At 58.0% G+C, this 226,907-nt stretch carries 218 protein-coding genes, 3 tRNA genes and 2 riboswitches; of the genes, 105 read left to right on the top strand and 116 right to left on the bottom strand.

Going from position 1 to position 226,907, the window contains the following annotated elements:
- From SJY13_RS00005 to SJY13_RS00020, 4 genes are all read left to right on the top strand, one after another.
- Positions 1-1,670, top strand: a 1,670-nt coding sequence (locus SJY13_RS00005; protein WP_377186118.1) for a formate--tetrahydrofolate ligase, incomplete at its 5' end; no start/stop codon positions are given.
- Between the two features lie 57 nt (positions 1,671-1,727).
- On the top strand, positions 1,728-2,033 hold the full coding sequence (locus SJY13_RS00010) for a chorismate mutase (RefSeq protein ID WP_085824930.1): 306 nt from the start codon (positions 1,728-1,730) through the stop codon (positions 2,031-2,033).
- A 69-nt stretch (positions 2,034-2,102) separates the two neighbouring features.
- Complete coding sequence (gene folD, locus SJY13_RS00015) at positions 2,103-3,020, top strand: bifunctional methylenetetrahydrofolate dehydrogenase/methenyltetrahydrofolate cyclohydrolase FolD (protein WP_377186122.1); 918 nt, start codon at positions 2,103-2,105, stop codon at positions 3,018-3,020.
- 212 nt (positions 3,021-3,232) lie between these two features.
- Positions 3,233-3,979, top strand: coding sequence for a LytTR family DNA-binding domain-containing protein (locus SJY13_RS00020; RefSeq protein ID WP_377186125.1), 747 nt, complete (start codon positions 3,233-3,235; stop codon positions 3,977-3,979).
- Between the two features lie 5 nt (positions 3,980-3,984).
- Here the strand turns inward: SJY13_RS00020 and pdeM are convergent, their stop codons facing one another.
- The 14 genes from pdeM to SJY13_RS00090 form a co-directional block, all read right to left on the bottom strand.
- Entirely contained in the window at positions 3,985-4,647 is a 663-nt protein-coding gene (pdeM, locus tag SJY13_RS00025; protein ID WP_377186128.1) for a ligase-associated DNA damage response endonuclease PdeM, read from the bottom strand.
- Between the two features lie 41 nt (positions 4,648-4,688).
- A complete protein-coding gene (locus SJY13_RS00030) occupies positions 4,689-7,100 on the bottom strand; it encodes a ligase-associated DNA damage response DEXH box helicase (protein ID WP_377186131.1) in 2,412 nt (803 codons plus the stop codon).
- 39 nt (positions 7,101-7,139) lie between these two features.
- Entirely contained in the window at positions 7,140-8,447 is a 1,308-nt protein-coding gene (locus tag SJY13_RS00035) for an ATPase (protein WP_377186134.1), read from the bottom strand.
- Positions 8,448-8,565: 118 nt separating this feature from the next.
- Complete coding sequence (locus SJY13_RS00040; RefSeq protein ID WP_377186137.1) at positions 8,566-9,111, bottom strand: prepilin peptidase; 546 nt, start codon at positions 9,109-9,111, stop codon at positions 8,566-8,568.
- A gap of 3 nt (positions 9,112-9,114) precedes the next feature.
- Positions 9,115-9,966 carry a tetratricopeptide repeat protein gene (locus SJY13_RS00045; RefSeq protein ID WP_377186140.1) on the bottom strand — a complete coding sequence of 284 codons (852 nt, stop codon included), beginning with the start codon at positions 9,964-9,966 and terminating at the stop codon, positions 9,115-9,117.
- 30 nt (positions 9,967-9,996) lie between these two features.
- Entirely contained in the window at positions 9,997-10,581 is a 585-nt protein-coding gene (locus tag SJY13_RS00050; protein WP_377186143.1) for a tetratricopeptide repeat protein, read from the bottom strand.
- A gap of 6 nt (positions 10,582-10,587) precedes the next feature.
- Entirely contained in the window at positions 10,588-11,571 is a 984-nt protein-coding gene (locus SJY13_RS00055) for a type II secretion system F family protein (RefSeq protein ID WP_085824512.1), read from the bottom strand.
- A 10-nt stretch (positions 11,572-11,581) separates the two neighbouring features.
- Positions 11,582-12,550, bottom strand: a complete 969-nt coding sequence (locus tag SJY13_RS00060; protein ID WP_085824513.1) for a type II secretion system F family protein — start codon at positions 12,548-12,550, stop codon at positions 11,582-11,584.
- An 11-nt stretch (positions 12,551-12,561) separates the two neighbouring features.
- Positions 12,562-14,013: a CpaF family protein gene (locus tag SJY13_RS00065; protein ID WP_085824514.1), complete on the bottom strand. Its 1,452-nt coding sequence runs from the start codon at positions 14,011-14,013 to the stop codon at positions 12,562-12,564.
- A 24-nt stretch (positions 14,014-14,037) separates the two neighbouring features.
- A complete protein-coding gene (locus tag SJY13_RS00070) occupies positions 14,038-15,270 on the bottom strand; it encodes an AAA family ATPase (RefSeq protein ID WP_085824515.1) in 1,233 nt (410 codons plus the stop codon).
- 196 nt (positions 15,271-15,466) lie between these two features.
- Positions 15,467-16,099: an OmpA family protein gene (locus SJY13_RS00075; protein ID WP_085824516.1), complete on the bottom strand. Its 633-nt coding sequence runs from the start codon at positions 16,097-16,099 to the stop codon at positions 15,467-15,469.
- 16 nt (positions 16,100-16,115) lie between these two features.
- Positions 16,116-17,522 carry a type II and III secretion system protein family protein gene (locus SJY13_RS00080; protein ID WP_085824517.1) on the bottom strand — a complete coding sequence of 469 codons (1,407 nt, stop codon included), beginning with the start codon at positions 17,520-17,522 and terminating at the stop codon, positions 16,116-16,118.
- Positions 17,523-17,716: 194 nt separating this feature from the next.
- Positions 17,717-18,598, bottom strand: coding sequence for a Flp pilus assembly protein CpaB (gene cpaB, locus SJY13_RS00085; RefSeq protein ID WP_085824518.1), 882 nt, complete (start codon positions 18,596-18,598; stop codon positions 17,717-17,719).
- 441 nt (positions 18,599-19,039) lie between these two features.
- Positions 19,040-19,273 (bottom strand): Flp family type IVb pilin, encoded by a 234-nt coding sequence (locus tag SJY13_RS00090; RefSeq protein WP_377186151.1) that lies wholly within the window; start codon positions 19,271-19,273, stop codon positions 19,040-19,042.
- Between the two features lie 354 nt (positions 19,274-19,627).
- On the opposite strand from SJY13_RS00090, the gene SJY13_RS00095 reads away from it, so the two are divergent.
- Positions 19,628-20,494 (top strand): lytic transglycosylase domain-containing protein, encoded by an 867-nt coding sequence (locus SJY13_RS00095; RefSeq protein ID WP_377186154.1) that lies wholly within the window; start codon positions 19,628-19,630, stop codon positions 20,492-20,494.
- Positions 20,495-20,536: 42 nt separating this feature from the next.
- Here SJY13_RS00095 and SJY13_RS00100 read toward each other — a convergent pair whose 3' ends face one another.
- The 5 genes from SJY13_RS00100 to tldD form a co-directional block, all read right to left on the bottom strand.
- The gene (locus SJY13_RS00100) at positions 20,537-21,163 is read right to left on the bottom strand and encodes a 3-oxoacid CoA-transferase subunit B (RefSeq protein WP_085824522.1); all 627 of its coding nucleotides are present in this window, start codon (positions 21,161-21,163) and stop codon (positions 20,537-20,539) included.
- Positions 21,163-21,867, bottom strand: coding sequence for a CoA transferase subunit A (locus tag SJY13_RS00105; RefSeq protein WP_377186157.1), 705 nt, complete (start codon positions 21,865-21,867; stop codon positions 21,163-21,165). Before SJY13_RS00105 ends, SJY13_RS00100 begins: the two co-directional genes overlap by 1 nt.
- Before the next feature lie 89 nt (positions 21,868-21,956).
- Complete coding sequence (topA, locus tag SJY13_RS00110) at positions 21,957-24,599, bottom strand: type I DNA topoisomerase (protein WP_377186160.1); 2,643 nt, start codon at positions 24,597-24,599, stop codon at positions 21,957-21,959.
- Between the two features lie 174 nt (positions 24,600-24,773).
- Positions 24,774-25,910 (bottom strand): DNA-processing protein DprA, encoded by a 1,137-nt coding sequence (dprA, locus tag SJY13_RS00115; RefSeq protein ID WP_377186163.1) that lies wholly within the window; start codon positions 25,908-25,910, stop codon positions 24,774-24,776.
- A 237-nt stretch (positions 25,911-26,147) separates the two neighbouring features.
- Positions 26,148-27,569, bottom strand: a complete 1,422-nt coding sequence (tldD, locus tag SJY13_RS00120) for a metalloprotease TldD (RefSeq protein ID WP_377186166.1) — start codon at positions 27,567-27,569, stop codon at positions 26,148-26,150.
- 176 nt (positions 27,570-27,745) lie between these two features.
- On the opposite strand from tldD, the gene coxB reads away from it, so the two are divergent.
- The 13 genes from coxB (at position 27,746) to SJY13_RS00185 (ending at position 38,295) form a co-directional block, all read left to right on the top strand.
- A complete protein-coding gene (gene coxB, locus SJY13_RS00125; RefSeq protein WP_377186169.1) occupies positions 27,746-28,657 on the top strand; it encodes a cytochrome c oxidase subunit II in 912 nt (303 codons plus the stop codon).
- Positions 28,658-28,734: 77 nt separating this feature from the next.
- Complete coding sequence (cyoE, locus tag SJY13_RS00130; protein ID WP_377186172.1) at positions 28,735-29,691, top strand: heme o synthase; 957 nt, start codon at positions 28,735-28,737, stop codon at positions 29,689-29,691.
- Positions 29,688-29,849 carry a hypothetical protein gene (locus SJY13_RS00135; RefSeq protein WP_200818615.1) on the top strand — a complete coding sequence of 54 codons (162 nt, stop codon included), beginning with the start codon at positions 29,688-29,690 and terminating at the stop codon, positions 29,847-29,849. Before cyoE ends, SJY13_RS00135 begins: the two co-directional genes overlap by 4 nt.
- Positions 29,849-30,424 (top strand): cytochrome c oxidase assembly protein, encoded by a 576-nt coding sequence (locus SJY13_RS00140; RefSeq protein ID WP_085824529.1) that lies wholly within the window; start codon positions 29,849-29,851, stop codon positions 30,422-30,424. Before SJY13_RS00135 ends, SJY13_RS00140 begins: the two co-directional genes overlap by 1 nt.
- 22 nt (positions 30,425-30,446) lie before the next feature.
- On the top strand, positions 30,447-31,262 hold the full coding sequence (locus SJY13_RS00145) for a cytochrome c oxidase subunit 3 (RefSeq protein WP_085824530.1): 816 nt from the start codon (positions 30,447-30,449) through the stop codon (positions 31,260-31,262).
- Positions 31,263-31,418: 156 nt separating this feature from the next.
- Entirely contained in the window at positions 31,419-32,096 is a 678-nt protein-coding gene (locus SJY13_RS00150; protein ID WP_377186177.1) for an SURF1 family protein, read from the top strand.
- Positions 32,093-33,481 carry a threonine synthase gene (thrC, locus tag SJY13_RS00155; protein WP_377186180.1) on the top strand — a complete coding sequence of 463 codons (1,389 nt, stop codon included), beginning with the start codon at positions 32,093-32,095 and terminating at the stop codon, positions 33,479-33,481. Before SJY13_RS00150 ends, thrC begins: the two co-directional genes overlap by 4 nt.
- On the top strand, positions 33,478-34,740 hold the full coding sequence (locus tag SJY13_RS00160) for a M16 family metallopeptidase (RefSeq protein ID WP_377186183.1): 1,263 nt from the start codon (positions 33,478-33,480) through the stop codon (positions 34,738-34,740). Before thrC ends, SJY13_RS00160 begins: the two co-directional genes overlap by 4 nt.
- Positions 34,740-35,324: a GNAT family N-acetyltransferase gene (locus tag SJY13_RS00165; protein WP_085824534.1), complete on the top strand. Its 585-nt coding sequence runs from the start codon at positions 34,740-34,742 to the stop codon at positions 35,322-35,324. Before SJY13_RS00160 ends, SJY13_RS00165 begins: the two co-directional genes overlap by 1 nt.
- Before the next feature lie 4 nt (positions 35,325-35,328).
- Complete coding sequence (locus SJY13_RS00170; protein WP_377193726.1) at positions 35,329-35,613, top strand: hypothetical protein; 285 nt, start codon at positions 35,329-35,331, stop codon at positions 35,611-35,613.
- Entirely contained in the window at positions 35,540-35,950 is a 411-nt protein-coding gene (locus SJY13_RS00175) for a hypothetical protein (protein WP_377193503.1), read from the top strand. Before SJY13_RS00170 ends, SJY13_RS00175 begins: the two co-directional genes overlap by 74 nt.
- 75 nt (positions 35,951-36,025) lie before the next feature.
- A complete protein-coding gene (locus SJY13_RS00180) occupies positions 36,026-36,844 on the top strand; it encodes an MBL fold metallo-hydrolase (protein ID WP_377186187.1) in 819 nt (272 codons plus the stop codon).
- A 38-nt stretch (positions 36,845-36,882) separates the two neighbouring features.
- Positions 36,883-38,295 carry an FAD-binding oxidoreductase gene (locus tag SJY13_RS00185; protein ID WP_377186190.1) on the top strand — a complete coding sequence of 471 codons (1,413 nt, stop codon included), beginning with the start codon at positions 36,883-36,885 and terminating at the stop codon, positions 38,293-38,295.
- Between the two features lie 39 nt (positions 38,296-38,334).
- Here the strand turns inward: SJY13_RS00185 and SJY13_RS00190 are convergent, their stop codons facing one another.
- The gene (locus tag SJY13_RS00190) at positions 38,335-38,814 is read right to left on the bottom strand and encodes a fasciclin domain-containing protein (RefSeq protein WP_377186193.1); all 480 of its coding nucleotides are present in this window, start codon (positions 38,812-38,814) and stop codon (positions 38,335-38,337) included.
- Between the two features lie 170 nt (positions 38,815-38,984).
- The gene (locus tag SJY13_RS00195) at positions 38,985-39,524 is read right to left on the bottom strand and encodes an adenine phosphoribosyltransferase (protein ID WP_085824540.1); all 540 of its coding nucleotides are present in this window, start codon (positions 39,522-39,524) and stop codon (positions 38,985-38,987) included.
- A gap of 322 nt (positions 39,525-39,846) precedes the next feature.
- Here SJY13_RS00195 and SJY13_RS00200 point away from each other — a divergent pair, with 322 nt between their 5' ends.
- On the top strand, positions 39,847-40,020 hold the full coding sequence (locus SJY13_RS00200; protein WP_377186196.1) for a hypothetical protein: 174 nt from the start codon (positions 39,847-39,849) through the stop codon (positions 40,018-40,020).
- Between the two features lie 3 nt (positions 40,021-40,023).
- Here the strand turns inward: SJY13_RS00200 and SJY13_RS00205 are convergent, their stop codons facing one another.
- Complete coding sequence (locus tag SJY13_RS00205; protein ID WP_377186199.1) at positions 40,024-40,653, bottom strand: LysE family translocator; 630 nt, start codon at positions 40,651-40,653, stop codon at positions 40,024-40,026.
- Between the two features lie 53 nt (positions 40,654-40,706).
- Positions 40,707-41,723, bottom strand: coding sequence for a DUF418 domain-containing protein (locus SJY13_RS00210; protein ID WP_377186202.1), 1,017 nt, complete (start codon positions 41,721-41,723; stop codon positions 40,707-40,709).
- A 241-nt stretch (positions 41,724-41,964) separates the two neighbouring features.
- On the opposite strand from SJY13_RS00210, the gene SJY13_RS00215 reads away from it, so the two are divergent.
- On the top strand, positions 41,965-42,831 hold the full coding sequence (locus SJY13_RS00215; RefSeq protein WP_377186205.1) for an alpha/beta hydrolase: 867 nt from the start codon (positions 41,965-41,967) through the stop codon (positions 42,829-42,831).
- Positions 42,832-42,842: 11 nt separating this feature from the next.
- Here the strand turns inward: SJY13_RS00215 and SJY13_RS00220 are convergent, their stop codons facing one another.
- Together SJY13_RS00220 and SJY13_RS00225 are read right to left on the bottom strand one after the other, a co-directional pair.
- Positions 42,843-43,715 (bottom strand): S-methyl-5'-thioadenosine phosphorylase, encoded by an 873-nt coding sequence (locus SJY13_RS00220; RefSeq protein ID WP_377186208.1) that lies wholly within the window; start codon positions 43,713-43,715, stop codon positions 42,843-42,845.
- Positions 43,716-43,787: 72 nt separating this feature from the next.
- The gene (locus tag SJY13_RS00225) at positions 43,788-44,348 is read right to left on the bottom strand and encodes a hypothetical protein (RefSeq protein WP_377186211.1); all 561 of its coding nucleotides are present in this window, start codon (positions 44,346-44,348) and stop codon (positions 43,788-43,790) included.
- A gap of 165 nt (positions 44,349-44,513) precedes the next feature.
- Here SJY13_RS00225 and SJY13_RS00230 point away from each other — a divergent pair, with 165 nt between their 5' ends.
- Positions 44,514-46,148 carry a SulP family inorganic anion transporter gene (locus tag SJY13_RS00230; protein ID WP_377186214.1) on the top strand — a complete coding sequence of 545 codons (1,635 nt, stop codon included), beginning with the start codon at positions 44,514-44,516 and terminating at the stop codon, positions 46,146-46,148.
- A gap of 135 nt (positions 46,149-46,283) precedes the next feature.
- On the opposite strand, the gene SJY13_RS00235 is transcribed toward SJY13_RS00230, so the two are convergent.
- Positions 46,284-46,889 carry a flavin reductase family protein gene (locus SJY13_RS00235; protein ID WP_377186217.1) on the bottom strand — a complete coding sequence of 202 codons (606 nt, stop codon included), beginning with the start codon at positions 46,887-46,889 and terminating at the stop codon, positions 46,284-46,286.
- A gap of 71 nt (positions 46,890-46,960) precedes the next feature.
- Here SJY13_RS00235 and SJY13_RS00240 point away from each other — a divergent pair, with 71 nt between their 5' ends.
- The 5 genes from SJY13_RS00240 to SJY13_RS00260 all read left to right on the top strand — a co-directional run bounded on the left by SJY13_RS00240 (position 46,961) and on the right by SJY13_RS00260 (position 50,010).
- Positions 46,961-47,455, top strand: a complete 495-nt coding sequence (locus SJY13_RS00240; RefSeq protein WP_377186220.1) for a GNAT family N-acetyltransferase — start codon at positions 46,961-46,963, stop codon at positions 47,453-47,455.
- Between the two features lie 53 nt (positions 47,456-47,508).
- On the top strand, positions 47,509-48,252 hold the full coding sequence (locus SJY13_RS00245) for an EcsC family protein (protein WP_377186223.1): 744 nt from the start codon (positions 47,509-47,511) through the stop codon (positions 48,250-48,252).
- Positions 48,253-48,430: 178 nt separating this feature from the next.
- Complete coding sequence (locus SJY13_RS00250; protein ID WP_377193505.1) at positions 48,431-48,841, top strand: NUDIX hydrolase; 411 nt, start codon at positions 48,431-48,433, stop codon at positions 48,839-48,841.
- Between the two features lie 71 nt (positions 48,842-48,912).
- The gene (locus SJY13_RS00255) at positions 48,913-49,368 is read left to right on the top strand and encodes a DUF1178 family protein (RefSeq protein ID WP_377186226.1); all 456 of its coding nucleotides are present in this window, start codon (positions 48,913-48,915) and stop codon (positions 49,366-49,368) included.
- A 3-nt stretch (positions 49,369-49,371) separates the two neighbouring features.
- The gene (locus tag SJY13_RS00260) at positions 49,372-50,010 is read left to right on the top strand and encodes an SDR family NAD(P)-dependent oxidoreductase (RefSeq protein ID WP_377186229.1); all 639 of its coding nucleotides are present in this window, start codon (positions 49,372-49,374) and stop codon (positions 50,008-50,010) included.
- Here SJY13_RS00260 and SJY13_RS00265 read toward each other — a convergent pair.
- Complete coding sequence (locus tag SJY13_RS00265; RefSeq protein WP_085824552.1) at positions 50,004-50,360, bottom strand: hypothetical protein; 357 nt, start codon at positions 50,358-50,360, stop codon at positions 50,004-50,006. The two genes, SJY13_RS00260 and SJY13_RS00265, sit on opposite strands and share 7 nt — an antisense overlap.
- A 164-nt stretch (positions 50,361-50,524) precedes the next feature.
- On the opposite strand from SJY13_RS00265, the gene SJY13_RS00270 reads away from it, so the two are divergent.
- The 6 genes from SJY13_RS00270 (at position 50,525) to SJY13_RS00295 (ending at position 59,342) form a co-directional block, all read left to right on the top strand.
- Positions 50,525-51,763, top strand: coding sequence for an aspartate kinase (locus tag SJY13_RS00270; RefSeq protein ID WP_085824553.1), 1,239 nt, complete (start codon positions 50,525-50,527; stop codon positions 51,761-51,763).
- Between the two features lie 46 nt (positions 51,764-51,809).
- A complete protein-coding gene (ptsP, locus tag SJY13_RS00275) occupies positions 51,810-54,053 on the top strand; it encodes a phosphoenolpyruvate--protein phosphotransferase (protein ID WP_377186233.1) in 2,244 nt (747 codons plus the stop codon).
- A 115-nt stretch (positions 54,054-54,168) separates the two neighbouring features.
- Positions 54,169-55,614, top strand: coding sequence for a glucose-6-phosphate dehydrogenase (zwf, locus tag SJY13_RS00280; protein ID WP_377186236.1), 1,446 nt, complete (start codon positions 54,169-54,171; stop codon positions 55,612-55,614).
- A gap of 2 nt (positions 55,615-55,616) precedes the next feature.
- Positions 55,617-57,422 (top strand): phosphogluconate dehydratase, encoded by a 1,806-nt coding sequence (edd, locus tag SJY13_RS00285; protein ID WP_377186239.1) that lies wholly within the window; start codon positions 55,617-55,619, stop codon positions 57,420-57,422.
- A gap of 3 nt (positions 57,423-57,425) precedes the next feature.
- Complete coding sequence (locus SJY13_RS00290) at positions 57,426-58,061, top strand: bifunctional 4-hydroxy-2-oxoglutarate aldolase/2-dehydro-3-deoxy-phosphogluconate aldolase (protein WP_377186242.1); 636 nt, start codon at positions 57,426-57,428, stop codon at positions 58,059-58,061.
- Positions 58,062-58,112: 51 nt separating this feature from the next.
- Complete coding sequence (locus SJY13_RS00295; protein WP_377186245.1) at positions 58,113-59,342, top strand: pyridoxal-phosphate-dependent aminotransferase family protein; 1,230 nt, start codon at positions 58,113-58,115, stop codon at positions 59,340-59,342.
- A gap of 78 nt (positions 59,343-59,420) precedes the next feature.
- On the opposite strand, the gene SJY13_RS00300 is transcribed toward SJY13_RS00295, so the two are convergent.
- Entirely contained in the window at positions 59,421-60,536 is a 1,116-nt protein-coding gene (locus tag SJY13_RS00300; RefSeq protein WP_377186248.1) for a pyridoxal phosphate-dependent aminotransferase, read from the bottom strand.
- A 92-nt stretch (positions 60,537-60,628) separates the two neighbouring features.
- Between SJY13_RS00300 and SJY13_RS00305 the strand changes: the two genes are divergently transcribed.
- The 3 genes from SJY13_RS00305 (at position 60,629) to SJY13_RS00315 (ending at position 62,883) form a co-directional block, all read left to right on the top strand.
- Complete coding sequence (locus tag SJY13_RS00305) at positions 60,629-61,699, top strand: SMP-30/gluconolactonase/LRE family protein (RefSeq protein WP_377186251.1); 1,071 nt, start codon at positions 60,629-60,631, stop codon at positions 61,697-61,699.
- 64 nt (positions 61,700-61,763) lie between these two features.
- The gene (locus SJY13_RS00310; protein ID WP_377186254.1) at positions 61,764-62,546 is read left to right on the top strand and encodes a crotonase/enoyl-CoA hydratase family protein; all 783 of its coding nucleotides are present in this window, start codon (positions 61,764-61,766) and stop codon (positions 62,544-62,546) included.
- Between the two features lie 55 nt (positions 62,547-62,601).
- Complete coding sequence (locus tag SJY13_RS00315) at positions 62,602-62,883, top strand: VOC family protein (protein WP_377186257.1); 282 nt, start codon at positions 62,602-62,604, stop codon at positions 62,881-62,883.
- Between the two features lie 65 nt (positions 62,884-62,948).
- Here SJY13_RS00315 and SJY13_RS00320 read toward each other — a convergent pair whose 3' ends face one another.
- Both SJY13_RS00320 and SJY13_RS00325 read right to left on the bottom strand, forming a co-directional pair.
- Complete coding sequence (locus SJY13_RS00320) at positions 62,949-64,112, bottom strand: benzoate/H(+) symporter BenE family transporter (RefSeq protein WP_377193507.1); 1,164 nt, start codon at positions 64,110-64,112, stop codon at positions 62,949-62,951.
- A 142-nt stretch (positions 64,113-64,254) separates the two neighbouring features.
- Positions 64,255-67,407 carry a valine--tRNA ligase gene (locus SJY13_RS00325; protein WP_377193509.1) on the bottom strand — a complete coding sequence of 1,051 codons (3,153 nt, stop codon included), beginning with the start codon at positions 67,405-67,407 and terminating at the stop codon, positions 64,255-64,257.
- Positions 67,408-67,555: 148 nt separating this feature from the next.
- On the opposite strand from SJY13_RS00325, the gene SJY13_RS00330 reads away from it, so the two are divergent.
- Positions 67,556-69,847: a xanthine dehydrogenase family protein molybdopterin-binding subunit gene (locus SJY13_RS00330; RefSeq protein ID WP_377186260.1), complete on the top strand. Its 2,292-nt coding sequence runs from the start codon at positions 67,556-67,558 to the stop codon at positions 69,845-69,847.
- On the top strand, positions 69,825-70,901 hold the full coding sequence (locus SJY13_RS00335; protein WP_377186263.1) for a DUF2235 domain-containing protein: 1,077 nt from the start codon (positions 69,825-69,827) through the stop codon (positions 70,899-70,901). The genes SJY13_RS00330 and SJY13_RS00335 overlap by 23 nt, the downstream gene beginning before the upstream one ends.
- A gap of 11 nt (positions 70,902-70,912) precedes the next feature.
- Here SJY13_RS00335 and SJY13_RS00340 read toward each other — a convergent pair whose 3' ends face one another.
- Both SJY13_RS00340 and SJY13_RS00345 read right to left on the bottom strand, forming a co-directional pair.
- Positions 70,913-71,557: an NUDIX hydrolase gene (locus SJY13_RS00340; RefSeq protein WP_377186266.1), complete on the bottom strand. Its 645-nt coding sequence runs from the start codon at positions 71,555-71,557 to the stop codon at positions 70,913-70,915.
- 5 nt (positions 71,558-71,562) lie between these two features.
- Positions 71,563-72,138 carry a GcrA family cell cycle regulator gene (locus SJY13_RS00345; protein ID WP_085824566.1) on the bottom strand — a complete coding sequence of 192 codons (576 nt, stop codon included), beginning with the start codon at positions 72,136-72,138 and terminating at the stop codon, positions 71,563-71,565.
- A gap of 125 nt (positions 72,139-72,263) precedes the next feature.
- Here SJY13_RS00345 and SJY13_RS00350 point away from each other — a divergent pair, with 125 nt between their 5' ends.
- The gene (locus tag SJY13_RS00350; RefSeq protein ID WP_377186269.1) at positions 72,264-73,067 is read left to right on the top strand and encodes an ABC transporter permease; all 804 of its coding nucleotides are present in this window, start codon (positions 72,264-72,266) and stop codon (positions 73,065-73,067) included.
- Here the strand turns inward: SJY13_RS00350 and SJY13_RS00355 are convergent.
- Positions 73,049-73,939 carry a DMT family transporter gene (locus tag SJY13_RS00355; protein WP_377193511.1) on the bottom strand — a complete coding sequence of 297 codons (891 nt, stop codon included), beginning with the start codon at positions 73,937-73,939 and terminating at the stop codon, positions 73,049-73,051. The two genes, SJY13_RS00350 and SJY13_RS00355, sit on opposite strands and share 19 nt — an antisense overlap.
- Before the next feature lie 295 nt (positions 73,940-74,234).
- Here SJY13_RS00355 and SJY13_RS00360 point away from each other — a divergent pair, with 295 nt between their 5' ends.
- Complete coding sequence (locus tag SJY13_RS00360; protein ID WP_377186272.1) at positions 74,235-75,422, top strand: aspartate aminotransferase family protein; 1,188 nt, start codon at positions 74,235-74,237, stop codon at positions 75,420-75,422.
- A gap of 51 nt (positions 75,423-75,473) precedes the next feature.
- On the top strand, positions 75,474-76,400 hold the full coding sequence (gene argF, locus SJY13_RS00365; RefSeq protein ID WP_377186275.1) for an ornithine carbamoyltransferase: 927 nt from the start codon (positions 75,474-75,476) through the stop codon (positions 76,398-76,400).
- Here the strand turns inward: argF and SJY13_RS00370 are convergent.
- Positions 76,397-76,993: a ferric reductase-like transmembrane domain-containing protein gene (locus SJY13_RS00370; RefSeq protein WP_377193513.1), complete on the bottom strand. Its 597-nt coding sequence runs from the start codon at positions 76,991-76,993 to the stop codon at positions 76,397-76,399. The two genes, argF and SJY13_RS00370, sit on opposite strands and share 4 nt — an antisense overlap.
- Before the next feature lie 8 nt (positions 76,994-77,001).
- Positions 77,002-77,490 carry a twin-arginine translocation pathway signal gene (locus SJY13_RS00375; RefSeq protein WP_377186278.1) on the bottom strand — a complete coding sequence of 163 codons (489 nt, stop codon included), beginning with the start codon at positions 77,488-77,490 and terminating at the stop codon, positions 77,002-77,004.
- A 217-nt stretch (positions 77,491-77,707) separates the two neighbouring features.
- Here SJY13_RS00375 and SJY13_RS00380 point away from each other — a divergent pair, with 217 nt between their 5' ends.
- The 3 genes from SJY13_RS00380 to SJY13_RS00390 all read left to right on the top strand — a co-directional run bounded on the left by SJY13_RS00380 (position 77,708) and on the right by SJY13_RS00390 (position 80,733).
- Entirely contained in the window at positions 77,708-78,562 is an 855-nt protein-coding gene (locus SJY13_RS00380; protein ID WP_377186281.1) for a phytanoyl-CoA dioxygenase family protein, read from the top strand.
- Between the two features lie 119 nt (positions 78,563-78,681).
- Positions 78,682-79,644 (top strand): pirin family protein, encoded by a 963-nt coding sequence (locus SJY13_RS00385; protein WP_377186284.1) that lies wholly within the window; start codon positions 78,682-78,684, stop codon positions 79,642-79,644.
- 66 nt (positions 79,645-79,710) lie between these two features.
- Positions 79,711-80,733 carry a 2-dehydropantoate 2-reductase gene (locus SJY13_RS00390; protein WP_377186287.1) on the top strand — a complete coding sequence of 341 codons (1,023 nt, stop codon included), beginning with the start codon at positions 79,711-79,713 and terminating at the stop codon, positions 80,731-80,733.
- Here the strand turns inward: SJY13_RS00390 and SJY13_RS00395 are convergent.
- The 3 genes from SJY13_RS00395 to hrpB all read right to left on the bottom strand — a co-directional run bounded on the left by SJY13_RS00395 (position 80,690) and on the right by hrpB (position 85,318).
- Positions 80,690-82,168, bottom strand: a complete 1,479-nt coding sequence (locus SJY13_RS00395; RefSeq protein WP_085824575.1) for an inorganic phosphate transporter — start codon at positions 82,166-82,168, stop codon at positions 80,690-80,692. The genes SJY13_RS00390 and SJY13_RS00395 overlap by 44 nt on opposite strands.
- A 92-nt stretch (positions 82,169-82,260) precedes the next feature.
- Positions 82,261-82,719 (bottom strand): NUDIX hydrolase, encoded by a 459-nt coding sequence (locus SJY13_RS00400; protein WP_377186290.1) that lies wholly within the window; start codon positions 82,717-82,719, stop codon positions 82,261-82,263.
- Positions 82,720-82,882: 163 nt separating this feature from the next.
- On the bottom strand, positions 82,883-85,318 hold the full coding sequence (gene hrpB, locus SJY13_RS00405; RefSeq protein ID WP_377186293.1) for an ATP-dependent helicase HrpB: 2,436 nt from the start codon (positions 85,316-85,318) through the stop codon (positions 82,883-82,885).
- 131 nt (positions 85,319-85,449) lie between these two features.
- Here hrpB and meaB point away from each other — a divergent pair, with 131 nt between their 5' ends.
- From meaB to SJY13_RS00430, 5 genes are all read left to right on the top strand, one after another.
- A complete protein-coding gene (gene meaB, locus SJY13_RS00410; RefSeq protein WP_377186296.1) occupies positions 85,450-86,427 on the top strand; it encodes a methylmalonyl Co-A mutase-associated GTPase MeaB in 978 nt (325 codons plus the stop codon).
- 110 nt (positions 86,428-86,537) lie between these two features.
- The gene (locus SJY13_RS00415) at positions 86,538-87,719 is read left to right on the top strand and encodes a Hint domain-containing protein (RefSeq protein ID WP_377186299.1); all 1,182 of its coding nucleotides are present in this window, start codon (positions 86,538-86,540) and stop codon (positions 87,717-87,719) included.
- A 129-nt stretch (positions 87,720-87,848) separates the two neighbouring features.
- Complete coding sequence (gene rpmB / locus SJY13_RS00420) at positions 87,849-88,136, top strand: 50S ribosomal protein L28 (protein WP_085824580.1); 288 nt, start codon at positions 87,849-87,851, stop codon at positions 88,134-88,136.
- A gap of 403 nt (positions 88,137-88,539) precedes the next feature.
- The gene (locus tag SJY13_RS00425) at positions 88,540-88,890 is read left to right on the top strand and encodes a hypothetical protein (protein ID WP_085824582.1); all 351 of its coding nucleotides are present in this window, start codon (positions 88,540-88,542) and stop codon (positions 88,888-88,890) included.
- Positions 88,891-88,935: 45 nt separating this feature from the next.
- Entirely contained in the window at positions 88,936-89,409 is a 474-nt protein-coding gene (locus SJY13_RS00430; RefSeq protein WP_377186303.1) for a copper chaperone PCu(A)C, read from the top strand.
- Between the two features lie 87 nt (positions 89,410-89,496).
- On the opposite strand, the gene SJY13_RS00435 is transcribed toward SJY13_RS00430, so the two are convergent.
- Positions 89,497-90,105: an HdeD family acid-resistance protein gene (locus SJY13_RS00435; RefSeq protein WP_377186306.1), complete on the bottom strand. Its 609-nt coding sequence runs from the start codon at positions 90,103-90,105 to the stop codon at positions 89,497-89,499.
- A gap of 60 nt (positions 90,106-90,165) precedes the next feature.
- Complete coding sequence (locus SJY13_RS00440; RefSeq protein WP_377186309.1) at positions 90,166-90,861, bottom strand: NAD-dependent deacylase; 696 nt, start codon at positions 90,859-90,861, stop codon at positions 90,166-90,168.
- A gap of 28 nt (positions 90,862-90,889) precedes the next feature.
- On the opposite strand from SJY13_RS00440, the gene SJY13_RS00445 reads away from it, so the two are divergent.
- Entirely contained in the window at positions 90,890-91,333 is a 444-nt protein-coding gene (locus SJY13_RS00445; protein WP_377186312.1) for a low molecular weight protein-tyrosine-phosphatase, read from the top strand.
- Here SJY13_RS00445 and SJY13_RS00450 read toward each other — a convergent pair.
- Together SJY13_RS00450 and SJY13_RS00455 are read right to left on the bottom strand one after the other, a co-directional pair.
- Positions 91,330-92,271, bottom strand: a complete 942-nt coding sequence (locus SJY13_RS00450) for a LysR family transcriptional regulator (protein ID WP_377186315.1) — start codon at positions 92,269-92,271, stop codon at positions 91,330-91,332. The genes SJY13_RS00445 and SJY13_RS00450 overlap by 4 nt on opposite strands.
- 65 nt (positions 92,272-92,336) lie before the next feature.
- A complete protein-coding gene (locus tag SJY13_RS00455; RefSeq protein WP_377186318.1) occupies positions 92,337-92,648 on the bottom strand; it encodes a hypothetical protein in 312 nt (103 codons plus the stop codon).
- Between the two features lie 182 nt (positions 92,649-92,830).
- Between SJY13_RS00455 and SJY13_RS00460 the strand changes: the two genes are divergently transcribed.
- Both SJY13_RS00460 and lepA read left to right on the top strand, forming a co-directional pair.
- On the top strand, positions 92,831-93,844 hold the full coding sequence (locus SJY13_RS00460; RefSeq protein WP_377186321.1) for a hypothetical protein: 1,014 nt from the start codon (positions 92,831-92,833) through the stop codon (positions 93,842-93,844).
- Between the two features lie 163 nt (positions 93,845-94,007).
- On the top strand, positions 94,008-95,807 hold the full coding sequence (gene lepA / locus SJY13_RS00465; protein WP_377186324.1) for a translation elongation factor 4: 1,800 nt from the start codon (positions 94,008-94,010) through the stop codon (positions 95,805-95,807).
- A gap of 51 nt (positions 95,808-95,858) precedes the next feature.
- On the opposite strand, the gene SJY13_RS00470 is transcribed toward lepA, so the two are convergent.
- Together SJY13_RS00470 and SJY13_RS00475 are read right to left on the bottom strand one after the other, a co-directional pair.
- Positions 95,859-96,332, bottom strand: coding sequence for a hypothetical protein (locus SJY13_RS00470; RefSeq protein WP_377186327.1), 474 nt, complete (start codon positions 96,330-96,332; stop codon positions 95,859-95,861).
- The gene (locus tag SJY13_RS00475; protein WP_377186330.1) at positions 96,325-97,053 is read right to left on the bottom strand and encodes a hypothetical protein; all 729 of its coding nucleotides are present in this window, start codon (positions 97,051-97,053) and stop codon (positions 96,325-96,327) included. Before SJY13_RS00475 ends, SJY13_RS00470 begins: the two co-directional genes overlap by 8 nt.
- Positions 97,054-97,498: 445 nt before the next feature.
- Here SJY13_RS00475 and SJY13_RS00480 point away from each other — a divergent pair, with 445 nt between their 5' ends.
- From SJY13_RS00480 to SJY13_RS00490, 3 genes are all read left to right on the top strand, one after another.
- Positions 97,499-97,678 (top strand): CTP synthetase, encoded by a 180-nt coding sequence (locus SJY13_RS00480; protein ID WP_085824593.1) that lies wholly within the window; start codon positions 97,499-97,501, stop codon positions 97,676-97,678.
- A 143-nt stretch (positions 97,679-97,821) separates the two neighbouring features.
- The gene (locus SJY13_RS00485) at positions 97,822-98,136 is read left to right on the top strand and encodes a hypothetical protein (protein ID WP_377186333.1); all 315 of its coding nucleotides are present in this window, start codon (positions 97,822-97,824) and stop codon (positions 98,134-98,136) included.
- A gap of 112 nt (positions 98,137-98,248) precedes the next feature.
- On the top strand, positions 98,249-98,701 hold the full coding sequence (locus tag SJY13_RS00490) for a hypothetical protein (RefSeq protein ID WP_200818617.1): 453 nt from the start codon (positions 98,249-98,251) through the stop codon (positions 98,699-98,701).
- A 1,077-nt stretch (positions 98,702-99,778) separates the two neighbouring features.
- On the opposite strand, the gene SJY13_RS00495 is transcribed toward SJY13_RS00490, so the two are convergent.
- Both SJY13_RS00495 and SJY13_RS00500 read right to left on the bottom strand, forming a co-directional pair.
- The gene (locus tag SJY13_RS00495; protein WP_085824632.1) at positions 99,779-99,916 is read right to left on the bottom strand and encodes an entericidin A/B family lipoprotein; all 138 of its coding nucleotides are present in this window, start codon (positions 99,914-99,916) and stop codon (positions 99,779-99,781) included.
- A gap of 260 nt (positions 99,917-100,176) precedes the next feature.
- Complete coding sequence (locus SJY13_RS00500) at positions 100,177-100,518, bottom strand: ArsR/SmtB family transcription factor (RefSeq protein WP_377186337.1); 342 nt, start codon at positions 100,516-100,518, stop codon at positions 100,177-100,179.
- Between the two features lie 340 nt (positions 100,519-100,858).
- On the opposite strand from SJY13_RS00500, the gene SJY13_RS00505 reads away from it, so the two are divergent.
- From SJY13_RS00505 to SJY13_RS00530, 6 genes are all read left to right on the top strand, one after another.
- Positions 100,859-101,491 carry an ATP-dependent Clp protease proteolytic subunit gene (locus tag SJY13_RS00505; RefSeq protein WP_085824595.1) on the top strand — a complete coding sequence of 211 codons (633 nt, stop codon included), beginning with the start codon at positions 100,859-100,861 and terminating at the stop codon, positions 101,489-101,491.
- Positions 101,492-101,623: 132 nt separating this feature from the next.
- Positions 101,624-102,889 carry an ATP-dependent Clp protease ATP-binding subunit ClpX gene (gene clpX / locus SJY13_RS00510; protein WP_085824596.1) on the top strand — a complete coding sequence of 422 codons (1,266 nt, stop codon included), beginning with the start codon at positions 101,624-101,626 and terminating at the stop codon, positions 102,887-102,889.
- Between the two features lie 63 nt (positions 102,890-102,952).
- Entirely contained in the window at positions 102,953-103,327 is a 375-nt protein-coding gene (locus SJY13_RS00515) for a Rid family hydrolase (RefSeq protein ID WP_085824597.1), read from the top strand.
- A gap of 79 nt (positions 103,328-103,406) precedes the next feature.
- Positions 103,407-103,790, top strand: a complete 384-nt coding sequence (locus tag SJY13_RS00520) for an NADH:ubiquinone oxidoreductase subunit NDUFA12 (protein ID WP_085824598.1) — start codon at positions 103,407-103,409, stop codon at positions 103,788-103,790.
- Between the two features lie 12 nt (positions 103,791-103,802).
- A complete protein-coding gene (mlaD, locus tag SJY13_RS00525) occupies positions 103,803-104,255 on the top strand; it encodes an outer membrane lipid asymmetry maintenance protein MlaD (protein ID WP_377186343.1) in 453 nt (150 codons plus the stop codon).
- A complete protein-coding gene (locus SJY13_RS00530; RefSeq protein WP_377186346.1) occupies positions 104,252-104,620 on the top strand; it encodes a DUF2155 domain-containing protein in 369 nt (122 codons plus the stop codon). The genes mlaD and SJY13_RS00530 overlap by 4 nt, the downstream gene beginning before the upstream one ends.
- On the opposite strand, the gene aat is transcribed toward SJY13_RS00530, so the two are convergent.
- The 4 genes from aat to SJY13_RS00550 all read right to left on the bottom strand — a co-directional run bounded on the left by aat (position 104,575) and on the right by SJY13_RS00550 (position 107,808).
- Positions 104,575-105,207, bottom strand: a complete 633-nt coding sequence (gene aat, locus SJY13_RS00535) for a leucyl/phenylalanyl-tRNA--protein transferase (RefSeq protein ID WP_377186349.1) — start codon at positions 105,205-105,207, stop codon at positions 104,575-104,577. The two genes, SJY13_RS00530 and aat, sit on opposite strands and share 46 nt — an antisense overlap.
- A 48-nt stretch (positions 105,208-105,255) precedes the next feature.
- Complete coding sequence (gene accC, locus SJY13_RS00540; RefSeq protein ID WP_377186352.1) at positions 105,256-106,605, bottom strand: acetyl-CoA carboxylase biotin carboxylase subunit; 1,350 nt, start codon at positions 106,603-106,605, stop codon at positions 105,256-105,258.
- Between the two features lie 9 nt (positions 106,606-106,614).
- On the bottom strand, positions 106,615-107,121 hold the full coding sequence (gene accB / locus SJY13_RS00545; RefSeq protein WP_377186355.1) for an acetyl-CoA carboxylase biotin carboxyl carrier protein: 507 nt from the start codon (positions 107,119-107,121) through the stop codon (positions 106,615-106,617).
- Between the two features lie 150 nt (positions 107,122-107,271).
- Positions 107,272-107,808, bottom strand: a complete 537-nt coding sequence (locus SJY13_RS00550; protein WP_377186358.1) for a LuxR C-terminal-related transcriptional regulator — start codon at positions 107,806-107,808, stop codon at positions 107,272-107,274.
- A 204-nt stretch (positions 107,809-108,012) separates the two neighbouring features.
- Here SJY13_RS00550 and SJY13_RS00555 point away from each other — a divergent pair, with 204 nt between their 5' ends.
- The 5 genes from SJY13_RS00555 to SJY13_RS00575 all read left to right on the top strand — a co-directional run bounded on the left by SJY13_RS00555 (position 108,013) and on the right by SJY13_RS00575 (position 113,923).
- Positions 108,013-109,308, top strand: a complete 1,296-nt coding sequence (locus SJY13_RS00555) for a helix-turn-helix domain-containing protein (protein WP_377186361.1) — start codon at positions 108,013-108,015, stop codon at positions 109,306-109,308.
- A gap of 78 nt (positions 109,309-109,386) precedes the next feature.
- On the top strand, positions 109,387-109,767 hold the full coding sequence (locus SJY13_RS00560; RefSeq protein WP_085824606.1) for a response regulator transcription factor: 381 nt from the start codon (positions 109,387-109,389) through the stop codon (positions 109,765-109,767).
- Positions 109,764-110,078: a hypothetical protein gene (locus tag SJY13_RS00565; protein ID WP_377186364.1), complete on the top strand. Its 315-nt coding sequence runs from the start codon at positions 109,764-109,766 to the stop codon at positions 110,076-110,078. The genes SJY13_RS00560 and SJY13_RS00565 overlap by 4 nt, the downstream gene beginning before the upstream one ends.
- On the top strand, positions 110,066-112,744 hold the full coding sequence (locus SJY13_RS00570) for an ATP-binding protein (RefSeq protein ID WP_085824608.1): 2,679 nt from the start codon (positions 110,066-110,068) through the stop codon (positions 112,742-112,744). The genes SJY13_RS00565 and SJY13_RS00570 overlap by 13 nt, the downstream gene beginning before the upstream one ends.
- A gap of 78 nt (positions 112,745-112,822) precedes the next feature.
- Positions 112,823-113,923 (top strand): FliM/FliN family flagellar motor C-terminal domain-containing protein, encoded by a 1,101-nt coding sequence (locus SJY13_RS00575; RefSeq protein ID WP_377186367.1) that lies wholly within the window; start codon positions 112,823-112,825, stop codon positions 113,921-113,923.
- Between the two features lies 1 nt (position 113,924).
- Here the strand turns inward: SJY13_RS00575 and SJY13_RS00580 are convergent, their stop codons facing one another.
- Positions 113,925-114,356: a TIGR01244 family sulfur transferase gene (locus tag SJY13_RS00580; RefSeq protein ID WP_377186370.1), complete on the bottom strand. Its 432-nt coding sequence runs from the start codon at positions 114,354-114,356 to the stop codon at positions 113,925-113,927.
- Positions 114,357-114,475: 119 nt separating this feature from the next.
- Positions 114,476-115,339 (bottom strand): MBL fold metallo-hydrolase, encoded by an 864-nt coding sequence (locus SJY13_RS00585; RefSeq protein ID WP_377186373.1) that lies wholly within the window; start codon positions 115,337-115,339, stop codon positions 114,476-114,478.
- A gap of 245 nt (positions 115,340-115,584) precedes the next feature.
- Here SJY13_RS00585 and SJY13_RS00590 point away from each other — a divergent pair, with 245 nt between their 5' ends.
- Entirely contained in the window at positions 115,585-115,800 is a 216-nt protein-coding gene (locus SJY13_RS00590; protein ID WP_377186376.1) for a hypothetical protein, read from the top strand.
- 9 nt (positions 115,801-115,809) lie between these two features.
- On the opposite strand, the gene SJY13_RS00595 is transcribed toward SJY13_RS00590, so the two are convergent.
- Entirely contained in the window at positions 115,810-116,028 is a 219-nt protein-coding gene (locus SJY13_RS00595) for a hypothetical protein (protein ID WP_085824633.1), read from the bottom strand.
- Positions 116,029-116,190: 162 nt separating this feature from the next.
- Between SJY13_RS00595 and SJY13_RS00600 the strand changes: the two genes are divergently transcribed.
- A complete protein-coding gene (locus SJY13_RS00600) occupies positions 116,191-116,460 on the top strand; it encodes a DUF2312 domain-containing protein (protein WP_085824613.1) in 270 nt (89 codons plus the stop codon).
- A gap of 195 nt (positions 116,461-116,655) precedes the next feature.
- Here the strand turns inward: SJY13_RS00600 and SJY13_RS00605 are convergent, their stop codons facing one another.
- On the bottom strand, positions 116,656-117,531 hold the full coding sequence (locus SJY13_RS00605) for a hypothetical protein (protein WP_377186379.1): 876 nt from the start codon (positions 117,529-117,531) through the stop codon (positions 116,656-116,658).
- A gap of 183 nt (positions 117,532-117,714) precedes the next feature.
- On the opposite strand from SJY13_RS00605, the gene SJY13_RS00610 reads away from it, so the two are divergent.
- From SJY13_RS00610 to SJY13_RS00620, 3 genes are all read left to right on the top strand, one after another.
- A tRNA-Thr gene (locus tag SJY13_RS00610) sits at positions 117,715-117,790 on the top strand.
- Positions 117,791-118,253: 463 nt separating this feature from the next.
- Positions 118,254-120,137, top strand: a complete 1,884-nt coding sequence (locus tag SJY13_RS00615; RefSeq protein ID WP_377193515.1) for an SLC13 family permease — start codon at positions 118,254-118,256, stop codon at positions 120,135-120,137.
- A 332-nt stretch (positions 120,138-120,469) separates the two neighbouring features.
- Positions 120,470-120,554: transfer RNA gene (locus SJY13_RS00620), tRNA-Leu, on the top strand.
- Positions 120,555-120,562: 8 nt separating this feature from the next.
- Here the strand turns inward: SJY13_RS00620 and SJY13_RS00625 are convergent.
- Positions 120,563-121,060: a hypothetical protein gene (locus tag SJY13_RS00625; protein WP_085824619.1), complete on the bottom strand. Its 498-nt coding sequence runs from the start codon at positions 121,058-121,060 to the stop codon at positions 120,563-120,565.
- Entirely contained in the window at positions 121,053-121,814 is a 762-nt protein-coding gene (locus SJY13_RS00630) for a response regulator transcription factor (protein WP_377186382.1), read from the bottom strand. The genes SJY13_RS00625 and SJY13_RS00630 overlap by 8 nt, the downstream gene beginning before the upstream one ends.
- Positions 121,815-122,415: 601 nt before the next feature.
- Here SJY13_RS00630 and SJY13_RS00635 point away from each other — a divergent pair.
- From SJY13_RS00635 to SJY13_RS00655, 5 genes are all read left to right on the top strand, one after another.
- The gene (locus SJY13_RS00635) at positions 122,416-124,818 is read left to right on the top strand and encodes a hypothetical protein (protein WP_377186385.1); all 2,403 of its coding nucleotides are present in this window, start codon (positions 122,416-122,418) and stop codon (positions 124,816-124,818) included.
- A 127-nt stretch (positions 124,819-124,945) separates the two neighbouring features.
- Positions 124,946-126,913 (top strand): type I secretion protein, encoded by a 1,968-nt coding sequence (locus tag SJY13_RS00640; RefSeq protein ID WP_377186388.1) that lies wholly within the window; start codon positions 124,946-124,948, stop codon positions 126,911-126,913.
- A gap of 180 nt (positions 126,914-127,093) precedes the next feature.
- Positions 127,094-129,190 (top strand): type I secretion system permease/ATPase, encoded by a 2,097-nt coding sequence (locus SJY13_RS00645; protein ID WP_377186391.1) that lies wholly within the window; start codon positions 127,094-127,096, stop codon positions 129,188-129,190.
- Positions 129,191-129,202: 12 nt separating this feature from the next.
- On the top strand, positions 129,203-130,558 hold the full coding sequence (locus SJY13_RS00650; protein ID WP_377186394.1) for an HlyD family type I secretion periplasmic adaptor subunit: 1,356 nt from the start codon (positions 129,203-129,205) through the stop codon (positions 130,556-130,558).
- A gap of 79 nt (positions 130,559-130,637) precedes the next feature.
- Complete coding sequence (locus tag SJY13_RS00655; protein ID WP_377186397.1) at positions 130,638-131,015, top strand: rhodanese-like domain-containing protein; 378 nt, start codon at positions 130,638-130,640, stop codon at positions 131,013-131,015.
- A gap of 12 nt (positions 131,016-131,027) precedes the next feature.
- Here the strand turns inward: SJY13_RS00655 and SJY13_RS00660 are convergent, their stop codons facing one another.
- Positions 131,028-131,828, bottom strand: coding sequence for an alpha/beta fold hydrolase (locus SJY13_RS00660; protein ID WP_377186400.1), 801 nt, complete (start codon positions 131,826-131,828; stop codon positions 131,028-131,030).
- A gap of 49 nt (positions 131,829-131,877) precedes the next feature.
- Here SJY13_RS00660 and SJY13_RS00665 point away from each other — a divergent pair, with 49 nt between their 5' ends.
- A complete protein-coding gene (locus tag SJY13_RS00665) occupies positions 131,878-132,252 on the top strand; it encodes a hypothetical protein (protein WP_377186403.1) in 375 nt (124 codons plus the stop codon).
- Positions 132,253-132,312: 60 nt separating this feature from the next.
- On the opposite strand, the gene glyA is transcribed toward SJY13_RS00665, so the two are convergent.
- A complete protein-coding gene (gene glyA, locus SJY13_RS00670; RefSeq protein ID WP_377186406.1) occupies positions 132,313-133,608 on the bottom strand; it encodes a serine hydroxymethyltransferase in 1,296 nt (431 codons plus the stop codon).
- Between the two features lie 167 nt (positions 133,609-133,775).
- On the opposite strand from glyA, the gene SJY13_RS00675 reads away from it, so the two are divergent.
- Complete coding sequence (locus SJY13_RS00675) at positions 133,776-134,537, top strand: NAD kinase (protein ID WP_377186409.1); 762 nt, start codon at positions 133,776-133,778, stop codon at positions 134,535-134,537.
- A gap of 257 nt (positions 134,538-134,794) precedes the next feature.
- Here the strand turns inward: SJY13_RS00675 and SJY13_RS00680 are convergent, their stop codons facing one another.
- The 3 genes from SJY13_RS00680 to SJY13_RS00690 form a co-directional block, all read right to left on the bottom strand.
- The gene (locus tag SJY13_RS00680; RefSeq protein WP_377186412.1) at positions 134,795-136,234 is read right to left on the bottom strand and encodes an amidase family protein; all 1,440 of its coding nucleotides are present in this window, start codon (positions 136,232-136,234) and stop codon (positions 134,795-134,797) included.
- A gap of 94 nt (positions 136,235-136,328) precedes the next feature.
- On the bottom strand, positions 136,329-138,218 hold the full coding sequence (prpE, locus tag SJY13_RS00685) for a propionate-CoA ligase PrpE (RefSeq protein ID WP_377186415.1): 1,890 nt from the start codon (positions 138,216-138,218) through the stop codon (positions 136,329-136,331).
- Positions 138,219-138,486: 268 nt separating this feature from the next.
- Positions 138,487-140,760: an NADP-dependent malic enzyme gene (locus SJY13_RS00690; protein WP_377186418.1), complete on the bottom strand. Its 2,274-nt coding sequence runs from the start codon at positions 140,758-140,760 to the stop codon at positions 138,487-138,489.
- Positions 140,761-140,943: 183 nt separating this feature from the next.
- On the opposite strand from SJY13_RS00690, the gene SJY13_RS00695 reads away from it, so the two are divergent.
- From SJY13_RS00695 to upp, 7 genes are all read left to right on the top strand, one after another.
- The gene (locus tag SJY13_RS00695; RefSeq protein ID WP_377186421.1) at positions 140,944-141,642 is read left to right on the top strand and encodes a hypothetical protein; all 699 of its coding nucleotides are present in this window, start codon (positions 140,944-140,946) and stop codon (positions 141,640-141,642) included.
- Positions 141,611-142,708, top strand: coding sequence for a cupin domain-containing protein (locus SJY13_RS00700; RefSeq protein WP_377186424.1), 1,098 nt, complete (start codon positions 141,611-141,613; stop codon positions 142,706-142,708). Before SJY13_RS00695 ends, SJY13_RS00700 begins: the two co-directional genes overlap by 32 nt.
- A 104-nt stretch (positions 142,709-142,812) precedes the next feature.
- Positions 142,813-143,205, top strand: a complete 393-nt coding sequence (locus SJY13_RS00705; protein ID WP_377186427.1) for a cytidine deaminase — start codon at positions 142,813-142,815, stop codon at positions 143,203-143,205.
- 4 nt (positions 143,206-143,209) lie between these two features.
- Positions 143,210-144,517: a thymidine phosphorylase gene (locus SJY13_RS00710; RefSeq protein WP_377186430.1), complete on the top strand. Its 1,308-nt coding sequence runs from the start codon at positions 143,210-143,212 to the stop codon at positions 144,515-144,517.
- Complete coding sequence (locus tag SJY13_RS00715; protein WP_377186433.1) at positions 144,514-145,725, top strand: phosphopentomutase; 1,212 nt, start codon at positions 144,514-144,516, stop codon at positions 145,723-145,725. The genes SJY13_RS00710 and SJY13_RS00715 overlap by 4 nt, the downstream gene beginning before the upstream one ends.
- Positions 145,722-146,708: an adenosine deaminase gene (locus SJY13_RS00720; protein WP_377186436.1), complete on the top strand. Its 987-nt coding sequence runs from the start codon at positions 145,722-145,724 to the stop codon at positions 146,706-146,708. Before SJY13_RS00715 ends, SJY13_RS00720 begins: the two co-directional genes overlap by 4 nt.
- Entirely contained in the window at positions 146,705-147,337 is a 633-nt protein-coding gene (gene upp, locus SJY13_RS00725) for a uracil phosphoribosyltransferase (RefSeq protein WP_170764155.1), read from the top strand. The genes SJY13_RS00720 and upp overlap by 4 nt, the downstream gene beginning before the upstream one ends.
- 6 nt (positions 147,338-147,343) lie before the next feature.
- On the opposite strand, the gene SJY13_RS00730 is transcribed toward upp, so the two are convergent.
- A complete protein-coding gene (locus SJY13_RS00730) occupies positions 147,344-148,360 on the bottom strand; it encodes a hypothetical protein (protein ID WP_377186440.1) in 1,017 nt (338 codons plus the stop codon).
- 149 nt (positions 148,361-148,509) lie between these two features.
- Between SJY13_RS00730 and SJY13_RS00735 the strand changes: the two genes are divergently transcribed.
- The 3 genes from SJY13_RS00735 (at position 148,510) to SJY13_RS00745 (ending at position 151,035) form a co-directional block, all read left to right on the top strand.
- Entirely contained in the window at positions 148,510-149,445 is a 936-nt protein-coding gene (locus tag SJY13_RS00735) for a DMT family transporter (protein WP_377186443.1), read from the top strand.
- Positions 149,442-150,095: a sulfotransferase family 2 domain-containing protein gene (locus SJY13_RS00740; protein WP_377186446.1), complete on the top strand. Its 654-nt coding sequence runs from the start codon at positions 149,442-149,444 to the stop codon at positions 150,093-150,095. The genes SJY13_RS00735 and SJY13_RS00740 overlap by 4 nt, the downstream gene beginning before the upstream one ends.
- A 181-nt stretch (positions 150,096-150,276) precedes the next feature.
- On the top strand, positions 150,277-151,035 hold the full coding sequence (locus SJY13_RS00745; RefSeq protein WP_377186449.1) for a Hint domain-containing protein: 759 nt from the start codon (positions 150,277-150,279) through the stop codon (positions 151,033-151,035).
- A gap of 71 nt (positions 151,036-151,106) precedes the next feature.
- Here SJY13_RS00745 and SJY13_RS00750 read toward each other — a convergent pair whose 3' ends face one another.
- The 8 genes from SJY13_RS00750 to SJY13_RS00785 form a co-directional block, all read right to left on the bottom strand.
- Positions 151,107-153,308 carry a 3-hydroxyacyl-CoA dehydrogenase NAD-binding domain-containing protein gene (locus SJY13_RS00750; protein WP_377186452.1) on the bottom strand — a complete coding sequence of 734 codons (2,202 nt, stop codon included), beginning with the start codon at positions 153,306-153,308 and terminating at the stop codon, positions 151,107-151,109.
- Positions 153,301-153,789: a cupin domain-containing protein gene (locus SJY13_RS00755; protein WP_377186455.1), complete on the bottom strand. Its 489-nt coding sequence runs from the start codon at positions 153,787-153,789 to the stop codon at positions 153,301-153,303. The genes SJY13_RS00750 and SJY13_RS00755 overlap by 8 nt, the downstream gene beginning before the upstream one ends.
- Positions 153,789-155,000: an acetyl-CoA C-acetyltransferase gene (locus SJY13_RS00760; protein WP_377186457.1), complete on the bottom strand. Its 1,212-nt coding sequence runs from the start codon at positions 154,998-155,000 to the stop codon at positions 153,789-153,791. Before SJY13_RS00760 ends, SJY13_RS00755 begins: the two co-directional genes overlap by 1 nt.
- 10 nt (positions 155,001-155,010) lie before the next feature.
- The gene (locus tag SJY13_RS00765; RefSeq protein ID WP_377186459.1) at positions 155,011-155,649 is read right to left on the bottom strand and encodes a glutathione S-transferase family protein; all 639 of its coding nucleotides are present in this window, start codon (positions 155,647-155,649) and stop codon (positions 155,011-155,013) included.
- Between the two features lie 145 nt (positions 155,650-155,794).
- Complete coding sequence (locus SJY13_RS00770; RefSeq protein ID WP_377186462.1) at positions 155,795-156,007, bottom strand: hypothetical protein; 213 nt, start codon at positions 156,005-156,007, stop codon at positions 155,795-155,797.
- A gap of 56 nt (positions 156,008-156,063) precedes the next feature.
- Positions 156,064-157,845 carry an acyl-CoA dehydrogenase C-terminal domain-containing protein gene (locus SJY13_RS00775; protein ID WP_377186465.1) on the bottom strand — a complete coding sequence of 594 codons (1,782 nt, stop codon included), beginning with the start codon at positions 157,843-157,845 and terminating at the stop codon, positions 156,064-156,066.
- Positions 157,846-157,890: 45 nt separating this feature from the next.
- Entirely contained in the window at positions 157,891-158,292 is a 402-nt protein-coding gene (locus tag SJY13_RS00780) for a MerR family transcriptional regulator (protein WP_085821037.1), read from the bottom strand.
- A gap of 288 nt (positions 158,293-158,580) precedes the next feature.
- On the bottom strand, positions 158,581-158,949 hold the full coding sequence (locus SJY13_RS00785; RefSeq protein WP_377186469.1) for a MerR family transcriptional regulator: 369 nt from the start codon (positions 158,947-158,949) through the stop codon (positions 158,581-158,583).
- Positions 158,950-159,062: 113 nt separating this feature from the next.
- Here SJY13_RS00785 and SJY13_RS00790 point away from each other — a divergent pair, with 113 nt between their 5' ends.
- From SJY13_RS00790 to SJY13_RS00800, 3 genes are read left to right on the top strand one after another with little or no spacing between them, the layout of a single operon-like run.
- On the top strand, positions 159,063-159,482 hold the full coding sequence (locus tag SJY13_RS00790; protein ID WP_377186472.1) for a PaaI family thioesterase: 420 nt from the start codon (positions 159,063-159,065) through the stop codon (positions 159,480-159,482).
- On the top strand, positions 159,482-160,006 hold the full coding sequence (locus SJY13_RS00795) for a PaaI family thioesterase (protein ID WP_377186475.1): 525 nt from the start codon (positions 159,482-159,484) through the stop codon (positions 160,004-160,006). Before SJY13_RS00790 ends, SJY13_RS00795 begins: the two co-directional genes overlap by 1 nt.
- Complete coding sequence (locus tag SJY13_RS00800; protein WP_377186478.1) at positions 160,006-161,322, top strand: MATE family efflux transporter; 1,317 nt, start codon at positions 160,006-160,008, stop codon at positions 161,320-161,322. The genes SJY13_RS00795 and SJY13_RS00800 overlap by 1 nt, the downstream gene beginning before the upstream one ends.
- Here the strand turns inward: SJY13_RS00800 and arsC are convergent.
- Genes arsC through SJY13_RS00820 form a run of 4 tightly spaced genes read right to left on the bottom strand, consistent with a single transcriptional unit; the run spans position 161,319 to position 163,478 of the window.
- Positions 161,319-161,660, bottom strand: coding sequence for an arsenate reductase (glutaredoxin) (gene arsC, locus SJY13_RS00805; protein ID WP_085821106.1), 342 nt, complete (start codon positions 161,658-161,660; stop codon positions 161,319-161,321). The genes SJY13_RS00800 and arsC overlap by 4 nt on opposite strands.
- Positions 161,657-162,715, bottom strand: coding sequence for a quinone-dependent dihydroorotate dehydrogenase (locus SJY13_RS00810; RefSeq protein ID WP_377186482.1), 1,059 nt, complete (start codon positions 162,713-162,715; stop codon positions 161,657-161,659). The genes arsC and SJY13_RS00810 overlap by 4 nt, the downstream gene beginning before the upstream one ends.
- Positions 162,712-163,143: a DUF1330 domain-containing protein gene (locus SJY13_RS00815; RefSeq protein ID WP_377186485.1), complete on the bottom strand. Its 432-nt coding sequence runs from the start codon at positions 163,141-163,143 to the stop codon at positions 162,712-162,714. Before SJY13_RS00815 ends, SJY13_RS00810 begins: the two co-directional genes overlap by 4 nt.
- Entirely contained in the window at positions 163,140-163,478 is a 339-nt protein-coding gene (locus SJY13_RS00820; RefSeq protein ID WP_377186488.1) for a DUF952 domain-containing protein, read from the bottom strand. Before SJY13_RS00820 ends, SJY13_RS00815 begins: the two co-directional genes overlap by 4 nt.
- A gap of 108 nt (positions 163,479-163,586) precedes the next feature.
- On the opposite strand from SJY13_RS00820, the gene SJY13_RS00825 reads away from it, so the two are divergent.
- A complete protein-coding gene (locus SJY13_RS00825; protein WP_377186491.1) occupies positions 163,587-165,164 on the top strand; it encodes a bifunctional metallophosphatase/5'-nucleotidase in 1,578 nt (525 codons plus the stop codon).
- A gap of 53 nt (positions 165,165-165,217) precedes the next feature.
- Here the strand turns inward: SJY13_RS00825 and SJY13_RS00830 are convergent, their stop codons facing one another.
- Entirely contained in the window at positions 165,218-166,873 is a 1,656-nt protein-coding gene (locus SJY13_RS00830) for a tetratricopeptide repeat-containing sulfotransferase family protein (protein WP_377186494.1), read from the bottom strand.
- Between the two features lie 55 nt (positions 166,874-166,928).
- On the opposite strand from SJY13_RS00830, the gene SJY13_RS00835 reads away from it, so the two are divergent.
- Together SJY13_RS00835 and mnmH are read left to right on the top strand one after the other, a co-directional pair.
- Positions 166,929-167,594: an SOS response-associated peptidase gene (locus SJY13_RS00835; RefSeq protein ID WP_377186497.1), complete on the top strand. Its 666-nt coding sequence runs from the start codon at positions 166,929-166,931 to the stop codon at positions 167,592-167,594.
- A 44-nt stretch (positions 167,595-167,638) separates the two neighbouring features.
- Entirely contained in the window at positions 167,639-168,691 is a 1,053-nt protein-coding gene (gene mnmH, locus SJY13_RS00840) for a tRNA 2-selenouridine(34) synthase MnmH (RefSeq protein WP_377186500.1), read from the top strand.
- On the opposite strand, the gene selD is transcribed toward mnmH, so the two are convergent.
- From selD to SJY13_RS00875, 7 genes are read right to left on the bottom strand one after another with little or no spacing between them, the layout of a single operon-like run.
- Positions 168,682-170,841, bottom strand: a complete 2,160-nt coding sequence (selD, locus tag SJY13_RS00845) for a selenide, water dikinase SelD (RefSeq protein WP_377186503.1) — start codon at positions 170,839-170,841, stop codon at positions 168,682-168,684. The two genes, mnmH and selD, sit on opposite strands and share 10 nt — an antisense overlap.
- A gap of 5 nt (positions 170,842-170,846) precedes the next feature.
- The gene (locus SJY13_RS00850; RefSeq protein ID WP_377186506.1) at positions 170,847-171,233 is read right to left on the bottom strand and encodes a Na+/H+ antiporter subunit G; all 387 of its coding nucleotides are present in this window, start codon (positions 171,231-171,233) and stop codon (positions 170,847-170,849) included.
- Positions 171,234-171,242: 9 nt separating this feature from the next.
- Entirely contained in the window at positions 171,243-171,512 is a 270-nt protein-coding gene (locus SJY13_RS00855; protein WP_085821023.1) for a K+/H+ antiporter subunit F, read from the bottom strand.
- A complete protein-coding gene (locus tag SJY13_RS00860) occupies positions 171,509-172,009 on the bottom strand; it encodes a Na+/H+ antiporter subunit E (protein ID WP_085821022.1) in 501 nt (166 codons plus the stop codon). Before SJY13_RS00860 ends, SJY13_RS00855 begins: the two co-directional genes overlap by 4 nt.
- Complete coding sequence (locus SJY13_RS00865; protein ID WP_377186511.1) at positions 172,006-173,550, bottom strand: monovalent cation/H+ antiporter subunit D; 1,545 nt, start codon at positions 173,548-173,550, stop codon at positions 172,006-172,008. The genes SJY13_RS00860 and SJY13_RS00865 overlap by 4 nt, the downstream gene beginning before the upstream one ends.
- Positions 173,547-173,906: a Na+/H+ antiporter subunit C gene (locus SJY13_RS00870; protein WP_085821020.1), complete on the bottom strand. Its 360-nt coding sequence runs from the start codon at positions 173,904-173,906 to the stop codon at positions 173,547-173,549. The genes SJY13_RS00865 and SJY13_RS00870 overlap by 4 nt, the downstream gene beginning before the upstream one ends.
- Positions 173,906-176,776, bottom strand: coding sequence for a monovalent cation/H+ antiporter subunit A (locus SJY13_RS00875; RefSeq protein WP_377186514.1), 2,871 nt, complete (start codon positions 176,774-176,776; stop codon positions 173,906-173,908). The genes SJY13_RS00870 and SJY13_RS00875 overlap by 1 nt, the downstream gene beginning before the upstream one ends.
- Positions 176,777-176,999: 223 nt before the next feature.
- Between SJY13_RS00875 and SJY13_RS00880 the strand changes: the two genes are divergently transcribed.
- Positions 177,000-177,473: a rhodanese-like domain-containing protein gene (locus tag SJY13_RS00880; protein ID WP_377186517.1), complete on the top strand. Its 474-nt coding sequence runs from the start codon at positions 177,000-177,002 to the stop codon at positions 177,471-177,473.
- The gene (locus tag SJY13_RS00885; RefSeq protein ID WP_377186520.1) at positions 177,470-178,294 is read left to right on the top strand and encodes an alpha/beta hydrolase family esterase; all 825 of its coding nucleotides are present in this window, start codon (positions 177,470-177,472) and stop codon (positions 178,292-178,294) included. The genes SJY13_RS00880 and SJY13_RS00885 overlap by 4 nt, the downstream gene beginning before the upstream one ends.
- On the opposite strand, the gene mdoH is transcribed toward SJY13_RS00885, so the two are convergent.
- From mdoH to SJY13_RS00920, 7 genes are all read right to left on the bottom strand, one after another.
- Positions 178,295-180,163 (bottom strand): glucans biosynthesis glucosyltransferase MdoH, encoded by a 1,869-nt coding sequence (gene mdoH, locus SJY13_RS00890; protein WP_377186523.1) that lies wholly within the window; start codon positions 180,161-180,163, stop codon positions 178,295-178,297.
- Complete coding sequence (locus SJY13_RS00895) at positions 180,160-181,659, bottom strand: glucan biosynthesis protein (protein ID WP_377186526.1); 1,500 nt, start codon at positions 181,657-181,659, stop codon at positions 180,160-180,162. Before SJY13_RS00895 ends, mdoH begins: the two co-directional genes overlap by 4 nt.
- Positions 181,656-182,873 (bottom strand): OpgC family protein, encoded by a 1,218-nt coding sequence (locus SJY13_RS00900; RefSeq protein ID WP_377186529.1) that lies wholly within the window; start codon positions 182,871-182,873, stop codon positions 181,656-181,658. The genes SJY13_RS00895 and SJY13_RS00900 overlap by 4 nt, the downstream gene beginning before the upstream one ends.
- Before the next feature lie 30 nt (positions 182,874-182,903).
- Positions 182,904-184,274, bottom strand: a complete 1,371-nt coding sequence (locus SJY13_RS00905; RefSeq protein WP_377186532.1) for a tetratricopeptide repeat protein — start codon at positions 184,272-184,274, stop codon at positions 182,904-182,906.
- Positions 184,275-184,456: 182 nt separating this feature from the next.
- Positions 184,457-185,641 carry a CaiB/BaiF CoA transferase family protein gene (locus SJY13_RS00910; RefSeq protein ID WP_377186535.1) on the bottom strand — a complete coding sequence of 395 codons (1,185 nt, stop codon included), beginning with the start codon at positions 185,639-185,641 and terminating at the stop codon, positions 184,457-184,459.
- On the bottom strand, positions 185,628-187,247 hold the full coding sequence (locus tag SJY13_RS00915; RefSeq protein ID WP_377186538.1) for a thiamine pyrophosphate-binding protein: 1,620 nt from the start codon (positions 187,245-187,247) through the stop codon (positions 185,628-185,630). Before SJY13_RS00915 ends, SJY13_RS00910 begins: the two co-directional genes overlap by 14 nt.
- Positions 187,248-187,326: 79 nt before the next feature.
- Positions 187,327-187,785: a DUF302 domain-containing protein gene (locus tag SJY13_RS00920; RefSeq protein ID WP_377186541.1), complete on the bottom strand. Its 459-nt coding sequence runs from the start codon at positions 187,783-187,785 to the stop codon at positions 187,327-187,329.
- A gap of 33 nt (positions 187,786-187,818) precedes the next feature.
- Here SJY13_RS00920 and SJY13_RS00925 point away from each other — a divergent pair, with 33 nt between their 5' ends.
- Positions 187,819-188,271, top strand: a complete 453-nt coding sequence (locus SJY13_RS00925; RefSeq protein ID WP_377186544.1) for a DUF1636 family protein — start codon at positions 187,819-187,821, stop codon at positions 188,269-188,271.
- Here SJY13_RS00925 and SJY13_RS00930 read toward each other — a convergent pair.
- From SJY13_RS00930 to cbiE, 9 genes are all read right to left on the bottom strand, one after another.
- Positions 188,268-188,762 (bottom strand): hypothetical protein, encoded by a 495-nt coding sequence (locus SJY13_RS00930; protein WP_377186547.1) that lies wholly within the window; start codon positions 188,760-188,762, stop codon positions 188,268-188,270. The two genes, SJY13_RS00925 and SJY13_RS00930, sit on opposite strands and share 4 nt — an antisense overlap.
- Before the next feature lie 61 nt (positions 188,763-188,823).
- Complete coding sequence (locus tag SJY13_RS00935; RefSeq protein ID WP_377186550.1) at positions 188,824-189,522, bottom strand: CbtA family protein; 699 nt, start codon at positions 189,520-189,522, stop codon at positions 188,824-188,826.
- A gap of 4 nt (positions 189,523-189,526) precedes the next feature.
- Complete coding sequence (locus tag SJY13_RS00940; RefSeq protein WP_085821009.1) at positions 189,527-189,697, bottom strand: CbtB domain-containing protein; 171 nt, start codon at positions 189,695-189,697, stop codon at positions 189,527-189,529.
- 36 nt (positions 189,698-189,733) lie between these two features.
- Positions 189,734-189,940, bottom strand: a riboswitch (cobalamin riboswitch).
- Positions 189,941-189,983: 43 nt separating this feature from the next.
- The gene (gene cobF / locus SJY13_RS00945) at positions 189,984-190,727 is read right to left on the bottom strand and encodes a precorrin-6A synthase (deacetylating) (protein WP_377186553.1); all 744 of its coding nucleotides are present in this window, start codon (positions 190,725-190,727) and stop codon (positions 189,984-189,986) included.
- Complete coding sequence (gene cobA, locus SJY13_RS00950) at positions 190,720-191,448, bottom strand: uroporphyrinogen-III C-methyltransferase (RefSeq protein WP_377186556.1); 729 nt, start codon at positions 191,446-191,448, stop codon at positions 190,720-190,722. Before cobA ends, cobF begins: the two co-directional genes overlap by 8 nt.
- A complete protein-coding gene (locus SJY13_RS00955; protein ID WP_377186559.1) occupies positions 191,445-192,773 on the bottom strand; it encodes a cobyrinate a,c-diamide synthase in 1,329 nt (442 codons plus the stop codon). The genes cobA and SJY13_RS00955 overlap by 4 nt, the downstream gene beginning before the upstream one ends.
- On the bottom strand, positions 192,766-193,560 hold the full coding sequence (gene cobM, locus SJY13_RS00960; RefSeq protein WP_377186561.1) for a precorrin-4 C(11)-methyltransferase: 795 nt from the start codon (positions 193,558-193,560) through the stop codon (positions 192,766-192,768). Before cobM ends, SJY13_RS00955 begins: the two co-directional genes overlap by 8 nt.
- Positions 193,557-193,937: a cobalamin biosynthesis protein gene (locus SJY13_RS00965; protein WP_377193517.1), complete on the bottom strand. Its 381-nt coding sequence runs from the start codon at positions 193,935-193,937 to the stop codon at positions 193,557-193,559. Before SJY13_RS00965 ends, cobM begins: the two co-directional genes overlap by 4 nt.
- Positions 193,937-195,136, bottom strand: coding sequence for a precorrin-6y C5,15-methyltransferase (decarboxylating) subunit CbiE (gene cbiE / locus SJY13_RS00970; RefSeq protein WP_377186563.1), 1,200 nt, complete (start codon positions 195,134-195,136; stop codon positions 193,937-193,939). The genes SJY13_RS00965 and cbiE overlap by 1 nt, the downstream gene beginning before the upstream one ends.
- Between cbiE and SJY13_RS00975 the strand changes: the two genes are divergently transcribed.
- The gene (locus SJY13_RS00975) at positions 195,135-195,866 is read left to right on the top strand and encodes a cobalt-precorrin-6A reductase (RefSeq protein ID WP_377186565.1); all 732 of its coding nucleotides are present in this window, start codon (positions 195,135-195,137) and stop codon (positions 195,864-195,866) included. The genes cbiE and SJY13_RS00975 overlap by 2 nt on opposite strands.
- Here the strand turns inward: SJY13_RS00975 and cobJ are convergent.
- The 8 genes from cobJ to SJY13_RS01015 form a co-directional block, all read right to left on the bottom strand.
- Entirely contained in the window at positions 195,857-196,621 is a 765-nt protein-coding gene (gene cobJ, locus SJY13_RS00980; protein ID WP_085821001.1) for a precorrin-3B C(17)-methyltransferase, read from the bottom strand. The two genes, SJY13_RS00975 and cobJ, sit on opposite strands and share 10 nt — an antisense overlap.
- The gene (locus SJY13_RS00985) at positions 196,618-197,346 is read right to left on the bottom strand and encodes a precorrin-2 C(20)-methyltransferase (RefSeq protein WP_377186568.1); all 729 of its coding nucleotides are present in this window, start codon (positions 197,344-197,346) and stop codon (positions 196,618-196,620) included. The genes cobJ and SJY13_RS00985 overlap by 4 nt, the downstream gene beginning before the upstream one ends.
- Positions 197,343-197,972 (bottom strand): precorrin-8X methylmutase, encoded by a 630-nt coding sequence (locus tag SJY13_RS00990; RefSeq protein ID WP_377186570.1) that lies wholly within the window; start codon positions 197,970-197,972, stop codon positions 197,343-197,345. Before SJY13_RS00990 ends, SJY13_RS00985 begins: the two co-directional genes overlap by 4 nt.
- Positions 197,972-199,111, bottom strand: coding sequence for a cobalamin biosynthesis protein CobG (locus SJY13_RS00995; RefSeq protein ID WP_377186572.1), 1,140 nt, complete (start codon positions 199,109-199,111; stop codon positions 197,972-197,974). Before SJY13_RS00995 ends, SJY13_RS00990 begins: the two co-directional genes overlap by 1 nt.
- Positions 199,108-202,401: a cobaltochelatase subunit CobN gene (cobN, locus tag SJY13_RS01000; RefSeq protein WP_377186575.1), complete on the bottom strand. Its 3,294-nt coding sequence runs from the start codon at positions 202,399-202,401 to the stop codon at positions 199,108-199,110. Before cobN ends, SJY13_RS00995 begins: the two co-directional genes overlap by 4 nt.
- Positions 202,402-202,403: 2 nt before the next feature.
- Positions 202,404-203,459, bottom strand: a complete 1,056-nt coding sequence (gene cobW / locus SJY13_RS01005; protein ID WP_377186578.1) for a cobalamin biosynthesis protein CobW — start codon at positions 203,457-203,459, stop codon at positions 202,404-202,406.
- Complete coding sequence (locus tag SJY13_RS01010; protein WP_377186581.1) at positions 203,456-203,836, bottom strand: DUF1636 family protein; 381 nt, start codon at positions 203,834-203,836, stop codon at positions 203,456-203,458. Before SJY13_RS01010 ends, cobW begins: the two co-directional genes overlap by 4 nt.
- A gap of 94 nt (positions 203,837-203,930) precedes the next feature.
- A riboswitch (cobalamin riboswitch) is annotated at positions 203,931-204,140 on the bottom strand.
- Positions 204,141-204,748: 608 nt separating this feature from the next.
- Positions 204,749-205,033, bottom strand: a complete 285-nt coding sequence (locus SJY13_RS01015; RefSeq protein ID WP_377186584.1) for a hypothetical protein — start codon at positions 205,031-205,033, stop codon at positions 204,749-204,751.
- A gap of 666 nt (positions 205,034-205,699) precedes the next feature.
- Here SJY13_RS01015 and SJY13_RS01020 point away from each other — a divergent pair.
- Entirely contained in the window at positions 205,700-206,014 is a 315-nt protein-coding gene (locus SJY13_RS01020) for a hypothetical protein (protein ID WP_377186587.1), read from the top strand.
- Positions 206,015-206,301: 287 nt separating this feature from the next.
- Here SJY13_RS01020 and SJY13_RS01025 read toward each other — a convergent pair whose 3' ends face one another.
- Genes SJY13_RS01025 through SJY13_RS01040 form a run of 4 tightly spaced genes read right to left on the bottom strand, consistent with a single transcriptional unit; the run spans position 206,302 to position 213,750 of the window.
- Positions 206,302-206,595 (bottom strand): tyrosine-type recombinase/integrase, encoded by a 294-nt coding sequence (locus SJY13_RS01025; RefSeq protein WP_377186590.1) that lies wholly within the window; start codon positions 206,593-206,595, stop codon positions 206,302-206,304.
- A gap of 14 nt (positions 206,596-206,609) precedes the next feature.
- Positions 206,610-207,806 (bottom strand): hypothetical protein, encoded by a 1,197-nt coding sequence (locus SJY13_RS01030; protein ID WP_377186593.1) that lies wholly within the window; start codon positions 207,804-207,806, stop codon positions 206,610-206,612.
- Positions 207,803-208,426, bottom strand: a complete 624-nt coding sequence (locus SJY13_RS01035) for a hypothetical protein (protein ID WP_377186596.1) — start codon at positions 208,424-208,426, stop codon at positions 207,803-207,805. The genes SJY13_RS01030 and SJY13_RS01035 overlap by 4 nt, the downstream gene beginning before the upstream one ends.
- Entirely contained in the window at positions 208,423-213,750 is a 5,328-nt protein-coding gene (locus SJY13_RS01040) for a DEAD/DEAH box helicase (RefSeq protein ID WP_377186598.1), read from the bottom strand. Before SJY13_RS01040 ends, SJY13_RS01035 begins: the two co-directional genes overlap by 4 nt.
- Before the next feature lie 491 nt (positions 213,751-214,241).
- Here SJY13_RS01040 and SJY13_RS01045 point away from each other — a divergent pair, with 491 nt between their 5' ends.
- On the top strand, positions 214,242-215,351 hold the full coding sequence (locus SJY13_RS01045; protein ID WP_377186601.1) for a hypothetical protein: 1,110 nt from the start codon (positions 214,242-214,244) through the stop codon (positions 215,349-215,351).
- Positions 215,352-215,518: 167 nt separating this feature from the next.
- On the opposite strand, the gene SJY13_RS01050 is transcribed toward SJY13_RS01045, so the two are convergent.
- Together SJY13_RS01050 and SJY13_RS01055 are read right to left on the bottom strand one after the other, a co-directional pair.
- Positions 215,519-216,844, bottom strand: a complete 1,326-nt coding sequence (locus SJY13_RS01050) for an integrase (RefSeq protein WP_377186604.1) — start codon at positions 216,842-216,844, stop codon at positions 215,519-215,521.
- A 328-nt stretch (positions 216,845-217,172) separates the two neighbouring features.
- Positions 217,173-217,246: transfer RNA gene (locus SJY13_RS01055), tRNA-Cys, on the bottom strand.
- 228 nt (positions 217,247-217,474) lie between these two features.
- On the opposite strand from SJY13_RS01055, the gene SJY13_RS01060 reads away from it, so the two are divergent.
- The 3 genes from SJY13_RS01060 (at position 217,475) to SJY13_RS01070 (ending at position 220,464) form a co-directional block, all read left to right on the top strand.
- Entirely contained in the window at positions 217,475-218,128 is a 654-nt protein-coding gene (locus SJY13_RS01060) for a protein-L-isoaspartate O-methyltransferase family protein (RefSeq protein WP_377186606.1), read from the top strand.
- A 96-nt stretch (positions 218,129-218,224) separates the two neighbouring features.
- Positions 218,225-219,643, top strand: coding sequence for a TolC family outer membrane protein (locus tag SJY13_RS01065; protein WP_377186609.1), 1,419 nt, complete (start codon positions 218,225-218,227; stop codon positions 219,641-219,643).
- A 74-nt stretch (positions 219,644-219,717) separates the two neighbouring features.
- Positions 219,718-220,464: a hypothetical protein gene (locus SJY13_RS01070; RefSeq protein ID WP_377186612.1), complete on the top strand. Its 747-nt coding sequence runs from the start codon at positions 219,718-219,720 to the stop codon at positions 220,462-220,464.
- A gap of 3 nt (positions 220,465-220,467) precedes the next feature.
- Here the strand turns inward: SJY13_RS01070 and SJY13_RS01075 are convergent, their stop codons facing one another.
- Positions 220,468-221,925 carry a cobyric acid synthase gene (locus tag SJY13_RS01075; protein WP_377186615.1) on the bottom strand — a complete coding sequence of 486 codons (1,458 nt, stop codon included), beginning with the start codon at positions 221,923-221,925 and terminating at the stop codon, positions 220,468-220,470.
- A 61-nt stretch (positions 221,926-221,986) separates the two neighbouring features.
- On the opposite strand from SJY13_RS01075, the gene SJY13_RS01080 reads away from it, so the two are divergent.
- Positions 221,987-222,556: a cobalamin biosynthesis protein CobQ gene (locus SJY13_RS01080; protein WP_377186618.1), complete on the top strand. Its 570-nt coding sequence runs from the start codon at positions 221,987-221,989 to the stop codon at positions 222,554-222,556.
- Positions 222,557-222,622: 66 nt separating this feature from the next.
- Here SJY13_RS01080 and SJY13_RS01085 read toward each other — a convergent pair whose 3' ends face one another.
- A complete protein-coding gene (locus tag SJY13_RS01085) occupies positions 222,623-222,943 on the bottom strand; it encodes a DUF6280 family protein (protein WP_008757056.1) in 321 nt (106 codons plus the stop codon).
- 218 nt (positions 222,944-223,161) lie between these two features.
- On the opposite strand from SJY13_RS01085, the gene efp reads away from it, so the two are divergent.
- On the top strand, positions 223,162-223,725 hold the full coding sequence (gene efp / locus SJY13_RS01090; RefSeq protein WP_377186622.1) for an elongation factor P: 564 nt from the start codon (positions 223,162-223,164) through the stop codon (positions 223,723-223,725).
- Between the two features lie 53 nt (positions 223,726-223,778).
- Here efp and SJY13_RS01095 read toward each other — a convergent pair whose 3' ends face one another.
- Positions 223,779-224,723 carry an ABC transporter transmembrane domain-containing protein gene (locus SJY13_RS01095; protein WP_377186625.1) on the bottom strand — a complete coding sequence of 315 codons (945 nt, stop codon included), beginning with the start codon at positions 224,721-224,723 and terminating at the stop codon, positions 223,779-223,781.
- 106 nt (positions 224,724-224,829) lie between these two features.
- The gene (ygfZ, locus tag SJY13_RS01100) at positions 224,830-225,567 is read right to left on the bottom strand and encodes a CAF17-like 4Fe-4S cluster assembly/insertion protein YgfZ (RefSeq protein WP_377186628.1); all 738 of its coding nucleotides are present in this window, start codon (positions 225,565-225,567) and stop codon (positions 224,830-224,832) included.
- 73 nt (positions 225,568-225,640) lie between these two features.
- Here ygfZ and SJY13_RS01105 point away from each other — a divergent pair, with 73 nt between their 5' ends.
- On the top strand, positions 225,641-226,315 hold the full coding sequence (locus SJY13_RS01105) for a TIGR04283 family arsenosugar biosynthesis glycosyltransferase (RefSeq protein WP_377186631.1): 675 nt from the start codon (positions 225,641-225,643) through the stop codon (positions 226,313-226,315).
- Positions 226,316-226,907: the final 592 nt, after the last annotated feature.

Here is a 226,907-nt window from a genome sequence, read left to right on the forward strand (position 1 = left end):
GTAAATCGGACATTGAGATTGCGCGCGAGCGCATCGAGAAGCCTATTCAGGAGATTGGGGCCAGGATTGGCATCTCCAGTGATGATTTGCTGCCTTATGGCCACGACAAGGCGAAGGTGAGCCAGGAGTTTATCAACTCGGTTCAGGGTCGTGAGGATGGCAAGCTGGTTTTGGTGACGGCGATCAACCCGACGCCTGCGGGTGAGGGCAAGACCACCACCACCGTAGGTCTGGGCGACGGTCTGAACCGGATCGGCAAGAACGCGATGATCTGTATTCGCGAGGCCTCGCTGGGCCCGAACTTCGGCATGAAGGGCGGCGCTGCGGGGGGTGGCTATGCGCAGGTTGTTCCGATGGAGGACATGAACCTGCACTTCACCGGGGATTTTCACGCCATCACATCCGCCCATTCGCTGCTGTCGGCGATGATCGACAACCATATCTACTGGGGCAATGAATCCGAGATCGACATCCGCCGCGTCGCCTGGCGCCGGGTGGTTGACATGAACGACCGGGCGCTGCGCCAGATCACGGCGTCTCTGGGCGGTGTCAGCAACGGCTTCCCACGTGAAACCGGCTTTGACATCACCGTGGCGTCCGAGGTGATGGCGATCCTGTGTCTGGCCAACGATCTGAAGGACCTGGAAAAACGCCTGGGCGACATCATCGTGGCCTATCGCCGCGACAAGACTGCTGTTTACTGCCGCGATATCAAGGCCGAAGGCGCGATGACCGTGCTGTTGAAGGATGCGATGCAGCCGAACCTGGTGCAGACGCTGGAGAACAACCCGGCCTTTGTCCATGGCGGGCCGTTTGCCAATATCGCGCATGGCTGCAACTCGGTGATTGCCACCAAAACGGCGCTGAAAGTGGCTGATTATGTGGTGACCGAGGCCGGCTTTGGCGCCGATCTGGGCGCTGAAAAGTTCATGAACATCAAGTGCCGCAAGGCGGGCATTGCGCCCTCGGCTGTGGTGCTGGTGGCCACGGTGCGGGCGATGAAGATGAACGGGGGTGTGGCCAAGGCTGATCTGGGCGCGGAAAATACCGACGCGGTCAAAAACGGCTGCGCCAACCTGGGCCGCCATATCGAGAACGTCAAATCCTTTGGTGTGCCGGTTGTGGTTGCGATCAACCACTTTGTCACCGACACCGAGGCCGAAGTACAGGCGGTCCGGGATTACTGTTCCGATCACGGGGTCGAGGCGGTGCTGTCGCGCCACTGGGAGCTGGGGTCCGAAGGCTCGGCACCGCTGGCCGAGAAGGTTGTGGAGATCGTCGAGGGTGGCTCTGCCAACTTTGCGCCGATCTACCCCGATGACATGCCGCTGTTCGAAAAGATCGAGACCATCGCCAAGCGTATTTATCGCGCCGATGAGGTGCTGGCCGACACCAAGATCCGCAACCAGTTGAAGGAATGGGAAGAGGCCGGATATGGCAACCTGCCGGTCTGCATGGCCAAGACGCAGTATTCTTTCTCGACCGATCCGACCCTGCGCGGTGCGCCCACCGGCCACTCGGTTCCGGTGCGCGAGGTACGCCTGAGCGCGGGCGCTGGCTTTATCGTTGTGGTCTGCGGTGAGATCATGACCATGCCGGGCCTGCCGCGCAAACCTGCGGCGGAAAGCATCTGCCTCAATGACGCAGGTGAGATCGAAGGCTTGTTCTAAGCCGCCAGATAAGACATCTCGTGGTCCGGGGGATCCCCGGGCCATGAGGAGACGAACATGCCCACTCTGACACCGCCGCAAGACTGTCTTTCGATGCAGGAGTTGCGGGTTCAGATCGACAGGCTGGACCGCCAGCTGATCGCGATGCTGGTGACCCGCGCAGGCTATATCGACCGCGCGGCGCAGCTGAAACCGGCCGAAGGGCTGCCCGCCCGCATTCCGGATCGCGTCGAAGAGGTGGTGCAGCGCGTGAGGGCGGGCTCGGACGAGCTGGGCATGGACCCGGATCTTGCCGAACAGCTGTGGCGCATATTGATTGACTGGTCGATCGCGCGTGAAGAACGCGTGCTTGGCCCTGACTGAGTGGCTGGGCGCTGATGCGCCTATTCCGGTTTTGACAGAGGGCCGGTTTTTGAAAGAAGGGATCACAGGATGGTAGCCCAGGTTATCGACGGTAAGGCTTTTGCCGCCAAAGTACGCGCGCAGGTGGCCGATCAGGTTGCAAAGCTGAAAGAGCAAAGCGGCATCACCCCCGGTCTGGCGGTGGTTCTGGTGGGCGAAGACCCGGCCAGCCAGGTCTATGTGCGCTCCAAGGGCAAGCAGACCGTTGAGGTCGGCATGAGCTCATACGAGCACAAGCTGGAGGTCGACACGTCCCAGGCGGACCTGCTGGCGCTGATCGACCAGCTGAACGCCGATCCGGCGGTGCATGGCATTCTGGTGCAACTGCCGCTGCCCAAACATCTGAACGAAGATCTGGTGATCAACGCGATCGACCCGGCCAAGGATGTCGACGGGTTCCATATCTCGAATGTCGGCCTGCTGGGCACCGGTCAGAAATCGATGGTGCCCTGCACGCCGCTGGGCTGTCTGATGATGCTGCGCGACCACCATGGGTCGCTGTCGGGGATGGATGCGGTGGTGATTGGCCGCTCGAACATTGTCGGCAAGCCGATGGCGCAGCTGCTGCTGGGCGACAGCTGCACGGTGACCATCGCGCATAGCCGCACCAAGGACCTGCCTGACGTGGTGCGCCGCGCCGACATCGTCATCGCCGCCGTCGGCCGTCCCGAAATGGTGCCCGGAGACTGGATCAAGCCGGGCGCCACGGTCATCGACGTGGGCATCAACCGCATCGACGCGCCGGAAAAAGGCACCAACGAGGACGGCAGCGTCAAAACCCGCCTGGTCGGAGACGTCGATTACGCCAGCGCCGCCCAAACCGCCGGCGCCATCACCCCGGTCCCCGGCGGCGTCGGCCCCATGACCATCGCCTGCCTCCTCGCCAACACCCTCACCGCATGCTGCCGCGCAAACAAACTCCCAGAACCAAAAGGCCTGACCGCATAAGAAAGAGGGTCTAACTGCGACGCAATTGATGTTTGGGCCGAAGAGTGGAGACATTCTTCGGCCCAAGTGTTTCAAAAACGTAAAATTAAGTTTGAAATGACGGGTTTGAATAATACCAGTTCGATGATAAACCCGTGTTTCCAGCCAGTTACGTTGTGAATGTTAAGGTCAAAGGGGCTTGGTTGGGATCCATTGACTGATGTTGAGCTTGTATGTCGCGAAAACTGACCTCAATCCTGGCCGAGTTCACGCCAAGCAGAGCGCTGGCTGCTATGGTATTCCTGCCGCTGCTGGCCTTTGCGTTCCAACCCTTTCCTAATATGTTTCTGTCCTTTCCGATGCGGTTTTTGTTCTGGGTCGGTGTCACTGCTCTGGCCTTATGCGTGACGTGGATCGCAAGGAGACTGACACAGAAGTACTTGTCCGAGGCGCATTTCTCGTCCCGTGACGTGATCCTGGTTCTGGTGGTTCTGGCGCTGTTTGTGCCCTCGCTTTGGTTGATGTCCTGGCTGTTGTTGAAGGCGGGCGGGCAGCAGGCCCCGGGTTTGCTGTCGGTCGTACCTTATGGGGCGCTTTTTGCCACGGGCCTGGTTTTGGTCCGGGGACACATGCAGGGGGAAATGCTGGAACAAGAACCTGAGCCCAGTTTGCCACGCCTGGCAAAGCGATTGCCGGACACTTTTAGTGGGCAGGTCTATCGTCTGACGGTGCGGGATCACTTTGTTGACGTAGTCACGTCTCAGGGGGTTTTCACAATCCGTTCGCGATTTACCGATGCGATTGACGAGATGGAGCCGATTACCGGCCATTGTACACATCGGTCCCATTGGGTGACCGATGACGCCATTGCCGGCGTCGAAAAGACCGATGGAAAAACATTTCTGCGGTTGAAAAACGATGACCTCGTCCCGGTCAGCCGCAAATACAAACCGATGCTAGAGCAACATGGGGTGATCTGAACGCCTTATCGCGGCATCGGAATGATCTGAGGGTTTGGCCCGGTCAAAATAGCCAGGGCATTGTCGCTCATCAGCGTGTTCAGGACCTGATCGGAACTCTGCAGACCACCCGTATAGGTGCCATAGGCAGGCAGGATCAACCGCGCATCATCAACCAGAAAAGACGGGCGTGTGATAGAACGTCCTCGTGTCCGGATGCGCGCCTTGGGGTGGTAATGGCCCGAGATCTCGGCCTGACCTCCCGCTTGTGCGATGTGACGGAAGGTCAGAGTGTCGATCACGCTTTCCGATAGATGCGCGCCCCCCAGGTCAATCGGACCGGGGTCGTGGTTGCCCTCGATCCAGATCCAACGCCGACCAGCCTGAAGGGCTGTGATCCGCAGCTTTTCGTTCGTTCCGAGTGCTGACAGTGCATCCAGATCGTCAAAGCTGTCGCCCAGGCAGATGACCATCTCTGCATTGGTTCGATCAAGGTCACTGGCCAGCCGATTCAGCGTGTCCTGACTGTCATAGGGCGGCAAAGCGGGGCCGCCGCGACGGGCCATGCGTTCAGATTTTCCAAGATGCAGATCCGACACGCATAGCAGGCTTTGATCCGGCCACCATAGGGCCCCGGACCCCAGAGCGAACAGGGTCCGATCTGCAAAAGAAAATGAAACTTCGTTCATGGTACGTTCTTTACGCGTTTGGAACTTTCACGCAAGCAGTTTCAGCCGGGTCGCAGACCGGCGCCTTGCAGCAGCCGGGCGCTTTCTTCGGACAGCAGGCGTTCCTCGGCCGTGCCTTTGACCGGCACTTTCCCAACCTCAAGAAACAGCGGGGCGGCAAGCGGCGAGACGCGATCGAGCCGCAATAAGTCTATTCGGTCGCCAATCCGCGCAATCAAAGCTTCGACCCGTCCGAAATCGACCAGACCGCGCATCGCCTCTTCGCGGGTGATTTGCATCAGCAGATGGTCGGGGTCGTATTTCAGCAGCGTGTCATAGAGGATATCCGACGAAAAAGTCGCCTGTCGCCCGCTTTTACGCTGCCCGCCTGTGTTGCGTTCAATCAGCCCGGCGATGGTGGCCGAAGCGCGAAAGGTTCGCTTCATCACTGCATTCCCAGCCAGCCAGGTCTCAAGCCCATCGCGCAGCGCGCCCAACTGGAATAGCGGGCGCGGGTCCGTTACTGCGTCCAGGCCCCAGATCAGCGTCGCATAGTCAGTGGAGACAAACCCTAGCGGTGCCAGCCCTGTTTCCTCCATGCGTTTGGTCAGCAGCAGCCCCAGTGTCTGCTGCGCGTTGCGCCCGGCGAAACCGTACACACACAGGTTTTCTCGCCCATCATTCGGAAAGCTCTCGATCAGCAGGCGATCGCGCTGTGGCAGGCGCGAGATGTCGCGCTGCAGCGCAAGCCAGTCCGCTGTGTGTTGCGGCAACTTTGGCCAGTCCTGTTGGGCAAACATACGCAGGATCCGGTCGCTCAGCTGTGTTGACGTCGCGAATTTAGTGCCTGAAAACGTAGCGATCTTGGGTTTTCGATCCGCCCGGCGACTGACCTCGACCACCATCTCGCGCAGACCTTCGTAGCGCACGATCTGACCGCCGATCAGAAAAGTGTCACCAGGGGTCAGAGAGGCGGCAAACGCTTCTTCGACCTCACCCAGCGGCTTGCCGCCCCGATTGCGTTTCAGGCGGACTTTCAGTGTGTCGGTGTCCTGAATGGTACCAAGGTTCATCCGGATACGCTGGGCCGCCCTTGGGTCGCGCAATTGCCATTGGCCGTCCGGGCGCTGTTGCAGCCGCTGCCAACGGTCATAGGCGCGTAGGGCATAGCCGCCAGTGGCGCAAAACTCGAGGCAGGCGTCGAACTCTGCGCGCCCAAGCTGCGCATAGGGTCCCGCCGAGGTCATCTGTGTGAACAGTGCATTCGGATAAAACGGCCCTGCCGCTGCGGCGATCAGGATGTGCTGGCACAATACGTCCCGTGGGCCTGCCCCGCGTGGGTCTCCGTCCAGATCATGCGCTTTTGCGGCCTCGAGAGCGGCGACACATTCAACAACCTCAAACCGGTTGGCTGGCACCAGCAATGCTTTGGAAGGCGCGTTATAGCGATGGTTCGCGCGCCCGATCCGTTGCACCAACCGTTTGACGTTTTTGGGCGCACCGATCTGGATCACCAGATCCACATCCCCCCAATCGATGCCCAGATCCAGACTGCCAGTGCAGACAATGGCCCGCAAATCACCGCGCACCATCGCGGCCTCAACCCGTTCGCGCTGTTGCCGGTCAAGGCTGCCATGGTGGATTCCAATGGGCAGGCTGTCTTCGTTGGCCAGCCATAGGTTGTGAAAGAAGATCTCGGCCTGTGCGCGAGTGTTGTGGAAGATCAACGTCGTCTTGTGCTGTTTGATCTGCTCCAACACCGCCGAGATGGAATAGGCTGCGCCGCCGCCTGACCAGGGCGGCATTTCCTGTGTCTGTAGCATTCGGATATCCGGATCGGGGCCAGGATCGGCCTGGATGATCCGGCAAGGGTCGGGATGGCGGGCCAGGAAACGCGCAATCGCTTCGGGGTCTTCGACGGTGGCCGACAAGCCGACCCGTCGCAAATCGGGGCACAGGCTTTGCAACCGGGCCAGGGCCAGCATCAACTGATCCCCGCGCTTGCTTTCGGCCAAAGCGTGGATTTCGTCGATGATCACCCGTTGCACGCCTGCAAACATCCGTGGCGCGTCCTCGTACGAGGTCAGCAAGGCCAGGCTTTCCGGCGTGGTCAACAATATGTGCGGCGGGTCGACGCGTTGGCGTTTCTTCTGCGTGGCCGAGGTATCGCCGGTTCGATCTTCGATCCGGATGGGCAGGCCGATCTCATCCGCCGGGCCGCGCAGATTGCGACGTATGTCGGCGGCCAGCGCCTTTAAGGGCGAGACATAGATCGTGTGCAGACCGATGTGCTCTTGCGCGGCCAGCTCAGCCAGCGTGGGCAGAAACCCAGCCATGGTCTTGCCGCCGCCGGTCGGTGCAATCAGCAATGTCGCCGGGTCAGAGGCCCGGTCGAACATGTCTTGCTGATGTGGGTGGACGGACCAGCCCTTGGCGGCAAACCAATCTGTGATCCGAACGGGAATCTGCGTCATGCGAGCAGATTACCCGTCCGTTAACAAATTGGCATGGCGTTAATTGACGATCTTCTCGTCTTTGACGAACATATTTGCCCAGGCGCGATCGATCAGATCGGGGCTCATCTGATAGGGGATGCCCTCGAATTCACAGATCGAGATCATCTGGTCGATCAGGAAGATCGGCTGGTAGTTGGCATAGACATTGTTGATGGTCGGGTATTTGACCTTCAGCAGATGCACCAATGCCGTTTCGTCCAAGGGCATGCCGCGCTTGCGGGCGACCATGGCGAAGATCTTCAGGTAGTTTTCCTGGTCTGGTCCGTCGATCTTGATCTTAAAGAAGATCCGGCGCAGAGCCGCTTGGTCAAAAATCTCATTCGGGTGGAAGTTGGTCGAGAAGATTACAAGCGTGTCAAACGGCACCTCGAATTTCTCACCCGACTGCAGACCCAGAATATCCTTGTTTTCCTCTAGCGGAACAATCCAGCGGTTGATCAGAGCTTGCGGTGGTTCCTGCTGACGACCAAGGTCGTCCACGATAAAGATGCCACCGGTCGACTTTAGCTGAAGCGGCGCCTGATAGGTCCGCGCAGTGGGGTTGTAGACCAGGTCCAGCATACTGAGTGACAGTTCACCACCGGTCACAACCGTTGGGCGTTCGCATTGCACATAGCGCGAGTCGAACCGTTTGCGACGACGCAGGCTGTTAGGGTCGTCGGCCTCTTGCTCGACGGCGGTGTGGACGATGGGGTCATAAACCGTGATCACCTGCCCAGCATACTCGATAGCATAGGGCACATAGACATTGTCGCCCAAAGCGTCCCTGATCCCGTTCGAGATCGAGGATTTACCGTTGCCCGGAGGACCATACATCAGAACCGACCGGCCGGCGCTGACTGCAGGGCCCAGATGGTCCAGCAGGCTATCAGGCAAAACCAGATGCCCCATGGCGCCAACCAGTTGGTCACGCGTGACCTGAATGTTGCGGATTGACTGGCGCTTGACCTGTTCGCGATAGACATCCAGCGGAATTGGCATGGCCCCAAAATACTCGGACTGGCTAAGGGCGTCCAACGCGCGGGCTTTACCGGCATCGGTCAGCTGATACCCCATCTCGTTACCGCTGTTTGCGCTTAGGGTCCCGGTGGCCTCAAGCAGTTTCTGTTCGCGCGATATGTCGATCAGTTCCTGCGTCACTGATCCAGGCAAACAGATCGCTTGTGCGACCTCACTGACTGTATCCACATTCTTGCGGAAAATCGTTTTGAGTAGAATGTCCCGCATCATCACGATGGGCAATTTCATCTCGCCCAGGCCCTTTGGGGTAGGGGGGGCCATTACCGAAGTGGTCTGCATATTCATGAGCGTTGCCCGTCTATCCAGTATTCACGCCAATAGCCCTGCCAAAGGGCCTCTTGCAGAAAATTTGGCCCCGATTTGTGTCAGTACCAAGGCAGGGACAAGGCGGACTGATGATAGTTTACGAGCCGTAAACAGTTCCCAAAATCAGGTAGATGGCCAGGCTGCCGCCCAGCGAAAAGCCCATGGGAAATTGGTGGCTTCGGTTCCAGCTTTCCCAATCCGGCGCAATGCTTCTGAGAGCCGTGTTTTTAGCCAACCTGTGGGTGGCAAAAGCTGCAACGGTTGTTGAAATCAGGATGAACATTATCAACATGTAATCGCCGGGCCAGATAAATGGCGCTGCCGCTGCCAGAAACTTGGCGTCGCCCGCTCCCATCACGCCGGCAGCGTTCAAGATGACGCCCACGATCAGCACGACAACGATATGTAGCAAATGCCAGATGTATGGCGGCAAAGAAACCGTCAACGGCCCAATCTGGCTTGCGGTCCAGTCCATCGACCAAGGCGGCAACAGGAAAAGCCCGACAACAACAAAAACCACAGCCAGGGCGACCACCGCGTGGTTCTTGATCAACATGTCCCGCATATCCGTGAATGCCACGTAAATGCAGATCGGCAGAACGAATGGCAGAAACCAAGCTGCAGCTACCACCGGGATGGTCATGGATCAGGCTTCCTCGAGCGCGCGGAGTGAGCGAACTGCTTCGTCATAATGCTGTGGATGCGTCGCAATCGCTTCTCGGAACAGGTTTTTGGCAGTTGTCACGTCGCCCTGTTTGACCGCAGAAATACCCATTGTGTTCAACAGCATGGCGCGCTCGATCTGCGTCATTGGCACAACTGGCATGCTATAGTTTCCCTGGGCAGCCCGCGCCAGAACCAAATTGTTCTTTGCCGTAAACAATGATTTGTCCTGACGGATTGCTTCGGTGAACAAACGCTCGGCCTCGTCATATTGACCGCGTGTCAGTTTGGAATAGCCCCAATTGTTCATCACCCCACCCGGGCGCGTGGTCAGGCCCACTGCAGTTTCATAAAACTGGTCGGCCCGTTTCCAATCCTTTCGGGAATCGGCGACAACTGCTTCAAGCCGGTAGCGCCTGAATGTCTCATAGGTGGGGGGGATTGCGTCTAGGACTGCCTTGGCTTGACCCCAATTTCCTGAGCGTACCAAAGCGTCTGCATATTCGACTCGATCGATGTTCGTCGCGCCTTTCATGCCAGTCACTTTTTTCCAGGCGGTGGCCGCTTCGGTTGTGCGTTTCGCGCGTGACAGGGAAATCGCCAGACCCCGCTGTAGATCGATCCGACCGGGGTTTTTGGCAGCGGCGCCCTGGAAATAGGTCACGGCCTCGTTCGGATCGGCGGCGGTCAGCAGAACCTCGTTCAGGTTTGTTTCGTCAATGACGTTCACTTCCTGAAAGGTTTTTTCGATCTTTTCTTCTTCGGTCTCTTTTTCGCAGGCAGACAGGATCAGCCCGCACATCACGATTGACGGAATCAAGAATTGTTGGCGCATTTTTGCGTCCCTTACTGCTCTGACTCTTTGCTACGGGAGCTTGCGGAGCCTAAATTGCCCGTCGCCCAGCTGCTCCAGCTCGTATTCTTCTTGTTCTTCCGGTGGGATATTAACAGGATTATCCATTTTTGCGAGTGCTAAGCGTAGATTGTCCCGGATTGCGTCACTTTCGCCATTGTCCAGCGCATAGGCCCGTTTAAAGACCTGCGCTGCCTCGGGGTATTCGCCGATTTCAACCAGAAGGACGCCCAGATTGTTCCATGGGGCAGGCCAGTTAGGATCGTCTTTGACCGCACGCCGCAACAAGTCTTCGGCCTGACCAAGACGCCGCAGGCCCAGATTTGCCGTGCCCATCGAAGTCAGGATTTGCGGTGTCATCCCCTGGTCAAGCGCTGCGCGTGCAAATGACTTCAGCGCCAGCTCATACTCGCCGGCCTGCATCAAACGGTTGCCCACCTCGATCTCATTGGCTGCAGAGCCCTTTGGATCAAGCCCTGGAGCCTCTAGGTCGCCTGACTGTCCCGTTTCCGTACAAGAAGCCACCATGATGATCACCATGGTGGCCTGAATTGCGCGGCGTATCCCGGTACGGATGCACCTGAGTGTTGAGATCATTGGGTTTTAGCCCCCGGCGTTGGACAAATCAGCGATACCTTTTGCCGAGGGGCCAACCAGAATGACCAGCAACGGCGGCACCGTAAGCATCATTGTGGCAAGCGTCATTTTTGTTGGCAACTTGTTGGCGGCCTCTTCGGCACGCATCACGCGTTTGTCACGCATTTCACTGGCGTAGACCCGCAAAGCTTCGGCGATTGATGTACCGAATGTCGCCGATTGGATCATAACCGTAACGAATGAGCTGACGTCCTGTACACCACATCGGGTTCCAAAGTCGCGAAGAACCGAATCGCGCTCTTTACCGGCCTTCAACTCGTAGGCGACAACTTCAAATTCTTGTGCGATATCGGGATAAGAGGACTTCATCTCTCCGGAGACGCGCACGATGGCCTGATCCAGAGATTGTCCTGCTTCAACACAAACTAACATCAGATCGAGCGTGTCTGGGAACCCAGCGGTGATCGCCTCATTCCGTTCCGCTACACGGCGAGTGATCCAGTAGCGCGGAAGAAAGTAAAACCCTGCGGCAGGAAGGATGACACGGAGGGCCATTTGTGCAGGTGTAAACTCCTGACCTCCAGACAGCACAGTCACCAGCGCTATGCCGACCATAATACCTACGATGCCAAGTGCAAACTGCGCAAAGTGAAAGAACCTAACGGCATCTTTGGAGTGATACCCGGCTTGGCGCAGCTTAAGCTGCATGGCAGACAATTCTTCTTTGTCCTGAGGTTCCAGGAAGTTAGAGAATTTCTCCAACTTCTCGTTGCGACCTGCGGTACGCAGCTTGTCCTTTTTGGGATTCTTGTCATTTTTGGGCGCAGCGTTGGACCGCTGCAACTTTTTCAGGGGATCCTCAGGCTGGTTCAGCATCAAAGGGATCGTGACCAAGATCATGAACAGCCCTAGAACACCGACCACGATGAGAGGGCCGAACTCACCCAGGTGCTGTTTTAACAGGTCGTTGAGTTGCGTCAGGATTTCCATTGCAGTCCCCTTAGACCTTAATGTTTGTTAGAACTTTCATGACGAAAATGTTCAGTGTCAGCATGATGCCAACAAAGAAACAGGCTGGAATGAAATATTCGTGGTCCAGCACTTCGTCATAATATCCCGGGTCTTTAACCAGGATGAAAATGAGGCAGAACAGCGGGAAGCCGGACAGGAACTTACCGGACCACTGCGCTTCGGCGGTAATTGCTTTTACGCGGCGGAACAGGCGAAAACGCGCCCGGATCACCTGTGCCAGACCGGCCAGAATTTCGGCCAGGTTGCCACCCGATTGCTGCTGGATACCAACGGCAACCGCCAAAAATCGAAGGTCCTGCATATCAAGCCGTTCAGCGAGGTCCTTTAGCGCTTCACCTATGTCTCGGCCATAGGCGCATTCATCAGCGATCACACCAAACTCGGTGCCCAGCGGGTCCTGTACTTCACTTGCGACGATCTGGATGGACGACACAAACGGGTTACCCACGCGCAGCGAACGAACCATCAGTTCCACTGCGTCAGGCAGCTGTTCTTCCAGCAATCCCATCCTTTTCTTGGCCTTGTTGTTGACCCAAGCGTAGACGCCACCGACACCGATTGCGGCGGAAAGCGCCACTCTCAGGGCCATATCGGTCGCTGTACCGATACTCAGCCCCACAAATGCAAAGGCGGACACAAGGACCATAATCAGGATGAGTTGTCGCGGCGTGAAGGCGATTGCGGCCTTCTGAGCTTTGTCAGCAAGCAAGGAATAGAGCGGGATGCTCTGGGTTTTCATATGCTGCTGCATTTCCTTGCGCAGCTGTTCCAGAACCTGTTCGCGACCAACACCTTTTTCGAGCATGTCCAGCCTTCGGTTGACGCGACTGTTCAGGCTGATGGACTTGCCGAACGCCACCAGATAAATACCTTCAACCAGACATAGAACCGCGACAAAGATCACGACGTATATGAGTGCCTCCACGGGCAGTTGCATATCAGGATCTCCTACACTGTCGTTGGTTCATAGATGGAAGCGGGCAGATCAAAGCCCCACAGACGGAAGCGTTCCGAATAGTGGCTGCGGACGCCGGTGGCCGTGAAATGGCCGATGATCTTATTATCCGGTGTTAGGCCAACGCGTTGGAAACGAAAGATTTCCTGCATTGATATCACATCGCCTTCCATACCGGTGATTTCGGTGATCGAGGTCATGCGGCGTGAACCATCCTGCAGACGACTGGCCTGCACGATCAGGTTCACAGCGCTTGAAATCTGGCTGCGCACAGCCTTGATCGGCATTTCTATCCCGGCCATGGCGATCATGTTTTCCAGACGCGAAATACCATCCCGGGCCGAGTTGGCGTGGATTGTGGTCATCGAGCCATCGTGGCCGGTATTCATGGCCTGCAGCATGTCGATCACCTCGGCGCCCCGTGTCTCACCCACGATGATGCGGTCAGGACGCATACGCAGCGCGTTTTTCAAACAGTCGCGCGGGCTGACTTCACCTTTGCCTTCGACGTTGGGCGGGCGGCTTTCCATCCGGCCGACATGAGTTTGTTGCAGCTGAAGTTCCGCTGTATCCTCGATGGTCAGAATGCGCTCGGCGTCGTCGATAAAGCTGGACAGCGCGTTCAGCGTTGTTGTTTTACCGGAACCGGTACCGCCTGAGACGATGATATTCAGGCGGGTCGACACCGCAGCTTGCAGGTAGGCGGCCATTTCTTCAGTGAAGGCGCCAAAATTCACAAGATCGTCGATGCCCAGCTTGTCTTTCTTAAACTTACGAATGGACACCAGCGATCCATCGACCGCAATCGGGGGCACCATTGCGTTAAAACGCGAACCATCAGCCAGACGGGCGTCAACGTAAGGGTTAGATTCATCAACGCGACGACCCACGGCGGATACGATCTTGTCGATGATCCGCATCAGGTGCTTTTCGTCCTTGAAAGTGATTTCGCTGATTTCCAGCTTACCATCCCGTTCCACGAAAATCTGTTGCGGACCGTTCACCAGAATATCGTTGACTGTATCGTCCTGCAGCAAGGTCTCAAGCGGACCCAGCCCGGTTACTTCGTCATAGAGTTCTTTGTTCAGTTGCGAGCGATCCTCGCGGTTCAGAACAATGTTGCGGGTCTCAAGGATTTCGCTGGCAATTGCGCTGATTTCTGCGCGCAATTCGGATTCGCCGGCCTTTTCTAGCGCTGCGAGGTTCAGGTTTTCAAGCAACTCCCGGTGCAGTTCGATTTTGATCTCGCCCAGCCGTTCCTTGCGTTTCCGATCACGGTCATTGCCGACTGGTTCTGCTGACTTCTTCTGAGAGGGTCGTCGGGCGACCGCATTTGCGCCAGACACCGGATCCGCCGCAGGTTTTGGCGCAGGTGACTTGGTCTGGGCCTCTGCAGGTGTCTGAACCGGCTGCCCCTCGGGCTGTTTTTTATATCTAGAAAACAAGGCGGTTCTCCCTTTGGGGCTGGTTTACGCGGCTTCGGCGTCGCTGCTGCCAAGGCTGTGAAGCGATTTGGCCAATTTGGCGATTTCCCGGCGCAGCGGGTTTTTGGCTGCCGCATTGGCCAGCGGCAGACCGTGATCACCGCTTTGCATGACCGGCTTGCCGCCGTCGGGAAGTTGCAGGTCGATTGAAATGCCCAGGCTTTCGCCCATGCGTTTGACCCGGCCTTTGCCATTCAAATCGGTGAACTTCGGCGCGCGATTCAGGGCGAAGCGCAGTTTGTTGAAAGGCAATTCTTCTGCCTGCAGGGCACGTTTAAGGCGCAGAGCGTTCTGCGCTGACCGCATATCCAACTCGATCATGGCGAAATACACATGCGCGGCTTGCAGGACAGTTTCCGACCAATGAACCAGTGTCGACGGCATGTCCACGATCACATAGTCAAAGTGTTTGCGCGCGGTGTTGATCACACGATCGATATCTTCCGGGGTGATCAAGTCCAGCGGAACCATGTCCGATGGTGCCGTCAGGACCTGCAGTTTTTCTTCATATGTCTGAAGTGCTTGCGCGAAAACTTCGTCATCCATCGCTGCGGTATCCGACAGCATCTCAAAGACGGTTTCGCGACGTGGAAGGTCCAAATAGGTCGAGACGGTTCCGAATTGCAGATCAAGGTCGATCAGACAGACTGTAGGCGCTTCTTTCGGGGATACCGTTGCAAGCTCCCAGGCCAGATTCACCGCCATAGTGGTGGATCCAACGCCACCAGCGAGGCCGTGGACGACAAAAAGGGCGCCTTCCTTTGATTCGCCGGTTGCCAGAGGCGCTGCGGCTTGTGAAACGGCAACCGGATCGGGCTTGTTCATCCGTTCGATTGCTTCCTGCAGCTCTCCTTCGGGAAGAGGGTAGGGCACAAATTCATCAGCACCCTTGCGCAGCAACTGATGTAGTGCAGCCGGCGTTACATCTTCGGCGATCAGGACGATCTTAACGTTCTTTTCTTTGGCTCGGGTGATGATCTCACCCATCATTGTAAGATTGTCTTCGTCCTCACCATCGATCGCAAGTGCAACAAATTGCAGAGAATCTGCGTCAGGTTGACTGAAAAAGGCCAGGGCTTCGGCAAATCCGAGGTCGCCCCACCGCTCACCCAGGGCGGCTTCCATATCTTCGATCAGCAGATCGAAATTCTGTACGTCACGACTGATCGTGCAGGCCAGAATGGCAGTATTTTCGTCTTGTGGCGTAGCGCTGGTCATTAACACAATCCTCGTCGTCAGGGCCGTCAAACACAGTGAGCCGGCATGGCTCGATCTGGTTTGCTTTTGCCCCGTTGCGGCCAATTTTGGGCGCAGGTCACCTAATTGTTGAAAATGTGGCTTGGAACTTAGGCAAGATTTGGGCGCAAAAGAACCAATTGTAGGGAATTGGGCGACGATGTCGCCCAATCACAGTTTATTGTTGTTTTGAAGTGTCGCCAATCGCAGTCTGGCGACGCAGTTGGCTCTCGTACTGAGCACTGCCCACATATTCGCGATACACGATCAGAGCGTATTTACCATCCAACACCAGAGGATTGCGGTCATCAAAGCCCGATACTTCCGTCACAGTCCGACGATTACGACGATCCCGGTTCGGGGTGTCGATCAACGGGCGCGATTTGCCAAAGGATACAGCAGCTTCCAGCCGTGAGCGTGAGATGCCCTGCCGGGTCAGGAAGGCCACGGCTGCGTTGGCTCGCCTCTGACCCAGACTTTTGTTGTAAGCTGTTGATCCAACAGCATCCGTATGTCCGTAGACGCGGAACCGTGCCTCGGGGAACTGTTTTATCCACGCCGCCTGGCGCAACAGAACCCGTTGCGCCGTTTCGTCCAACTGTGCGCTGTTGAAGGCAAAGTTGATCTGTGTCGGAACTTCGGCTGCGAATCGCTGTCCCAGGATCTGGGCATAGGTCAATTCACCATTCATGACCTGGATGTTGTTCAGCGTTGCGTTGCCAAAGGCACCCTGGTCTGCTTCGTATCCGGCCTCACGCGTACATGCGGCGACAGCGACCGAAAGACCCAGTGTGATTATCCACTTCTGCATTGGTCCTATCCTCCTATCAATCCAGGACGTAGCCGTAAGAGCTACCGAAATCCTGTTTTGCGACCTCAGACGCGGCACCAGCACCTGCTCGTGTCGTCCGTGCGGTTTTGCCATTCAAGAAAAGATCAAACTCGCTGGGCGGTTTTACGCGATCCGTTGGCAATGCCAGAGCTTCACCGCGTGTCGGTGATACCAGATGCGCTGTGATGATGATCACCAGTTCGCTTTGCTGGCGCTGATATTCGGCACTGCGGAACAGGGCGCCCAGTACCGGAACATCGCCGATCCAAGGGATCTGGCTGTTCAAGTCGCTGAAGTCATCTTGAATCAGACCCGCAATCGCAAAGCTTTCACCATCGCGAAGTTCAATAGTTGTGCTGGTTTGACGCGTGATGAAACTGGGGACGTTGTCACCCTGAATAGTAAAGTCAGAACTGTTGTCGATGGCCGATACAGCCGCCGCCAGTTCAAGGTTGATCAAATCGCCATCCACAACACGCGGGATAAAGTCGATTTCTACACCGAAGGCTTTGTATTCAATGGCAATTACGCCATCATCCTGCGGCACTGGGATGGGAACTTCGCCGCCTGCAAGGAACGTAGCTTCCTGGCCGGAAAGGGCGGACAGATTGGGCTCTGCCAGACTGCGTGCGAGACCCTTCGATTCCAGTGCTTCCAACAACAAACGGACTTGAGTGGATCCCGCGCCAAAACCAAACAGGATTGCACCGGTGTTTGTTTGGACGGCGGGAATATTGTTATTCAAGGCGTTTGCCAGAGCACCCGCGTTGTTCAAGGTGTTCAAACCACCGGTTACGTCGCCGCCAGCAAAGCCGAGCGATGCAGTCAGGCTTTTGGCCACAGACCGGTTCATCTCTGCAAAGCGGACTTTCAGCATAACTTGCTGAACCCCGCCGACCGACATCAGGTTGGAAACACGTTCAGGTGCGTACCGTTCCGCGAGTTCCAAAGCCCGCGCCAGCTTGGCCGCGCTTGAAATGGTGCCGGAAAGCACGATACCGTCATTGGCAGTACGAACTTCAATAGGCTCACCCGGCAGAATCTGCCGCAGCCTTTCCTTAAACTCGGACACATCCGGTGAAACACGGACCCGAACGTTTGCAAGTAAGTTACCCGCGCCGTCGAAAAGGGTCAGTGTGGTCAGGCCAGGAGCCTTACCCAACACATAGATCGTGCGATCCGAGAGCGACGAAATGTCAGCGATGCCGGCATTGGCAATGCTGAGTTCCGCGAACGGCTCTTCACTTTCTACTACAATTGCGCGGTTCATTGGAACATCCAGCGTTTCCGCTGTGCCATTCTTCACCACGCGAAGAGTTTCAGCCCAGGCCGTGCTTCCGACCGGACCAACTACAAGCGCTAACCCAACAAGGGTTGCGCCAATCCAGGAACGTATTTTCATGTGACCTGCCTCTCCGATCACGCCTCGTTTATGCGGCTTTTTGCCTTATGTGCGATAACACTGCGCGAATTACGATTTTATTGCAATAATCAATGGTTTCCGGAATTTTCCTTATGTGGACAATTCGCAACATGCCAACAGACAGGGGCCGTGCGATCCGCACGGCCCCTGTCTTGTAACGCACTGATTTGTCGTTAATTTGTGCAGGCTGTTTTTATTCCTGTGTCGACGATTTCGCCGCCCTTGCGTGCTTTCACTGTGCACACCTGTTCCTTTGCCTTGACCGGAACAGGAACTGCTTCCTTGATCCCTAACAGTTTTCGCTGGTCTACTTCGACCGCGCTGGCGACAGTGTCATCCTGTACGCCCACCAAAGCCAACGACAGGCGACCGGTGTTTTGCGCCTGCGCGAGCGCCGCAATCTGTTCAGGTGATGCAGCGACTGTGACCGTTCGTGCGATCGTAGCACCAGCCAAATCACTCCCCGCAGTCTGATCCACCGCGACCAATTCAACATTGGTCTGGATCAGGCGGGTGATCTCACTGTTATTGCCTTCAACGACGCCTCGCAAAGATCCGGTCCAATAAACATCGACGCTATCCCCAGGGCGAAGAAAGCCCGAAACACCTGATGCTACATCGACACTGATTGCAAAGGCGCGCTTACCTTTTTTAATGCGCGAGGTCAGGCCGACGGCTTCACCCGGATTGGTGACTTTTACAGCCATCAAGGCTTCGTCTTTTTCCATGGCCCTCAGGACATATCTGTCACCCTTGGCATTTTCTGGAAACAAAACTGCCATGTCCAGGAATGTGTCTTCGGGAATCGCATCCTCGGGCCAGTTCACTATCCTCACGTCTTCGTTGGTTATGCGCTCACCATATTTCATGGCCCGGGTCGACACGATGACTTCGACGGTTGCAATTGAACTCGCATTCGCCAACGCATCTTGGGCCGCTTGCCGTTCTTTGGCAAGTTGGGCTTGATACTGTGAGATGTAATCGCGGGCCATATAGACGGCACCGCCAGCCAAGGCCACTCCGACAATCAGTACAAGTCCAAATACTGCACGCATTCGCGTCCCCTCTTCTTATACTACTGTGATTTACTTGCCGTAACGGATACGACTTAGACAGCCCCTTTGGTATGGAGGAATTGTGTCGAAAAGGGGGACAATCTACAATTTTTTTTAAGTCCGTGCCAACGGAGACACCTCAACGGTATTGGCAGGGACTATGGTGTTATACCCAAATTGAGGTCGGCAATGCTCACACCGGACAATGCGTTGCCGGTTTCGGAGTCCACGTGTTGGATCGGGTCGGCGAAGTTCAACATGACAATTATGCCGAAGCCAATGACAAGCGATGTTAGCACTACCCAATCGACAGTTACGGCGCCGTCTTCCCTTGATATGAAGTCTTGAAATTTTCTCATCGCGGGTTTCCTGAAAAAAAGGAAAAAAAAGGGGGTCGCGTTCTTATGATCGCGGCCCCCTTCAGAAATCTATCAGAGCTTATTAGCCGCCCGTAGTAGAAGTAGTAGTGCTGCCGCCGCCAACGGACACGTCAGGCGCAGATACAGTCACACCCGACAGAGCGGTGTCGACTTTACCGGCCAGGGCGTCGGTACCACTGCCAACCTGAGTGTAGGCAACGGCGGCCAGGCCAACTACGGCTGCGGTCAGAACGACCCAGTCAACTGTTACGGCGCCGTCTTCGTCTTTGCGGAAGTTCTTGATAAATTTGATCATGTTGTGTCCCTCCTAAAGGATCTAAAAGTCTGTTAAACCTCGGCGTCTTCCAGAGCTTCGTCTCTCAGTCCGCTCCCGATCGTCTCGGTATGGCATTATGTTTGACGGGTAGGCGTGGCAGGAATTGGGCCAAACACCATTTTTTTCCGCCACAACTTAACTATTTGGTAGTTTTTCTCGTAATAAGCTGAAATTAAACAATAAAAAATTTGGCATGAATGATGTCGCAGTGTGCCGGCGATGCAAAATTGCGCCAAATGAGGCAAAATCGCCCCAATTCGCTGTGTTTTTCTAGCCTTATGACAGGATTCAAGGTTCAAACTGCCGAAAAGATAAAACTAAGAGGCAGGCAATATGAATCTCCGGGACGCAATAACCTGCGCCGGCGTTTTGGCGTTGATGATGACGGGACCTGTATCCGCCGTCGCAAATGAGATTGAACCCAGAGGCGTATATAAGAGAGTGAAGGCGCCAAAACCGGGTGCGCGCCCAAAGGTGACCGTACAAATCTCCCCCGAGGAACATGCCGCAGCCCCGTTTGCGCCCAGCACCGGGGACGAGATCATAGTTCCGGAAATCATCGCACGCACCAAGGTTACGCCCCCAAACCTGCCGCAAGGCACGGCAGGGAACAAGCCGGTCGGTTCCTACAAGGCGTTCTGGGAAAGGGTATCACCTGCGCTGGCAGAATCCGGGTCTGGGCGGTTGGATGATGCAATAAAAGCGCTTGCGGCGATCAACGTGGCCTCGCCGCGTCTGCAGACCCTTCAGAACATCGCCGAACAGCAGGGGATCGAGATTTTGCGGTCAACCGTGGGCACAAGTGTCTCGCCCGCGCTGGTTCTGGCGGTGATATCTGTCGAGTTGGCGGGACGCTCGGATGCCGTCAGCTCAGCAGGCGCGCAAGGGCTGATGCAATTGATGCCCGCCACGGCCGCGCGATTTGGCGTTCAGGACAGTATGCATCCCGCCCAGAATATCTCAGGCGGAGTGAAATATCTGAACTGGTTGATGGCAGAGTTCGGCAATGACCCGATCCTGGTGCTGGCGGGTTACAATGCGGGTGAAGGATCCGTGCGTAAACACAAGGGCGTGCCGCCGTATTCCGAGACGCGGGATTATGTGCCAAAAGTGCTGGCGGCGTTCCAGATTGCCCGAGCTTTGTGTTCCACGCCACCGCAGCTGATATCAGACGGGTGTGTATTCCAAACTCTGAACTAAAAAAGGCCCACCTGATCCGGTGGACCTGTTCTTTATGTGCGGTTAGTTGACGACTGTCGCTTCGGTCGCGTCGCGAATTTCGTCCTCGGTCACACCTTCGGCGGTCTCGACGATCTTGAGGCCGCCATCGACTACATCAAGAACGCCCAGATTGGTGATGATGCGGTTCACCACTTTCTTGCCGGTCAAGGGCAGGGTGCATTTCGTCAGCAGCTTGGACTTGCCGTGCTTGTTGGTGTGGTCCATCACCACGATGACGCGGCCAACACCGGCCACAAGATCCATCGCGCCGCCCATGCCTTTGACCAGAACACCGGGAATCATCCAGTTGGCCAGATCACCTTCTTCGTCGACCTCCATAGCGCCCAGAACAGCGGCGGCGATTTTGCCGCCCCGGATCATGGCAAAGGACGTCGCGCTGTCAAAATAGGCGGTGCGGGACAATTCGGTGATCGTCTGCTTGCCTGCATTGATCAGGTCCGGGTCCTCTTCGCCTTCAAACGGGAAGGGGCCCATGCCCAGCATTCCGTTTTCCGATTGGAGGGTGATGTCCTTGTCGCCGACGTAATTCGCCACCAGCGTCGGGATGCCGATGCCGAGGTTCACATACATGCCGTCTTCCAGCTCTTGCGCCGCGCGGGCGGCCATCTGATTGCGGTCCCAGGGCATTATGCGTCCTCCGTCTTGCGAGTCGTGCGCTGTTCGATGCGCTTTTCATGCGTGCCCTGAATGATGCGATTCACATAAATGCCAGGCAGGTGGATAGCGTCCGGATCCAACGAGCCGCGCGGAACGATCTCTTCCACTTCTGCCACACAGATTTTGCCACAGGTGGCAGCAGGCACATTGAAATTACGGGCGGTCTTGCGGAACACCAGATTGCCAGTGTCATCGGCTTTCCAGGCTTTGACAATGGCCAGGTCGGCAAACATGCCTTCCTCCATTATATATGTCTCGCCGTTGAAGTCCTTGTGCTCCTTGCCTTCAGCGATGACCGTGCCCACGCCTGTTTTGGTGTAAAAGCCCGGGATACCGGCCCCACCGGCCCGCATCCGCTCGGCCAGGGTCCCTTGCGGGTTAAACTCAAGCTCAAGCTCGCCGCTCAGGTACTGACGCATGAATTCCGCGTTTTCGCCGACATAAGAGCTGATCATCTTTTTGACCTGCTTGGTCTGCAGCAGGATGCCGATGCCGAAATCATCCACCCCGGCGTTGTTGGACGCGAAGGTCAGGTCCTGTGTGCCGGCTTCCTTGATTGCTTCAAGCAACAATTCCGGAATACCGCACAGGCCAAAGCCTCCGGCTGCGATGAACATGCCGTCATGCAGCAGCCCGTCGAGCGCCTCGGCTGCGTTGGCATAGACTTTCTTCATGAAAAAAACTCTCCCAATGACATGGTGGTGGGCAGGTTGTGCCGCCACGTCACCGGGAAGTCAACGAAACCAAGGGGGTGATGGTATTTCTACTTACTCGCCGCCTTCTTGGTGGCTTTCTTCGCGGCGGGCTTTTTCTTGGGGGCCGCTTTCTTTTTGGAGCCCTTCTTGGCTGCACGCTCGTTGACCAACTCAATAGCCATTTCCTGCGATACGTCCTCGGGTTTGATGTCTTTGGGGATGGTCGCGTTGACCTTTTCCCACTTCACATATGGCCCATAGCGCCCGTCCAGCACCTGCATCGCGCCGCCATCGGGGTGTTCACCCAGTACTTTCAGCGGTTTGGCCGCCGCTTGGCCGCGCCGACCGGGATTGGCACGCTTTTCGGCCAACAACTCGACCGCCCGGTTCATACCGATCTCGAACACATCGTTGGGGTCCTTGAGATTGGCGTAGACCGGTTTGGCGTCTTCCGGCATCTGATGCATGATGTAGGGGCCGAACCGCCCGAAATTCGAGCTGATCATGCCGCCTTCGGGATGTTCGCCAATCTGGCGGGGCAGGGACAACAGCGTTAGCGCCTTTTCCAGATCCAGATCGTCCTTGCTCCACCCGCGCGGCAGCGAGGCGCGGGGAGGTTTCTTATTCTCAGGCGTTGGCTCACCCCGCTGAACATACGGCCCAAATCGGCCGGATTTCAGCCAGATCTCGTCGCCCGCATCCTCACCCAACAGGCGTTCTTCACCCTGCGCGCCTTCTCCGGCGATGGGGCGCGTGTAAGTGCATTCCGGGTAGTTGCCGCAGCCCACGAACCCGCCGGTGCGTGAAGTTTTCAGGTGCAGCTGACCCGCGCCGCATTTCGGGCAGATACGCGGGTCGGACCCGTCTTCGCGTGGCGGATAGAGCTGCGGTGCAAGCGCTTCGTCCAGTTTGTCCAGCACTTCGGATATCCGCAATTCGGATGTCTCGCCAATCGCCGCAGAGAAGTCGTGCCAGAATTTGCCCAGCAGGTCCTTATAGTCACGCTCACCGGCGCTGACATCGTCAAGCTCACCTTCCAGATTTGCGGTGAACTCATAGCCAACGTACTGGCGGAAGAAGTTCAGCAGAAAGATCGTGACGATCCGGCCCTTTTCCTCGGGGATCAGCCTGTTCTTGTCCTTGCGCACATATTCGCGGTCCTGAATCGTGGTCACGATCGAGGCATAGGTCGATGGCCGCCCAATCCCCAATTCCTCCATGCGTTTGACCAGCGTGGCCTCGGTATAGCGTGGTGGCGGCTGGGTGTGGTGCTGCAGCGCAAGAACCGCTTCGTTTTCAGACAGAATGGCTTCTTTCGCGGCCCGATCCGTGCCCTCACTGGTCGCTTTGGCGAACTGATCCCGCAGCGAGGTTTTGGCAAATCGCGCCGGGTCGCCCTGCATGATCTGGGGCAAGCGCTTGTCATCCTCGTCGGCCACATCATCACGGCCTTCTTCATAGACGCGCATGAAACCGTCAAACATCACCACCTGACCGGTGGCGCGCAGGCCGACCTGGCCATCATCACTGCCGATTTCGACCGTCGTACGTTCCAGTCGGGCGGCGGCCATCTGACAGGCGATGGTGCGTTTCCATATCAGGTCATAGAGCTTGCGCTGATCTTCATCCGTGACTTTCAGCGCTTTGGTGTCCCGCGCCATATCCGTCGGGCGGATACATTCGTGGGCTTCCTGCGCGTTCTTGGCCTTGTTCTTATAGATACGGGGGCTGTCCGGCACGTATTCCGCGCCATAGCGGTCGGCAATCGTCTCGCGGGTTGCGGTCACAGCCTCGGGGGCCATGTCGATACCATCGGTCCGCATATAAGTAATGTATCCGGCCTCATACAGTCGTTGCGCGACCTGCATCGCGTGCCGCGCGCCCATGCCAAACTTGCGGCTGGCTTCTTGTTGCAGGGTCGAGGTCATGAACGGCGCGCTGGGGTTGCGTGCTGCGGGTTTGGCCTCAACCGACGTGACGCTAAGGGCGCGGCTGGTGATTGCCTGTACCGCCAGCTCGGCTTGCGGGGCGTTTGCCAGATCATGTTTGTCCAGCTTTTTGCCGGCCAGCGTGACCAGACGGGCCTCAAATGTCTGGCCCCGAGGGGTTTCAAACAGGGCCCGGACCGACCAGTATTCCACTGGTTTGAACGCCTCGATCTCCATCTCGCGTTCAACGATCAGACGCAGGCAGACCGATTGCACCCGGCCCGCGGATTTGGCACCCGGCAATTTTCGCCACAGCACCGGAGACAGATTGAACCCCACCAGATAGTCCAGCGCGCGGCGGGCCAGATAGGCCTCAACCAGCGGCATGTCGACCTGACGGGGGTTTTGCATCGCTTCGGTCACGGCGTCTTTGGTAATGGCGTTGAAGGTCACGCGGCTGACCGGCGTGTCCTTCTTGATCGAACGGCGTTTGGTCAGCGCCTCTTGCAGGTGCCAGCTGATCGCCTCGCCCTCGCGATCGGGGTCAGTGGCAAGGATCAGGGCGTTGTCTTCTTTCAGCGCGTCGGCGATGGCTTTGACGTGTTTACGGCTGTCGTTGCCGACCTCCCATTTCATGGAAAACGCATCCTCGGTATCGACCGATCCGTCCTTGGGCGGCAGGTCCCGAACATGCCCATAAGACGCCAGAACCGTGTAGTCAGGGCCAAGGTATTTATTGATCGTTTTGGCTTTGGCAGGGGATTCTACAACAACTACAGGCATTTAAGGGAAAACCTCGCTCGACGAATAGGGCGCCTTCTATGACCGTGCAAAATGTGTAGGGCAAGAGCGAATTGTCAATGCGTTCCTTTGAACATGCGAAATTGACGGGGATATCAGCCTGATATGTCACAAAAGAGCCGCCGCTTTTTCGGTCTGAGTTTTGAGAATTGAGGCTCAAGCCTGCAGTGACAACAATCCGCCGGGCTGACGCAGGATTCGCCGGTCCAGTTCCAGATCGACCAGCGCCGGGCCGATTTCCCCGGCCGTGGCCGCGATGTCGCGGATCAGTTGGTCTTCGGCAATCGGGGAGGGTCCCAGCCTTGCTAGGATCTCACTATGTAGGGACGCCTGCGATGGGACAGAGGCCTGCTGGACGTCAGGTTGCGGGTCAGACATCGGCTCAAGCGTTTCGGGTTGCCGCTGTGGCAACGCTTCGATCACGTCCTCGGCAGATCGCACCAGCGACGCACCATCACGGATCAACATGTTGCACCCGGCGGCGCGGGCATCAAATGGATGGCCGGGGACAGCCAGAACTTCACGGCCTTGGTCCAAGGCGTCCCGCGCCGTAATCAGACTGCCGGATTTGGCGGCAGCCTCAACCACGACAACCGCCTGGGACAGGCCTGAGATAATGCGGTTGCGGCGTGGAAAGTAGCGCGCTTGCGGCGTCACGCCCATCGGTTGTTCAGAAACCCGCAGCCCGGATTTTGCGATATCGCCTGCCAGATCGGTGTTTTCCGCCGGATAAACCACGTCTACACCGCCAGCCATCACTGCAACGGTTCCGGTTTTCAGCGCGGCCATATGCGCCGCGGTATCAATCCCGCGGGCCAGGCCGGACACTATGGTGTATCCTTCCTTACCCAAATCTGCCGCCAGTCCGCGTGCCATTCGCGCACCTAGCGAGGAACAGTTTCGTGCGCCGACCATCCCGATCGACTTGCGCTGTAACGGAGAAAGGTCCCCAATCGCCCACAACATCGGAGGAGCATCGGAGAGGTCGTTCAATGCGTCGGGGAAATCAGCGGACCCAAGGCACAAAAGCCGCGCATTTGCGGCTTCTGCGGCCTTGAGTTCCGCCTCAATCACGCCGGGTGGGCACGTTTCATACCCTTCAATTCCGGCAGCGCGTGCCACTTCCGGCAGCGCGGTCAGCGCGTTCTGCGCTGAACCATGTTCCCGCAACAGTCGACGAAACGTCGCCGGACCTACCTTGCGAGAGCGCAACAGGCGAAGCCAGGAAAACCTGTCCTCTTCCGTGGTGGGTGGGAGTGTGGGGTGATTGGAAGAAAGCTGCTCTTCGGTCATCCGTCGCTCCGCCTAGTTGCAGAACTGGTTTACGGCTGTCGGGGTTAACAGCTTGTGAATCCCATCAAATTTTCCGGAAAATTTTCGTGAGTCACCTTTCTGGTTCACTTAGATCTTTGAAAAGTATGAATTAAAATCCAAGCCCAATTTAGACTGGGCGCGCTGGAAAGACCGCGCGCCCTCAACGGGCAAGGCGGGGCGTTAACCCTGCTTCCCAACTTGCAGGCCGATTCTCTGTCAGGTGGCCGAGCCGCCGACCGTCAGACCATCCAGCAAAACGGTGGGCTGGCCGACGCCCACCGGCACCCATTGACCATCCTTGCCGCAGGTGCCCATGCCGGGATCCAGCGCCATGTCGTTGCCCAGCCCCCGAATGCGTTTCAGCGCCGAAGGCCCGTCGCCGATCAAAGTGGCCCCTTTGACCGGCGCGCCGATCTTGCCATTTTCCACCCGATACGCCTCGGTGCACGAAAATACGAACTTGCCATTGGTGATATCCACCTGACCTCCGCCAAAACCCACGGCCCAGATGCCGTCTTTGATATCGGCCACAAGCGCCGCCGGATCGGCGTTGCCGCTGAGCATCACCGTGTTGGTCATCCGGGGCATGGGTTTGTGAGCATAGCTCTGGCGCCGACCGTTGCCCGTAGGTGCAACACCCATCAGGCGTGCATTCTGGCGGTCCTGCATGTAACCGGTCAGGATACCATCTTCGATCAATACTGTGCGCGAACTGGGTGTGCCTTCATCATCCACAGTAATCGATCCGCGCCGGTCAGCGATGGTGCCATCATCAACCACAGTCACGCCCTTGGACGCAATCTGCTGTCCCATCAGCCCGGCAAAGGCTGAGCTGCCCTTGCGGTTGAAATCACCCTCAAGCCCGTGGCCGATGGCCTCGTGCAGCAAAATACCAGGCCAGCCGGGCCCAAGGGCGACTTCCATAACACCTGCTGGGGCAGGCACAGCATCCAGGTTGACTAGCGCAATCCGCAACGCCTCGCGGGCTTTATCCTGCCAATCGGCCGGGTCAATCAGGCCATCCAGACCTACGCGACCACCGCCTCCGGCCGATCCGCTTTCACGGTGTCCACTCTGTTCGACAATGACCGAGATGTTCAGCCGCGTCATTGGGCGCACGTCGCGCACCTGAACACCATCGGGTCGCAGGATTTCGATCTCTTGCACCGTGGCAGCGATAGAGGCGCTGACCTGCACAACACGCGGGTCCAGATCGCGGGAAAAAGCGTCGATCTCGCGCAGAGTCTCGATTTTCACCGGAAAGCTGGCGGATTCGATCGGGTCTTCATCCGTATACAGCCGTGTGTTGGTCGCCCGGGGTGCCCGCGCCAGCGTACCGCCGCCATCACCTACGGCCAGACGCGCGGTTTCGGCCGCGCGCTTCAGGGCCGGAATCGAAACATCCGTGGAATGTGCGTACCCGGCGACCTCTTTTTGCACCGCGCGCAGCCCGAATCCCTCGGACGCGTCATAGGATGCTGTGCGCAAACGACCATCATCAAAGACCAGAGACTCGGATTTTCGCCGCTCGACGAACAGTTCTCCATCCTCGGCCCCGGCGGTGGCAGATCGCAAAACCGCAAGCGCTTCGTCCAGTGGGAGAGCGCTTTCAAAGGGGCGAAATGGGTCGTTGGACATCGGATGGGACCTTTCGAGTTTGATCCAGATCAAAAATAGCGTCTGTTTGACGCAAGCATTTTGCTTTATCTACCCGCAGGAATATGGTTTTTAACGCGGCCAAAGACAACGGGTGAGGTGTGACCGATTTACACCTTTTCGCCAGGGACGCAAAGATCAAACGATCAGGACAGAATATGAAGAATGCTTTGATGCTTTCGGGGCTTGCAACGGCCCTCTCCAGCCTACCCGCCATGGCTCAGGAGCTTGAGATTATTGGCAAGCCGGTTGATGGCGGTTTGAACTTCCAGCCTGCGGCCACCAATCTGGCCGCCGGGATTCACCGGTTGGACGGTATGATTCTGGTAATCATCACTGCGATCTGTGTGTTTGTTGCGGGCCTGCTGCTCTATTGCATCGTGCGCTACAACTCGCGTGTGAACCCAAAACCTGCCCAGTTCTCGCACTATACCCCGGTCGAAATCGCATGGACGCTTGGGCCGATTCTAATTCTGGTCTTTATCGGTGCTTATTCGCTGCCGGTTCTGTTCAAGCAGCAGGAAATCCCAGAAGGCGATGTGGTGATCAAGGTGGTCGGCAACCAGTGGTACTGGACCTATGAATATGTGGATCACGACTTTGCATTCGACAGCTATCTGCTGGGTCATCCCGCGACATTGGACGAGGGCGTGCGCCCGGCAGACGCTGATGTAACCCCGTTTGTTCTGGATGACGCGATGCGCGCCAAGCTGGCTGATTCCGGTTACAGCGATGATGAGTGGCTGCTGGCCACCGACACCGCCGTTGTTGTTCCTATTGGCAAAGTCATCGTCATGCAGGTGACCGCATCCGACGTGATCCATTCCTGGACCATCCCGTCTTTCGGCGTAAAGCAGGATGGTGTGCCGGGTCGGTTGGCTGAACTGTGGTTCGAGGCCGACAAAGAAGGCATCTACTTCGGTCAGTGCTCAGAGCTGTGCGGCAAGGATCACGCCTATATGCCAATCACTGTCAAAGTGGTCAGCGAAGAGGCGTATGAGCAGTGGCTGCAAGGTGCCCTAGAAGAATATGCTGGTCAGCCCGCAAACTTTCAGATTGCCGCAAACTAAAACGGGTACGCGGCCTGATTGATACATGATGCAGGCTGCGCGAGTTTCGCGCAGCTTTCGCCCCAAAAGGACCAGAAATGAGCGACGCAAGCTTCAATGCCAGCACCGTAGCCGCGCAGCCCCGCGCGGACGAGGCCAGCTTTGGCGATTACTTCGCCCTGCTGAAGCCGCGTGTGATGTCGCTGGTGGTTTTTACCGCTCTGGTTGGTCTGCTGGCGGCACCGGTGTCTGTGCACCCCATTGTTGGTTTCTGTGCCATCCTGTTCATTGCCATCGGCGGCGGTGCCTCGGGTGCGCTGAACATGTGGTGGGATGCGGATATCGACAAGGTGATGAAACGCACCAAAGGCCGCCCGATTCCGTCCGGTAAGGTCGAAGAAGGCGAAGCGTTGGCGTTGGGCCTGGCGCTGTCAGGCCTGTCCGTGATCATGCTGGGTCTGGCGACAAACTGGTTCGCCGGTGCTTTCCTGGCCTTCACGATCTTTTTCTACGTCGTCATCTACACCATGTGGCTGAAACGTCTGACCCCGCAGAACATCGTTATCGGCGGCGCGGCAGGGGCCTTTCCGCCAGTGATCGGCTGGGTTGCTGCGACGGGTTCGATGTCGATCGAGCCGTGGTTGATGTTCGCCCTTACGTTCATGTGGACACCACCGCATTTCTGGGCGCTGGCGTTGTTCATGCGCTCGGATTACGACGATGCTGGCGTGCCTATGCTGACTGTGACCCATGGGCGTCGCGCCACACGTTGGCACATTCTGATCTACACCGCCTTGCTGGCAATGCTGGCCGTAGGCACATCTTTCTCGGGCATCGGCGGTCCAATTTACCTGATGGTAGCTGTGGTGATGAACGCATTGTTCCTGCGCGGCGCTTGGCAGATTTCGCGCCGGACCGAAGATGATGCAGAAGCCGATAATTTTAAGGTCGAGCGCTCTTTCTTCAAGCTGTCGCTTCTCTATCTCTTCCTGCATTTCGGTGCGGTTTTGGTTGAGGCGCTGCTAAAACCCTACGGGCTGGGAGGCTGGTCATGAGTTTGCGCAAAAGCCACGAGCTGCACCAGCGCCGCTTTAGCCGCAACCTTGGGGTTGGCCTAACGCTGGCGGCCTTTATCGTCATAATCTTTGGCCTGACGATCGTTAAGGTCGCTGGCACGGATTTCGGAATGGCGACGCAAGAGGTGCAGAACTGATGCCGCTGTCGGGACCTCAGAAGACAGTTGCTCAGACCGTGGGCGTCGTCGTCCTGATGGGCGGTTTGGCCTGGGCGTCCGTGCCATTTTATGACTGGTTCTGCCGCGTCACCGGATTTGGCGGCACCACCGGTGTGGCCGAAACCGCGCCCGAGGACATTCTGGATCGTACTGTCACAGTTCGGTTTGATGCCTCAAAAGCCAAGGATATGGCTTGGGAATTCAAGCCGGTCGAGCGCGAGATGGAAGTGCGCATCGGCGAAACCGGTTTAGCCTTTTATGAAGCCTATAACCCGACCGATCGTCCGATTGCCGGGCAGGCGTCTTACAATGTGGCGCCCTATTCGGCCGGCGGGTATTTCCAGAAGATCGCCTGTTTCTGCTTTGAAGAACAAGTTTTGGAACCTGGTGAGCGGGTCCAGATGCCCGTGACCTTCTTCGTCGACCCGGAAATGGTCGACGATCTTGAAGCCAAGTATGTGCATACGATCACTCTGTCGTATACATTCTACGAAATTGACCTGCCCGAGGGCTATGCCGCCCTAGAGACGCAGGCTGATACAAACACGAACTAACGCCTGTAGGTGAGGGACGCTGATGGCACACGCAAAAAACCATGATTACCACATTCTGAGCCCATCGATCTGGCCGCTGATCGGCGCGGTCGGTGGCTTTGTAATGCTGTTCGGAGCTGTCCTTTGGATGCATGGGATCACCCCGTGGATGTTCTGGGCCGGCCTGATTGCCGTTCTCTACACCATGTTCGCCTGGTGGTCCGAAGTCGTGGCCGAAAGCCGCGCCGGGGATCACACGCCGGTTGTTCGCATTGGCCTGCGCTATGGGTTCATCCTGTTTGTCATGTCCGAGGTGATGTTTTTCTTTGCCTGGTTCTGGTCGTTCTTCAAACATCGCATGTACCCGATGTATGACTATGCTGGGACCGAGTACATCCAGCCGGATATTCACGCGGTTGACCCGTTCCATCTGCCGCTGATCAACACGCTTGTTCTGCTGCTGTCGGGCTGTGCGATCACCTGGGCGCACCACGCGCTGGTTCACGACAATGACCGCAAGGCGCTGATCAACGGTCTGGCCATTGGTATCGTTCTGGGCGTCGCGTTTACCGCGCTTCAGGGCTTTGAATACTACGAACTGCTGGCCCATGAAGGCTGGAAATTCGGCGACGATCAGTTCTATTCGAACTTCTTCATGGCCACTGGTTTTCATGGCTTCCACGTGATTATCGGCACTATCTTCCTGTCGGTCTGTCTGATCCGCGCCTTGCGCGGCGACTTTACCCCGGAAAAGCACGTCGGGTTTGAGGCCGCAGCCTGGTACTGGCACTTCGTTGACGTTGTCTGGCTGTTCCTGTTCTTCGCCGTCTACATCTGGGGCCAGGCCCCGCTGATGTAACGCCGAACAGGCTGTTAGATTGCAAAAGCCGCCCCCTGGGGCGGCTTTTTCTCTATTCCCAGCGCAACATTGCGCCCGATACAATTGCGCGGTTGCATTTGCGCCTGCGCACCCCTTAACAAGACGCCGGTTCCGGCTTTGAAACATGGTCTCTAAATGCGCCGCATTCTCTTTTTGTTGATCTTCGGCCTCGCGGGTTTGGGCGTGCTGATCTCGCTGGGGGTCTGGCAGGTTCAGCGGATGGCTTGGAAACACGATGTGTTGGCCGCCATCGACAGCCGGATCACCGCAGATCCCGTCGCCTTGCCGTCGCAGGTTTCCGAGGGCGCTGACAAGTATTTACCGGTTAGGGTTTCGGGCGCAATGCTGCCGGGCGAAGTCCACGTGTTGGTCTCGGTCAAGCAGGTGGGGGCAGGGTATCGTGTCATCCAGCCGTTTCGCACTGGGGATCGGATTATTTTGGTGGACCGGGGCTTTGTGCCGACCACTGCCAAACAGGCCATGCGTATTACCGGACCGATGGACATAACCGGCAATCTGCACTGGCCGGATGAGATCGACAGCTATACGCCCGATCCAGACATTGACGACAATATCTGGTTTGCCCGGGATGTTCCAAGTCTTGCCGCTGCTCTGCGCACCGACCCGGTTCTGTTGATCGCCCGATCGGAAACCGACCCCGGTGTGACCCCATTGCCGGTTGGAACGGTAGGCATCCCGAACGACCATCTGCAATATGCAATCACCTGGTTTGGCCTGGCTCTGGTTTGGGCTGCGATGACCGGATACTTCCTGTGGCGCAGCCGCGCCCCATCTGAGAGTGACGCGCTATGAAATATATCTCGACCCGTGGGCAGGCGCCCGAACTGACCTTTGAAGAGGCGATGCTGACTGGACTTGCCCGTGATGGGGGGTTGTATCTGCCTGCGGAAATCCCAGTGATGAGCCACGATGACATCGCCGCCTTGGCCGGGCTTCCATACGAAGAGATCGCCTTTCGCGTGATGTGGCCCTATGTCAGCGGCTCTTTTGGGGAAGATGAGTTCAAAGAGATCATCGCCCGCGCCTATCAGGGGTTCGGCCATGACGCCCGCGCACCGTTGAAGCAGTTGAACGAGAACCATTTCCTGCTGGAGCTGTTCCACGGGCCGACGCTGGCCTTCAAGGATTTCGCCATGCAGCTGATCGGTCAGCTGTTCCAGGTGGCACTGAAACGGCGCAATGATCGGGTAACCATCGTGGGGGCGACCAGCGGCGATACCGGCTCGGCCGCGATTGAGGCGTTCCGGGGCTTGGACGCGGTGGATGTGTTCATCCTCTACCCGCATGGCCGCGTGTCCGAGGTGCAGCGCCGCCAGATGACAACGCCAGCGGACAGCAACGTACATGCGCTGGCGGTAGATGGTGATTTCGACGATTGTCAGGCCGCGCTGAAGGACATGTTCAACGATTTCGATTTCCGTGACGGCGTCAAGCTGGCTGGCGTGAACTCGATCAACTTTGCCCGCGTGCTTGCGCAGATTGTGTATTACTTTTCGGCGGCGGTCAGCCTTGGCGCGCCACATCGCAAGGTTAGCTTTACCGTGCCTACGGGCAATTTCGGAGACATCTTTGCGGGCTATCTGGCTAAACGCATGGGCCTGCCGATTGATCGATTAGTAGTGGCGACCAACCAGAACGATATCCTGCATCGGAGCCTGTCCGGAGAGGGGTATTTCAAGGGCGAAACCATCCCGTCGATCAGCCCGTCGATGGATATTCAGGTCAGTTCGAATTTCGAACGTGCGCTGTTTTATGCCTATGGCGAGGATGGCAATGCGGTCGCACAGCTGATGGATGAGCTGAAGCAGGGCGGGTTCAACGTCAGCCAGGGCGCGATGGAAACCCTGCGCGAGGCCTTCGATTCAGGCCGCGTGTCCGAAGAAGAAACACTGGCGACGATCACATCCACGCTGGCCCACAGCGCCGAGCTGGTTTGCCCGCATACCGCTGTGGGCATCAAGGTCGCAGAAAAGCACCAAAGCCAGGATGTGCCGATGATTACGCTGGCCACCGCGCATCCGGCGAAATTTCCGGCGGCCGTTGAGAAGGCAAGCAACGTGCATCCGCCCCTTCCATCCCGCATGTCTGATCTGTATGAACGTCCGGAACGGGTGACCCGCATCGCCAATGATCTGGGGACCCTTGAGGATCATATCAAAAGGCATATCGCTGAGTGACTGTCAGACAAGACCAACTGAAGAACGGATTTCGGATCGTCAGTGAACATATGCCGGGGCTGCAATCCGCGGCCATCGGCATCTGGGTAACCGCTGGTGCGCGCAATGAGCGGATCGAACAGAACGGTATCGCCCATTTCCTTGAGCATATGGCGTTCAAGGGAACCAAGCGCCGATCTGCGCTGCAAATTGCCGAGGCGATCGAGGATGTGGGCGGGTATATCAACGCATACACCTCGCGCGAGGTGACGGCCTATTACGCGCGCGTTCTCAAAGACGACGTGGCGCTGGCGATGGATGTCATCGGCGATATTGTTCTGAACCCCATCTTTGACCCGCGCGAGATCGAGGTCGAGCGTGGCGTGATCCTGCAGGAAATCGGGCAGGCCTATGACACGCCCGACGATGTGATCTTTGACTGGCTGCAAGAGCAAAGCTATCACGATCAGCCCTTGGGCCGGACCATTCTGGGGCCGACCGAACGGGTCAGCGCGTTCTCGCGCGAGGACCTGTCCGGCTTTGTGGCCGAGCATTATGGGCCCGAGCAGATGATCCTGTCTGCGGCCGGTGCCGTGGATCACGTTGCGCTGATGAAAACGGCTGAAGAAATGTTTGGTCACCTGCAACCGCGCCAGGGCCTGATCCCTGAAACTGCCCGCTTTACCGGCGGTGAGGCCCGGCAGGAAAAAGACCTTGAGCAAGCTCATTTTGCGCTGGCGCTGGAAAGCCCCGGTTACCGGGATGATGCGATCTATACGGCGCAGATCTATTCCACAGCTTTGGGCGGCGGCATGTCCTCGCGGCTGTTTCAGGAAGTGCGCGAAACGCGTGGGCTTTGTTATACGATCTTCGCTCAGACCGGGGCTTATGCTGATACCGGCACAACCACGATCTATGCGGGAACATCTGCCGATCAGATAGGTGAACTGGCCACGATCACCATTGATGAGATGAAGCGCGCCGCCGAAGACATGAGCGCCGAAGAGGTCGCCCGTGCCCGTGCGCAGATGAAAGCCGGGATGCTGATGGGGCTGGAAAGCCCGTCCAACCGGGCCGAACGTCTGGCGCGGCTGGTACAAATCTGGGGAAATGTGCCCTCGCTTGAGGATACGGTCGCCAAGATCAACGCGGTCAGTACCGAGGACGTGCGCCTCTTTGCAGAAAACATGGCCATACAGGCCCCTGCGGCACTGGCGCTGTACGGTCCGGTCACAGACGCACCAACATTGGCCCAATTGCAGGAGAGGCGTGCGGCGTGATGCTGTTGGGCAGACGCAAGCTGAAACTCGAAACCGAGCGCCTGAGCCTGCGCCCGCCCGTTCACTCTGACTTCAATGACTGGGTGGCGCTGCGGCGTTCGTCCAGGGAGTACCTGACCCCGTGGGAGCCGATCTGGGCAAAGGATCACCTGACCCGTAAATCCTTTACCAACCGGGTCTATTGGGCGCAGCGCTCGGTCGCCAGCGGCACGGCCATTCCGCTGTTTCTGTTCCGTCGGTCTGATAATGTACTGATGGGTGCGATCACCTTGGACAATGTCCGTCGAGGCCCTGCGCAGGCAGGAACCCTGGGGTATTGGACCGGGCAGTCCTTTGCCCGCAACGGCTATATGCGCGAGGCCATCGGTGCCGTGGTGCATCACGCCTTTACCCGTCTGGACCTGAGCCGGATCGAGGCCGCCTGCCTGCCCGAAAACAAACCGTCGCGTGGATTGCTGGAAAGTTCCGGGTTTAAATACGAGGGTGTGGCGCAGTCATACCTGCAGATCAACGGGCGGTGGCGGACACATGTGTTGTACGCGAGTTTGCGGTCGGACCGGCGCGGGAAGACGGACGCTGGGTAGGACCATGGCGCGGGCGAAACAGCCAATGATTTGGATCAGTGACGCGATGGTAAGCACCTCTAGCATCAAAGGGTTTGATCAAGATAACTATCTCAAAGACAACGAACTTTCTGTCGATGCAATGAAGCGGAACAACGTTGGGGAGCCCTTGCCGGAAAATCGCTTTCCCAAAGAAATGTACGCGGAATACAAAGACAAAAAGGAAAAAACCCGACCTGTTCAATGCGGGCGGAACTTGGACGGTTTCTGCAGCATGCGCCGCTGTTCTACGCCAATTCGACCTTGGTGACGGAAATCTCTATCCAGTCAAACTGTTTCAACACGATCGCATCGCACCGGTTGAGGGCGAGTATTTCTGCTTGAACTTTGGGGCGCAAAAGACCGCTGTCCTGACAGATCAATCCCCGCGCATCACAAAGCCTTACCCAAATCATGATATCTGGCAGCCGCCCGGCGCAATGCAAGACAAGGATATCGCCGTGACCGTATCTGCGTTGGATGGGCCGGACATCTGGATGGACACACAATTGCGCGACGCTTTTTTTGTAAGCGATGCATTGGCACAGGCGTTGCGTGCCGCGAAGGTCTCACGCCCGTTCAAGCTCCGTAAGTGCATCGTGGTTTGAAGCGTTTCAACCTGCAGAAAGTTCAATTTTATTTTGCAGGCGTGACTCAACCGTGCTCTGCGCTACACTCATCCTATGCGGTGGATTCTTGCGGCATTGTTGGTGATCTCGGGTGGGGTGGCGGCGCAAGAGCGGCGGCCCAGTCACTGTATCGCCATTGCGGATGCGGCACCGGGAATCGAATATCTGCATAAAGCAGCATGGCAGGATCCGGTGCCTGAATTCTCGGTGCGGATCAGCTATATCGCCCATGCGTCCTTTCTGATCCAGACGCAGGGTGGGCTAAACGCGGTCACAGATTTCACCGGTTTCATCGGTGGTGCGGCGCTGATCCCCGATGTGGTGACAATGAACCACGCCCACAGCACACATTGGACCAAATTTCCCGATCCGGCCATTCCGAATGTGTTGCCGGGCTGGGGTGAGTTCGGTCAGGGGATCGACCATCATCTGGATCTGGGTGAGATGCTGGTGCGCAATGTCTCGACCGATATCCGCTCGGCTTATGGCGGTGTTGAGACGCGCGGCAATTCGATCTTTGTGTTTGAGGCTGCCGGGCTGTGCATCGGCCATCTGGGTCATCTGCACCACGTCCCGTCGGATGAGCAATTTGCAGCCCTGGGGCGCCTGGATGTGGTCATGGCGGCCGTCGATGGCGGTACAACCATGCCGCTGCCCGAGATGATTTCCGTCCTGAAACGGCTGAAAAGCTCGGTCATCATTCCGATGCATTGGTTCTCGGGGTTTTCGCTGGACCGGTTTCTGGTGGACATAAGGGGTGAATTTCCGGTTGAACGCGACGGCGTGTCGGAAATCACCGTTTCCCTGCGCTCGCTTCCCGACCGGCCGACCGTCGTGGTGTTAGAGCCGCAATACCTGATCGAACTGGAATAGGGCTTGTCGGCCCGCCTCGGCTTGGGCAAGGAATATGTATGAGACTGAACCCTGCCGACGACGCCCTGGCGCAATCAATCCGAAATTCCCTGGGTAATGATGTGTTGCGCCCTGTGGCCGAACGCTATGTCGAAGAGCCGCGCCGTCGGTTTTCAGGGCATATCGGCCTGCTGGCGTTGCCGCGCAGTGCTGCGGATGTATCCACCTTGGTACGGCTGGCCTCTGACGCGGCGGTACCGGTGGTGCCTTATGGCGGCGGAACTGGTCTGGTGGGCGGGCAGGTCATGCCAGACGGCCCTGCGCCACTGTTGATTTCGTTAGAGCGGATGACAGCCATTCGGGCGGTTTACCCTGATGAGAACGTGCTGATTGCCGAGGCTGGCGCAATTCTGGCCGATGTTCAAACCGCAGCAGAAAGCGCGAACCGACTGTTCCCTTTGTCGCTGGCTGCGCAAGGGTCTTGTCAGATTGGTGGAAACCTTGCAACCAATGCGGGTGGGGTCAATGTGCTGCGATATGGCAATGCGCGCGACTTGTGTCTGGGGCTTGAGGCGGTTCTGCCCAGCGGAGACATCTGGCATGGGCTCAACCGGTTGCGCAAAGACAACACGGGCTATGACCTGCGCAATTTGCTGATCGGCGCGGAAGGAACGTTAGGGATCATTACTGCGGCGGCGCTGAAACTGTATCCGCAACCGTCTTCAATCGGGACGGCGATGGTGCAGGTGTCCTCGCCCGAGGCAGCAATAGCGCTTTTGGCGCTGGCGCGGGATCAGGTGGGTGAGGGTGTCAGTGCATTTGAGTTGATCCACCAACAAGGGCTGGCGTTTTTGACTGAGGTTCTACCCGATGTCCGGCAGCCCTTTTCAACGCAGCCGGAATGGTGCGTCCTGATCGAATTGGGGTTGCCTGTAGGGTCAGATCCGTCATCAAAACTGGCAGCACTGTACGAGGCGGCTGAAAACCACGGCCTTGTCGGCGAGGCGGTCATTGCCCAGAACGAAGCGCAGCGTCAGGATTTGTGGGCCGTGCGTGAAAACATCCCCGAGGCCAACCGGCTGATCGGGTCGGTTTCAAGTCACGACATTTCGATCCCGATTTCACGGATTCCCGAGTTCATTCGCCGTGGGGCAGACATCGTGGTCGGGTTCGGGCCGTTTCGGATCAATTGTTTTGGGCATCTTGGGGACGGGAACCTGCATTACAATGTGTTCCCCCCTATAGGGGCCAATCGGTCTGCGTTTGAGGCGCAGCGGCACCATATCAAACGCGCTGTGCATGACCTTGTGCATACGTTTGACGGGTCGGTCAGCGCGGAACATGGGGTTGGGCGTCTGAAGGCGGATGATCTTGAACGCTATGGCGATCCGGCAAAACTGACCGCAATACGCTCAATCAAAACCGCGCTGGATCCACGGGGGATTATGAATCCGGGCGCGGTTTTGAAGTGATTGACGCGGCCCGAAAGAACCTGCGCTGCGCCATTTAAGTTACTGCGGCAGAATAACCTTATCGATGACGTGGATGACGCCGTTCGAGGTTTCGATATCCGCTTGCACCACATTGGCGTCGTTCACCATCACGCCGTTGTCCAGATCAATGGTAACGTCACCGCCCTGAACAGTGGCAGCCGTCATGTCGTCAGACAAATCACCCGACATCACTTTGCCCGGAACCACGTGATAGGTCAGAATCGCAACCAATTGATCCTTGTTTTCCGGCTTGAGCAATGTCTCGACCGTGCCCTCAGGCAAGGCAGCAAAGGCTTCGTCCGTTGGAGCGAAAACAGTGAAGGGACCTTCGCCCTTCAGAGTGCCCACCAGCTCGGCGGCCTGAACGGCGGCGACGAGGGTTTCAAAGCTGCCCGCGTTGACTGCGGTGTCGACGATGTCTTTGGAATGGCCATCAGCAAAAGCGGATGTGCCAACGATAAAGCTTGCCAAACCGGCAAAAGCGAGTTTGCGAAACATGGTAGTAATTTCCTTGTTGGAATGCCTGTCGCGGCATCAACAGGGATACGGGCAATCACCGCACCAAGATCACTGAACATGTTGATAAGTTTGTCTTGACGGTACAGCCGGCCGCGCTAAGCTAGGGCGGTTTCCGATTTCCACTCACGATTATGTGATCTCAGGCGCGCCTAAAGCCCGTCGAATTCACACAGGACATGCACATCCATGTCCATCTCTTCCAGTACTTTGCGACCACCTAGCTCAGGCAGGTCGATGATGAACGAGCACGAGACGATCTCTCCGCCCAGCCGTTCGATCAGTTTTATCCCGGCTGCAGCCGTGCCGCCCGTGGCCAGCAGGTCATCGACCACCAGAATTTTCTCACCCGGCTGAATCGCATCGTCGTGAATTTCGACGATGGCTTCGCCGTATTCCAACTTGTAATCCTGACTGATGGTGGTTCCGGGCAGCTTGCCCTTTTTGCGGATCGGCACGAAGCCAACGCTCAGTTGATGCGCGATGGCACCGCCCAGGATGAATCCGCGCGCCTCAAGGCCCACGACCTTGTCGATCTGTTCGCCCGCGTAGGGGTGGAGCATTTGGTCAATTGCCATCCGGAACCCGCGCGGGTCCGCGAAAAGAGTGGTGACATCCCGGAACATGATCCCTTCATGCGGGAAGTCCACGATGGTTCGGATGTAATCCTTGACTGACTTGTTTCTGGACATGTCCAACCCCTCTGGTGTCAAAACTCGCGGGCGTGTTTGGCCCATCGGGGTCAGTCATGCAAGAAAAGATTGCCGTCGCTTTACTTGCGACGGCCCCGAATTGTGTTCGGCAATCCGTAGTAGCGGTACAACGTACCGGGCAGCCAAGACAGGTGTGGTTTGCGCCAATTGCGTTGATCTCGCAAAAGAAATGCCTGTGCGGCATGAAGGTTCATTGTCATATTCCTTTTTTTATTGTTAATTGCTCGATATCTACAACTACTATGCGATGTATATACAACGTATCGCGAAAAGAATCAATCGTACGACGGGATCAAGGCGCGTGGGAAAGAAAGACGGTAAGGCTTCTACCAAGAAAAACAGTCAGCTGGTCTTGCGCCTGGACAAGGATGAGCGCGACGCTTTTGTTGAACTTTGCAAGGAATTGGACACGTCTGCCGCGCGCGAAATTCGGCGATTTATTCGCGGGTTCATGAAAGAGAACGTCGAAGAATAGCCTTCAGGTCGGGCGGCGCAGCACGGCTGTTGCCACGCCCATACCAATCAGGGTCAACCCTCCGAAGCGGGTCAAAGCGGTGATGACGCCGGCGCGCCCGATCATCCGGCGCAGGCGATCGGCTAACAGCGCATAGGCCAGCGCGTTCAGCCAGGCCAGTCCGACGAAGGTTGCGATCAGGATGGCGAATTGCGGGCCCAATGGCTCAGCCGGGCGCAGAAACTGCGGCACAAACGCAATGAAGAATGCGATGGACTTAGGGTTTAGCGCGGTGACTGCTGCGGCATGGCCGAACACATTCCGGGCGGTGATATCTTTCCCGGTTTTCACAGTCTCAAGGCCGTCCGTAGGCGCGCTGCGTAGCAGTTTTATGCCCAACCAGATCAGATAGGCGGCCCCGACCCATTTCAACACGGAAAACAACGTGGCAGAGGCCAGCACCAGCGCGCCTAGCCCCAACAACGAGGCCGTCATGGCAACCAAGTCCCCCACCGCCACCCCGGTGGCCGAGGCCACGGCAACGCTGCGCCCTTTGGATAGGGCATAGCTGAGCACCAGCAACACAGTCGGGCCGGGGATCAGCAGCAAGGCGGTCGAGGCGGCCACAAAGGTTAGCCAAAGATCAAGGGACATGGGGCATCCTTGTCATTGCGTTTTCCACACAAAGCCCCGGTCTTACGGTAAGGTCAAGCCCTTCGCGGCTCGGTCATACGGCGCATCAGCGCCTCAAGCGTGCCGCGTTTGAAGCGGCGGAACCAAAGCAGAGAATAGACCGAGCTCGCAGCACAGAAGCCCAGCGCATAAGCAATGATCTGTGGCGCGGTTAAGGACCCGTCCAGCAGTCCCGCTTCTTCCAGAACACCCATTCCGATCAGGATATGCGCCATATACAGCGTCAGGGCTTGCCGTCCCGGTGCCGTCAGAACTGGGCCGAGACGCAGCTTTTCGATCCTGGGCCACAACTTGAGCATCAGCCCGATCACCAAGCAAGACGTGCCTGCTCCGGCCAGAATGTAAAACGGCCCCGGCGGGATGGATTTGGTGCCCAGATAGGCCACAAGGTCCGGGTCCGAGGCCAGCATCTGCGGAAATATTGCCAGGACGACCGCGCCAAACCCCCACATGATCAGACGGTGTTGCATGCAGGTTGTTTCCAGTTGCGACCTGCCTGTGGCCATCCCGATCAGAAGGAATGCGGCCCAGGGCAGAACCGGGTGCCAGCCATTGAACAGCGTGTTGCGCAGAAAGCCCGGCAGGGTCCACAGGTCCGCATAGGTGAGGGTGGTCCAGTCCCAGCCACGATCGTAGTCAAAGACCAGATTGGCCAGTACAGCCAAGGCAACTACCGCAATCACACCCAGCCAAAGCCCGCGCGGCGAAGCGGTCAGAAAGGCAGCACCCACGACGAAGTACAACGCGTAGAAGTGCAGAATATCAGCCTCGAAGATCATCATGTTGAACAGGCCTAGCACGAACAGAAACGCAGCACGCCGCAACAAAACACCCGCGGTTATGCGCGAAAGCCCAACGCCGATACCGGCCAGAATGACGAACAATGCCGCGGCCCGGCCTTCGAGCGCTGTGATCAGCGTGTTGGCCCAATCGGTGCCGGGCGCGACCTCGGCGGCAATGCGGAAATTCACCAGGACCATCCCGCAAAAAGCCAAAAAGCGAGCGGCGTCCAAAGCCTCAAGTCGTTTCATATCGTTCCTCTATTCAGGCGGTGTTCTGGCGGACCCTAGTGGCGCAAGCTGGGTGTAACAGCCTGTGTATGCTAAACAAACTGCGAGGACTGGGTCGAGATTTCAAGGCTGTGCAAAAAAAGGCCCGGCGTTGCCAGGAGCAGCCGTGGCTTAAAGATTGAGTTAAGTCTTGGGTGTGTACCTTGAAGCGCCCGTCTGAAATCACAAAATGAGAACTGTGACCAAGAACCGGGAGAGGATGATGACGCAAATACACCATCGCAGTACGGGCGCGTTTTATGAAGCCATCCAGTCAAAATTCGTCCTTGTGAAAGGGGCGATGATCCTGCTGATCCTGATCGGTTGCACGCTTTACGCTGGTGCTGTGGGCTACATGTATGTCAATCAACAATCTCTGCTTTACAAGCCCGAAGGAGAATTGCCTGAGCCCAAAGCAGTCGGGCTGGCGGATGTAGACGCAATTTCGCTGACCATGGCCGATGGCGCGGTTTTGACGGCATGGTCTGCGCCGCCCGCGGTCAAGGGTGCGCCAACAGTTTTGTTCTTTCACGGCCAGGGTGGCAATCTGGGTGACCGGGCGGATCGCCTGCGGGAAATTCTGAACAGCGGGTACGGTTTGCTTGCGCCAAGCTATCGCGGTTATCCGGGCAGCGGGGGAGAGCCGTCTGAACTGGCTCTGATTACCGACGGTGTTCAGATGTACGACCGGTTGGACAGCGCTGGAGCAAACATAGTCCTGCACGGCCAAAGTCTGGGCACGGCTATCGCCGCCGCTGTGGCTGAACAGCGCCCCAATGCGCAGTTGCTGCTGCTTGAGGCTCCGTTTACCGCGACGGTGGACGTGGCGGCGGAAAGGTATCCCTGGCTGCCAGTTCATGCCCTGATGAAAGATCAGTTCGCAACGCGAGACCTGATGCAGAACCTCTCTGTCCCGACCCTGATCTTTCACGGGACCGAGGATGAAACTGTTCCGTTGCACCATGGTCAGGCCTTGGCGGCGATGTCGGGCGACAGGGCGCAGCTGTTTGTTCTGCCAGACGCCGGCCACAATGATCTGTGGACACACGGGTTGTGGGATGAGGTGCAAAAATCACTGCCTCAGACCTGAGGCAGGCAAAGTCAGAGAATACGGCCCGCAACGGCATCCAGCTTGGCCAGCAGGGCAGGGTCGCGTTTTTCTGGTGTGGTCAGAATTGCAAACTCCAATGCGCGGTCGCAGCCATGCGGGCAGGGCGCGCGATCTGCGCCCAGCAGTGTTGGTAGACCCTTTACCAGAGCACGGCCTTTTTCGGCATTGCCGGTCAAGGTGGCGATGATGGCGGTGACGTCGACCTCTCCGTGATCAGGATGCCAGCTATCATAATCCGTGACCATCGCGATCGAGGCATAGCACAGCTCGGCCTCGCGGGCGAGCTTGGCTTCGGGCATGTTCGTCATGCCGATCACGTCGCAGCCCCAGTGTTCACGGTACATCTTTGACTCGGCCAAAGTCGAAAACTGCGGCCCCTCCATCGCCAGATAGGTCCCGCCGCGATGGATGGTGATGCCTGCGGCCTTGCCCGCGGTTTCACACGCGTCAGACAGGCGCGGGCAGGTTGGGTGGGCGACGCTGACATGGGCAACGCAGCCGGTGCCGAAAAAGCTCTTGTCCCGTGCAAAGGTTCGGTCGATGAACTGATCAACGATTACGAAATCTCCCGGCGCCATATGTTCGCGGAACGACCCGCAAGCCGAAACCGAGATCACATCCGTCACACCCAGCCGCTTCAGCGCGTCAATATTGGCGCGATAGGGCACCTCGGTCGGCGAATGTACGTGACCGCGCCCGTGGCGGGGCAGGAATGCCATGTCCACCCCGTTCAGCGATCCGGTCAGGATCTGATCCGAGGGATCGCCCCACGGTGTCTCAACAGTGACCCATTCGGCATGCTCCAGGCCGTCAATGTCGTAAATGCCTGATCCGCCGATGACGGCAATCCTGGTCTGGGTCACTTGTATTCTCCGAATGAAATGCGTGGTCAGGAAGTTCTGCGACGCCATCGCGTGTTTGACAAGGGGCAAAGACTAGCGTGATCGCGACAACAGATTGCGCGCGCCTGACTGTTCGTGGAAATCGTCCCAGGCTGCATCGAAGCCCTGCAACGACCACGTCAGATCCTGTGCCTGACCATGGCGATCCCGAAAGACAAAGCGAAAGCTCTGACCCGTCAACATCGCATCCACAATCTCTTGCGCGCGGGTGCCGTTGAATGTGCAGCTCAGCCCTGTCAGGCATCCGGGGCTCCGTGTGCGCCAGTGAACGCCATCCGCTCCGTCAATGCGAAACCCTGAGGGCGAGAATAGCGTGCCGGGCTCCATTCCGAACTCGATTTCATACCCCTGCGGATCAGGCGTGATAAAGACAAACTGTGCGGCGAACTTTGGACGGTAGGAGAAAACCTCGGCGCGGCGAATATAGCAGCGCTGTCGCAACGCGCCGTTTTCCGGGCGCTCATCACAGATCGAGTTCCAGATGCCGAAGGCCTCGTAATGCGTCACCCGCCAGTTTCCGGCGGTGTCATTGCCCTGTAAATCCTGCGCAAATGCGGATATCGGGGCCATCAGAAGAAAGAGTAACCATCGCATGATGCAATGGTGCCCATCCGGCTGCTCGTCTTCAATTCACGAAGTTGCGAGGCTACAGGTATGCGCCATGCGCATATCAGCCTCCCGGCTGGTGCGGTGGCTTACGGGCGGGATGACAGGTAGAAGACCCCTTTCGCGCGATCATATCAATCCACAGGATGCCTCATGCCCCGAGCCACGCTGGCAAGCTTTGCCAATCGCATAGCCAAACCCGATCTCCGTTGGATGCCGGATGAAGGGCTGACTGTCTCGCGTCTGCGGATCGAGCTGCTGTCTGGACTGACTGTTGCACTGGCTTTGGTGCCCGAAGCGGTTGCCTTTGCTTTTGTAGCCGGTGTTCACCCGCTGGTCGGTTTGTACGCGGCATTCATGGTGGGCTTGATCACGGCGCTGATCGGTGGCCGGCCGGGCATGATCTCGGGCGCAACCGGTGCTTTGGCAGTGGTGATGGTGGCGCTGGTGGCAGAACACGGCGTCGAATACCTGTTTGCGACTGTGGTTTTGATGGGCATTCTGCAGGTGATTGCTGGTGCGATGCACTGGGGTCGGTTTATCCGCCTGGTGCCGCATCCGGTGATGCTGGGCTTTGTGAACGGTCTGGCCATCGTGATCTTTCTGGCCCAAATGGGACAATTCAAAGTACCTGGTTCCATGGAAAACACCGGTCATGGCATGAGCGGAGGCGAGTGGCTGACAGGCATGCCGATGTATCTGATGCTGGGCCTTGTTGCGCTGACAATGGCCGTGATCTGGGTGATGCCGCGCATTACACGCGTTGTTCCCGCACCGCTGGCCGGGATTGCCGTTGTGGCTGCGCTGGTGATTGGCTTTGGACTGGACGTGCCCCGCGTGGGCGATCTGGCTTCGATTGAGGGCGGGCTGCCAGCCTTCCATATTCCCATGGTGCCGCTGAACTGGGAGACTTTTGAGATTATTCTGCCCTACGCAGTCATTCTGGCCGCCATCGGCCTGATCGAATCCCTGCTGACGCTGAACCTTGTTGGTGAGATCACCGGCAAACGCGGAGGCGCTTCGCAAGAGTGTATTGCGCAGGGCGTGTCGAACGTAGCCACCGGTTTCTTTGGCGGTATGGGCGGATGCGCGATGATCGGTCAGTCGATGATCAACGTGAAATCCGGCGGCCGCACCCGTATCGCGGCGATCGCGGCGGCTCTGTTCCTGCTGGTGTTCATCCTGTTTGCTTCACCCCTGATTGAGCAGATCCCGCTGGCCGCTCTGGTTGGGGTGATGTTCATGGTGGTGATCGGGACCTTCGCCTGGAATTCATTCAACATCATGCGCAAAGTGCCACTGATGGATGCATTCGTCATCGTCCTGGTGACGGTTGTGACCGTGATGGAGGACCTCGCCGTAGCCGTGGTTGTAGGCGTCATAGTCTCTGCGCTGGCCTATGCGTGGAACAATGCCAAGCGTATCCACGCGATCACCCGCGAGTCCGAGACGGAAAAGGGCGCGAAAGTATATGAGATCAATGGCCCGTTGTTCTTTGGATCCTCGGACGGGTTTATCGAACTGTTCGATGTCCCGAATGACCCTGAAACCGTGATTGTGGACTTTGCCGAAAGCCGCGTTGTCGATCAATCGGCGCTGCAAGCCATCGAAAACATCGCTGCCAAATATGAGACAGCAGGCAAGCGCGTCATGCTGCGCCACCTGAGCCGTGATTGCCACAAGCTGCTGAACAAGGCCGGACACCTGATGGTCGATAGCGACGATGACCCGGATTATGAAATTGCCGTGGATTATTCGGTACGCACTGGCATTCTGGGCGGCCACTGATTTTTTTTGCGAGGCTCTGCCTCGCGCTCCGGGATGTTTGGGGCCAGATGAATAAAGGATCCCAGCTTCATCTGGCTAAAAATATCCCGGGGGAGTCGCCCGCAGGGCGGCGGGGGCAGCGCCCCCTTTGGTCGTTCAGTCGTCAGGGCAATTCAGCGAGAACAGATCGGTAACGACCGAATAGTCCCGATATCCTAGCCGCGCCAAAGGTTGAAACGTGGTCACATCGAATATTCCATCGCGCAGGCAATCATCGAGAAGATGCACGCCGGTGACTTCACCAAACACAACCCGATTGGCCTCACCCGGCAGGGTCACGATTTGAGTGAGCTTGCATTCCAGGCTGGCCGGGGCGCCCTCGACCCTGGCGCAGGGGATGGTTTCACAGTTCACCGGTGTCAGGCCGGCATGACCGAACTCATCCACATGTTTTGGCAAGTTAGCTGAGCTGGCGTTCATCGCGTCTTTGTGGGCGTGGGCCACGACGTTGACGCAGAACACACCGGTTGCAGCGATGTTGGCGAGGCTATCTTTGCCGCCGTCCTGATCCTGCTTGGTTCCGGTCGACGCAAACATCACCTGCGGCGGCGTATAGGCCACCCCGTTAAAAAATGAGTAGGGCGCAAGATTGTTGATCCCATCCGCGCTGCGGGTGGAGATCCAGCCAATCGGGCGCGGCGTGATAATGGCGTTGAACGGATTATGCGGCAGGCCGTGGCCGTCTTCGGGGCGATAGAACATCTGATCTCCAAGCGTTTGCCCAAGGCGTACCGAAGTGCTAGGGCGATTGCCAGTAAGGAAAAGAGGGCAGGGTGCAGCAGTTCGGGATCAGGCCGGAAGAGCCGGATGATTGGTGGGAGGTCGAGGCATTATACGATCTGTGCTTTGCGCCAGGGCGCGAGGCGCTGTCGTCTTATCGTCTGCGTGATGATATTCCTCCAGTTGCAGGCCTGTCGCTTGTTGCGCGCGACGGACAGGGGATTCTGGCCGGTGCGATCCGGTTCTGGCCGGTGCATGTGGGGGACCATGATGCATTGTTGCTGGGGCCGGTCGCCGTACACCCCACTCATCAGGGTGAAGGGCTGGGCGGCGTTCTGATCTATGAGGGCATTGAGACGGGACGGGTGAAAGGCTGGGATCGGGTTATGCTGGTGGGTGATGCACCGTACTATTCCCGGTTTGGCTTTTCCCTTCTGCAAGGCATCGAAATGCCACCCCCCACCAATCCGGACCGGGTTCTGGGCCTAGAACTGGCCCCCGGTGTTTGGGACGGCGTCCGGGGATTGGTGCGCCGCTGGAGCCGCTGATCTATTGAAACCGCCACATTTAATCCCGATGTCTTACAGACAGGAGGATTTTTATGCAGGACGTGGTTCTTGTCGAAAAACTGGATGTAGAGGCTGAACTTGACCGGCTGGCCAAGTATTACAGGTCTGCCGGAGGTCCGGGTGTCAAACTGTTGAACAGTTTGGGCGGATCTGCAGAAACGCTGTTGGATCAACTGCCTGACCCGGTCAGGCAGGGTTTGACGGGCGCGACCGAGCAGGCCTTATGGTTTGCAATGCACGCAGCCGAAGGATCGCGCCGCGCTGTTCCCGACCAACAGCCATGGGTCAACACGGCTTTGACCACCGCCATGGGTGCGGCTGGAGGGCTGGGCGGCATGTCCACCGCCCTGATGGAATTGCCTGCCACAACCGCAATGCTCTTGCGTTCGATCCAGGGGGCGGCGGCTCGGGAAGGTTTTGATCCTTCCGAGGACGGTGTGAAATTCGATTGCATTCAGGTTTTGTCTGCTGCGGGACCAATGGCGAATGATGACGGGGCCGATCTTGGGTTCTTTTCAGTGCGCCTGACACTGACAGGACCGGCCATGCAACGCGTAGTCGCCGCCGTGGCCCCGCGCTTGTCCGTGGTGCTGGGCCAGAAACTTGCGGCGCAGTCCGTTCCGGTGCTGGGGGCGATCGCCGGTGGCGGTACGAACTATGTTTATACGCGGTATTACCAGCAGATAGCGCGTGTGCATTTTGGCCTCAGACGCCTGGCCATTGACGCCGATATCCCCCATGACGATCTGGTGCGCAGACTAACGACACGTATGTAGGCTTTGTGCAAGGACTTGGTGAAAAACGCTTTATGTGGTAGTTTTGGCCAGAAGACCCGCGAAAAACAAACAAGATATGCGGGTCTTGAAACAGGCATGACTCTCGTATGAAAGGCGGCAACGCGTGTTCAACGCAAGGCTTTCGCCCCGCATATCGCGTAAAGCCGGGCAGCTTCCGGTGCTGCAGCAATCAGCTGCTTTGTGTTACCGTGTGAAACAAGGCCAGCCCGAAGTTTTATTGATCACCACGCGCAAGTCCGGGCGTTGGATTATTCCCAAAGGGTGGCTGATAAACGGGCTTTCACCGTCCGAGACCGCACGCCAGGAGGCCTGGGAGGAAGCCGGGGTTCTGGGCCAGTGTCAGCAGCTAAGTGTGGGGTGTTTTTCCTACTACAAGCACCGTTCGAAAAAAGGGTCTGTGCAATGTTTGGTGGACGTTTATCCGCTGTTTGTTCAATCGACGGTATCGCGGTTCCCGGAACGTGCGCAGCGCCAAAGGAAATGGTTCACACCTGAAAGGGCGGCGGGGCGCGTCAATTCCGGTGATCTCGCTTTATTGTTACGTAAGGTTGGGCTATTACCTCATTAAATGGCCGACGTAAGGGCTTGATATTGCCATCGCTCTCGGTATCTATTTGGTTACCGACATTTGGACGGAACATGATTCAGTACGCATTGAAATGCAGCAACGGCCATACATTTGACAGTTGGTTTCAATCGGCCGCCGCTTACGACAAACTGGCAAATGCGGGCATGGTGACATGCGCCGTATGTGGCGATGCATGTGCCGAAAAAGCAATCATGACGCCCCGAGTACGTCCTGCCCGCAAGGCCGATGCCCGAACAACGGTGCCGTTGCCTGCGGCGGACACGATCAATGTCGCAACCCCGCCAGCCGGGGTTGAAAAGGTCCTGGCCGAATTGAGACGCAAAGTCGAAGAGAATTCAGACTATGTGGGCAAGGACTTCGCTGCCGAAGCGCGAAAAATCTATCTGGGTGACGCCCCCGAACGCGCCATTTATGGCGAGGCCAAGCCCGAAGATGCCAAAGCGCTGATCGATGATGGTGTACCGGTTGCGCCTTTGCCGTTTATTCCTAACAGAAAAACGAACTGAGCCATGCATGTTTTGATCACCGGGGCCAATCGTGGGATTGGGAAAACCCTGGCTGATCGCTGCAGGGATCGGGGCGATGCAGTCATCGGCACGGCGCGCGATGATAGCGCACAGGTGGTTTTGGATGTGACGGACCCGGCGCAACAGGCGGATATGGCCGCAGCGCTAAAGGACCAACCGATCGACCTGCTGATCTGCAACGCCGGTGTGTATCTGGACAAAGGCCAGGGCATGGATGGCTATCCCGCCCAGATGTGGGCGCAGAGCTTTTCGACAAATGTAACCGGCGTGTTCCTGACCATACAGGCATTGCTGCCCAACCTGCGTGCTGCGCAGGGCAGGATTGCGATCTTGTCCTCGCAAATGGCGTCTCATACCCGGGCTCCGGGGGGCAGTTACATCTACCGCGCCTCCAAGGCCGCAGTACTGAACCTTGGGCGAAACTTGGCGACAGACCTGCAGGGCGATGGCATAGCCGTCGGAATCTATCACCCCGGTTGGGTGCAGACGGATATGGGCGGGCACGCGGCTGAGATCAGCGTCGAGCAGGCCGCAGTGGGCCTGCTTGATCGGTTTGATGCCCTGTCATTGGGCAATACGGGCTGTTTTGAGACCTGGGACGGACAGCCCCACGCTTATTGACGGATCAGGGCCGCCGTGGGGATTTCATAGACCTCGCCCGGGTCGATGAAAATCACCGTAAGGTCGCCGCGTGTCTCATAGGTGATTTTGGCCGGAGAGCTGCTCGAACTTGGGATGCCATCGTTGAAATAGATGCTGCGCACCTCACCGCCGCCCAATGCTACGGCCAATGTGGTCGTGCCGTCGTCGTGATGGCGCAGCTCGGCATTGCAGCTTTGCAGCGGATCCCCGGCATTGGCGGCACAGGGCACCGTGCCTAACGAGTTGGTGCCGTCGGTTCCGGCCAGTGTGGATGTTTGCGCAAGCGCGGGTGAAGACAGCAGGGCGATTGCGATGGCCAGGCGGAGCATGGAAAACCTCATGGAAAATTCGATGGCTGTAGGCTGACACCCTCGCCAACCGTTGTAAAGCAGCCCAATGCCGTGGCGGTGGTGGTTTTGAACCCTTGCTCTTGCGCCCCCCCTCGCATAAGACGCACGGGATCTGAATTCCAAGGCGCGGAGACCCCACCCCCATGCCCGTACTTGTTATGAAATTCGGTGGCACTTCGGTTGCCAATCTTGACCGCATCCGCCGCGCAGCCAAGCGCATCGGCGTCGAAGTGGCCAAAGGCTATGACGTGATCGTCATCGTTTCAGCCATGTCCGGCAAGACCAACGAACTGGTGGGCTGGGTCAACGAAACTTCGCCGTTGTTCGATGCCCGAGAGTATGATGCGGTTGTGTCCTCGGGTGAGAATATTACGGCTGGTTTGATGGCGCTGACCCTGCAGGAAATGGACGTTCCGGCGCGCAGTTGGCAGGGCTGGCAAGTGCCGCTGCTGACCACAAGCGCCCATAGCCAGGCCCGGATCGAGGAAATCCCCACCGAGAATCTGACCCAGAAGTTTGGCGAAGGTATGAAAGTCGCTGTGGTCGCCGGGTTTCAGGGCCTCAGCCCCGAGGGTCGCATCACTACGCTGGGCCGGGGTGGATCGGACACGACAGCCGTGGCTTTTGCGGCCGCCTTTGGGGCTGAACGCTGCGACATCTATACGGATGTGGATGGCGTCTATACCACCGATCCGCGAATCTGCGAAAAGGCGCGAAAACTGGACAAGATCTCGTTCGAGGAAATGCTCGAACTGGCCTCGCTTGGGGCCAAGGTGCTGCAAACCCGCTCGGTCGAGCTGGCGATGCGCTACAAGGTGAAGCTGCGCGTACTTTCAAGTTTTGAAGAGCAATCCGATGAGGCCGGTACACTGGTCTGCGACGAGGAGGATATCATGGAATCCAATGTTGTGGCCGGTGTGGCCTATTCCCGCGACGAAGCGAAGATGACTGTGGTTTCCGTGGCTGACCGCCCCGGTATCGCCACGACGATCTTCTCAGCTCTCAGCGATGAGGGCGTCAATGTCGACATGATCGTGCAGAACATCTCGGACGAAGGGCGCACGGATATGACCTTTTCCTGCCCCACCGATCAGGTGGCGCGCGCCGAACAGGCGCTGCTGGCGATCAAGGAAAAGGGTGAGCTGAACTATGCCGAACTGGTTGCTGACGAAGATGTCTGCAAGGTCTCGGTTGTGGGCATCGGAATGCGCTCGCAATCCGGTGTAGCGGCGAAAATGTTCAAGGTACTCTCGGATGAGGGGATCAACATCAAGGTCATTACAACCTCTGAGATAAAAATTTCCGTTCTTGTTGATCGGAAATACATGGAACTTGCGGTTCAGGCACTGCATGATGCGTTTGAACTGGACAAGGCGGCCTGAGCATTTCAGCCAAAGGTCTTGCTTGACGCACTAATTTAGGTGGGCCATGGCGGACGGTACCGAAACAGAATCCCGCAAGCTGCTGGGGCGGCTGCGAGAAGAGATGGCGAGCGAGGCTGCCGGTCAGGAACGTCTTGACCGGATCACGCATCTGATTGCCGATAGCATCCGTGCCGAGGTGTGCTCGGTCTATCTTTTCCGCGACGAAGAAACCCTGGAGCTTTGCGCAACAGAAGGCTTGTCGCCCGAAGCGGTTCACAAGACCCGTATGCGCATGGGCGAAGGGTTGGTGGGCCGGGTCGCCAAATCCGGCGAGGTGGTCAATGCGGCTGATGCCCCTTCGGCCAAAGGCTTTCGGTATATGCCTGAGACGGGTGAAGAACGGTTCTCGTCCTTTCTGGGTGTTCCGGTTCAGCGGCTGGGCGAAAAGCTGGGCGTTCTGGTCGTCCAGTCCCGTGATGCACGCGAGTTTTCCGCGGACGAAGTCTATGCGTTGGAAGTGGTTGCGATGGTTCTGGCTGAAATGGCCGAACTTGGCGCTTTCGTGGGTGAAGGCGCAGCCCTGTCGCCCAGACACCAGCAATCTGTTCAGCTGACAGGCGGGCCCGCGCAGGAAGGGTCGGCTGAAGGTCACGTCTGGCTGCACGAGCCGCGCGTTGTCGTCACCAACCCGATTGCCGATGACCCGCACCGTGAACGCGAGCGTTTGGCCGAAGCCGTCGAGGAATTGCGCGTTGGCGTCGACAAGATGCTTGAGATTTCGCAGGGCGGTGACAAAGAACAGCTACAGGTTTTGGAAGCCTATCGGATGTTTGCCAATTCCAAGGGCTGGATGCGCCGGATGGAAGAGGACATTGCCCTTGGTCTGAGCGCTGAAGCGGCGGTTGAGAAAGAACAATCGCAGGCCCGCGCACGGATGGGGCAGGTGACCGACCCGTATTTGCGTGAACGTCTGGCTGATCTGGATGACCTCAGCAACCGGCTGCTGCGTATTCTAACCGGACAGGGCAACACCAACGGGGCGGATCTGCCCCCTGATCCCATCCTTGTTGCACGCAATATCGGCCCTGGCGATCTGTTGGAATATGGCCGGTCGTTGAAAGGGATCGTACTCGAAGAGGGCTCGGTTGGCAGTCACGCAACAATCGTGGCCCGGGCGCTGGCTATCCCATTGGTCGTGCATGTGGGGCGGATCACAACCGAAGCGCTGAACGGCGATCATATTCTTGTCGACGGTGATCAGGGGCTGGTCCATTTGCGCCCCGAAGATCAGGTCGTAAGTGCCTTCCGCGACAAGATCGCCATGCAGGCCAAGGCGCAGGAGCGCTATGCCTCGATCCGGGAAACCCCGACCGTCACGCGGGATGGTGAGCGGATTGATCTGGTGATGAATGCGGGTCTGATGGCGGACCTGCCTTCGTTGAACAACTCGGGTGCCGAAGGTGTGGGGTTGTTCCGGACCGAGCTGCAATTTCTAATCCGTAGTAAAATGCCGAAACGGTCTGAACTTGTAACGCAATATCAGCGTGTTATGGATGCAGCCGAAGGCAAGCGCGTGGTGTTCCGCACACTGGATATCGGGTCAGACAAAGTTCTGCCCTATATGAAACATGTGGCTGAACCCAACCCGGCGCTGGGTTGGCGTGCGATCCGTGTTGGTTTGGACAAGCGCGGTGTGATGCGGATGCAGTTGCAGGCGCTGATGCGGGCTGCCAATGGCCGCCCACTGACGTTGATGTTCCCCTTCGTGGCGCAGGCAGAGGAATACCGCGAGGCCCGGTGGGAGGTGAACAAAACCATCGAGCGTGAAAAGCGTTTGGGTCACGTGCTGCCCGAGACGATCGAAGTCGGCGCCATGCTGGAAACGCCTTCGCTGGCCTTTGCACCGCAAAAGTTCTTTGACGAGGTCGATTTCATCTCGATCGGTGGCAATGACCTGAAACAGTTCTTCTTTGCCGCCGACCGCGAAAACGAACTGGTGCGCCGGCGTTATGATACGCTGAATGTCAGTTTCCTTACGTTCATTGAGCGGATTGTCGAACGCTGCAACATCTCGAACACACCACTCAGCTTTTGTGGTGAAGATGCCGGACGACCGGTTGAGGCGTTATGCCTGGCCGCAATGGGCATCCGGTCTTTGTCGATGCGACCGGCCTCGATCGGGCCAGTCAAAAGCGTGCTGTTGCGTGCCGATCTGCAATCGCTGCGCAAGATCATAGCTGACGCGCGGCACCGCGGTGAGCAATCCGTGCGACCTGCTGTTATGGAGTGGTTGCGAAATCAGGGTTGATTTCCCGGGTCGGGTTCCCTATCCAGTGCACGAATGTTAGCGATAACATCATGCGCACCGTATGTTCCCCAAAGGGTGCTAGAGTGGCGCGGGTGAGATTTGAAGGAGCCCGTCGATGGTTTCACGCGTAATTCCGGTTAACCCGTTCGATCTGGTGCTGTTTGGTGCGACCGGTGATCTTGCTCAGCGCAAGATATTGCCCGGGCTTTATCATCGGTTCGAAGTTGGTCAGATGCCCGAAGACGCCAGGATCATCGGCACCGCCCGCTCGGATATGGACAGCGACGGTTTCCGCGACCAGATCCGCGCTTCGATGAACGAATTTGCACCTGCCTTCAAAAAGGACTTGCTGGACCAGTTCCTGAGCCGCGTCGAATATGTCCCGGTCGATGCGCTGGGCAAGGCGGGCTGGGCCGAACTGGCCAAGATCCTGCGCCCGGACGTGGTGCGCGCGTTTTACCTGTCGGTGGGTCCCAACCTGTTCTCGGGCATTGCGCAACGGCTGAACGATCACGGCCTGGCAACGCCGGACAGCCGCATCGTGGTGGAAAAACCTTTTGGCCACGATCTGGCCTCGGCCAAGGCTTTGAACGAAGGGTTGCGCGCCTGTTTTGAAGAACACCAGATCTACCGGATCGACCATTACCTGGGCAAAGAAACGGTGCAGAACCTGATGGCGCTGCGCTTTGCCAATTCACTGTTCGAGCCGCTGTGGAACTCGACCCATGTCGATCATGTTCAGATTACAGTGGCGGAAACCGTGGGCGTCGGGGGCCGGGGGGCCTATTACGACCAATCCGGCGCGATGCGGGACATGATTCAGAACCACTTGGTGCAATTGCTGTGCCTGACGGCGATGGAGCCTCCGTCGAAATTTTCGCCAAACGCTGTGCGGGATGAAAAGGTCAAAGTGATCGAAGCACTTGAACCCGTGGCACAGGCCGATATCGCGCGCGGTCAGTATCGCACTGACAAGGGTGGCGACGGCTATCTCGATCATGTCGAAAATCCTGCCAGCCGTACCGAGAGTTTCATTGCGCTCAAGGCTCATATTGGCAACTGGCGCTGGGCCGGGGTGCCGTTTTACTTGCGCACGGGCAAACGCCTGAGGGCGCGGGAATCCGAGATCGCGGTATTCTTCCGTGATCCGCCGCACACGATTTTCCCCAATGTCGGCCCGTTGCACGGCAACGTGTTGGTGATCCGCCTGCAGCCTGACGAAGGCATCACCCTGCGGACCACCATCAAAGAACCGGGGCAGGGAGGGTTTCGCCTGTCCGACGTAGCCCTGGATATGAGCTTTGCTGACGCGTTGGGTGACGAATCTCAATCACCGGACGCATATGAGCGCCTCGTGATGGATGTCATTCGTGGCGACCAGACCTTGTTCATGCGCGGCGACGAAGCCGAGGCCGCCTGGGCTTGGGTCGACCCCATTGTGAAGGGTTGGGAAGAGCGTGGCGACCGCCCCGCCCGCTATGATCAGGGCAGCTCGGGGCCTGAAGAAGCGCTTATGCTAATGCATCGCGACGGACGCCGCTGGCGTCAGATCGGAGGATAACCATGGTTCACGCAGTCATCACGGATGTCACACAGCGGATCATCGACCGCAGCGCCGATCTGCGCGGCCCACATCTGGAACGGATGGAGCAGGCCCGATCCAAAGGTCCCGCCCGGGCGCATTTGTCCTGCAGCGGTCAGGCCCATGCCTATGCCGGTGCGGGGGAAGATCAGCAGTCGATGGTCACCGGTACAGCCGGAAATCTAGGCATAGTGACCGCCTATAACGACATGCTGTCGGCGCATCAGCCGTTCGAGCGTTATCCCACCCTGATCCGCGATGCGGTTCGCGCCGCTGGCGGCACCGCACAGGTTGCGGGCGGCGTGCCTGCGATGTGCGATGGCGTTACACAAGGTGAGGCGGGGATGGAGCTGTCCCTGTTCTCGCGCGACGTGATTGCATTGGCGACGGGTGTGGCGCTCAGCCACAACACTTATGACGCAGCAGTGTTCCTTGGCGTCTGTGACAAGATCGTCCCGGGGTTGGTCATCGGCGCGCAGACTTTTGGTCATCTGCCCGCCGTGTTTTTGCCTGCCGGTCCCATGACTAGTGGCCTGCCGAATGATGAAAAAGCCAAGATCCGCCAACAATTTGCCGCCGGCGAAGTCGGGCGTGACGCATTGATGGCGGCTGAAATGGCGGCCTACCATGGTCCCGGAACCTGTACCTTCTATGGCACTGCCAACACCAACCAGATGCTGATGGAGTTCATGGGGCTGCATCTGCCGGGCTCCAGCTTTGTCAATCCGAACACGCCCCTGCGCGACGCGTTGACCGAAGAAGGTGCGCGTCGGGCCTTGTCGCTGAGCGCTTTGGGCAATCACTATACCCCGGTCTATCAGGTACTGGACGAACGCGCCTTTGTGAACGGCATCGTCGGGCTGATGGCTACTGGCGGATCGACCAACCTGCTGATTCACCTGATCGCTATGGCGCGGGCAGGCGGTATCGTGCTGGACTGGCAAGATTTCTCTGACATTTCAGCCGTGGTTCCGCTGGTCGCTAGGGTCTATCCCAACGGTCTGGCTGACGTGAATCACTTCCATGCCGCGGGCGGGCTAGGGTACACGATCGGCACGCTGCTTGAGAGCGGATTGCTGCACCCCGATACGCTGACCGTGGCGGGGCAGGGTCTGCACAACTACACCAAGGAACCCAAGTTGATCGACGACGATCTGGTCTGGGAGGACGGTGCGGGCCACAGTCTCAACGAAAAGATCGTCCGCCCGGCACAGGACCCGTTTCAACCCACCGGCGGTCTTTCCCGCCTGACTGGCAACCTCGGCACTGCCGTCATGAAGGTTTCGGCTGTTGCCCCCGAACATCAGGTGGTCCAGGCCCCGGTCCGCGTGTTCCACACGCAGGACGACGTAAAAGCCGCGTTCAAGGCCGGTGAATTCACAGTGGACGTCATCGTTGTCGTCCGCTTTCAGGGCCCCAAGGCCAATGGCATGCCGGAATTGCATTCGCTGACGCCCATGCTGTCGATCCTTCAGGGGCGCGGTCAAAAGGTGGCTCTGGTCACCGATGGCCGTATGTCCGGAGCGTCCGGCAAAGTGCCCGCCGCAATCCATGTTTGCCCCGAAGCGCTGGACCAGGGCCCGATCGCATACCTGCAAGACGGCGATATCCTGCGGGTCGACGCGGTGAATGGAGAGCTTGAAATCCTGACCCCAGGCGTGCTGGGACGCGCACCGGTCACCGCCGATTTGTCCGCCAACCAGCACGGCGTTGGGCGCGACCTGTTCGGGGTCTTTCGCAACGCAGTCGGTTCGGCCGACACCGGTGCCAGCATTTTCGGAGCTTAACCCATGTCAGTAAAAACCCAACGCACCCGCGAAATCTGTGCCTTGGCCCCCATCGTGCCTGTACTCGTTATTGATGACGCCGCTCAGGCTCGACCGCTGGCTGAGGCTCTGGTCGCAGGCGGGCTGCCAGCGCTTGAAGTCACGTTGCGTACGCCCGCAGCGCTGGATGCTATTCGCGCAATGGCTGCGGTGCCGGGCGGTGTCGTCGGTGCTGGCACGCTGGTCACCCCCGAAGACGTTCGTGCCGCGAAAGAAGCGGGCGCGCAATTTGGCGTCTCACCCGGTGCAACCGATGCACTGATCGCTGCCTGCGAGGCCGAGGGCCTGCCGCTGTTGCCAGGCGCTGCCACTGCCAGCGAGGCAATGCGCTTGCTGGAGCAGGGATATGACATGTTGAAATTCTTTCCCGCCGAAGCCTCAGGTGGCGCGCCTGCACTTAAAGCAATTGGCGCGCCTTTGCCGCAGATCACCTTCTGCCCAACTGGCGGTGTCTCACCCTCGAACGCACGTGATTACCTGTTCTTGACCAACGTGGTATGCGCAGGCGGCAGCTGGGTCGCGCCCAAGAATATGGTCTTGGGCGGCGATTGGGCGGGGATCGAATCCCTGGCGCGTGAGGCGTCAAAGCTGATGGATTGACGCGGCCAAAAGCTGCGCTAGGGTGGGCGTCAATTGAGACAGGTTGACCCCATGACAAACCACATTTCTCTCGCGCAGGGGCGCGAGTATCTGGCCATACCGGGCCCATCTGTAATGCCTGATGCGGTTCTGCAGGCAATGCACCGCCCGTCGCCCAATATCTATGACGGCGAGCTGATTGAGATGATGCCCGCTTTGACCCGCGGCCTGTGCCGCGTGGCCCGAACCAAGCACAATATGGCGATCTATATCGCCAACGGCCACGGCACGTGGGAGGCCGCGCTCTCCAACGTCATCGCCCCGGGCGAGGTTGTTCTGGCCCCGGCCTCGGGTCGGTTCACCCACGGGTGGGCGGAAATGGCCGAAGGGATAGGGGCCACGGCGCAATTGATCGATTTCGGATCATCCAAAGCCTGGGAATTGGACCGCATCGCTGATGCGCTGCGCGCGGATACAGCGCGTCAGATCAAGGCCGTGTTGGCCGTCCACGTAGACACCTCCAGCTCGATCCGTAACGATATCCCGGCGCTTCGGGCGCTGCTGGACGATCTGGGTCACCCGGCCTTGCTGATGGCTGACTGCATCGCCTCACTGGGCTGCGACAGGTTCGAGATGGACGCCTGGGGTGTCGACGTCACTGTCTCGGCCTGTCAGAAGGGGCTGATGACACCAGCTGGCATGGGGTTTGTCTTCTTTAACGACAAGGCACAGGAAAAACGGGCTGCAATGCCCCGTGTCTCGCAGTATTGGGATTGGCAGAAGCGCACGAACCCCGAGCTGTTTTATCAGTACTTCAACGGAACCGCACCGACGCACCACCTGTACGGCCTGCGCGCCGCGCTGGACATGATCCACGCCGAGGGGTTGGACCACGTCTGGGCCCGACACGAACGTCTTGCCACTGCCATCTGGGCGGCCTGCGAGATCTGGGCAGAAGGTGGCGCGCTCCATCTGAACGTGGCCGATCGTGCGCACCGCAGCCATGCCGTCACTGCCCTGCGCCTGACCGATGGGCGCGGCACCCCACTCCGCAGTTTCACCGAAAGCCAGCTGGGTCTGACACTGGGCATCGGGTTGGGGATGGAGGACTGGGACGGCTGTTTCCGTCTGGGTCATATGGGCCACGTCAATGGCCAGATGGTGATGGCAATGCTGGGCGGGGTAGAAACTGCAATGGCTGCTTTGGATATTCCTCGCGGACAAGGGGCCTTGGACGCCGCCGCTGCCGCTCTGGCGGCCAGGACGATCACCCAATCCAAAATCCGCGCTTCATCTGGCTAAAATATACTCGGGGGCGAATTGGCCCATCGGGCCAAGAGGGGGCAGACAGCCCCCTGACCCTGCTCAGGCAAACGCCTCTCAGGCCAAGCTAGATGCCGCGTCCGCCAGCGCTTTGGGCAATGCCGCGGCAAAGGCCTGCAGATCAGATGCCGTGCCACAGCTGACACGAATGCACCGGTTCTGCGGCGCCGCGAAGGGCATGCGCACAAAGATACCCTGTGCGACCAGTGCATCCAGAACAGCCTTGGCAAACTCGCCATCCCTGCCGCAGTCAATGGCCACGAAATTGGTGGCCGATGGCAAAGGCTCCAACCCATTGTCCCGGGCGATCTGACCAATCCGTTCTCTTGCCTCAGCAATTTGCGCCTGGACCTGGGCTAACCAATCGGCATCCCTCAGTGCCGCCAGTGCCCCGGCCTGTGCGGCCCGGTTCATCCCAAAGTGATTGCGCACTTTGTTGAAGGCCAAGATCAACCCCGGCGCAGCGATTGCATAGCCAACCCGCGCGCCCGCCATGCCATAGACCTTGGAAAAGGTCCTCATCCGGATGATGCGCGGGTCGTCAGCGGCCACCAGTGCAGCGGTCCTCTCGGGTGCGCATTCTACATAGGCTTCATCCAGAACCAGTAAACACCCAGCGGGCAGGGCCTCCATTGCCGCCATGATGTCCGCACCTGAATGCCAGCTGCCCATCGGGTTGTCGGGGTTCGCCAGATAGACCAGCTTTGCACCCACCTCGGCGGCTTTGGCAAACAAGGCCGCAGGATCTTCATGGTCATTCCGATACGGGACCTTATGTAACGCGCCCCCAAATCCTGCGACGTGGTAATTGAAGGTCGGATAGGCTCCGTCCGAGGTCACAACGGCATCTCCGAGCCCGATCAAGAGCCGCACAAGATACCCCAACAGACCGTCGATCCCTTCGCCGACCACGATGTTTTCAACCCCCACACCGTGGTGATGGGCCAGCGTACGGCGCAAGTGATGGTTTTCGGGGTCGCCATACATCCAGATTTCTCCGGCAGCCGCGCGCATCGCCTGAAGCGCGTGGGGCGAGGGGCCGAAGACACTCTCATTCGCGCCCAGCCGCGCCACAAACGGCGCACCGCGTAGGCGTTCCTGCGTTTCAGGGCCAACAAACGGCACGGTTGCGGGCAGGGACAGGGCAAGCGGGGTATAGCGTGGGTCAGTCATGCGGGCAGATAAACGCAAGGTCACAACGCAGGCAACCTTGCTTTGCACAAGATTGCCGAGCAGGCTGCGCGAAAACACGCAAAGGAGCGCCAATGCGCATCGTACTTGGACTGATAATCATCGGGCTCGCTTATCTTGTATTCTGGCCGGTCGAGGTCGAGCCGGTTGCCTGGACGCCGCCGGACTCCCCTGGTTTCACGGGTGATTTTTCCGAGAACGACGCTTTGGCCGCTATTGACCTGGTTGCTTTTCCAGCAGGTGAGGAAGGCCCCGAAGATATCGCCGTGTCCCCGGACGGGTCTGTTTATACGACCTCTTTGTCAGGCGCTCTTTATCGCATCGACGGGGACGGCCCGGTTAAAATCGATGAATTGGGCGGTCGTCCGCTGGGCCTCAGGACGGGTCCGGACGGGGCGCTGTATATTGCTGACAGCTTTTGGGGTTTAATGCGATGGACCGGGCCAGGGACACTGGAAACACTGGTGTCCGAGATCGACGGAGAGCCGGTGGTTTATGCCAATCAGCTGGACGTCGGGCAGGATGGTACGGTTTATTTCTCCAATTCCTCTGACCGGTTCGACCCGGAAACGATGGGCGGCACCAAACCCACTTCGATCCTGACCATCTGGGAGCAATCGGACACCGGATATGTTGCCCGTCGCACTCCGGATGGCATGACCCAGAAAGTGGCCGAAGGGTTCGTTTTCACCAATGGCGTCGCGCTGTCGCCGGATGAGGATTACCTGTTGATTGCCGAAACCGGCCGCGCTCGGGTGCACAAACTCTGGCTGACAGGTCCAAACGCCGGACAGCGCGAAATTCTTTTGGAAAACCTGCCCGGCTATCCCGACAATATCGAGGCGCAGGGGGATGGCACCTACTGGATGGCGTTTGCCAGCCCGCGGGTTCCGACCGAAGCCCTGATGCCGTATCCATTTTTGCGTAAAGTCATCTGGCGGCTGGGTCCGATGGTACGACCCGCCCCGATCCACCGCGGCATGATGGTTCAGTTCGATGGGGACGGCACTATCCTGCGCACGCTGCAGGATCCGGACGGACGCCTCGGTGTTACCACCGGAGGTAAGGTCGTTGGAGACCAGTTTTACGTGATGACACTGGATTCGCCCTGGTTTGGGCGCATGAAAACAGCGGATTTGCGCTAACGTTGAGGTGGAACTTGGCCACCCTTCCGGGCATGGTTCACGAAATTTGGATGAGGAGGCTCGCATGTCACGCGTATCCGTTGAATACAAAGATCACATTGCCCATGTCACACTGACGCGCGGCGACAAGATGAACGCGCTGGACGATGCGATGGTCAAGGCGATCCTGTCCGCCGGGCAAGAGGTCGCGGCCTCGGATGCGCGCGCCGTGGTTTTGTCGGGCGAGGGGAAAAGCTTCTGCGCCGGGCTGGATATGGCCAGCTTTGCCAAAATGGCGCAAATGGACGCCACGGAATGGCTGATGGGTCGCAGCCATGAAGATGCCAATGAAATGCAAGAACTTGCGCTGGTCTGGCGGCGTGTTCCGGTGCCGGTGATCTGCGCCATTCAGGGCGTGGCATTTGGCGGTGGTCTACAAATTGCACTGGGCGCGGATATCCGCATCGCCCATCCTGAAAGCAAGCTGGCCGTGATGGAAATGAAGTGGGGTATTATCCCCGATATGGGCGGGATGGTTCTGTTGCCCAAGCTGGTGCGCTCGGACGTCCTGCGGCTGCTGACCTATACCGGCCGTCCGATCGGGGCCCAGCAGGCGGCTGATTGGGGTCTGGTGACGAAACTGTCCGACGACCCGCTAACCGAAGCACTGGCCATCGCTGAAAACATTGCGGCACAAAGCCCGTCGGCCATCCGCACCGCCAAACGGCTGATCGAAGTGGCCGAGACCCAGCCCCGCGCCGAAGTTCTGCTGGCCGAATCCGCCGAACAGCTTGAACTGATCGGCAAGCGGGATCAGATAGAAGTCGTCACCGCACAGATGCAGGGCCGCAAACCTGAATTCAAATGACCGGACCCACGGTCACGCGGCTGATCCTATACACGAAACGCATTTCGGTTTTTCGGTGCGTCGCGCGGAGGCAGACCGGATCGTCGAACTTGTTCCAGTATCGGGCGGCGCGCATCTTTTGTTGCATCCGGCAGGCAAGGCCGCCCGCGAGGGTCAAGCGGCGGTCAAACTTGTCTTTGACGTTGTCGATGTTGCCGGATTTTGCGATCATGCTCGACAGCAGGGATTGAAATTCGGGCCTATCCACAAGGTTGACGGGTATGTATTCGCAAACGCGAAAGACCCCTCAAAAAACTCGATTTCCGTTTCAAGCCGAGCGTTTGCTGATTGCTCATAGCCCAGAAACACCCGCCAAGTACGCGGGTCGTCCTTAATTGCATCTCGGGATCGGCGAAGATGCTGCTATCGCACCCTGTTTGTCGCCAGATAGGCAATCCCGCCGGCCAGCAGCCCCCAGACCGCCGCGCCCAACCCAAAGACCGTGATGCCGGATGCGGTGATGGCAAATGTCAGGATGGCAGCTTCTCGCTCAGTCTGGTTTTCCAACGCAGCCGATGTGGCGTTTGCCAGCACGCCGATCAGGGCAACCCCGGCCAGCGTTCCCATCAGCAACGGGTCCGCGTGGGCGGCAAACCCGGTGATGGCCACGGCAAAAACTCCGAACAGGCAATAGAATAGGCCGCCCATGATGGCGGACCAATAGCGCTGATCCGGGTCTGGGTGGCTGTCCTCGTTTGAACACATCGCGGCGGTAATTGCGGCCAGACAGGTGGCTGGCGCGCCAAGCGGCGAAGACAGGATACTGGCGCCACCAACCCAGGAGAACAGCCGTCCTGCATCGGGCGAAAACCCAAAGCTCCGCATCACCGCGATGCCCGGGATGTTCTGGGTGGCCATGGTCACGATGAACAGCGGGATGCCGATTCCAACGACCGAGGCCAGCGAGAACTCGGGTGTGATCCAAACCGGCGCGGCCATCAGCCTGTCGGGCAGAACCGTGTTGTCACCGGCATTCAATATCACAACAATCGCTGCGGCCAGAACCGCTGCTGGGACTGCGATCAGGCGGTTGATCCGCCCTGCGACAAACCATGTCAGGATCACCGGCAGCGCCTGCCATGGCAGGTCCACGGCGGCCTTGAACGGCACGATGCACAGCGGCAAAAGCACCCCGCCCAACATCGCCTGCGCTAATGACGTCGGGATCGCCGCCGCCAACCGTCCCAACGGGCGCCAGGCCCCGGCCAGAACCGTCAGCGCGCCTGCGCAGAGGAAGGCGCCCACCGCCTCGGCAAATCCGCCCGCTGGCGCCGCCGATACGGCCAAAAGCGCCACGCCCGGCGTGGACCAGGCGACGCTTATGGGCAATCTGTACCGCAGGCTGAGGACAATCGCCGCCAGCCCCATGGCAATCGCCGCGCTCATCAACCCCGAGGCCGCCTGTGCAGGCGACGCGCCCATTGCGTGCAACCCCTGCAAGACAATCGGAAAAGAGCTGAAAAAGCCCACAACCGCGACCACCAGTCCGGTTGATACGGTTTGCATCGGGGGAAAGCTCTGCGCCATTGCGTCCTCGGGGATTGCCACCCGCAAGTGCTAGCAACCGCAAGGCCCTGCCGACAATAGAAAATTCCAGCGCGCAACGAAAAACCCCGCCGGTGTCAGCGCGGCGGGGTTCGGGATCTGAGTATCTGTTAACAGATGACGATCAGGCGATCTCGGCCAGCCGGGCCAGAGCCTCGTCCAGTTTGGCGTCTTCCTCTTCACGGGCCGCAAGATTGGCTTTGGCCTCTGCGACAACCTCTTCCGGGGCTGAGGCCACGAATTTGGGGTTGTTCAGGCGTCCACGTAGCCCGCCCAGTTCCTTGGCCAGCTTGCCCTTGGCTTTCTCAAGCCGTTCTTTTTCGGCACCGATATCAATGATATCCGCCAGCGGCAGGCCAAAGGTGGCACCGGGGGCGGCGATTGAGATGGTGCCCTTGGGCAGCGCATCCGCAGGGGTCAGGCTGTCGATCCGCGCCAGACGTTTGATCAGCGCCTCATTGCGATCCCAGGCGGCCTGGCCGTGGGCGTCGATCTCGGTCACCAGCATCGGCACATAGAGGCCCGCAGGTACCCGCATCTGCGCCCGGGCCGAACGGGTGTTTTCGACCACCGAGATCACCCAGTTCATCTCACGATCTGCATCCGCATCGACCAATTCGATGCCGTATGTCGGCCAGTCGGCGTGGACGACCATTTTGGCGCGGGTGCCAGTCAGGCCCCACAGCTCTTCGGTGATGAACGGCATGATCGGGTGCAGCAGCACCATGCATTGATCCAGAACCCAGCGCATGGTGGCGCGGGTCTCGGCTTGCGCCTCTGCGTCGTCGCCCTGCAGCAGGGGTTTCGACAGTTCCACGTACCAGTCGCAGACCTTGCCCCAGACAAAGGTATAAAGCCCGTTGGCCGCATCGTTGAAGCGATAGCTTTCCAGCGCGGCATCAACTTCGACCCGCACACGGGCGGTTTCGCCGATGATCCAGCGGTTGACGGCGGCCCTGGGTTTCAGGTCAGCAACGTCCAGTTGTGGCACGGCGTCGGTGAAGACCTCGTTCATCTCGGCAAAGCGGACGGCGTTCCACAGCTTGGTGCCGAAATTGCGATAGCCGGTGATGCGCTCGCGCGACAGTTTCAGCACGCCGCCAATCGCCGCCATTGAGGCATTGGTAAAGCGCAGCGCGTCGGCGCCAAACTCGTCCACGATCTCCAGCGGGTCGATGACATTGCCGGTGGTCTTGGACATCTTCTTGCCCTTCTCGTCGCGGACGAGGCTGTGCAGGTAGACGGTGTGGAACGGGATTTCGTTCACCACGGCCAGTTGCATCATCATCATCCGGGCGACCCAGAAGAACAGGATATCCGCGCCGGTGATAAGAATGTCCGTGGGGAAGTAGCGCTCCAGCTCTTCGGTCTGCTCGGGCCAGCCCAGTGTACCGATGGGCCAAAGGCCGGAGGAGAACCAGGTGTCGAGGACGTCGGGGTCGCGCCAAACCGGATAGACCAGTTTGGTCGGGTCCTGCTCAACCGCATACTGGGCTAGACCCTCAGCAAACTGGTGGATTGCTTCTTGCTTGTCGGCAACTTCAATAACGGTGGCATGGCTCAACGGGCTGGGAATATTGGCGTTGTCGTCGAGGAATTTCTCGGTGACCACCTCAAGGCTTGCCGCGCACTCCATGACGTTGCCACGGTGCAGCATCCCACCTTCATTAAGCAAGCGACCGAGTTCGACCAGATCAAGCGCGCCCTCATTCTCGTCGCCCTTGAAGTCTTCAGCCGACAGATCAAGACCATACCAAACCGGAATCTGGTGACCCCACCACAGTTGGCGCGAGATGCACCAGGGCTCGATGTTTTCCAGCCAGTGGTAATAGGTCTTCTCGCCCAACTCGGGGATGATCTTGACCGTGCCGTCCTTGACTGCGTCCAGCGCGGGGCCGACGATCTTTTCGGCGTCCACGAACCACTGGTCGGTGAACATCGGCTCGATCACAACTTTCGAGCGGTCGCCAAAGGGCTGCATGATCGGTTTGCTCTCGACCAGCGGCACCAGAGCCGCCGGGTCGTCATCCTTACCCAGCTTCGTGCCCAGGACCGGGTTGTCGGCGCGGGTCATCACAGCCAGACCGTCAGCGGTGATCTCTTCGACCACTTTCGCCCGCGCCTCAAACCGGTCGAGCCCGCGCAGGTGGTCGGGGATCAAGTTGATTGCGTCGATCTCATTCTCGGTGAAGTCTTTGCCGCGTGCGTATTCCTGCGCCTTGCCGGCCTCTTCGGCATAGGGCGCACCATCGGCCCGCATCGCGCCGCGCGTGTCCATCAAGCGGTACATCGGGATGCCGCCGCGCTTGGCCACCATGTTGTCGTTGAAATCATGCGCGCCGGTGATCTTCACCGCGCCGGAGCCGAAATCGGGATCGGGGTAATCGTCGGTGATAATCGGGATCTGGCGGCGGTGCTCTTTTGGACCAACCGGAATTTCACAGAGTTTCCCGATGATTGGCGCGTAACGTTCATCTGATGAGTGAACCGCAACCGCGCCGTCGCCCAGCATTGTTTCGGGCCGTGTCGTGGCGATTGAGATATAGTCGCGCTGTTCTTCAAGCACGATATTCCCGTCCTCATCCTTTTCGACGTACGTATAGGTCTCACCACCCGCCAGCCGGTACTTGAAGTGCCACATATGGCCCGCGACTTCGATATTCTCGACCTCAAGATCCGAGATTGCGGTCTCAAAATGCGGGTCCCAGTTGACCAGACGCTTGCCGCGATAGATCAGGCCCTTTTCGTACATTTCTACGAAGACCTTGATGACGGCATCGTGGAAATTTGCAGAATTCTCATGCCCTGTGCGCGGGTCACCCGGTGCACCGGCCATGGTAAACGCGTTGCGCGACCAATCGCAGCTGGAGCCCAAACGCTTGAGCTGTTCAATGATCGTGCCGCCGTATTCGCCTTTCCATTCCCAGACCTTTTCCAGAAACTTTTCACGCCCCAGTTCACGCCGCCCTTCGTTGCGCTGCGCCGCCAGCATCTTTTCAACCTGCATCTGCGTGGCGATGCCCGCGTGGTCCTGACCGGGTTGCCAAAGCGTGTCGAACCCGCGCATCCGGTGCCAGCGGGTCAGGATATCCTGCAGCGTGTTGTTGAACGCATGTCCCACATGCAGCGCCCCCGTCACGTTGGGCGGCGGGATCATGATGGTAAAGCTTTCATCGCGCGATCTGTTCGCGCCCGCCTTGAAGGCTCCGGCCTGTTCCCAGGCCTCGTAAATGCGGGCCTCGGCCTCAGCCGCGTTGAATGTCTTTTCCATCGCCATGGGTGCGTCCTGCGTCATCAATTCTGGGTCAGCGCCTGCAATAGCGAATGGATGAGGGAAGGGGAAGGGCCAAGGGGCCGCAGACGGGCTCTGGACAATGAACGGACGCAGCCTAATGTCGCCCCTAAGGCACAGACAGGGGCAAAGAATGGAAAAGTTTGGAAAAAGCCAGCCGGTCAAGCGGACCGAGGATCAGCGCTTTTTGACCGGGCATGGGCGGTACATGGATGATAATATTCCCGACAACGCGCTTTTTGCTGCCTTTTTCCGCAGTTCTGTCGCGCACGGGCGGATTACCGCGCTGGATCTGGACGCCGCGCGCGAGGCCGACGGCGTGCGCTTGGTCATAGCGTTGGACGATCTGGCCAACGCTGGGATCGACACGGTGTTGAATGCGGCCACGGTGTCGAACCGGGATGGCTCGCAAGCAGCCGCGCCGGACCGGCATATGCTGGCGAAGGACCGGGTGCGCTTTGTGGGTGAGCCGGTGGCCGTGGTGATAGCAGAAAGCCTGACTCAGGCCCGCGACGCGGTCGAACTGATCTGGATGGAGATCGACGACTTGCCCGCCAAGATGAGTGTTGATGCGGGCGGAGAGGTGCTGCACCCCGAGGCCCCGGACAATCGCGCCTTTGACTGGGGGTTGGGCGATGAGGCCGCGACCGAAGCGGCGTTTCAATGTGCCGCACATACCGTCTCGTTGAATGTGCACGACAATCGGGTGATCATCGCCTCGATCGAGCCGCGTGGCTGTCAGGCCAGTTGGAACGACGGGCGGCTGCACTTTGCCTATGGCGGGCAGGGGGTTTGGGCGATGCGGGCACAACTGGCCCAAAAGCTGAAGTTGGAGCCTGAAACCATTCGCGTCACAACACCGGATGTGGGGGGTGGGTTTGGCATGAAGGTGATGCCGTACCCTGAGTATTTTTGTGCGGCCGTTGCTGCGATGAAACTGGGCCAGCCGGTGCACTGGATGTCTGACCGGTCGGAGGCGATGTTGTCGGATCATCATGGCCGCGATTTGACCTCGCTGGCTGAACTGGCTTTTGACGCCAATCACAAGATCACCGCCTATCGCGTCCATAGCAAGGTGAACCTTGGGGCCTATAACAGCCATTTTGGGCAGGCGATTCAGACAGACCTGTTCAGCAAGGTGTTGATGGGCGTCTATGATGTGCAGACCACCTATTTGCGGGTTGAGGGGTTCTATACCAACACCACACAGGTTGACGCCTATCGCGGCGCAGGTCGGCCCGAGGCGATCTATGTTCTGGAACGCGTCATTGACCGCGCCGCACGCGAACTGGGTATCGATCCGTGGGAGCTGCGGCGCAACAACTTCATCCGGCCCCAGAACTTCCCCTATCAAACCGCCACTGATGAAACCTATGACGTGGGCGATTTCGATATGGTCCTGTCCCGTGCAGGCGAGCAAGCCAACGGATTTACCGCCCGCAAAGCCGCAGATGCGGAACGTGGTCTGATCCGGGGGCAGGGGCTGTGTTACTATATCGAAAGTATTTTGGGTGACCCTTCCGAGAACGCAAAGGTTACGTTCAGCGAGGATGGCACAGTGACGCTCTATGTCGGCACCCAATCGAACGGACAAGGCCATGAGACGGTGTATGCCCAGTTCCTGTCGGATCAGACCGGGGTTCCGATGGACCGGATCAATATCGTTCAGGGCGACAGCGATCAACTGCCCCATGGCGGCGGAACCGGCGGATCTCGGTCGGTCACGGTGCAAAGCACGGCAACTTTGGCAACGATTGATGTCATGATCGCCGCATTCACGCCCTATCTGGCCGATAAGATGGGGGTCGAGGAAAACGATGTGACATTTGACCATGAAACCTTTCGCGCGTCCGGATCGAACCTGACACCGACCCTGACCGAGGCCGCCGATATGGCGCGCGCTGATGGGCGCACGGATTTGTTGCAGCATGAGGCACGTGCCAACCTGGATGCCCGTAGCTATCCCAACGGCGCACATGTTGCCGAAGTCGTTATCGATTATTACACCGGCGAAACATGGGTAGACCGCTATACCGTCGTTGATGATTTCGGCAACCTTATCAACCCTATGCTGGCCGAAGGGCAGGTACATGGCGGCGTAGTGCAGGGCATTGGTCAGGCCCTGTCCGAGCGGGTTGTGCATGATGCGCAGGGGCAACTGCTCACGGCTTCGTTGATGGACTACGCCTTGCCCCGTGCGGCTGAGATACCCATGATTAAGTTTACCTCGGTTCCGGTCCCGTCAACCTCCAACCCGATGGGGATGAAAGGATGTGGCGAGGCAGGCACCGTGGGCGCGCTGGCTGCTGTGGCAAATGCGGTTCAGGATGCGCTCTGGGATCACGGGGTGCGGCAGGCAGATATGCCTTTCACACCCCATAAAGTATGGGAATTGTTGAACGATGGGCCTGTCGCGGCTAAGTAGAAAGGTTCTGGGATGGCTCGGGCGGCCTTTGCGGTCCGAGCATTCCGCCGAGTCGCGCCACCGCGAACCCATCAGCCATGTCATTATCCTGGACGGGACCATGTCGACGCTGGAACCGGGCCTGGAAACCCATGCAGGTAAAACTCTGCGACTGTGCAATGAAATGGGCAGTAAGGTCTCGGTCTTTTACGAATCCGGAGTACAGTGGGAAAGCTGGAAGTCGTCGCTGGATGTGATGATGGGGCGCGGCATCAATCGGCAAATCCGTCGGGCCTATGGGTATTTGGCGTCCCGCTACAAGCCAGGCGACCGGATTTACTTTATCGGCTATTCACGCGGCGCTTACGGCGTGCGCAGCCTGGCGGGTGTGATCGACATGATCGGTTTGCTCAAGGCCGAGCATGCCACAGTCCGCAACATCAAACAGGCCTATCGCCATTATGAGTGCAACGCCAATGGTGCCGCCGCCGCCGCCTTTCGCAGCCAGTTTTGCCATGAGGGCGTCGCGATTGAGATGGTCGGCGTCTGGGACACGGTCAAGGCGCTGGGCCTGCGATTGCCACTGCTGTGGCGCTGGGCCGAAGAGCGGCACGCCTTCCACAACCACCAGCTTGGCCCGGCTACCCGCCACGGCTATCATGCCATGGCGCTGGATGAGACCCGCGAAGTGTATGACCCGGTGCTGTGGACCTGTACCCCTGACTTCAATGGCCATGTCGAGCAGGTTTGGTTCCGTGGAACCCACGGAGATGTTGGCGGTCAGTTGAATGGGTTCGAGGAGGCGCGACCGCTCAGCAATATCTCTTTGATCTGGATGTTGGATAAGGCCGAAATGCACGGTCTGCCGTTGCCCGAGGGCTGGCGCGATCGGTTTCCCACAAGCACCTCGGCGCGCTCGGTTGGGACGTGGCGGGGGTGGGGCAAGATCTTTCTGCTGCGCAAGCATCGCAAGATCGGACGCGACCGGTCCGAGCGCCTGCATGTATCTGTGTCGCCGGATGACCTGCCGGGCTGGGTACCCCTGCCAGGATTGCCGTCACATCCAGCGCAGTAGAATTTCAGATACTAGTCAAAAACCGTGTAATCCTGATCCGCGTTGTGTGCTTTGAACGCCTCAAGGATGTCCTGCAGGATGATGCGACTGGGTGATAGCTCCGGCAGATCGTCTGAAGGGAAAAAACCGGCGTCGCTCGTTTCTAACCCACTTGTGGGGTCCGCGTTGTCGATCTGTCTGCACAGGAAGAACAGTTTGTAAAAATCTTTGGGGTCCTGCGGGTAAGGGTGGCGCGCTTTGTGGCGCACAGCAAACAGCCGTTCGGCGCGGACGTTCAGGCCGGCTTCTTCCAACACCTCGCGTTCGATGTTTTCTGCGGGTGAGCTGCCAATATCAGCAAATCCGCCGGGCATTGCCCAAAACCCGTCGCTGCGTTCACGCACCAGCAGAATGCGACCATCCCGGAAAACAGCCCCGCGAATGTCAAGGCTGGGTGTGGCGTAACCACCCTGATGGTCATGAAACAGCCCTTGGATCTGCGATACAGGTACGCCGCCCAGATCGGCCAACATGGCGCGCGCTATCTCAGCGATTTCGTCATAGCGTTCGAGATCAAACGGATCTTTGGTAAAATGCTGGCCCGTCTCGGACAGGGCCAGCAGTCGTTTTATCCGAGCCAGCCAGATATCCTCCTGTGCGGTCGGATCCTGGCGCATCGCTCTTACCGGCGACGGTCGCGGCGCGAGCTCATCGGTTGGAACGCGACACCTACATGCGCCTCGCAATAGGGCTTGCCTGCTTCGACCGGCAGGCCGCAGAACCAGAAATCCTCGGTCGCGGGGTCGCCAACAGGCCATTTACAGGTTTTCTCGGTCAGCTCCATCAAAGACAGCTTCTTGGCCTTCTTTTCGATCTCGTTGACCTTGGCCAGCGCCTCGGGGCTGATTTCATTGGCCGAAGGCTGCGGTGGCAGCGGTTGGCCAGCCGGGATGATCTGGCGGCGTGCGGGAATAGCGGGCTTGGCCTCGGCCGTAGGGGCAGGGGTTGGGCGTGCCGGTTCGGTCTTGGGCGCTGGCTTTGGCTTGGCCTCAGCCTTGGGCGCGGGGGCCGGTTTTTCCTTGGGTTCTGATTTTGCCGGGGATGCGCCGGTTGCCCGGTTCGACAGGCCCAGACGGTGCACCTTGCCGATCACCGCGTTGCGGGTCACGCCGCCCAGCTCTTTGGCGATCTGGCTGGCCGACTGGCCTTCGCCCCACATTTTCTTCAGCAGTTCTACGCGCTCGTCAGTCCAGGACATGATTTGCCTTTCAAAAGCGGAAAGCGGCCCCGGATTCGGGCCGCCTTGGGAATTCGTTTCAGCGCCCTATTCTAATCACTGCGGGCCGAGTTACAAGCGGTCTTCGAATCAGGTAAGAGGCAGGGATGCAGAATCTTATGGATCAGGGTGCGCGCCGTTTCGGTGCGGTCAATTGGATGGGCCTATATACGCTGGCCCAACGCGAAACCCTTCGGTTTATGGTGGTCTGGACACAGACCCTGCTGGCCCCTCTGGTCACAGCGGGATTGTTCCTGTTGATCTTCAACATCGCCATCGGTCCAAGTCGGTCTGATGTGATGGGCGTTTCGTTTCTGACCTTTCTGGCGCCAGGCATAATGATGATGACGGTGATCCAGAACGCGTTTGCAAATACCTCGTCTTCGATCATCATCGCAAAGGTTCAGGGCAATATCGTCGATACGCTTATGCCGCCGTTGTCTGCGCTGGAAATTCTGCTGGGGTATCTGGCCGGAGGTGTTGCGCGTGGTGTCCTGATCGCTTTCGTCGTGGCAACGGCGCTGGCGATCGTGCTGGGGATCGTGCCGCAAAACCCGCTGATCGCGCTGATCTTTGTCATCCTAGGGGGCGCATTCATGGGCGCATTGGGGTTGTTTGCAGGGATTTATGCCAACAAGTTTGACCAGATGGCGGCGATCACCAATTTCATCGTGACGCCGCTGGCCTTTCTGTCAGGAACTTTCTATTCGGTCGAGGCGCTGCCGCCTGCGCTGAATTACCTGAGCCATGTGAACCCTGTATTCTACCTGATCGACGGATTGCGCTATGGCATGATCGGAGTGTCGGATAGCTCGCCCTGGTTGGGAATGGTGGTTTGCAGCGGAGCAACCTTGCTGGTTGGCACCGGGGCCTGGCAGATGCTGCGGACCGGCTATCGCCTCAAGGCCTGACGGTGCAGTGCCTCGCGCCAGACAAGGATCAATCCGCCCATCAGAATGATCGCTGATCCGATCTGGCTGATGACGTCCGGTGTCACGTCGAAAACGGCAAAGTCGTAAATGGCAGCAAAGATCAGCGTGGCATAACTGATCGGGGCAACGAACGACGCATCAGCCCGCGCCATACCATTGACGAAACAGGCTTGAGCGCAGGCCATCAACATTCCGATCCCGGCCAGTGCCGCCCATTGCTGGGGTGTTGGCATCTGAAACACAAAGCTGACCGCGACCGAGGCGATGGTCAGACCCATCGCGTTGTTGATCAGCAGGATCTGGATCGGAATTTCACGACCCGAGAGTTTCTTTATGAAAATCAGCTCCATCCCGATCATGGCGGCTGCGGTCAAGGCCAGCAACGCTGCGGGCTGAAAGCTTTCGGGTGTTGGTCGCAGCAGAATCAAGGCCCCAATCAACGCCACACCTGCAGCCAACCAGCGCCACGGGCCAACGCCCTCTTTCAGCAGCGGTATCGCCAGAACCATAGCAAAAACCGGGTTCAGGAATGAAATCGCCGTGGCATCCGCAATAGGGATAAAAGCCACCGAGGCGAACATCAGCGTAATTCCGACCCAGCCAAAGCTTGTTCGCCCGATATGTAGCCCCCAGTGCGGGCGGCGCAGCTTTGGGCGCATAATGCCCACCGCACTGGCGATCACCAGAAACGCAAACAGAAACCGCCCGTGGCTGATCTGCATCGGATGCAGCGCTGGGCCCAGGGTATCGGTTCCCAACGCTTTGGCCAGCAGCGTGGTGCCGGCGATAAATGCGCTGGCGGCGACAATAAGTAGTGCCGCAAGGGGTGGGTTCTGGCGTGCAGGTGTCATGAGCCAGCGGTGCGCCTGCGCGCGGCAAATGGCAAGCGGCAAATGCATCGTTTCAGGGTGAATTTTTCCGGATTGTGATTTTCAGGGTTTTCAGGGCGTTCGCGCCCCGCTATACGGCCTCGCATGATCAAACCTGCACATATCCTGCGTCTCCGACGCCGACGCTTTATCGCGTAACCCGCCGTTTGATCCAATTGCGCTGTCCAAATCTGCGCAATCCCCCCGTAAATCAGTTGACGAACATGGCCCTAGTGTATCACTCACGGGGCTCAACCTATCTGAAAAGGATGATCCGATGATCCCGTCCGTTCTGCCGACCTACAATCGCGCGCCCCTTACCTTTGTAAAAGGTGAAGGCGCATGGCTGACCGAGGCGGATGGCCGACGTTTTCTGGATCTGGGCGCAGGCATCGCGGTGAACGCGCTGGGCCATGCGCATCCTGCACTGGTGGCGGCGCTGACGGAGCAGGCGCATGCGCTGTGGCATGTCTCGAACCTGTACCACATCCCGCAACAGCAGGCGCTGGCTGATAAGCTGGTCGAGCACACCTTTGCCGATACGGTTTTCTTTACGAACTCGGGCACGGAAGCCTGCGAGCTGGCCGTGAAAATGGCACGCAAGTATTTCTATGACAAAGATCAACCCGAGCGGGTCGAGATCATCACCTTTGACGGATCGTTTCACGGGCGCTCCTCGGCGGGCATCGCGGCTGCCGGGTCCGAGAAGATGACCAAAGGCTTTGGCCCTTTGCTGCCCGGTTTCGTGCATTTAACCTTCGGAGATCTCGACGGGGTCACCAATGCCATCACCGACAAGACCGCCGCTATTCTAATCGAACCAGTTCAGGGTGAGGGCGGTATCCGCCCGGTTCCAGATGCCGAACTTAAGGCATTGCGCCAGATCTGCGACGAGCATGGTTTGCTGTTGATCCTGGACGAGGTGCAATGCGGTGTTGGCCGGACCGGAAAGCTGTTTGCCCATGAATGGGCAGGCATTACGCCGGATATCATGATGGTCGCCAAAGGCATCGGTGGGGGCTTCCCGCTGGGTGCCGTGCTTGCCACCGAAAACGCAGCCTCGGGCATGACGACAGGCACGCACGGGTCCACCTATGGGGGCAATCCGCTGGGTTGTGCCGTAGGCCGTGCGGTGATCGACCAGGTGGCGACGCCGGCTTTTCTGGAAAGCGTCAACCGTAAGGCAGGCCTGTTGCGCCAAAAGCTTGAAGGGTTGATCGCCGAGCATCCCGAGGTCTTTGAAAAGGTGCGCGGGTCCGGCCTGATGTTGGGTTTGAAATGCAAGGCGCCCAACATCGACGTGGTCAACGCAGGGTATGATAACGAAGTCATCACCGTACCCGCCGCCGACAATGTCATCCGCCTGTTACCGCCCCTGACCCTGACCGAGGACGATATTACGCAAGCTGTTATCCGCCTCGATAAGGCTGCGGCCCAGGTTGAAAGCACTCTGGCCACGGCCTGATCTATTCCCCGGGGTGCTGCAGATGCCCCGAATAGCCAAAAGTGAAACAAAATGAACCACTTCCTTGATATCCACAAAACCGACGCGGCCGAGCTGCGGACCATGATCGACCAAGCCAGCGCGATGAAACAGGCCCGGATGGGCCGCCCCAAGGCAGCGCTTGACGAAGATCAGGCACTGGCGGGGCGCATGGTCGCGCTGATCTTTGAAAAACCTTCGACCCGGACGCGTGTGTCCTTTGACGTGGGCGTGCGCCAAATGGGCGGGCAGACCATGGTGTTGTCGGGCAAGGACATGCAGCTGGGCCATGGTGAGACCATTGCCGACACCGCGCGCGTTCTGTCGCGCTATGTCGACATGATCATGATCCGGACATTTGATGAAACCATCCTGACCGAGATGGCCGAGTACTCGGACGTACCTGTCATCAACGGTCTGACCGATCGCACCCATCCCTGCCAGATCATGGCCGACGTCCTGACCTTTGAAGAACATCGCGGACCTATTGCTGGCAAAAAGGTGGTCTGGACCGGTGACGGCAACAATGTCTGTGCCTCATTCCTGCACTCCGCGGGCCAGTTCGGATTTGATCTGACCTTCACGGGACCAGCTCAGTTCGACCCCGAAGAAGAGTTCATGGGGTTTGCCCGGAAAAAGGGATCAAAAATCGTAGTTGAGCGTGATCCGTATAAGGCTGTCGAAGGGGCGGATCTTGTGGTTGCGGATACCTGGGTCTCGATGCACGATTCCCAGTCAGCAAAGGAACGGCGACACAATCTGCTGCGTCCCTATCAGGTCAACCCCGAGCTGATGTCACACGCTAAACCGGACGCGCTGTTCATGCACTGCCTGCCCGCACACCGCGAGGAGGAAGCGACATCGGACGTGATGGACGGGCCAAACTCGGTCATTTTTGACGAGGCCGAGAACCGCCTGCATGCACAAAAAGCAGTGATGCGCTGGTGTCTGGGCGCCTAAGCGCGACGCCGAACATCCCATACCCGCAATTTGGCGAGCGTCCCGGCGCTCGCCAATAAGACCGACATGCACAGCGCGGTTTTGGTCATGATTTCCATCGTGCCTTCGATCAGCATCGCATGAACCACGCTGCCCAGGATCGTCACAAGCGCCAGTGTGACATGCCCCAATCGCCACACACGAAACCTCAGCGCAAGGCGGTGCCGCAGCAGGCCCAGAACGGCAGCTGCAAACACAGCCCACATCGCAACCACGCCCCAGGCTGAAAAGGGCGTGGGGGACATGAATAACAATGCGTCGACAACATCCGGCGGGCTGGTGATCCACAAGCCTACCACGTGGATAAGTACAGCCCCGATCAAGGCCATCCCGCACCAGCGGTGCCAGAGACGGCTTGCCATCGGTGACATCCCCGGCAGCCAACGCCCTGCCAATAGCGGTTGCATCAACAACAGGCACATGCCGACCACGCCCGCAAAGCCTGCTGCGATGTATACCGGCTGGCGCCAGGCCAATAGCGGGCTTGCTGCCGCTGCGATGATGGGCACCAGCAGGGCGGCGATCAGTGCCGCCCAAATGAAAATCGATCGGATCACGGGTGTCAGACGGGTTGCAGTACGAAATGCGCCGTCAGCGTTTTGTCGCTGGAGCGTGACATGATCGGGCGCAGAAACACAGTTTCAAACGCGCCACTGTCATAGGCCAGATGGCCGTGCGGTTGACCAAAGGCGGGCACGATTTGTGGCATCTCCAACCGGAACTCTCCGTTGGCATCGGTCAGCGTGGCGCCGTGGCTTTGGGGATCGCGTTCGTGGCCTTCGGTCGTGTGGGCCCATATCTGGATGCGCTGACCGGGCAGGGGGGCACCGTCACCTGCGCGCCGCACAGTACCGGTCATCCAGAACCCGCCACCACCAATGCGGTCGACAATGGCCGCGCCGGGGCGATAATTGTTGGACCCACCGCGCATCGAAGGCGTCGGCGCAAGCCCGGCCGCGCGCGCTGGTACCATCAGGCCAGAGGCTCCGGCGGCCATAAATGCCCCACCAGTTGCCATCAGGGAACGACGGGTGAAGGGTGCTTTTGTCATGCAACGACCTCCTGCAAAGCGCAATCCACACAGGCCGCGGTGCGGCGGCCTCGACGCAAAGATAGCACGGTTTTGATTGATTCCGAGGAGGTACGGGCACAGAAATACGCCCCTCACAGAGCTGTGAGCAACAGGCTAAGCGTTGGGGCGTGCGAATTTCTTTGACGCTGCGCCAGGTGGGGTGCCATCCTCGGGCGACCCATCTGAGAGGTGATACATGGATCAGGCAGATAGCGTCTCAGCGGATGAAATCGCTGCGTTCAAACGGGACGGAGCGGTTGTTCTTCGGTCCAAGTTTTCTTCCGATTGGCTGACCAAGTTGCGCGACGGTATCGATACCGATCTTGCCAACCCGACGGACAATTTCACCCGTCACACAACAGACCCAAGCGCCCCCGCCTATTTTGAGGATTTCTGGGCGTGGAGCAAAATCCCTCAATTCACTGATTTCGTCCACAACTCACCGTGCGCGCCTCTGGCCGCGGGGCTGCTGGGTGCGCCATCGATCAATCTGGTCATGGATAACTGGTTCCTGCGTGAGGCCGGATCGACCTCTCGTCCACCGTTTCATCAGGACCTGTCTTACTTTGATTTCGAAGGAACGATGTGCGTGCTCTGGCTGCCACTGGAACCAATCAGCAAGGATAACGGCATCGCTTTCGTCAAGGGCTCTCACCTATGGGACAAGCTGTTCATGCGTGTGCGCTTTGCCGACGGGCATCCAAGTTTCGAACCGACCGAGGTTGCAGGCCAAACCTATCATCCGCCACCTGACATCAACGCCGATCCCGATGCCTATGAGTTGCTACAATGGGATATGGAGCTGGGGGACTGCATCTTTTTCGATATGCGGACCCTGCATGGCGGATTGTCGTCCACCACGCCGACCGAAACCGTGCGCCGCTTTACACTTAGGATGACCGCGCCGGATGGGGTTATCCAGTATCGCGGGGACTGGGCCAAGGATGAGCGGGCGCAATTTGAAGCCGAAGGCTATTGTGAAGGCGACCGATTGGACGGCGCGTTTTTCCCTCGGCTGTGGCCGCGCAAGGATGTTGCAGGGCAACGATAATGAGGCAGTATAACGCAGAGCTCGCACATATTGTGTGTGGCGACGCAAATGGAATTGCTTGGAATTGGCCTATATCCTGCAAAAGTAAACGTTAGTCGTCAGATTGCAGGAGAGCGGAAATGAGCTGGAACCCCACTCACAACCCGGAATGCGTTTCCGAAAGCTCGGCGCTAGAGACATTGATCATCCCGCGCGCCCGGGATCTGGGTGGGTTTGAGGTGCGCCGGGCGCTGCCCTCGGTCAAGCGTCAGCTTGTTGGGCCGTTCATCTTTTTCGATCAGATGGGCCCGGCCGAGTTTATCACCGATGGCGGCATTGACGTCCGACCCCACCCCCATATCGGTCTTGGCACCGTGACCTATCTGTACCAGGGAGAGTTCGAGCACCGCGACAGTCTGGGCACCCATCAGATGATTTATCCCGGCGAGGTGAACTGGATGGTTGCTGGGCGCGGCGTGACCCATTCCGAACGGACTAGCGCAGATACGCGCGGCACCAAACACAGCCTGTTCGGCATTCAGACCTGGATAGCACTGCCTGAAGCGCATGAAGACATGGCGCCGGATTTCGAACACCACAAGCAGGGCGCGCTGCCGCATATTCAGGATGCAGGCGTCAGTGCCCGCCTGATCCTCGGTTCGGCCTATGGCGAGACCAGCCCGGTGACGCTGTTGTCAGAGACCTTTTATCTGGATGTTCAGCTTGACCCCGGCGCATCTTTCCCACTGCCTGACGATCATGAAGATCGTGGCGTTTACGTCACGCAAGGCCAGGTTGAGATTGCGGGGGATACATTCCAAGAGGGGCGCATGATGGTGTTTCGCCCCAGAGACCGACTTTCGGTGACAGCGGGACCATTGGGCGCGCGACTGATGCTGCTGGGCGGCGCGACGCTGAACGAAGATCGCTTTATCTGGTGGAACTTTGTGTCGTCTTCGAAAGAAAAGATTGAAGCTGCCACGCGGGAGTGGAAAACCGCAGATTGGGCCAACGGAGCCTTCCATTTACCTCCGGGGGACGATCAGGAATTCATCCCGATCTCGGAAGAGTTAGAGCGCACCCGCCCCAGACGAGCCCGCTGACCAAGCGTCACGGGACCTTGCCTGTGCCCCCGATCCCGGCAATCCTTTGGTCGCAAGGGAGATGCCATGAAGATCGTGATCGCAGGTGCAGGCAGTATCGGGTGTTATTGCGGCGCTTTGCTGGCGGATGCAGGGCATGATGTAACCCTGCTGGGTCGTGCGCGCGTCCTGGATCCGGTCCGCGCGCAGGGGCTGACGGCCACTGATTTTTCAGGCCTTCACCGCCACGTTTCGGCGGACGCTTTGACGCTGGCCGAGGACCCTGCTTGCCTGAGCCAAGCCGAACTGGTCATCGTAACCGTCAAGTCGGGCGCAACACGAGATATGGCAGACGCCATCGCCCAATTTGCGCCATCTTCCGTCCCGGTGCTTTCGTGGCAGAACGGTATGGAGAACGCCCGAATTCTGCGTGCCGCATTGTCGGATCACGACGTTCGGGCGGGAATGGTGCCGTTTAACGTAGTGCCCTCGGAACCGGCCGCTTTTCACCGCGCCACGTCCGGAGAAGTTGTCATTCAGGGCGGGCCCGGTGCGCTGGGCCAACGCCTCAGCAGCTCTGACTTGCCTGTTGTTGAAAGCGATGACATGGACGCCGTTCAATGGGGCAAGTTGGTGATCAACCTCAACAACGCGTTGAATGCGCTGTCGGGCCTGACGCTGAAAGATCAGTTGCTGAACCGCGATTGGCGCCACCTGATGGCCGATCAGATGGATGAGGCTCTGACCGTTTTGAAGGCGGCCGGACATTCTGCTGCCTCAACCACGCCGCTGCCTGCCTGGATGACGCCGCATATCCTGCGCCTGCCGACGCCTTTGTTTACCAGGATAGCGGCACGGATGCTGACCATTGATCCAAGCGCCCGTACGTCGATGGCCTATGATCTGATGGCGGGCCGTCCGACCGAGATCGACAGCCTGCAGGGCGAGATCATTCGATTGGGAGCACAGGCCGGCGTGCCGACGCCGATATGTGCCAGGGTTCTTGCACTGGTAGATAAGGCCCCCAAAACTGCCCTATCGCCAGCCAAGATCAGGCTGCGGCGGCCTACTGAAAAGCCGTCAAAATCCAGAAAATCACCGCTGACATAGTGGCAGCAGCAGGGACCGTTATGATCCAGGCCGCTACGATCGTCATGAAATGCGACCGGCGCACCAATTTGCGCCGCTGACGCTCTTCGCGGGGCAGGCGGCGTTCAGCGGGGCGTTGACGGTTTGACTGTTTCCAACGGCGGTCCGAGTGCCACTCACGGTAAAATCCTACGCCAAAGACGGCGCCCACTGCTATGTGGGTCGAACTGACCGGAAGGCCCAGCCAGCTTGCGACAATCACTGTAATCGCCGCAGAAAGCGCCACGCAGAACGCGCGCATCGGGTTCAGTTTGGTGATCTGGCTGCCCACCATTCGGATCAACTTTGGCCCGAAAAGGAACAGTCCAAAGGAAATCCCAAAGGCTCCGATCACCATGACCCAGGTCGGGATCGACACTTTTGAGGCGAAGTCACCAAACTCGGCCGCATGCACAATTGCCGCCAGCGGACCAACCGCATTGGCCACGTCATTGGCGCCATGGGCAAAGCTGAGGAATGTCGCGGAAATGACCAGAGGCAGGCCGAATAGTGTTTTCAGTGATTTGGTGCGGTTCTCAAGCCCTTCGGACTTGCGACGAACCCAGGGCACCGTCGCGGACCAGACTAGCAGACCCGATGCCAGGCCGATCAACAGAGCTATCTCTAGATCAATCTTTACGATCCGCTTCAGTCCCTTAACAGAAAGATACGTCGCAAACGCACCTGCCATTACGGCAACAAGGATCGGAACCCAGTGCCGTGCGGCGGCAATTTTGTCGTCCTGATACTGGATTTTGTGTTTGATCAGCGCCAAAAACCCGGCGGCGATCACGCCGCCCAAGAAGGGCGAGATGACCCAACTGGCGGCAATTGCGCTCATCGTGCCCCAGCTGACGGCGCTCAGCCCTGCCGCGGCGATGCCCGCGCCCATTACGCCCCCAACGACTGAATGCGTCGTGGATACCGGTGCACCGACCCATGTGGCCAGGTTGACCCACATCGCTGAGGAAATCAGCGCCGCCATCATCGCCCAGATAAACACGTTGCTGTTCTGGACCGAAGCGGGGTCGATGATCCCTTTGGATATGGTCGACACCACATCGCCACCCGCCAGCAATGCCCCTGCGCTTTCGGCGATGGCGGCAATGACGATGGCCCCGCCCATGGTCAGCGCGTTGGCCCCAACGGCCGGGCCCATGTTGTTGGCTACGTCATTGGCGCCGATGTTGACCGCCATATAGGCACCAAAGGCTGCTGCTGCGGCAACGATCAGCCCACCATCCGCCCGCCCAAAGAAGATCGCGGCAGACAACCCGGCCAGCACGATAAACGCCAGCGCTATTCCGGGTGCAAGCAGGGGGCGTGCCACGTGGACATTTGCGTTTTCAAGCCGCGAAATGCGGTGCAGATCGCTGTCGAGCGCTTGCCAGCGGTTTTTGGTGTTCAAGTCAGACATCAGATTACACAGGGTTCATGGATTTGACGCCCGCCGCTATCCGGTTTGCACCTAACGGGCAACCGCTCTGTCATCAAAATTTCGTAAATCTGTTACATTTGGAGCAGTAAGTCACGTAACTCAGGTTCCCGAACCTGTTTTGCCGCGTCTTTCGGCAAAAACCAATGCCGCTCGCGTTGCCCGACCTCGGGGTAGGTGTCGGCAAGTTCTTTCACGTCGATACGGAATACGCTGGTGCGCACCGGCATGGCGGACCCGTCATCGAGCATCTTGTCATAAGTGAAAAATCCCACAGGCTTGCGGTTCAGATGATCTGCGTGAACGCCAGCCTCTTCCCACGCTTCTAGCCGCGCGGTTTCCGCGCCATCGGTGTTGTCCATAGGCCAGCCTTTGGGGATGATCCAACGCCCGGTGTCGCGGCTGGTAATCAGCAAAACCTCTTCGCCGCGTTCTGAATTGCGCACGCACAGAGCTGCAAACTGCACCCGTTGGGGGCGCAGGAAAAGCGGTCGGGCGACCTCTTCCCATACGTTTCGTAGCCATTTTCTCATGTCTTGTTCACTTGTGCGCGCGTTACTTCAAAGAAGACGTGACATAACAACGTAACGCAACTTGTTCAATGATCCTGTCTGTATTTGCATGTTGTGCGCTCTCCGTCGTTTTAGTTGGAGCGGACTATTTGGCCAAAATACTGAACCAAGGGTCAATGGATGGTTAATTCCGCCGTTTGGCCCGCAGAGTCGGATCGGCCTGTGTCGGATCTTCGGGCCAAGGATGCTTGGGATATTGCGCACGCATGTCTTTGCGAACGTCGGCATAAGACCCGGCCCAGAACCCGGGCAAATCGCGTGTAATCTGGATGGGGCGCTGGGCAGGGGACAGCAGTGTAATTTTCAGTGCCTCGCCACCAATGACCGGATGGCGACTAACGCCGAACATCTCTTGCAAACGGACCGAGATTTCGGGCACCTCGCCACTATAGTCAATCGGCACCTTGCGGCCCAGCGGGGTCACGAATGCACCGGGTGCACGGCGGTCCAACTCTTGTGTCTGGGACCAGTTCAGGCGTGCCCGAAGCGCGGGCAGCAGGTCAAAGCGTTTCCAGTCATCTGCGTTGCGCACGCCTGAGAGCATGGGCAGCAGCCAATCCTCCAGCATCTCAGTCAACCCATCCACCGAGAAATTCGGCAGGTCGGCGCCTTCTGCCCGGACCAGCTCGACCCGGGCCGCCAGACGCTCGGCGGCCCCGTCCAGCCGCAGGCCCAGATCGCGCACCCCGTCCAACATGGCCTGCGCAACGGCATCTTCGGGCACGTCCTTCCAGATGCGGTCTTCCAGAGTGATCGCTCCGAACCTTTCCTGACGCCGGGCCACAACGCGCCGGTCCCGTTTCGACCAGCTGCAGGTCTCGGTCCAGTTGATCTGATCTGCAAACAGATCGCGGATTTCGTGTTCAGAGATGTGCGCGGCCATCCTGACGCGCGCCTCACGCGGGTTTCCGTCTGTGTCCGTGACCACCAGAAAAGGCGCAGCGGCCAGCGTGTCGCTGCTGTCCAGAACAACCCCTTTGCCACCCGACAGAACATAACGCGGCACATCGCCCTTGCGGCGTTGACCGACGCGGTCGGGATAGGCGAGGGCGGCCATGGCAGCAGGGCTCAGGTCATTGGTCTTGCCTTGTTTTCGTAAGCGTTTTGTTTCAGCTTTGATCCGGTCCAAGGCACCGGTATTCACCTGCCACACCCGGTTTTGCTGAAATCTGCGCAGATCGCGCAATGCTTCAAGCCGCAGCAGCACGTCCGCCGGAGCCCCCCTCAGCGGGTCACGCTCGGCCATCAGCGCCGCCAGGGGTGCCGCGTCTGGTCCGGCCTGCACCAGCATATGACCCAGACGCGGATGCAACGGCAGTGCAACCAGCGCGCGGCCATGGTCGGTCATTCTGCCATTGCTGTCCAACGCGCCGAGCATCGTCAGCAAAGACCGTGCTTCGGCCATCGTGCCCTCGGGCGGGGGGGTTAGAAACGCCAGATCACCGGGCTCGGCCCCCCAAAGCGCCAGTTCCAGCGCCAGCCCGGTCAGGTCCGCGGCCTCGATTTCCGCAGGCGGATAGGCAGCCAATGCGCCTTCTTCGCCCTTGGCCCACAATCGATAGCATATACCTTCGGCCACGCGGCCGGCGCGACCCGCGCGCTGGGTTGCCTCGGCGCGGGTGACCCGTTCGGTGACCAGCCGCGACATGCCCGAACCCGGATCGAACCGCGCCCGCCTGGCCTGCCCCATATCTACGACAACGCGAATATCGGGGATGGTCAGCGAGGTTTCGGCAATCGACGTGGCCAGAACCACTTTGCGCCCGGTATCAGCCGGTGCAATTGCGGCGCGCTGGGCGGCGAAGGGCATCGCGCCGAACAATGGGCGCACCGCACATCGGTCAGGCAGTCGTTTGGACAAAGCGGCCTCGGCGCGCCGGATCTCACCCTCACCAGGCAGGAACACCAGCATGCCACCTTGGGTATCTCGTTCAGCTTGAACTACCAGATCGATCAGCGCGTCCAGACGCCGGGCTTGCGGACCCAAAGGTCGGTCCAACCAGCGGGTTTCAACCGCAAAGCTGCGCCCTTCCGAGGTGATCAGAGGCGCGCCCATCAGGCGGCTGACCGGATCAGCATCCAGCGTTGCAGACATGGCCAACAGGATCAGATCATCCCGGAGCGCGCCGGTGACCTCAAGACAAAGCGCCAAACCCAGATCGGCGTTCAAAGAGCGTTCGTGGAATTCGTCGAAAATCACCGCGCCAACGCCGGGCAGGTCGGGTTCGGATTGCAGCATCCGGGTCAGGATGCCCTCGGTCACAACCTCGATCCGGGTTGACTTGGACACCTTCGCCTCACCCCGCACCCGGTAACCCACGGTTTCGCCAACGCGTTGTCCCAGCGTCTGGGCCATGCGTTCGGCTGCCGCGCGCGCGGCCAGACGTCGGGGTTCCAGCATTATGATCTTGCCGTCGCACAGGCCTGCTTCGAGCATCGCCAGAGGCACCTGCGTGGTCTTACCCGCGCCCGGTGGAGCCTGCAAAACGGCCCGGCCCGATCCCCGAAGGGCTGCAAGCAGATCGGGAATGGCGTCGTCGATGGGTAAGTGCGTAGTCATTCAGGCTTTATCCGCCAAGACCTGACCGAGGTCCAGTTCCGACGCGCTTTGGCTTACACTTGCGCGCTTGGGTCTGGACAAACGCCGTACCGCGCCTTCATCTAGGGCGAAATTCAGATGAGGGGCCGCGCATGAACACCGCTGAGCTGGGCGACAGGATTTTGAACGGGGACCGGCGCGCGCTGGCCCGGGCGATTACGCTGGTTGAAAGCGGTCGTTCTGATCATCGGTCGCAAGCGAGCGATCTTCTGGCCCATGTCGGCAAATCCGGGCGGCAATCGCTGCGTGTCGGCCTGTCGGGCACGCCGGGGGTGGGTAAATCCACCTTTATTGAGAGCTTTGGCATGATGCTGACTGCGCAGGGGCTGAGGGTTGCGGTTCTGGCGGTTGATCCCAGTTCAGCCAGGTCGGGCGGTTCCATTCTAGGGGACAAGACACGGATGGAGCGGCTGAGTCGCGACAGAAACGCGTTTATCCGCCCTTCCCCCAGCCAGACGCATTTGGGTGGTGTCGCCCGCCGTACCCGTGAAGCGATTGTGCTATGTGAGGCCGCCGGGTTTGACGTGGTGCTGATCGAAACCGTCGGCGTCGGGCAATCCGAAACCGTAGTGTCCGAGATGTCGGACCTGTTTCTGTTACTGCTGGCCCCGGCCGGTGGCGATGAATTGCAGGGTGTCAAACGCGGCATCATGGAAATGGCCGACATGATTCTGGTGAACAAGGCGGATGGCGATCTGAAAGCCACCGCCACGCGTACCTGCGCCGATTATGCCGGTGCGCTGCGCCTGTTGCGCAAACGCCCTCAGGATCCGGAAGGGTTTCCAAAGGCGATGACAGTCTCGGCCGTTGAAGAACACGGTTTGGAAGAGGCCTGGGGACAAATGCAATCACTGAGCCAATCGCGCCGGGACAGTGGTTATTGGGACGCAAACCGGTCGGCACAGGCGCAATACTGGTTCGAGCAAGAGGTCCGCGCTGCGCTGCTGGCCCGCCTCGCAACATCCCAGGCCCGGTCCGAGATGGAACGCTTGGGCAAAGAAGTGCGCAAGGGAAATCTGAGCCCCTCTGCCGCGGCGGACACTATGTTGGACACTCTGGTCGCCGGATAGGCAAATACACTGCGGTGTGGCGGCCCGTCATTCGGTCATCGGAAATCATGGACTGTCCGACCTTGCTTTTGATGGTATGCTGAAAAGGCAGACACGCAGGGGTTGTTCGAATGCCCAATATCAATGGGACAAATAACAACGACAACATTGATGTCACAAACAATAGCGGCACCCTGAATGGGGCGCCGCAGGGCTCACCCATCGATAACATCCGGGGCCGGGGCGGCGATGACGACATAAATGTCACCGACAGCACTGTCATTGGCAATGTGGTCGGTAATGCTGGAACGGACACTATCACCATCTCCGGCAGCACCGTCGGCGGGCGGGTAGCGAGCGGGTCAGATGCTGATGTTTTGGATATCAGCGGCTCGACCATCGGGGCCATTCGACTGGGCGGCGGCAACGACACCCTGAATTTCAGCAGCACGTCGGTCGGTCAGGATATCCGCGGCGGTGGCGGCACGGATACGCTGAACCTGCCAGCGGGTACGGTCGTGAACGACGGTATTTTTGGTACCTTCACGGTTTCGGATGGGGTTGGATATTCCGTCTCCAACGGGACGTTCACCTTACCGTCTGGTATCACGGTGACCTATTCGGCATTCGAAAACGGCTCGGGCGTTCCCTGTTTTACCCGGGATACCAGCATCCTGTCGAAAAGCGGAGCACGCCCTATTCAGAGCTTGCAGGCAGGTGACCTGATCGCAACCATGAGCCATGGGATGCAACCCGTACGCTGGATCGGCCGACGCCGGTTTGATCGCACTGCGCTGGGGGGCAATGCCCGGCTGTTGCCAGTGCGAATATTGGCCGGCGCGTTGGGGAGTGGGATGCCGCAGCGCGACCTTCTTGTGTCGCGGCAGCACAGGATGCTGGTGCAGTCCAGGATCGCCGAGAGGATGTTTGGTACAACTCAGGTGCTGATCCCGGCCATCAAGCTGACCGTCCTGCCCGGGATTTACGTCGACGATTCCGTGTCAGAGGTCGATTATTTTCACCTGCTTTTTGATCGCCATCAGGTGATTTTTGCCGAGAAAGCCCCGACAGAAAGCCTGTTCACCGGCATCGAGGCGTTAAAGTCGGTGGGGCCAGAGGCGCGGCGCGAGATCTTTGAGATTTTCCCGGAACTGGCCGAGAATACGCCCGCGCATGAACCCGCAAGATTGATTCCGGAGGGGCGTCAACAGGCCCGCCTGCTTGAACGGCACCGCAGGAACAACAAGCCCTTGTTGCAGGTCCAGACCGGCAGCGTTTCAGCGCAGCATCTTTCGCACAAAGATTTCCGTTGATCCGTCTTGACCCTTCCGGTGATTCCCACTAAACGCATCCAACCAGTTTTCGGGCGCGACTTCGGGTTGTGCCCCTTGTGATTTGGCCGAGGGCGATATGCCTGGCCTCCAGAAACAAAGGAAGAAACCATGTCGCGCCGTTGCGAACTGACCGGAAAAGGCCCGATGACTGGCAACAATGTCAGCCACGCCAAAAACAGAACTCGTCGTCGGTTCCTGCCAAATCTGAACGACGTCACCCTGCAGTCGGAAACCCTGGGTCGTGGCGTCAAGCTGCGTATCTCGGCGGCTGCCCTGCGCTCGGTTGATCATCGCGGTGGTTTGGACGCGTTCCTGGCAAAAGCCAAGGACGACGAACTTTCCGCTGCCGCACTGAAAGTAAAAAAGGAAATCGCCAAGGCTCAAGCCGCGGCCTAAGTCCTTACTTTCAGATTTGAATTCGACCCTGTACCCTTTGGTGCAGGGTCTTTTTGTGTGCGGACTGTTCCCGGAGCGGAAATAAATTTGCCACAAAGGTGAAATTGTTCACATACGCTGCGCTTCGACTGCCATATGTTTGTTCATATTCATCTGGCGGAGTTCAGTCTCATGTCTTTCAAATCATCTGGTTTTCTCTCCCTGTTGGCTGCTTTTTTTGGCAAAACTTTTGGGGCATGCGTTCGAATGCAACGCCAGGTTAACAGGTTGCATACCAGCCTGACCAAAGGGTCCGTCAAACGTCCTGAACTGGACAGTTGACACATATCTCCTGACCCCGGGCTTCAGGCGTTTTCGATTGCGCTTGAAGCCCGCTTTATGTCCGGCCTATACCAACTCCAGGATGAAACCCGTTCTAAACAGAATTCTGCCATTGGTGCTGTCTCTGCTGGTTGTTTTGACCGGACAGGGGGTGGCCGCGTCGCGCGGAATGGACCGGGCGGTGGGTCATATGGTGCTGTGCACAGGTACCGGGCCAGTGGTTGTTTACGTGGATGCCGAAGGGCAGCCGACACAGGCCCCCCATTTCTGCCCCGATTATGCGCTGACATTGCTGGGCGCGATTGCGTTGGCAGACCCGGTATTGCCCACAGCGCCAGAACACACGCATCCGGCCCCTTTACGTGGGGCAGGCAGTCTTATTGCATTGCCGCTTCCGTTCAGGCCGGCGCGGGCACCTCCGGTGATGATCTGATCCGTTTTTTGTACTTTTCAGACACTTGAATACAGGAGAGGTGCTATGTCCCTCACATCCAAACTGCTTGCTACCCTTACAGTTGCAACTCTGACCACTGCTGCGTTTGCGCAGGATACAATAACCATCGAAGACGCCTATGCCCGGTCGTCCGGCAAAACCGCCAAGGCGGGGGCTGCATTCATGATGATTCAGAACTCTGGTGATGCTGACGATCGCCTGATCAGTGTCGAATCCGATGCAGCGGCCCGGGTCGAGCTTCATACCCATGTGATCGACGCCAACGGCGTGGCCAAGATGATGGAAGTTGAGGAAGGCTTTGTCATTCCTGCCGGGGACATGCACATGCTGAAACGTGGTGGAGACCATGTGATGTTCATGGGGCTGACCGGCCCGTTTGAGCAGGGCGCGACTGTCCCTGTCACGTTGGTGTTCGAGAATGCTGGTGAGGTAGCGGTTGAAATTCCGGTTGATCTGGAGCGGAAAGACGCAGGTGGTCACGGGTCACATTCGAACTGATCTACGTCTGTTTTCGGGCCCCTTCGCGGCCGTCATCCATACGTCAGGCCGGGCTTCGCCCGGCCTGCTTGCGTTGCGGCTTGGAAATCAGCGGTTTACAACCTTCATTGCAACCCGGTCATGCGCGCGTTTAAAGCGGGCGGTCAGCCAGAACATAACCACAGCAAATGCAAGGGCCGAGAATGCGATGGCCCAGCCCAGCGCTACCATCCCGGTGCCGGGCCAGAAGATTAGTGCCAGGCCGATGATCAGGGCCAGAATTCCTGAGTTCCGCACCGTCGGCGCATCCGGATTTCGGTCGGGCATTTGACGCCATGCCATTATCGATCCAATGCCTACAATCAGAGCCCAGGCACCCAACAAGAAGAAGGTCAGCTTTGCCACACCCTCGGGCCAGACCAGCAGAACCAGCCCGATCAAAAGAGCCCCGATACCAACACCACCAATCAAGCCCCGGCGCCCAAAGCCCAGCAATGTCAGGCCACCGTCCAAGATGAGCAGCAGCCCGACCAAACGCAACAGCAAGGATATGCTGCTGGTCGGCCAAAACAGAGCCGCGATCCCCAGTAAACCGGCCAGGATCCCGCGCAGCAGGAAAGTCCACCACAGGTTGGTCAGCTGATCACCCAGCGCGTCACGATCGCGCAGCACGGCGTCATCAAGGATTTCTTCGTGTGGGGGTTGGGGGTCTGTCATTAGGGTCTCCGCGATTGTCATGCCTTCAGTATAAACGACAAAAAAGGCGTGTGTCTTTGGTTAGTGACGGCCCAGCAACCCGTCTACCCAGCGCGGGACAGTTTCGGTGGCTGGGCCAAGAATGACCTCGTCAAAGCTCGACATGCCGGTCGAGGGGGCGAGATTCAGTTCAACCGTTCGCGCGCCTGACATGCTGGCGTCGTGCACGAAGGCGGCGGCGGGGTAGACCTGACCCGATGTACCAATCGCAGCAAAGATCGCGGCACCGCTCAGATGATCATAAATGGCGTCCATATGATATGGCATCTCGCCAAACCATACTACGTCGGGCCTCGCTGTAGGGGCCGCGCATGCTGGGCAGGGTTCGTCCACGGACATTTCGGGCGGGGCGGTCCAGCGATGGGCGCAGGCGCCGCATAAAGCGCCGGCAAGTGTGCCGTGCATATGAATGACGTTTTCGGCCCTGACAGCCTCGTGCAGGCTGTCCACGTTTTGGGTGACGATCACAACCTCTCTGGGCCAGTGGCGCTGCAACCGAGCCAGCGCCTTGTGCGCTGCATTTGGCTGTGCCTTAGCGGCCTGAGCGCGGCGAGCGTTATAGAACCCATGCACCAGGGCGGGATCGCGGGCAAAGCCTTCGGGTGTGGCGACATCTTCGATCCTGTGCTGTGCCCACAAACCACCTTCGTCGCGGAACGTGCCCAGCCCGCTTTCGGCAGAAATCCCAGCCCCTGTCAGAATGACGATCTTTTCCATATCCTCTCCACACGTTACACCTTGACCCATGAGCCACCGTATCCTGTTTGTCTGCCTGGGCAATATCTGCCGTTCTCCCGCCGCTGAGGGCGTCTTTCGCGCCCGCGCACCGCAACACACCACCGACAGCGCCGGGACATCCGGTTGGCATATCGGTGATCCGCCCTATGGACCGATGCAAAATGCGGCTAGGGCCCGCGGGATCGTGATAGGTGATCTGCGGGCGCGGCAGTTTGTGGCCGACGATTTTGACAGGTTCGATCTGATCATCGGTATGGACGCCAACAATATCGCCGATATCGAGAGTATGCGGCCCGTGGGCATCGACACCCCGGTTCGCCTGCTAACGGACTTTGCATTCAGTACCGATGCCGACCACGTGCCTGACCCGTACTATTCGCGCGACTTCGACGGCGCGCTGGATCTGATCGAAGCTGCGGTCGAGGGTCTGGACGCGCATCTGCGCACTTAACTCATCACCTTTAACTGGCCGTTCAGCCAAGGCAGTTGCATCAATGCCGGATCGATGATCTGACTGCGCATCAGGCGGCGCATCATTTGTGCCACCTCTTGCGGAACCTGATCGGACCAATCGGTGCGGGTAAATAGGGAAATCGTCCGCGCGAATTCGCCAAACGGGGCAGGGTGCACCTCGAGGCTGTCGTGGAACCGTGTTGCGCGCATGTATCCCAGCGGCGTCGTGATCGCCCAACCCAGCCCACGTGCCACCATCGCCATCAGCGCCAGATGCGAACCGATCTCGAATCGCTCCTCGAAATCCAGTTGCTGACGGGCCAGATGGTTTTCGATCTGGCGGCTGATCAGCTGTTCGCGGGCATAGCGCAGAAAGGGCAGGTCCTGAGTGGCCTTACCGAAGCCCTTGGGTGTGACCAGAATGAACGGGTCCTGAACCAGAGGGTACTCGACCACGCCCTCCAGTACTTCTCCGGAATGGGCCGAGACCACCATATGCAGGCGTTGCGCCTCGAGCTCGGCGAACAGGTCCAGGCTGGACAGGGTGATCAATTTAAATTTCGACCGGGTCAGGCTGTCGGCCAGCAGCGTGGCAAGCCGAGGGGTCAGGTCATTGTCGAAATCGTCGATCAGCCCGATTGAGAGCGTAGCAAGATGGCCCAGATCCATCACGCTCAGCTCGCTCTGGGCGATTTGCAATTCGGCAAGAACGGCCTCGGTTCGGGCCAGAAAGCTGCGCCCGGCTTGTGTCAGCCGCATTGGACGGCGCCCGTGATCCACCAGATCGGTGCCCAAGGCTTTTTCCAGGTTTCGCAATTGTTGCGACACCGAGGGCTGGCTGAGCCCGGTGATATCCGCGGCCTGTGCCACCGATCCTGTCCGCGCCAAGGCTTCGAACACCTCGAGCCCGCGCAGGGTCAGCCCTTTCATCACCATCAGACATACCTTTCGCTGCGCCTTTTTTGCGGTGCGGCGAGTGTCAGGTCAAGGATTGAAAGGGGTTAGCTACAAACAGCTTGCGCCATCTGACCGAAGTTCTGATAGCGATCCCACAGCGCATCATCACGTGCGGACTGTGACATCTTCAGTTCTTGCGCCTGATGCGGGTCGCTGAACCATTTGGCGACGGTTTTCTGATCGCTGTTGGTCAGCGCCTGATTGGCCACCTGCTGTATGCAGTTGCAGCGTGCCCGCGTCGCAGCCGACCTGTCCGATGCCAGACATGCCCGCTTGATCACCGCCGCCTCGACCGTTGCCGGAGCGACCGCCGAAATCGAAGTGGCGCAAAGTGCAATTAAAAGGAACTGTTTCATGCTCTTGCCTCGTGTTTGCCTGCCCGGACGGGTCTGATGCCCCTCTCGGTCTGCGGCGGAGTATGAATCAAACGGGGGGCGGGATCAATTGTTTTGACAGGTCAATCAAACGGTGTTGATTTGACAAGGATGCAGCCGTCGCATCGAGGCGAATACGAACATTCAACTCAAGGGGTGGGGAATTGATTTCTGTAAAAAGTTTACTTGTGTCAGCCGCACTTTGCTTGTCTCCGATAATGGTTGTGTCAGATGTGCCTTCTTTGCAGGGCGAAGACGCGCCGGAGTTTATGGAAGCGGTGCAGGCGTGGTCGGATGGTGAAGACTTGGCGGCGTTGCAAAGCTTGTCTGAACAGGCGCAACAGGGGAATGCCGCAGCTCAGATATTACTGGCGAGCATTGCAAGCCGGAGCAGCTTTCATGTGCATGTGACGTCCGAAATGGATCGCAAGGAGCGTATTGCCCTGTTGCGAAAACCCGGCGGTTTGTCCGGTAAATCATGGCTCACAGAAGCGCAAAATTCTGAGCCTTTAGCCCTTGCCTTACTGCAAGTTGCTAAGTTCGAGAATAAGGCGCCTGCGATCGCAGTATTGGTCGAACTTGGTGAGCCAATTACAGCAATGCTTGCAGCGCAATCCATGCTCCACGGCGGTGAAGGGGCAGATTTGGTTGACGTTTTGCAAGGCCTCGACCACAAACTGCCAGAAGAAGCCAGCATCTTCTTGTACTGGGCGCTGTACCTGCAGAAATATAGTTCGGACGGTTCCAATCATGGAGGTTCGGCATCGCTGGCCTGGCTGAATACCGGAGATGACCGATTCATGTCTTCCGAATTAGCTTGGGGCATATTTTCGCCAAGAGAATTGATTAGTGACTCCGACGTCAGGGAAGCTGCGACTAAACTTAGCCCTGAGATAGTGGCTTGGACCCCCATTCGTAACTTTTGCAACAATTTCTGTGCGGATGAAGTGCCCGATTGTACCATCACTGCTGCCGCGTTGCTCTCCTCTCCTTACTCTCCGAGAAGCCCGCTACAGAGCTTGATAACCAATGAAGATTATTGGTCGAGTGACCGCATTGAAGGCGACGTCGCACGTTCAATCATAGACATCAGGGATTGGGAGTTTGATTCAGAATATTCATATAATCAGTGTTTCACATCCAACATGCGAGAGCTTCAGCGAGCGCATTGGCCATAAACTGGCGCGTCACTTCAAGACAAGTTGAGCTCTGGCATCAAGTGTGAATCTAAGTATGTTTCAAGAGCCGATTTGTGTGCAATTGGCCATGAGATTGCTTTGGTCATCGCAGATCGTCTTGAACCATTGACCACAGCTCATTTCCGACGCATATCCCCAACCCATGACAGACCTCGCTCATATCCGCAATTTCTCCATCGTCGCGCATATCGACCATGGCAAATCCACCCTTGCTGACCGGCTCATCCAAGAGACCGGGACAGTCAAGGATCGTGACATGAAGGAACAGCTGCTCGACAGCATGGATATCGAGCGCGAGCGCGGCATCACTATCAAGGCCAACACGGTCCGCATCGATTACACCGCCGACAATGGCGAGCAATACGTGCTGAACCTGATCGACACCCCCGGCCATGTGGACTTCGCCTATGAGGTCTCGCGGTCGATGCGCGCGGTTGAGGGCTCGCTGCTGGTCGTGGATAGCACCCAAGGGGTCGAGGCGCAGACGCTGGCGAATGTCTATCAGGCCATCGACGCCGATCATGACATCGTACCGGTGCTGAACAAGATCGATCTGCCCGCGTCCGATTGTGACCGCGTGGCCGAACAGATCGAGGATGTGATCGGCATCGATGCGACCGACGCCATTCAGGTCAGCGCCAAGACCGGGCAGGGCATCCACGAGACGCTGGAATCCATCGTCACCCATCTGCCGGCGCCTAAAGGCACGCTCGACGCGCCGCTCAAGGCGATGCTGGTCGACAGCTGGTACGACGCCTATCTCGGCGTCATCGTTCTGGTCCGCATCATGGATGGCACGCTGAAAAAGGGTATGCGGGTCAAGTTCATGTCGAACAACACCCTGCACCATGTCGACCGCGTCGGTGTCTTCCGCCCCGAGATGGAGATGGTCGACAGCCTCGGCCCCGGTGAGATCGGTTTCCTCACCGCCTCGATCAAACAGGTCCGCGACACCCGCGTCGGCGACACCATCACCAATGACCGCAACGGCACCGAAGTGGCGCTGGACGGCTTCAAACCCGCGCAGCCGGTGGTGTTCTGTGGCCTCTTCCCCGTCGACAGTTCCGAATTCGAAGACCTGCGCGATGCGATCGACAAACTGGCGCTCAACGACGCCAGCTTCAGCTTTGAAATGGAGACCTCGGCCGCCCTTGGCTTTGGCTTCCGCTGCGGTTTCCTGGGCCTTCTGCACCTTGAGGTCATCCGCGACCGGATTGAGCGCGAATATGATATCGAACTGATCACCACCGCGCCGTCGGTGATCTATCACGTCTACATGAAAGACGGCGAGATGATCGAGCTGCACAACCCCGCCGACATGCCCGACCCTTCCAAGGTCGACCATATCGAGGAACCGCGCATCAAGGCGACCATCCTTGTTCCGGATGAATTCCTGGGCGACGTGCTGAAACTGTGTCAGGACCGCCGCGGCATCCAGCAGGACCTGACCTATGCGGGCTCGCGCGCGATGGTCGTCTATGACCTGCCGCTGAATGAGGTCGTCTTTGACTTCTACGACCGCCTGAAATCGGTGACCAAGGGCTATGCCTCGTTTGACTATCAGATGACCGGCTATACCGAGGACGCGCTGGTCAAGATGTCGGTGCTGGTGAATGATGAGCCGGTCGACGCGCTGTCGACCATGGTTCACCGTGACCGGGCCGAGATGCGGGGCCGGGCGATGTGCGAAAAGCTCAAGGACCTGATCCCGCGCCACATGTTCAAAATCCCGATCCAGGCCGCCATCGGAGGCAAGGTCATCGCCCGCGAGACCCTCTCGGCGCTGCGCAAGGACGTGACCGCCAAATGTTACGGAGGCGACGCCACGCGGAAACGCAAACTGCTGGACAAGCAGAAAGCGGGTAAGAAGAAGATGCGCCAGTTCGGAAAGGTGGATATCCCGCAGGAAGCGTTTATTTCGGCGTTGAAGATGGATAGCTAAGAGTTGGCTAATAGGGCGATGGTAAATCGCTGTTCAATGTGAAGCAGCGAATTATAGGTCATTTCTGGCTAGGTTTTCGGGCAACGAAATCTCTTCGCGAATATCGATCTTCAAACGAATGTACCCTGCATCTCCAAAGTAAGCGAAGTCCTCGGTTTCAAGATGTGTGACCCGATAGACCATAAGTTTGATGTACGCTGGCAAAATTGCGTGTCCAGAATAGATCAAGCGGATATTGCTCCACTTTTCTGAGCGCAGTTTTTCAAATAGTTTTGAGAGTTTATCGACCATATGCGCCTTTACAGTGGTGCTATCGGTTGTGTCGATGTTGCCCACGGAAAACAGAAATTTTTCACCTTCAATCAAATTGGCGGGAATGCGGTGCATGGTTTCATCGGGAACGATAGTCAGAGTTTTTCCGCTCTCTTTTTTCATTGAGAGCAATTCGAGAAGCCTATCTTTGCTATTGCTGCCCAGATACTTTTTGACGGCCATTATCACTTCTGCGTCTGGTTGATCAGCCATTTTCGTAAGCTCTCTTCAAGTCGTTTGTGTAAAACTCGTACAGGAATCCGTTGTTAGAGAATTTGGTTGCAGGTACATTCGTTCTTCCGGTGGAAACGGTGTTTTCTACTACGTATACACAATGGTCAAAAATCATCGCTGAATATCTCGGGATACCGTTGATAAACTTCACCTCCAAGTTGCTATTTTCTGCGTACCTTTTCTCCCAATCTTCGATAATTTCGTAGGCAGCCTGTATCGAGCTTTCATGCCAACCAAGTTCCTTCATGCATGCAATTGTGGGTGATTGTGGGTTGAGGAAGATTAGAGTTACTTGCCCTCCCGAAGAGGCGATGTGTTCGATTTCGGCGCGGTATTTCTTTATGTTTTCCGTTGAATAGGAGAAGAATGCAGTAAAATTCCGAGTCCTTCGAAAATCTTCTGCATAGTTAATGTCGCGTGAGTTACTGATGCACTCAGTAATCCCGCTGTGAAAGACACTCGTACTTCCTACAACTTTTTCGAATACTTCCTCAAACATTCTACGTTTCGACTGGTTCTCGAAGTAGAAGCTTACAATCGCCGAGATGACCAAGAAAGTTCCCAGAGTTGAGCAGGCTGTTGATACATCAAAATGCAGGAAGTCGAATTTTGTGACTTCATCAGCGGACAATATTACGAGAAGCAGCCCCAAAATAACGAGAATTGCCGTCCATAACTTGTTGCTCAGTTTTGAGATCATAATGGACCCTCATTTCAACTTTTTTTGTTAATGTATGCAGAGGTTTGAATGCTAAACCTAGTCCGTGTAATCGACAAGAGAGAGTAAGCGTTTGTTAGTAGATTGCCAATACTCAGTTAAAGTGATCTGACCCACAACCCGATACCGCTGGGCCGCGCCGACCTGCCCCCATGGGGCGGCGCGTTTGCGCCACCCCTCGGGTCGGCGCTGCCCTCCGTTCTGCTGATCATCCGTTGCGCTGCCCGTGACGCCGCAAGACTCCGCCCGTTCGGCCCTGAGGGCTCCGACCGTTCGAAAGCGAAACCATCCCCCGGATGGTTTCCGGGAAGCTTTCTCAAGCCACTGGACCGTTTCCAAGACGGGCCTCACTCTGACCCAGATCAAAGACCGCATGCGCTCTCACTCCTAGGATCCGCGAAAGTAGAATCCTTGAAATGAGGCCCCCATGCTTCCCCTGATGTTGATCGTCCATATCTTCCTAGGCTCCACCCTTGCCGGGTCCGCTGTCATTGCGGTTCTGTCCATGGGCTACACCACGCTGACCCCCATCCTGATCGCTGCGGGCGCAGGGTTTGTGGCGGCGTTCCCGGCCTCGTATCTGGTGGCCCGTAAAATGGCGGGCTGACCCCTAGGCGAGGTCAATGGGTTGGGCCACGTTGTGCGGCGTTCTAGACTGCCCAGCTCGAACCCCACTGTGACCAACCTCACAGCCTCCGCTTGGCCCACCTGCTATTGTTGACGGTACGGAAACACTGGCAGGAGGCCCAAATGTCCATGATCCCCATCATCGCGCTTGGATCGGCGGGGCTGTATTCCGTTGCCATGATCTCGATGAAGTACTGGTGGAAGATACCGGGGCTTGGGTTGGGCCTGCTGATTGTCGCGACCCTGCTGGCCGGGGCCACACTTGAGTTGGCCGCGCTGCGCGAGGAACGGTTGGGCATTATCTATACCGGCATTCTGGGGGCCGAAGTAATCCTGATCGCCATAGCCTCGTATTTCCTGTTTGGTGAAAACTTCTCGCATCGCGAGGTATTTGGCATCGGTCTTGTCCTGATCGGCACTGCATTGGCCTGGGCCTGAGCGTCAGATTAACCGATTATGAACAATCTTTTAGGAAAGTTGTAACCAGCGCTCTCCCTCCCAATCTTTGTAACAGGCCAGAAACGGCCCGGACAAAAACGGAGGAGAGACCATGACCAGATATATGACTGCCGGAGCAGCCGCTCTGGCCACGACCCTCAGCTTTGGAACCGCCGCTTTGGCCGATACTACGCCCGATCTGCGTGGCATCTGGACCGGCAGCTATACCACTGTGGGGCCGAACCGCACCACAACCGGTGATGCGCCGCGGTTCAACTCAGCCGAATGGGTGCTGGACATCCAAAAGCAACAGGACAACGTGTTCTGGGGGCCCAGCAAGTGGCGCTCGAGTGGCACCTCGGACTGGCGGAAGTTGGATGCCACCGGCACCATCAGCCTGGATGATCCCAACCGGATCAGCATCGTCGAAAGTTCGGCCAACCCTGAGATCGGCGTGAATGCCCTGATCGATGCCCGTTACCAGGACGGCAAGATTTATGCAGATTTCCGTAGCCTGCGTCGTGGAACGACCTACAGCACCGTTCTGGAACGTCAGGTGAACTGAAGCGTCTCTGGCCCGATCGGTTTGTAGGGGGTACAGGCTGCGACTTGTTGCAGCGCGTAGTAGGTAATTCCCGGTCGGGTCAGAGCGCTTCTCAGAAACGGATTCAATGTCTCCTCGGGGAGGGGACGGGTCGGGCGGCACCATCGCCTGCGACAGGGCCAGATTGCACCCGCGCCAGACTGCGGCGTTCCTGGATGCGGGTCATCTGGCTTTTACGGTCCTTCAGCGTATGTCGTGAGTGGTGAATCAAGGGTCGCCCGACCCCGATTCCGGCCTAATCAATTCGTCGCGTTTGTAGCGACAACGCCCCTCTATTTGGCTCATTCTGCGGATTGGGACTTTGCAGCCGCAGAAATCCGGTAGATTCTGGCGGAAGCCCGAGATTGCAACTTTTCCGCCTTTAAGCCTGCCTTCTGTCGCGTTTTCTGGACTTGTCCACAAAATTCTCCCGCCGGATATCAACATTTTTATCCCCGGCTAATTTCCATGCTGCAGTGCTAATTTCTTGTCCGGTGCGCTTGGCGATGTAACAGTCAATTTATCGCCACGGTTCTTCGGACCCAAGGCGGGACGCACAGGCCAAGGGGGTCGGCGCGATGAGGAGAGATTTTAGGATTTGTCCTGATCTGCAAAGGCTTACCGGTGTTTGGCTGGCTGAACTGGGTGTCACCATCCGGATCAGGTAGCCAGCTCTCAGAAAGTCAGTGCGTGCTGTGAGGTGCCCTCGGGTGCTGCATGGCGGCTGAGGTTCTTTCAGAGCCAGAGCCAACTGGATCGGGACGTCCCTCGGACGTTTTGGACCGGCAAGGCGTCAGGAGTGTCCGCAAGGGCACGTGCAAAGACCGCGTCTGCGCACCTGACGCCTTTTCCTTTTTCAGAAATCGCGTTCCAAAGGGCTGCCACTACCCCTTGCCAAAACAGAGACGGGGTTCTTGTGTGTGCACAAGAACCCCGTCGTCGTGTCAGAAATGCAGTACCGCGTCTATGCACCTGTACCCGCGACCATATCCCATATATGCGCAGGGTTCAACTATATGTTGGGTTTTGGTGCCTTTGCTGCGCTATATTCAGTCCAAATCAGAGCTGTTGCTGAACATCAGTTGCTGCGCCCTGAATGGCGTCGCCTGCATTTTCGATATCTTTTCCGGCGCCCTTGGCCGTCTCGCAGGCGGTAAGGGTAAACAGGGCCAGTCCAATCAGAGTTGCGCGGATCATCGGTGTCTCCATTTGTGTCAATTTTTTTTGCCTAGCAGTTTTCGGAACGTGGAACCAGTATTTTGCGACGTCGCCTAGAGTTGCCGAATTGAGGGCTGACAAGGGCCGTGGCAGTAAAGGTCAGCATCCTTTGGTCCGGGCAGGCCAGATGGCGTGTTATCCCCCAGACCAGCGTCGATACCGTGCCAAATTACCTCAAACATTTCGACCGCTTTCCTGGGTTGGCCGCCAGCTATCAAGACTGCGCCACGGCCTTCAAATCAGCTGTCTTCATCTCTGCAAAACAGCTCGTACACTACTTCGAGCATGCGGCGGGGGCGATCGTCGGCCAGGCGGTAGTAGATTGCCTTGCCCTCGCGGCGCGGCGTCACCAGACCTTCCAGACGCAGGCGTGACAACTGTTGGGACACGGCGGCCTGACGGGCAGACAGCAACTCTTCCAACTCTGTCACGGACTTTTCCCCGGACACCAAATGGCACAAGATCATCAGACGGCCCTCGTGGCTGATGGCCTTCAGGAAATTGGACGCACGCGTCGCGTTCTCTACCATTTTGTCAAATTGCTCGGGTGTTGCGTCTTGCGAAAGCTGGGGCAATGCCATCGTTATATTCCTCGTTTGCCCGGAATCGGGCGCGTTTGCGCGTTTTCTGGTCTGTTATTCGATCTGATCGGGTACCTAAATTGAACATGTATTACCATATGCATGGATCAAAATGATGTGATGTGAAAAGGGGAACTTCTGACAATTCGAAACCAGACCTTTTTAGGGAGTAGCAGAAGCCGACGCCGACGGCGGTGTCCGCGTCGCGATCTGCCACAAATGGGTCCAGCAGCACGCGAAGTATCCGGCCCCCCTTGCAGCCCCCCGGTGGCAACACTAAGACTTGGGTAACGTTTCTTCGGCTAATGTCCCGATCCATCGCAAAACAGGCAGGTTTCCAATGTTCGACCCCGTTGATACTTATATGAATACACTCGTTCCCATGGTCGTCGAACAGACCAGCCGGGGCGAGCGGGCTTACGACATTTTCTCGCGTCTTCTGAAAGAGCGGATCATTTTCATCAATGGCCCGATCCACGATGGGATGAGTCATCTGATCGTCGCCCAGCTGCTGCATCTTGAAGCGGAAAATCCGAACAAAGAGATCTCGATTTACATCAATTCGCCCGGCGGCGTGGTAACCAGCGGTTTGTCGATTTACGATACAATGCAGTATATCAAGCCGAAATGTTCAACATTGGTAATTGGTCAGGCGGCCTCGATGGGGTCGGTTTTGCTGGCCGGTGGTGAAAAGGGAATGCGGTTCTCGCTGCCCAACAGCCGGATCATGGTGCACCAGCCCAGCGGTGGCTATCAGGGTCAGGCCAGCGATATCATGATCCACGCGGCGGAAACGCAAAAGCTGAAGGATCGCTTGTATGACATCTACGTACGCCATACAGGCCAGACGAAAAAGTCGGTTGAAAAGGCGCTGGACCGCGACAATTTCATGAGCCCCGAAGAAGCAAAAGACTGGGGGCACATCGACGAAATCGTCGAAAACCGCGCAAAAATGGATGGCGAGGACGCCTGATCACACAGCCCTGCGTCACGCATGCAGGGCTTATTTTGAGATTGTAGCCGTCTCGGCGGTGGCCTAAGCTGCAGCAGACGACGGCAATCGCGGCCCGGTGGGGCCGCAGGGACGAAGCCCGAAAGGTAGAACATGGCGACGAATTCAGGCGGTGATGGCAAGAACACGCTCTACTGTAGCTTCTGCGGTAAGAGCCAGCACGAGGTGCGTAAGTTGATTGCCGGACCTACCGTTTTCATCTGTGATGAATGCGTTGAGTTGTGCATGGACATCATCCGCGAAGAAACCAAGGCAAGTGGCCTGAAATCTTCGGATGGGGTGCCGACGCCCAAAGACATTTGCGAGGTTCTGGACGACTACGTCATCGGTCAGGCCACCGCCAAACGGGTGCTGTCAGTTGCGGTTCACAACCACTACAAACGTCTGAACCACGCACAAAAAGCGGGCGGTGATATTGAGTTGGCCAAATCCAACATCCTGCTGATCGGCCCTACGGGTTGTGGCAAGACCTTGCTGGCGCAGACCTTGGCACGGATTTTGGATGTGCCGTTCACCATGGCAGATGCGACCACGCTGACCGAAGCGGGTTATGTGGGTGAAGATGTCGAGAACATCATCCTCAAGCTGCTGCAGTCCTCTGAATACAATGTCGAGCGTGCGCAACGCGGCATCGTTTACATCGACGAGGTCGACAAGATCACACGCAAATCCGAGAACCCGTCGATCACTCGTGACGTTTCGGGCGAGGGCGTACAACAGGCTCTGCTGAAGCTGATGGAAGGCACTGTGGCCAGCGTGCCGCCACAAGGTGGGCGCAAACATCCGCAGCAGGAATTCCTGCAAGTGGACACGACCAACATCCTGTTCATCTGCGGCGGTGCATTCGCCGGGCTGGATAAGATCATCGCGCAGCGCGGCAAGGGCTCGGCCATGGGTTTTGGGGCCGATGTGCGTGACAACGACGATCGCGGCGTGGGTGAGATCTTCAAGGAGCTCGAACCCGAGGATTTGTTAAAATTTGGGTTGATCCCGGAATTTGTCGGCCGTCTGCCGGTTCTGGCAACGCTGGAAGACTTGGATGAGGACGCCCTGGTTACAATCCTGACCAAGCCCAAGAACGCTTTGGTCAAGCAATACCAGCGTCTGTTCGAGCTGGAAGATTCTGAGCTGGCCTTTACCGACGATGCGCTCAAGGCGATTGCCAAGAAAGCCATCCAACGTAAAACCGGTGCACGTGGTTTGCGTTCGATCCTCGAAGATATCTTGTTGGACACGATGTTCGAACTGCCTGGATTGAAAAACGTGACCGAAGTCGTTGTGAATGAAGAGGCGGTTACATCAGAGTCGCAACCACTGATCATCTATGCGGACGCGGCTGAATCTGCTTCGGCAGGTTAAGACCAGATAGGTTTCACGAACACGGCGCGGCATTGTCCGCGCCATTTTCATGTGAGGGGTAGTATGGCAATCAGACGTATTTCATCAGGCGGCGAATACGAGGCCAAAGTGGGCTATTGCCGGGCCGTGGTTGCAAATGGGTTCGTCTTTGTCGCCGGTACCTGCGCCCAGGGTGATGACATTCCGGATGATATCGTGGGTCAGTGCAGATCAGCCCTGGATGCGATTGGAAAAGCTCTGGTTGAGGCGGGGGCGGGTTTCGCTGATGTGGTCCGGGTAAACTACTACTTGCCTGACATGAGCGAGTTCGAGCAATGTTGGCCCCTGTTGGTCGAGGCGTTTGGAGCCAATCCGCCTGCAGCGACGGTAACTGAATGCAACCTGATAACACCCAAAGATCGTATCGAGATCGAAGTCACCGCAGTGCTGCCGGAATAAGAAGTGCGGTCCTTGTGGCACTGGACCTTGGCGTGCCTTTGGTCCATATCTGCAAGAATAGAAATGCCGGAGGCAGCCGATGGGAATCCTGAACAGTTTATTGCGGGCCGTAACCTGGTGGAACGGTGCCACTTTGAACACGCAGTTCTACACTGCGCGCAAAGGGGTCAAAGTCGGTGAAGACAACGAAGGCAACGTGTTCTATCGCAACGCTGATGACAGTAAGCGCTGGGTGATTTTCAACGGCGAGGCCGAGGCCAGCAGGGTCGATCCCGACTGGCATGGCTGGCTGCACCGGACTTGGGATGAGCCGCCGACAGAAAAACCGATGCAGCATAAATCCTGGGAAAAACCCCATCAGGAAAACCTGACAGGCACTGCGCTGGCCTATGCGCCAGCGGGATCCTTGCGCCGCCCGGAACCGGTCGAGCGTGCGGATTACGAAGCCTGGAGCCCGGAATAAACGAGGCAAACAATGTCGACCCATAATGTAACCGAAGTACTTGTCGGCGGTGCCGTTCTTGCATGCGCCATCGCGTTTGGCGTTTACGCCAGCCAATCCACGGGCCTGTCACAGGGCGGCGCGGGGTACGAGCTGGGCGCGTCTTTCCGCTCGCTCGAGGGTGTTGGCGTAGGCACGGATGTGCGGCTGGCCGGCGTCAAAATCGGCACCGTAACCGGCGTAAATTTGAACGCTGATACCTATCGTGCAGATACCACCTTTACAATTTCAGACGGCATTCTGGTGCCAGATGACAGCGCGATCATAATCTCGTCCGAGGGCCTGCTGGGCGGGAACTTTGTTGAAGTGATGCCGGGCGGTTCGCCCTTCTACTTTGAGGCCGGAGATCAGGTTGAAGACACACAAGGTGCGGTCAGTCTGATTTCGCTGCTGGTCAAATTTGTGGCCGGGGACGGCGGCGAATGAAACACCTCGCGCTGATGGCAGCGCTGCTGGCCGCGACGGGTGCAGCGGCCCAGCAAAAGGCCCAGTCCGGTCCCGGCGCAATGCTGCGGGGGCTGGACAAGGTCAACGGCCAAACGGTTGATGTCGAGATGCAGAATGGCCAGACCGGGGCGATCTTTGGTCTGGATGTCGCCCTGGGCGATTGCCGGTATCCGGTTGACAACCCGACGGGGGATGCCTTTGCTTACCTGACGATCTGGGAAAAAGGTGAGCCAGAGCAATTGTTTGATGGGTGGATGATCGCCACGTCACCCGCACTGAATGCGCTGGATCATGCCCGCTATGACGTCTGGGTAATCCGCTGTATCACGCCCTCGGGGGATTGATCCAACACCGCGGTAAAATCCGCACTGGCATCGATCGCGTCTTCCAGCGCTAGTCGGTATTGCGCACGCGGGATTTCGATCGCCCCCAAAGTAGCCAAATGTGCCGTCAGGAACTGGGTGTCAAACAGCTGAAACCCGGTCTGGCGCAAACGGTCTACCAAGTAAGCCAAAGCGATTTTCGAGGCGTCCTTCCGGCGAGAGAACATGCTTTCACCAAAAAACGCAGCCCCCAGCGTTACACCGTAAACACCGCCGGCCAAGACATCACCGTCCCAGACCTCAAGCGAATGCGCGTGGCCCGAGCGGTGAATTTTTCGATACAGATCGCGCAGCTCTGCATTTATCCAGGTTTCAAAACGGTCCGCACAACCCCCGACGACGCCGTCAAAATCGCGGTTGATGGTGACGGAAAACCCGCAGTTTCGAATGCGCCGAGCCAGGCTGCGGGACAGGTGAAACCCGTCCAGAGGCACAACGCCCCGAAATTTGGGATCGACCCAGAACAGCTCTGGGTCATTGCGGTGCTCTGCCATCGGGAAGATGCCGATTGAGTAGCCGTGCAGCAATAGTTCAGGGGTCAGGCTCATGTTGGGTGCGCGTTGACCAGAGGGCGTGAACCCTCTGGTCTTAAGGGCTTATTGTTCCATGTTCTCCGCAAGCCAGTGCTCCAGCCAGTGGATGTTGTAATCGCCGCTGTGGATGTCAGCTTCTTGCAGCAAAGCATGGAACAAGGGAACGGTTGTGTCGATGCCATCTACGATCAATTCACCCAGGGCACGGTTCAATCGAGCAAGTGCCTCATCCCGGTCGCGGCCTTGCACGATCAACTTGCCAATAAGCGAGTCGTAATAGGGTGGGATGGAGTACCCGTCATACAGCGCCGAATCCATTCGCACACCCAGACCGCCCGGCGCGTGAAAGGCCGTGATCTTGCCCGGGCAGGGCGAGAAGTTGGGTAACTTTTCAGCGTTGATCCTGACTTCGATAGAGTGGCCGTTGATCCGTAGGTCATCCTGACCAAACGACATCTGTTCACCCGCGGCCACAAGAATCTGTTCACGCACTAGATCGACACCGAAAATGCCCTCGGTCACCGGGTGTTCCACCTGTAGGCGGGTGTTCATCTCGATGAAATAGAACTCACCGTTCTCATAAAGGAACTCGATGGTGCCTGCGCCGATATAGTTGATTTTTGCGACCGCATCCGCGCAAACCTTGCCAATTTTGGCGCGCTCTTCCGGAGTGATGGTGGGGCCGGGGGCCTCTTCAAAGACCTTCTGGTGGCGGCGCTGCAGCGAACAGTCACGCTCGCCCAGATGGACCGCCTTGCCTTTGCCGTCGCCAAAGACCTGAATCTCGATATGGCGCGGCGTGGTCAGGTATTTTTCGATATAGACTTCGTCATTGCCAAAGTTGGACTTGCCTTCGGCGCGGGCGGTCATGAAGGCGCTTTCCATTTCATCAGCGTTCATCGCGACTTTCATGCCGCGTCCGCCGCCACCGGCCGTGGCTTTGATGATGACGGGATAGCCAAACTCTTCACCGATTTTCTTGGCTGAGGCCAGATCAGGCACGCCGCCATCTGAGCCCGGAACGCAGGGCACACCCAGCTCTTTCATCGTGTCTTTGGCGGTAATCTTGTCCCCCATGACGCGGATGTGTTCTGCAGTGGGGCCGATGAAAGTGATGCCGTGATCTTCGACGATCTGCACAAACTCGGCATTCTCGGACAGAAAGCCGTAGCCGGGGTGGATCGCTTGCGCGCCAGTGATTTCACAGGCCGAGATGATCGCGGGTACGGACAGATAGCTTTGCGGGCTGGGCGGAGGGCCGATACAGACCGATTCGTCAGCCATGCGCACATGCATCGCGTCACTGTCGGCGGTGGAGTGGACGGCAACCGTCTTTATCCCCATCTCGCGCGCGGCGCGGATGACGCGCAGGGCGATCTCGCCTCGGTTGGCAATCAGGATCTTGTCGAACATGGGCCCGCCTTACTCGATGATGACCAAAGGAGTGCCGAATTCCACAGCGTCGCCATCACCCACCAGAATACGTTTGATGGTGCCCGACTTGGGGGCGTGGATGTGGTTCATGGTTTTCATTGCTTCGACGATCAGCAACGTGTCGCCTTCGGACACTGTTGCGCCGACCGTAATGAACGCAGGTGCGCCAGGCTCGGCCTGCATATAGACCGAGCCAACCATGGGCGAAGTCACGGCGCCCGGATGGCTCGCCGGATCCTCACCCGCGGCGGGGGCTTCTGCGGCTGCCGGGGCGGCGGCTGGTGCAGCAAGCGGTGCAGCCATCGGGGCTGCGGCCGGAACAGCCACCTGAACCGGAGCGGGCGCGGTCTTTGACAAGCGGCTGACGCGGACGTTCAGGCTGTCTTCTTCGCCATATTCGCGTTTGACCTGCAACTCGGTTAGATCGTTTTCGCGCAGCAGTTCAGCCAATGCCTTGATGAACGCCACATCCGCTTCGTGTTTGGTGTCTGTCATGAGTGTCCTCGACGGTTCCCCTTTGCCCGTCTGTGTCCTGCGGGCTTTGGTCTGATTACGCAGCGTTATAAGCTATGCGCCCGGCCATGAAAAGCGCAGTCTGGGCCTGTTATGAAAGGGTTTGTTCAGGATTTCCAAAGCCAGAGGATGTTACAGCGGCATTCCCGAGAGTTTGGCCACGAGTTCAGGCAGTTTTCGGGCCCCGAATTTGTCCAGAAGGCGGGCGCGGTAGGCCTCGATCGTGCGATAGCTCAGGCCAAGTTCCACGCCAATTTCCTTTGCGGACAAGCCGCGGCAGGACATGATGGCCACCTCGCGTTCACGGGTTGTCAGATCAACAAGGGGGCGTTCTTCCGAGATGTCCGAAAAGCTCCAGATCCCGTGGCGGAAGGGGTCGTCCGGGGTCAGGGACCTTCCGCGTGCCCGGCACCAGAACAGGTCGCTGTTGCGCCGCCGCATGACGCGCTCGTCCGTGTAATAGCCGGTGTCGCGCATCACCTGTAGACTGCGCGCGCCGATCCGTTCCCAGTCGGCCACAGACGGGTAGAGGTGCAAAAGGGGCATATTGCGATAATCCGCAGCCGCGCCGCCAAAGGTGCGCGCAAACTGCAGATTGCAGCGTCGGATGATCCGGCTTTCCAATTCGACGAGTCCGATTGGCGCATATTCAAACGCGGGGTCGCTCATCTGCGCATGGTGCCGGGATTTCAGAGAAATGAGAAGGGGGCGCGCGCAGTTTCTGAGATACAAGGTGAACCGCGGCTGAAGCGGAGTTGTTAAATTTGTAAAGCCACTATGAAAACTATCAGGTAACTATTAGAAATAAAATGAAAGTCCTGAAAATTGGTGTGATTTCGCAGGGCGACAGGTTGAATTAGAAAGGGCAAAGCCATGCGTGACAAGCTGACCGGCAGCCGCATTCGAGAACGGCGCCAGATCGCAGGTCTGCGACAGGCTGAGCTTGCGCGGAAGGTTGGGATTTCAGCGTCTTACCTGAATCTGATCGAGCACAATCGCCGACGTATCGGGGGCAAGCTGCTTGTGGATATTGCGGCAGTGCTGATGGTCGAGCCGTCGCTTTTGACACAAGGCATCGAAGCCACTTTGATATCCGCCTTGCGCGAGGCGGCCGCGGAAGCCGTCGGTCAGCAGGCCGAAGTGGACGCGCTGGAAGAATTCGCTGGTCGATTTCCCGGGTGGGCCGGTGTGCTGGCGCAAATGCACCGCCGCGTTGTGTCCCTTGAGCGAACGGTTGAAACACTGTCTGACCGCCTGACCCATGATCCGCATCTGGCCTCGTCCGTACACGAGGTTCTGTCGACGGCTGCCGCGATTCGGTCAACCGCGGCGATCCTTGCTGACACCCAAGAGATTGAGCCCGAGTGGCAGGATCGGTTCCATCGCAACCTGCATCAGGACGCCGAGCGTTTGGCGGACAGTTCCAAATCGCTGGTGGCCTATCTGGATGACAGCGACTCCGCCGAGGATCGCAGGGGTGTCCCGCTGGAGGATGTCGAAGCGTTCTTTGACGCCAGAGAGCACCATTTCCCCGAGATCGAAGACGGCAAAACTGCAGACCAGGTCGACCTTGCCGAGTTGGATTCAACGACCGCCCGGACGCTGGCACTGAGCTTTCTGAAAACCTATACCGCAGATGCCCGCGCAATACCTCTGGCGCAGATCAAAGCGGCCGTTTCCGTGGCAGAGCCGGATCCGGCGCAGCTGGCAGCGCAGTTTTCGGTCGATACGGCCACTGTTCTCAGGCGGCTTGCGGCGCTTCCCAAAGGGTATCTGTCGCGACCAGCAGGTCTGGTGATGTGCGACGCGTCCGGCAGTGTATTGTTCACCAAACCCGTTCCCGGATTTGCAATGCCGCGCTTTGGGGAAACCTGCCCGCTTTGGCCAGTGTTTCAGGCATTGAACAGGCCCTTGGTGCCCATTCGCAAACGCGTCGTGCAACTGGGCCGGGCGGCGGCTGTGTTTGACTGTTATGCTTATGCCTGGCCACAGTTTGTCGGGGGCTATGACGAGGGGCCGGTCTATCGCTCGGTCATGCTGATTCAGCCTGTAGAGGACGGTCAGCCGAACGATAAGACCGTGTCCAGAGTAGGGCCCAGTTGCCGGGTGTGTCCCAACAACAGCTGCGAGGCCCGCCGCGAACCCTCGATACTGCGGGAAGGTTTTTGACAGTTTCCTGACTGTGCGCGTAAGCTGGCCCGGACGGGTCGACCAATACATGACCCGTCACGGGGAGGACAGATAGGTATGAGCCGCAGGGTTCTGTTGATTGAGGATGAGCCGAACATAGCCGAGGCCATTCGGTTTCTGCTGACGCGCGAGGGTTGGCAGGTGGAAACGCATGCCGATGGAGCCGATGCGCTGCAGGTTATTCAGGGGGCCAGCCCGGATCTGGTCATTCTGGATGTGATGTTGCCGGGCAAAAACGGCATGGAGATTTTGCGTGAATTGCGCACTCTGGAAGACATGCAAGGGTTGCCCGTTCTGATGCTGACCGCGCGGGGCCAATCCCGTGACCGGGAAATGGCGGAAAATGCCGGGGTCAGCCGGTTCATGACCAAGCCGTTTTCAAACACTGAGATGCTGACCGCCGTGCGGGATCTGCACGCGCAGGCTACTCAGTCATGAGCAAGGGCGAAGACCGTCAGCCGCAAGGCGTCCGGCCTTCGCTGTTCCTGGAGCGCCAAAGCTATCGTCGACGCAGGTTGACTGATGCCGCCCGGCTGTTGCCGGTCCTGGGCGCTGCGCTGATCGCAATTCCCTTGCTGTGGCCCAGCGGCGATGCGGTGCAGGATGGAATCCCACTGTCATCGGCGATTTTGTACATCTTTTCCTGCTGGGTGGTCTTGATTGCCGCCAGCCTGATTTTTGGGTTTGCCTCCAGACACAAGACGACAAATGACGATTCCGAACCCGAGTCGGACCGATGGCAACCCTGAACGTCCTGATCCTTGTCTGCCTTGGCTATGTGGTGCTGTTGTTTGGCGTCGCTTTTGCGGCGGACCGAATGGCCGCCGCCGGCAAGGGGGCGTGGCTGCGATCACCCCTGATCTATACGCTTTCCTTGTCCATCTACTGTACGGCCTGGACGTTCTACGGCGCGGTCGGCAATGCGGCGCGGTCAGGGCTGGAATTCGTGACGATCTATCTGGGGCCGACGCTGGTGATGATCAGCTGGTGGTGGGGCTTGCGCAAACTGGTTCGGGTCGCGCGCAGTCAGAGGGTGACGTCGATCGCCGACCTGATCTCATCCCGGTACGGCAAATCCAATACGCTTGCGATCGGCGTGACCATTCTGGCCGTGCTGGGCGGGACGCCGTACATAGCGCTGCAACTTCAATCCATTACCCTGTCATTTTCCATCTTTGCCGAGGCCGACCCCTCGGGTCTTTATCGCCAGGGGGCGAGTGTGTTCTGGGTGGCCGCGGGGCTTGCAGTGTTTGCCATCCTGTTCGGGACACGGAACCTGGACGCCAATGAACGTCACCATGGAGTGGTGACCGCCATTGCTCTGGAATCCGTGGTCAAGCTTTTTGCCTTGCTGGCGGTCGGGATCTTTGTGGTTTGGGGCGTCGCTGGCGGCATTGGTCCGATGATGGAACGCATCGATGCGTCGGAAATTGGCCAGTGGAACGTAGATGCCGGGCGCTGGACGACATTTATTTTCCTGTCTGCCGCAGCCTTTGTCTGCCTGCCGCGCATGTTTCAGGTCATGGTCGTCGAAAACGCCGATGAAGGTCATCTGAGAACCGCCGCCTGGGCCTTTCCACTATACCTTCTTTTGATGAGCCTTTTTGTGGTGCCCATCGCAGTGGTTGGTCTGGACTTGTTGCCAGAAGGATCGAACCCGGACCTTTTCGTTCTGACCGTGCCTTTGTCGCAAGGCAATGACTGGCTGGCGATGTTATCCTTTATTGGCGGGTTCTCCTCTGCCACGTCCATGGTCATTGTGACAGCGATGGCGCTTTCTACCATGGTGTCAAACCATGTGGTCATGCCGATCTGGCTGAACACGCAAGAGGGCGCTGGCTGGGTGTCCGGTGACGTGCGAAGTGTCATTTTGATCTCGCGCAGGGTGTCTATCGCGGTCGTTATGGCACTGGGGTACTACTACTACCGTTTGTCCGGTGGGGGTGCGGCCCTGGCGTCGATAGGTCTGGTCGCCTTTGCCGGGATCTCTCAGATCCTGCCCGCATTGGTTGGCGGGTTGTTCTGGCGTGGCGCAACCCGTACCGGCGCGCTGGTCGGGCTGTCGGTCGGGTTCCTTTTGTGGATCTACACGCTGTTACTACCGGGAATGGGCGGCGTGTTAATGACCGAGACTGTTCTGCAAAACGGCCCATTTGGCATCGGTTGGCTGCGACCGCAGGCGCTGTTCGGGATCGCGGGCATGGACCCGATCGTCCACACCGTCATGTGGTCGCTGTCTCTGAACACGGTGGCTTTCTGTGTGGCTTCGCTGCTGAGTTTTCCCAGCCCGCTCGAGCGCTTACAGGGCGCGCAATTTGTCCACGTCTTTGATCATTCCGTGGCCTTGCGCGGCTGGACCGGTTCCGTTGCGCAAAGCGAAGACCTGATGATCATGACCCAGCGCATAATGGGCGCGGGCCCCGCACAGGAGTTCTTTCAGGCCGAGGCTGAAAAACAAGGGGGCCGGTCCAGCCTGCCTGAACCCACACCGGCCTTTCTTGAACGACTTGAACGGGAACTCAGCGGCTCGGTCGGGGCGGCCACGGCGCATGCAATGATCGGGCAGATTGTCGGTGGCTCATCCGTATCGGTCGAGGATCTGTTGGCCGTCGCTGACGAGTCCGCGCAGTTGCTGGAGTATTCCAGCCAGCTGGAGGCCAAGTCTACCGAGCTTTCCCGAACGGCGCGGCAATTGCGCGAAGCCAACACCAAACTGACGCAGATTTCAGAGCAAAAGGACAGTTTCCTCAGCCAGGTCAGCCACGAATTGCGCACGCCTATGACGTCGATCCGCGCGTTCTCTGAGATTATGCGCGACAGCGACGGTCTAAGCGGCGAAGAGCAGACCAGGTACGCCGCAATCATCCATGACGAAGCCCTTAGATTGACACGATTGCTGGACGATCTTCTGGACCTCAGCGTTCTGGAAAGCGGCCGCGTTAACCTGAACATGGGTGGCGATACGTTGCGCTCGGTTCTGGACCGTGCTGTGTCCAGTGCGCTGGCCGGATCAAACCAAACGCTCGCGGTCCGCCGATCAAAGGCATCCGAGCGGATTTCTCTGCACACCGACCTGGATCGTCTGGGGCAGGTGTTCATCAATCTGATCTCCAACGCCCGGAAATACTGCGACGCGGACGATCCTGTGCTGACAATCTCGGCCCATGATGTGGGCGGGCAGCTGGTCGTTGATTTTGCCGATAACGGTAGCGGTATTCCACCCGAGGCCCGGTCGATGGTGTTCGAGAAATTCGCCCGTGTGGGGGGCGACAAAGCAGGGGGTGCCGGGTTGGGGCTGGCGATTTGCCGGGAAATCATGCAGCGCCTGGGCGGTGAGATCACGTATCTGCCTGGCCAGGGTGGTGCCGCGTTTCGCGTTCGCCTGCCGCTTGCTTATCAGCAGGCAGCGCAATGAGGTGGATGTAAATACATTCGTAACCCGCGCTGGGTTAGACCGGATATCAGACATATCAACGGATAGCGGTTTTGTGGCATGACGCAAACGGTCAGCGCAGCTTTGGCACGCAAGGTTTCAGCGGGGCAGGAAGAGCAGGGCGATAAACCCCGATCGGTTCTGCGCGCCATGCGGCTGGCATTTGCCCGGGCAGCCGGGGATCGGTTGCACTTGCCCTTATCCGTAATCGGCGCAAGGCAATCCAGCCGAACGTCCGACGCATTGACGGATACCATTGGCGGAGACTGGTTGTTGCTGCAGCTGGTTAATGCGCAAGGGCTGTCCGCCGCTGTCTGTATGGATCTGGGTGCTGTCTCGGCGATCGTTCAGGTGCAAACGATCGGAGAAGTGATGCCCAGTGCGCCTGCGCCCCGGGCGTTCACCCATACCGATGCCGCCATGGTCGCGCCTTTGGTTGAAGACGCCTTGTCGCGGGCCGTTACGCTGGTGGATGCGGTAAAGGATCAGTCCGCTTTGTCAGGGTATGAATTTGCTTCTCGTCTCGCGGATTTGCGGACATTGTCTTTGGCGATGGTTGAAGATGCCTATCGTGTGTACGACCTGACCATCGAACTGGGCGGTGGTTTGCGGCAGGGGCAGCTGTCCGTTGTTCTGCCGGACAGCCTGGATGAGGTCGGCGAACAGGGCGAACACCCAGTAGAGACCGGCCCAAACCTGGATCAGGCATCAGGTGTGCTGCGGGCCGAACTGAATACGGTGATTTGCCGAATGACTCTGCCGTTGGCTTCTTTGTCGAGCTTTGGGGTCGGAGACCTTCTGCCCTTGAATGGCTCAAGGTTGGACCGCGCCGAGATTTTGACGATTGAGCGTACCCGCGCGGCCGTTGGGCGTTTGGGACAGTGCGGGGGCATGCGCGCGGTGCGGCTGAACGAATATGCGTCGTTGCAGGTTTTGAGCCCGGCAGACGCACAGGAGTTTCTGGAGGCGCGTTCACCCGCCGCGCCGCACAACCCGACAGCGTTGACAGAAGATCCGCCAGAGGTTTCGGTGTATGATCCGAATGTGCTGGCAGATCAGGAGCCGTCCCTTAACTTCACCGATTCGGATCAGATGGTGGCCGAGATTTCACAACTGGCTGGCCTGACGCCGCCGGATAAAGACACGGGCGGCGTCGGATAGTTCAGTCTCGGCTGTTTCGCATCTGGTCCAGCGCCGGGCGCAGGGTGTCTAGCGCGTAGCCGGCTTTGGTCGTGGCCTGCAGAATGTCGTCGGTACTCATCCTGTCGCACTGACCCAATGCCCAAACCACGGAACAACGTGTACCAGAAGCGCAATAGGCCAATACCGGGCCGCTGCAGCTTTCAGCCAGATCACGCTGAATCGCCACGTTTTCGGGAGTCATTGTCTGGTGCGTCAGCTCCAGAACTTCATATTGCAGCCCCGCGGCGCGCACAGCCTCGCCGATTGCTTCGTACTGCATGTCTGCCGGAACCTCGGTGTTTGGGCGATTGCAGATGACTTTCACGAAACCTGCGGCAGCGATGGCTGGGACATCATCGACCGTGATTTGGGGCGAGACGGCGTAGCGGGGGGTAATTTGTCGAATCTCCATGGCAATTGCTTAGGCCGCGTTCGCGGTGCTGTCCAGTTAAGCGCACCGTATCGGTTCGATCAGCTGGTTCTGACCCAAAATAATGCACCCGATTCAATGCCGGTTACCCGACTGACATCTCAGATTTTATTGATTGGAACCTTCAGAAAGACGTCGCCCTTTTCGTCCGCCGGAGGCATCTGACCCGCGCGCATGTTGATCTGTAAAGAGGGCAAAATCAGACGGGGCATGGACAGTGTCGCATCCCGAGCATCGCGCATTTCAACAAATTCCTGGATCGAGCGCCCTTGTCCAATATGGACGTTAAGCGCCTTTTGCTCGCCCACAGTTGTTTCCCAGGCGTACTCATCGCGCCCCGGTGCTTTATAGTCGTGCCCCACAAAAATACGCGTCTCATCCGGCAGCGATAGGATCTTTTGAATTGACCCGTAAAGCATCTCGGACGATCCGCCCGGAAAGTCACAGCGGGCCGTACCAAAATCGGGCATGAACAATGTGTCTCCGACAAAGGCCGCGTCCCCGATTACATAAGTCAGACAGGCCGGGGTGTGGCCGGGCGTATGCAAAACGTCGCCTCGTAACTGGCCGACATGGAAACTGTCGTCTTCGCGAAACAGCGCGTCGAACTGGCTGCCGTCGCGTTGAAATTCAGTGCCTTCATTGAAGATCTTCCCAAAGGTTTCCTGAATGCTGACAATCTGATCACCGATCCCGATTTTGCCACCTAGTTTCTGTTGCAGGTAAGGCGCCGCCGACAGGTGATCGGCATGTACATGGCTTTCCAAAATCCACTCAACCCGCAGATCGTTGTCGCGCACATAGTCCACAATCCGATCCGCTGAGTTGGTGTTCGTGCGCCCCGAGGCGTGATCGAAATCTAGAACACTATCGATGATCGCGGATGCCAGACCTTCGGGTTCCTGTAGCACATAGGAAACCGTAAAGGTCTCTTGGTCGAAAAACGCTTTGACTTGCGGTGTCATCGGGCCCTCCTCAGGTGCAATCAACTCAAATAGATGGTACAGGTTTTAAGCGACTCAGACCTGCACGATTTGATGCGGGTCAAGGCAAGTTAATCGTAAACAGTGTAAAATTTAAACAATCTGCGTCCAGCCGCTGATTTTGCGCCAAACGCAAGCGGGTTTCCGCGATATCGCAGGTTAATCTAAGCAGGTCTTAAAACGGTTACTTATATCTGTCTAAGTTCAAAATGTCTGGGAGGATGAATATGTCAGCAGTCAATTTGTATTCCGAAGCAGAGCAGTTGGAGAGAAAGATTCAAGGTGCCTGCCTTGATACGCGACTGGCGCTGCAGCCGAGCTTTGCCAAAGTGATTGACCGTATGCGGCAGCAAGGCGTGCGCGTGCCTTCTCGCCTGCGTCGGTTGGATGCGGCATTGTGCGAGGACGCGATGGAAGCGCGGTTCGACAACCTGCCGATCTAAGTCGGATTGCTAGCCGAAGGAAATTCCGACAATTACCACCATAAGGCCAAGCACCGACAAAAACAGCGATGCCAGATTCCACGGCAGAACGCTTTGTACAACAGCGCGCAGGTCGTCATCTGACAGACCGGACTTGCGCGCCTTCATCACACGCAGAATACACCAGACCAGCCCGACAAGCCCGGCAATCGAAAGGGCGGCACCGCCCCAGGTGATGACTTCGAACATGGTTCCCCACATAAGGTTGAGATTTCCCGTTGCGCTTAGCCGATAGCCCCCGCTCACACAAGCCTGACCGGGAATGGATGCTTGCGGCCCGTGCGGCGGCGATGTATCCGGCATATCGCCCGCTGTGACAGCATCAGAAATCCACCTCTGGGAGAGACATACATGGATGACATCACCGAAGATCAGGCCGCTGCAAACTATCGCGTAACTGCCGGCGAACTGCGCCAGTTTGTTGAACGGTTCGAGCGTTTGGACGCTGAAAAGAAGGATCTGGCCGAGCAGCAAAAAGAGGTGATGGCCGAAGCCAAAGCGCGAGGATATGACACCAAAGTTCTGCGCAAGGTTGTGGCGCTGAGAAAGCGTGACAAGGACGACATCGCCGAAGAAGAAGCGGTGTTGGAAATGTACAAAGAAGCCTTGGGGATGACCTGAACCGGGCCCCCGACTGTCTGGCTGTCCAAGACCAGATTCAGGAACGGCTTGCTCGCGCATCTGTCGCAACAAGTGCGCCCTCAGCGGCGCCGCGACTTGATCCAAACCAGCCCTTCCTGAGAATACCGTTTTTTCGGTTGGGCGTTGGTTTTGGGCGCGGTTTGATGCTTCTTTGTAGCTGAAGGCGCGAGTGGTCTAAGGTCTCAGCACGCGAACTCCGGGCATTGTCTCAAGCTTTGCCACGTCCTGCTCGTATAATTCTGAAAACGCGTCGACGATCTCGGATGTCCAACCGGGCAAGTCGACGTCCTCTTCGACTTTGTCCTGCTGTGCGTGATCCTCAAGAATTCGGGCAAGTTTACTACGTAGAACCGACTTTTCTTGCGCGGGTTCCTGTTCAATCAACGCCTGTGCCGCGGCCCGCCCGGTGTCGTCCAGCAATGACAAAAGCAACTCGTGCTCGTCACTCAGCGCAGTGTCCTCATCCAGATCCCCGACAGCCCGAATTATATCGCCCCAGATAAGCGGGGTGTCTTCGTAGCACCATAGGGTGACCTGAACGTTTGGGGCGAGGTCCCGGATGTCCTCGATCATGCCGATCCAGCTTAGGCAGCTCAGGTCGGTGCCCCGAATGATGCCTTCGCGCGACGCTTCCGGCAGAGACACTAGGAGTTTCGGGATAAAGCTTCCCGGGTTTCTGAGCGCTAGAAACAGTTCGATTTGGTGATCGGGAAACGCCTGTTCCAACAGCTCCATTCGGCGACCTGCCAGCGGATACAATTGTCCCTCTTGAAGAGTGATGGCCGGGTCACCGGCAAAGCTGTCACTTGAAAAGACCACGCGCCGCGTGGTTTCAGGAGAGGGCAGGATGCTCTTCAGCCGTTGATAGGCTTCAACCTCGACCGGTCCTTTTCCCAACCCTTCAAAAACGGGTCTGAAGACCTGCCGATACCGCCTCGGGCCAACATACCCAACTTTTCCTTGTGTCAGAACTTTTATGTTTTTCTGCAGCGACCGCAACAGTCGATCTGCCTCGGTAAAAGCCGCACCTGCGTGGATAGCAACCTGCATTTTCGGCTCTCGTCCTTGCTTTCTGCTCCATCAGTTGGGTTACAACCTGCGTGCGTTGCAGTCAAATCTCAGTCTTGCGCGCTAAGTCAGTTCTCTTCTCCAGCAGGAAAACTGAAAAACACTAAGTTAAGATAAAAATATGGGCTTGCAGTCCCGAACAAGAAAAAGTAATCGACACAAAGTGCCCCTATAGCTCAGCTGGTAGAGCAACTGATTTGTAATCAGTAGGTCCGCGGTTCGAGTCCGTGTGGGGGCACCATACTCCTAAGTAGATTCAAAATCCTGACGCGAACTATGATGTCGGACGCGACCTCCTGTTTTTTGACATTAACAAACTGCTTCATGCGCATCGCCGCCGTCGCTGAGGCCTAGCGCTGCACCAGCAGCGAAGGTCTTGGTGGTCTTCTTTCAATTTGAATCCTACTTCTGTTTGTCCTGGAGATCGTGCCAAATTGTCCGGAAGCCTTCGCCGCGTTACAGTTTTCAATGCCGCAGTCGTCAAGGCTTACCGGCGGCAAACAGACAGTGGCTCCGTTGTACCTGAGACATTTTTCTTTGTTCTGCTCAGAAACACGTGGGAGTTGGCGTTCAGGCCAGTACAATCGGCCTCTTCCTGAAATTTTATTTCACCTTGGCGCCAAAAATCGAAATATAATGACAGGATTAGCGCGATCGACTAAATGTTCACTTTATAAAAAGTAGACAACGTCTCGGTGAACTCTGTGGAACAAGTGGCCTTTACCTTCGAGATGGGAGTGGTTTGCGCTCTGTTGGCCTTCACCGTTTTTCTCTTTGTCTCGGAAATTGTAAGAATTGATCTGTCTGCCATTTTGGTTCTGGTTATTGTCGGTCTTCTCAGCTACGCGCCGGGGCTTGAGAACCTTGCAGATGTTACGAAACTCTTCGATGGTTTTGCGTCAAACGCCGTGATTTCCATCATTGCTGTCATGATCGTCGGTGCAGGTTTGGACAAAACCGGCATCATGAACAAGGTCGCGGCAGTCATTTTGAAATATGGTGGCACAGCCGAAAGCCGGGTGTTGCCAATCGTTTCGGGGACAGTCGGGGTTATCTCCTCCTTCATGCAGAATGTGGGGGCCGCCGCTTTGTTTCTTCCGGTCGTCAGCCGTATCTCTTCAAGGTCTGGAATTCCACTGTCGCGATTGCTGATGCCAATGGGGTTTTGTGCCATCCTGGGCGGAACAATGACAATGGTGGGGTCATCGCCCCTGATACTGCTGAATGACTTGATTCTAACTGCAAACGATGGCCTGCCCGAAGGTCAAAAAATTCCACCGTTTGGTCTGTTCTCGGTGACGCCAATCGGGGCTGCCTTGATCCTGACCGGGATCGCGTATTTCCTTCTTCTTGGCCGTTGGGTGCTGCCGGGCGGCATCGGGTCAGACAATACCGGTACCGGGCACGGCACCCAAGACTACCTGAAGCGGGTGTATGGGCTAAAGGCCGATGTATTTGAGGTGATCGTGCCAGCCGAAAGCCCGCTGGTTGGGCAGGTCCTGGCCGATATCAACCACGAAAACCATCTGTACATCATCTCGACATTCTATCGCGGGAAAACCTCGATGGTTCAGGTCTTGACGGCCGAGATTGCCGCACCCTGTCGGCTTGCGATCATCGGGCGGCGCTGGGTTGTTGAAGAGTTCGCTCAGAAATTCGGGCTGACGGTTCTTCCAGAGTTGGATATCTTTGTCGAAGAGTTCGCCCCCACAAATGCCGGAATTGCCGAGGTTGTTGTGACACCCGATAGTAAGCTGATCGGAAAGTGCCCTCGCGAGCTTTTGTTTCGCAAGACATATGGGATGTCATTGCTTGCCATTCACCGAGGCGAAGAAACGCTCAGCCACGTGGAATCCGATACACATGAGTTTACCCAGATCGGGCTCGAAAAATTCAACGCTGGTGACATGCTGGTTGCCCATACCAGATGGGACAACCTGATGCGGATCAAACGGGATCCGGACTTTGTTGTCGTTACAACGGATTTTCCGCAGGATGAGTTGCGGCCGCAAAAAGTCGGGTGGGCGCTAGGCTTTTTCGCAATTTCCTTGTCGCTGATTTTGTTCACAGACGTGCGCTTGTCACTTTGCCTTTTGACCGGAGCGGCTGGAATGATGCTTGCCCGTGTACTCAGCGTGGATGAGGCCTACCGCGCCGTTGGGTGGAACACAGTTTTCCTGCTTGCTTGCCTCATACCGCTGGGACAAGCCGTGCAGAACACTGGCACCGCGGCGTGGATTGCCCAACAGATAATGGTCATTCTGGACGGTTGGCCGATTTGGGCGCTTCAGGCTGGCGTCGCGATACTTGCCACCGCTTTTTCATTGGTGATGTCAAATGTCGGCGCCACTGTATTGCTTGTGCCACTTGCCGTATCGATTGCGGTTGCGGCGGGCGGAAGCCCTGCGGTCTTTGCACTCACCGTGGCCATTTCAACCTCAAACAGCTTCATCATTCCAACACATCAGGTGAATGCACTGATCATGGGCCCTGCAGGCTATAAAGTTATGGACTTTGTGCGGTCGGGTGGGGTCATGACAATTCTGTTTTTGGTGGTCTCGCTTGGGATGCTCAACTTGATTTACTGAGCCGCGTGTATCCAGCAAATACTGGATCCCTAAAAACCCGTTGTCATCGTGAGTTTCTTGATTTGGGGCGAAGACAGTTTCAATTGGCCGCGATCCAAGCTGGATGTGCTTTACTGCATGCATCGGTTCAAAGCGAGGCTACCGAATTGCCGGTTCTTTGATGGTTAACTGATCCGATGTTTCGACCGAAGCCTAACTTCCTGAGCGAGGAGAATTGCATAGGTTACAGCCTCGTGCTCTGGTCTGCACATAGCCATCCTGGCGAAGGTCAACATACAGCCTTTTCAATCAGTTTCGTTGGTATTAAGAGTTTCAAACATCACCAGAGAAATGCGGATGTGGCGAAACTGGTAAACGCAAGGGACTTAAAATCCCTCGCCCTAGGGCTTGCGGGTTCGATCCCCGCCATCCGCACCATCTGGCGTTCAGATCGGAAAACCCAGCTGTTTGATCAATTTCCAGATGTCGCGGTTTGCAGCCGATAGCTGATCAACGATATCCTCGATTTCTTTTATGGCCTTGTCATCGACGGTATCTTCGCGCCCAAGCTTTATATCAGTCTTTCGATCCGAGATGCGCATCAGAATCGTTTTGGGATTTCCGCTTTCGGCATCAAAGGAATAGATGCAGTGATTGTATCTGTTCCGAATGGACGAGAGTTTGCTCAGCCGTTGGGTGCGCTCCAGGATCGGATCACGGATATCGGCCGGCCGACCTTCCATTTTAGCCAGCCTTTCAACCAGGTCTACCCGGGCGCGTGTAGTGTTCAGCGTCAGAAAGATGATGACCGCAACATCTTTGTTTGTCCCGCTCAGCCCGGCGATCAAGTGGATCAGAAGGCTTTCTGTATTCGTCCACATGTAGTTCAGCCTGCCGACCAGCAGGATCAGACGGTCAAAGCGGGATTGGTGGTCTTCACTCAACGGCTTGGCCGCGAACTTCGTCCGGTGCTACCTCGAAAAAGAACTGCGCGGCAGCGGTTCGGTTACTTACCCCGATCTTGCCCGCGACATTGTGCATATGCAGCTTCACCGTGTGTTCGGTAATGCCCAGGTTCGAGGCGATGATCTTGTTGCTTTGCCCCTTGGAGACAAGGCGTAGCACCTCTTTTTCTCGCCGCGTCAGTTTTGAATAAACAGGGTGGGGGTCCTTTGGCTTCACCGTGCTGCTGCCCAGAATGCAGGGTTTGGCTTGAGACCGGTTCTGCCCATTGGAAACGCAATCGGCAAAGAAGCTGGGCAGATAAAGCTCTTCATGCATCAGCAGGCGCAGAATTGAACGCCACACATCGGGTGCGACATTCATCGGCAGGTAACCGATATCTCCGTACTGGCTGCGATCCCAGTTTTCGAACAGAGTACGCGCGGCGTCGTCCTTGCGATAGGCAAAGGCGACACACCCTGATCCAGCGGCTTTGGTGTAGGTCTCAGGCCGGGACAGAAAGTCGTCCAGCATGATCTGATCAATAACGATGACCTTGTCGGAAACCGAAGCCGGATCGCTGATCGCAATCAGGTCGTCGATGGTCTCGTGTCTATGAGCGGCAACACCAAATTCGGTTTGAACGCTTCGTAAGGATTGATTTGAGTAGAAGAGTTCTTTGCCGACAAAATTGATCGAGAAATCTTCGGGACAAAAACCAATTTTGGCAACAGTATCCTGTAACGGATTGTTCATAATTTCCCCCTTTTAACCACGCCACGCAATTTGTGGCGAAATCGTAAACAACACACGGAACGTAAATTAACGTAAGTTTAACTAATATTCATTGCGGACTATACCCGAAAGACTGGTTTGCATCAATATTCCGTGTGCTCCTACCGAATTGGTCTAGAACTTTAGTTTAGGTAATCCAAAAGGCCTCTCGCAAAAGTTGTGGTAAATTAGGGATTTACACGATACGCGGTTTTTTCTTGTCCTTCAGCGCCCAAAAATCGCCATTTTTCGATTTCTTTGAAAAATGTTTGTAATAAAACAGTAGGTTATGAAAACTACTGCTTTGGTTTAGCTATTTATTCAACTCTCCTGCTGCGACCATGGCTGTGCTTCATTTGAGGAGCACGAGTTCCTGATGTGACCGCGAATCGCGCATTTACGCGAGCTTCAAACAGCGGTCACAAAGTCGGCTAAGCCGAGAAAGGAGGGTGGGAGAAAATCACTGATCAAGACCGCATGCGGGCGTGTTTTCGCGCTTGGATGCTTAAAATTTGTTTCAACCGCGCAAGTAGCCGTTTTGTAGATGAATGACGGCCGGGCGCTTAAAAAGTGGAATATTGAAATGGATAGACGCCAACAACCGTACAATGATGTAACTGCCATCGGCGAAGTGAATGTCGAAGAGGCCCACGTTGATGTCGAAGCGAACGTTACAATCGAAGAAGCTGAAATCGACGCCAACCTGAATGAGCAGGATCAGTCTAACGACAACAGCGTCGATAATGAAAACGGCCAGGAACAGGGCCAGGAACAAGGCCAGGAAACCAGCGTTGACAATGAACAGGGTCAGGGTCAGGACCAAGGTCAGGGCCAAGATCAGGATCAGGGTCAGGGCCAAGATCAGGGCCAGGGTCAGGATCAGTCGCAGACCAATGGCAACAATGACAACTCCAATGCTGTAAACATTGACTTCGGCGGCGGCGAGTGGATTCCCCGCGACGACGATCTGGTTGACGTTGACGTGTCGGATGGTGGCTCGGTTGAAGACGTCATCACCGTTGGGAATGACTTTGATTATGATCCGGGTGACGACATGAACCTGGACGTTTCGCTGAATGGCGCTGGCAACGACATGGCGTCTTTCAACAGCCAGATTGCCAATTTGGATGACAATGACCATTTGGGTTCGGCTTCCGTATCTAATGACGGTGATTTCACGCAAAGCGGCAATGCCCACGGTGGTACAGCTGAAGCACATGAAGGAATCGGATCAAGTTCAGTTGGTGGAGATTCCGGTAACGGTGGATCGACAAGCGGCGGAGATGCAGGTGCGTACACTCATGGTAGCGTTGCTGCCGCTGGTGGCGGGCACACTGGTGATGCTGGCGCTGACGCAGATGCCGGAGACGGCGGAGACTCGGGTGACGCATATAACGCAAGCTTGGGTGTTGGTAAATCAGACGCCTCGGCTGACGGCGACAGCGACGGTGGCGACAGCGGTGACGCAGACAGCCATTCGGATGCCAATAACGACAGTGATGGCGACTCGGATGCTGACGGTGACGGCGCCGATGGTGGCAACGCCGGCTCGATAGGTCTAGGCCTTGGTCTTGGGCTGTCTGGCGCTGGTAACGACGGCGACTCGACTGGCGGAGCAAACGATTCTGCAGCTGGTGCCCTTGGTGCTGGTCTCGGAGCCAATGATTCGTCGACCGGTAACGCGGATGGTGGCAGCGGACTTGGTGGCAACCTAGGTGGTGCCGACAATGACAGCGACGCCAATACCGATGCCAACGACGCGACATCCGGTGGCAACATTGGCCTGGGCCTTGCGGGCAGCCTTGCTGGTAGTGATGCCAGCGGTGATGGCGGTAACGGTGACGGCGGCAACGGTGACGGCGGTAACGGTGACGGCGGTAATGGTGACGGCGGCAACGGTGACGGCGGCAACGGAACCGGCGGTGCAGGCTCCGGTGGAGACGGTGGCGATGGCGGCGACGGCGGTGACGGCGGCGACGGCAGTGCTGGCGGTCCTGACTTGTTTGAAGAATTGGCAGCAGCCGGCGGTGCTGGTGGTGCTGGTGGCTCAGGCGGTTCTGGCGGTTCTGGCGGTGAAGGGTTCGGTGGAGAAGGAACTGGTGGCACAGGAACTGGTGGTACCGGAACTGGTGGTGTCGGTACTGGTGGTGTTGGTACTGGCGGTGTTGGTACTGGTGGTTCGGGTGACGGCGGTGACGCTGACGCAGACTCTGACGCTCAAGGCGTTGGTGACCAAACTGCAAGCGGCCCGGTCATCACACAGTCTCCAGGCGACGTTAACGGAACGGCCAGCAATGACCAGACCGCGGATGTCGATGCCGGTGACGGCGGAACCAACACGACTGACGGTAGTGCCGATGGCACCGGAACCGGTACAGCAACGGCTGACGGTGTCGGTGGCGGCGGTGGCGCAATCGATCTGGATGCGACCTCGGACGGTTCTGGAACAGGTTCTGCTGATGCAACCAACACTGCCGGTGCTGGTGGTGCAGTGGATGTCTTCTCACAGGCCGATGTTGACGGTTCTGCAGACAGCCTTGCACATGCCATCTCTGGCTACGGCGGAGCGGCAGACACCGACAACGATGCGACGTCCACCGGAATGGGCAGCGCAACCGGTATGTCCGAATCGGGCATCGGCGGTGGCGGCGGTGCAGCCATGGCAACCGGTGGCGAAAGCGGCAACGCGAACGGCCATGCGGACGCCGGTAACACGAACGGTGGTACCCAAACTGCTGGTAACGCATCGGGTGCCAACTCGGGCGATGGTGGCAATGGTGGCAATGCCGGAATGTGGGGTTCGAACAATGCTGGTGACGGCATCGTGACCGGAGAATCCTACGCCTCGGCCGCTGCGGTTGTTGATACGGCGGCCTTCAACCAATCGATCGTCATGGGTGCCAACGTTCTGGGCAACTCGGTCGATACGACAATGGTTGGTGGTTCGATGACTTCGACCTACTCCAGCGACGACACCGACGCTTAAATTAGATTAGAGCCTGCATTTGTGGGCTCTGACGCTTTTTCAAAAATGCCGGGGCCGCTATCGGCGGCCTCGGCCCAACTTAACCTAAACCGGAGTTATTAAGCCGGGGCAGGGAAAGGAAACAGAAATGGCACTCGACAGTATTTCAGAACAAATTGCACATTTCGTTGGAGCATTTGAACTAACGACAGAACAGGCACGGCTGCGTGATCAATACCAAGAGTTCACGGCCATGCGGAAGAAAGCTGAATTAGAGGAACTGGAAGATCCAACTCAAATTCGGGTCAAGGCGGATTTGAAACTTGATCCCGGTGAGTATGACCCGACGCCTTACAAGTTTGCGTCTCCGGTTGTTAACATTCCGGCACCATCAGAGGTTTTTGGACCGAATTCAGAAGCATCAACTTTCACCGGCCCGGGTGCCAGCCCGGTATCCTATGGGTCTGAGACCTTGGCGGACGGGAATGCCGCTACGACGACCCAGACGACTACTATTATTTACTTGGATCCTGAGTTTGTAACTGAACTTGCTGGGTCCGCTGTGACCTACACATTCCAGACCATTGAATTGAACGACAACGACACAATCGGTCAGGGCGATTTCCGCGACGCTGACGCGCTGATGGCGCATGGCGAAGAGGTTCAGGATACAGCCCTTTCCTTGCACGCGGTTTCAGCCCCTTCAATCAACATCTCCGACTATCTTTCGATCGAGAAGATCGAGGCAATCGCCGAAGAAATGCAATCCCCAGTCAATGCCGAAGTTGAAGGTGCCACTGTGCATCAATTCCACGGCGAAGACGCAACAGGCATGATCGTGAACGGCGAACAGGTCGATGAAATGCCTGAATGGTCCGACCTGCTGCCCAAGAACCTTCAGCCCGAAGAAGACACGGATGACGAAACCCCCGAAGTGTTGCCAGCCAAAGCGCTGCCAGCTGAGTGGGATCAGGACAAAGATTCAGAGTTTGAAGACGGCCATACGGTAACAACTGGCGGCAATCTGGCCATCAACGAGGTCGCAGTGACCGTGGGTTGGGTGGATGCGCCAAACATCGTGGTCGGTGGGCAAGCCGTTAATCTGACTGTCATCAGCCAGGTCGCGGTTGTTTCGGACATTGACGAAGGCGATGATGGCGTTCAAAGCGATACCAACGTCGTGCAGTCCTCGCAGATTGGGGTGGAAGCTCGCGAAGCCCCTTGGTTAGATGTTAACGTTGCTGAACCTGGTCAGGATCCGCTGGTCGCTATCGACTGGATCGAAGGCGATCTTGTTGTTACGAACTTCGTAGATCAGGTGATTAACGCCACTGATATCGACCATATTGAGACTGAAATTTCAGCGTCGTCCTCCATGTATGCACTGGGCGACAACGTGATGGCCAATGTCACAAACATCCTGCAGCTGGGCAGCTTCTATGATTTGATTATTATCGGCGGCAATATGATTTCGGTCGATATTGTTTCTCAGACCATTGTGTTGCTGGATGACGACGTGATCACTGGCGGCTTGCCAAGTGAAGACAACGACAACCTGGTCATGAATCAGGTCATGCTGAACCAGACTGGTGAAGACACGCATGAAGAACTGAGCGACGACCTTGCCGACGTATTGCCTCTGCAAGAGGTTGATGCTGACGCGCTTGAAGACGCCTTGATGAACGATCCCATGTTTGCCGGAACAGAATTGGTCCGGGTCCTGAAAATCGAAGGCGACCTGCTGCAGGTCAACATCATAGAGCAAACGACAATCCTGCAGGATCAGGACGATATCTCGCTTACAGGTTTGAACGCCGACGAAGCATCCGTTTTGGGTGCCGGCAATGCCGTACTTAACACGGCCAGCATAAACAAAGCGGGTATCGATTCAGTCGTTATGGCGCAAGAAGGTGAGTATTCGGATCTCTTGCTGCATCAGGCAAGCCTGATCGATGTTCCCGAAGAGGACAGCGTTGAGATTGCAAACGAGGCAATCGCCTTCCTGATGGAAGAAACTGACGCGACGGGCAGCACTGAGAACACCTCGGGTCACGTAAACCTGACACCATCTGAAACCGTGAGCGTCGACGACGGCCTGCATTCTATGCTAGCGTAGTAACCCTGTTTGTTACGAGTGACCCGAAAGTTTTTTGACATGTCGATTGTATTTCCGTCGCGTCTTGTACGTTACATGAGTCCATTGGATCGTAACGGGGGCCCTGTTGTGAAACCACCAACAGAGAGCCGTTCTGATAGTAAAAACAAGAAGTTGCCAAAGTTACGCCTAAGCGCGGACTTGTCCATTAGCACTCCTGCGCCGGGCAAAAAGGAAGCACCCGCAACGGCAAAAGCGGATGCGGACCAGGCAGTGAAAAAAGAACCACTAAAACGCGAATCGCAAGAGGAACCGCAACTGCGCGCCGGACCTTCCCCCCGGCGCAAGCAGCCGCAGCCTGCCGAAGACAATGACCAACAGGGCAGCGGTGCTGGGGTGGCCGATGATGTCAAGGACCCCGATCCAGAATCCGCCAACAAAACGAGCGACCGTGCACCCCCGGCGTCGCGCTCGGAAGGCGGGGAACGCTTGGGCACCACTATCGAGGCCAAGGCAAACCAACCACTGCTACGCACGAGTTCGGGTGGCGGTGATGGGAAAGGGCCACCCCAAACATTTCACAAACGTACCCCGCCCGAGGATTTTCAGCAGACGCTGCGAACATCGCTCAAGGCGATCTACCGCAACCTGTCTTTTGTGCTGGTTCTGACCTGCGCGACAAACATTCTGATCCTCGCCATTCCGATTTATCTGTTCCAGATCAGTGACCGCGTTTTGACCAGCCGGTCGCTGGATACTTTGATCATGCTGACGGCCATTGTTGCGGGCGCAGTTGTGTTTCAGTCGGCCTTTGATGCTGTTCGGCGATTCATGCTGATGCGCACCGCGGTTGAGGTCGCAGCCCGGCTTGGTGCCCCGATCCTAAGTGCGGCGGCGCATGCGTCCCTGCACGGCACCGGGCGTGAATATCAGACGTTGGGCGACTTGCAGCAGGTGCGCGGTTTCCTTGTCTCCAGTACGCTGATTTCGTTCCTGGATGTCCCGTTCGCACCTCTGTTCATCCTGATGATCTTCCTGGTTCATCCGCAGCTGGGGATGATTGTGATCGTAACAGCCCTATTGTTAATGACGATTGCGTTCATCAACCAGAAGATGACGGCCAAACCGTTTGCCGAAGCCAGCAAGGCTCAGTCGATGGCGAACATGCATCTGGATTCGATGTCACGTAATAGCCAGATTATCAACGCTATGGCCATGATCCCCGAGGCCGTACGCATCTGGGGTCGCGACACCGCACAATCGCTGACCTGGCAAGTGCGCGCGCAGGATCGCAATGTGATCTTTGCCGCCATTTCGCGCGGTGTGCGTTTGCTGACACAGATCTGCATTCTAGGCTGGGGCGCTTTCCTGGCGCTGCAGGGTGAGATTACCGGCGGTATGGTGATCGCGGCCTCGATCATCGCTGGCCGTGCCTTTGCGCCGATCGAAGGGTCGATTGAAGGCTGGAACACGTTCCTTCTGACCCGTGCATCATATGGCCGGATCAATAAATTGCTGTCCAACTCGGCGTTGCAATTCGAGAAACTGCGCCTGCCGCGCCCCGAAGGTCGGCTGGATGTGGAACGTCTTCTGTATGTGCCCGGCGGCACCAAGCGCGTGGTTCTGAATGGCATCAGCTTTTCCCTGAACCCCGGCGAGACCTTGGCGATCATTGGCAACTCGGGAGCAGGCAAAACGACACTTGGTAAAACCCTGGTTGGGTCGGTCCTGCCAACCTCTGGTAGTGTCCGGCTGGACCTGATGGATATCCGCAATTGGGACCCGCGCCAGTTTGGTGAAAGCATTGGATACCTGCCGCAGGACGTTCAACTGTTCCCCGGGACGATCAAGGACAATATCGGCCGGATGCGCTCGGACGCGACGGACGAGCAGATCCACGATGCTGCGGTCCTGGCCGACGTGCACAATATGATCGCCACGCTGCCACAAGGGTATGAAACCGTGGTGGCCGCCGACGGTACGCCGCTGTCGGGCGGACAAAAGCAGCGCATCGCACTGGCGCGTGCGTTCTTTGGCAACCCGCGCATGGTGGTTTTGGACGAGCCGAACTCGAACCTGGATGTCGCAGGAGACAAGGCCCTGGCGCGCGCCATTGCGCAGGCCAAGGAAAGCAAGATTACCGTTGTGGTGATCACCCAAAAGCCGACGTTGTTGAACGTGGTCGACAAAATCATGCTGCTGACAGATGGCCGTGTGGCGCTGTTTGGTCAGCGTGAACAGGTTCTGCAACAATTGAACGGGCCGCGTAGCAACCAGCCCGGCCTTGAAAACCAGTAAGGGGACTTTGAGATGAACGATCTGGTACCCGTAAACAACGACCCATTGGACCCAACGGTTTGGTACGCCGAAGTTCCACGCTCGATCAGTCGTTTTGTGACTATTGGGATTATCATGCTGGTCGTCTGCTTTGGCGGTTTTGGCGTCTGGTCCTTCAGTGCGCCGCTGGCCGCCGCGGTAATCGCGCAGGGCAGCTTTGTTGCAACTGGTCGCAACAAAATCGTACAGCACCTGGAAGGCGGTATTATCGAGGACATCAAAGTCATCGAAGGCCAAACCGTTGAGGCCGGACAAGTTCTGATGACCCTTGACCAGACCTCGGCCCAGGTAAACGAGCGTGAGTTGTTCGTCCGCAAGATCCGCCTGCAAGCAATGTCCGAGCGTTTGAACGCCGAATATGGCGAATTGCAGCGGCTGGAGTTTTCCCCAAATCTGGTTATCTCGGCAGGGGATGATGTTGAGGTTCTTTCGATCCTCGACGGGCAAAAGATCAGCTTTGATCTGTCGCGCAAGACCTTGCTGAACGACATCGCTTTGTTGGAACGCAATATGGAAGCTCTGAAAATCCGCTCTAGCGGGTTTAAGGCGCAATTGGAAAGCATGGTTCGGCGTTCAGAAATTCTGCAGGAAGAGTTCGAGACCAAAGAAGCGCTGTTTGAAAAGGGTTTGGTGCGAAAAGGTGAGTTGAATACGATCCGTCGCGTTCAGGCCGAAGCTGAAGGTCAGCAGGCCCGAATGGCCGCCGAAGCCGCGGAAATCAGCCAGATGCTGCTGAAATACGACGAACAGATTTCACGTACCCGCGCCGCCTATCGCGAAGCTGCGTTGGATGAGCTGAGCGTGATCGCAGCCGATCTGGAAAGTGTCCGCGAAAAATCCCGGCAAGCCCGCAGCGTTCTGGACCGTGCCGTCGTGCGAGCACCGGTGACAGGAACCGTGGTGCGGTTGCATTACCACACGCCGGGCGGCGTAATCGAAACCGGTGAGCCAATCGCCGAGATTCTGCCCGCAGACGCGCCACTGATCATCGAAGCCCAGATCCCGCGTACCGAGATCGACAGCGTCGTGACCGGACAACATGCGACCGTGCGACTGGTTGGGTTGAACCAGCGGACGACGCCGGTGCTGGATGGTTTAGTGTTCTATCTCTCGGCGGACTCCGTGTTTGAGGACACAGCCGGCGCACCGCAAGAGGTTTATCTGGCTCGGATTTCTCTGGATCCAGATGAAATCGGCCGTGTCAGCGGGTTTATACCGACACCGGGCATGCCGGCTGAAATCATGATCCAGACTGAAGAGAGGACCTTTGCCGCCTATATCGCAAAACCAGTGACGGACAGCATGTCCCGCGCGTTCCGCGAGCAATAATCATGCGGTTTGGATAACCAGTCTACATCTTTCCGCGTTGGCACATTATGATCCGGTGTCATTCACTGGGGAGGTTCTGATGCCATTGACAGTTAAAGACATGATGGAAGCCGCAAACGCTGTCGTCGAGCGTATTGACATCGACCGTGCCAAAGACCTGGTGGCGCAGGGTGCGTTGTTACTCGATGTGCGCGATGCGGTGGAATTGCAGCAGACAGGCCGGGCCATTGGGGCGCACCATATTCCCCGCGCGATGTTGGAGTTTCGCGCAGACGATGCCCTGAAGTCACACGATCCCGAATTGCGTAACGACCGCGTCATCGTCTTGTACTGTGCCGCAGGTGCTCGGGCCGCATTGGCCGGTAAGCTGTTGAAAGATATGGGGTATGATCTAGTCTACAATCTTGGCGGGCTGCCCGATTGGGTCAACGGCGGTGGCGAGGTCACACCGTCCTAGGCGGGACGCCGATCAGGCGTTCAGAAAGGCTCTGACAGCTGCTTCAAACTCGCGCGGTTTTTCGGCATGCAACCAATGTCCTGCGCCGGGTATCTTGGCAAACCTGGCGATGGGGAACAGGGCGCGGATCGTGTCGCGGTATTCGGGCAGGACATAATCCGAAGCACCACCGGATAAAAACAATACAGGACCGTCCCAGGCCTCTTGGAACTGTGGAAAGCCCATGATCTTGGGCATCTCAGCGGCCAGAACATCCAGGTTCAGCAGCCAGTTCTTTCCCTTGATGTCCAGTGATTGGGTGAAAAAGCTCTGCAGTGCTTTCTCCACGCCCTGATCCGCCAGTTGTTGCTCTGCATCCGAGCGTCGCGTCACAGAAGACAGATCCACAGCGCGCATCGCGGCAATAAACGGAAGCTGGCTGTGGCTGTAGGATACAGGTGCAATATCCGCCACGACCAGTTTGCGCAAAAGTTGTCCGTGCCGCAGTGCCAAAGCCATCGCAGCCTTGCCGCCCATCGAATGCCCAACCACATCCGCGTGCCCGCCGTGATGTTCGATGACCTCTGCCAGATCGTCAGCCAGTTCCGGATAGCTGTGGTGGTCCGTCCACTGACTATAGGCGTGGTTTCGCATATCGACGGCGACGACCTGCCGTTCATCGGACAACCGCCGCGCAATGACGCCCCAGTTCCGGGCGGACCCATACAGCCCATGCGCGATCAAAAGCGGAGGGTTCGCAGTTGGTTCACCATGTATGATCGTATTCAGCATTTTCGTGTGATACCCGTCGGGCCGGGAAACGACCAGCCCCATTGTCGCCCCCGTGCGCCAAGGCTAGATTGCAGCGTCAGGAGGCCGCGCCATGTCGGAAAACAATGAAATCCAAACCCAGATTGCAGACACCGTACAGCTGTTGCGCAAAAAGCTGGGCATGCGGGACAAGACGCTGACGGCATCGGTCCGCAAAGCCAAGCGTCAATTGCCCCGCCGGATCTACAAGCAGGCGATGTTGCTGGCCAATTCCGAGCAAATGGCCGCCCATCCCAAATTGCGGTTGGTATTGGACACACCAAAGCTTGTTCGGGCTTCAGAAGAAGTTCAGGCGCATTTAGGCGGTATCAACCGGGCTGATCGGCGGATGGGGCGGTTTCTGGGAATGCTGGGCGGCCTGGCATTCAACCTGTTGGCCTTATTGGCGTTGCTACTCGTTGTTTTGTGGTGGCAGGGTTTGATCTGACGAGGCGACAAACAAATGGCGCCCGGTGGGCGCCATTCAAGCCTTTGATATCCAACCGTCTTACAGGTTTGGATAGAGCGGGAATTTGGCGCAGAGGTTTGCGACCTCGGCCTTGACCTTGGCTTCGACGGCGGTGTTGCCGTCTTCGCCATTGGCGGCCAGGCCGTCGACCACCTCGATGATCCAGTCGGCGATTTGGCGGAACTCAGCCTCACCGAACCCACGGGTGGTGCCGGCGGGCGACCCCAGGCGGATGCCGCTGGTGACGGTTGGCTTTTCCGGGTCAAACGGCACGCCATTCTTGTTGCAGGTGATATGCGCTCGGCCCAAAGCCTTGTCGACGATGTTGCCGGTCACGCCTTTGGGTCGCAGATCGACCAGCACGACATGGGTGTCGGTGCCATGAGTAACCGTATCCAGACCGCCCTTGATCAGCTGATCCGAAAGCGCCTGCGCGTTGGTCACGACCTGTTTGATATAGTCCTTGAACTCGGGCCGCAGCGCCTCGCCAAAGGCCACGGCCTTGGCCGCGATCACATGCATCAGCGGGCCGCCCTGAATGCCCGGGAAAATCGCTGAATTCACTTTCTTAGCGATATCTTCATCATTGGTCAGGATCATGCCCCCACGTGGGCCGCGCAGGGTCTTGTGCGTGGTGGTGGTCGCCACATGCGCATGCGGGAAGGGGCTGGGGTGTTCGCCTGCTGCCACCAGACCGGCGAAATGCGCCATGTCCACGTGCAGATAGGCACCGACCATGTCGGCAATTTCGCGCATGCGGGCAAAGTCGATCTGGCGCGGGATGGCCGAGCCTCCGGCGATGATCAGCTTGGGGCTATGCTCTTTGGCCAGCGCCTCGACCTGGTCATAGTCCAGCATGTTGTCTTCTTTGCGCACGCCGTATTGCACGGCGTTGAACCACTTGCCCGACTGGTTCGGGCGCGCGCCATGGGTCAGGTGGCCACCGGCGTCCAGGCTCATGCCCAGAATGGTATCGCCGGGCTGGATCAGCGCCTGAAACACGCCCTGGTTGGCCTGGCTGCCCGAGTTTGGTTGGACGTTGGCAAAGCCACAGCCAAAAAGTTCCTTGGCCCGGTCGATGGCCAGGTTTTCGGCGACATCGACGAACTGGCAACCGCCATAATAACGCCGACCGGGATAGCCTTCGGCGTATTTGTTGGTCATCACTGAACCCTGCGCCTGCATCACGGCGGCCGAGACGATGTTCTCGGACGCGATCAACTCGATCTCGTCGCGCTGGCGGCCCAGCTCGGATGTGATCGAGCCGAACAGCTCGGGGTCGCGCTCAGACAGGGACTGGGTGAAAAAACCGGTATCACGAAGATTGGCGTTCATGGGGGCTCCACATGGCTGGGGGAATTCTTGCGGATTTCCTATCGGAAACCCTACTTTTGCAAAAGGCTTAAAGCGACGATTTGGCCCGCTGTGGCGTCAAGTCTGGCCTATCGGGGAAAGGTATGGTTGTTTCGGAACCAAATGTGCAACACCGGAAACCGGAATTGATGATCCAGAGAATTGCCTTTCTTGCCAGCGACGCCAATGTCGCGCAATCGGCCCGGGATGCCTTGATCGCCCGGTATGGAAATTCCGCCCCGCGGGATGCGGATGTGGTGGTGGCCTTGGGTGGGGATGGGTTCATGTTGCACACGCTGCACCACATGCAGCACCTCAACACACCCGTCTACGGCATGAACCGTGGCACCATCGGGTTTCTGATGAACGAGTTTCACGAGATCGACCTGATGCAGCGCCTTGTCGATGCCGAGGAAGAGGTCATCAACCCGCTGGCGATGCGGGCGATGGATCAATCCGGCAAACTGCACGAAGCGCTGGCCATAAACGAAGTGTCACTTTTGCGGGCCGGCCCACAGGCGGCGCGGCTGCAGATCAGCGTCGATGGTCGGGTTCGGATGGACGAACTGGTCTGCGACGGGGCACTGCTGTCAACACCGGCCGGGTCGACAGCGTATAATTACTCAGCACATGGTCCGATACTGCCAATTGGGTCTGATGTTCTGGCCCTGACGGCGATTGCCGCGTTTCGTCCACGCCGGTGGCGCGGCGCTTTGCTGCCAAAGATTGCCAAAGTGCGGTTTGACGTGCTGGACGCGGACAAGCGACCGGTCATGGCGGATGCGGATTCGGTTTCTTTCAAAGACATCGACTGGGTGGAAATCCGGTCGGAACCCGCCATCGAACACCGTATTCTTTTTGACCCGGGGCATGGGTTGGAAGAGCGACTGATCTCGGAACAGTTCACTTAATTCAACCACAAGGACGCTTTTTGAGACTTGTGTGAACCAGTTCACAGGAGGTTTCTTAATCTTCCGTTAATGTGAACTTGCCCGGAGAACACGCCAAGGTGGAAGTGAGTGGCCACCAACCGGCGTTTTCGAATGGTTGCGCAGTTTTCGCGCTGATGAGGGTAGGTGGTGCTACGCTTGTTAACAAATTTCTGGGCTTATTTAAGCAAGCGGACCCTGGGCACAAAAACCCAGGGTCTATTTTTTGCAGGATCGGCCTACAGAGCCGCGTCCATTCTGTCCCACAGTGGTAGGCACATTTGGCCGACACGCGATTCGATGGCGGCGGCAGCGTCAACAGCCATATCTTCGCGCCAGCGCCGGGCAGCGATTTGAACGTTGATGGGTTGCGGCCCCTTCGGCAGCTGTGCGAGCCGGGCGGGAACGCAGGCAGCGGGCAGGCCCAGAAAGTTCATTGCGTAGGAATAGACAGCGCAACCCAGAACCTCGTGCACGCCCTCGGCACCATCGGTGTCCCGGTCCGGTTTAAAAAACGGCTGCGGCAAGAACGGAGACAAGACCAGAGCATAGTCCTCCATGAACAGCGACCATTCCCGTGCATAGTGAGTGCGCTGAGCCAGCATTCGGATCAGATCGGTGTCTGTAATGGGTGGGAATTCCTGAAAGTAGACCTCGAAGATGTTGCGGATGGTTTGAGAACCGGCGGCTTCGATATCATTTTTCATCAGGGTCAACACTTCGCCCATCAGCGCGCGATAACCCGCCCGGCCGCATTCGAAAACATCAGGCGGGTCTATTTCAGTTACCAGATACCCGGCGTCGACCAACGCGTCACGGGCGGTGTCCAGTGCCTTTTCCACTTCGGGGTGCAAAGCGTAGCCAAAGGTGTTTTTGGTAAAGGCAACTTTGATGGAGGTGTCGCAGGGCGCGCCGCGCCAAGGCATTGAGACATGGAACGGATCGCGGGGATCGGCGGCAATCACGCTGGGCATGGACAGGTGAAGATCGGCGGCTGACCGGGTGATAAGGCCCTGGACTGACATGGATTGGGCCAAAATCCCACGCTCGGCCGGTTGGCTGGGGTTCCAGGCGGGTACGCGCCCAAGGCCGGGTTTCACCGTGACCGCCCCGTTGGCCGCAGCGGGAAACCGTAGGCTGCCGCCGATATCATTGCCATGGGCCAACGCACCGATCCCGGCCATCACACCTGCACCCGCGCCCCCCGATGACCCACCGGGCGAGATATGCCGACCCCATGGATTGTGCGTGCGGCCATGCAGGTCATTGTCTGTGTCCGCGCGAAATGAAAACTCGGGCGTATTTGTCCGCCCGATGACAACGGCCCCGGCATTCTGCAGGTTGGTGACAATCGGGGCATCATTCGGCGCGATCACGTCCTTCAGCGCTACAACGCCGTTACTGGTTGCGTGCCCTTTCTGGTCGACATTGATCTTGATGGTTACTGGCACGCCGTGCAGCGGCCCAGGTGATGCGCCGCCGACGACCGCCTGATCCAAGGCGCGCGCCTTTTGCAAGGCCTCGACGCTTAGATCCTCGACCACCGCATTCAGGTCCGGGTTGACCTGATGCATGCGATCTATGGCTCCTTGCACAGCCTGTTCGGCGCTCAGCTCGCCAGTGCGGGTCAGCTTGGTCAGGGCTGTGGCGCTTAGACGCCAGATGTCGTTTTTTGTCATGGGGCCTCACTGTCTTATCGTGACAGTAGGAGCCCCGTTTCAGGTTGCAAGCGAAAGCCTGTGGGCGGGCGACCAGTGGTCGCCCAAAGCCCGATCACTGCGCGTACCCGATGGATTTCAGCGCGACGGTGATTTCATCCAGAATGGCCGGATCGTCGATGGTCGCGGGCATTTTGTAATCCTTGTTGTCCGCAATCGACACCATCGTTCCCCGCAAGATTTTACCCGACCGGGTTTTTGGCAGGCGATCCACCACAACGGCCAGTTTGAAGGCTGCGACAGGGCCGATCTTTTCACGTACCAGCTTGACCACGTCTTGCGCCACCTCGCCGTGGTCGCGATCACACCCGGCGTTCAGACACAAGAAACCCACTGGCATCTGGCCTTTAAGCTGATCGGTCACGCCGATCACAGCGCATTCGGCGACATCGGGATGGGCGGCCAGAACCTCCTCCATCCCGCCAGTAGACAGGCGGTGGCCAGCCACGTTGATCACGTCATCGGTGCGGGCCATGATATAAAGGTAACCGTCCTCATCAATCATGCCTGCATCGCCGGTTTCATAATAGCCGGGGAATTGGTTGAGGTACGAGCTTTTGAACCGATCCTCTGCATTCCACAGCGTAGGCAATGTGCCTGGAGGCAGCGGCAGTTTGACCGCAATCGCGCCCAATTCACCGGGTTTCATCGGATGGCCGCCCTCATCCAGAATCTGCACATTATAACCCGGCATTGGTTTGGCGGGTGAGCCGAGTTTCGTCGGCAGTTTTTCGATCCCTATTGGGTTGCCTGCGATGGTCCAGCCAGTCTCGGTCTGCCACCAATGGTCGATGACCGGAACATTGAGCGCTTTTTGCGCCCATTCGATGGTGTCGGGATCAGCCCGTTCACCGGCCAGGAACAGGGCGCGCAGGCTGGACAGGTCGTATTTTGCCAACATCTCACCCTTTGGGTCTTCGCGTTTTACGGCGCGGATGGCGGTGGGGGCGGTGAAGAAGGATTTGACCTTATGCTCGGCGATTACTCGCCAGAAGGTACCCGCATCGGGGGTGCCAACCGGTTTGCCCTCGAACACGATGGTGGTGTTGCCGTGGATCAGCGGGGCATAGCAGATATAGGAATGCCCAACGACCCAACCCACATCCGAGGCCGCCCAGAACACATCGCCCGGATCGACGTCATAGATGTTCTTCATCGTCCAGTTCAATGCGACCAGATGGCCCGCCGTCGGACGAACGACCCCTTTGGGCGCCCCCGTGGTACCTGAGGTGTACAGGATATACGCGGGATCATTGCCGTCGACCGGAACACATTCCGCAGGTTCAACCCCGTATTGAAAGCCGTGCCAGTTGAAATCGCGCCCCTCGATCAGCTGCGCCACTTCCTGTTCGCGCTGGAAGATAACGCAAAAGTCGGGCTTATGACTGGCCAAGTCGATGGCCCCGTCCAGCAGGGGTTTATAATGTACCACACGCCCTGGCTCCATCCCACATGAGGCCGCGATGATCGCCTTGGGTTTGGCGTCATCAATCCGGACAGCCAGTTCGTTACTGGCAAAGCCACCAAAGACCACGGAATGCACCGCACCTAACCGGGCGCAGGCCAGCATCGCCTCAAGCGCTTCGGGGATCATCGGCATGTAGATGATGACCCGGTCACCTTTCTCTATGCCTTTGTCGCGCAGCGCCCCGGCCAACGTGGCGACGCGATTGCGCAGCTCGACATACGAGATTTCGCGCTTTGTATGCGTAATCGGGCTGTCATAGATAATCGCTGTCTGCTCGCCGCGGCCGTTTTCCACGTGGCGGTCCACAGCGTTCCAGCACGTGTTTACCTTGGCATCGCAGAACCATTCATAAAGCGGCGCATTATCGTCAAACAAAGCTTTGGTCGGAGGCTGAACCCAATCGATCCCTTTTGCGGCCTCCATCCAGAATGCATCCGGATCAGATTTCCAGCTTTCATAAACGTCCTGATAAGCCACGGTAGCATCCTCCTTAAACTCCTCGTGTCGTGTGTAAGGTGGACCGGGTGCACCGCACAAGTAAGGGAAATGACGGGGCGTCACTTTATCGCAAACCATTTGCAGAATTCGTCAAAATGGTCTGCAAATTTTTGCAAACAGGTTAAAATGCGCAGTATTTTATGCACGGGCTGGCAGCATTTGCAAATCTGCAAATCCTGCCATGCAAAGAATCACCCGCCTCGTGAGGTAAGGCGCCTCAGAGGTGCCTGATCCGGGTTTGCGCCGTCTATCCGTAGTGGGCCACTGGTGTGCCGGCAATAGCGGCCATATTCAATAGTCCACGTGCGGTAATCGACGGGGTCACGATATGGGCCTTGTTACCCATTCCCATCAGAATTGGCCCTACTTCCAGACCGTCCGCTTTCATCTTCAGGATGTTTCGCACACCGCTGGCCGCGTCTGCGTGGGCAAAAATCAGCACGTTCGCTGTTCCTTGAAGGCGCGAGTTCGGGAAGATGCGTGATCGCAGCTCGGGGTTCAGGGCTACGTCCAGGTTCATCTCACCTTCATAGGTAAAATCCCGAGGTTCGGAATCGAGGATATCCAGCGCGGCCCGCAGACGTTTGCCCGACCCCTCGGCCTGATTGCCGAACTGTGATTGCGAACAGAAGGCGATCTTGGGCTCAATCCCGAACCGCCGCACATGTCGGGCGGCCCCGATGGTCGTCTCGGCCAGCTCTTCAGGATTTGGCAATTGCCTGACATGGGTGTCGGCAATGAACAGTGGCCCGTCTTCCAGGATCATCAGCGACAACGCGCCGTGCGGGCGCAAATCCCCATCGTCCAGAACCTGTTCGACATAGTTCAGATGCCAGCGGAACTCACCAAAAGTGCCGCAGATCATGCTGTCTGCCTCGCCCCGATACACCATGATAGCGGCAATGGCAGTGTTGTTGGTGCGCATAATCGCCTTGGCGAGATCCGGCGTCACACCCCGTCGTTGCATGATCTCGTGGTAGGAGTTCCAATAATCGTAATAGCGTGGGTCGTTTTCCGGGTTTACGATCTGAAAGTCCTCACCGGGGCGCACTGTCAGGCCCAGCTTTTCACACCGTGCTCCGATGACGTCGGGGCGACCGATAAGGATAGGGGTCTCGGTCGTTTCTTCCAAAATGGCTTGAGCGGCACGCAGGACCCGTTCATCTTCGCCCTCGGCAAACACGATGCGGCGGGAGGCGACGGCGGCTGCTTCAAAAACCGGGCGCATGAGCAGGGCGGACTTGAACACCGACTGGTTCAGACGCTCTTTATAGGCCTCGATATCGTCAATCGGGCGCTTGGCTACGCCACTGGCCATCGCCGCCTTGGCAACGGATGAAGACACAACACCCACAAGGCGTGGGTCAAACGGCTTGGGAATCAGGTAATCGGGGCCAAAGGTCAGCTGTTCTCCTTTATAGGCGGCTGCAGCCTCGGCGCTGGTGGTGGCACGGGCCATATCGGCGATACCGTCGACGCAGGCGATCTGCATCTCGTCATTGATCTCGGTCGCGCCGACGTCCAGCGCACCGCGGAAGATGAAAGGAAAGCACAGGACGTTGTTGACTTGATTGGGAAAATCGCTGCGTCCGGTGGCGATGATCGCATCCGGAGCAACCTCGCGCGCGGCCTGGGGAAGGATCTCAGGGGTCGGATTGGCCAGCGCAAAGATAATCGGGCGCCTGGCCATTTTCTCGACCATTTCCGGCTTTAGAACGTTCGGTCCGCTGAGGCCAAGGAACAGGTCGGCATCGCCAATCACATCGTCCAAGGTGCGCAGGTCGGTCTTTTGTGCGAACTGGTCTTTATGCGGGTTCATGTCTTCAGTGCGGCCCTCGTAAACCAGACCGTGAATGTCGCACAGCCAGATGTTTTCGCGTTTGACCCCCAGTTTCACCAGCATGCTGAGGCAGGCGATCCCCGCTGCACCGCCACCTGTCGAGACAATCTTGATCTCTTCGAACTTTTTCCCTGCGACATGCAGCGCGTTTTTCGCAGCAGCCCCGACGACGATGGCGGTTCCGTGCTGATCGTCGTGAAAAACGGGGATGTTCATACGCTCGCGGCACAGCTTCTCGACAATAAAGCAATCGGGCGCCTTGATGTCCTCAAGATTGATGGCCCCAAAGGTGGGCTCAAGCGCACAAACAATATCCGCCAGCTTTTCAGGGTCGGGCTGGTCGACCTCGATGTCAAAACAATCGATACCGGCAAATTTCTTGAACAGAACGGCTTTGCCCTCCATCACCGGCTTTGAGGCCAGTGCGCCGATATTGCCAAGGCCCAGAACGGCTGTTCCATTCGACACGACCGCCACCAGATTGCCTCGGGAAGTGTAGAGTTCTGCATTTGAGGGGTCCGCCTTAATCTCGAGGCTGGCCTCAGCCACACCGGGCGAATAGGCGCGCGCCAGATCGCGACCGTTGGCCATTGGCTTTGTCGCCTTGATCTCAAGCTTTCCGGGCTTAGGGTGGGCGTGATAATCAAGCGCGGCCTGTCGCAGGCTGGGTGTGTCAGACATCGGCTTAGGAACTCCCTTCGAAATTTGATTTAGAGCTAAACTATTTTTCGAGGCTTGGCTACGTCGCGTCATTTTGCAACAGTGTCGCAACCTCACCGGCGCTTTGGTTGAAATTTGCGGCCAACTGGCTAAGTTCGCCACTTTCAAAATTCCGGCAATCGTTGTGTAAAATGGAAGACAGGCATGAGCTCTAAAGACCAGTTTCAGTCAGGGAGCACGATACCCGCGAACAAGAGGTCTTTTGGCACGGATCGCTTTGCGTTCCGAGCGGCGCTTGTCGTGGCTGTACTGGTTCTTATTGCCATAGCGATCTGGCCGATGCAGGCCTCGGTTTTCAATCAAGAGGGCGGACCGTTCGAAACCATCTCGGCTGCGGCGCTTTTCGTGGCGGGCTTGGCGTCACTTTATCGCTTTTCGGGGATAAAGCGCCTGTATATTGGACTGGTATGCCTGTTGCTTGCCGAACGAGAGCTGGAGGCTGACGTGTACGCAGTCGACAGCCTGCCGTACTTTGTGTTGCACGGGTTGGACGTCTTGCTGGACATGACGATTGTGCGTGTGGTACTGGCTGTGTTGGTTTTGGGCGGGCTTTTTTGGCACGGGGTGCCGAATGCCTGGCGCGCCCTTAAACAGCGCGCGCCGTTCCTTCTTATATTTTTTCTTGCCGGTATGTGTGCAGTCGTGGCGCAGTCGCTGGAAGAGATCAGCAGCGCTTTCAACGCTGAGATGTCAGAGGTTTTTGTGACCCGATTGTTCGTTCTGGAAGAAACGCTTGAGATGTTCTTTTCGATTGGCATTTTGGCCGCCGTTCTGATCGGATGGCCAAAATCCAGCACCGAAGAGAACGTGAATGACCAAGTCTCCAATCCCGATCCGCGCTGAAGTCCGTCTGCCAACGCAGGAGCTACGTGACGATATCCCGTTTTTCACCAGGGTATTGGGCATGCGGATGGACATGATCTATCCTGCGGATGATCCAAGTGTTGCTGTCTTTTCGGGTCACGGCTTGCGCTTGCGTATTGAAAAAGACGCACCTGAATCCCCCGGAACTCTGCGCATTTTGACAGAAAACCCAGACGCCTTTGCTGACGGAGCGCGCAGTCTGGTCGCCCCGAACGGCACTCGAATTGAGATTGAAGAGCTGAACCCCCCGATGGTGATGCCGGATACGGTGCATTCCTTTGTGGTGCGCAGGCTCAAAGACCAGGCCCCATGGATTATCGGCCGGGCCGGAATGCACTATCGTGACTTGGTGCCAGATCGGTTGGGCGGGTCGATCATCGCCAGCCATATTCGCATCCCCGATGGCGGTCCGGTGCCGGATATGGTGCATTTCCACAAGGTCGGGTTTCAGTTGATCTTCTGCATTCATGGCTGGGTGGACGTGGTCTATGAAGATCAGGGTGACAAGATGCGTCTGACGGCAGGTGATTGCTTTATCCAGCCGCCTGAAATTCGCCACCGCGTGCTTGAAGCATCGGACAACGTGCAGGTGATCGAGATCGGCGTGCCGGCGGAACACGTCACCGAAATCGACCATGATATGAACCTACCAACGCCGCATTACCGACCGGGCAGAGAATGGCAGGGGCAGCGCTTTGTCTACAACCAGGCCGAAGGGGCTGAGTGGATTCCGTTCCGCCTTCCGGGCTATATCTGCCGAGACACCACAATTGCAGAAAATACCAAAGGCGTGGCTGGGGTGCAGGTTGTGCGCAAAGGGCAGGGTGATCCGGTCTGGGCCGCGCATGACACCGATATCCATTTCACCTTTGTGATGAATGGCGCGGTCACGTTGGAAGGGGAAAGCCGTGACCCATTTCGGTTGGAGCAGGGCGATGCTTTTGTCATCCCGCCCGGAATGCGCACACGGCTGACCAATCCCTCTGACGATGTCGAACTGCTTGAGGTCACCCTGCCAGGCACCTTCAATACCACACTGGGCTGAGTGAATTTTGGCCGAGAAAACTGTTGCCCGGGGCTTCAACTCCCCGGGTTACTTAATTTAGGATATGTCTTTCTGACCAGATGATCAAAAAATGGGGAATCGCCATGGCTTTGAAAGATGCAGCGCTGTCTGTCCGGGAAAACGCATATGCGCCGTATTCCAACTTCAAAGTCGGCGCAGCGATCCGGTCCTCGACTGGGGTGGTCTATTCCGGCTGTAATGTGGAAAACGTAGCCTACCCCGAAGGCACCTGCGCCGAGGCTGGTGCCATTGCCGCGATGGTTGCCGCCGGTGAAAAAGAGTTGACCGAAGTCTATGTGGTCGCCTCATCGCCCCTACCGGTTCCACCCTGCGGTGGGTGTCGCCAAAAGCTGGCCGAGTTTGGCAAGCGTGAGGTCAAGGTGATCCTTGCCACAATGGACGGGGCCGAGTTTGAAACCACCATCGGTCAGCTTTTGCCCGGTGCGTTTGACGCCTCGCATATGGAGGATGTCTAAGCCCATGGATGCTCGCTCAATCATCGCCAAGCTGCGCCGGGATCAGGTGCCCAGCAGTGACGAGTTGAAATGGTTCGCGCAGGGCCTGGCCGATGGCGGCGTCAGTGATGCGCAGGCCGGAGCTTTTGCGATGGCTGTCTGCATGGGTGGGCTGGGTGCACAAGGACGCGCTGACCTGACCGTTGCGATGCGCGACAGTGGCGATGTACTAAGCTGGGATTTCGACGGCCCGGTGATTGACAAACACTCGACCGGAGGGGTGGGTGACAGTGTCAGCCTGGTGCTTGCGCCCGCGTTGGCTGAGCTTGGGGCCTATGTCCCGATGATCTCTGGCCGCGGATTGGGGCATACTGGTGGTACGCTGGATAAACTTGAATCCATCCCCGGTGTCAGCACCCAAATCGGGCAGGAGCGTCTGACCCAGATTCTGCGCGATACAGGCGCGGCCATTGTCGGGGCGACGGGTCAGATCGCGCCTGCGGACAAGCGGCTTTACGCGATCCGTGATGTAACCGCGACGGTGGAAAGCCTGGATTTGATCACCGCATCAATTCTGTCAAAGAAACTGGCCGCCAGCCCTCAGGCGCTGGTGCTGGACGTTAAAGTTGGCTCTGGCGCATTCATGAAGACGCTTGAGGATGCGCGCAAGCTGGCCAAAGCCCTGACAGAAACCGCAAACGCGGCCGGATGTCGGACATCGGCAGTGATCACCGACATGCACCAACCCCTGGCCCCGGCGCTGGGTAATGCGTTGGAAGTGGCCGAAGTGATGAACGTGCTGACCCACGCACATTACGATCCACTGGCCGAAATCTCGGCAGAGCTGGGCGGCGTGTTGCTGGCAGATGCCGGGATGTGTTCCAACGCCGAGGACGGGCGCGAAAAAGTCGCTGCGGTTATTCGCGATGGCCGCGCGGCTGAACGGTTCGGGCGCATGATGGCTGCTGTCGGCGGTCCACTGCAGTTTGTCGAAAACTGGTCGCGTTACCTGCCCGAAGCCAGCGTGATCCTTGAGGTTGCCGCGCCGACCAACGGGTATGTCGCCTCGATCAATGGTGAGGCGCTGGGCCTGGCAGTGGTCGCGCTGGGCGGCGGGCGACAGGTTGAAGATGATGTGATTGATCCGGCCGTGGGCCTGTCAGGCATCGTCCGGTTGGGTGACAAGATAGACAAGGGCGCACCTTTGGCGGTGGTCCACGCCGCCCGCGAGGATGCGGCGCAGCAGGCGGCCGAAGCGGTGCGGCGGGCTGTGAAACTCAGCCCGGATTCCGGTCAGATCGTTCCTCTGGTCCACGAAAGGATCGCGCCGTGACCCGGGCCTTTCTTGTGGTAATGGACTCCGTGGGGATTGGCGGCGCGCCGGACGCGGATCGGTTTTTCAATGGCGATACACCCGACACTGGCGCCAACACGCTGGCCCATATTGCGCAGGCTTGCGCCGAAGGGCGGGCCGAGGATGGGCGCTCGGGTCCGTTGTATCTGCCTAATCTGGACGCGCTGGGCCTGGGTGCGGCCACACGTCTTGCTTCGGGCACGGACACGCCCGGTCTTGAGGTCACGCCAACCGGCCTTTGGGGCTGCGCGCGCGAACACTCAAAGGGCAAGGATACCCCGTCAGGGCATTGGGAACTGGCCGGCCTGCCAGTGCCGTGGGATTGGCATTATTTCCCAGACACCACGCCTGCGTTTCCGGCTGACCTAAGTGGTGCTGCCGCCCAAGCGGCAGGAACCGAGGGCATATTGGGGGATTGCCACGCCTCGGGCACCACGATCATCGCTGAGCTGGGGGCAGAGCATATGCGCACCGGCAGGCCGATCTGCTACACCTCAGCCGACAGCGTTTTCCAGATCGCTGCCCATGAGGAGAGCTTTGGCCTCGATCGCCTGCTGGCAATGTGTAGGGCGCTTGCGCCCCGGTTGCACGAGATGAAGGTGGGCCGGGTTATTGCACGGCCATTTGTGGGCTCGCCCGAGGATGGGTTTACCCGCACCACCAACCGCAAGGATTTCGCCATCCTGCCGCCTGCGCCGGTCCTGACCAACTGGGCGCAGGACACCGGTCGCCGGGTTCATGCGGTTGGCAAGATTGGCGACATCTTCTCGATGCAGGGGATTGACACGCTGCGCAAAGGCTCGGATGCCCAGTTGATGCGGCACCTGTCCGATCTGGTCGATGATGCGGAAGAGGGCAGCCTGACCTTCGCCAATTTTGTCGAGTTCGACAGCCTGTACGGCCATCGCCGCGATATCAGCGGATACGCCCGCGCGCTGGAATGGTTCGATCATGAGATTGGCAGCGTTCTGCAAAAACTGCGCCCCGAAGACCTGATGCTGCTGACCGCTGATCACGGCAACGATCCCAGCTGGATCGGTACGGATCATACGCGCGAACAAGTGCCTGTGCTGATCGCCGGGCAAGGCGCTGGCGAAATCGGCAAAGTAAATTTCACCGATGTTGCCGCCAGTATTGCACACCACCTGAGCATTCCGCCCCAAGGGCCGGGAAGGACATTTCTATGACTGTTGCAGACCTGCCCAAGATCGAACTGCACCTGCACCACGAAGGTGCGGCCCCTCCGGCATTCATCCGCCAGCTTGCCCATGAAAAACGCATCGACCTGAGCGGTATTTTCAAGCCCGATGGCAGTTATGATTTTCGCGACTTTGCGCATTTCCTCAGCGTGTACGAAGCCGCCTGTGAGGTGCTGAAATCGCCTGAGGATTTCCGCCGTCTGACGCTGGCCATTCTGGAAGAAAGCGCTGCTAATGGGGTGGTGTATTCCGAAACCTTCCTCAGCCCCGATTTCTGCGGGGGCGGCGACCTGCATGCCTGGCAGGACTATCTGACCGCTATTCAGGACGCAGCAGACGAGGCCGAGCGCAAGTTCGACATCACCCTGCGCGGGGTTGTTACGTGTGTTCGCCATTTTGGGCCTGAACAGGCAAAGTTTAGCGCCCATTGTGCCGCTGAAACCGCCGGGGATTGGATCACCGGGTTTGGCATGGGGGGCAACGAATCCATCGGAACTCAGGGTGAATTCAAATGGGCGTTCGATTGCGCGCGTGAGGCCGGTCTGCACCTGACCACCCATGCCGGAGAGTTCGGCGGCCCGGAAAGCGTGCGCGACGCCATCCACGATCTGGAGGTTGAACGCGTGGGCCACGGCGTGCGGGCTATCGAAGATCCGGATCTTATTCGGGAACTGGTCGACCGGGATATCACGCTTGAGGTTTGCCCGGGCTCGAACGTGGTTCTGGGCCTGTATCCTGACTTTGCAGCGCATCCGATTGCGCGGTTGCGTGAGGCGGGTGTAAATGTCACCGTCTCGACCGATGATCCGCCGTTTTTCCACACCACGATGCGGCGTGAATATGAAATGCTGAGCGAAGCCTTTGGCTGGAACGCCGAGGATTTCGCCGCTCTGAATGAAACCGCCCTGAACGCGGCGTTTTGCGATGAAGACACCCGTGCGCGGGTCAAGAATAGACTGGAGAAGACATGAGCGAACACCTGACCGTCGTTGACCACCCGCTGGTGCAGCACAAATTGACGCTCATGCGGGACAAGGGCACTTCGACCGCCGTTTTCCGCCAATTGCTGCGCGAGATCACGCTGCTTTTGGCCTATGAGGTCACGCGTGAACTGAAGCTGACGACCCGTCATATCGAAACCCCGATGGAAGAGATGGACGCCCCCATTCTGGCCGGTAAGAAATTGGCGCTGGTGTCGATCCTGCGGGCGGGCAATGGGATGCTGGACGGAGTGCTTGAGCTGATCCCCTCGGCGCGGGTCGGCTTTGTTGGTCTGTACAGAGATGAAGAGACGCTGAAACCGGTTCAGTATTACTTTAAAGCGCCCGAGGGATTGAAGGACCGTCTGGTCATCGCCGTGGATCCGATGTTGGCGACCGGTAACAGCTCGGCCGCGGCCATTGATCTGCTGAAAGAGGCCGGGGCGACCGATATCCGTTTCCTCTGCCTGCTGGCCGCGCCAGAAGGGGTGGAACGGATGAAAGAGGCGCATCCGGACGTGCATATCGTCACGGCAGCGCTGGATCGTGAGCTGAATTCAAAAGGCTATATCATGCCCGGTCTGGGCGATGCCGGCGACCGGATGTTCGGTACCAAGTAGACGAACCTAGCCGCCGCAGATGTTTTGCAACCGAACCCAATCGCGGTCCGGTAAAACCTGCGGCGTGGGACGGCCTGCCATCGGGTCGGCCTCAATCAGGCCCAGGACAGTCTCGCCGGTGATATCTTTGGCATAGGCGTAAGGTGTAGACGGCAACGCGGCTTGGGCGAACACCGCCAGCAAATCCTCATCCGGTAGGGATGGGCGCGGGTCTGACAGCATCTGCTCGGTATAGATATCGATAATCTCAGAGGTCAGCTCTCCGGTCGTCAACAGACGGAATGCGGTTGTAACCCCAGTGCGGTCCAGCAGATCGGTTAGGGGGTCTTGTGCCTCGGATCGCGCACGTTCAGCAATGATGTAACCGGCTGCTACTGTAGGATCCTCGTGGTCCTCGACCAGCGCTCGGTTCAGCAACACGATCCCGCCGGGCAGGCTGAGACTGCTTTGAACCCCGGCTGGCAGAATCACCACCGCGCGCACACCGGTACGTGTCGCCAGCTGATCCAAGACCGCTTGCGTGTCTTCGGACGTGCAGGCGCGGCCCGAGACACGCTCAATCCGGTTCAGGATGGCATCGCCGATATCCTGACGCTTGATCTCGGGCACGACTGAAACAACGTGGGTCTTCAATGCAATCGGCATCCAAAGCAGCAGCAACGCGGCAACGGCGGCCATTACTCCGGCTACGCTGAGCCAGCGCAACCGTCCGGGATGCGGTCGGGACCGGTCGATCGCATGTTGTAGGCGATCGATGGCCTCGATCATCGTTGTTTCGGTTTCTTCCAGTTCTAGCGTCTCGTCCGGGTCTCCATCCGGGTTGAAGATGGCTGGGTAAGTGCCGGGGTTCTGACGTTCCAACGCGGCCAGTGACCAATGCGTCAGCGCCTGTTCATTGAAATCTGAGATCGTCAGAGTGGCCTCGCCAATCGACACCACGACCTCGCGCCGTTGAACATCGGGCGAGGGGCGCCACAGACCGGTGGCTTCGATCCGCTGGTACTGTTTAAGTGCCGTCTTCAAGGTGAGGTGTGCTCGTACTTATTTTGTCTCAGCTTAACACGCTAAAATCAAAAGGCGCAAACCTGTTGCGCCCTGTTCGGGAAACGTGCTGGATATCACGACGCGCGGTAAATCTGGTTGCCGGCGCAATTTCACAACCGGGGCAGGGAATGCAGGCGGATACTCAGACTTCACCGGTATTGGCGTCGGTACTGATGATCAGCGCGATGGCGATCATTGGAGTGGTCGACAACGTTGTGATCCTGCTGGCCGAGACAATCGGGCTGTGGCAGTTCCATCTCAGCCGGGCGGTGCTGATGTTGCCATTGATTGTTGGACTGTCCCTGCTGGGGTTTGGCGGGCTGCGGCCCAGACGGCTTGGGCCAGTTGTTCTGCGCAGCGTGCTGATCACACTGGCCATGTTGTGTTACTTTGCCTCTCTGGCGTTGATGCCGATTGCGCAGGCTTTGGCGGGACTTTTTACGTCACCGATCTTTGTGCTGCTGATCTCGGCACTGGTTCTGCGGCAAAAAATCGGGCCGTGGCGTATTCTGGCCGTTCTGACCGGATTTTCAGGCATTCTGATCGTGCTGCAACTGAACCCATATGAATTTGACGCCCTGACCCTTTTACCGATGGCCGGAGGGTTGTTCTATGCACTTAGCGCCATCATTACCCGCAGCCATTGCGCACAGGAAAGCACGGTGGCGCTGCTGGCCGCCATGGTCATTACACTGGGGCTGGCAGGTGCGATTGGCGTGGTCGCGTTGGTGGTTTATCCGCTGCCGGTGTCGGATGGTCCGAATGGGTTCGTGACTCGGGGCTGGGTCTGGCAGATAGGCCCGGCCGTGCCATGGATTGTGGTGCAGGCGGTTGGGTCTACAGCGGCGGTTTTTATGCTGATCAAGGCCTACCAGATCGGAGATCCGTCTTACGTGGCGGTATTTGAATACTCGGTAATGATCTTCGGCCCGCTATTTGCCTGGGCTGCGTTTGGGCAAGCCATCGGTGTCATACAGATCGCCGGTATCGCGCTGATTGCCCTGGCCGGAGCGCTGCTGGGCTGGCGAGCGGGGCGTGCACCCGAGCCGGAGGAGGTCACGTGATTATCTCTTCTGGCCGCGCGTATGTCTTTGTTCATATCCCGAAGACGGGAGGTACTTCGCTGGCTATGGCTTTGGAAGATCGGGCGCATAAGGACGACATTTTGATTGGCGATACACCCAAGGCTGTCAAGCGCCGTAACCGCGTCAAAGGTCTGCGGGGCAGGGGCCGGTTGTGGAAACATTCGACCTTGGCCGATATCGACGGCGTGCTGACCAATGAGGAGCTGCAATCTCTGACCGCCTTCACCATGGTGCGCAACCCCTGGGACCGGATCGTCAGCTATTACCACTGGCTGCGCGTCCAAAGCTTTGACCATGCCGCCGTTTCCTTGGCCAAATACCTGCAGTTTGGCGAGTTTGTCCTGCATCCGGACATATTGCGATCCGTTGCACAAAATCCGGCGCGCCAATACATGACCCGTGCGGACGGGGTTGAACAATGCCACGCCTATATCCGGCTGGAGCAATTCGAACAGGACGCAGCACCCGTGTTCGACCATTTGGGATTCCGCGTGAGCTTGCCGCATGCAAACCGGTCTGACCGCACCCAAGGCTATCGCCAGTACTATACCGCTGAGACCGCCGCAGCTGTGGCATCAGCCTGTGCCGAAGACATCCGCAGATTCGGGTATACGTTCGATCCGGCATAAGGCGCATAGTTTCCAATTGGCGATCAATGCAACAAAAAATACGGGTGTTGTTTGAAAATACCTGTGTTTTTAGGGTTTTAACGGCCTAAATCTGGCCTCAATATGTCAAAAATAAGTCGGCGCCGGTTAACCTGTGTTAGTCATTTTGACCAGTAGTTGTGAGTAATAGGTGGGTTCGGTCGTGTTGAAAGTAGAGAGTGTCATAGGTTTTGAAGAACGTCCGAGTTACCAGGACAAGGGTGAGCCTCAGTTTGCCCTGAACGCGCGCCGGGGTGGGCTTGTCCATGGAACCACAGTTGCGACCAACAACGGGTGGAGGCTGGTCGAAGATCTGCAACCCGGGGATTTGGTTCGCACACTGGACAGCGGTTTCAAACGGATCAGCCGCGTTGCAACGGATTGCATTGTGGTGCCATCTGATGAAGCCTCACCTGAGAACCTGCCAATCCGCATTCCGTCACACGCAGCGTATAATGGGCGCCCGGTCTGGATCATGCCGGAACAAGGGGTGGCCCTGGATCACACGAAACTGAACCATGATCCTATCAGCCTTCCGGTCAGCATGCCGATTGTTCCAGCAAGATTACTGAGCGGGACGTTTCGCATAATCTCGGATACACCATCGTCCTATTTCGATATCAGCACCCTGTTTTTCGACAAGGATGAGGTGATCTACATCGAAGGTGGGCTTCGGGCCTTTTGCCCGTCTGGCCGGTTTGGCATGGGCAGCATGTCCAGCACCAAAAGCTATACAGTGGCGGCAGGCGAAGCGGCAGCTGAGTTGGTCTATCAGACGGCAAAACACGGGGATATTTCAGCGCTGGCGAATTCGTTGGGGGCATTGCCCGCACCAATCATGGAGCACCCGATTATGCCTATGCGGCCCGTTCGTGGTGCACGCCGACCAGGGCGGCCGGGCCGTCCTGTTGCGATGATCTGACCGTCGGGTCAATCCGGACGCACAGTTGGAAAGAACGCTGGCGCATTTGGGGATGCGCCAGCGTTTTTTTATCAGGCCGCTTTTGCCTCGGGGGCGAAGCGGTCATAGAATGCCTGGCCCTTTGCTGCCATCTCACGCAGCAGCGCCGGGCAGGCAAAGCGGTCGCCATAGGCTTCGGCCAGTTGGTCGCACCGCTCGGCAGCGTAAGGCGCGCCAATGATGTCCAGCCAGCTGAGCGGACCGCCTGACCAAGGCGCAAAGCCCCAGGCTAGGATCGCGCCGACGTCGGCCTCGCGGATATCTTCCACAACGCCTTCTTCCAATGCACGGACGGCTTCCAGAACCTGCGCGAACATCAGGCGTTCCTGAACTTCGATCAGGTCGGGCTGATCTTCGGCCAACGGATACTGGTCCTGCAGACCTTTCCAATAACCCTGACGCTTGCCTTTTTCGTCATAGTCAAAGAATCCGGCCTTGGACTTGCGGCCCAGACGGCCTTCGCCTTCCATCCAGAAGATCAGGTCATCCGCCGGGCTTTCGGGATATTCGTTGCCCATAGCCGCCTTGGTTGCGCGCGCAATCTTGGCGCCCAGATCGATCGAGGTTTCGTCGGTCAGCGTGACCGGACCAACCGGGAAGCCCAGCTGACGCGCCGCATTGTCGATCAGCACGGGGCTGACACCCTCGGTGACCATGCGGGCACCTTCGTTGATGTAGGGAATGATGCAGCGGTTGCAGTAGAAGAACCGCGCGTCATTGACCACGATCGGCGTTTTGCGGATCTGGCGAACATAATCCAGCGCCTTGGCAACGGCACGAGGACCGGTTTCTTTGCCCTTGATGATCTCAACCAGGAACATCTTCTCAACCGGCGAGAAGAAGTGGATGCCGATGAACTGATCCGGACGGACGCTCGCCTCGGCCAGATCGGTGATCGGCAGGGTCGAGGTGTTCGAAGCAAAGATGCAATCCTCGGGGATGATCGCCTCGACCTTTTTGGTCATCTCGGCCTTGACGGCAACATCTTCGAAGACGGCTTCGATGATCAGGTCACAGCCCTGCAACAGGTTCAGATCAGGCGTTGCGGTGATCCGCCCCAGCATGGCCGCCTTTTTCTCTTCGGTGGTCTTGCCGCGCTTGATGCCCTTGTCCAGATGCGCTTCGGTATAGGCCTTGCCCTTGTCAGCCGCTTCCTGATCGCGGTCGATCAGCACAACCTCCATCCCGGCCTGCGCCGAAACCAGCGCGATACCCGCGCCCATCATGCCCGCGCCCAGAACGCCGATCTTCTTGACCGACTGGTCGGGGATACCTGCTGGGCGCACGGCACCCTTGTCCAGCGCTTCCTTGTTCAGGAACAGCGAGCGGATCATCGCACCCGAGGACGGGTTCATCAGCACCGAGGTGAACCAGCGGGCCTCGATCTTAAGCGCCGTGTCGAAATCGACCAGCGCGCCTTCGTAGACCGCGCTCAGCAGCGCCTTGGCGGCCGGGAAGGCGCCCTGGGTCTTGCCGTTCACCATGGCCGAGGCACCGACGAAGTTCATAAAGCCAGCAGGGTGGTAGGGCGCGCCGCCGGGCATCTTATAACCCTTGGCATCCCATGGCTTAACGATGTCACCTTCGCTGGCGTTCAGCACCCATTCCTTGGCTGCGGCTACCGGGTCGGCGGCAATCTCGTCAATGTAGCCTGCGCCTTTGGCCTTTTTAACGTCCAGCATCTTGCCTTCCAGCAACAGCGGAGCCGCCGAAATGGCGCCGACCTTGCGGACCATTCGAGTGGTGCCACCAGCGCCGGGGAAGATGCCGACCATTATCTCGGGCAGGCCGTATTTGGCCTTGGGGTTTTCCGCGGCAAAGATGCGGTGCGTGGACAGCGGCAACTCCATCCCAATACCAGCGGCGGTGCCGGGCAGGGCGGCGGCAATCGGCTTGCCACCCTTCTTGGTTTTGGGGTCCATGCCGGCCAGTTCGATCTTGCGCAGCAGGGCGTGCATTTTCATGGTGCCTTCGAACAGGCCCTTGGCCGGGTTGTCGCCCGCCTCTTCCTTCATCACCGCCAGCAGGTTCAGGTCCATGCCACCAGCAAAGGAGCCTTCTTTGCCTGACGTGATGACGATGCCTTTGACCGCATCATCGGCCAGTGCCTGATCGATGCAATCGCCCAGCTGTGCCAGCCCGTCAAAGGACATCACGTTCATGGATTTGCCCGGGACATCCCAGGAGATCAGGGCGACGCCGTCGTCGCCTTTTGTCAGAGTGAAATCAGTCATTGTCATCTCCAATCTGGTCAGCCGTCAGCGGGCTGCCATCTTTGCGGGTAAAGGCGAATCCGTTTTCGTCATCCTTCACCATCATGTCGATATCGCTGTAATAGCCTGTCTCGGTCGGGGTCCGTGTGCCCACCACCAGAAAGGTCGCGGGCGCATCGGTGTTGTTCACAAGGTGATGGCCGTTGGCCTCACCTGCGGGCCACGCGGCGCAATCACTGGGCTGCATCTCGTGCTCGCCATCGTCGTCGATCAGCGTACAGGTGCCGCTGATCATGATGGCAAACTCGTCCTGCTCCATATGGTAATGGCGCAGCGAGGACATGCCCTGCGGTTCCAGCCGCACGATGTTGACGCCGTACTGGGTCAGCCCGCCCGCATCGCCGAGCCGCTGAACGAAACGACCTGCGGTCGCCTCAGCCAGTTTCCCGGGATAGGCCGAGCCGCCCTGAAACGGAATCTGAGAGAGATCCAGCTTAGGCATCAGACGCGCTCGATGATGGTCGCCGCACCCATGCCGGATGCAATGCAGAGCGTGGCCAGACCGGTTTCCTTGTCCTGACGCTCAAGCTCATCCAGCAGCGTGCCGATGATCATCGCGCCGGTTGCACCCAGCGGGTGACCCATTGCAATCGAGCCGCCATTGACGTTGACCAGCGCCGGGTCGACATCAAAGGCCTGCTGGAAGCGCAGAACAACCGACGCAAAGGCCTCGTTGACTTCGAACAGGTCCAGATCGCTGATCTGCATGCCATTATCGGCCAGGATCTTCTCGGTCACCGGAACCGGACCGGTCAGCATGATGGTCGGGTCGGTGCCGATCTTGGCGGTCGCCTTGATGCGGGCACGCGGTTTCAGGCCGTATTTCTCACCGAATTCCTTGTTGCCGATCAGAACAGCCGCGGCACCGTCCACGATGCCTGAGCTGTTGCCCGCGTGGTGGATGTGATTGATCTTTTCCAGGTGCGGGTACTTCAGCATCGCCACCTTGTCAAAGCCGGGCATCTGCTCGCCCATCATCTGGAAGGCCGGGTTCAGGCCGCCCAAGCTCTGCATGTCGGTGCCGGGGCGCATGTATTCGTCATGGTCCAGAATGGTTAGGCCGTTCTGATCCTTTACTGTGATGACTGATTTGGAAAAGCGGTTGTCATCCCAGGCTTCTTTCGCGCGACGCTGCAATTCCATCGCCAATTGGTCGGCCTGATCCCGAGAGAACCCGTATTCAGTGGCAATGATGTCAGCCGAAATACCCTGCGGCACAAAGTAGGTGTTCATCGCCAGCGAGGGATCAACCGCAATCGCGGCACCATCGCTGCCCATAGGCACGCGGCCCATCATCTCGACGCCGCCTGCAATGTATGCGTCGCCTGCGCCGCCCTTGACCTGGTTCGCGGCCAGGTTCACGGCTTCCATGCCGGACGCGCAGAAACGGTTGATGGCCAGACCGGGGATTCTTTCGTCCAGGTCCGAACCCAGAACAGCCGTCCGCGCCAAACAACCGCCTTGTTCCATGACCTGGGTCACGTTGCCCCAGATCACGTCCTCGACGGCATGGCCTTCCAGATTGTTACGTTCTTTTACGGCGTTTAAGGTCAGGGATGACAAGCGTGCTGCAGTGAGTTCGTGCAGGCTGCCATCTTTGCGGCCCTTGCCGCGCGGGGTGCGCAGGGCATCATAGATATAAGCTTCGGTCATAGTGCTCTCCTTAAGCTCGATCCGGCTGTTTGCCGGGCATCAGGTCGTAGGGGTGTTTCCAGCCGGGCTGCTCGGACAAGCGGGTCAGCCAGGCATCGATATGGGGCCAGTCGGCGCGGTCAAAGCCGAAAGGTTCAGGATAATAGAGGTAGCCGCAGCAGCTGAGATCGGCATTGGTGACGCCGTCTCCGACAATCCAGTCGCGGCCATCCAGATGCGTATTCAGCACCTGATAAGCAGCTTTCAGACGACCTTGGTTGAAGGCAATCACATCTGCGTTGCGGTGTTCTTCGGGCAGGAAATTGATCAGGAACCGGGTCAGCCCCGCCATTGAGCTGAGTTTGTGGTTGTCCCACAGAACCCAACGGAAAATGTCGTAGTTTTCTTCCCGGGTTTTGCCGCCAAATTTGCCTGACGTTTCGGTGACATATGCCTGTATAGCCCCCGATTGGCTGGTGCGGAAATCACCGTCGACTAGGACAGGTGCTTCGCCCATCTCATTGATTTCGGACCGATATTCAGCAGTGCGGGTTGCACCATTGAAAAAATCCACATGGACCGGCTGCCAGTCCAGACCGGACATTTCCAAAGCCAGCGCAGCCTTGTAGGAGTTGCCGCTTTCTCCGAAACAATAAAGCTTAATGGTCAAGCAATTACCCCTCCCAGGCGCAAAGTCAGTGTCGAAACTCTTGTGTTTCGAGAAAGGCGAACCGGTCCATCCAGGAACGGCCACAATGATATGTGGGGTTCGTCTTGCTGAAAACACACCCTTGGATCTGGTGTGACATGAACGTTTAGCGCTTGCGTGCCTCAAGCTCGGAATTGAAGATGCGTAGTCTTCGGGTCAGTTTCTCCTCATCGGTGATGCTGTTGAAGTTCTCGAACAAAAAGGACAGTGCTTCACCTTCGTCCAACCCAGCATCGCGCGCGAAATCTCGTAGTTTGCGATAGCCGTCCTCGGTCATGGCGACCGGAAAGCGACGGGTCAGGCGAAAGCGTTTCGGCATGGTATGTCCTTGAAAGGGACCGGTTCCGAGGTCTTCTCCCCGGAACCGGATTGAGATCAGAAGCTTGCGGCCTCCAGCGCCATAACCGTGTCTGCGCCGGTTTGGATACGCGCCAGGTGCAGCGCCGTCGCGGGCAGGCGGCGCGCCATGTAGAAGCGACCGGTGTTAATCTTGGTCTCGTAGAACTCTTTGTCGGATGTGCCGCCGTCCAGTGTTTCCTGGGCGGCCTTTGCCATCTGAGCCCACATCAGACCAAGGCAAACATGGCCGAACATGTGCATGAAGTCATTGGATCCGGACAGAGCATTGTTCGGGTTCTTCATGCCTTCCTGCATAAAGTACATGCCAGCAGATTGCAGGTCCTTGGATGCAGATTTCAAAGGTTCGATGAAGGCTTTGTCATAGGCTTCATTCTGGCCCGCGTTTTCCTTGCAGAAGGTCTTGACCATCTCAAAGAATGCCATGACATGTTTGCCACCGTCCTGCGCCAGCTTGCGGCCCACGAGGTCAAGCGCCTGAACGCCATTGGCCCCTTCGTAGATCATCGCGATACGGGCATCGCGGGTGTATTGCGACATGCCCCATTCTTCGATGTAGCCGTGGCCACCATAGACCTGCTGCGCCTTGACGGTCATGTCATAGCCTTCGTCGGTCAGGAAACCTTTGAGAACCGGCGTCAGCAGTGAGATCAAGCCATCGGCATCTTTGTCGCCAGAGCGGTGCGCCTTGTCGATCATTGTCGCGCCCCACAGGACAAAGGCGCGGGCGCCCTCTGCAAAGCTTTTCTGGTCCATCAGGCTGCGGCGAATATCGGGATGTACGATCAGCGGATCAGCCGGGCCGTCGGGGTTTTCCGTGCCAGAGACGGCGCGGCCCTGCAGACGATCCTTGGCGTATTCCACGGCGTTCTGATAGGCGGCGTCGGCCTGGGCCAGACCCTGCATGGCGACGCCAAGACGGGCCTCGTTCATCATGGTGAACATGGCACGCATGCCTTTGTGTTCTTCACCCAACAGGTAACCGGTTGCTTCGTCATAGTTCATGACGCAGGTGGAGTTGCCGTGGATGCCCATCTTTTCTTCGATGTTGCCGACTGTCGCGCCATTGCGTTCGCCCAGGCTGCCGTCCTCGTTTACGTGGTACTTGGGAACGATGAACAGCGACACACCTTTGATGCCTTCGGGGCCGCCCACGATCTTGGCCAACACCAAATGGATGATGTTGTCGGCCATGTCATGCTCACCCGCCGAGATAAAGATCTTCTGGCCGGAGATTTTATAGCTACCATCCGTTTGTGGTTCTGCCTTTGTGCGCATCAAGCCCAGATCGGTGCCGCAATGCGGCTCGGTCAGGTTCATAGTGCCGGTCCATTCACAGCTGACCATGTTGGGCAGATAAGTGTTTTTCTGCTCTTCGGTGCCGTGTGCCAGAATGGCCGAGGCCGCACCGTGGGTCAGGCCTTGGTACATGGTGAAGGCCTGGTTGGAAGCCGAGAACAGCTCGCCCACCGCAGTACCCAGAACGTAGGGCATGTTCTGCCCGCCATATTCTTCGGGCATGTCCAGACCTGTCCAGCCGCCCTCTTTCATCTGTTCGAACCCATCCTTGAAGCCAGTGGGCGTATAGACGACGCCGTTTTCAAGACGGCACCCTTCGGTGTCGCCGACCACGTTCAGCGGGTGCAGGACGTTGGTCGCGATCTTGCCAGCTTCTTCCAGCACAGCACCAGTGAACTCGGGTTCCAACTCGGAGTAGCCGGGGATGTCCGATCCGGAAATGTTAAGTACTTCGTGCAGAATGAACTGCGTATCTTTGTTAGGCGCGTTGTAGATGGGCATTCGAAGCTCCCTTAATTCAGATGTCCGGTGATTGATCCGCGTGCGTTACTCGGCGGCTTTCTTTTCGGTCTTGATCGAGGCGATGACTTTTTCGCCCCAACGCAATTGCTCTTTCAGGTCGTCAATGGCCTGGGTCAGTTCTTCGCGGCGGGATTCCATATCCGCCAGGCGATCCCGCGCGATATCATAGGTGCGGGTCATCTGGGTCATTTGCTGGTCACCAACATGGTACAGGTCCAGCAACTGCCTGATCTCTTCCAGGCTGAACCCAAAACGTTTGCCGCGCAGGATCAGCTTTAGGCGTGCGCGGTCACGTTTGGTGAACAGACGTTTTTGTCCTTCGCGGATCGGGAACAGCAGTTCCTTGGCTTCGTAAAATCGCAAGGTGCGCGGCGTGACATCATATGTCTCGCACATTTCACGAATGGTCATCTGGTCTTCGGTCATGGTTCAGCACTCTCGTCACTGGCGTCTATCAAAGGCAGGTGCGCAGTTGTCGCGCACGTTACAACACGGAGTTGGCGTTCTCGAAATTCAAACGCTACGTCACAAATAAGTTGACGTGGCATCCGCCTGCGTCAAGGTCCTGCGGGATCGCATTTTCAGACGTAACGTAACGGAATTGCGAAAAAGCACAGGAAAACACCCGGGAATGTGGCGCCAACACCACGATCCGCGCCGATGACCTGCGGCTGTCACAGGTGGCAAAAAGTTCTGAGTGTGGTTGTCGGAGAGTTAGCCCAGTGACTTGGCGGTCTGGTCCCGCATCTGCTGCAGCGCATCGATCGCATCGTCCAACTGTTGGCGCTGACTGCGCAGTTCAACCATCTGCTGATCAGCCACTTCGACAAAAGCAGCCATCTGAGCCTGATTTCCCTGATCTTCGTAGATCAACAGCCATTGGCGGATGTCTTCCAGAGGGAATCCGTACTTGCGGCCGCGCATGATCAAAGTCATCCGCGCGCATTCGCGCGGGCCATAGAATCGAGACCTGCCTTCACGATCCGGCTGCAGCAATTCTATGTACTCGTAGTAGCGCAGGGTGCGTGGAGTTACATCGAACTCAGTACACATCTCTTTGAATGACAAACGCTTGTCGGACATTCCTGTTCTCCTCTGAAACAGACTATGGCTTGTTATTATCAAGCGCAACAGGTGGGCTTGCTCTTTTACTGGCCACACGCTCATAAAAGAAGAAATCGAAGGGACACAAGCACATGGTCGATAAAGTATCAATTGCCCGACAGTTCATCGAAGCGATTCCACATGCAAAGGCGCTGGGTATGAACCTGACCGAAATCGGCGATGGTGAGGCGGGAATCACCATGCCTTACAGCAAGGATCTGGTCGGAGATCCGAGGACCGGGGTTATCCATGGCGGCGCGGTATTTGCTGCTCTGGACACTTGCTGTGGTGCCGCAGTTATGAGCCATCCATCCGCCCCGGGCGGTACGGCGACAATCGACCTGAGGATCGACTACATGCGGGCAGCAACACCGGGGCAGAGCATCACCACCCATGCCACGTGTTACCACATTACCCGCAACGTCGCCTTTGTCCGGGCGACGGCGATGGATGAGAATCAGGATCTGCCGGTGGCCACGGCCTCGGGGTCATTTACGGTGGAGGGTCTGTGATGGCGCGCCCCATCCCCGAATCTGCGCAGGTCGTCAAACAACGCCGGGATGCGGCGCTGAACGCGATTGTCGAAGGCGTACCCTATATCCGCTTTCTCAATATTGACTTCGATCGGCGTGGGGATGAACTGACCGGAGTGCTGAACTTTGATCAAAAGCTGATCGGTAACCCTTTGCTGCCCGCGTTGCATGGCGGTGTCACAGCCGCGTTTCTCGAGGTCACAGCGGTCATTACCTTAAGTTGGGACACTTTTCTTCCCCGCATCGAAAGCGGTGAAATGGATGCTCAGGACATTCTTAAATCCGAAAACGTCAGGTTCCCCAAGACGGTTGATTTCACGGTCGACTACCTGCGATCCGGCCTGCCGCGCGACGCCTATGCCCGCGCCTTCATCAGCCGGGCAGGCCGTCGTTATGCCTCTGTCCGGGTCGAAGCCTGGCAGGATAATCACGCACGTCCTTACGCTCAGGCATCGGGGCATTTTCTGATGCCGCAATCCAAGCCCGAAAAAGAGAAACCCTGATGCACGAGGCTCCGGCGCCCCTCACACACGGGCGGGTGTTGAAAATCGCCTTTCCAATCGTGCTGTCGAACGCCACGGTTCCCATTCTTGGGGCGGTTGACACAGGTGTGGTCGGGCAGATGGGGATGCCCGCACCCATCGGAGCGGTAGGTATGGGGGCGGTTATCCTGGCCTCGATCTATTGGATCTTCGGGTTCCTGCGCATGGGCACCACGGGTCTTGCGGCGCAGGCGCGCGGGGCGGGGGATACGGCGGAAACCGGTGCTCTGCTGATGCGCGGCTTGCTGCTGGGCGGCGCGGCGGGGATGTTCTTTGTTCTGATCCAGGTCTGGCTGTTTCTGGGGGCGTTTGCGCTGTCCCCCGCCAGCCCCGAGGTCGAGGCGTTGACGAGGGATTACCTGCAAATCCGCATCTGGGGCGCTCCGGCAACGATAGCGCTGTTTGCCGTTACCGGCTGGTTGATCGCGGTCGAACGGACGCGTGGTGTTTTTGTCCTGCAGGTTTGGATGAACGGGCTGAACATCCTGTTGGATTTGTGGTTCGTTCTGGGGCTTGGCTGGGGTGTCGAAGGCGTGGCTATCGCAACTCTGATTGCCGAATGGACCGGGTTGGCGCTGGGCCTATGGCTGTGCCGAGAGGCGTTTTACGGCAACCAATGGTGCGACTGGCCGCGGATTTTCGATGCCGCCCGGTTGCGTCGTATGATGCAGGTGAACGGCGATATCATGATCCGGTCTGTGCTGCTGACGGGGGCTTTTACCACGTTTCTGTTCGTCGGCTCGGATCTTGGTGATGTGAACCTGGCGGCTAATCAGGTGTTGCTGCAATTCCTCGAAATCACCGCCTTTGCCTTGGATGGGTTCGCCTTTTCTGCCGAAGCGTTGGTCGGCAGCGCTGTGGGCGCGCGCGACCGATATCAGGTCCGACGCGCGTCGGTCATGGCCTCACAATGGGGGGTGGGGGGCGCATTTGCACTGGGGGCCCTGTTCTATCTGGCCGGGCCAGCCTTGATCGATTTGATGACCACTTCGCCCGAGGTTAGGATGGCTGCGCGCGACTATCTGTTCTGGGCCGCGCTTGCACCGGTGATCGGTGTGGCGAGCTGGATGTTCGACGGAATCTATATAGGCGCCACATGGACCCGAGCGATGCGCAACGCGATGGTTCTGTCGGTCGCAATCTACATTGTCGCCCTGCTCATTCTGGTCCCGACCCTGGGCAATCACGGACTTTGGGCAGCACTGATGGTTTTGAACATCGCGCGCGGTGTCACTCTGGGATGGCGTTACCCCCGGCTTGAGGCACAAATCGCCTAAAGCAGACCCAGCAGATCCTCAGGCGGGCGTCCAACAGCGGCCTTGTCACCGGCGATGGCCAAAGGGCGCTCGATCAGGATTGGGTTTTCGGCCATGGCCACGATCAATGCGTCGACAGGGGTGGTTTTGGTCAGTCCCAGTTCCTTGAACCGCTTTTCCCCCGTCCGCACCAAGGCAATGGGCGGGATACCAAGCCGGGTCAGTACCGCACGTATCTCATCCGCCGAGGGGGCGTCTTCGAGGTACTTGCGAATCTCAACCTGTGCGCCATTGTCTTGCAACAACGCCAGCCCCGCGCGTGATTTCGAACATCTCGGGTTGTGCCAGTATTCGATCACAGCCAATCCTCTCGTTTACTTCCAACGGCTTGCGCGACAGAGTTGAACCCGTCCTGCGCCAACAACCCGTCCAATTCCTGCACGATTTCTGCCGCCAGAGATATCCCGCCATAGACCATTGCGGTATACAGCTGAACAGCCGAGGCCCCGGCGCAAATCTTGGTGTAAGCCTGTTGGGCATTGCTGATGCCACCAACCCCGATCAGCGGGATTTTCCCTTCGGTTAGTTGGCTGAGCTGCGCCAGAACACGAGTTGATTTTTCGAACAGAGGCGCACCGGACAGGCCGCCAGCCTCGCCCTTATGGGCGCTGCGCAGACCGTCGCGCGACAGGGTGGTGTTGGTGGCAATCACCGCATCCACACCAGTTTCAACGGCAACCTCGGCTATGTCCTGCAGTTCTGCTTTGGTCAGATCAGGCGCGATCTTCAGGAAGATCGGCAAGGGGCGGGGCAGCGTGTTGCGGGTTTCGATCACGCCGCCCAACAATGCGCTCAGCGCAGCTTTGCCCTGCAAATCCCGCAGTTTTTCGGTATTAGGCGAGGACACGTTGACCGTGGCAAAATCCAGATGGGCCGCGCAATGCGACAGCACATTGGCGAAATCGCCGGGCCGATCAACGCTGTCTTTGTTGGCGCCCAGATTCAGGCCGATCACCGCGTCTTTGGGGCGACGGGCCAGGCGCTCTGCCATCACCTCCATGCCGTCGTTGTTAAAGCCAAAACGGTTGATCGCAGCCTTGTCTTCGGTCAGGCGAAACAGCCGGGGCTTGGGGTTGCCGGGCTGCGGTCGTGGCGTAACAGCACCCACTTCGATAAACCCAAAACCTGCGCGGGACAGAGGGGTCAGAACCTCGCCGTTCTTGTCAAACCCGGCGGCCAGACCAACAGGGTTCGGTAGAACCAGACCCGCAAGCTGCGTGCGCAGACGCGGCGATGTTATGGGGCCGGGTGCAGGTGCAAGCCCTGCCTTCAGCGCCTTGATTGACAGCCCGTGGGCGGTTTCGGGATCAAGCTTGTGCAGGGCAGCCAGTCCCAGTTTTTCGGTCAGTTTCATCCAAAGGCCTCACTGCCTTGTGCCGGCGCACAGCGGATCAGGCGCGAGGTCTCGACCGCGGCCTGCCGATGCACCACCGCTTTTTGGTATACGGGGTCGGTAACCATTTCCATGAACGCATGCGCCGTTGGATAATGCGCGACAAAGACCGCATCCCATGCCTCATCTTCGGGGCCGATCAGCGTGGTCTCAAACTGGCCGCGCCAGAGTATGGATGCACCAAGCCGGGCGATGATCAGGGCGGTCTCGGACCCGTAGTTGCGATAGGCTTGGGCACCTGTCAGACCGGTAGCCGCCAGTTCGTGCCCATCGGGGTAGGCCGCCTGGGCACGGAATTTGACCAGATTGAGCATCTCGATTGGATGGTCCCGGTCCAGTGCTTTGAACGCCTCAAACTGGGTGCGATCGGGATCGACATAAGCAGTCATGTCATCTCCTCGGGGAAGTGGTGCGACTGGCCGTCAAACGGCAAGGGGCGCGACCACGCCACATCCGACAGGCGGAATTGGCGATAAAGATGCGGGAACAAGGCTCCACCGCGCGAGACCTCCCATTTCAGGTCATCACCCATGGCGTCGGCATCGCAGGCCAAAAGGGTCAACCCTTCGATCCCGGCGAAATGTTTGGCCGCAGTTTCAGTGGCCTGTTCGGCGGTTGAGAAATGGACAAAGCCATCTGCCACATCTATCGGTGCGCCGGCCGACGCGCCCTGTGTCTGCAAAGTTGCCCACTCTTCAGCTCGGAAAATCTTGTAAATCAGCATGACGTGGTGATGCCCCGTGCGACGGGTAGAATCAAGCTGGATTTCCCCCTTTGACTCTTCCAGCCGTGCGGCGCACCATCGCGACAAATAACAACAGGGAGTTTGAATATGTTGACCCGTTTCCTGGCTTCAGCCGCGATACTTGGCCTGACCGCAGGGATGGCCGCGGCCGATTACAAGCTGACGATTCTGCACACCAACGATTTCCACGCGCGCTTTGAACCGATCAATAAATATGACAGCGGTTGCGACGCCGAAGACAACGCCGAGGGCAAGTGCTTTGGCGGGTCTGCGCGTCTGGTCACCGCCGTGAACGACGCGCGGGGACGGGCCGAAAACTCGATCCTCGTGGATGGGGGTGATCAGTTTCAGGGCTCGTTGTTTTATACCTATTACAAAGGCAAGGTCGCGGCCGAGTTCATGAACAAGCTGGGCTACAATGCGATGACCGTAGGGAACCACGAGTTTGACGACGGCCCCGAAGTGTTGCGCGGCTTTGTCGACACGGTGGATTTCCCGGTTCTGATGTCGAACGCGGATATCCGCGACGAAGAGCTGTTGACCGACAAGATCAAGAAATCAACGGTCATCGAAGTTGGCGGAGAAAAGATCGGCCTGATCGGGCTGACACCGGAAGACACCCACGATCTGGCCTCACCCGGCCCGAACATCACCTTCTCGGACCCGGTTCCTGCAGTTCAGGCCGAGGTCGACAGGCTAACCGGCGAGGGCGTGAACAAGATCATCGTGCTGAGCCACTCGGGCTATGGGGTCGACCAGCGCGTGGCGCAGGAAACCACCGGCGTGGATGTCATCGTGGGCGGTCACTCGAACACTTATCTGTCGAACGTGTCCGACAAGGCGGCTGGGCCATATCCAACCGTGGTTAACGGTGTTCAGATTGTTCAGGCCTATGCCTATGGCAAGTTCCTGGGTGAGCTGAACGTGACCTTTGACGATGACGGCAACGTGGTTGAGGCAGCGGGTGAGCCGCTGATCATGGACAACTCAGTGACCGAGGATCAGGCCGCGCTGGACCGTATCGCCGAACTGGCGGTGCCGCTGGACGAAATCCGCAACAAGGTGGTTGCCGACTCTGCTGATGCGATTGAAGGCGACCGTGCGGTCTGCCGCGTGCAGGAATGCCAGATGGGCAATCTGGTCGCCGATGCCATGCTGGCGCGGGTCGCCGATCAGGGCGTTCAGATCGCGATTGCGAACTCGGGCGGTCTGCGCGCCTCAATCGATCCGGGTGAGGTGACAATGGGCGAAGTTCTGACGGTGCTGCCGTTCCAGAACACCTTATCGACCTTTGAGATCAGCGGTCAGGGTGTCATCGACGCGCTGGAAAACGGTGTGAGCCAGGTCGAAGAGGTCAAAGGCCGCTTTCCCCAGGTCGCAGGCATGACCTTTGCCTGGGACGCGTCCGTTGCACCGAATGAGGGACGCGTGTCCGACGTCATGGTCGCAAGCGGTGAAGGGTTCGTGCCGATTGATCCCGCAGCGACGTACCTGGTGGTCACGAATAACTATGTCCGAAATGGCGGAGATGGCTACAACATGTTCGAAGGCGATGACAAAAACGCCTATGACTTTGGTCCAGATCTGGCGGATGTGACGGCAGAGTATCTGGCGGAAAACGCCCCGTATCAGCCATACTTGGACGGCCGTATCAAGCAGAAGTAAACCTTTGTGAAAACGACTAAGGCCGCATCATTGGATGCGGCCTTTTTTGTGGCTTACATAGTCAATTCGTATTCCGGCCAAAGCGCTGGATCGAGACCATCCAGCAAAGGCCGAAGGTCGTCCGACACGCTTTGCCATCCACCGATGGATTTGGTTGAAATTTTGTTGCGCACCTGGTCGATACTGGCTGTTCGCACCTGTTTGGTGTTCTTCTCAGGATGCATCATCGTTTCCGTCCACTCAATGTCGCAGAACGAGGCGACTTGCCGACTGTATGTCTCAGGGTCAGCCACCAGCCTTTCGTAAGGCACGGTCAGGATTCTGTCCCCAAACACGGCATCCCAATGTGCCATATAGCGACGGTACATATTCGCCGAATGGGATATCGCCTGAAGGTTCGAGGCATAGCGCATCCCACCGGCCGGGAACCGCCTGATCCATTTGGACAACCCGACATCGCGCGGGTCACGCAGCATGTGGATGATTTTGGCATTTGGGAAGGCCGACAGCAGGAAGCCAACACGTTGATAGTTATGCGGCATCTTGTCGACAAACGCCTCACATCCTTCGGGGATAGGGGGCATCAGCTTGCGGAACTCTTGCGCGTATTCAACGGCTTCGGTTGTACCAAAAGCCTTGGAGCCTTTCTCAAACTCACGTGACAGATCAGCGCCCAGTGTAAGCTCACCGCACCCGGCGATATCGGGCACTGAACTCAGCATCATTTCCATCAGCGTTGTGCCGGATCGCGGCTGTCCGATCACGAAGATCGGAATCGGTGCCTCGCGCAGCTCTGAATTCGGGGGGGCTATTCCAATCGGGAACAGGCCGGTGATCTGATCCTGTTTTGCTTCTTCCTCGGCAAAGTCGTAGGGGTTGCCATCGTGCTGCACAGTGTTGGCGCGTGCAAACTGTGGCATGGATGCAGGCAACCCGTCCGTTTTCGAAATCAGATGAGCCTTGGCAAACTCAAGCTCTAGCCGGTCGTGTTCGCTGTTGGCGATTGCGGATTCGACCGCCTCCATCAGGTTTGGGATTTCTTCTGCGCTGGCCATTGTCGACATCTGCAGGAGGGCTGAAATGTGTTCAGGATAGGATTCAATTAACCCCTTTATGATGGCTTTGGATCCTGCCTTGTCACCGCTTTGGTGCAGGCTGATCGCCTTCTGATAGGCGATCTTTTCATTTTCGGGTTCTAATGCATAAGCCCGGTCTATATCGCGCGCGTTGTCATCCACAAAACCAATACGTCCGTAAGCTTTTGCGCGTGTGGACAGAAGGTCGGCATTATCCGGGTCACCTTGAAGCTTTTTGGTTGTGTGTTCAACGATCGCACGCCAGTTGCTGCCCTTTAGGTGGATTTCGTCCAGGACGCGGTTCAGTTCCTGATTGTTGGGGAACTGTTCCAGCTTCTGTTCGGTGTATTCCAACGCTTTTGTGATCTGGTTGGTCTGCATAAGGGCATTCGCCAGATTCTCTACGAATTGCGGATCGTCTGGTTTCATCCGGGACGCTTCAACGAAATGCGGGATGGATTTCTTGTATTGCTTCATCTCGGTCAGAACAAAGCCCGAGATGGCATGGAAATCGGAATCCTTGGGATACTTCTTGGCTCCCAACTGGGCTTTTTTCAGCGCCTGATTGAGCTTGCCTGCTTCCAGTGCCGCCACCGCCTTGCTTTTTAGGGTTTTCGCTGTTTGATTTTGCATATGACCCGGGGACGTCCTGTGTCTGTATGAAACGATTACTTATGGTTCTTTACCCATGTGCGGACGGTTTGCAATAACCCTTCCCAATGACGCGATGGCGCAGCTGTTTTCTGCACGTCCGGCTAACACGCTGCCTTCTGTGCCAAATTTCAATGTTTGCCCGACCAATCAGGTTCATGTGGTGCGTGCCGGGGAAACCGGGCGTCAGTTGGATTCCCTGCGCTGGGGGTTTCTGCCACATTGGTACAAAACTGAAAACGCAGGACCACTCTTGATCAATGCGCGGGCCGAAACCCTGGCGGAAAAGCCAGCCTTCCGTGCGGCTTGTCGCGCGCGGCGCTGCCTGATCGCGGCGACTGGGTTCTATGAATGGACCAAGACGGAAAAGGGCGACCGCTTGCCATGGTACATCCACCGCAAGGACGGCGCGCCGATTGCCTTCGCCGGTGTTTGGCAGGATTGGGGCACCGAGGATGCACGGCAAGGGACCTGTGCCATCGTGACGACCCCGGCCAATACTTACCTAAGCGCGATCCACCATCGCATGCCTCTGATCCTGGAGCCGGACGATTGGCCGCTCTGGCTAGGTGAGGTGGGCAAAGGGGCCGCAACCCTGATGCGGCCCGGTGTTGACGGTGTGCTGGACTATTACCGGGTTGATCCAGCAGTGAATTCGAACCGGGCCAGCGGGCCGGACCTGATCGAGCCGGCACTGACCTGACAGCGCGTCTTTTCATTCCCAACTGCGCGGGATAGACCATTGCCATGGTTTTGAAATTCACTGACCTGCCCAGCCTTTATGTGCATGATTACGACACGGTAATCGACGTGCGCAGCCCGGCGGAATATGCCGAAGATCATCTGCCCGGTGCCATCAACCTGCCGGTGCTCGACGACCAAGAGCGCGCTCGCGTGGGAACAATCTATGTTCAGCAAAGCCCGTTTCTGGCGCGAAAATTGGGTGCGGCGCTGGTGTTTCGCAACGCGGCCAATCACATCGAACACAGCCTGTCGCATCACGAGGGCGGCTGGAAGCCAATGGTCTATTGCTGGCGCGGCGGTCAGCGATCGGGGTCTTTCACATGGATGCTGCAGCAGATCGGTTGGCGGGCTGAGGTGGTAGAGGGCGGCTATCGCACTTATCGCCGCCTGGTCAGCCAACATCTTTACCAAGACCCTTTGCGTCACCGGTTGGTCGCGCTGGATGGCTATACTGGGACTGCCAAGACAGAGCTTTTGGCCCACCTGAAAACACGCGGCGTGCAGGTTCTTGACCTTGAAGGGCTGGCCAATCACCGTGGGTCGTTGCTGGGCGAGATGCCCGGCGGGCAACCCAGTCAAAAAGCATTTGAATCCGCGCTGGCCGTAGCTCTGTGCAGGTGTGACACGGCGCGCCCCGTGGTGGTCGAGGCAGAGTCCTCGAAAATCGGCGGGTTGATTTTGCCGCCATCCGTGTGGGCGGCATTGCGCAGCGCGCCGCGTATTCAGATCAATGCTTCGGCCGACGCGCGAGCAGCCTATCTGGTGACCACCTACAACGACATCCTGTCAGACGCAGACCGTTTGCAAAACTGCCTGTCGCCGCTGCGGTCTCATCGGGGACATGAGGTGGTTGATGGCTGGCTTGAACTGATCGACGCCGGTGACAAACATGCGCTGACGCGGGCCTTGATGGAGCAGCACTATGACCCGGCCTATGCCAAGTCCAGCCGCGTGCGGACGTCAAAGGTCCTTGCCCGGATTGATGCCTGTGCATTGGATGAGGCGGGGCTAAACTCTACCGCTGCACGTATCGAACGGGTTTTGGATCAGCTTTGAAGGCGCAGCCCCGGCACATCCGTCAGGCGACCAATCACCACCGCCGGATATCCCGCGTGCCGCAGGTCTTCGCATAGCCGCTGAGCTGTATCTCTGGCCACGGCTGCCAATAACCCTCCGGCGGTTTGAGGGTCGAACAGCAGATCAACCTTGTCACCCGATGGCAGGTCAGGGGCGATGGTGCGGTTGTCGTTGAATATTGTTGACCGGGTGCCTTTCGCACTCAGCTCTAACGCGCCTTGCATCAGCGGAATGGCATCCAGATCCAGCTCGGCCCCGCAATCGGAAGCCTCGCATATGCCCAAAAGATGTCCTGCCAGACCAAAGCCGGTCACGTCGGTCATCGCATGGGCCCCAGCCAAAATGCCCGAGGCCACGCTCTGAGGGTGTACCATCTGGCGGAAAGCCTCGGCCACCCAGGCTCCGTTGGCCAACCCCGCCATTTCTGCCGCCATCAGCACGCCGCTGCCCAGCGGTTTGGTCAGGATCAAAGCATCACCGGCCCGGCCACCAGACAGGGCAATCGGGTCGTTCTCGCATAGGCCGGTCAAGGTGAAACCGATGGTCATCTCATCCCCCATCGAGCTGTGACCGCCGACGATTTCAGCCCCGGCCATGCGGATAACGTCACTTGCGGTGGCCATAACCTCGGCCATGGTGCGGTGTTGTAGAGACGGTGACATACGCGGCAGAATAATTGTTGCGGTTGCCGCCTGCGGCTTGGCACCCATCGCCCAGATATCCCCAAGTGCATGAACCGCCGCAATACGCGTCATCAGGGCGGGATCATCTGTGAAGCCGCGCAAATGGTCCGAGGTCATCACCTGCCGCGCACCGCCGGTCATCAGCAGGGCGGCGTCGTCTCCGGGTAGGGGGGTAATGTCGGTGCGATCCGGTGCGGGCAGGCCTTGCAGTACAGATCGCAGCGCACCGCGCCCGACCTTGGCCCCACAGCCGCCGCACATGGGCTTGTCGCCCAACGCCTCGTGCAGGCCTGCGGCATGGTTGCGAGGCAAAGCCAGGCGCCCCATCTGCGGCAGGTCGCGGAACTTGTTCATAAAGCTCTGGTCGATATGGTTTTTCCAAGCCCACATCATCCGCCCGCTGAACGAGGTGCCCAGCCGTTCAGCCAACGCAGATTTGCCGCCCAGTGAGATCAGCTTTAGGTAATCCTTCTGCGGCACATAGCGCCGCATCTTTCCAGCCCCCAGCGCGGCACGAAGGTTGTCGAACAGAACAGGGGCTTCGCGCACTGCGTACACCCCGGCCTTTGGGCGTGGATTGTCGGACAAATGGGCGCAATCGCCAGCCGCAAAGATTGCCGGGTCACTGGACTGCAGAAACCCGTTCACCCGGATGTACCCGTCGTGCAGGTCCAATCCCGACCGCGCCATCCATTCATAGGGGCGAGCCCCTGCGGCTCCGGTGACAAAAGCGGCTGGGATGTCGCGGCCGTCCTGCAGGGCGACATGATCCGCAGCAATGTGCGCGATCTGGGCCTGTTCGATCAGTTCGACACCCAAGTCGGCCATGGCCTGACGGATGGTTGCGCCTGCTTTTTCGCTGGTTGCTGTCAGGGCCTGAGTGTTGTCGATCAGTGTCACCTGACCCGCTCGCTCCTTGGTGCGCAGGGCGTGGGCCATAGCCATGACCAGTTCCACCCCCGCAACACCCCCGCCGATCACCACAACCGAGGCAGCTCCGCTGCCGGCAAGGTATTCGGCCCATCGCGACGCGAACGTCCCCAGCGGTTTGGCCGGGACCGCATGATCCGCAAACCCCGGCATCGCGGGCATGTCCGAGGTGATCCCGACGTTGATCGAGGCCACATCGAAACCCACCGGCGGTCGGCCCGGTACATGAATCTCATGCTGGTCAGGATCGATCCCTTCCACCTTGCCAAGAATGACACGCGCACCGGCAAACCGGGCCAGCCGAACCAGATCGATGTCCAGCTCTGCCCTGTCATAGTGCCCCGCGACAAAGCCGGGCAACATGCCCGAATAAGGCGCGGTGGGGCCTGGGTTGATCACAGTAACCCGTGCGCCGGGCAGGGGGTTCATGCCCCATTTGCGCAGCACCAACGCGTGCGTGTGGCCGCCGCCAATCAGAACCAGATCACGGGTCAGGGGAAGCGGAGGCATATGCATGGGTTCTAGTTCGCTGTGTGGTCCGGGACGTCTTCGACCTGTTCGACCGCGTGAGTCGCCCAAAGCTCATCTTCGCCCGCATCTGGCAGATCGCTGGGTTTTTCATGGCGATGAATGTGCCATTTGGCAATGAACAGAGCTGTGATCGGCGCGGTCAGAAACAGGAACAGGGTGATTAGCAATTCGTGCAGCGACAGCTTACCTTCTAACAGAACGGAATGGCAGATCGACGCCAGCAAGACGCCGCCCACGCCCAGTGTTGTCGCCTTGGTGGGCGCGTGCAAGCGTGACATCGGATCTTTCAGTTTGATCATGCCATAAGATCCGACAAAGCCGAAAATACCCGAGACGATCAGAAAGAACGCAATCAGCAGTTCAATCAGAAATGTCATGCTGTCCCCTCACTCGATAATGTTGCCGCGCAGCATAAAGCGCGCATAGGCCACGGTTGAAACAAAGCCCAGCATGGCGATGATCATGGCGACCTCGAAAAAGATTTCAGTGCCCAGAGCAAGGCCATACAGGATCATCAACGCAATGGTGTTGATGACCATGGTGTCCAGCGCCAGAACGCGTGTACCTACACCGTCAGCGGTGATGATCCGCCACAGGCACATCATGATCGCAGCACCGAAACAGGCGAAGGCAAACCAGATCGCATAGTCGATCATTCGAAAATCTCCTTCAGGCGGCGTTCATAGCGGTTTTTTATCTCATCGCGCACTGCGTCGGGATCGGGTGCGTCCAGGCAATGGACAAGAAGATTGTGCCCTTGCGCCGACAGATCGCAGCTGACAGTGCCAGGGGTCATGGTGATGGTCCCGGCCAGAACCGTGATTGCTTCGGGCGTGCGCAGTTCGAGAGGAATGCTGATCCAGTTGGGCTGTCGGTCGGCATCGCGTTTGAACAGGATGATCCTGGCAACCGTGATGTTGGCCATCACGATATCCCACAGGACCACCAGCATGTATTCCACAATCATCGGCCAGTTGCGCAGTTTGGGGCGGTCGGGCCAATAGGGTTGGGTGATGAACGGGATGATGATGCCCAGGAAAAGGCCAAACACCAACGAATTCAAAGACGGCTTGTTTGCCATCAGCAGCCAGACGATTGTCAGCAGAAACGTTAGGTGGGGGTGCGGGAATATCCGGTGCAGCAGTCTCCTCATTCTTCGCCTCCCAAAACGGCAGAGATATAGTCCTCAGGTGTGAACAACTGCTCAGCCGTCAGGCTTGTATATTCCAGAGCCGGACCTGCAAACAAGGTTAGCATCACAAGGCCCAGAACCGCACCGAACACGGCCGTAAAGGCCAACCCGGGTTGCGGTTCCGGCGCAGGCAGGACGGCACCTTCGTCATCTTCACCAGGGATGTCTTCGGCGGCGTGCAAAGCGTCGTGGCTTTTCCAGAAGATCAGCGACCCGGCGCGGGCCAACCCGACGATCGTGACAAATGACCCGATCAGAACCACAGCCCAGATCGCATTTGCATCCGGCGCGTCACGTGAGGCATCCAGCACCAGCAGCTTGCCAATGAATCCCGACAGCGGTGGCATACCAGCCAGCGCAATGGCACCGACGAAGAACAGGGCCGAGATCAGCCCGCTTTGCGGCATCGGCGCTGTTGGCGCTATTGCACCGCCGCGCCGCTCCATCACCAGATCCGCGACCAGGAACATCAGAGCCGTCGCGAGGGTTGAGTGATAGATGTAGTACAATGCAGCGGATGTGGCTGTTTCCGTGAACAGCGATACCGCAACCAACAGCGTCCCCATCGAGGCGATAGCGCAAAAGGCTACCATGCGGGCGATATGCTTCGTGCCCAGAATACCGATAGCTCCGATGGCCAGGGTCACGAGCGCGGCGGGTTGCAGCCATGTGCCAACAAGGCCCTGAGTGGCCTCGACCTCGGGGCCGAAGGTCAGTGTGTACATCCGCAGGATCGAATAGGCCCCTACCTTGGTCATGATGGCAAACAGCGCGGCCACAGGCAAAGGTGCATTGGCATAGCTGGCCGGCAGCCAGAAATGCAGAGGCAACACGGCAGCTTTGATGCAGAACACCAACAGCAACAGAACCGCGCCGACACGCAACAGGGCGGTGTCTTCGGCCGGCAGTTCCGCCACGCGCAGCGCCATGTCAGCCATGTTCAGCGTTCCGGTCACCGCATAGAGCGTGCCCAAAGCAAACAGAAACAGGGTCGAGCCCAGCAGGTTATAGGCCACGTACTGAACGCCTGCCTTCAGGCGCACAGACCCGCCCCCGTGGGTCATCAGACCGTAAGAGGCGATCAGCAGCACTTCGAAGAACACAAACAGGTTAAATGCGTCCCCGGTCAGAAAAGCGCCGCAGACCCCCATAAGCTGGAAATGAAACAGGGCGTGGAAATGCTTGCCCCGGTCATCCCAGCCGGACGCAATCGCATAAAGAACGATGGGCAAAGCCAGTAACGCGGTCAACAGCACCATCATCGCTGACAACCGATCCAGCACCAATACGATGCCAAAAGGTGCAGGCCAGTTGCCCAACTCATAAACCTGAATGTCACCGCCCGCGGCCTGCGCGGTGATGGTCAGCGCAATACCCAGCAGACTGATGACACCAGCGACCGAGAAGATGCGCTGTAGGTCCAGATGGTATCGCAGGACCATGATGATGAAAGGGGCCAGGATCGCGGGCAGGACGATCGGCGCAACGATCCAGTGGTTCATGCGTCTTCTCCTGTCGCGTCCACACTGTCGTGGGCTGACATGTCGATATGGTCATCTTTTGACGACAGATAAGCGGACAGCGCGATCATCACGATCACTGCCGTCATCCCAAAGGAAATTACGATGGCGGTCAGAACCAGCGCTTGCGGCAGCGGGTCGGTATAGGCCACTTCTTCGTACTTGTTCAGTACCGCGGGCGCATCCAGTGCCAGCCGTCCAGTGGCAAACAGGAACACATTGACCGCATAGGTGATCAGCGAAAGGCCCAGAATGACAGGGAATGTGCGGCGGCGCAGGATCAGGAAAATCCCGGCAGCGGTCATGATGCCTACGGCTGAGGCGACGAGCGCTTCCATCAGACCTGCTCCTTCTCTTGTTCTTCGTCCGGTGGCGTGTCCCGCAGTGGGTTGATATCCATTGGGAATTCCTGTGCCATACCAGGCTGCCAGGCAAACCGTGACAAGCTGTCCAATGCCAACATGACCGCACCAAGAACCGCGAGGAATACACCGGTGTCGAACAGGATCGCAGTGGCCCATTCAAACTCTTCCAGCGGTGGCCAGTGGATATAGCCAAAGTCACTGGTTAGGAACGGACGATCGTTGAACCAGGCCCCGATACCAGTCGCGGCCGCGATCAACACGCCCCAGCCGATAGTGCCGTGATAATAGAACCGCTGTCGTTCGATGGCCCAAGTATATCCGCTGGCCATGTATTGCATAAGGTAGGCGATGGCGACGATCAGACCGGCGATAAAGCCACCGCCGGGTTGGTTGTGCCCGCGGAAAAAGATATAGGCACCAACCATCAGGGCAATCGGCATCATCATGCGGGTTACAACCACCATCATCAGCGGGTGGGAATCCCCCGATTGTGGCCAATGCGGTTTGCGGTTCAGCAGATAGCCACGCACGTTAGAGTTCAGAACAGCCTCGGTCAGGGCAAAGATCACAAGCGCGGCAATACCCAGGACGATGATCTCTCCGAAAGTATCAAAGCCCCGGAAATCAACCAGAATCACATTGACCACGTTGGTACCGCCGCCGCCTTTGTACGAGTTCGCAAGATGAAACTCTGAAATCGTCGGAAAAGCGAAGTCCCGCAACATCAGTGCATAAATCAATGCGCCCGAGCCGATGCCCGCCACGACGGAAATCCCCGCATCCCGCCAACGTCGTGCTGCGCTGCTGTCCCATGGTGTGTCCGTCGGCAGGAAGTTCAGCGACAGAAGCAGCAGGATCATCGTCACCACCTCGACCGAGATCTGGGTCAGGGCAAGATCAGGTGCAGACAGGTAGTTGAACGCCATCGACACGATCAGGCCAACAACGCCGATCAGCACCAGCGAGAGCAGACGGTTGCGATGGAACCACATGATCGCCAGAGTCGCGCCCACAAGGCAGATCCAACCGATAACCGGGATGATCTGCACGGGCAGCGGCGCGCGCGTTTCCGGGCCAATCACGCCGGTGGCAAAGGCGTAATATCCAAGCCCGACCGTGAAGGTGATCATGATGATCGCATAGCGGCTGATGACGCCGTTATGCAGCGTGTCCGTGATCCAGCGGCTGAACATTGTCAGCGTACGGATCACCGCGTCAAAAATCGTTTTGGCTTCGGGGCGGGGAATGGCATTCCACAGCTGCTCTCCACGACGGTGCTGGGACAGCAGGAACAGACCACCCAAAGTGGCCACGGCAGACATGTAAAGCGCAGGTGTAAAGCCGTGCCACAGTTTCAGCGAATAGTAAGGCAGTTTTTCACCGCCGATGACAGCGCTGGACACAACAGCAACCAACGGGCCAACGATGACCTTGGAATTAAGACCAATCAGCACAACCAGCACCACAAGGAACCCTGGCGCCAGCCACAACCCCACTGGCGGATCATGCGGATGGGTCGGATAATCTGCGCGTTGCGGACCAAAGAAAACATGGCTGACAAAGCGGAAAGAATAGGCCGCCGAGAACAGCGCCGCCAGCAACGCCAGGCCAGGTACCAGATAGTGTGAATGCAGCCATGTAGTGTGAACCGTTTCCTCAAGCATCATTTCCTTGGACAGGAACCCGTTCAGCGGGGGCAAACCAGCCATGGACAGCGCGGCAATCGTGCCGATGGTAAAGGTGATCGGCATCAGGTGCCGTAACCCGCCCAGCCGCTTGATGTCACGAGTACCTGCTTCGTGATCCACGATCCCGGCGGTCATGAACAACGCGGCCTTGAAAGTGGCGTGGTTGATGATGTGGAAAATGGCGGCAACGGCGGCGATCTTGGTGCCAAAGCCCAGCAGCATCGTCACCAGACCCAGATGCGACACGGTTGAAAACGCCAACAGCGCCTTGAGGTCGTCTTTGAACAGCGCGATGCAGGCACCAATTAGCATTGTGACCAGCCCCGTGGTGGCCACGATATAGAACCACGCATCCGTCCCAGCCAGCACTGGCCACATCCGCGCCATAAGAAACAACCCGGCCTTCACCATCGTGGCCGAATGCAAATAGGCCGAAACCGGGGTCGGAGCGGCCATTGCATGGGGTAGCCAGAAGTGGAACGGGAACTGAGCCGATTTGGTGAAACAGCCCAGCAGGATCAGGATCAGCGCCGGCAAGTAATAGGGCGAGGCCTGGATGAGCTCTTTGTTCTGCAGGATAGTGCTCAGGTCAAAAGAGCCCACGATATTGCCCAGAATCAGCATTCCCGCAATCATCGCCAGGCCACCGGATCCAGTTACGGCCAGCGCCATTCGCGCACCCTGACGACCCTCGGGCAGATGTTTCCAATAGCCAATCAAAAGGAATGAGCTTAGAGACGTAAGTTCCCAGAAAATAAGCAGAAGAAGAATGTTGTCTGACAGGACAATCCCGACCATCGCGCCCTGAAACAGCAACAGATATGTGTAGAACTGCCCCATCGGATCTTCGCGCGACAAGTAGAACCGGGCATACAAGATGATCAGCAGCCCGATCCCCAGGATCAACAGGGCAAACAGAAACCCAAGCCCGTCCAGCATGAAGTTCGCGTTCAGACCCAGCGCAGGTATCCAGTCAAACCGCGCGGTTACAACCTCACCTCGCATGACCGAGGGGATATGGATCAACAACCCCATCAGCGCCAAAAACGTGGTAAGCCCCGCCGCCGAGGCCGCTGCGTTACGGCCTGCCCGGATCAGCAGGGCTGGGAAAACAGCGCCGAGAAAGGGAAGGGCCGCGATGAGGAATAGGGACAAGTGCGATACTCCGGTCTGAGCGGTCAAGGTAGTCCTGATTTTGTAAAGATAATTTTCAGACTGTCCAGCTATTGCAAGATTTTCGCTCTGTTCTGGCGCCAAGAAACACATGTTTTCTGAGGTGTGAAAAATGACGCGAACTTGATCTGTCGCTCTTAATTCGGCGCGGATTTACGGCAGGCGCTGTGGTAAACACATCCGCGTCAGATCAGGAGAGATCAAGTTGGCGGAAAAGACGAACCGAACACGGCGGTGGGTTCTGTTGGGCGGTTGCGCGGTTGTGGCGGGTGGTTTTGCAATCCGAGAGTATCGGCTGGTTCCACAGGACTATGCCGGCGGCCAGATCAGCGTCAGCGCCGCGCATAAACGGGCTGTGTCCGGCGATATCCTGTTGGTGGATATCCGCACGCCACGTGAATGGCAGGCCACAGGTATAGGCGAAGCGGCGCATCCGCTGGACATGCGCCGCGATGATTTCGAACAGGCGCTGGCGCAACTGACAGAAGGACGTCTCGACGCCCCGGTGGCGTTGATCTGCGCCCGCGGTGTGCGCTCGGCCCGATTGAGCAATCGTTTGACCGAAGCCGGGTTCACAAACATTATCGACGTACCCGAAGGTATGTTGGGCTCGGCTGCAGGGCCGGGATGGGTGCGCGCCGGTTTACCGGTTCAACGCAAGGAAGAGGGAACAGAATGATCCGTGAAATGACCCTGGCAACTGGCTTTGCGCTGGTCGGGCAGATGGGATTTGCCGATTGCGCCGATCAGGTTGGCCTGTGTGAAACGCCATCCGGAGGGTATCACATAGAACTGCCAGAGGATGAAAACCCGCCGTTGGTGGTGTTTCTGCACGGTTATGGCGGCAGTGGTACCGGGACGATGAACAATCGGGGAATGGTCGAACCGCTGCTGGCGCGTGGTTATGCTGTCATGGCGCCCGAAGGTCTTGAGCGGCCCGACCGGGGCGGCACCAAAAGCTGGAATTTCTACCCGGGCTTTGGCGAACGGGATGAAACCGCCTTTCTGACAGAAGCGGTTCAGGATGCCGCCAACAGGTTTGGAATTGACCCCGAAAGGACCGTGCTCGGCGGGTTCTCGGCCGGTGCGTTTATGGTCTACTACCTAGCCTGTGTCGCCCCGGATACGTTTACGGCCTATGTTCCCGTTTCGGGCGGGTTCTGGCGTCCACATCCCGAGGCCTGTGACGGCCCGGTGCGCCTGTTTCACACCCATGGCTGGACGGATAACGTTGTGCCACTGGAAGGACGGCTACTGGGCGGCGGACGCTTTCATCAGGGCGACATCTTTGCCGGCCTGGAAATCTGGCGCGAGGCCAATGAATGTGTCGACACCAAACCAAGCGGGTTCAGCACTACAGACCAGTTCATGCGCCGCAGATGGACCACCTGTGCCGATGGCAGCGCGCTGGAGTTTGCGCTGTTCCCCGGTGGGCATAACGTGCCGCAGGGCTGGTCGGACATGATGGTGGATTGGTACGAAGGCCTGCCGGGTGGTTGATCACTCGGCAGGGGTCATGATGCCTTTGCCTTCGATCACGCGCTTCAACTCGTTCCGATGACGGCGGGCAGACCGTGTGATGGCGGGCTCGTGGAAATCTTCTTTCATGCCCACCATGCGCCGCGCAGCACCCGCCGAGACACCGCTGAGCGCGGAAAGCGGGATCGCCAGTGCCAAACTGATGGCAATTGGGGCTAGCCAGACCGAAACCAGACCGGACAGAATCCCCGCGCCTAGGGCAGTGCCGCTGACGGTTTCCAATGTGTGACACTGGATCAGTGTGCGCAGGCTATAGTTGCCGCCATTCCGCGCTTGCGGCGACCATCCCTTTTGAACGCCCAGAGTGGTTCGGAACACGGCGATCATCTGCTGCACCATCAGGATCGGGGCGTACAAGATCGAAAGGATCACCTCGGCCAGGAACGAGGTCAGGAACTTGGACCCGCCACCGAAATCAGCATATCGCACGCCGCTGAGTGGAAGGGCCAGCACACCCAATACCTTGGGGGCCAGCAGCATTGCATACATCACCAAAATGATCAGAACATGCCGGGTTTCAGACATCTCGGGCCATTGCGGGAACAGTGGGTTGTCGGGGCTGAAATAGTGCAGGACCGAGGCGTCCTCGCCCTGACCAATCAGCGCCCACATCACCAGCAGGGCAAACCAAAGCGGCGACATCAGATAGCCGACCGCACCGTGGAACATGTGGAACCGCGACACAGACCGGAACCCGGCCGAGCCCAACAGTTTCAGGTGTTGCAGGTTGCCCTGACACCAGCGGCGGTCGCGCAGCGCATGATCGATCAGAGTGGGCGGCGTTTCTTCGTAGGATCCACGGATACGGGGCAGAAAACGCACGCCCCATCCTGCGCGGCGCATCAGTCCGGCCTCGACGAAATCGTGGCTCATGATCAGTTTTTCCTGACCGTTAAACGCCCGCAGCTTGGGCAGGCCTGCGCAATTGGCGAAGGCACTGGTCCGAATTATAGCGTTGTGGCCCCAATAGTTGCCTTCCTGCCCGCACCAGCGCGCCAGTCCCTCGGCAAAGGCTATGCCGTAAACGCCGTTGGCAAATTGCTGCATCCGGGCAAATACCGACTGCGCGCCGATCAGCTGCGGATAGCTTTGGATCAGGCCCGCGCCGGAATCGCGCGCCAGCGAATCCGTCAGGCGCAGGATGGCGCGACCGGTCATCAGGCTGTCGGCGTCCAGCACCAGCATCGCATCCCAATCCGCGCCCCAGCGGCTAACCCAATCGGCGATATTGCCAACCTTGCGGTCGGTATTCTGTTCGCGGCGACGGTAATACAGCTCCAACCCAGGGGCGAGGGTGGAGCGCAGCGCTTCGATACTGGCCTGTTCCTGTGCGGCGATCTCAGGATCGCGGGTGTCGGACAGGATGAACATGGCATAGCGGTGCTGGCTGCCCCGCGTCTGCAAGTCCTCCAGCATCGAACGGGCGTTGCCCAGCACGTTCCATGGCACCTCGTTGTAGACCGGCATCAACAGCGCAACGCGCAGCGGCTCAGGCCGGGTTTCACGGATTGGCTTCTCCTGTCGCGACAGCGACACCATACCCAGGAGCACGGTGCAGACCGTGAAAGAAATCCAGAAGAAATTGAACGAGATCAGTGCCAGCAGGATCGCCTCGATCAGGTTGATCCCTTCGGCCCCGAACCAATCGCTCATAACCCAAAGCAGACCCAATGTGGCGGCCATGGCTGGCGAGAACGCCAGCGCCCGCCAGAACCCGGCCGAGGGACGCTTAGCATCCGGCACCTGCGCGTCACGGAAGCCTGCGCTGAAATCCTGCGCAGGCATGGCCAGAGGCGCCTCAGGGGGCATGATATGCAGATCGCGCGTCATGTGGTCCAACGGTAGAGCCAGACCTCAGAGGCCGGTTGCTTGTCTTTCAGCAGCTGCGCCCGCAGCTCGACATAGGTCCGGTCGCCGGGCTGGAAGGAAAACGCCAACCGCAGCCCGCCTGTGTCAGGGTTACGCTGCAGTACACCTTCGGACGTTTCAGCATGGGGGGAGTCGACAAAGATCGTCATCGCCTCGGGGTCGTCGAACAGCTCGCTGGCCTCAAAATCGATGATGACCAAACGCCCTTCGCCAAATGTGTTTTCGCCCATCGCGGTGTTGATCACGCGCGGCATTGGCGTGCGCTGCGGCTCCTCTCCCCAGATTAGGCGGTAGGACAGATCAACTTGGCTGCCAGCCGCATAGGGTTCAGCCGGGCGCCAATAGGCAACGATGTTGTCATAGATTTCCTGATCAGCGGGAATTTCCACCAGCGTGACCGTGCCTTTGCCCCAATCGCCATTGGGTTCGACCCACAGGCCGGGGCGTTTGTGGTAGTTGGCCTCAAGATCCGCATAGTCCGAAAAGTCGCGCTTTCGCTGCATCAGACCAAAACCGCGCGGGTTCGTATCGACGAACGAAGAAATCTGTAATCGGGTCGGATTGGCCAGAGGCCGCCACAACACTTCACCCGCGCCATTGCGGATCAACAGCCCGTCGCTGTCATGCACGGCTGGGCGGAAATCGTCAAACCGGCTGTGGTTGGTCTGATCAAACAGGAACATGGACGTTCCGGGCGCGATGCCGACATGGGTCAGCTCTTCACGCGGGAACAGCGTGGCCTCGATATCCATGACGCAATCGGCCCCGGCGGTGACATTGAACCGGTAGGCACCGGTCACGCTGGGGCTGTCCATCAGGGCGTGAACCACCATGTCGCGCTGTCCAGGAGCGGGACGTTCCAGCCAGAAACGGATGAATTCGGGGAACTCCTCACCATCCGGGTCGCCGGTTTTCAGGGCCAGACCACGGGCGGACAGGCCATAAACCTCGTGCAGGCCGATCGCACGGAAATAGCTGGCCCCCTGCCAGACGCAGAATTCATCGGTCTTGCCGGGGCGATGCATTTCAGTGCGCAGGCGCAAGCCGGAAAAGCCCAGCGTATCATCGATGGGCAGTTGAGGCACATCCTCGGACTTGTCGAACATCGCCAGGTCAAAGGCGACCGGTCTGGCCATTCCGTTTTCCACTGTCGACACTTTGACTGCGCGCGGGAAATACAGGCCTGGCGTAAAGAAATCGACGTTGAAGGGCGTCTCGCTCTCAAACCACAGGGCACGGTCCAGCCGGAACCGGATCGAGCGGTATTGCTGATACGTCAGGTCCTGCCATTCCTGCGGTACCATCTCGCGCTCAGCATAGGGTCGGCTGGCCAGATCTTTGGCCAGCGCGATGACATCGCTGCGGTCAAAGGGGGTTTCCCCTCCGGTGGCAAATGTGGCTGGCGCGAATGCAAGCGCTGAAGTTGAAGCCAGAAATGCGCGACGTGTAAAATTCATTTCTTTGATTTCCAAGGTTGCGACTTAAACCAAGCGGCCAAATAGGCCACGCCGATGATCATGGCAAAGCCAATCATGTTAGCGACTAAGACACTGGCAACATCCCGCCCACTCAGGTCCAGTCCGACGCCGATAAGTCTTGCTGCTGCCATGGAAAAAACGAACACGGCCAGAGATTGCTGACCCACTTTCGAGATCACGGTCAACAGGGCTTGCCAGGTCCGTGCGGCTGCGCCTTGACCGGTTGCGATCAGGCGGTGACCATGCTCTCCTGCGACGACCCAACCCAGATACGCCAGCGACAGGAAGTGGAGATAGCGGAACAGGCCGAAATCGGTCTTGTCGCGGAATTCCTTTGTGACCGGCCAGACCTTGCGGATTTCATCGGCCAGATCGGGGGCAGCCGCGTTAATCCAGCTGAACACTTTCCAAGACCCGAAAGGCATCGAGAAAATCAGGAACAATGCTGCCGCCCAGATCAGCGCCTTCGACACTGGAGGTGCAGGAATCCAGCCGCGCATGAACGCAAAGCCGGTGAAAAACAGCAACTGCCAGCCAAATGGGTTAAAGAACCACTGGCGGTCTGACCAAGGCTCTGCCGGCAAAGCCAACGCGCCGGTCTGTGCCACCAACCAGATCGCAACCGAAGCCATGGCAACCGCCCAGAACCCGATCCGCGACAGCCCCATGAACAGCGGCATCATCGCCAGAACCACCAGATACATCGGAAGGATGTCAAAATAGTTCGGCACATAGGACAGTGTGAACAGCCCAACGATTTGAGGCGCCGGGTTGTTGAAGAAATGCTGCAGGTTCAGCGACGAAATATATGTTTTCTCAAACAATCCCGTCTGATCCAACGCGGCCATGGACATGGCGACAAAGAAGAACAACGCGATGTGCGCCCAGTACACCTGCCAGATGCGATAGGCGACGCGGGCGGTGCCCATCCACCAGCCTTTGCGTAGGAACGCCCCGCCGAAGGCAATGGCCGAGGCCATCCCCGAGCAAAACACGAAAATCTCGGTCGCATCAGAGAACCCGAACCGGGCAGGAATCCACTTTGCCCATGGGTCATTCGGAATATGCGCGATCAGGATGATGAACATCGCTATGCCGCGATAGAAATCCAGACGCGGATCGCGCGTGCGGGCAGGGGCGGCCGCTGGGGTCGCCACAGGTGCAAAATCAGAAGCGGGCGATAAAGTCGCCATACGTTTTCTGTCCTTCTTGGTCGTTTTTTGTTATTCAGCCGGAACGCTTTGTGCGTCTCCGTCGTCGCGGGCCGCGTCAATCAATGCGCGGCGCGCCAGAGCGTAATTGTCCTCGCCTCCGGCCCGTTTGGTGCGGCGGTCGTCAAGGATACGCTCGACAGCATCCAGACGACCGGCGCGCAGGCCGGAATCAATTGTGATGCGTTCGAATACATCACGTTGGGCGTGGCTGCCACCTGCCAGTTGCATTCCACCGCGTGCATTTGAAAGAAAATCAAAGGCTTCGCCGTAAAGCCCGTCGCCAAAAGCCTCAAGCCCCTTGGCGGCTGCAATGCCTGGATCGGACATGCGGATCGGGGTGTCCCCCTGATTGCGCTGCGCGTCCTTCTGGATGCGTTTCAGCATCTGGCCGGTCGCATCATTGCGATTGTCGCCAGTCAGCGCCAGAAGATAGTGTAAATCTGCGAAGATCAGGCAGCCATCCTCGGTCCGGGCGGCGCTGAGATCGGCCAGCTCTTCCCAGCGAGAACCTACGTTTACGCCTTCAAGTTCAAGCCGTGACAGCAGCGATGTTGCGTTCGAGATATCGCGATAGTCGTCGGTTTTGTCCTGACGGATGTGCTGATCGTACAGCTCGAACACCTGATTGACCTGACCCAGATCCAGATGCATCAGCGCCTTGTGCCACCAGACGTGATAGCGGAAGTTGTTGCAATGCGCCCAGGCGTCCTCGCGACCCGCCAACCAGTCAAGACCCAGCTGCGCATTGCCAGTCATCTCGTGCACATGCGCCACGGCGTGCAGGCCCCAGGCATCGTCCGACACCATCCACAGCGCCTGGCGACCGGCAATCTCGGCTTTTTCATATGCGCCAGTTTCTTCCAGCGCAAAGGAATGACACCCCAACAGATAGCCGCGCCCGGCATGATCGGGTTCATACGCAGGCATCACGCGTTCGATGGACCGCCGCATGCCTTGCGGATCGCCCAGAACAAAACGGGTGGCGTGGCTCAGCTTCATCGCCAGCGTGTCCTGCGGGTGGGCGCGGAGAATTTCTTCGAATTTCTGAATGGCCTGCGTTGGCAGGTCCGCCAGATATAGCCCCAGTGACTCGACGTACATGCGTTCGCGATCAGATACCGGCTGCCGTTCCATCGCGGCGTTGGCTGTTGCCAGTGCCTCAACCGCGACTGGCATCATCTCGCGCCGTCCCAGCAGAACCATGAACAGACCTTTGACCGCGTGGCCCAATGCAAAATCGGGCTCAAGCTCAAGCACGGTGCCCAGATGTTGCGGGGTTATTGCCGCATGCGCCATGAAGCCAAGCAGAACACCATCCCATGCCTCGACGCTTGCCGATTGGCTGAGAGTGTTCATCTGTCCGAAAACATCTTGTTTCATACGTGCAGTCCAATCCAATTGCGTTTTTTATTCTCTATTCGACTTAGCAGAGACTCAGGTGGCGTCGTATCAGTATCGGCCCTGCTCTCGAATTGGTGAAAAGCTGTGTGTGGAAAAGGTGAAAAAAACCGCCAATTCAACGGCATGTTTCAGCAACATGCCGCCTAATGAGGCACTGTGTTTCAGTCGTCGAACGGATTTTCAGCGCTTAAAACACCCTGAGTGTCAGCGCCGAACACAGGTGGCGCCGTGCGATATGTCACAGGTGTACGGGACAATTTTAGTGGATTCCCGATCAATTGCACCTCGCCCGGATCGGCCTGCATATCGATCTGCATCTCGCGGGCGGCGACTTGATCGGTGGCAAAAACCTGGTCCATCGTCTGCACCGGACCCACGGGGATTTTGCGCGCTTCAAGCTGAGCAATGACTGTTTGTGTCTGGTGCGATTGCACCGCCGGGCGCAGCACAGCATTCAGGGCATCGCGATGTTCCAGCCGGGCCGGGTTGGTGGCAAAGCGTGCATCATCGGCCAGTCCAGGCAGATCAATGAAATCGCAGAGCCGCCGGAACTGGCTGTCGTTGCCAACAGCCAGAATGACGTGGCCATCGGCAGTTTCATAGACGTCGTAGGGGACGATGTTTGGGTGCCCGTTGCCGCGCCGCTGGGGCACATCGCCTGAGGTCAGATAGTTCACGCCCTCATTGATCAGCCAAGCCACTTGGGAATCGACCAATGCCAGATCGATTTGCTGGCCCTGGCCCGTCTGATCGCGGTGTCGCAGGGCGGCCAGAATACCGACTGTGGCGTACATCCCGCACATGACGTCCGAGATGCCCACGCCTACCTTCATTGGTGCGCCCTCGGGATCACCGGTCAGTGACATGATTCCGCCATAGCCTTGCGCCATCAGATCATAACCGGGCTTGGACGCATTTGGTCCAGTCTGGCCATAGCCCGAGATCGAGCAATAGACGAGGCCCGGCAAGTCCGGTGACAGGCTTGCGTAATCCAGCCCGTATTTCGCCAGCCCGCCGGGTTTGAAATTTTCGATCAGGATGTCTGCGTGGCCGGCCAGCCGTTTGATTTCAGCCTGCCCATCCGGCCTGGTGATGTCGATTGCCACAGATTTTTTGTTCCGGTTGGCCGCCATGAAGTATGCGCTCAGGTCCGAGCGGTTGCCCTCGGAATCCTCGACATACGGTGGGCCCCATTGGCGGGTGTCGTCGCCACCCGTGGCGGGGTTTTCGATCTTGATGACGCTGGCACCCAGATCGCCCAACAACTGCGTGCAGGTCGGCCCTGCCAGAATGCGGGACAGGTCCAGAACCTTGACGCCCTTCAGCGGTCCGTCAGATACGGCCATCATATCCCCCACGGTCAATTTCGGCTGCAATGACGGTGAAACTGTCGGCTTTGACGGCGGCGTCCAGTGCTGCGCGCAGTTCAGCCCGGTTGCGTACAGTATGCCCATTACCACCAAAGGCCCGGCCCATGGCGGCAAAGTCGTGGCGGTCGAAATCCACGCCTGTATTGCCCATCTGACGCTGGCGCTGCTTCAACTCGATCAGAGCAAGGCTGGCGTCGACAAAGACCAGAAAGATCGGGTTTCCGCCCATCTCGGCCGCAGTTGACAGCTCTCCGGCGACCATCAGGAACCCGGCATCGCCCGAAAAGCTGATCACCGGGCGCTTGGGCTCAACCAGTTTCAGGCCGATGGCCATCGGCACGGCACAGCCCATTGTACACAAGGCCGAGGATTGGATCAGCCCGCGTTCCTCGGAGCATTCCCACATCTGGCTCAGCAGGATGCGATGCGCGCCGCTGTCAGCTGTGGCCAGCGTTTCCGGCGGCAGTGCAGCGCGGGTTTCGGCGATCACGGCGGCTGGCCCCCAATCGTCATCCGTCTGGAAGGCCTGCGCCAAAGCACCCTTGACCAGTTGCGGCTCCCTTCCCGGCCATGTCGCGCGGGCCGGGTTACCTTTGGCGATTGCCTCCAACGTGGCGCCGGTATGCGCCACTAAATTCAACCCGGCCTGATGCATGTAATGGTCGTTGACCACCGCCGAAATGTCTATGACGCGCGTTTCTTCGGGATCCCAGATCTCGCGCCAGCCCGGGCGCATCTCGATGGGGTCATAGCCCAGACACACCACCAGATCTGCCTGCTCGACCAGCGGTACCAGATGCTTGTCGGCCAGTGGTGACAGGCCCGCGCCACCCAGGCACAAGGGGTGACCCTCGGGGACGACACCCTTTGCCTTGTAGGTGGTGACAAACGGTATGTTGAAATGTTCCAGAAACGCCTGCACCACATTGCGCGAGTTGTCATACAGGACATCCAGACCGACAATGGCGATGGGACGTTCCGCCTCGGCCACCCAACGGCGGGCCTTTTCCACGCAATTGCCTTCGGGTGCCACGGCGGCGATCTTGGCACGACGACGACGTTTGACGCCAGAAACGCGCGTATCCGCAACCGAGATCGGCACATCGATATGCACGGGACCGGGGCGGGGCTGGTTGGCCAGCGACACGGCTTTGTCGGCAATAATGTCTGCACCCTGCGCAGTCAGGGTGAATGTCCCCTTGGTGATTGATTGGTAAACTTGCGCGTGATCCATGACCTGATGGGTATAGGTCAACGCCTCATCCGCATCTACACAGCCAGTCAGCACGATCATCGGAACCCGGTCCTGAAACGCGTTGGCGACCACGTTGATGCCGTTCATCGCGCCGGGGCCCAGCGTGGCAACCAGAATCGCAGGCGCGCCGTCGCGGTGATGAACGGCTTCGGCCATGAATCCGGCTGCGTTCTCGTGTTTGGTCAGATGAAAGGTGATACCGGCCTGTTCCAGCGCATCAACCAAGGTTAGCACCTCGCCCCCTGGCATGCCAAAGGCGTGGCGGCACCCAGCCTCATAAAATCGTTGGGCCAAGAGGTCAGCCGCGCGGGGGGACAGGTCCTGCATCAGGTATGCTCCGAAGTTTTTGTTGTACAGGAGATTGCGGAGGACGCGGCCAGAGGCAAGCTGGTTCACGTCAGTGTGACTATTTGACTGCGGATTCCGCCACTGTCTGGAACTTTGTGTCAAGTTCCGCGGCAATATCGGTCAGCGGCTCTCCGCCCTCGTACACATAGGGTGCAAAGACAAAGCTGGGGCTTTTGTAAGACAGCGTGGCGCTGCCGTCATCATTTTCGGTCACGTAAAACCGGATCGGCGCTTCGATCATCGCATCGACCGAGGTTTCCAGCACGCGCACAGCAAAATCGTTGTTAAAGACCCCGATCACCAGATTGCCTGGAATGGTGATGCCCCGCGCGGCGGCAGCTTTGGTGGGGCCAGCCTGCGTGACCACAATCAGACCGTTTTCCTTTACGGCCGCTTTGGTGTCCGCGACAAGCTGGTCATAGCTTTTGTCCGTAGAGTAGACCGCCCATCCCGACAGCGGCTCGTCCGCCCATAGGGGCAGGGCCAGAAAGCAGAGCATAGCCCACAAGGCGCGCATGGTGGTGTCTCCTGTTTTATGTCGGACCAATTGATGGCAGAAAACGAGGCACGGCGCACTCACAAACACGTGCGTATTCAGGATTGCGCCGACCGTCATAAAGCCGCAGAAACCTGCGGACGTCAGGATATGAGGCCGTTTGTGGACAAGTTACGCCTATTGATCTGCAGCAGTTGCGCGGGTGCGCGTGACCTCGCAGCCGAGGCACTGGTTGTGCAAACCGCACTCACCCAAGCCGGGCTTGAGGAACGGGTTGAGTTTGCCACACATGCCTGTTTCAGCAGTTGCGCCGAACCGACCGCACTGGCGCTGCAAAGTGCGGGGTGTGCGTCGTATGTGTTTTCCGGGATCAATGTGGTTGCAGACGCCGGGGACATCGCCAAGACCTGTCAGACCTATCTGGACAGCCCCAAGGGCTGGATCGAAGACGCCCGGCCTTGCGGGCGGCTTCGGATGTGTTTGCGTACGCGAATTCCAGCGCTTTAGTCGACCTGAACGGTGACCACCGCGCGGACAGGCACGTTGTCGACGGTCAACGGGCTGTGACTGTTGGCGTTCAATGAAACTTCGACCTCGACCGCGCCTTTGGGTAAGGCTGGAATATGCATCCAGTTGCCGTAAAGTCGGCCAAGTTTTTCACCGTTGATGTAGACGTGCGCATGACCTTCGCCGTCTTTATCTGCCGCCGACGCGCTTTCCGGAGCGAACCGGAAATTCTGCGGCATCACGTGCAGGTTCCAACCGGCCATAGGATCTGGAATCACTGCAATCGCAACGCTGGGCGCATCCGCACCTGCAGGCAGGTTCACAGGGGTCGAGTGGTCATGTGCCATCGCTTCGGCCTGTACGCCGCCGTGGTGGGCCGGGTCGCCATGGTCGTGGCCATCAAAAGTTACGCCATTGGCGGCGGCCAGAACAAATCCGGCCCCGCCGCCGAACACCAGTCCGATGGCAAAAAGGGCAAGTGAGCGTGCCATTTTATTTCCTTGAAAACAAAAAGAAACGCGCCGGGGAATGCCCGGCGCGCGTATTTCTAAATCAGGCCGTCGCCGCAGCGCGCTTGCCTTCGCTTTGCCAGAAATACCCGGCAAAAGCGCCAACCAGAACCCAGGCAACCAAGCCAATGCCAAAGGCGCGGGCCGCAAACAGGGCGCCGATTTCGGTCGGGACCGGGCCGGTGAATACGTCCGGCTCGGGCGCGCCGATCAGGTGCGGGGCCATCAGCAGGGCAGCTGCGATCACATAGCTGATCAGATTGCTGCCAAAGGCAATCAGCCACAGCGCCACAAGCGCCGCCGCAACAGTGGCAAACCACCAGACCTGTCGGGCATAGACGTCAGCCGCGGCAACGCCCGGCACTTCGGGTGCCAAGGTGAAGCCGGGTGCCAGATGGAACGCGACAAATCCCGCCAGGCCCCACAATACACCGGTGCGGCCATCGATCGTGTGACCTTGTCCTTCAGCCACCGACATCAGCGCAACCATCACCAGCGCGTAACCGGTATAAGTCAACATGGTAAAGATGACGCTCAGCGCGTCGCGGGTCAATTCTGAGAACATGCCCGGCAGTTCGGGATGGGCGGACACCGCCTCTGCTCCGAAATGCACCAGCTCTCCGGATTCATATAGTTCCGCGTGCAGTAAGACAGGTTGCACAAAGACCAACTGCAGCAAGGCGGCAATCAGCCCCGCTGCAGCACCAGCGAACAACGCGCTGGTCAGAATACGACTGAACATGGTCTTAGTGGCAGGGGAAGCCGGTTGCGTGACGCACGTCATGTGCGGCGTCATGCAGCGCTGCGGCCTGAACGTGACCCGTCAGCGTGATAAGGCCCAGACCCAAAACCACTGCGAACATGACCGGAAAAAAGCCTGTGCGCGCGGCGGATGCTGTTTTTGTTTGTGTTGCCATTACTAGTTCTCCTCTGCCGTCGCACCCGACGGCTGGTGTTACGATTTACGCCTGGCAGGTCTCCTGGCTTGCGGGTCGATGCCTCTGTTCGCCTTCCCCCTGAAAACAGGAGTGGCTGGTTGAACAGGAGCTCTCCGCTTACAGTCGCGGGGGCGGCTCTGGACTTGACTGAACGGGCAGTCGCACCAAATTCCCTCTTAGCATCCGGATGTCTCCGGCGGGACCAGACGTCTCCATTTAGCCGCTATGCCTGCAAGGGCGCAATCGTCATTTGCGACCTTTCAGGTCAGATCACGCGCTTTTTCAGCAAATAGATATCCATGATCCAGCCATGATCCGTACGCGCCCGCGCCCGCGTTTCCAGAATCTGCACGGCCACGTCGGCCAAGGGTCCGCTGATCAGCAGTTCCTCTTTCATGCCCACGTAAGCGCCCCACCAGATGTCATAATCCTGCATTTCAAGGTTTTGAAAAGCGCATTCTCCATCCAGCATCACCGCTACTGTTGTGGCATCTGGTGGCCAGCCCTCATCCCGAATGCGCCGTCCGGTTGTCACGACATAGGGCGCGCCCAGATCATTAATCGGAATCGCATGTGCTGCCGTCAGTGCCTGTAGGGCGGTGATGCCGGGAATCACCTGCGTCTGCGGTTTGGGGGTTAGCCGTGCGGCGATTCGCAACGAACTGTCGTACAAAGACGGATCGCCCCAGATCAACAGGGCCACATTGCGCGCTTGCGGATGGGCCGAGATCGCTTTCTGCCAGCGCAGGGCAATCGCGTCGTGCCAGTCGTCCACCCCGCGCAGATACCCGTCGTCGGCGCGCCGCTTGGGTATGTCAAAATAGGCAATCTGTGGCGGCGTGTCGGTGACCTGAGTGATAATCTCCTCCCGCAGCCCGACAAGATCGGCTTTGTTCTCGCCTTTTCGAGGGATCAGGATCAGGTCCGCGGTCCGAATGGCCCGCGCCCCCTGATAGGTCAAATGGTCGGGGTTGCCGGTGCCAATGCCGATCATGGTCAGGTCAAACATTGCCGACCTCAGCCAGCGGGCCATAAAGGATCAGCGCCGGGGCAGTGCCGATCTCGGTCTCCAATTGTGCGGACAACGCACTAACGGTTGCACGGTGCAGTTTCTGATCCGGGGTCGAAACGGATTCAGCCATCATTGCCGGAGTATCCAAGGGCAAGCCATGCGCATGCAGCGCTTTCACCAGCAAAGGAAAAGTCCGCTTGCCCATGAATACAACTGTTGTGGCATCAGGATCGGCCAAAGCGGGCAGGTTCAGGTCTTCGGGCAGTTTGCCGCTGACGTCATGGCCGGTCACAAACTGAACCCGCCGGGCTGTCAACCGTCGGGTCAGTGGAATGCCCGCCGCTGCAGCCGCTGCCACAGCCGAAGGGATGCCGGGTATGATCTCATAGTCGATCTCGGCCGCGCGCAGCGCCGTCAGCTCTTCCTCCAGCCGCCCGAACAACCCGCCATCGCCGGACTTCAACCGAACCACGCGGGCGCCGGTTTTGGCATAGTCCACCAGCAACCGGCTAACGTGATTCTGTTTGGGCGAGGGGCGTCCGGCGCGTTTGCCGACGCCCACCAGGTCGGCGTCGTCACGCGCATGGCTCAGGATCGGGCCGCTGCTGAGGTCGTCGAACAGCACAGCATCCGCCTTCTGCATCCGGTCCACCGCTTTCAACGTCAACAACTCGGGGTCTCCGGGGCCCGAGCCGACGAACGAGACAAAGCCACTCATGCCGAGGCCTCCGCGATCAGGTGAAAGAAGGTACCGGTCACATGGCCGCGTACGGACCCGGTCTGTGGCCCTTCTGCGCCTTCGGCGTCAAACACCCGCGCCAGCGCAGCGTCAGGCTGATCGAGGATCGAGGAATAGTGGAACTCATGCCCACGCAAACCAAACCCCGTCGAAAACCCGGGCATCGGCGCCAGCAGTTCCGCCCGACGGTATCCAAGGTTGAACTTGCGTTTTTCGTATGAGGTCACCAGCCCCAGCAGCCCTGCCATTTCATGTCGAACGCCGTCCTTGTCGACCAGCGCCTGGCCAAGCGCCATATACCCCCCGCATTCACCATGCACCGGCTTGGTTTCTGCGTGTTTGCGCAGCCCGCCCAAAAAGGTTCCGGCCGCAGCCAATGTACCTGCATGCAATTCAGGGTATCCACCGGGCAGCCACACCAGATCGGCATCTGGTGCGGGGGCCTCGTCCGCCAAGGGCGAAAAGGGCAGAATTTCAGCCCCAGCGGCCCGCCAGCCTTTCAGCAAATGCGGATAGGTGAACGAAAACGCCGCATCCCGGGCCAGCGCGATCCGCTGGGCAGGCGGGCGCGGCAGCGCGGCTGACGATGGCCCACTGGGGCCTGAGGAAGCCGCCTTTTTGATTGCCTCCAAATCCACGTGTTCCCGCAGAAAGGCTGCATAACCGACAATCGCACTTTCCAGATCGGGGTGCTCGACCGCCTGGATCAGGCCCAGATGCCGCTCGGGCAAAGTCAGATCACCACGACGTGGCAGCACACCCAGCACCGGCATACCTGCACGTTCCATGCCCAGCCGTGTCAACCTCTCATGCCGAGGGCTGGCGCAGCGGTTCAGGATCACGCCCGCAAATGGCAAGTCCGGATTGTACATCCGAAACCCCAGCGCCGTGGCTGCCGCAGATTGTGCCTGGCCACCCACATCCAGCACCAGCACCACAGGCCAACCCATGCGCTGCGCGGTTTCAGCGCTGGAGCCATGGCCCAGTTCCCCGGGTTTGGCGACGCCATCAAACAGACCCATTGAGCCCTCGGCGACCACAATATCGGCCCCATCCGCCTGAGCGGAAATCGCACTCAGCAGCGGGTCGCCCATCGCCCAGCTGTCCAGATTGAACGAAGCCCGCCCAGCCGCAGCCCGGTGAAAGGCCGGATCGATGTAGTCAGGGCCGCTCTTGAACGGTTGTACAGTCAGCCCGTCTTCGGCCAGCGCGCGCAGCAGGCCTAGCATGACGGTGGTTTTACCGGTGCCCGAAGAGGGCGCGGATATCAGCACGCCCGGAGGGTTGGTCATCGCGTCATTCATTCTCTGGGCTCCAACTTGACCACGGGCTATCTGCGCTTTGCGGGCGATAGCGGCGGTCGTAATCTTTGGAATACAAACAGCTTTCGTCGAACCCTTCTCCGGCCAGCGCCGGGCCGACCAAGATCAGAGCAGTGCGCGAGATGCTCTCGTCCAGCGCGTCCTTCAGGGTATTCAAAGTGGCGCGGATGATCCGCTCGTCCGGCCAGCTGGCCCGGTAGACAACGGCCACAGGGCAATCCGCGCCATAGGCGGGGGCCAGATCGGCGATGACCGTGTCCAAATTGCCGATCGACAGGTGGATGGCGAGGGTCGCGCCGGTGCGCGCGAAGTTTTTCAACGTTTCGCCCTCGGGCATCGAGGACGCGCGCCCCGGCGTTCTGGTCAGAACCACCGATTGGGCCAGTCCCGGTAAGGTCAGTTCCGTGCCCAATGCGGCAGCGGCGGCCGCAAAGGACGGCACGCCTGGTGTAACACTGACAGGAATCCCCATCTCTTTCAGTCGTCGGATCTGTTCACCCATGGCCGACCAGACGGACAGGTCACCGGAATGCAGCCGCGCCACGTCCTGACCGGCCTGATGTGCAGCGTCGATCTCGGCCATGATCTGGTTCAGGTCCATTGGTGCGGTGTTGACGATCTTTGCGCCCTCGGGGCAGTGGCTCAGAATTTCTTCAGGCACCAGCGATCCAGCATAGAGGCACACGGGACAAGACGCGATGATATCGCGCCCGCGCAAGGTCAGAAGGTCGGCGGCACCCGGTCCGGCGCCGATGAAGTGAACGGTCATGTTTGTCCTCCGATGGCGACGGCGCAAGTGGCAAGACGGTCGTCCGAGATGTGTCTGGGTGAAGTCAGCCGCGCACCCGGACCACCCAGAGCACCGGCGGCGGCAAGAGCGGATGCCTCAGCCACGCTGCCGGTGCCATAAGTGGCGCGGCTGCGGGCCGAGCAGGTGAGGGTGCGTTGCCCCGCCAGATCGGCGGGGGCGACGAAATGTAAGGGTAAGGCGATGGTCTGGACGAATGCCGCAAGGGCGGCGTGGCCTTCTTTGTCGGCGACGGTCGCTATCGCGTCGACCCGCTTGTCGGTACTGGCGCGCTCAAAGGCCATACGCAGGCTGTCAACGGTTGCCGCTGACGATAATCCCAGGCCCGCGACGATGATCATAGTGTCACGCTCCACTGCACTACGGGATAGGCGGATTTCCAGCCGCGCCTTGGGCCAAGGGCCGAGGCCTGCGCCAGTTCAATGCGCAGCAGCTCTCCGCCAAGCGTGTCGTGCCAGTGCGCCAGCAAGGCTTCGCTCTCCAAAGTCACCGCGTTGGCGATCAGACGTGTGCCCGCTGGCAGGGAAGTTTGCAGCCATTCCAGCAACGCAGTGCTTAGCCCGCCGCCGATGAAAACCACATCGGGCAGAGCCAGGCCGGTCAACGCATCGGGGGCCGTGCCATGCACCACGTTCAGCCGATCCTGACCCAGCATATCCGCGTTGCGGCGAATACGCTCGGCCCGGTCGGCGCGGGGCTCGATTGAGGTGGCGGTCAAGGTCGGATCGCACATCAGCCATTCGATGCTGATGGATCCGGTTCCGCCCCCGATATCCCACAAGTGCTCATCCCGTTGCGGGGCCAGCGCTGACAGGGTTAATGCACGAACTGGACGTTTGGTGATCTGGCCGTCGGTCTCAAAAATCTCATCCGGTTTACCCGAGGCCTTGGGGAACGCGGCGCCGTGGCCTGCGACCTCAAGCCCGACGCAGACCGGGTGGTCGAAGCCGCCCAGCAACGCCTCGGTCAGCGACACATTGCGCGACCGTTCACGGGCACCGCCAAGCGCCTCCATCACATGCAGGCGGGTGTCAGCAAAGCCGGTTTCGGTCAGGTAAGTCGCCAGCTCGGCCACCGCCGCGCCGTTGCGCAGCAGCAAGATTGCGCGCAGCCCGGGGGCCAGATGCGGACGCAGCCGTGTCAGCGGGGCCGCGTGCAGGCCAAAGGTCTGGGTGGCCTCCAGCGGCCAACCCAGCCGCGCGGCGGCTAGCGAAAAGGTGGATTGGCCGGGCAGGGCGGCCCATTCCCCGGCATCGAAATTGCGTGCGATCACCGACCCCGCGCCGAACCAGAATGGATCACCCGAAGCCAAAACCACAGTCGGACGGCCACGAAATCCGGTCAGAATGGGCAGGCCATCGGCAAAAGGCACAGGCCATTCGATCCGCTGTCCGGTGCTGTCGGGGATCAGAGATAGGTGCCGCGGCGGGCCCATAATGATCTCGGCGCGCTCAAGCACTTGACGACTTGCGGGCGGCAGGCCATCCAGTCCATCTTCGCCCAAGCCCAGAACGGTCAGCCACGGAGCATCAGACATGACCAACCTCCTGATCCTTGGCGGTACGACCGAAGCCAACGCACTGGCCAAAGCTGTGGCCCAGCTGGGTATCCCGGCGACCTATTCCTATGCGGGACGGGTGGAAAACCCGCGCCCGCAACCGGTGCAGGTGCGTGTCGGTGGATTTGGTGGGGCTGCCGGGCTTGCGCGCTATCTGTCCGATTCCGCGGTTACTCATGTCGTTGATGCCACCCATCCTTTTGCCGCGCAGATGAGCGGCAATGCGGTCGCGGCATGTGCCGAGACAGGCGTGCCGTTGGCCGCGCTGACCCGCCCGGAATGGGCCGCACAGGACGGCGATCGCTGGCAGCACGCATCCGACACCGCCGCCGCTGTTGCCGCGCTGTCGGGTCCGGCGCAGCGTGTTTTTCTGGCCGTCGGTCGGATGCATCTGGAGGATTTCGCGGCCCAACCCCAGCACCACTACTTGCTGCGGTTGGTGGATGAGCCGGACATGCTGCCGCTGCCGAATTGCGATGTGGTTGTGTCGCGCGGGCCGTTCACAGTTGAAGAGGATCTGGCACTGATAATGCGCCATGAGACCCAATTGGTCGTGTCCAAAAACGCAGGCGGCACCGGCGCACGGGCCAAGCTTGACGCGGCGCGGGCACTGGGCGTGCCGGTGCTGATGATTGACCGTCCGACCCTGCCAAAGCGGGTTGAATTTTCGGGCGTGACGCAAGTTTTGGACTGGCTGACTCATCCTTGATCCCCGGCTTCGGTGAACCTCGGAGTGTAGACTATCGGGGCCGCATTGCGCTCGATCACGCGGGTCAGGGATGATCCCACGATGACCACCGTTTGCATGTCGGCCATGTCCGGCGTTGCCTCGGCCAATGTGGATATCCGGATCGCCTCATCCGGGCGTGATACGGCGCGGGCGAACAGGATCAGGCGTTCGGGTTCGCATTCCTCACGCAGGATTTCCAGCGTTTTTACAAAGCCTTCCGGACGGGACTTTGACCGTGGATTGTAGAATGCCATGGCGAAATCCCCCTGCGCCGCCAGACGCAGACGTTTTTCGATCAAAGACCAAGGTTTGAGATTGTCGCTGAGGTTGATGGCACAGAAATCATGTCCCAATGGCGCCCCCGCGCGCGCCGAAGCCGCCAGCATTGCCGTAATGCCCGGCAGCACGTCGATGGGGATGTCGCGCCATTCCGGGGGGCCGTTTTCCAACGCCTCAAACACCGCAGCTGCCATGGCAAAGACGCCCGGATCACCCGAAGAGACCACGACCACACGTTTGCCTTCGGCCGCCATTTGCAGCGCATGTTGCGAGCGGTCAATCTCAACCCGGTTGTCGCTGGCATGCAGGGTCAGACCGGGGCGTTCCGCCACACGCGCAACGTAAGGGATATAGCCGACCACATCCGTTGCCTCGGCCAAGACTGCTGAGACCTGCGATGTCACAAGTTCCTCACTGCCAGGGCCCAGCCCCGCGATTTTGACCCAGCCGCTCATGGTCGTCGGCCCTGACCGTGCACGATGATGATCGAGAAATAAGGGGTCACTTTCTCACAGGCCTCGGACAGTTTCGTTACCGTCTGGTTTGGCATCTGGGCGAATTCCACGATCCATGCCCGGTCAAAGAGACCAGCGGTTTTCAGCGCCCGCTTTACCTTGTCGATATTGCGTCCGATTTTCATCACCACCAGCGCATCTGTTTGCGCCATGCGTCGCGACAGATCGTCCTCGGGCAGCGTGCCGACCAGCACAGTCAACACGTCGTCGCCCCAGGTGATCGGGTCTCCGGTCGCGGTCCAGGCACCGGACATGCCGGTGATCGCGGGAACCACTTCGACATCAGATTTTCCGCGCAACCGACTGTAAAGGTGCATAAAAGACCCGTAGAAGAACGGGTCACCTTCGCACAAAACCACAATGTCCTCGCCTTGTTCGGACAAGGTTCTCAAATGCGCAGCACAGTCTTCGTAAAACGCCGAGAGCAGCTCATTGTAACGCGGATCGGTCAATGGAATTTCCGTGGTCACGGGGTATTCCATCGGGAACTCAATGGCACCTTCGGGGATCATGCCATTGACGATCTTGCGCGCTTGACCGCTGCGTCCCGGCTTGCGGAAAAAGGCGACATGGCGGGCATTGCGCAACAGGCGATCTGCCCGAACACTCATCAGGTCCGGGTCGCCGGGGCCGAGGCCCACGCCGTATATTGTACCGGGGCTCATTCCGCGCGGCTCGCAATGGCGTTGACAGCGGCGACCGTGATGGCGCTGCCGCCCAGACGGCCCTTTACGATGCACGATGGCACCGGCTGCGCCTGCCATAGCGCGTCCTTGGATTCGACCGCGCCGACAAAACCCACCGGGCAGCCGAGGATGGCAGCAGGGCGCGGGCAGTCAGGGTTTTCCAGCATATTCAACAAATGGAACAGTGCAGTTGGCGCGTTGCCGATGGCGACCAGCGCGCCCTCCAGATGTGGACGCCACAGTTCCAGCGCGGCAGCGGACCGGGTATTGCCCATCTTCGCGGCCAGCGGGCGCACACGTTCGTCATGTAGCGGGCAGATCACCTCGTTATCGGCGGGCAGGCGAAACCGGGTCACGCCTTCGCTGACCATGCGCGCGTCACACAGGATCGGCGCGCCATTTTCCAATGCGGTACGCGCCGCGGCGACAAATCCGGGTGAGAAATGCACGAACTCTTCCAGCCCAACCATTCCTGCGGCGTGGATCATCCGGACGGCGACCTGCTCCTCATCGGGGTCGAAGCGGGTCAAATCGGCCTCGGACCGGATGGTGGCAAAGCTCTGTTTGTAAATCGCCGCGCCATCGGTTTCATATTCATAAGGCATCAGGTCAGGTCCATGGTCATAAGTGTTTCGAGGGTCAGGCTGCGCTGGCAGGGCTCATCCCCTGCGCAGCCATGTTTGACAAGATCAAACCGCCCGTCATTGCCAACCAAAGTGAAATCTGCAGCGCGCATCCGGGCACATCCCTTGGAACACCCTGACACATGCAGGCTGCCGGAAACGCGTCGGGCCAAAGTGCGGGCGATGTCGCGGGTTTCAACTTGCGCCTGCGGGCAGAGCGGCGCCCCGGGGCAGGCGTCGGTGGTCATCAGCGGGTCGGTGCTATCTGTGACAAAACCCGGGGCAGGTATCGCCGCCCCGCCTTCCAGCAGGATCAACCGCCATGGGGTGACGCGCAGGGCAACGGCGTTACCGCTCTCAATCAGGTCACGAAGCTGGTGTGCAGGTAATTGTCCGAAGGCCGCGCCATAAAGCGTGCCAAGATCGCAGGGCCCGGGTTGCAGCGGGCTGCCAATTGCACTCAGTGCGACACCTTGCCACTTTAGCGGTAGATCCCCAAGGGCAACCACCCGCGCCATGCGGCGCGATTTAGGAGTGTATCTGTCGGCAAACCAACGTGCCAGCATGATCAGCTCGTCGATGGCATCACCCTCGGTCACGTGCCGCCCGGTGTCCGCCCCATCGGCGCGCAAAATTAGCCTGTCGGCTCTGACTTCCAGCCGGACATCCGCCGAATCCTTTGCCAACAGGCGTTTTGGGCCTGTGTCTATGGCAAAACCAAACTTGGCGGGCAGGGTGGGTAACTCTGCCAGTCGGTCGATCAGGTGCTGCGTCAAACGCGCAGTCAGATCGCCCGCTTGATACAGTGGAGAGACCAGAATGTTACGCCGCACTTCGATGCCCGGGTCGGCGTCCAGCAGGTTCAGGGCGGCCAGTTCCGTCAAGAGTGTCTGATGATCAGCTTCTTTGACCCCGCGCAATTGAAGATTGGCCCGGTTGGTCAGATCGATGGTACCATTGCCAAACCGTTGGGCCAGATCGCAAAGCCCCAAAGCCTGACTGACCTCAAGTCGCGCCAGTCGCGGCCTTACACGAACAACCAGCCCATCGCCCGACATCATCGGACGGTGGGCGCCGGGGCACCATCCCTGAACGATTGGCTTGGCCAAAGGCGCGCTCATCTCAACCCCTCCAGATCGGCCCGGATTGAGTTCCGGCGCGTGGTCCACAGCCCCGCCTCCAATAGCGCGCGAAAGCGGTCCTGCATGGCCTGATGCGCTTGCGGGTTGCTCTCTTGCAGAAAGGCGTCGACCTGCGGATCGCCCAGCGTCGCGTCGTGGTACAGGTCGAACAGATGCGGCGCGACGGTGCCGGACAAATGCGCGAAGCTCGCCATATGATCCAGCGTCGCGGCAATTTCTGCGGCCCCGCGAAACCCGTGCCGCTGCATGCCCGCAATCCAGCCGGGGTTGGTGGCCCGCGCGTGAATAACGCGGCTGATCTCTTCGGGCAGGGTGCGCGCGCGCGGGTTCTCCGCGTTGGTATTGTCTAGATGATACAGCTGGACGGTGCCGCCGGTAACCTTCTTGGCGGCTGCAAAACCAGCCTCATGCGTGGCGTAGTCATTGGCCAGCAGCAGGTCGGTTTCGGTCAGGTCCTGCAGGTGAACAAAGCTGTCGGCATTGGCGACACGCCGGGTGATGCCGTCCCGGTCCTGCGCTATATGCTCACCCTCTAATGCGAAAGAGCTGGCCTCCAGCCATGCTTCTCCGGCCTGCGTGCGGGCTTCATCGGTGTAGGTTTCCGAGAGGTGGGTCATGTTCAGACCATAGCTGCCGGGTGCAGGGCCAAAGACCCGAGCCGCAGGGGCCTGACCCGCGTAGGGGTTCCAATCCTGGGCCTCATCCCGCGCCGACAGCGCCCGTACCGCCTGACCGTAAAGCGCCGACAGCGTCGGGAACACGTCGCGGAACAGGCCCGAGACGCGCAGGGTCACATCCAGACGCGGGCGGCTGAGGTCGGTGATGGGCAGCACTTCGATGCCAGAAACCCGCTCGGACCCTTTGTCCCAGACTGGTTTGACACCCAGCAGGTGCAGCGCCATGGCGAATTCCTCGCCTGCGGTGCGCATGGTGGCCGAGCCCCAGAGATCGACAATCAGCCCCTTGGGGTAATCGCCTTCTTCCTGCAGGTGACGCCGGACCAGTTCTTCGGCCAGTTTCACACCTTGGGTATAGGCGGCGCGGGTCGGGACCGAACGTGGATCGGTGGTGTAGAGGTTCCGCCCCGTCGGCAGCACATCCGACCGCCCGCGATAGGGGGAACCTGAGGGGCCAGCCTCAATCCGTTTGCCCGCCAACGCGTCGATCAGGGCGCTGCGTTCGGCATGGGCAGAGGGGGCGGCGTCGAAATTGCCCGTCACTTTGGGCGCGCGGCCGAAGATATGCAGCCCATCGCCGAACTGGCTCTCTTTGATGTCACAGACAAAACGGTCGATACGTGTGATCGCCTCGGCGCTGCAGGTGGCCTGATCCAGACCCAGATCATTTTCCAGCCCGATGGCCTGCGCCTCATCCCGGATATCGGATTGCAGGCGGTCGCGCCGTTTGGGATCCAACCCGTCCGCATTGGAAAACTCGTCCAGCAACGATTCCAACCGTACCATCCGATCCGGTGTGCCGCTTTCTTTCATAGGGGGCGGGATATGTCCCAATGTGACCGCCCCGATCCGGCGCTTGGCCTGCGCGGCTTCGCCTGGATCGTTGACGATAAAGGGGTAGATCACCGGAAGATCGCGGATCAACACCTCGGGCCAGCATTCCTGGGACAGGGCGACCGATTTTCCGGGCAGCCATTCCAGCGTGCCGTGCGCCCCGATGTGGATCAAAGCGTCCGCACCCAGACCCTGACGCAGCCACAGGTAAAACGCGACATAGCCGTGGCGCGGGGTGCGCGACAAGTTGTGATATTCGTCTTCCCGCAGTTCCGGCGTACCGCGTTCGGGTTGCAGCGCCACCAACGCCTTGCCACGCCGCAGGGCAGTGAAGTGAAACGCGCCACCCGCGAAGGCTGGGTCGTTCTCGGGCCTGCCCCAGACGGTTTGCAGATCTGCGCGCAGGGATTCCGGAACGTCTGCCAGCGCCGACAGATAGTCCTTTAGGGGCCAGGTTAGCCGGGCGCCCAGCAGCGTGTCAGTTATTGGTTCGGCGGGCGCGGTCTTATAGCCTTCGGTTTGCAGATCGGACAGCATCGCCTCGGCTGACGCCAGCGCATCCAGGCCGACCGCATGGGCCATTTGCCAATTCTTGCCCGGATATGTGGATAAGATCAGCGCCGGGATCTGATCTGCCTTTGGCTTGTTTTTCAGGTTCAGCCAGCCGCTTACCCGGTCGATGATCGCCTCGATCCGTTCCTGCTCGGCCCGGTGGGCAAAGCGGGAATACTCCAGATATGGGTCGCGTTTGCCCGGTTCTTTGAACGAGGCGATACCCGCCGAAATCCTCCCGTCCACTTCGGGCAGCACCACGTGCATGGCGAGATCGGCAGGGGACAGGCCCCGTTCCGCCTCGGCCCAGGCCTTACGGCGTGCCGTGGATAGCGCGACCTGGAACACAGGGACATTGGCGGCGTCCAGAGGAGAGGTGCCCGACGCGCCTTTGCCCGAGAACGAGGTGGCGTTGATGATCGCCGAAGGGGCCAGCGCGACGATTTGTTCGCGCAGCCACGCAGCGGCGTTAGGCGCTTTCAGCGAAGGCGCGAATACCCCGACCGCGTCAAACCCACGGGTACGCAAGCTGTGGATCAGCGCTGCGATTGGCGCGGTATCCGCCGAAGTCAGGTAGGCCCGGTAGAACGTCACAACAATGCGTTTCGCGTCTCCGGTAAAGGCTTTGTCGACCGGGATGACCCCACGATCCGGGCACCATGCACCGCATTCGGGGATTGTTTTGGCCCCCATGACCGGTCCGGCATAAAGCCCAGCCCCCAGAGCCATCTGTGCCAGAGCAGCCTGAGCTGCTACTTCGCCGCCGGTGTCACACAAATGCGCCAGACGCCGCAGGGTCGAGACGGGCAGGGTGGAATACTCGTCCAGCCGTGTGTCTTCACGCCCGTCGGCGGGCAGGACAGCCAAGGCGATGCCTTTGCTCTGCGCCAGCGCCAGCGCCTGCTGCAACCCGTAAGCCCAGTAGGGCACGCCGCCGATCAGACGGATCAGGATGCCTTTGGCGCCCTCCAGCGTCTGTTCGACATAGGTGTCGACGGACAGCGGATGTTTCAGCGCGGTCAGATTGGCCAGCCGCATCGTCGGCATCCGTCCCTCGGACCCACCACCGCGATGCCAGCCTGCCGCGAAAGCGCCTAGGTCGCTGTCCGAGAACGACAACACCACCAGTTCCGCTGGGCTCTGGCCCAGATCGGTTGGGGTCTCGGTCTCTTCTAACCCGTGGCTTTCGCGGAAGACGACGTGCATTTCTATTCGGCGGCCTCTGCTACACCCACGAGGATATCGCGGATTGCGGCCTCTTTGATGTCGTCATGTTCGGCAATGACAACCAGCCGCGAACGGCGCTCTTCACCCGCTTCCCACGGGCGGTCGTACTGATGACGCACACGGGCACCAACGGCCTGCACCAACAGGCGCATCGGCTTGCCCTGAATGGCGGCATAGCCTTTGACCCGCAGGATGTTCAACTCATTGGCCAGACGTTCGATCCGGGCGACCAGCTCGGCTGGATCAACCTGTTCCGGCAATTCGACAATGATGCTTTCGAAATCATCATGCTCGTGATCGTGATGGCCGTCGTGATGGCTGGGACGTGCGTCCATGTCATCTTCGGCAGCGGATTCCAGCCCCAGAACCACACGTACGTCCACTGCGCCTTCGGCGACTTCGACCACGGGCAGGGAGCGCGGAGCCTCTGCCGCAATGATCGCTTTGGCCTTCGCCACACCCTCTGGACCGGCCAGATCGGGCTTGGTCAGCAGAATGATGTCAGCGCAAGAGATTTGATCCTCGAACACCTCGGACAAAGGCGTTTCATGGTCGATCGAATCGTCGGCCAGGCGCTGGGCGTCAACTGCCGCGACATTGGGTGCAAAGCGGCCAGCGGCGACTGCTTCGGCATCGGCCAGCGCGATCACGCCATCAACAGTGATTTTTGAGCGGATATCAGGCCAGTCAAACGCTTTCAGCAATGGTTTGGGCAAGGCAAGACCCGAGGTTTCGATCAGGATGTGATCGGGGCGCGGCTCCAGTGCCATCAGCGCCTCGATGGTAGGGATGAAGTCATCAGCCACGGTGCAGCAGATACAGCCATTGGCCAGCTCCATGATGTTTTCCGCCGGGCAGTCGGGGATGGCACAGGATTTCAGGATGTCGCCATCGACCCCAACGTCACCGAACTCATTAACCACAATGGCCAGCCGCTTGCCCTTTGGGTTTTGCATCAGGTGGCGGACAAGTGTGGTTTTTCCTGCGCCCAGAAAACCGGTGATCACGGTGACGGGAAGTTTCTCAAGAGTACTCATTTCAGGGCTCCAATCGGGGGAATACGGGCCGCACAGTTTTTGCGGAAATGTTCAGGGCGCTCGCGCCATTTCACCAAACCGTCTTCGGCAGCCAAGTATTTGGTTGCACCATCGACAATCGTTTCGACGTGCTCGGTTTCGGTCAGGTTTTCGTAGACAAAGGTCCAGCGTGTTGGCCCACCGCGCAGGACGATGGAACAACCCTGATCGCAATTCGAAAGGCACTCGACCGGCTTCAGGGTCACGCCATCGGGCAGGTTCGCTTGTTCCAGTGCTTTGTGCAGCAAGGCGCCGGGTCGCTGCGCGTCGTCCTCGACAGGCAGTCCGCGACGACACGTGGTGCAGACCAGCAATTCAACTGGTGTGGTCTCGGTCATGTCTCTCATCCCCCCAATTCCTCTTTGTGGGGGACGGGGTTTCATGCGGGCCACGCGTTTGCACATGGACCCGACACCGGAACACCCCGTCCGGTTTCATCTTCGGGTGTTGGCAGGTCTCCCGGCTTGCGGATGTCAGAGGCGGTCCTCTGGCAGATGTCCCGCCTTCCCGGCCTGTCAGGCCAGTGGCTTTGGGCACCCTCTCCGGTCACGGTCGCGGGGGCGGCTGCGTTTGACGGTTGTCCCGCTGACGCATTCCCTTTTCATCCATCGCAAGATGGACACCAACGCAAGGGACATGCGGCACGGGTAGGGGGCTTGTCAAGCATGAGAGATGGGTAGATTTCTGCGAGGTCAGAAAAGCGACCAGCAAAGGTCAACCAGCGGCATTTGTTGCCAGCCACACAGTGTTTTCAAGTAAATTTTGAAGCGAGGTTCATCGGAAACCACCGTGTTTCCTTCAGTTGTCCATCGGCAGCGACTATTTGTCTTTTCGTTAAGAGTTGCCGACGAGCTTTGTTTCGCGCTGGATAGCACTTTCTGGCATGCTCACCTCAGCTCGTTCGTGGTCTGAACCAGTATTCCTGAAAGCGCCTCAGGCGGAGGTATCCACCTACACAGAGCTTTTCCTGTTTTAGCCCGCTTTTGCTCATCAAAGAGAGGGGCAGGCCAGCAAATGTACAAAATTCCGTGCCCCACTTTGTGTCTTTCCCGACCACCACAGAGCCAAGTCCGTGATTTGGGAGGAAATGGAGGCGAGTACCGGACCCGCTACCATTTTTCTAAGCCATTGAATTGCCCAGTTTATCGGGGTGAGGGTTGGCTTGTGTGTCTCACTTTGTGTCGCAAAACGTGCAAGTCAGTGCGAATGTTGTCAATAGCCAACCCTCAATCCCGGCATTCCGGTAAACTTTACCACATAACATCAATCACGCGGCCATCGCTATGCTGGCATACTCCCACGCCGCCCATAGACGTAAAGCCAGAACTGTCCGCGTAGTTCATATCGCATCGCATAGTTGAGCCCTTGTCTCCAAACATCACAGCGACGAGGTTGCCCGTTGTTGTTGACGTGAAGACGGGGACTGTTGTCCCATTGGCAAAGCCGACCCCTGTACCGCTGCTTGCATTTGCGTAAACGGCCTGCCCCTTGAAGTGTTCACCATCAAGGGTTGTTTCATAGTAGTCGCGATCCATACCTTGCTCATATTGGAATTGAACACGGGTACCCTCGCCACGCACAACTCCCTGCATCGTTCCCCCACATGCTATGAGCGTTGTAAGTGAGCAAATTGCTGCGATCTTAGATAAGTACTTCATAGTGCTGCCTGTTTCGATGGATAGTGTGTGTGTTCTTACACATTGGCCCCAAGGTATCAAAGTTGTACTTTGGATACTGCATCAATGTGTGCAAAGCAGGGCTGGCCACTTGAAATAGGTAGGTCTAAGAAGACACGGAATACCCGTGAAAAGTGTGAAGGGGTACGGGGTAAGTGCATCCGAAAACGATAATAGATAGGCACGCGCAAAAATTCGTCGGAATTTTCTGATGAACCTAGACCAAAAGCTCTTAAAGCACATACTTCATGCCATTGAAGCGGCTGAGCCTAACAAATTACAAAACGTGCACGAAAGTTCAAAATAGTCGTGAGAAAGAGAAGTCTGGTACCGACGCTAGCGTTGTACTTGGGATTGTCGTGTACAGTACCAACAACAGGCCAAGCGGAAGACCTTTTGCAATCAGGTATTGAGAGAACCCAAAGTGGATTAGACCAGTTGGTCGGCGATGGCACTTTCGGTAGCGGTGACGAAGATATTTGCCTCAGTATATTGAGTAACTCAGCCTATCAGAGGCAAGAAGTCATGTTAGGCGCTGTCAAGGGCGAACTAAGCGACGTGATGGCGCGTATGCGGGTAGGCAATTTAACGGCTGCGGCTATCGAAGACAGAATGCTGTACTTTTACCTTCGGGACACCATTGAGGATAGGCGCGAAGTGCCTCCCTTGGAGAGGCTTTCGAACGAGGAAACCGAACGGCTATCGCTTGCATGTGCGCTAATCGTCAAGGGTATGTTGGAAGACAAATCCGCAGCAGTTGCGCTTGAGGCGCGCGGCAGAGCAGAGCAATGGGTTTTGTCGGAACTCATCGCAGCTTTCGAAGTACGATCCAGTCGATGACCAACACAATAGAGCACCTGTGTGTTGCGAGCGCGCTCATTACATTCAAAAGTTGTAGGCGCGTAAAGCTTATGGTCTGTTGGTTGGGAAGAGCACGCCCCTGATAAGTTCTCAGTTGTTGCGCAAACTACCAACCTTGGGCGGCCGGGCAACCCAATCCCGGACTGGATTGCAGAAAACACAGAAGTAGTGACGTCCATTGATCGGAAAGCGGCACGTCTTAATTCTCGCCGCCTTTTCTACATGCTAGACGGAGCCATGCGGGATGGTCCCGATCTGTGCATCAGTTAGGCAACTCTACTAGTGGCGAAGCGGTCAACGGCGTCTTTCAACTGAGCCAACGTGTAGCCTTCCCGGTTGTAGACCTCTTGCGTGACGCCTGATCGTACGTGGCCAACGATGCATTGCACGAAAGGCACGGGCACGTCTGCTTGGCTTAGTCTCGTCACTAGTGTGTGCCGTAGGCTATGGCCGTTACAGGTATTTGGAGACACCTGCAGCCAAGTCTCGGTTGAAACGCGCCGGGTACTGCCGGCAGGTGACAGGTCATAGTCGATCTTCTTGTAGACAGTTTTGTTCATGGAAATACCTCGATTTAAAGCTCAGCATCGGAAGACGATTGATGCAAACGGTTTGAAAGACTTGGGATGCCAACGGCTGCCAAACCGTTAAGAAAGTGACGCCGAAAGTTAGTTTTGCTCATCAGATCATGAACCTCTTGGCGTAAATCGCCTCGCGCTCTGAACTCGTTGCGCTTGAGCTCCAAGAACTCTTCATATCGTTCGGGATAGTTACCGTTTCGTTCAATGTAGTAGATCGTTTCGGCGTCAGCGAACTGGTCCTCAGGCACTGTTTCAACAATGCGCGCTATGATCTCAGCTTCCTTTTCGTGCCCTGCGAGTATTTTGGCGAAGTCGTCTTTGGAAAACCTGACGATACGCATTTCACTGGGTTCTCTTGGAGGATGCAGCTCTGCCCATTGCGCAAGGATGAACTCGGCATTTTCGCCCGTTAGGTAAACCAAGTTGGACTCGACACCGATGAGACCCGCAAGTGGTCGCGTTTCTTGTATCTTGTTCAAAGTTTTGCTGAACTGAGTGTTGCTCAGCCCGTATCGCGATTGGATTGCATCTTTGGCTTCAATGAACGCTTGAGAAGCCCATTCGCTTCTTTGGGGCAAGAGTTTTGTTATCTCGTTGAGGTCGCGGCGAGAACACTGCCTCGTCCAAGTCCCGGTGTACCATTCGCTACGTAGCTCGTACGCACGCGTCTTGAGCGTTCGCAGAACTGCCTGAAGTTGCTCAAGGCTTTCGGCAATCACAACGATGTTCGCGAGCGCTTTGTCTTCCATGCTTTGGCGGCCATCGCGGTTCTCGTGGTAGCGCAGTTCTTGTCCGTCATCGTCGACTTTCGACAAACTATCCACGTAAGGCTTCAGCAACTTGAGCGTCTCGCGAAAAAGCTCGTCGGCCACCCCTTGCTTTTCAAGGAATTGCAAATGCGAGGCAATGTCATGGTTCGTTGCATGACCCTCTGCCAGAATTCCTGCGCCAACGAATTCACCGATGACAAGTTTCAAGGTGAGTTCGATGGAATGGCGTGCGTTGTACAGGATGGGTAGAACAAGCGTGTCGATTTTGTCGTACATACCCTTTTCGAGCATTCCAGTCGCAAGCACTATCGCGGCCTCAATGTAGCCATCCGCGTAGTTTTCCTGATCGCCTTGACGGCCAATACAGGCGTTCCAGTTAGTGTCATACTTAAGGTCGAAGAACGGGTCCGTGACCGTCATTTGTCTTTTGGGCTCCAGAAGAGTGAAACAACCTTGTGGCGAATGAAAAAATCTAACCCCGAGCATTCGTGCTTGTGAGTAGAAGCGAATGTCAGAGGATTCTGCGACTCACCTTCGCAAGTGGTGACGTCGGGATTGCGGTCTGCCAATTCATCGCGCCACTTCGTCAGCATCGCCTTAGCATCTTGCGCGAAGCAATAGATCAGGACTTCGCCGTGGTCTTGCCCCGGATTACCAGTTGAGTATCTCGTGGAGAGTTGTTTGAAGCCTTTATCCAACCAAGCATACTTGTCATGCTTTTTTGCTTCCGCCATCCAAAGGAAGTCTTCTTTACCTTCCACCACAATGTCACAGTGTCCCCCAATGGACGGGTCATGTGATGCCTTTATCCCTGAACTGCTGAGCATATCGGAGACCTGCACTGTAAGGGCGTTTTCGTCGTCCTTTTGCTTCTTGTCTCTATGCTTGACCAGTTTGTTGCACGCAAAATCGACTGACTTTTGCACAGCTCTAACTCTGGATTCGTGGTTCTGCGCAAGCACAAAGTCGATTCCAGCCTCAAGCTCGGTGCCAGCTACAGTCGTTCGAAGCATTGCTAAAGATTCCAGTTCTGCAGTCATGACGCTGGGACCTCGAACAAATCGGTATCTAGTTCGAAAAACGGCACGACGTGCTTGGACGCGCCTGCGAAGTCTTCATGAGAAACGGGATGCAGAACCGTGTCGACATCCAGTGCGCGTTGGAATTCTTTTGGGCTGAGAAGGTGCCGCGCACCGCCTTCGTCAACAAACTCAGCAGACGCTCGGAAGATCGCGTATTTGGACTGAACTAAGATCGCAAGAGCGGCTATGACATCCTTGGAGAGCTCAGGCCGCCCCAACATCTCTAGGAGGCCGCTGACGCGCAGGCTCTGCCCCGGGGCAATTGCCCCACTATTGACGCAGTCGACGATCTGCAAGGCCGTCTGTGCGGCCTCAGTGCCCTCCCAGTGCTCTATGATCGCTGACTTGAGCTCAACCAACGTACGAACGCCCTTCTTTTCAGTCGTGTCGATGTCCAACGGGGGCAAGCTGTTTACGATCTTCATCGTCTCTAGGCTGACGGTGATGACGCGCTGGAAAAGCTCCAGCGGGTATTTCGGGTCGCCGACTGTCTCGTTCGCGTAATCGTTGGCGTCGTTGACGATCCCGCTCTTTTTGTCGGTCTTCACGACCTGCCGTTCCATCACCCATTCCAGCGCGGGTTTGCCGTTGACGACGTACTCGTAGGCCTCCAAGGGCACGTTCTGGAGCGTGATGTTCTCGTTGTAGATTACGGTCGTGAGGTCCTTTTCCTTGCCCTTGCCGCCCCACTTCCATTTGATGGTGTGCTTGACACGGTAGAAGGCGACCGGGTCGCTTTGCGCCTCTGGAATGAGGTCGTGCGTGCCCTCTTTGAACGTGATCATATACGGCTCAACGCTTTCGAAGTTCACATGCAGATCGCCCAGCGCGCGGCCTGCGTCGCGGAAGGCAGAGAAGTCTTCAAAGGTCTTGACCGCAGGGATGCGGGGTAGCTGCTTGGAAAGGTTGTTCTTATACCGCTCGCGATAGTCGGGCGAATGCAATAGGCCGTAGATGTAGTAGAACAGGTCTTCTTTGCTAATCTCCTGCTCCGGATAGGCGGCTTGGAAATCGGCTAGGCCTTCGTCTGTGATAGCGTCGCGACGGATGAAGCCGCTGTTCGCTTCACTAGATGAGAACAGACCGTCGCTGGGTGCGCTTTCTTCATAAAGGTACAGCGGGAAACACTGACCTTTTTCAATGGTGTCGACGCTGGGAATCATATCCCCCATGAGAACTGAGAAACCGGCTCGCGCGCCGATACCAGAGACTTGGATAAAAAAGTTAGTAAGATCGGTGTTGGGGAAAATGGACGGGAGTTGGTAAACTCTGTTGTTGAAGTTTCTGTTGAAATACGCCCATTGCTTAGTGAATGCGCGGTACAGGCTTGGGACAACTGAGGCCTCTTCAAAGGTAACCTTCCTTCCCCGTTTTACCCCGGTTCGTTCGGCTTCGTCCCAGCTTATCAACTTAGGGTCAGTATTAATGAAGTCCTTGACGTTTTTTGGCTTGTTGGTCTGCTCGGAATAACGCGTAACTTCTGAGTTATAAAACGCGATTGTTGCAGTCATTTGCTCGGTCAACTGCCGTTTTGAAAAGCCACACGCCCACGCATCTCGGTTGGTCTTCAACCCCGCAGAGTAATTGTCAAATATACCTCTCTCCGCTCCGCGCTTGGCACCCAGAACGGGATACTTGTCAAAGTTCTTATCAGTCTGGTCCAGCCAATCATTGCGTTCGTCCGGGTAGATGTTCTTCCAACCGACCGTCTTTAAAACACCGTCCACTGATTTTAGGTGTTTTATTAGGCTAAGTTTTTCATCGGTCCTAAGGTCTGGCCCTATGTCATGGAAGTGAATTCGACCCGGCCCGTTTTTGTTTGGGTTCTTAGCAAGTACGGATATCGCGATGCCGGTCATACTGCCAGAGCCAAAAACGTTTTGCCCTTCGCGAGCCGCTCCCTTCGACAGCATGTTTTTCCGAATGTCTCCACGTAAATGAAAAACAAACAGATCGCTAAAATCCTCCGTCAGACATTTACGCATACCATCAGCAAATGACCGTTCGATCCAAGCACTGCCAGACACGAACGCCATTACGCCCGCATCCCCAATCCGGTCGCTAGCCCAACGAATTGCGCGGACATAACTGTCATAAAGGGAGTTTTTAAGCGTCGCAGTTGAATGTGCGGCGTATGTATCACGTATTTGTGCATCGAGTTGCGGGTACACAATGTTGCCCGCATTGTCGTTGGCGCTTGTTTGCCCCGTTGAGTAAGGTGGGTTTCCAATGATCACCCTAATATCCAGCTCCTTCTGGCGTGTGCGGCGCTCTGAGTTGTCGGGCAGCAGTTCCGCGATCATGTCGCGTTCTTGCTCGTACATCTGGAAGGTATCGGTCAGCAGGATGCCCTTGAACGGCTCATAGGGCGCGTCCTTGTTCAGCTCCCCTTGTGCCAGCTCGTGATAGACCGTCTCTATGTTAATGGCGGCGATGTAATAGGCCAGCAGCACGATCTCGTTGGCGTGAATCTCGTGCTTGTATTTGTGCTCCAGCTCTTCGGGCGCGATCAGACCGGATTGCAGCAAGCGGGTGATGAAGGTGCCTGTCCCGGTGAAGGGGTCAAGGATGTGGACACCTTGAGACCCAAGCGTTTGCCCGAATTGAGCTTTCAGCACATCGTTCACCGAATGTAGGATGAAGTCGACCACTTCGACGGGGGTGTAGACGATGCCAAGTCGCTGGGTGAGGACGGGAAAGGCCCCTTTGAAGAAGCTGTCGTAGAGCTTCAGGATCAGCTCTTGCCGCCCGTTTGCCGTGACCACATTCTCCGCACGACGCTGGACGCTGGCGTAGAACTTTTCAAGGCTTTCGGATTCCTTGGAGAGATTGTGTTGGTGAAGCTGGTCCAGCACGATCTCCATCGCGCTGGAGACTGGGTTTTCCTTGGTGAAGTCGCTGCTTTTGAACAGGGCGTCGAAGACGGGTTTGGTGATGAGGTGCTGGGCGAGCATCTCAATTGCTTCGTCTTCGGTGATCTCAGGGTTCAGGTCGTCCTGTAGTTCTGCGAGAAAGGCGAGGAATGCGGTGCGCTCTTCTCCCTCTTGCGCGACGATTGTCTTGATGCGGGTGATGTGGGTCTGGGCGATCTCCGCGATGTCCTTGGCCCACTTGTCCCAGTATTCGCGGGTCCCGCATTTCTCGACGATCTTTGCCATGATGGCGCGGGTGAACTCGTCAAAGACGAAGGCCTGTTGCGCGTTAGCGTCATCCGTTCGGCGTGGCGCTGGGCCTTCTTTGCCGATCTCTGAACCGGGCTTGCTGCGCTTCTGTTTGTTGGTGTCGAAGTCGTCGACGACTGCCGTCAGCTCCCTCAGCTCGCTTTCTGACGAGATGCTGACGAGCTCGACCTTGTCGCTGATATCTTCACCCAACTCCGCTTGATTGATACGGGCGTCGAGACGCTCGTCATGTGCGCGGAGGGCATTGAGAATTTGCCAGACGACTTTGTAGCGCTCATTGTCGTTGAGGGCCTCTTCCGGCTTTGTATTGGGCGGAATGGCGACGGGCAAGATCACATAGCCCAGCTTCTTACCCTCAGAGCGCCGCATAACGCGGCCTACGGACTGCACAACGTCGATCTGGCTCTTGCGGGGGTGCATAAACATGATCGCGTCCAGAGCGGGCACGTCGACGCCCTCAGAGAGCACCTTAGCGTTGGTGAGGATTTGGCATGTGTTCTCGCCCGCGTCCGCCTTTAGCCAGTTCAGCATTTCCTCACGGGAGCTGGCGTTGTGGTTGCCGTCGATGTGCCGAACTTCGGTGCTAAGGTGGTGGTCATCGTCGATTAGTTCGTTGCCCACGTATTCGTCAACAACCTGCGTGAACTCGTCTTCGATGATCTCAGATTTTTTAATGCTTTGGCAGAAGGCCAGCGCACGTTTCATGGGGCGCGAGTCAAACTCCAAATCCTTCGCGAGGTCGCTTTTCGTCAGGGCCTTGTAGCACCCGATGATCTTGGTCGCGTCATCTAACGTCAGCTCTGGACCGTCCTTCAGGCGGTTCTGGATGGTCTGAGAGACCAACCCTTCATCAACGGCAAGGACCACCACTTTGTAGTCTGTCAGAAGCTGGTTCTCGACCGCCCAGCCAAAGCCCCGGTGGAACAGGTCTTTGCCGAATTTGTTTTCGTCATCCATAGATGCCAAGCGGGCTTCATAGTCATCAGCCTTGCGCTTCGCAGTGTCTGCGAAAATGCGCGGCGTGGCGGTCATGTAAAGGCGCTTCTTCGCCGCGACATAGGCGTTGTCATGGATGCGGACGAAGTTGCTATCGTCTTCGTCCTTGAGAGTAACGCCGGTTGTTCGGTGCGCCTCGTCACAGATAACCAGATCGAACACAGGTAAATCGTGGTTTTTCTGAGCGCGTGTGAGAACGTCAATCGAATGGTAAGTGGAGAAGACCACTGTCATCTGATCTGACGGTGCTGACAGGACCTGATTAGCAATTTTATGAGGGTCAGTGGTCGCAGGGAACGCTAGATCATGCACGTTTAGATCAAGGCTGTCTGCATCAGCTCTACGTCCTACCTTGGTATCAGAGCAGGCAGAAAAAGCCGTGAACTCTTCCTCACTGTCGTTTTTCCACTCCCTGACCGTTTGAGACATCAGTGCAAGCGAGGGGACCATGAACAGGACCCGCGTTCCCTTTCCGGCCAGAGTCTCGGCTATACGCAGCCCTGTGAACGTCTTGCCTGTCCCGCAAGCCATGATCAGTTTGCCGCGATCAGCGGTCTCTAGACCTGCCACGACTGCCCGGAGCGCGTCCCTTTGGTGGTCGCGGAGTTGTTTCTTCGGTGCAAGGCTGACAGTGCCTGTGCGGATGAACTGGGACCAATCAATCCGGCTTGCTTCAAGTTCGAGGACACTAATCCGGTTCCATGCTTTGGAGAGTTTATCCAGAGTTTCTTGCGCATTGCGACCTAGTTCTTTGTGAGTTGTGTCCGCAATGACCAGGCGCGTAAACAGATCATTGGACGCCGCAGAAATGAAGCTGTCGATATCCGATTTTTGAATACTTTGATTGGGCGCGTAGAATTTGCATTGGATGGCCGCGTAGCCGGACCCATCCGATAGAGTCCCAACAAGATCGATTCCGGTATCTGCGTTGCTCCAGCCTTGGGAAGTGGCCCAATCGGCAAACGTCTCAACCTTTGAGTAGTACTGGCGCTGCGTGTCGTCGTTTTCCAAGAAGACGCGTACAAGGCGCTCAAAGTAGTCGCCCTTCTCACGTTCTGTTCGTGCGGAAGATCGATACTCTTTCAAAATGTCATTAAGATGCACCTGTCGCTACCCCGTGCTAATAGTGTTGCTGTTTGGGGTCCTGTACCATCGCGCATGGATGGCATCGTAGTAATACCCAGCCATGATCGTAGGTCTGCCCGTATTCTTAGTTAATTGCACCTTAGGCGCATGATCGAATACACGGAACCCTCAACCGATGTGAAGTTCAATTCAAAGAAGATAGATTCGTAGCCGTGAACGCCCGCCCTTTTGACCCGCAATGGACGACAGACAGCCCGACGCTCAATACTTATCTAGATGAACTATGCTCAAACCTATCCGTCAGAAAGGAAGGTCAGCGTAAACGGAAGCATGAAGCTCAATCACGTTATGAGGCGTCCCTACGGTCCATCGTTCTTGACTTGTTTAGGGCACACCTTAGTGATCCGACACTTGAGGTCGGCATAGGGAAGGGTACCACGTCCCTACAGGCCTTAAACAAGTCCCGATACGGAGCCAGATTTATATCAGCGCGCACGTTCATTGACGCAATGAATGCACTACAGCATGCAGGGATGATGGCGCTGAGTAAACCGCATTGGCATGACCCGGAGAATAAGCGTAGTCGAGTGGCACGGTACATGGCGACACCTAACCTGTTACGCGACATAAGTCAGACAGGTGCTTCCTTCATAGACCTTCGCAGACACAAAAATGCAGAGGGCATACGTCTTAAGGACAGCAACAAAGTCCTCGTTGAGTACGGCGATATTGCCTTTACCACAGAAGCGCGCGACCGGTTGAAGGCCATCAACGAAATGCTCAGCTCACACTGGGCAGACTTGGCGCTGAGTGATGAACAATTTGCTGAAGAGGTGGTGCACATCAGAGGAACACGAGACGACGAGGCAACACAGTCCTTCGACTTCGCCGCGCGCACCGTGTACCGCGTTTTCAACAACAACGATTGGCAACAGGGCGGGCGCTTCTATGGTGCGTGGTGGATCAGTTGCCCAAGTAGGTTGAGGCCACACATCTTAATCGATGGCAAGCGCACAGTGGAAGTGGACTACTCAGGCTTGCATGCTGCTATGCTGTACGCGGAAGCAGGCTTAGACGTGCCTGACGATCCCTATGCGCGGTGTTTGTCTAGGACTGGCGACAAGGAGGAACGCCAACTGGTGAAACGTACTTTCAACGCGCTCCTGAACGCCGACAAGGTAAGTCGTGTGAGTGAGATTGAGGGCTACACATCAGACCTGACTGGGCGAGACTGGCCAGAGTTCAAGCAGTACATAGTAGCACAATACCCAGAGTTCTCTCAGCACTTCGGCTCAGGGGTGGGACTTAGGTTGCAGCGGAAGGACAGTGATCTGGCAGAGGCAGTCATGCTGCAGTTCGCAGCCATGGGTTATGCCTGCCTTCCCGTCCACGACAGCTTCATTGTCCACCATGGGCTGGAGCACGACTTGGCCAACTCAATGAACAGGGCATTCCTTGCAGAGTTCGGTGTAGAAGGAAAGGTCGGAGTGGAGGTGGGTGTTGGTGAAACAGTTGAAGGGAGTAGCACACCAGTTGATTTGGACATCGGTGATCTACTGCACCCAGCAGGCTATGAGGGAAGGTTGTCCAAGTTCTGGTCCAACAAGGGATACAGATAAGCTGCCCAGCGCCGTTTTTATCTTTTCTGTAAAAGACGTAGTAAGTGAATTGCTTGGCTATAGCACCGCCATATCATGGGCTAATAAATTATCTGGATATTAACCTGTTCGGTCACGCCTATGGCGCTACCTCATTACTAGTAACGATAAGGAGCGCCGGGGTTTGGTCAAACCTTGAAACGCCCAATGGCTTCGCCAAGCTGATCGAGTGTATAGCCCTCCCGCAGATACACTTGCTGTGTGACACCGGAGCGAGCGTGTCCCACAATGCACTGGATGATTGGCTCTGCCACGTTTGCCTGACCAAGTCGCGTCACGACCGTATGTCGCAGGCTGTGAAATACCAATCCGGGCTCCTTGAGGCCCAGCTTAGGTAGGAAACTTTCGTTGCACCAGCGCCCTAAGGCACGACCATAGCCGCCGTTGGCGTTGTAGTTGTAGTCGGGGAATAGCCGGGTGCCATTCCGGCGGCTGTCCACGAAGTCGAGAAAACCTAGGCGGATCAAATCTGGGTGTACCGGGACCTTCCGTCTCGCTGCTGTGGACTTCACGCTCTTATTGTCGTCGTCACCTTCGTCCGTGATGTTGAGGAACCAAGTGCCGTATTCCTGCTGCACATCCTTGATGTCGAGTTGACATATTTCATTCAGCCGGGCTCCAGTGAATATGCCAAGCAGCATCCCCCACTTGTGGCTGTCCTTACGCACCAGCCCGGACGGGTTTGTGGTGAGTTCGGTGTACAAAAGCCGGATTTGCTCAGGAGAGAAGGGTTTGCGCTGGCTCTTACTGTTTTTGTCTTTGGCCACCTTCATGCCATCGAAGAGGCTGTGCGGTGAATAACCGTGCCGCTCAGCCCAATCAAAAAACCCCTTGAACATTTGTATGTGGCTATTGATCGTTTTGGGGGCGATCTTCTTCTGACCCGGTAGCTTGATGACTTCTAACAACGGCATGTTTTTTAGTGCAGGCTTAGTGTTCCGACTGGACGGTAAGGCTTGCAGAACCTTTTTGACTTCGTTCGCATCCTGCTTGGTTATCGTGCCCAGCAACTTGTCCGGCCCGAAGTACTCAATAAGAATGTTCAAGTAAGCACGGTTCTGGCTTACTGTTTTTTCAGCCCACTGACGCGAATGCTCCACGATGAAATCATCAATTGCAGTACCTATTGGCGAAGAGGCGGGGAGCGCCTTTGCAGGCGGCGATACAGTAGCGGCTGGGGCGTCGTCATAAGAATATTGTTCAAGGCGCTCCACGGCCTCCAGAACGCGCCTGAGCATATCTCTGCGTCCCTTTCGCCACTCTCGGCGTAGGTACATCGCGTTATCGTCCCAGTCCTGTGTGCTTATGTCAGAGGCTTCGCAAAACGCATCGCTATCGAGATAGAGGTCAGACAGTAAATCCTCGCCCTCACCAGCGTTTTCATGGATTTCTATCTCTTGATGCATCCCACTGATGGCTTTCTCTGGAATGCCTTTGTCGTTCAGCCGTTCCAAATATTTGTCTAAGGACGCCTTGAAGTACCGATGCACCATTGATCGGATTTGGTCTTGTCGTAGTCGGGGCACGTTTGTTTGATCCGGTATTAGTCGACCGCAAGATGCAAGAAAGCGCGCCAGATCACCAGCCCTATGCGGGCAGCGAGTGCGCAGCGATATTCTTACAGATGTTCGCTTTTGCTCATAAGACGGAGGGATAGGCCAGCGGAAGTAATAAATACCGTGTCTTGAGAGGCTTAGGTAGGATGACTGCATCATTGTAGGTGTGTCCCACTTTGCGTCACACCCGAGCACCACAGGGCTAAGTCAATGATTTAGAATAAAATGGAGGCGAGTACCGGAATCGAACCGGTGTACACGGATTTGCAATCCGCTGCGTCACCACTCCGCCAACTCGCCTTTTCAAGTAAAATCAAATACTTGCCGTGGTGTGACAGGCGTTTTAGCACCTTTCGTTAGGGGCGTCCAGTAGGTCGGCTGCAAAAAGCGGTTGTCGGCTTGTATCGATCGGATTTGCGCCCCTCAAAGTTCCGGCAGTCTGAGGAAACTTTCGCTGCCAGGGCCGTTGCCGGTATCGTCGGAATATGGCACAAGCCAATCAACCTTGGGATAAGAACGAGCGATCAAATGACAGATTTCGCAACCCGGCGCCGCACGATGGTGGACACGCAGATCCGACCCTCTGATGTCACCAAATTTCCCATCATCGACGCGATGCTGGCCGTCAAGCGTGAGAATTTTGTTCCCGACGGGCAACGCGAAGCCGCTTATGCCGAAGGGGTGATCGAGCTTGGCGACGGACGCTGCATGTTAGAGCCGCGGACTCTGGCCAAGATTCTGGACGCGCTGAACATCTCCAATGACGAGGTTGTTTTGGACATCGCTCCGGCCCTTGGATACTCGACCGCTGTGGCTGCGCGCATGGCACAGCTGGTGGTTGCGGTAGAGGAAGACGAAGGCCTGGCCGCCGAGGCGCAGACGATTCTGATGGAGGCGGATGCCGACAATGCAATCGTGCACACAGGTCCGTTGGAGCAAGGGGCGACCGAACATGGACCTTATGATGTCATCATGATTCAGGGCGGAGTAGAACAGGTGCCGGATGCTCTCATCGCTCAGTTGAAAGATCACGGACGTATCGCCTGTCTTTTCGTGGAAGGGCGGCTTGGCACGGTTCGGATCGGACACAAAACCGGTGGCCGGGTGACTTGGCGTCACGCGTTCAATGCTAATGCACCGATTTTGAAGGAATTTTCCGCAGAGTGTGCATTTTCGCTATAATTGCACCCTGTATTTTTCTGCCGCCTTGATTAGTTGAAAACAAACGCGCAAACTGTTCGCAGGGCAGCGTAATTTTGGTTTGAGAAGGATTTTGTTATGCGTTTACGGACGGGGGCGAATCTGATTAAGGCCGTTGCATTGACAGCGGGTATAGCGCTCAGTGCATTTCCAGGGCGTGCGGTTTGGGCCGACAACCTGACCGATGCGTTTATCGGAGCATATAATACTAGCGGATTGCTGGAACAAAACCGTGCCCTGTTGCGTGCGGCGGATGAAGATGTTGCGATTGCCTTGTCGGCGTTGAGACCAATCATAAACTGGACAGCGCGGATCAGTCAGAGTCACAACCGACCCACCGTAAGTGGCGTCGCTACTTTGAATCAGCCATCTGATTTTTTTACTGGGCTCACGTTGAGCCAACTGGTCTACGACGGCGGCTTTTCGGTATTGGGCAAACAATCTGCGCAAGAAACGGTTTTGGCCACGCGGCAGACGTTGCTTGATATTGAACAGCAGGTCCTGTTCCGAGGGCTGGGTGCATATCTGGGCGTTTTGCTGCAAGAGGAAACCGTACAGATTCGGATGAACAACGTAGAGGTGTCGGCAGAAGAACTCCGGGCGTCACAGGACCGTTTCGATGTGGGCGAGGTGACCCGCACTGACGTAGCACTGTCACAAGCGCAGCTGGCAAGCTCGCAAGCGGATCTGGCGGTTGCACGCGGTAACCTGAGCATTGCGCAGGCGGAATATGTCAACGCCGTAGGCAAGGCGCCCGGGCGTACAGCCGGTCAGCCGCGTCTGCCGAACCTGCCGCGATCCGAGAGTGAGGCCGTTGGCCTCGCGCAGCGCAATCACCCCGCTATTCAGTCAGCACAGCACCAGGTGCGAGCGCTGGACTTGGTCGTGCAACAGCAGCGTGCCAATCTGGGACCGAATGTCGGCCTGAGCGCTGATGCGGGCATCACCGAAAGCTATGATAACGATGACAGTCTAGAGGATGCATCGGTTTCGCTGACGTTCACCCAGCCGATCTATGCCGGTGGTCGACTGGCCGCCAGCGTCCGCCGGGCCATGGCAACGCGGGACGCGTCTCGTGCCAACTTGCTGAACGTGCAAAAGAACATCACCCAAGGGGTCGCAGACGCTTATGCAGCCTTTCAGGCGGCTTCGGCCAGCCTTCGGGCATCGACCGAACGGGTTCGCGCCTCGCAGGTTGCGTTTGACGGTATCCGGGAAGAAGCAACCTTGGGCGCGCGGACCACTCTGGACGTGCTGAACGCGCAGCAGGATTTGCTGGATGCGCAATTGGCCGAGGTTGCATCGCGAACGGAACGGTCGCGGGCGGCGTATCAGTTGCTGCAGGCGCAGGGTTTGCTGACGGCTGAGCGTCTTGGTCTTGCGGTTCAGATCTATGATCCGACCCTGTACTACAATTTGGTCAAGAAAGCGCCAGCACAGGTCAGCAGACAAAGCAAAGACCTGGATCGCGTGCTCAAAGCGTTGCGGCGCGACTAAGAACCAATACTACCTGTTGTGAGGAACGGCTTGTTTGGCTACACTCATCCCCAAGGATAGAGCGGTAGAGAACAATGACGGAAAAAGTCTTAAACGCAGGAATCGAGGACGTATTGTCCTCGATTAAACGTCTGGTTAGCGAAGAAGACCGGAAAGTTCCGGGCCTGATGGGATCTTCTATGAGTCGCAAGCCCGGCAGGCTGGTTCTGACGGATGCATTGCGGGTCAGCGACTCCGCCGATGAGACCAAGCCCGAGCAGCAGAAATCCGCGTACAAAGCCGAAGATTCGGTCAAGCCGATGCTTCTGCGGGCATGTGACATCGTCAAACATGCCGAGCCCGCGCCCGAGCAGCAAACAAAGACCGAAGTGGATGGCGCACTGGTCGATAGCCTTAGCTTCAAGATCGAAGCGTTGGAGGCCGCAATTGCCCGGACAGAGGATCAGTGGGAACCCGATGGCGATAGTGATGATGCCTATTCCGGTACCCCGACCAAATCGCTGAACTGGAACGCCGAAGATGAGTTTGTCGAGGCCCAGAACGCCAAGGCAGCAATAACCGAAGCCAAGCAGCCCAAGTCTTCTACAACTGCAACCTTTATCCGGGACCGAGAATCCTCGGCCGCAGCGCCCGTTCAGGTTAGCGAGGCCGTGGAACCGCAGATCTCTCTGTCCATGGATGAGGATGCTTTGCGCGCGTTGATCGCCGAGGTGGTTCGAGAAGAGCTGCAAGGCGTATTGGGTGAGCGCATCACCCGCAATGTCCGTAAAATGGTACGGCGCGAGATCTACCGGGCTCTCGCAGAACAAAAAGCAGACTAACTGCTAAGGCCTTTTCGGCGGCGTGGCTGCTGCCAGAATGCGATCCAAATCCATATGCTGTTCCAGATGGTCGGCCAGCGCATCCAGCGTGTCTTCAACTCCGTCCTCATAGGCCAGATTTGATGCGGTCCCAAGCTGTTCCAGATAGCTGGAGCGGAATGCGTCGGACGAAAAGATACCGTGCAGATAACTGCCGCGGATGCGGCCCGTACTGTTCGCGGCACCCTCGGGTCGGCCTTCGATTTCCAGCCAGGCGCGGCTGCAATCCGGGCCTTCTGTCCGGCCCATATGGATTTCATAACCTGTGACGGGCTCGTTGGCTGGAACGGTGTGTGCGGTACGTAAAGTGACCTGCTTTTCGCCTGCCATAACAGTGTCCACCTCCAGCAGCCCTAGTCCGTCGACAGTGCCTGGACGACCATCAACGCCATCCGGATCCGCGATGGTTCTTCCCAGCATCTGGTAGCCGCCGCACAGGCCCAATACATGCCCACCGCGCCGCACATGCGCGTAAAGGTCGATATCCCAACCTTGCGTCCTGAAGTAAGCTAGGTCACCGATGGTGGATTTGCTGCCAGGCAGCAGCACAAGGTCCGCGTCACCAGGCAGAGGGCGGCCTGCGGGCACGATCTCGACCGTCACGCCAGGCTCAGCCGAGAGGGGGTCGAGGTCGTCGAAATTGGCCATCCGTTCCAGTTGCGGCACGATAACTTTGCAGGCACCCCCGCTGTGGGACCGAATGTCCATCATGTCTTCGGCAGGCAGCTTCCAGGCGTCCTGGAACCACGGCACAACCCCCATACAGGGCCAGCCCGTGCGCGCGGCGATGTCATCACGGCCGTCGTCGAACAGCGATACATCGCCTTTGAATCGGTTTACGGCAAAGCCCTTGACCGTCGCCAGATCAACATCATCAAGCACCGCTTGCGTGCCTACGATCTGTGCGATGACCCCACCGCGGTGTATATCGCCAACCAGCACCACAGGAACCCCGGCGGCACAGGCGAAACCCATATTGGCAATGTCGCCCTGACGCAGGTTTGTTTCGGCCGGGCTGCCGGCACCTTCGATCAGTACCAGATCGGCGTCTTCACAAAGCCGGTCAAAGCTTTCCAACGCGGCACCCAACAGCTTGGATTTGTCCTTGCGGTAATCGCCCGCTTTCATCGTACCTGCACGCTGACCCTGAACGATGATCTGAGCGCCGGTGTCAGTCTCAGGTTTCAACAGAATGGGATTCATATCCGTATGCGTCGGCCGCTTGGCAGCCAGCGCCTGCAGCGCCTGCGCGCGCCCGATCTCGCCGCCGTTTTCCGTCACGGCAGCGTTGTTCGACATGTTCTGCGGTTTGAATGGGGCCACCCTCAGACCGCGGCGCGTAAAGGCGCGCGCCAGTCCGGCGACCAAAACCGATTTTCCGACATTGCTGCCGGTGCCCTGAATCATGATGGCGCGAACCATGGCCGTCTCCTATACGATAGGGCGCAGATGACCTGATTTGAGGCAAAAGGAAAAGCCCCCGATGAACACACCTGCCCATCTTTTGCTTGGGGCTGCCGCGTTTGCGCGCCCGGCACGAGGGCGCATCCTGTGGGCGACGGTGCTGGGGTCGTTGTTACCTGACCTGTCGCTTTATGTGCTGGCGGGCGTATCGCTTTATGTGTTGGGGATTCCGGCGCAGGTTGTGTTTAACCAACTCTATTTCTCGGAAGCCTGGCAGACGGTCTTTGCCATCGACAACTCGATCATCCTTTGGGGGGTGGCATTGGTCGTCGGGGTCTGGCGCGGATGGCAGGTGCTGACAGTGGCGGCGTCAGCAGGATTGCTGCATCTGGCTATGGATTTTCTGCTGCATGCAGGCGACGGGCGTCCGCAGTTCTGGCCGATCACGGATTGGGTGTTTCACAGCCCTGTCAGCTATTGGGACAGTGCGCATCATGCACTTTGGGTCGCTCCGGCATCGCTTGCGGTTTGCGCGGGCGCATTTGCCGTGCTGTGGCAGCGGGGGCTCACAGTGTCCGGCAAACTGTTCTTTGCCGCGCTTCTGGCGGCAGAGCTTTGGGTTGCGCGCCAGTGGTTCTTGTTCTTTTGAGAGGTCCAAAAGAAAAACGCGCCCCGGGTTAGGGTGCGCGCTTTTTCTTTCAGAAATCGCCGTGGATCAGGCGGCTTCAGCCTGCTGAGCGGCATTGCGGCGCTCGCTTTCTTCACGCGACAGCGCAACCGAGGTGCGCACGCCACGGCCAACGAACTCCATCAGTCCGCCGACAACCCGTTCGTTGGGGTCGATGCCAGCACAGGACAACACCTCGCGACCATCGCGCGAGCGGGCCCAGCGGGCGATTTGTTCGGGACCATTGCCGTATTTTTTGTCATCGGCGATAGCATCATCAAGTGCAGCCAAGACAACGGCTGCGAATAGTTTGCGTGCACGATTGCCTTGCTCGTTGTTAAAGGCAGTGCCGTCAACGAAATCTCTCATCTCGTCTTCCTTGTTGTTCTTGCTCTTGCATTTTCGGCGTGACGGTTCTTATGACCTATTGAACGCGATTCGGATACACTTTAAATGCATAGCTACGTTGCGTCAGTCGCATAGCTCGCTGCGCGTGCAGCACTAGGTGTCGTTGTCTTGTCAGGTATGGTCCCGCCAGATATAGGGGCGGGAACTGATGCATCAACCGTTTGTGAAGGATTTATGTCATGCCCAAGATAAATGGGAATGAAATTCGCCCCGGCAATGTGCTTGAACATAATAGCGGGCTGTGGGCGGCTGTTAAGGTGGATCACGTAAAGCCCGGTAAAGGCGGTGCTTTTGCGCAGGTTGAACTGCGCAATCTGCGCAACGGTTCTAAGCTGAACGAGCGATTCCGGTCCGCGGACAAGGTCGAACGTGTGCGCCTTGAGCAGAAAGATCAGCAATTCCTGTACGAATCTGACGGCATGTTGGTGTTCATGGATACCGAGACCTACGAGCAGATCGAACTGCCCGCAGACCTGCTTGGAGAGCGCCGACCGTTTCTGCAGGACGGCATGACCATCCTCGTCGAGTTCTATGAAAGCGAAGCGCTTAACGCCACGTTACCCCAGAAAGTGACCTGCAAGATCGTCGAGACAGAGCCGGTGGTCAAAGGTCAGACTGCTGCGAACTCGTTCAAACCGGCGGTTCTGGACAATGGCGTCAAGGTCATGGTGCCGCCGTTTGTTGGTCAGGATGAGATGATCATCGTGAATACCGAAACCATGGATTACTCCGAACGCGCCTGATCCTGCGCTTCTGGGCTCATTTGGAAAACCGCGCGGTCAGCCCGTGCGGTTTTTTATTTTAGCCTGTTGATGCGGCGATAGCGCTCGGGGTTGGGACCAAACAGTTCCAACATCAGTTCGTATTTGATGCGGTTGGCACTGACCTGTCGATAGAAGGCGATCAAAAAGGCCGTGGGCCCCTGGATACGGCTGAGACCGCTAGTGGCGGCCACCACGGTGCCGACATCGGTTCTGCCCTGCAGGACCAGCCAGCCGCCCAGCATCAGAATGCCGACTGTACCCGCGCCGTTGATCACACTCAGCATGAACTTGGCGGACAGTTTCCACAGAAACATCCGGCGGCGGGTCTCAAATATATCATCAAACTGAGTTTCGATATCGCGCGCCACGGCATTGATATCTTCGGCCGTCAGCCTGTCGGTGGCGCTACGCAGAATGCGAACACGCTCGGCCACAAAGACATTCACTTTGCGCTGCGACATCAGCACGATGATGATTTGCGGAACGATCATGGAAAAGGCGATCAGGCCCAGCCCAGGCTGGGTCGATGAGATATAGCCGATCACACTGATCAGCGTGCCAATCTGCACCACAGGATCCGAAAAAGCACCCCCGGCGAATTTGCCCAGCTCTTCCGCTTCGGCCGAGATGGCGGTGGTCATTGTGCCCTTGCGCACCGTTTCCCCCGTTTCGCCCAAATCCGCCGACCGCACCAGCAGGCGTTGCCGGATCAGCCGGATCATGTCCTCGCCCAGTGTGCCCGCCCGGAAGCCCAGCACCCATTTCAGCGCGAGGCTCAGAAGGATGACGGCCAGCATTCCTGCACCCAGCAGGATCAGCCGCTCGGTACCCGCATCGCCCGAGGTGAGGTGGTTAATGATATCGCGCTGAAACTCCAGCGGGACCGCCGCCAGCCCTGCGATGGCAATCGACAGGATAATCAGGATGATCTGTCGCCCGGCACTGGCGCGCCAGATCGCTTTGTAGAGCTTAAGCATATATCCACCCGGTTCCTTGAGGTGCGGTCAGTGTGGCAGCGACCGGGTGCATCTTCAAATGTTACAATATGATGGGGGCGATCAGCCGCGTCGGTTCGGCAACAACTCAGGTCTGCAGGGTCACTGTGGCCTCAGCGGCCTGCATATCCCCCTTGGCGCGGTCCAAACGCAGATAGGCAATCCCCAAGCCGTTCGACTGAGTTAACAACGTGCCCGCAGCTTTGCCGCCTGCAATGATCTCGGTCCCGACCGGGGCCACGCCTGTTACCTGAACGCTGCGCAGACCTTTGCGCAGCTCGGTCTTGTGCTTCATCCGCGCGGTGACCTCCTGACCGACATAGCAGCCTTTTTTAAAATCAACGCCATTGAGCAACTCAAACCCCGACTCAAGGATGTAGCTGTCGGTCGTCAGTTCGATACCGGTTTCCGGGATGCAGTGCTTAACGCGGATCGCATCCCAATCGGTCCCGTCATCGCCCTCTGTCGCGGTAGAGTAAGCCCGCCACCCCATATCCTGGTGGCGCGGATCGGGCAGGGCGCCTTCGGGTGCGGGGCCGGTGCCGCGTTGCAGGTTCAGACCGCTTTCTTCGATCGTAACAGCCGCGCGCAGCTTGTACATGTTCAGCCGTTTGGCCAACCCGTCTGCCAAGTCTTCGGCGACATCCAGTAAAACGGCGTCACCATCGCGTTTCAAAAAGAAATCCGCCAGATACTTGCCCTGAGGGGTCAGAATGGCCGCATAGACCAGCCCGGTGTCCAGTTTGCCAATATCGTTGGTCACCAACCCCTGCAGGAAGCTGTCGGTCTCTGGTCCACTCAGACGCAGGATGCGGCGATTGGGCATGGGGTGGTCCTCGTCTTTTCTGTTGGACCCGTGATATAGGAGTTCCCGCCGCCATGACCAGAGGGTATCCGACGTGCCTGCACCGATCAGCATCGTAATCCCGACCCTGAATGCAGAAGACGTCCTGCCGGCGAGCCTGCATGCACTGATGGAGGGGCTGCATTCCGGCCTGATCCGCGAATTGATCATAAGTGACGGTGGATCGACAGATCTGACCGCTCAAATCGCTGATGAGGCCGGGGCCGAGATCGTGACAGGCCCCGCTTCGCGTGGGGGGCAATTGCAGTGCGGATGTGAGGCTGCCAAAGCGGACTGGCTGTTGATCCTGCACGCTGACACGGTTCTGCAGGGCGGGTGGAGCAAGGTGGTGTCAGATCATCTGCCCATTGGCAAACCGGCCACCTTTCGGCTGGCATTCCGTGCGCACGGGTTTGGGCCAACCTGGGTCGCGGGCTGGGCCAATCTGCGCAGCCGGGTGTTCGGGCTGCCTTATGGCGATCAGGGCCTTCTGGTCCCGCGCCAAACCTATCTGAAGGCCGGCGGTTATCCGGATCAGCCGTTAATGGAAGATGTGGCCCTTGTACGCGCTTTGCCTGCCATCACGCTGCTGAACACGCGCGCGGTTACGAGTGCGGACCGCTATGAGAGGGTGGGTTGGGTACGACGTGGGGTTCGGAATCTGTGGACTCTGACGCGGTACTTTCTGGGGGCCGATCCAGAGCGGCTGGCGCGGGCGTACCGGCGGTGAGGGTTGTGCGCAGCTCGACCACGGATTTACCCAGCCGGAAAGGGGCGGCAAAGCTGACCAGACACAAGGCGATGATCTGCAGCACCAGAATATGCGCGTTGTCCTGAAGGTATTCCCACTCGTCTTTTAGTTTGCCAACCTGATCGACCAAATCATCATAGCTTTGGGCGAGGATTAGGTAATCTCCGGCAATTGCGGGGACCTTGCGGCGCATGTTGTCGATTGCGGCCTGGGTTTCGTCGTCCAATGTCGTAAAGACCAGAAACTGATCGATATCAAAAGCCTGCGCCTTGGCGGCCATGACCCGCATATCGTCCTTTTCTTCCTTTGCCTGTTGACCGAACAGAAAATGCAGCCCCTGCAGTGGAGCGACCTCATCGGTTACGGCGATGAACAAAGGCAGGTCGGCATTGCTGGCGGTCGAGGCCGACAGAAACTCAACCTTTTCGCACAGCACGGCGGTGTCGGGGTCAAAAGCCGGATCGCAAAACCGCAGCCGGAATCGCGCGGCGTCGCGGTCAAAAGCCAGTGTTGCGGCATAGGCCACGTCGATCTGCCGGTCTAGTCGAGAACTGTCCGAGGTATAAAGTCC

It is taken from the genome of Ruegeria meonggei (assembly GCF_042768335.1).
In the GTDB taxonomy this organism is placed as follows: domain Bacteria; phylum Pseudomonadota; class Alphaproteobacteria; order Rhodobacterales; family Rhodobacteraceae; genus Ruegeria; species Ruegeria meonggei.

Coding starts and splice junctions, on each gene's coding strand:
- SJY13_RS00395 (WP_085824575.1), bottom strand. CDS start 82,168: ATGTCTGACTTGAACACCAAAAACCGCTGGCAAGCGCTCGACAGCGAT.
- SJY13_RS00475 (WP_377186330.1), bottom strand. CDS start 97,053: ATGATCTCAAAACTGAGCAACAAGTTATGGACGGCAATTCTCGTTATT.
- SJY13_RS00860 (WP_085821022.1), bottom strand. CDS start 172,009: ATGAGGAGACTGCTGCACCGGATATTCCCGCACCCCCACCTAACGTTT.
- SJY13_RS00560 (WP_085824606.1), top strand. CDS start 109,387: ATGAGCCGCAGGGTTCTGTTGATTGAGGATGAGCCGAACATAGCCGAG.
- meaB (WP_377186296.1), top strand. CDS start 85,450: ATGAACACCGCTGAGCTGGGCGACAGGATTTTGAACGGGGACCGGCGC.
- SJY13_RS00720 (WP_377186436.1), top strand. CDS start 145,722: ATGACTGTTGCAGACCTGCCCAAGATCGAACTGCACCTGCACCACGAA.
- SJY13_RS00445 (WP_377186312.1), top strand. CDS start 90,890: ATGAGCCACCGTATCCTGTTTGTCTGCCTGGGCAATATCTGCCGTTCT.
- SJY13_RS00170 (WP_377193726.1), top strand. CDS start 35,329: ATGGCGCGGGCGAAACAGCCAATGATTTGGATCAGTGACGCGATGGTA.
- SJY13_RS00570 (WP_085824608.1), top strand. CDS start 110,066: ATGGCAACCCTGAACGTCCTGATCCTTGTCTGCCTTGGCTATGTGGTG.
- SJY13_RS00010 (WP_085824930.1), top strand. CDS start 1,728: ATGCCCACTCTGACACCGCCGCAAGACTGTCTTTCGATGCAGGAGTTG.
- SJY13_RS00930 (WP_377186547.1), bottom strand. CDS start 188,762: ATGGCACGCTCACTTGCCCTTTTTGCCATCGGACTGGTGTTCGGCGGC.
- SJY13_RS00145 (WP_085824530.1), top strand. CDS start 30,447: ATGGCACACGCAAAAAACCATGATTACCACATTCTGAGCCCATCGATC.
- SJY13_RS00850 (WP_377186506.1), bottom strand. CDS start 171,233: ATGACATTTCTGATTGAACTGCTGATTGCGTTCTTTCTGATCGTCTCG.
- SJY13_RS00225 (WP_377186211.1), bottom strand. CDS start 44,348: ATGCGATGGTTACTCTTTCTTCTGATGGCCCCGATATCCGCATTTGCG.
- SJY13_RS00040 (WP_377186137.1), bottom strand. CDS start 9,111: ATGACCATCCCGGTGGTAGCTGCAGCTTGGTTTCTGCCATTCGTTCTG.
- SJY13_RS00925 (WP_377186544.1), top strand. CDS start 187,819: ATGGCAGAAAACGAGGCACGGCGCACTCACAAACACGTGCGTATTCAG.
- SJY13_RS00995 (WP_377186572.1), bottom strand. CDS start 199,111: ATGAGCGCGCCTTTGGCCAAGCCAATCGTTCAGGGATGGTGCCCCGGC.
- SJY13_RS00955 (WP_377186559.1), bottom strand. CDS start 192,773: ATGAATGACGCGATGACCAACCCTCCGGGCGTGCTGATATCCGCGCCC.
- SJY13_RS00755 (WP_377186455.1), bottom strand. CDS start 153,789: ATGCCTAAGCTGGATCTCTCTCAGATTCCGTTTCAGGGCGGCTCGGCC.
- SJY13_RS00520 (WP_085824598.1), top strand. CDS start 103,407: ATGGGAATCCTGAACAGTTTATTGCGGGCCGTAACCTGGTGGAACGGT.
- topA (WP_377186160.1), bottom strand. CDS start 24,599: ATGCCTGTAGTTGTTGTAGAATCCCCTGCCAAAGCCAAAACGATCAAT.
- SJY13_RS01070 (WP_377186612.1), top strand. CDS start 219,718: ATGACGGAAAAAGTCTTAAACGCAGGAATCGAGGACGTATTGTCCTCG.
- folD (WP_377186122.1), top strand. CDS start 2,103: ATGGTAGCCCAGGTTATCGACGGTAAGGCTTTTGCCGCCAAAGTACGC.
- SJY13_RS00430 (WP_377186303.1), top strand. CDS start 88,936: ATGTCCCTCACATCCAAACTGCTTGCTACCCTTACAGTTGCAACTCTG.
- SJY13_RS00865 (WP_377186511.1), bottom strand. CDS start 173,550: ATGAACCACTGGATCGTTGCGCCGATCGTCCTGCCCGCGATCCTGGCC.
- upp (WP_170764155.1), top strand. CDS start 146,705: ATGAGCGAACACCTGACCGTCGTTGACCACCCGCTGGTGCAGCACAAA.
- SJY13_RS00885 (WP_377186520.1), top strand. CDS start 177,470: ATGATCCGTGAAATGACCCTGGCAACTGGCTTTGCGCTGGTCGGGCAG.
- SJY13_RS00665 (WP_377186403.1), top strand. CDS start 131,878: ATGTCGGAAAACAATGAAATCCAAACCCAGATTGCAGACACCGTACAG.
- SJY13_RS00480 (WP_085824593.1), top strand. CDS start 97,499: ATGCTTCCCCTGATGTTGATCGTCCATATCTTCCTAGGCTCCACCCTT.
- SJY13_RS00180 (WP_377186187.1), top strand. CDS start 36,026: ATGCGGTGGATTCTTGCGGCATTGTTGGTGATCTCGGGTGGGGTGGCG.
- mnmH (WP_377186500.1), top strand. CDS start 167,639: ATGGTTTTGAAATTCACTGACCTGCCCAGCCTTTATGTGCATGATTAC.
- SJY13_RS00210 (WP_377186202.1), bottom strand. CDS start 41,723: ATGAAACGACTTGAGGCTTTGGACGCCGCTCGCTTTTTGGCTTTTTGC.
- zwf (WP_377186236.1), top strand. CDS start 54,169: ATGGTTTCACGCGTAATTCCGGTTAACCCGTTCGATCTGGTGCTGTTT.
- SJY13_RS00055 (WP_085824512.1), bottom strand. CDS start 11,571: ATGGAAATCCTGACGCAACTCAACGACCTGTTAAAACAGCACCTGGGT.
- SJY13_RS00795 (WP_377186475.1), top strand. CDS start 159,482: ATGGCGCGCCCCATCCCCGAATCTGCGCAGGTCGTCAAACAACGCCGG.
- SJY13_RS01045 (WP_377186601.1), top strand. CDS start 214,242: ATGAATGCACTACAGCATGCAGGGATGATGGCGCTGAGTAAACCGCAT.
- SJY13_RS00495 (WP_085824632.1), bottom strand. CDS start 99,916: ATGATCCGCGCAACTCTGATTGGACTGGCCCTGTTTACCCTTACCGCC.
- SJY13_RS00780 (WP_085821037.1), bottom strand. CDS start 158,292: ATGACCGAAGACCAGATGACCATTCGTGAAATGTGCGAGACATATGAT.
- SJY13_RS00325 (WP_377193509.1), bottom strand. CDS start 67,407: ATGGCGATGGAAAAGACATTCAACGCGGCTGAGGCCGAGGCCCGCATT.
- SJY13_RS00975 (WP_377186565.1), top strand. CDS start 195,135: ATGACCAACCTCCTGATCCTTGGCGGTACGACCGAAGCCAACGCACTG.
- SJY13_RS00185 (WP_377186190.1), top strand. CDS start 36,883: ATGAGACTGAACCCTGCCGACGACGCCCTGGCGCAATCAATCCGAAAT.
- SJY13_RS00165 (WP_085824534.1), top strand. CDS start 34,740: ATGCTGTTGGGCAGACGCAAGCTGAAACTCGAAACCGAGCGCCTGAGC.
- SJY13_RS00485 (WP_377186333.1), top strand. CDS start 97,822: ATGTCCATGATCCCCATCATCGCGCTTGGATCGGCGGGGCTGTATTCC.
- SJY13_RS00590 (WP_377186376.1), top strand. CDS start 115,585: ATGTCAGCAGTCAATTTGTATTCCGAAGCAGAGCAGTTGGAGAGAAAG.
- SJY13_RS00090 (WP_377186151.1), bottom strand. CDS start 19,273: ATGATCAAATTTATCAAGAACTTCCGCAAAGACGAAGACGGCGCCGTA.
- SJY13_RS00245 (WP_377186223.1), top strand. CDS start 47,509: ATGCAGGACGTGGTTCTTGTCGAAAAACTGGATGTAGAGGCTGAACTT.
- tldD (WP_377186166.1), bottom strand. CDS start 27,569: ATGTCCAACGACCCATTTCGCCCCTTTGAAAGCGCTCTCCCACTGGAC.
- SJY13_RS00305 (WP_377186251.1), top strand. CDS start 60,629: ATGCGCATCGTACTTGGACTGATAATCATCGGGCTCGCTTATCTTGTA.
- SJY13_RS01010 (WP_377186581.1), bottom strand. CDS start 203,836: ATGACCGAGACCACACCAGTTGAATTGCTGGTCTGCACCACGTGTCGT.
- SJY13_RS00235 (WP_377186217.1), bottom strand. CDS start 46,889: ATGTTCTATCGCCCCGAAGACGGCCACGGCCTGCCGCATAATCCGTTC.
- SJY13_RS00915 (WP_377186538.1), bottom strand. CDS start 187,247: ATGCAGGACCTGTCCCCCCGCGCGGCTGACCTCTTGGCCCAACGATTT.
- aat (WP_377186349.1), bottom strand. CDS start 105,207: ATGAGCCTGACCCCTGAACTATTGCTGCACGGCTACTCAATCGGCATC.
- SJY13_RS00075 (WP_085824516.1), bottom strand. CDS start 16,099: ATGCAGAAGTGGATAATCACACTGGGTCTTTCGGTCGCTGTCGCCGCA.
- SJY13_RS01060 (WP_377186606.1), top strand. CDS start 217,475: ATGACAGATTTCGCAACCCGGCGCCGCACGATGGTGGACACGCAGATC.
- SJY13_RS00435 (WP_377186306.1), bottom strand. CDS start 90,105: ATGACAGACCCCCAACCCCCACACGAAGAAATCCTTGATGACGCCGTG.
- SJY13_RS00530 (WP_377186346.1), top strand. CDS start 104,252: ATGAAACACCTCGCGCTGATGGCAGCGCTGCTGGCCGCGACGGGTGCA.
- SJY13_RS00215 (WP_377186205.1), top strand. CDS start 41,965: ATGACGCAAATACACCATCGCAGTACGGGCGCGTTTTATGAAGCCATC.
- SJY13_RS00310 (WP_377186254.1), top strand. CDS start 61,764: ATGTCACGCGTATCCGTTGAATACAAAGATCACATTGCCCATGTCACA.
- SJY13_RS00585 (WP_377186373.1), bottom strand. CDS start 115,339: ATGACACCGCAAGTCAAAGCGTTTTTCGACCAAGAGACCTTTACGGTT.
- SJY13_RS00770 (WP_377186462.1), bottom strand. CDS start 156,007: ATGCCGAAACGCTTTCGCCTGACCCGTCGCTTTCCGGTCGCCATGACC.
- SJY13_RS00355 (WP_377193511.1), bottom strand. CDS start 73,939: ATGACACCTGCACGCCAGAACCCACCCCTTGCGGCACTACTTATTGTC.
- argF (WP_377186275.1), top strand. CDS start 75,474: ATGAACCACTTCCTTGATATCCACAAAACCGACGCGGCCGAGCTGCGG.
- SJY13_RS00710 (WP_377186430.1), top strand. CDS start 143,210: ATGGATGCTCGCTCAATCATCGCCAAGCTGCGCCGGGATCAGGTGCCC.
- glyA (WP_377186406.1), bottom strand. CDS start 133,608: ATGAACGCCAATCTTCGTGATACCGGTTTTTTCACCCAGTCCCTGTCT.
- SJY13_RS00790 (WP_377186472.1), top strand. CDS start 159,063: ATGGTCGATAAAGTATCAATTGCCCGACAGTTCATCGAAGCGATTCCA.
- accB (WP_377186355.1), bottom strand. CDS start 107,121: ATGACAGACACCAAACACGAAGCGGATGTGGCGTTCATCAAGGCATTG.
- mlaD (WP_377186343.1), top strand. CDS start 103,803: ATGTCGACCCATAATGTAACCGAAGTACTTGTCGGCGGTGCCGTTCTT.
- SJY13_RS00855 (WP_085821023.1), bottom strand. CDS start 171,512: ATGATCGACTATGCGATCTGGTTTGCCTTCGCCTGTTTCGGTGCTGCG.
- SJY13_RS00750 (WP_377186452.1), bottom strand. CDS start 153,308: ATGACTGATTTCACTCTGACAAAAGGCGACGACGGCGTCGCCCTGATC.
- SJY13_RS00105 (WP_377186157.1), bottom strand. CDS start 21,867: ATGAAGAAAGTCTATGCCAACGCAGCCGAGGCGCTCGACGGGCTGCTG.
- SJY13_RS00190 (WP_377186193.1), bottom strand. CDS start 38,814: ATGTTTCGCAAACTCGCTTTTGCCGGTTTGGCAAGCTTTATCGTTGGC.
- thrC (WP_377186180.1), top strand. CDS start 32,093: ATGAAATATATCTCGACCCGTGGGCAGGCGCCCGAACTGACCTTTGAA.
- mdoH (WP_377186523.1), bottom strand. CDS start 180,163: ATGACGCGCGATCTGCATATCATGCCCCCTGAGGCGCCTCTGGCCATG.
- SJY13_RS00580 (WP_377186370.1), bottom strand. CDS start 114,356: ATGGAGATTCGACAAATTACCCCCCGCTACGCCGTCTCGCCCCAAATC.
- SJY13_RS00785 (WP_377186469.1), bottom strand. CDS start 158,949: ATGTCCGACAAGCGTTTGTCATTCAAAGAGATGTGTACTGAGTTCGAT.
- SJY13_RS00705 (WP_377186427.1), top strand. CDS start 142,813: ATGGCTTTGAAAGATGCAGCGCTGTCTGTCCGGGAAAACGCATATGCG.
- SJY13_RS00050 (WP_377186143.1), bottom strand. CDS start 10,581: ATGATCTCAACACTCAGGTGCATCCGTACCGGGATACGCCGCGCAATT.
- SJY13_RS00360 (WP_377186272.1), top strand. CDS start 74,235: ATGATCCCGTCCGTTCTGCCGACCTACAATCGCGCGCCCCTTACCTTT.
- SJY13_RS00135 (WP_200818615.1), top strand. CDS start 29,688: ATGAGTTTGCGCAAAAGCCACGAGCTGCACCAGCGCCGCTTTAGCCGC.
- SJY13_RS01085 (WP_008757056.1), bottom strand. CDS start 222,943: ATGAGAGATTTCGTTGACGGCACTGCCTTTAACAACGAGCAAGGCAAT.
- edd (WP_377186239.1), top strand. CDS start 55,617: ATGGTTCACGCAGTCATCACGGATGTCACACAGCGGATCATCGACCGC.
- SJY13_RS01020 (WP_377186587.1), top strand. CDS start 205,700: ATGTTAGGCGCTGTCAAGGGCGAACTAAGCGACGTGATGGCGCGTATG.
- SJY13_RS00935 (WP_377186550.1), bottom strand. CDS start 189,522: ATGTTCAGTCGTATTCTGACCAGCGCGTTGTTCGCTGGTGCTGCAGCG.
- SJY13_RS00920 (WP_377186541.1), bottom strand. CDS start 187,785: ATGCGCGCCTTGTGGGCTATGCTCTGCTTTCTGGCCCTGCCCCTATGG.
- SJY13_RS00910 (WP_377186535.1), bottom strand. CDS start 185,641: ATGGCCGTATCTGACGGACCGCTGAAGGGCGTCAAGGTTCTGGACCTG.
- SJY13_RS00335 (WP_377186263.1), top strand. CDS start 69,825: ATGGGCCTGTCGCGGCTAAGTAGAAAGGTTCTGGGATGGCTCGGGCGG.
- SJY13_RS00505 (WP_085824595.1), top strand. CDS start 100,859: ATGTTCGACCCCGTTGATACTTATATGAATACACTCGTTCCCATGGTC.
- SJY13_RS00900 (WP_377186529.1), bottom strand. CDS start 182,873: ATGGCGACTTTATCGCCCGCTTCTGATTTTGCACCTGTGGCGACCCCA.
- SJY13_RS00375 (WP_377186278.1), bottom strand. CDS start 77,490: ATGACAAAAGCACCCTTCACCCGTCGTTCCCTGATGGCAACTGGTGGG.
- SJY13_RS00905 (WP_377186532.1), bottom strand. CDS start 184,274: ATGAAACAAGATGTTTTCGGACAGATGAACACTCTCAGCCAATCGGCA.
- cobW (WP_377186578.1), bottom strand. CDS start 203,459: ATGAGTACTCTTGAGAAACTTCCCGTCACCGTGATCACCGGTTTTCTG.
- SJY13_RS00255 (WP_377186226.1), top strand. CDS start 48,913: ATGATTCAGTACGCATTGAAATGCAGCAACGGCCATACATTTGACAGT.
- cobF (WP_377186553.1), bottom strand. CDS start 190,727: ATGTTTGACCTGACCATGATCGGCATTGGCACCGGCAACCCCGACCAT.
- SJY13_RS00650 (WP_377186394.1), top strand. CDS start 129,203: ATGAACGATCTGGTACCCGTAAACAACGACCCATTGGACCCAACGGTT.
- SJY13_RS00675 (WP_377186409.1), top strand. CDS start 133,776: ATGATCCAGAGAATTGCCTTTCTTGCCAGCGACGCCAATGTCGCGCAA.
- cobA (WP_377186556.1), bottom strand. CDS start 191,448: ATGAGTGGCTTTGTCTCGTTCGTCGGCTCGGGCCCCGGAGACCCCGAG.
- clpX (WP_085824596.1), top strand. CDS start 101,624: ATGGCGACGAATTCAGGCGGTGATGGCAAGAACACGCTCTACTGTAGC.
- SJY13_RS00415 (WP_377186299.1), top strand. CDS start 86,538: ATGCCCAATATCAATGGGACAAATAACAACGACAACATTGATGTCACA.
- SJY13_RS00345 (WP_085824566.1), bottom strand. CDS start 72,138: ATGTCCTGGACTGACGAGCGCGTAGAACTGCTGAAGAAAATGTGGGGC.
- SJY13_RS00380 (WP_377186281.1), top strand. CDS start 77,708: ATGGATCAGGCAGATAGCGTCTCAGCGGATGAAATCGCTGCGTTCAAA.
- SJY13_RS00655 (WP_377186397.1), top strand. CDS start 130,638: ATGCCATTGACAGTTAAAGACATGATGGAAGCCGCAAACGCTGTCGTC.
- SJY13_RS00775 (WP_377186465.1), bottom strand. CDS start 157,845: ATGCCCATCTACAACGCGCCTAACAAAGATACGCAGTTCATTCTGCAC.
- SJY13_RS00070 (WP_085824515.1), bottom strand. CDS start 15,270: ATGACCAGCGCTACGCCACAAGACGAAAATACTGCCATTCTGGCCTGC.
- cobN (WP_377186575.1), bottom strand. CDS start 202,401: ATGCACGTCGTCTTCCGCGAAAGCCACGGGTTAGAAGAGACCGAGACC.
- SJY13_RS01075 (WP_377186615.1), bottom strand. CDS start 221,925: ATGGTTCGCGCCATCATGATTCAGGGCACCGGCAGCAATGTCGGAAAA.
- SJY13_RS01025 (WP_377186590.1), bottom strand. CDS start 206,595: ATGAACAAAACTGTCTACAAGAAGATCGACTATGACCTGTCACCTGCC.
- SJY13_RS00830 (WP_377186494.1), bottom strand. CDS start 166,873: ATGCAAAATCAAACAGCGAAAACCCTAAAAAGCAAGGCGGTGGCGGCA.
- SJY13_RS00985 (WP_377186568.1), bottom strand. CDS start 197,346: ATGAGCCCCGGTACAATATACGGCGTGGGCCTCGGCCCCGGCGACCCG.
- efp (WP_377186622.1), top strand. CDS start 223,162: ATGCCCAAGATAAATGGGAATGAAATTCGCCCCGGCAATGTGCTTGAA.
- SJY13_RS00350 (WP_377186269.1), top strand. CDS start 72,264: ATGCAGAATCTTATGGATCAGGGTGCGCGCCGTTTCGGTGCGGTCAAT.
- SJY13_RS01080 (WP_377186618.1), top strand. CDS start 221,987: ATGAACACACCTGCCCATCTTTTGCTTGGGGCTGCCGCGTTTGCGCGC.
- hrpB (WP_377186293.1), bottom strand. CDS start 85,318: ATGACTACGCACTTACCCATCGACGACGCCATTCCCGATCTGCTTGCA.
- SJY13_RS00630 (WP_377186382.1), bottom strand. CDS start 121,814: ATGAACAATCCGTTACAGGATACTGTTGCCAAAATTGGTTTTTGTCCC.
- SJY13_RS00515 (WP_085824597.1), top strand. CDS start 102,953: ATGGCAATCAGACGTATTTCATCAGGCGGCGAATACGAGGCCAAAGTG.
- SJY13_RS01035 (WP_377186596.1), bottom strand. CDS start 208,426: ATGACTGCAGAACTGGAATCTTTAGCAATGCTTCGAACGACTGTAGCT.
- SJY13_RS00825 (WP_377186491.1), top strand. CDS start 163,587: ATGTTGACCCGTTTCCTGGCTTCAGCCGCGATACTTGGCCTGACCGCA.
- SJY13_RS00295 (WP_377186245.1), top strand. CDS start 58,113: ATGACAAACCACATTTCTCTCGCGCAGGGGCGCGAGTATCTGGCCATA.
- SJY13_RS01015 (WP_377186584.1), bottom strand. CDS start 205,033: ATGGATCGCGACTACTATGAAACAACCCTTGATGGTGAACACTTCAAG.
- SJY13_RS00990 (WP_377186570.1), bottom strand. CDS start 197,972: ATGCCTTATGAATATGAAACCGATGGCGCGGCGATTTACAAACAGAGC.
- coxB (WP_377186169.1), top strand. CDS start 27,746: ATGAAGAATGCTTTGATGCTTTCGGGGCTTGCAACGGCCCTCTCCAGC.
- SJY13_RS00870 (WP_085821020.1), bottom strand. CDS start 173,906: ATGGAAGCGCTCGTCGCCTCAGCCGTAGGCATCATGACCGCTGCCGGG.
- SJY13_RS00320 (WP_377193507.1), bottom strand. CDS start 64,112: ATGGCGCAGAGCTTTCCCCCGATGCAAACCGTATCAACCGGACTGGTG.
- SJY13_RS00195 (WP_085824540.1), bottom strand. CDS start 39,524: ATGTCCAGAAACAAGTCAGTCAAGGATTACATCCGAACCATCGTGGAC.
- lepA (WP_377186324.1), top strand. CDS start 94,008: ATGACAGACCTCGCTCATATCCGCAATTTCTCCATCGTCGCGCATATC.
- ygfZ (WP_377186628.1), bottom strand. CDS start 225,567: ATGCCCAATCGCCGCATCCTGCGTCTGAGTGGACCAGAGACCGACAGC.
- SJY13_RS00095 (WP_377186154.1), top strand. CDS start 19,628: ATGAATCTCCGGGACGCAATAACCTGCGCCGGCGTTTTGGCGTTGATG.
- SJY13_RS00045 (WP_377186140.1), bottom strand. CDS start 9,966: ATGCGCCAACAATTCTTGATTCCGTCAATCGTGATGTGCGGGCTGATC.
- pdeM (WP_377186128.1), bottom strand. CDS start 4,647: ATGAACGAAGTTTCATTTTCTTTTGCAGATCGGACCCTGTTCGCTCTG.
- SJY13_RS00680 (WP_377186412.1), bottom strand. CDS start 136,234: ATGACAAAAAACGACATCTGGCGTCTAAGCGCCACAGCCCTGACCAAG.
- SJY13_RS00230 (WP_377186214.1), top strand. CDS start 44,514: ATGCCCCGAGCCACGCTGGCAAGCTTTGCCAATCGCATAGCCAAACCC.
- SJY13_RS01030 (WP_377186593.1), bottom strand. CDS start 207,806: ATGACGGTCACGGACCCGTTCTTCGACCTTAAGTATGACACTAACTGG.
- SJY13_RS00455 (WP_377186318.1), bottom strand. CDS start 92,648: ATGAAACAGTTCCTTTTAATTGCACTTTGCGCCACTTCGATTTCGGCG.
- SJY13_RS00140 (WP_085824529.1), top strand. CDS start 29,849: ATGCCGCTGTCGGGACCTCAGAAGACAGTTGCTCAGACCGTGGGCGTC.
- cpaB (WP_085824518.1), bottom strand. CDS start 18,598: ATGCGTGCAGTATTTGGACTTGTACTGATTGTCGGAGTGGCCTTGGCT.
- SJY13_RS00635 (WP_377186385.1), top strand. CDS start 122,416: ATGGATAGACGCCAACAACCGTACAATGATGTAACTGCCATCGGCGAA.
- SJY13_RS00575 (WP_377186367.1), top strand. CDS start 112,823: ATGACGCAAACGGTCAGCGCAGCTTTGGCACGCAAGGTTTCAGCGGGG.
- SJY13_RS00490 (WP_200818617.1), top strand. CDS start 98,249: ATGACCAGATATATGACTGCCGGAGCAGCCGCTCTGGCCACGACCCTC.
- SJY13_RS00940 (WP_085821009.1), bottom strand. CDS start 189,697: ATGGCAACACAAACAAAAACAGCATCCGCCGCGCGCACAGGCTTTTTT.
- SJY13_RS00470 (WP_377186327.1), bottom strand. CDS start 96,332: ATGGCTGATCAACCAGACGCAGAAGTGATAATGGCCGTCAAAAAGTAT.
- SJY13_RS00265 (WP_085824552.1), bottom strand. CDS start 50,360: ATGCTCCGCCTGGCCATCGCAATCGCCCTGCTGTCTTCACCCGCGCTT.
- ptsP (WP_377186233.1), top strand. CDS start 51,810: ATGGCGGACGGTACCGAAACAGAATCCCGCAAGCTGCTGGGGCGGCTG.
- SJY13_RS00425 (WP_085824582.1), top strand. CDS start 88,540: ATGAAACCCGTTCTAAACAGAATTCTGCCATTGGTGCTGTCTCTGCTG.
- cobM (WP_377186561.1), bottom strand. CDS start 193,560: ATGACCGTTCACTTCATCGGCGCCGGACCGGGTGCCGCCGACCTTCTG.
- SJY13_RS00695 (WP_377186421.1), top strand. CDS start 140,944: ATGAGCTCTAAAGACCAGTTTCAGTCAGGGAGCACGATACCCGCGAAC.
- SJY13_RS00810 (WP_377186482.1), bottom strand. CDS start 162,715: ATGAAACTGACCGAAAAACTGGGACTGGCTGCCCTGCACAAGCTTGAT.
- SJY13_RS00690 (WP_377186418.1), bottom strand. CDS start 140,760: ATGTCTGACACACCCAGCCTGCGACAGGCCGCGCTTGATTATCACGCC.
- SJY13_RS00565 (WP_377186364.1), top strand. CDS start 109,764: ATGAGCAAGGGCGAAGACCGTCAGCCGCAAGGCGTCCGGCCTTCGCTG.
- SJY13_RS00760 (WP_377186457.1), bottom strand. CDS start 155,000: ATGACCGAAGCTTATATCTATGATGCCCTGCGCACCCCGCGCGGCAAG.
- SJY13_RS00450 (WP_377186315.1), bottom strand. CDS start 92,271: ATGGTGATGAAAGGGCTGACCCTGCGCGGGCTCGAGGTGTTCGAAGCC.
- SJY13_RS00820 (WP_377186488.1), bottom strand. CDS start 163,478: ATGCTGATTTACAAGATTTTCCGAGCTGAAGAGTGGGCAACTTTGCAG.
- SJY13_RS00300 (WP_377186248.1), bottom strand. CDS start 60,536: ATGACTGACCCACGCTATACCCCGCTTGCCCTGTCCCTGCCCGCAACC.
- cobJ (WP_085821001.1), bottom strand. CDS start 196,621: ATGAGCGGCTGGGTCAAAATCGCGGGGCTGGGCCCTGGCAGTGAGGAA.
- SJY13_RS00660 (WP_377186400.1), bottom strand. CDS start 131,828: ATGGGGCTGGTCGTTTCCCGGCCCGACGGGTATCACACGAAAATGCTG.
- SJY13_RS00400 (WP_377186290.1), bottom strand. CDS start 82,719: ATGAGAAAATGGCTACGAAACGTATGGGAAGAGGTCGCCCGACCGCTT.
- SJY13_RS00640 (WP_377186388.1), top strand. CDS start 124,946: ATGGCACTCGACAGTATTTCAGAACAAATTGCACATTTCGTTGGAGCA.
- SJY13_RS00895 (WP_377186526.1), bottom strand. CDS start 181,659: ATGAATTTTACACGTCGCGCATTTCTGGCTTCAACTTCAGCGCTTGCA.
- SJY13_RS00020 (WP_377186125.1), top strand. CDS start 3,233: ATGTCGCGAAAACTGACCTCAATCCTGGCCGAGTTCACGCCAAGCAGA.
- SJY13_RS01065 (WP_377186609.1), top strand. CDS start 218,225: ATGCGTTTACGGACGGGGGCGAATCTGATTAAGGCCGTTGCATTGACA.
- SJY13_RS00330 (WP_377186260.1), top strand. CDS start 67,556: ATGGAAAAGTTTGGAAAAAGCCAGCCGGTCAAGCGGACCGAGGATCAG.
- SJY13_RS00340 (WP_377186266.1), bottom strand. CDS start 71,557: ATGCGCCAGGATCCGACCGCACAGGAGGATATCTGGCTGGCTCGGATA.
- SJY13_RS00550 (WP_377186358.1), bottom strand. CDS start 107,808: ATGAGCGACCCCGCGTTTGAATATGCGCCAATCGGACTCGTCGAATTG.
- SJY13_RS00600 (WP_085824613.1), top strand. CDS start 116,191: ATGGATGACATCACCGAAGATCAGGCCGCTGCAAACTATCGCGTAACT.
- SJY13_RS00440 (WP_377186309.1), bottom strand. CDS start 90,861: ATGGAAAAGATCGTCATTCTGACAGGGGCTGGGATTTCTGCCGAAAGC.
- SJY13_RS00735 (WP_377186443.1), top strand. CDS start 148,510: ATGCAGGCGGATACTCAGACTTCACCGGTATTGGCGTCGGTACTGATG.
- selD (WP_377186503.1), bottom strand. CDS start 170,841: ATGCATATGCCTCCGCTTCCCCTGACCCGTGATCTGGTTCTGATTGGC.
- cbiE (WP_377186563.1), bottom strand. CDS start 195,136: ATGTCTGATGCTCCGTGGCTGACCGTTCTGGGCTTGGGCGAAGATGGA.
- SJY13_RS00815 (WP_377186485.1), bottom strand. CDS start 163,143: ATGACTGCTTATGTCGATCCCGATCGCACCCAGTTTGAGGCGTTCAAA.
- SJY13_RS00060 (WP_085824513.1), bottom strand. CDS start 12,550: ATGCAACTGCCCGTGGAGGCACTCATATACGTCGTGATCTTTGTCGCG.
- SJY13_RS00290 (WP_377186242.1), top strand. CDS start 57,426: ATGTCAGTAAAAACCCAACGCACCCGCGAAATCTGTGCCTTGGCCCCC.
- SJY13_RS00555 (WP_377186361.1), top strand. CDS start 108,013: ATGCGTGACAAGCTGACCGGCAGCCGCATTCGAGAACGGCGCCAGATC.
- SJY13_RS00800 (WP_377186478.1), top strand. CDS start 160,006: ATGCACGAGGCTCCGGCGCCCCTCACACACGGGCGGGTGTTGAAAATC.
- accC (WP_377186352.1), bottom strand. CDS start 106,605: ATGTTCGACAAGATCCTGATTGCCAACCGAGGCGAGATCGCCCTGCGC.
- SJY13_RS00390 (WP_377186287.1), top strand. CDS start 79,711: ATGAAGATCGTGATCGCAGGTGCAGGCAGTATCGGGTGTTATTGCGGC.
- SJY13_RS00700 (WP_377186424.1), top strand. CDS start 141,611: ATGACCAAGTCTCCAATCCCGATCCGCGCTGAAGTCCGTCTGCCAACG.
- SJY13_RS00385 (WP_377186284.1), top strand. CDS start 78,682: ATGAGCTGGAACCCCACTCACAACCCGGAATGCGTTTCCGAAAGCTCG.
- SJY13_RS00150 (WP_377186177.1), top strand. CDS start 31,419: ATGCGCCGCATTCTCTTTTTGTTGATCTTCGGCCTCGCGGGTTTGGGC.
- SJY13_RS00270 (WP_085824553.1), top strand. CDS start 50,525: ATGCCCGTACTTGTTATGAAATTCGGTGGCACTTCGGTTGCCAATCTT.
- dprA (WP_377186163.1), bottom strand. CDS start 25,910: ATGACCGAAGAGCAGCTTTCTTCCAATCACCCCACACTCCCACCCACC.
- SJY13_RS00835 (WP_377186497.1), top strand. CDS start 166,929: ATGTGCGGACGGTTTGCAATAACCCTTCCCAATGACGCGATGGCGCAG.
- rpmB (WP_085824580.1), top strand. CDS start 87,849: ATGTCGCGCCGTTGCGAACTGACCGGAAAAGGCCCGATGACTGGCAAC.
- cyoE (WP_377186172.1), top strand. CDS start 28,735: ATGAGCGACGCAAGCTTCAATGCCAGCACCGTAGCCGCGCAGCCCCGC.
- SJY13_RS00100 (WP_085824522.1), bottom strand. CDS start 21,163: ATGCCCTGGGACCGCAATCAGATGGCCGCCCGCGCGGCGCAAGAGCTG.
- SJY13_RS00595 (WP_085824633.1), bottom strand. CDS start 116,028: ATGTTCGAAGTCATCACCTGGGGCGGTGCCGCCCTTTCGATTGCCGGG.
- SJY13_RS00030 (WP_377186131.1), bottom strand. CDS start 7,100: ATGACGCAGATTCCCGTTCGGATCACAGATTGGTTTGCCGCCAAGGGC.
- SJY13_RS00605 (WP_377186379.1), bottom strand. CDS start 117,531: ATGCAGGTTGCTATCCACGCAGGTGCGGCTTTTACCGAGGCAGATCGA.
- SJY13_RS00080 (WP_085824517.1), bottom strand. CDS start 17,522: ATGAAAATACGTTCCTGGATTGGCGCAACCCTTGTTGGGTTAGCGCTT.
- SJY13_RS00035 (WP_377186134.1), bottom strand. CDS start 8,447: ATGAATATGCAGACCACTTCGGTAATGGCCCCCCCTACCCCAAAGGGC.
- SJY13_RS00260 (WP_377186229.1), top strand. CDS start 49,372: ATGCATGTTTTGATCACCGGGGCCAATCGTGGGATTGGGAAAACCCTG.
- SJY13_RS00205 (WP_377186199.1), bottom strand. CDS start 40,653: ATGTCCCTTGATCTTTGGCTAACCTTTGTGGCCGCCTCGACCGCCTTG.
- SJY13_RS01095 (WP_377186625.1), bottom strand. CDS start 224,723: ATGCTTAAGCTCTACAAAGCGATCTGGCGCGCCAGTGCCGGGCGACAG.
- SJY13_RS00500 (WP_377186337.1), bottom strand. CDS start 100,518: ATGGCATTGCCCCAGCTTTCGCAAGACGCAACACCCGAGCAATTTGAC.